At 66.0% G+C, this 225,332-nt stretch carries 213 protein-coding genes, 2 tRNA genes and 1 pseudogene (1 of these 216 running past the window's edge); 91 read left to right on the top strand and 125 right to left on the bottom strand.

The window, feature by feature from the left end:
* Positions 1-73 precede the first annotated feature (73 nt).
* Positions 74-1,018, top strand: coding sequence for a LysR family transcriptional regulator (locus tag AmiPiv_RS03745; protein ID WP_340035894.1), 945 nt, complete (start codon positions 74-76; stop codon positions 1,016-1,018).
* An 18-nt stretch (positions 1,019-1,036) separates the two neighbouring features.
* On the opposite strand, the gene AmiPiv_RS03740 is transcribed toward AmiPiv_RS03745, so the two are convergent.
* The 4 genes from AmiPiv_RS03740 to AmiPiv_RS03725 form a co-directional block, all read right to left on the bottom strand.
* Positions 1,037-3,268, bottom strand: a complete 2,232-nt coding sequence (locus tag AmiPiv_RS03740) for an arylsulfatase (RefSeq protein ID WP_340035893.1) — start codon at positions 3,266-3,268, stop codon at positions 1,037-1,039.
* A gap of 111 nt (positions 3,269-3,379) precedes the next feature.
* Complete coding sequence (locus AmiPiv_RS03735; protein WP_340035892.1) at positions 3,380-4,207, bottom strand: ABC transporter permease; 828 nt, start codon at positions 4,205-4,207, stop codon at positions 3,380-3,382.
* A 2-nt stretch (positions 4,208-4,209) separates the two neighbouring features.
* Entirely contained in the window at positions 4,210-5,028 is an 819-nt protein-coding gene (locus AmiPiv_RS03730; protein ID WP_340035937.1) for an ABC transporter ATP-binding protein, read from the bottom strand.
* A 5-nt stretch (positions 5,029-5,033) separates the two neighbouring features.
* The gene (locus AmiPiv_RS03725) at positions 5,034-6,041 is read right to left on the bottom strand and encodes an ABC transporter substrate-binding protein (RefSeq protein WP_340035891.1); all 1,008 of its coding nucleotides are present in this window, start codon (positions 6,039-6,041) and stop codon (positions 5,034-5,036) included.
* Positions 6,042-6,623: 582 nt separating this feature from the next.
* Between AmiPiv_RS03725 and AmiPiv_RS03720 the strand changes: the two genes are divergently transcribed.
* From AmiPiv_RS03720 to glpK, 16 genes are all read left to right on the top strand, one after another.
* Positions 6,624-7,916, top strand: a complete 1,293-nt coding sequence (locus AmiPiv_RS03720) for an NCS2 family permease (protein WP_340035936.1) — start codon at positions 6,624-6,626, stop codon at positions 7,914-7,916.
* Between the two features lie 141 nt (positions 7,917-8,057).
* On the top strand, positions 8,058-8,804 hold the full coding sequence (locus AmiPiv_RS03715; RefSeq protein ID WP_340035890.1) for a GntR family transcriptional regulator: 747 nt from the start codon (positions 8,058-8,060) through the stop codon (positions 8,802-8,804).
* Positions 8,805-8,873: 69 nt separating this feature from the next.
* A complete protein-coding gene (locus tag AmiPiv_RS03710) occupies positions 8,874-9,560 on the top strand; it encodes an N-acetylmannosamine-6-phosphate 2-epimerase (RefSeq protein WP_340035889.1) in 687 nt (228 codons plus the stop codon).
* A 5-nt stretch (positions 9,561-9,565) separates the two neighbouring features.
* Positions 9,566-10,414, top strand: a complete 849-nt coding sequence (locus AmiPiv_RS03705; protein ID WP_340035888.1) for an ROK family protein — start codon at positions 9,566-9,568, stop codon at positions 10,412-10,414.
* A gap of 19 nt (positions 10,415-10,433) precedes the next feature.
* Positions 10,434-11,762, top strand: a complete 1,329-nt coding sequence (locus AmiPiv_RS03700) for an extracellular solute-binding protein (protein WP_340035887.1) — start codon at positions 10,434-10,436, stop codon at positions 11,760-11,762.
* Positions 11,763-12,001: 239 nt separating this feature from the next.
* A complete protein-coding gene (locus AmiPiv_RS03695) occupies positions 12,002-12,886 on the top strand; it encodes a carbohydrate ABC transporter permease (protein WP_340035886.1) in 885 nt (294 codons plus the stop codon).
* The gene (locus AmiPiv_RS03690) at positions 12,886-13,707 is read left to right on the top strand and encodes a carbohydrate ABC transporter permease (RefSeq protein ID WP_340035885.1); all 822 of its coding nucleotides are present in this window, start codon (positions 12,886-12,888) and stop codon (positions 13,705-13,707) included. The genes AmiPiv_RS03695 and AmiPiv_RS03690 overlap by 1 nt, the downstream gene beginning before the upstream one ends.
* A gap of 71 nt (positions 13,708-13,778) precedes the next feature.
* Positions 13,779-14,840: an ABC transporter ATP-binding protein gene (locus tag AmiPiv_RS03685; protein ID WP_340035884.1), complete on the top strand. Its 1,062-nt coding sequence runs from the start codon at positions 13,779-13,781 to the stop codon at positions 14,838-14,840.
* A 387-nt stretch (positions 14,841-15,227) separates the two neighbouring features.
* Positions 15,228-16,754 (top strand): glycerol-3-phosphate dehydrogenase, encoded by a 1,527-nt coding sequence (glpD, locus tag AmiPiv_RS03680; protein WP_340035883.1) that lies wholly within the window; start codon positions 15,228-15,230, stop codon positions 16,752-16,754.
* 38 nt (positions 16,755-16,792) lie between these two features.
* The gene (locus tag AmiPiv_RS03675; RefSeq protein WP_340035882.1) at positions 16,793-17,875 is read left to right on the top strand and encodes an ABC transporter ATP-binding protein; all 1,083 of its coding nucleotides are present in this window, start codon (positions 16,793-16,795) and stop codon (positions 17,873-17,875) included.
* 9 nt (positions 17,876-17,884) lie between these two features.
* The gene (locus AmiPiv_RS03670; protein WP_340035881.1) at positions 17,885-18,952 is read left to right on the top strand and encodes an ABC transporter ATP-binding protein; all 1,068 of its coding nucleotides are present in this window, start codon (positions 17,885-17,887) and stop codon (positions 18,950-18,952) included.
* A 2-nt stretch (positions 18,953-18,954) separates the two neighbouring features.
* A complete protein-coding gene (locus tag AmiPiv_RS03665; protein ID WP_340035880.1) occupies positions 18,955-19,821 on the top strand; it encodes a carbohydrate ABC transporter permease in 867 nt (288 codons plus the stop codon).
* A gap of 1 nt (position 19,822) precedes the next feature.
* Positions 19,823-20,758 (top strand): carbohydrate ABC transporter permease, encoded by a 936-nt coding sequence (locus AmiPiv_RS03660; RefSeq protein WP_445206887.1) that lies wholly within the window; start codon positions 19,823-19,825, stop codon positions 20,756-20,758.
* Between the two features lie 12 nt (positions 20,759-20,770).
* On the top strand, positions 20,771-21,052 hold the full coding sequence (locus AmiPiv_RS03655) for a DUF2160 domain-containing protein (protein WP_340035877.1): 282 nt from the start codon (positions 20,771-20,773) through the stop codon (positions 21,050-21,052).
* A 70-nt stretch (positions 21,053-21,122) separates the two neighbouring features.
* On the top strand, positions 21,123-22,847 hold the full coding sequence (locus AmiPiv_RS03650; RefSeq protein WP_340035876.1) for an ABC transporter substrate-binding protein: 1,725 nt from the start codon (positions 21,123-21,125) through the stop codon (positions 22,845-22,847).
* Between the two features lie 87 nt (positions 22,848-22,934).
* Positions 22,935-24,428: a glycerol kinase GlpK gene (gene glpK / locus AmiPiv_RS03645; RefSeq protein WP_340035875.1), complete on the top strand. Its 1,494-nt coding sequence runs from the start codon at positions 22,935-22,937 to the stop codon at positions 24,426-24,428.
* A 9-nt stretch (positions 24,429-24,437) separates the two neighbouring features.
* On the opposite strand, the gene AmiPiv_RS03640 is transcribed toward glpK, so the two are convergent.
* The 10 genes from AmiPiv_RS03640 to hutI form a co-directional block, all read right to left on the bottom strand.
* Positions 24,438-25,514, bottom strand: coding sequence for an NAD(P)H-dependent flavin oxidoreductase (locus tag AmiPiv_RS03640; RefSeq protein ID WP_340035874.1), 1,077 nt, complete (start codon positions 25,512-25,514; stop codon positions 24,438-24,440).
* Positions 25,515-25,540: 26 nt separating this feature from the next.
* Positions 25,541-26,305, bottom strand: coding sequence for a heme ABC transporter permease (locus AmiPiv_RS03635; RefSeq protein ID WP_340035873.1), 765 nt, complete (start codon positions 26,303-26,305; stop codon positions 25,541-25,543).
* A 126-nt stretch (positions 26,306-26,431) separates the two neighbouring features.
* Positions 26,432-28,198 carry a glucan ABC transporter ATP-binding protein/ permease gene (locus tag AmiPiv_RS03630; protein WP_340035872.1) on the bottom strand — a complete coding sequence of 589 codons (1,767 nt, stop codon included), beginning with the start codon at positions 28,196-28,198 and terminating at the stop codon, positions 26,432-26,434.
* Between the two features lie 246 nt (positions 28,199-28,444).
* Complete coding sequence (locus AmiPiv_RS03625) at positions 28,445-36,994, bottom strand: GH36-type glycosyl hydrolase domain-containing protein (RefSeq protein ID WP_340035871.1); 8,550 nt, start codon at positions 36,992-36,994, stop codon at positions 28,445-28,447.
* A gap of 338 nt (positions 36,995-37,332) precedes the next feature.
* Positions 37,333-37,905, bottom strand: a complete 573-nt coding sequence (locus AmiPiv_RS03620) for an NADPH-dependent FMN reductase (protein WP_340035870.1) — start codon at positions 37,903-37,905, stop codon at positions 37,333-37,335.
* 108 nt (positions 37,906-38,013) lie between these two features.
* The gene (locus AmiPiv_RS03615) at positions 38,014-38,586 is read right to left on the bottom strand and encodes a HutD/Ves family protein (RefSeq protein WP_340035869.1); all 573 of its coding nucleotides are present in this window, start codon (positions 38,584-38,586) and stop codon (positions 38,014-38,016) included.
* A gap of 2 nt (positions 38,587-38,588) precedes the next feature.
* Complete coding sequence (gene hutU / locus AmiPiv_RS03610; protein WP_340035868.1) at positions 38,589-40,265, bottom strand: urocanate hydratase; 1,677 nt, start codon at positions 40,263-40,265, stop codon at positions 38,589-38,591.
* Positions 40,266-40,275: 10 nt separating this feature from the next.
* Positions 40,276-41,103 carry an N-formylglutamate deformylase gene (gene hutG, locus AmiPiv_RS03605; RefSeq protein WP_340035867.1) on the bottom strand — a complete coding sequence of 276 codons (828 nt, stop codon included), beginning with the start codon at positions 41,101-41,103 and terminating at the stop codon, positions 40,276-40,278.
* Positions 41,100-42,644 (bottom strand): histidine ammonia-lyase, encoded by a 1,545-nt coding sequence (hutH, locus tag AmiPiv_RS03600; protein ID WP_340035866.1) that lies wholly within the window; start codon positions 42,642-42,644, stop codon positions 41,100-41,102. Before hutH ends, hutG begins: the two co-directional genes overlap by 4 nt.
* On the bottom strand, positions 42,641-43,870 hold the full coding sequence (hutI, locus tag AmiPiv_RS03595; RefSeq protein WP_340035865.1) for an imidazolonepropionase: 1,230 nt from the start codon (positions 43,868-43,870) through the stop codon (positions 42,641-42,643). The genes hutH and hutI overlap by 4 nt, the downstream gene beginning before the upstream one ends.
* Before the next feature lie 97 nt (positions 43,871-43,967).
* Between hutI and AmiPiv_RS03590 the strand changes: the two genes are divergently transcribed.
* Both AmiPiv_RS03590 and hutC read left to right on the top strand, forming a co-directional pair.
* Positions 43,968-45,320, top strand: a complete 1,353-nt coding sequence (locus tag AmiPiv_RS03590; RefSeq protein ID WP_340035935.1) for a formimidoylglutamate deiminase — start codon at positions 43,968-43,970, stop codon at positions 45,318-45,320.
* Between the two features lie 32 nt (positions 45,321-45,352).
* On the top strand, positions 45,353-46,102 hold the full coding sequence (gene hutC, locus AmiPiv_RS03585; protein ID WP_340035933.1) for a histidine utilization repressor: 750 nt from the start codon (positions 45,353-45,355) through the stop codon (positions 46,100-46,102).
* 84 nt (positions 46,103-46,186) lie between these two features.
* On the opposite strand, the gene AmiPiv_RS03580 is transcribed toward hutC, so the two are convergent.
* The gene (locus AmiPiv_RS03580) at positions 46,187-46,531 is read right to left on the bottom strand and encodes a RidA family protein (protein WP_340035864.1); all 345 of its coding nucleotides are present in this window, start codon (positions 46,529-46,531) and stop codon (positions 46,187-46,189) included.
* A 200-nt stretch (positions 46,532-46,731) separates the two neighbouring features.
* On the opposite strand from AmiPiv_RS03580, the gene aztA reads away from it, so the two are divergent.
* The 6 genes from aztA (at position 46,732) to AmiPiv_RS03550 (ending at position 50,547) form a co-directional block, all read left to right on the top strand.
* Complete coding sequence (gene aztA, locus AmiPiv_RS03575) at positions 46,732-47,571, top strand: zinc ABC transporter ATP-binding protein AztA (RefSeq protein ID WP_340035863.1); 840 nt, start codon at positions 46,732-46,734, stop codon at positions 47,569-47,571.
* A gap of 2 nt (positions 47,572-47,573) precedes the next feature.
* A complete protein-coding gene (gene aztB, locus AmiPiv_RS03570; RefSeq protein ID WP_340035862.1) occupies positions 47,574-48,440 on the top strand; it encodes a zinc ABC transporter permease AztB in 867 nt (288 codons plus the stop codon).
* A gap of 22 nt (positions 48,441-48,462) precedes the next feature.
* Positions 48,463-49,392, top strand: a complete 930-nt coding sequence (aztC, locus tag AmiPiv_RS03565) for a zinc ABC transporter substrate-binding protein AztC (RefSeq protein ID WP_340035861.1) — start codon at positions 48,463-48,465, stop codon at positions 49,390-49,392.
* A gap of 116 nt (positions 49,393-49,508) precedes the next feature.
* Entirely contained in the window at positions 49,509-49,847 is a 339-nt protein-coding gene (locus AmiPiv_RS03560; RefSeq protein ID WP_340035860.1) for a TIGR01244 family sulfur transferase, read from the top strand.
* A 95-nt stretch (positions 49,848-49,942) separates the two neighbouring features.
* The gene (locus tag AmiPiv_RS03555; protein ID WP_340035859.1) at positions 49,943-50,173 is read left to right on the top strand and encodes a type II toxin-antitoxin system Phd/YefM family antitoxin; all 231 of its coding nucleotides are present in this window, start codon (positions 49,943-49,945) and stop codon (positions 50,171-50,173) included.
* Entirely contained in the window at positions 50,170-50,547 is a 378-nt protein-coding gene (locus tag AmiPiv_RS03550; RefSeq protein WP_340035858.1) for a type II toxin-antitoxin system VapC family toxin, read from the top strand. The genes AmiPiv_RS03555 and AmiPiv_RS03550 overlap by 4 nt, the downstream gene beginning before the upstream one ends.
* Here the strand turns inward: AmiPiv_RS03550 and AmiPiv_RS03545 are convergent.
* The 7 genes from AmiPiv_RS03545 to AmiPiv_RS03515 form a co-directional block, all read right to left on the bottom strand.
* On the bottom strand, positions 50,544-51,080 hold the full coding sequence (locus AmiPiv_RS03545; protein WP_340035857.1) for a DinB family protein: 537 nt from the start codon (positions 51,078-51,080) through the stop codon (positions 50,544-50,546). The two genes, AmiPiv_RS03550 and AmiPiv_RS03545, sit on opposite strands and share 4 nt — an antisense overlap.
* Positions 51,081-51,103: 23 nt before the next feature.
* Positions 51,104-51,856, bottom strand: a complete 753-nt coding sequence (locus AmiPiv_RS03540) for a fumarylacetoacetate hydrolase family protein (protein WP_340035855.1) — start codon at positions 51,854-51,856, stop codon at positions 51,104-51,106.
* Positions 51,822-52,739 (bottom strand): MBL fold metallo-hydrolase, encoded by a 918-nt coding sequence (locus AmiPiv_RS03535; RefSeq protein ID WP_340035854.1) that lies wholly within the window; start codon positions 52,737-52,739, stop codon positions 51,822-51,824. Before AmiPiv_RS03535 ends, AmiPiv_RS03540 begins: the two co-directional genes overlap by 35 nt.
* Positions 52,740-52,830: 91 nt before the next feature.
* Entirely contained in the window at positions 52,831-53,334 is a 504-nt protein-coding gene (locus AmiPiv_RS03530) for an HPP family protein (RefSeq protein ID WP_340035853.1), read from the bottom strand.
* A 109-nt stretch (positions 53,335-53,443) separates the two neighbouring features.
* Positions 53,444-54,478, bottom strand: a complete 1,035-nt coding sequence (tdh, locus tag AmiPiv_RS03525) for an L-threonine 3-dehydrogenase (protein WP_340035852.1) — start codon at positions 54,476-54,478, stop codon at positions 53,444-53,446.
* Positions 54,479-54,523: 45 nt separating this feature from the next.
* Positions 54,524-55,714 (bottom strand): glycine C-acetyltransferase, encoded by a 1,191-nt coding sequence (locus tag AmiPiv_RS03520; RefSeq protein WP_340035851.1) that lies wholly within the window; start codon positions 55,712-55,714, stop codon positions 54,524-54,526.
* 121 nt (positions 55,715-55,835) lie between these two features.
* Complete coding sequence (locus AmiPiv_RS03515; protein WP_340035850.1) at positions 55,836-56,315, bottom strand: cupin domain-containing protein; 480 nt, start codon at positions 56,313-56,315, stop codon at positions 55,836-55,838.
* Positions 56,316-56,588: 273 nt separating this feature from the next.
* On the opposite strand from AmiPiv_RS03515, the gene AmiPiv_RS03510 reads away from it, so the two are divergent.
* Positions 56,589-57,704, top strand: a complete 1,116-nt coding sequence (locus tag AmiPiv_RS03510) for a mandelate racemase/muconate lactonizing enzyme family protein (RefSeq protein WP_340035849.1) — start codon at positions 56,589-56,591, stop codon at positions 57,702-57,704.
* A 53-nt stretch (positions 57,705-57,757) separates the two neighbouring features.
* On the opposite strand, the gene AmiPiv_RS03505 is transcribed toward AmiPiv_RS03510, so the two are convergent.
* Both AmiPiv_RS03505 and AmiPiv_RS03500 read right to left on the bottom strand, forming a co-directional pair.
* Positions 57,758-58,234: a cupin domain-containing protein gene (locus AmiPiv_RS03505; protein ID WP_340035848.1), complete on the bottom strand. Its 477-nt coding sequence runs from the start codon at positions 58,232-58,234 to the stop codon at positions 57,758-57,760.
* 256 nt (positions 58,235-58,490) lie between these two features.
* Positions 58,491-59,693, bottom strand: coding sequence for an acyl-CoA dehydrogenase (locus AmiPiv_RS03500; RefSeq protein WP_340035847.1), 1,203 nt, complete (start codon positions 59,691-59,693; stop codon positions 58,491-58,493).
* 118 nt (positions 59,694-59,811) lie between these two features.
* Between AmiPiv_RS03500 and AmiPiv_RS03495 the strand changes: the two genes are divergently transcribed.
* Entirely contained in the window at positions 59,812-60,729 is a 918-nt protein-coding gene (locus AmiPiv_RS03495) for a LysR family transcriptional regulator (protein WP_340035846.1), read from the top strand.
* On the opposite strand, the gene AmiPiv_RS03490 is transcribed toward AmiPiv_RS03495, so the two are convergent.
* Complete coding sequence (locus AmiPiv_RS03490) at positions 60,707-62,752, bottom strand: NADH:flavin oxidoreductase (protein ID WP_340035845.1); 2,046 nt, start codon at positions 62,750-62,752, stop codon at positions 60,707-60,709. The two genes, AmiPiv_RS03495 and AmiPiv_RS03490, sit on opposite strands and share 23 nt — an antisense overlap.
* Before the next feature lie 111 nt (positions 62,753-62,863).
* Between AmiPiv_RS03490 and queF the strand changes: the two genes are divergently transcribed.
* The gene (gene queF / locus AmiPiv_RS03485; RefSeq protein ID WP_340035844.1) at positions 62,864-63,325 is read left to right on the top strand and encodes a preQ(1) synthase; all 462 of its coding nucleotides are present in this window, start codon (positions 62,864-62,866) and stop codon (positions 63,323-63,325) included.
* A 25-nt stretch (positions 63,326-63,350) separates the two neighbouring features.
* Here queF and AmiPiv_RS03480 read toward each other — a convergent pair whose 3' ends face one another.
* Positions 63,351-63,746 (bottom strand): nuclear transport factor 2 family protein, encoded by a 396-nt coding sequence (locus tag AmiPiv_RS03480; RefSeq protein WP_340035932.1) that lies wholly within the window; start codon positions 63,744-63,746, stop codon positions 63,351-63,353.
* Entirely contained in the window at positions 63,746-65,311 is a 1,566-nt protein-coding gene (locus tag AmiPiv_RS03475; protein ID WP_340035843.1) for a trimethylamine methyltransferase family protein, read from the bottom strand. Before AmiPiv_RS03475 ends, AmiPiv_RS03480 begins: the two co-directional genes overlap by 1 nt.
* 90 nt (positions 65,312-65,401) lie before the next feature.
* Between AmiPiv_RS03475 and AmiPiv_RS03470 the strand changes: the two genes are divergently transcribed.
* The 3 genes from AmiPiv_RS03470 to AmiPiv_RS03460 all read left to right on the top strand — a co-directional run bounded on the left by AmiPiv_RS03470 (position 65,402) and on the right by AmiPiv_RS03460 (position 68,699).
* A complete protein-coding gene (locus AmiPiv_RS03470; RefSeq protein WP_340035842.1) occupies positions 65,402-66,304 on the top strand; it encodes a LysR substrate-binding domain-containing protein in 903 nt (300 codons plus the stop codon).
* Positions 66,305-66,561: 257 nt separating this feature from the next.
* Complete coding sequence (mutL, locus tag AmiPiv_RS03465) at positions 66,562-68,406, top strand: DNA mismatch repair endonuclease MutL (RefSeq protein WP_340035841.1); 1,845 nt, start codon at positions 66,562-66,564, stop codon at positions 68,404-68,406.
* 59 nt (positions 68,407-68,465) lie between these two features.
* Positions 68,466-68,699 carry a DUF2093 domain-containing protein gene (locus tag AmiPiv_RS03460; protein ID WP_340035840.1) on the top strand — a complete coding sequence of 78 codons (234 nt, stop codon included), beginning with the start codon at positions 68,466-68,468 and terminating at the stop codon, positions 68,697-68,699.
* A gap of 66 nt (positions 68,700-68,765) precedes the next feature.
* On the opposite strand, the gene lpxK is transcribed toward AmiPiv_RS03460, so the two are convergent.
* The 6 genes from lpxK to AmiPiv_RS03430 form a co-directional block, all read right to left on the bottom strand.
* On the bottom strand, positions 68,766-69,791 hold the full coding sequence (lpxK, locus tag AmiPiv_RS03455) for a tetraacyldisaccharide 4'-kinase (protein ID WP_340035931.1): 1,026 nt from the start codon (positions 69,789-69,791) through the stop codon (positions 68,766-68,768).
* Between the two features lie 2 nt (positions 69,792-69,793).
* On the bottom strand, positions 69,794-71,110 hold the full coding sequence (gene waaA / locus AmiPiv_RS03450) for a lipid IV(A) 3-deoxy-D-manno-octulosonic acid transferase (protein ID WP_340035839.1): 1,317 nt from the start codon (positions 71,108-71,110) through the stop codon (positions 69,794-69,796).
* Positions 71,107-71,898: a lysophospholipid acyltransferase family protein gene (locus AmiPiv_RS03445; protein WP_445206886.1), complete on the bottom strand. Its 792-nt coding sequence runs from the start codon at positions 71,896-71,898 to the stop codon at positions 71,107-71,109. The genes waaA and AmiPiv_RS03445 overlap by 4 nt, the downstream gene beginning before the upstream one ends.
* Positions 71,898-72,149, bottom strand: coding sequence for a DUF4170 domain-containing protein (locus tag AmiPiv_RS03440; RefSeq protein ID WP_340035837.1), 252 nt, complete (start codon positions 72,147-72,149; stop codon positions 71,898-71,900). The genes AmiPiv_RS03445 and AmiPiv_RS03440 overlap by 1 nt, the downstream gene beginning before the upstream one ends.
* 76 nt (positions 72,150-72,225) lie before the next feature.
* A complete protein-coding gene (locus AmiPiv_RS03435) occupies positions 72,226-73,035 on the bottom strand; it encodes a 3'(2'),5'-bisphosphate nucleotidase CysQ (protein ID WP_340035836.1) in 810 nt (269 codons plus the stop codon).
* On the bottom strand, positions 73,022-74,365 hold the full coding sequence (locus tag AmiPiv_RS03430) for a TldD/PmbA family protein (protein WP_340035835.1): 1,344 nt from the start codon (positions 74,363-74,365) through the stop codon (positions 73,022-73,024). The genes AmiPiv_RS03435 and AmiPiv_RS03430 overlap by 14 nt, the downstream gene beginning before the upstream one ends.
* A 232-nt stretch (positions 74,366-74,597) precedes the next feature.
* Here AmiPiv_RS03430 and AmiPiv_RS03425 point away from each other — a divergent pair, with 232 nt between their 5' ends.
* On the top strand, positions 74,598-75,974 hold the full coding sequence (locus AmiPiv_RS03425; protein WP_340035834.1) for an MATE family efflux transporter: 1,377 nt from the start codon (positions 74,598-74,600) through the stop codon (positions 75,972-75,974).
* Positions 75,975-75,992: 18 nt separating this feature from the next.
* Here AmiPiv_RS03425 and AmiPiv_RS03420 read toward each other — a convergent pair whose 3' ends face one another.
* The 5 genes from AmiPiv_RS03420 to AmiPiv_RS03400 all read right to left on the bottom strand — a co-directional run bounded on the left by AmiPiv_RS03420 (position 75,993) and on the right by AmiPiv_RS03400 (position 82,316).
* Positions 75,993-76,814, bottom strand: a complete 822-nt coding sequence (locus AmiPiv_RS03420; protein WP_340035833.1) for a patatin-like phospholipase family protein — start codon at positions 76,812-76,814, stop codon at positions 75,993-75,995.
* On the bottom strand, positions 76,811-78,166 hold the full coding sequence (locus AmiPiv_RS03415; protein WP_340035832.1) for a M16 family metallopeptidase: 1,356 nt from the start codon (positions 78,164-78,166) through the stop codon (positions 76,811-76,813). The genes AmiPiv_RS03420 and AmiPiv_RS03415 overlap by 4 nt, the downstream gene beginning before the upstream one ends.
* Before the next feature lie 4 nt (positions 78,167-78,170).
* On the bottom strand, positions 78,171-79,544 hold the full coding sequence (locus AmiPiv_RS03410; RefSeq protein ID WP_340035831.1) for a M16 family metallopeptidase: 1,374 nt from the start codon (positions 79,542-79,544) through the stop codon (positions 78,171-78,173).
* Positions 79,545-79,650: 106 nt separating this feature from the next.
* Positions 79,651-80,205, bottom strand: a complete 555-nt coding sequence (gene rsmD / locus AmiPiv_RS03405; RefSeq protein ID WP_340035830.1) for a 16S rRNA (guanine(966)-N(2))-methyltransferase RsmD — start codon at positions 80,203-80,205, stop codon at positions 79,651-79,653.
* Complete coding sequence (locus AmiPiv_RS03400) at positions 80,205-82,316, bottom strand: pseudouridine synthase (protein WP_340035829.1); 2,112 nt, start codon at positions 82,314-82,316, stop codon at positions 80,205-80,207. The genes rsmD and AmiPiv_RS03400 overlap by 1 nt, the downstream gene beginning before the upstream one ends.
* A gap of 77 nt (positions 82,317-82,393) precedes the next feature.
* On the opposite strand from AmiPiv_RS03400, the gene AmiPiv_RS03395 reads away from it, so the two are divergent.
* Complete coding sequence (locus tag AmiPiv_RS03395) at positions 82,394-82,846, top strand: nucleoside deaminase (protein ID WP_340035828.1); 453 nt, start codon at positions 82,394-82,396, stop codon at positions 82,844-82,846.
* A 77-nt stretch (positions 82,847-82,923) separates the two neighbouring features.
* Here AmiPiv_RS03395 and AmiPiv_RS03390 read toward each other — a convergent pair whose 3' ends face one another.
* On the bottom strand, positions 82,924-83,541 hold the full coding sequence (locus AmiPiv_RS03390) for a hypothetical protein (RefSeq protein ID WP_340035827.1): 618 nt from the start codon (positions 83,539-83,541) through the stop codon (positions 82,924-82,926).
* Positions 83,542-83,802: 261 nt separating this feature from the next.
* Positions 83,803-86,724: an isoleucine--tRNA ligase gene (ileS, locus tag AmiPiv_RS03385; protein WP_340035826.1), complete on the bottom strand. Its 2,922-nt coding sequence runs from the start codon at positions 86,722-86,724 to the stop codon at positions 83,803-83,805.
* 261 nt (positions 86,725-86,985) lie between these two features.
* Between ileS and parS the strand changes: the two genes are divergently transcribed.
* Positions 86,986-87,456, top strand: a complete 471-nt coding sequence (gene parS / locus AmiPiv_RS03380) for a type II RES/Xre toxin-antitoxin system antitoxin (RefSeq protein WP_340035825.1) — start codon at positions 86,986-86,988, stop codon at positions 87,454-87,456.
* A gap of 2 nt (positions 87,457-87,458) precedes the next feature.
* On the top strand, positions 87,459-87,893 hold the full coding sequence (locus AmiPiv_RS03375; RefSeq protein ID WP_340035824.1) for an RES family NAD+ phosphorylase: 435 nt from the start codon (positions 87,459-87,461) through the stop codon (positions 87,891-87,893).
* Between the two features lie 2 nt (positions 87,894-87,895).
* Here AmiPiv_RS03375 and AmiPiv_RS03370 read toward each other — a convergent pair whose 3' ends face one another.
* Entirely contained in the window at positions 87,896-88,672 is a 777-nt protein-coding gene (locus AmiPiv_RS03370; protein WP_340035823.1) for a MipA/OmpV family protein, read from the bottom strand.
* A 245-nt stretch (positions 88,673-88,917) separates the two neighbouring features.
* Between AmiPiv_RS03370 and AmiPiv_RS03365 the strand changes: the two genes are divergently transcribed.
* Entirely contained in the window at positions 88,918-89,475 is a 558-nt protein-coding gene (locus AmiPiv_RS03365) for an HdeD family acid-resistance protein (protein WP_340035822.1), read from the top strand.
* Here AmiPiv_RS03365 and AmiPiv_RS03360 read toward each other — a convergent pair.
* Together AmiPiv_RS03360 and AmiPiv_RS03355 are read right to left on the bottom strand one after the other, a co-directional pair.
* The gene (locus tag AmiPiv_RS03360) at positions 89,472-90,455 is read right to left on the bottom strand and encodes a bifunctional riboflavin kinase/FAD synthetase (protein WP_340035821.1); all 984 of its coding nucleotides are present in this window, start codon (positions 90,453-90,455) and stop codon (positions 89,472-89,474) included. The two genes, AmiPiv_RS03365 and AmiPiv_RS03360, sit on opposite strands and share 4 nt — an antisense overlap.
* 9 nt (positions 90,456-90,464) lie before the next feature.
* Positions 90,465-91,325 (bottom strand): TIGR01459 family HAD-type hydrolase, encoded by an 861-nt coding sequence (locus AmiPiv_RS03355; protein ID WP_340035820.1) that lies wholly within the window; start codon positions 91,323-91,325, stop codon positions 90,465-90,467.
* Between the two features lie 264 nt (positions 91,326-91,589).
* Here AmiPiv_RS03355 and AmiPiv_RS03350 point away from each other — a divergent pair, with 264 nt between their 5' ends.
* Entirely contained in the window at positions 91,590-93,452 is a 1,863-nt protein-coding gene (locus tag AmiPiv_RS03350; RefSeq protein ID WP_340035819.1) for a TadE/TadG family type IV pilus assembly protein, read from the top strand.
* Positions 93,453-93,527: 75 nt separating this feature from the next.
* Here AmiPiv_RS03350 and AmiPiv_RS03345 read toward each other — a convergent pair whose 3' ends face one another.
* The 3 genes from AmiPiv_RS03345 to AmiPiv_RS03335 all read right to left on the bottom strand — a co-directional run bounded on the left by AmiPiv_RS03345 (position 93,528) and on the right by AmiPiv_RS03335 (position 96,785).
* Positions 93,528-95,066 (bottom strand): DHA2 family efflux MFS transporter permease subunit, encoded by a 1,539-nt coding sequence (locus AmiPiv_RS03345; protein ID WP_340035818.1) that lies wholly within the window; start codon positions 95,064-95,066, stop codon positions 93,528-93,530.
* Positions 95,067-95,184: 118 nt separating this feature from the next.
* Positions 95,185-96,318, bottom strand: a complete 1,134-nt coding sequence (locus AmiPiv_RS03340) for an HlyD family secretion protein (protein WP_340035817.1) — start codon at positions 96,316-96,318, stop codon at positions 95,185-95,187.
* Positions 96,315-96,785 carry a MarR family winged helix-turn-helix transcriptional regulator gene (locus AmiPiv_RS03335; RefSeq protein ID WP_340035816.1) on the bottom strand — a complete coding sequence of 157 codons (471 nt, stop codon included), beginning with the start codon at positions 96,783-96,785 and terminating at the stop codon, positions 96,315-96,317. Before AmiPiv_RS03335 ends, AmiPiv_RS03340 begins: the two co-directional genes overlap by 4 nt.
* Positions 96,786-96,951: 166 nt before the next feature.
* Between AmiPiv_RS03335 and AmiPiv_RS03330 the strand changes: the two genes are divergently transcribed.
* From AmiPiv_RS03330 to groL, 3 genes are all read left to right on the top strand, one after another.
* Positions 96,952-97,578 carry a DsbA family protein gene (locus AmiPiv_RS03330; RefSeq protein ID WP_340035815.1) on the top strand — a complete coding sequence of 209 codons (627 nt, stop codon included), beginning with the start codon at positions 96,952-96,954 and terminating at the stop codon, positions 97,576-97,578.
* A 161-nt stretch (positions 97,579-97,739) separates the two neighbouring features.
* Positions 97,740-98,036, top strand: a complete 297-nt coding sequence (gene groES, locus AmiPiv_RS03325) for a co-chaperone GroES (RefSeq protein ID WP_340035814.1) — start codon at positions 97,740-97,742, stop codon at positions 98,034-98,036.
* Between the two features lie 65 nt (positions 98,037-98,101).
* A complete protein-coding gene (groL, locus tag AmiPiv_RS03320; protein WP_340035813.1) occupies positions 98,102-99,745 on the top strand; it encodes a chaperonin GroEL in 1,644 nt (547 codons plus the stop codon).
* A 74-nt stretch (positions 99,746-99,819) separates the two neighbouring features.
* Here groL and AmiPiv_RS03315 read toward each other — a convergent pair whose 3' ends face one another.
* Complete coding sequence (locus tag AmiPiv_RS03315; protein WP_340035812.1) at positions 99,820-100,578, bottom strand: DeoR/GlpR family DNA-binding transcription regulator; 759 nt, start codon at positions 100,576-100,578, stop codon at positions 99,820-99,822.
* A 122-nt stretch (positions 100,579-100,700) separates the two neighbouring features.
* Between AmiPiv_RS03315 and AmiPiv_RS03310 the strand changes: the two genes are divergently transcribed.
* The 4 genes from AmiPiv_RS03310 (at position 100,701) to AmiPiv_RS03295 (ending at position 103,904) form a co-directional block, all read left to right on the top strand.
* Positions 100,701-101,057, top strand: a complete 357-nt coding sequence (locus AmiPiv_RS03310; RefSeq protein ID WP_340035929.1) for a DUF4406 domain-containing protein — start codon at positions 100,701-100,703, stop codon at positions 101,055-101,057.
* A gap of 312 nt (positions 101,058-101,369) precedes the next feature.
* Complete coding sequence (gene fumC, locus AmiPiv_RS03305) at positions 101,370-102,767, top strand: class II fumarate hydratase (RefSeq protein WP_340035811.1); 1,398 nt, start codon at positions 101,370-101,372, stop codon at positions 102,765-102,767.
* Positions 102,768-102,947: 180 nt separating this feature from the next.
* Entirely contained in the window at positions 102,948-103,373 is a 426-nt protein-coding gene (locus AmiPiv_RS03300) for a DoxX family protein (protein ID WP_340035810.1), read from the top strand.
* A gap of 135 nt (positions 103,374-103,508) precedes the next feature.
* Positions 103,509-103,904, top strand: coding sequence for a DoxX family protein (locus tag AmiPiv_RS03295; RefSeq protein WP_340035809.1), 396 nt, complete (start codon positions 103,509-103,511; stop codon positions 103,902-103,904).
* Between the two features lie 4 nt (positions 103,905-103,908).
* On the opposite strand, the gene ppx is transcribed toward AmiPiv_RS03295, so the two are convergent.
* A complete protein-coding gene (gene ppx, locus AmiPiv_RS03290) occupies positions 103,909-105,444 on the bottom strand; it encodes an exopolyphosphatase (RefSeq protein WP_340035808.1) in 1,536 nt (511 codons plus the stop codon).
* Positions 105,444-107,651 (bottom strand): RNA degradosome polyphosphate kinase, encoded by a 2,208-nt coding sequence (locus AmiPiv_RS03285; RefSeq protein WP_340035807.1) that lies wholly within the window; start codon positions 107,649-107,651, stop codon positions 105,444-105,446. The genes ppx and AmiPiv_RS03285 overlap by 1 nt, the downstream gene beginning before the upstream one ends.
* A gap of 150 nt (positions 107,652-107,801) precedes the next feature.
* Here AmiPiv_RS03285 and AmiPiv_RS03280 point away from each other — a divergent pair, with 150 nt between their 5' ends.
* Positions 107,802-108,050, top strand: a complete 249-nt coding sequence (locus AmiPiv_RS03280; RefSeq protein ID WP_340035928.1) for a zinc-finger domain-containing protein — start codon at positions 107,802-107,804, stop codon at positions 108,048-108,050.
* A gap of 10 nt (positions 108,051-108,060) precedes the next feature.
* Complete coding sequence (locus AmiPiv_RS03275; protein WP_340035806.1) at positions 108,061-109,278, top strand: FAD-dependent monooxygenase; 1,218 nt, start codon at positions 108,061-108,063, stop codon at positions 109,276-109,278.
* Here the strand turns inward: AmiPiv_RS03275 and AmiPiv_RS03270 are convergent.
* From AmiPiv_RS03270 to AmiPiv_RS03245, 6 genes are all read right to left on the bottom strand, one after another.
* The gene (locus AmiPiv_RS03270) at positions 109,236-109,946 is read right to left on the bottom strand and encodes a TIGR02117 family protein (protein ID WP_340035805.1); all 711 of its coding nucleotides are present in this window, start codon (positions 109,944-109,946) and stop codon (positions 109,236-109,238) included. The two genes, AmiPiv_RS03275 and AmiPiv_RS03270, sit on opposite strands and share 43 nt — an antisense overlap.
* 85 nt (positions 109,947-110,031) lie before the next feature.
* Positions 110,032-110,835: an amino acid ABC transporter ATP-binding protein gene (locus tag AmiPiv_RS03265; protein ID WP_340035804.1), complete on the bottom strand. Its 804-nt coding sequence runs from the start codon at positions 110,833-110,835 to the stop codon at positions 110,032-110,034.
* 23 nt (positions 110,836-110,858) lie between these two features.
* Complete coding sequence (locus AmiPiv_RS03260) at positions 110,859-112,016, bottom strand: amino acid ABC transporter permease (RefSeq protein ID WP_340035803.1); 1,158 nt, start codon at positions 112,014-112,016, stop codon at positions 110,859-110,861.
* Positions 112,017-112,022: 6 nt separating this feature from the next.
* Positions 112,023-113,213, bottom strand: a complete 1,191-nt coding sequence (locus AmiPiv_RS03255) for an amino acid ABC transporter permease (RefSeq protein ID WP_340035802.1) — start codon at positions 113,211-113,213, stop codon at positions 112,023-112,025.
* A 62-nt stretch (positions 113,214-113,275) separates the two neighbouring features.
* Positions 113,276-114,304, bottom strand: coding sequence for an amino acid ABC transporter substrate-binding protein (locus AmiPiv_RS03250; RefSeq protein ID WP_340035801.1), 1,029 nt, complete (start codon positions 114,302-114,304; stop codon positions 113,276-113,278).
* Positions 114,305-114,556: 252 nt separating this feature from the next.
* On the bottom strand, positions 114,557-115,357 hold the full coding sequence (locus tag AmiPiv_RS03245) for a phosphatase PAP2 family protein (protein ID WP_340035800.1): 801 nt from the start codon (positions 115,355-115,357) through the stop codon (positions 114,557-114,559).
* A 79-nt stretch (positions 115,358-115,436) separates the two neighbouring features.
* On the opposite strand from AmiPiv_RS03245, the gene AmiPiv_RS03240 reads away from it, so the two are divergent.
* Both AmiPiv_RS03240 and AmiPiv_RS03235 read left to right on the top strand, forming a co-directional pair.
* Complete coding sequence (locus AmiPiv_RS03240) at positions 115,437-116,612, top strand: cystathionine beta-lyase (protein WP_340035799.1); 1,176 nt, start codon at positions 115,437-115,439, stop codon at positions 116,610-116,612.
* 365 nt (positions 116,613-116,977) lie between these two features.
* Positions 116,978-117,613, top strand: coding sequence for a sulfotransferase family 2 domain-containing protein (locus AmiPiv_RS03235; RefSeq protein WP_340035798.1), 636 nt, complete (start codon positions 116,978-116,980; stop codon positions 117,611-117,613).
* Positions 117,614-117,748: 135 nt separating this feature from the next.
* Here the strand turns inward: AmiPiv_RS03235 and AmiPiv_RS03230 are convergent.
* Both AmiPiv_RS03230 and AmiPiv_RS03225 read right to left on the bottom strand, forming a co-directional pair.
* Positions 117,749-117,825: transfer RNA gene (locus AmiPiv_RS03230), tRNA-Arg, on the bottom strand.
* A gap of 42 nt (positions 117,826-117,867) precedes the next feature.
* Complete coding sequence (locus tag AmiPiv_RS03225) at positions 117,868-118,173, bottom strand: ETC complex I subunit (RefSeq protein WP_340035797.1); 306 nt, start codon at positions 118,171-118,173, stop codon at positions 117,868-117,870.
* Between the two features lie 158 nt (positions 118,174-118,331).
* On the opposite strand from AmiPiv_RS03225, the gene AmiPiv_RS03220 reads away from it, so the two are divergent.
* From AmiPiv_RS03220 to AmiPiv_RS03210, 3 genes are all read left to right on the top strand, one after another.
* A tRNA-Pro gene (locus tag AmiPiv_RS03220) sits at positions 118,332-118,408 on the top strand.
* 238 nt (positions 118,409-118,646) lie between these two features.
* Complete coding sequence (locus AmiPiv_RS03215) at positions 118,647-119,756, top strand: helix-turn-helix transcriptional regulator (RefSeq protein ID WP_340035796.1); 1,110 nt, start codon at positions 118,647-118,649, stop codon at positions 119,754-119,756.
* A 66-nt stretch (positions 119,757-119,822) separates the two neighbouring features.
* Complete coding sequence (locus tag AmiPiv_RS03210) at positions 119,823-120,101, top strand: hypothetical protein (RefSeq protein ID WP_340035795.1); 279 nt, start codon at positions 119,823-119,825, stop codon at positions 120,099-120,101.
* A gap of 16 nt (positions 120,102-120,117) precedes the next feature.
* Here the strand turns inward: AmiPiv_RS03210 and hdaA are convergent, their stop codons facing one another.
* Genes hdaA through AmiPiv_RS03195 form a run of 3 tightly spaced genes read right to left on the bottom strand, consistent with a single transcriptional unit; the run spans position 120,118 to position 122,511 of the window.
* On the bottom strand, positions 120,118-120,825 hold the full coding sequence (gene hdaA, locus AmiPiv_RS03205; protein WP_340035794.1) for a DnaA regulatory inactivator HdaA: 708 nt from the start codon (positions 120,823-120,825) through the stop codon (positions 120,118-120,120).
* Positions 120,822-121,982 (bottom strand): AI-2E family transporter, encoded by a 1,161-nt coding sequence (locus AmiPiv_RS03200; protein WP_340035793.1) that lies wholly within the window; start codon positions 121,980-121,982, stop codon positions 120,822-120,824. Before AmiPiv_RS03200 ends, hdaA begins: the two co-directional genes overlap by 4 nt.
* Positions 121,954-122,511: a CDP-alcohol phosphatidyltransferase family protein gene (locus AmiPiv_RS03195; protein WP_340035792.1), complete on the bottom strand. Its 558-nt coding sequence runs from the start codon at positions 122,509-122,511 to the stop codon at positions 121,954-121,956. Before AmiPiv_RS03195 ends, AmiPiv_RS03200 begins: the two co-directional genes overlap by 29 nt.
* A 190-nt stretch (positions 122,512-122,701) precedes the next feature.
* On the opposite strand from AmiPiv_RS03195, the gene purM reads away from it, so the two are divergent.
* The 3 genes from purM to AmiPiv_RS03180 are packed head-to-tail and all read left to right on the top strand — an operon-like array spanning position 122,702 to position 125,009.
* On the top strand, positions 122,702-123,766 hold the full coding sequence (purM, locus tag AmiPiv_RS03190; RefSeq protein WP_340035791.1) for a phosphoribosylformylglycinamidine cyclo-ligase: 1,065 nt from the start codon (positions 122,702-122,704) through the stop codon (positions 123,764-123,766).
* Positions 123,763-124,470 (top strand): phosphoribosylglycinamide formyltransferase, encoded by a 708-nt coding sequence (gene purN / locus AmiPiv_RS03185; RefSeq protein ID WP_340035790.1) that lies wholly within the window; start codon positions 123,763-123,765, stop codon positions 124,468-124,470. The genes purM and purN overlap by 4 nt, the downstream gene beginning before the upstream one ends.
* An 11-nt stretch (positions 124,471-124,481) precedes the next feature.
* Positions 124,482-125,009, top strand: a complete 528-nt coding sequence (locus AmiPiv_RS03180; RefSeq protein WP_340035789.1) for a SixA phosphatase family protein — start codon at positions 124,482-124,484, stop codon at positions 125,007-125,009.
* Here the strand turns inward: AmiPiv_RS03180 and AmiPiv_RS03175 are convergent.
* The 5 genes from AmiPiv_RS03175 to AmiPiv_RS03155 form a co-directional block, all read right to left on the bottom strand.
* Complete coding sequence (locus AmiPiv_RS03175; RefSeq protein WP_340035788.1) at positions 125,006-125,593, bottom strand: hypothetical protein; 588 nt, start codon at positions 125,591-125,593, stop codon at positions 125,006-125,008. The two genes, AmiPiv_RS03180 and AmiPiv_RS03175, sit on opposite strands and share 4 nt — an antisense overlap.
* Positions 125,594-125,716: 123 nt before the next feature.
* Entirely contained in the window at positions 125,717-126,610 is an 894-nt protein-coding gene (locus AmiPiv_RS03170; RefSeq protein ID WP_340035787.1) for a cation diffusion facilitator family transporter, read from the bottom strand.
* A 25-nt stretch (positions 126,611-126,635) separates the two neighbouring features.
* A complete protein-coding gene (locus tag AmiPiv_RS03165) occupies positions 126,636-128,744 on the bottom strand; it encodes a molybdopterin-containing oxidoreductase family protein (RefSeq protein ID WP_340035786.1) in 2,109 nt (702 codons plus the stop codon).
* Positions 128,745-128,948: 204 nt separating this feature from the next.
* Positions 128,949-130,826, bottom strand: a complete 1,878-nt coding sequence (locus AmiPiv_RS03160) for an ABC-F family ATP-binding cassette domain-containing protein (RefSeq protein ID WP_340035785.1) — start codon at positions 130,824-130,826, stop codon at positions 128,949-128,951.
* A gap of 98 nt (positions 130,827-130,924) precedes the next feature.
* On the bottom strand, positions 130,925-132,193 hold the full coding sequence (locus AmiPiv_RS03155; RefSeq protein ID WP_340035784.1) for an MFS transporter: 1,269 nt from the start codon (positions 132,191-132,193) through the stop codon (positions 130,925-130,927).
* Between the two features lie 318 nt (positions 132,194-132,511).
* On the opposite strand from AmiPiv_RS03155, the gene AmiPiv_RS03150 reads away from it, so the two are divergent.
* Positions 132,512-132,943, top strand: a complete 432-nt coding sequence (locus tag AmiPiv_RS03150; protein ID WP_340035783.1) for a universal stress protein — start codon at positions 132,512-132,514, stop codon at positions 132,941-132,943.
* Between the two features lie 84 nt (positions 132,944-133,027).
* Here the strand turns inward: AmiPiv_RS03150 and AmiPiv_RS03145 are convergent, their stop codons facing one another.
* Positions 133,028-133,654 (bottom strand): hypothetical protein, encoded by a 627-nt coding sequence (locus AmiPiv_RS03145; protein ID WP_340035782.1) that lies wholly within the window; start codon positions 133,652-133,654, stop codon positions 133,028-133,030.
* 210 nt (positions 133,655-133,864) lie between these two features.
* Entirely contained in the window at positions 133,865-134,377 is a 513-nt protein-coding gene (locus tag AmiPiv_RS03140; protein WP_340035781.1) for a DinB family protein, read from the bottom strand.
* A 63-nt stretch (positions 134,378-134,440) separates the two neighbouring features.
* Between AmiPiv_RS03140 and AmiPiv_RS03135 the strand changes: the two genes are divergently transcribed.
* Both AmiPiv_RS03135 and ndk read left to right on the top strand, forming a co-directional pair.
* The gene (locus tag AmiPiv_RS03135; protein ID WP_340035780.1) at positions 134,441-135,133 is read left to right on the top strand and encodes a glutathione S-transferase family protein; all 693 of its coding nucleotides are present in this window, start codon (positions 134,441-134,443) and stop codon (positions 135,131-135,133) included.
* Positions 135,134-135,207: 74 nt separating this feature from the next.
* The gene (gene ndk / locus AmiPiv_RS03130; RefSeq protein ID WP_340035779.1) at positions 135,208-135,630 is read left to right on the top strand and encodes a nucleoside-diphosphate kinase; all 423 of its coding nucleotides are present in this window, start codon (positions 135,208-135,210) and stop codon (positions 135,628-135,630) included.
* Positions 135,631-135,806: 176 nt separating this feature from the next.
* Here ndk and AmiPiv_RS03125 read toward each other — a convergent pair whose 3' ends face one another.
* From AmiPiv_RS03125 to AmiPiv_RS03100, 6 genes are all read right to left on the bottom strand, one after another.
* Complete coding sequence (locus AmiPiv_RS03125; protein WP_340035778.1) at positions 135,807-136,574, bottom strand: YbaY family lipoprotein; 768 nt, start codon at positions 136,572-136,574, stop codon at positions 135,807-135,809.
* A gap of 112 nt (positions 136,575-136,686) precedes the next feature.
* On the bottom strand, positions 136,687-137,160 hold the full coding sequence (locus AmiPiv_RS03120; RefSeq protein ID WP_340035777.1) for a molybdenum cofactor biosynthesis protein MoaE: 474 nt from the start codon (positions 137,158-137,160) through the stop codon (positions 136,687-136,689).
* 4 nt (positions 137,161-137,164) lie between these two features.
* Positions 137,165-137,419, bottom strand: coding sequence for a molybdopterin converting factor subunit 1 (gene moaD, locus AmiPiv_RS03115; protein WP_340035776.1), 255 nt, complete (start codon positions 137,417-137,419; stop codon positions 137,165-137,167).
* A 4-nt stretch (positions 137,420-137,423) separates the two neighbouring features.
* Positions 137,424-138,020 (bottom strand): CDP-diacylglycerol--glycerol-3-phosphate 3-phosphatidyltransferase, encoded by a 597-nt coding sequence (pgsA, locus tag AmiPiv_RS03110; protein ID WP_340035775.1) that lies wholly within the window; start codon positions 138,018-138,020, stop codon positions 137,424-137,426.
* A gap of 104 nt (positions 138,021-138,124) precedes the next feature.
* The gene (gene uvrC, locus AmiPiv_RS03105) at positions 138,125-140,185 is read right to left on the bottom strand and encodes an excinuclease ABC subunit UvrC (protein ID WP_340035774.1); all 2,061 of its coding nucleotides are present in this window, start codon (positions 140,183-140,185) and stop codon (positions 138,125-138,127) included.
* Complete coding sequence (locus tag AmiPiv_RS03100) at positions 140,182-140,946, bottom strand: SDR family oxidoreductase (RefSeq protein WP_340035773.1); 765 nt, start codon at positions 140,944-140,946, stop codon at positions 140,182-140,184. The genes uvrC and AmiPiv_RS03100 overlap by 4 nt, the downstream gene beginning before the upstream one ends.
* Before the next feature lie 413 nt (positions 140,947-141,359).
* Here AmiPiv_RS03100 and AmiPiv_RS03095 point away from each other — a divergent pair, with 413 nt between their 5' ends.
* The gene (locus tag AmiPiv_RS03095) at positions 141,360-142,019 is read left to right on the top strand and encodes an outer membrane protein (RefSeq protein WP_340035772.1); all 660 of its coding nucleotides are present in this window, start codon (positions 141,360-141,362) and stop codon (positions 142,017-142,019) included.
* 91 nt (positions 142,020-142,110) lie between these two features.
* Here AmiPiv_RS03095 and AmiPiv_RS03090 read toward each other — a convergent pair whose 3' ends face one another.
* The 6 genes from AmiPiv_RS03090 to AmiPiv_RS03065 all read right to left on the bottom strand — a co-directional run bounded on the left by AmiPiv_RS03090 (position 142,111) and on the right by AmiPiv_RS03065 (position 146,232).
* Positions 142,111-142,710, bottom strand: a complete 600-nt coding sequence (locus AmiPiv_RS03090; RefSeq protein ID WP_340035771.1) for a glutathione S-transferase family protein — start codon at positions 142,708-142,710, stop codon at positions 142,111-142,113.
* 71 nt (positions 142,711-142,781) lie between these two features.
* Positions 142,782-143,498, bottom strand: a complete 717-nt coding sequence (locus AmiPiv_RS03085) for a ribonuclease T2 (RefSeq protein ID WP_340035770.1) — start codon at positions 143,496-143,498, stop codon at positions 142,782-142,784.
* Between the two features lie 15 nt (positions 143,499-143,513).
* Entirely contained in the window at positions 143,514-143,957 is a 444-nt protein-coding gene (locus AmiPiv_RS03080; RefSeq protein WP_340035769.1) for a hypothetical protein, read from the bottom strand.
* Between the two features lie 54 nt (positions 143,958-144,011).
* Positions 144,012-144,872, bottom strand: coding sequence for a 23S rRNA (adenine(2030)-N(6))-methyltransferase RlmJ (locus tag AmiPiv_RS03075; RefSeq protein WP_340035768.1), 861 nt, complete (start codon positions 144,870-144,872; stop codon positions 144,012-144,014).
* Entirely contained in the window at positions 144,869-145,486 is a 618-nt protein-coding gene (locus AmiPiv_RS03070; protein ID WP_340035767.1) for a hypothetical protein, read from the bottom strand. The genes AmiPiv_RS03075 and AmiPiv_RS03070 overlap by 4 nt, the downstream gene beginning before the upstream one ends.
* Positions 145,487-145,578: 92 nt before the next feature.
* Positions 145,579-146,232 carry a TetR/AcrR family transcriptional regulator gene (locus AmiPiv_RS03065; protein WP_340035766.1) on the bottom strand — a complete coding sequence of 218 codons (654 nt, stop codon included), beginning with the start codon at positions 146,230-146,232 and terminating at the stop codon, positions 145,579-145,581.
* A gap of 130 nt (positions 146,233-146,362) precedes the next feature.
* Here AmiPiv_RS03065 and AmiPiv_RS03060 point away from each other — a divergent pair, with 130 nt between their 5' ends.
* Positions 146,363-146,809, top strand: coding sequence for a carboxymuconolactone decarboxylase family protein (locus tag AmiPiv_RS03060; protein ID WP_445206894.1), 447 nt, complete (start codon positions 146,363-146,365; stop codon positions 146,807-146,809).
* A gap of 45 nt (positions 146,810-146,854) precedes the next feature.
* Here the strand turns inward: AmiPiv_RS03060 and AmiPiv_RS03055 are convergent, their stop codons facing one another.
* Positions 146,855-147,304 carry a DNA polymerase III subunit chi gene (locus tag AmiPiv_RS03055; RefSeq protein ID WP_340035764.1) on the bottom strand — a complete coding sequence of 150 codons (450 nt, stop codon included), beginning with the start codon at positions 147,302-147,304 and terminating at the stop codon, positions 146,855-146,857.
* Between the two features lie 86 nt (positions 147,305-147,390).
* Positions 147,391-148,893, bottom strand: coding sequence for a leucyl aminopeptidase (locus AmiPiv_RS03050; RefSeq protein WP_340035763.1), 1,503 nt, complete (start codon positions 148,891-148,893; stop codon positions 147,391-147,393).
* Positions 148,894-149,211: 318 nt separating this feature from the next.
* Here AmiPiv_RS03050 and lptF point away from each other — a divergent pair, with 318 nt between their 5' ends.
* The 6 genes from lptF (at position 149,212) to rsmA (ending at position 156,784) form a co-directional block, all read left to right on the top strand.
* Positions 149,212-150,402: an LPS export ABC transporter permease LptF gene (gene lptF / locus AmiPiv_RS03045; protein WP_340035762.1), complete on the top strand. Its 1,191-nt coding sequence runs from the start codon at positions 149,212-149,214 to the stop codon at positions 150,400-150,402.
* Entirely contained in the window at positions 150,399-151,487 is a 1,089-nt protein-coding gene (gene lptG, locus AmiPiv_RS03040; protein ID WP_340035761.1) for an LPS export ABC transporter permease LptG, read from the top strand. Before lptF ends, lptG begins: the two co-directional genes overlap by 4 nt.
* A 156-nt stretch (positions 151,488-151,643) precedes the next feature.
* The gene (locus AmiPiv_RS03035) at positions 151,644-153,869 is read left to right on the top strand and encodes an LPS-assembly protein LptD (RefSeq protein ID WP_445206885.1); all 2,226 of its coding nucleotides are present in this window, start codon (positions 151,644-151,646) and stop codon (positions 153,867-153,869) included.
* Between the two features lie 120 nt (positions 153,870-153,989).
* On the top strand, positions 153,990-154,919 hold the full coding sequence (locus AmiPiv_RS03030; RefSeq protein WP_340035759.1) for a peptidylprolyl isomerase: 930 nt from the start codon (positions 153,990-153,992) through the stop codon (positions 154,917-154,919).
* 3 nt (positions 154,920-154,922) lie between these two features.
* Positions 154,923-155,945 (top strand): 4-hydroxythreonine-4-phosphate dehydrogenase PdxA, encoded by a 1,023-nt coding sequence (pdxA, locus tag AmiPiv_RS03025; protein WP_340035758.1) that lies wholly within the window; start codon positions 154,923-154,925, stop codon positions 155,943-155,945.
* On the top strand, positions 155,942-156,784 hold the full coding sequence (gene rsmA, locus AmiPiv_RS03020; RefSeq protein WP_340035757.1) for a 16S rRNA (adenine(1518)-N(6)/adenine(1519)-N(6))-dimethyltransferase RsmA: 843 nt from the start codon (positions 155,942-155,944) through the stop codon (positions 156,782-156,784). The genes pdxA and rsmA overlap by 4 nt, the downstream gene beginning before the upstream one ends.
* A gap of 162 nt (positions 156,785-156,946) precedes the next feature.
* Here the strand turns inward: rsmA and gmk are convergent, their stop codons facing one another.
* The 7 genes from gmk to fabD form a co-directional block, all read right to left on the bottom strand.
* Entirely contained in the window at positions 156,947-157,600 is a 654-nt protein-coding gene (gene gmk / locus AmiPiv_RS03015) for a guanylate kinase (RefSeq protein ID WP_340035756.1), read from the bottom strand.
* Between the two features lie 5 nt (positions 157,601-157,605).
* Positions 157,606-158,496, bottom strand: coding sequence for a YicC/YloC family endoribonuclease (locus tag AmiPiv_RS03010; RefSeq protein ID WP_340035755.1), 891 nt, complete (start codon positions 158,494-158,496; stop codon positions 157,606-157,608).
* Between the two features lie 27 nt (positions 158,497-158,523).
* Positions 158,524-159,720: an endolytic transglycosylase MltG gene (gene mltG, locus AmiPiv_RS03005; protein WP_340035754.1), complete on the bottom strand. Its 1,197-nt coding sequence runs from the start codon at positions 159,718-159,720 to the stop codon at positions 158,524-158,526.
* A 102-nt stretch (positions 159,721-159,822) separates the two neighbouring features.
* Positions 159,823-161,085, bottom strand: a complete 1,263-nt coding sequence (fabF, locus tag AmiPiv_RS03000) for a beta-ketoacyl-ACP synthase II (protein WP_340035753.1) — start codon at positions 161,083-161,085, stop codon at positions 159,823-159,825.
* Positions 161,086-161,115: 30 nt separating this feature from the next.
* Positions 161,116-161,352, bottom strand: a complete 237-nt coding sequence (locus AmiPiv_RS02995) for an acyl carrier protein (protein WP_018427111.1) — start codon at positions 161,350-161,352, stop codon at positions 161,116-161,118.
* Between the two features lie 246 nt (positions 161,353-161,598).
* Positions 161,599-162,336, bottom strand: coding sequence for a 3-oxoacyl-[acyl-carrier-protein] reductase (fabG, locus tag AmiPiv_RS02990; RefSeq protein ID WP_340035752.1), 738 nt, complete (start codon positions 162,334-162,336; stop codon positions 161,599-161,601).
* A gap of 51 nt (positions 162,337-162,387) precedes the next feature.
* The gene (gene fabD / locus AmiPiv_RS02985) at positions 162,388-163,329 is read right to left on the bottom strand and encodes an ACP S-malonyltransferase (RefSeq protein WP_340035751.1); all 942 of its coding nucleotides are present in this window, start codon (positions 163,327-163,329) and stop codon (positions 162,388-162,390) included.
* Positions 163,330-163,618: 289 nt separating this feature from the next.
* Here fabD and AmiPiv_RS02980 point away from each other — a divergent pair, with 289 nt between their 5' ends.
* From AmiPiv_RS02980 to AmiPiv_RS02955, 6 genes are all read left to right on the top strand, one after another.
* Entirely contained in the window at positions 163,619-165,592 is a 1,974-nt protein-coding gene (locus AmiPiv_RS02980; RefSeq protein ID WP_445206893.1) for an LTA synthase family protein, read from the top strand.
* Positions 165,593-165,898: 306 nt separating this feature from the next.
* Complete coding sequence (rpsF, locus tag AmiPiv_RS02975; RefSeq protein ID WP_340035750.1) at positions 165,899-166,384, top strand: 30S ribosomal protein S6; 486 nt, start codon at positions 165,899-165,901, stop codon at positions 166,382-166,384.
* A complete protein-coding gene (gene rpsR, locus AmiPiv_RS02970) occupies positions 166,384-166,632 on the top strand; it encodes a 30S ribosomal protein S18 (protein ID WP_018427106.1) in 249 nt (82 codons plus the stop codon). The genes rpsF and rpsR overlap by 1 nt, the downstream gene beginning before the upstream one ends.
* Positions 166,633-166,848: 216 nt before the next feature.
* A complete protein-coding gene (gene rplI / locus AmiPiv_RS02965) occupies positions 166,849-167,424 on the top strand; it encodes a 50S ribosomal protein L9 (protein ID WP_340035749.1) in 576 nt (191 codons plus the stop codon).
* 136 nt (positions 167,425-167,560) lie between these two features.
* A complete protein-coding gene (locus AmiPiv_RS02960; protein ID WP_340035748.1) occupies positions 167,561-168,850 on the top strand; it encodes a cyclopropane-fatty-acyl-phospholipid synthase family protein in 1,290 nt (429 codons plus the stop codon).
* Positions 168,851-168,912: 62 nt separating this feature from the next.
* Positions 168,913-169,236, top strand: coding sequence for a YnfA family protein (locus AmiPiv_RS02955; RefSeq protein WP_340035747.1), 324 nt, complete (start codon positions 168,913-168,915; stop codon positions 169,234-169,236).
* A gap of 39 nt (positions 169,237-169,275) precedes the next feature.
* On the opposite strand, the gene AmiPiv_RS02950 is transcribed toward AmiPiv_RS02955, so the two are convergent.
* On the bottom strand, positions 169,276-171,732 hold the full coding sequence (locus tag AmiPiv_RS02950; protein WP_340035746.1) for an autotransporter family protein: 2,457 nt from the start codon (positions 171,730-171,732) through the stop codon (positions 169,276-169,278).
* 568 nt (positions 171,733-172,300) lie between these two features.
* Between AmiPiv_RS02950 and AmiPiv_RS02945 the strand changes: the two genes are divergently transcribed.
* The 4 genes from AmiPiv_RS02945 (at position 172,301) to purF (ending at position 177,662) form a co-directional block, all read left to right on the top strand.
* Positions 172,301-173,797: a replicative DNA helicase gene (locus tag AmiPiv_RS02945; protein ID WP_340035745.1), complete on the top strand. Its 1,497-nt coding sequence runs from the start codon at positions 172,301-172,303 to the stop codon at positions 173,795-173,797.
* Positions 173,798-174,046: 249 nt separating this feature from the next.
* Positions 174,047-175,450, top strand: a complete 1,404-nt coding sequence (gene radA, locus AmiPiv_RS02940) for a DNA repair protein RadA (RefSeq protein WP_340035744.1) — start codon at positions 174,047-174,049, stop codon at positions 175,448-175,450.
* Positions 175,451-175,477: 27 nt separating this feature from the next.
* The gene (locus AmiPiv_RS02935) at positions 175,478-176,107 is read left to right on the top strand and encodes a CvpA family protein (protein ID WP_340035743.1); all 630 of its coding nucleotides are present in this window, start codon (positions 175,478-175,480) and stop codon (positions 176,105-176,107) included.
* Between the two features lie 85 nt (positions 176,108-176,192).
* Positions 176,193-177,662, top strand: a complete 1,470-nt coding sequence (purF, locus tag AmiPiv_RS02930; protein WP_340035742.1) for an amidophosphoribosyltransferase — start codon at positions 176,193-176,195, stop codon at positions 177,660-177,662.
* 170 nt (positions 177,663-177,832) lie between these two features.
* On the opposite strand, the pseudogene AmiPiv_RS02925 reads toward purF, so the two are convergent.
* Positions 177,833-177,964: pseudogene (locus AmiPiv_RS02925) on the bottom strand (DoxX family protein); the annotation flags it as partial.
* Between the two features lie 150 nt (positions 177,965-178,114).
* Between AmiPiv_RS02925 and AmiPiv_RS02920 the strand changes: the two are divergent.
* The 3 genes from AmiPiv_RS02920 to AmiPiv_RS02910 all read left to right on the top strand — a co-directional run bounded on the left by AmiPiv_RS02920 (position 178,115) and on the right by AmiPiv_RS02910 (position 181,489).
* On the top strand, positions 178,115-178,861 hold the full coding sequence (locus tag AmiPiv_RS02920) for an SDR family NAD(P)-dependent oxidoreductase (protein WP_340035741.1): 747 nt from the start codon (positions 178,115-178,117) through the stop codon (positions 178,859-178,861).
* A 121-nt stretch (positions 178,862-178,982) separates the two neighbouring features.
* The gene (locus AmiPiv_RS02915; protein WP_340035740.1) at positions 178,983-180,749 is read left to right on the top strand and encodes an SLC13 family permease; all 1,767 of its coding nucleotides are present in this window, start codon (positions 178,983-178,985) and stop codon (positions 180,747-180,749) included.
* A 116-nt stretch (positions 180,750-180,865) separates the two neighbouring features.
* The gene (locus AmiPiv_RS02910; protein WP_340035739.1) at positions 180,866-181,489 is read left to right on the top strand and encodes a hypothetical protein; all 624 of its coding nucleotides are present in this window, start codon (positions 180,866-180,868) and stop codon (positions 181,487-181,489) included.
* A 24-nt stretch (positions 181,490-181,513) separates the two neighbouring features.
* Here the strand turns inward: AmiPiv_RS02910 and AmiPiv_RS02905 are convergent, their stop codons facing one another.
* Positions 181,514-182,020: an OsmC family protein gene (locus tag AmiPiv_RS02905; RefSeq protein WP_340035738.1), complete on the bottom strand. Its 507-nt coding sequence runs from the start codon at positions 182,018-182,020 to the stop codon at positions 181,514-181,516.
* 110 nt (positions 182,021-182,130) lie between these two features.
* Between AmiPiv_RS02905 and AmiPiv_RS02900 the strand changes: the two genes are divergently transcribed.
* Positions 182,131-183,036 (top strand): DMT family transporter, encoded by a 906-nt coding sequence (locus AmiPiv_RS02900; RefSeq protein WP_340035737.1) that lies wholly within the window; start codon positions 182,131-182,133, stop codon positions 183,034-183,036.
* Positions 183,037-183,258: 222 nt separating this feature from the next.
* Positions 183,259-185,481 (top strand): AMP-binding protein, encoded by a 2,223-nt coding sequence (locus AmiPiv_RS02895; protein ID WP_340035736.1) that lies wholly within the window; start codon positions 183,259-183,261, stop codon positions 185,479-185,481.
* Here AmiPiv_RS02895 and AmiPiv_RS02890 read toward each other — a convergent pair.
* The 5 genes from AmiPiv_RS02890 to AmiPiv_RS02870 all read right to left on the bottom strand — a co-directional run bounded on the left by AmiPiv_RS02890 (position 185,478) and on the right by AmiPiv_RS02870 (position 190,850).
* Entirely contained in the window at positions 185,478-186,320 is an 843-nt protein-coding gene (locus AmiPiv_RS02890) for a CDP-alcohol phosphatidyltransferase family protein (protein WP_340035735.1), read from the bottom strand. The two genes, AmiPiv_RS02895 and AmiPiv_RS02890, sit on opposite strands and share 4 nt — an antisense overlap.
* 2 nt (positions 186,321-186,322) lie before the next feature.
* Positions 186,323-187,021 (bottom strand): phosphatidylserine decarboxylase, encoded by a 699-nt coding sequence (locus tag AmiPiv_RS02885; RefSeq protein WP_340035734.1) that lies wholly within the window; start codon positions 187,019-187,021, stop codon positions 186,323-186,325.
* A gap of 96 nt (positions 187,022-187,117) precedes the next feature.
* Entirely contained in the window at positions 187,118-189,013 is a 1,896-nt protein-coding gene (locus AmiPiv_RS02880) for an ABCB family ABC transporter ATP-binding protein/permease (protein WP_340035733.1), read from the bottom strand.
* 14 nt (positions 189,014-189,027) lie between these two features.
* Complete coding sequence (locus AmiPiv_RS02875) at positions 189,028-189,366, bottom strand: ArsR/SmtB family transcription factor (protein ID WP_340035732.1); 339 nt, start codon at positions 189,364-189,366, stop codon at positions 189,028-189,030.
* 68 nt (positions 189,367-189,434) lie between these two features.
* A complete protein-coding gene (locus AmiPiv_RS02870; RefSeq protein WP_340035731.1) occupies positions 189,435-190,850 on the bottom strand; it encodes a LysM peptidoglycan-binding domain-containing protein in 1,416 nt (471 codons plus the stop codon).
* Positions 190,851-190,961: 111 nt separating this feature from the next.
* Here AmiPiv_RS02870 and AmiPiv_RS02865 point away from each other — a divergent pair, with 111 nt between their 5' ends.
* The gene (locus tag AmiPiv_RS02865; protein WP_340035730.1) at positions 190,962-191,573 is read left to right on the top strand and encodes an LOG family protein; all 612 of its coding nucleotides are present in this window, start codon (positions 190,962-190,964) and stop codon (positions 191,571-191,573) included.
* A 9-nt stretch (positions 191,574-191,582) separates the two neighbouring features.
* On the opposite strand, the gene AmiPiv_RS02860 is transcribed toward AmiPiv_RS02865, so the two are convergent.
* The 10 genes from AmiPiv_RS02860 to AmiPiv_RS02815 form a co-directional block, all read right to left on the bottom strand.
* Complete coding sequence (locus AmiPiv_RS02860; protein ID WP_340035729.1) at positions 191,583-192,269, bottom strand: glutathione S-transferase family protein; 687 nt, start codon at positions 192,267-192,269, stop codon at positions 191,583-191,585.
* Positions 192,270-192,290: 21 nt separating this feature from the next.
* Positions 192,291-193,199: an EamA family transporter RarD gene (gene rarD / locus AmiPiv_RS02855; protein WP_340035728.1), complete on the bottom strand. Its 909-nt coding sequence runs from the start codon at positions 193,197-193,199 to the stop codon at positions 192,291-192,293.
* A gap of 115 nt (positions 193,200-193,314) precedes the next feature.
* Positions 193,315-194,931: a citramalate synthase gene (gene cimA, locus AmiPiv_RS02850; RefSeq protein ID WP_445206892.1), complete on the bottom strand. Its 1,617-nt coding sequence runs from the start codon at positions 194,929-194,931 to the stop codon at positions 193,315-193,317.
* A gap of 184 nt (positions 194,932-195,115) precedes the next feature.
* Positions 195,116-196,075, bottom strand: coding sequence for a prolyl aminopeptidase (pip, locus tag AmiPiv_RS02845; protein ID WP_340035726.1), 960 nt, complete (start codon positions 196,073-196,075; stop codon positions 195,116-195,118).
* Positions 196,072-196,548: a GFA family protein gene (locus tag AmiPiv_RS02840; protein ID WP_340035725.1), complete on the bottom strand. Its 477-nt coding sequence runs from the start codon at positions 196,546-196,548 to the stop codon at positions 196,072-196,074. Before AmiPiv_RS02840 ends, pip begins: the two co-directional genes overlap by 4 nt.
* Positions 196,545-197,039: a GFA family protein gene (locus AmiPiv_RS02835; RefSeq protein WP_340035724.1), complete on the bottom strand. Its 495-nt coding sequence runs from the start codon at positions 197,037-197,039 to the stop codon at positions 196,545-196,547. The genes AmiPiv_RS02840 and AmiPiv_RS02835 overlap by 4 nt, the downstream gene beginning before the upstream one ends.
* Positions 197,040-197,051: 12 nt before the next feature.
* A complete protein-coding gene (locus tag AmiPiv_RS02830; protein WP_340035723.1) occupies positions 197,052-197,432 on the bottom strand; it encodes a VOC family protein in 381 nt (126 codons plus the stop codon).
* Positions 197,429-197,833, bottom strand: coding sequence for an endonuclease domain-containing protein (locus AmiPiv_RS02825; protein WP_340035722.1), 405 nt, complete (start codon positions 197,831-197,833; stop codon positions 197,429-197,431). The genes AmiPiv_RS02830 and AmiPiv_RS02825 overlap by 4 nt, the downstream gene beginning before the upstream one ends.
* A 226-nt stretch (positions 197,834-198,059) precedes the next feature.
* Entirely contained in the window at positions 198,060-199,544 is a 1,485-nt protein-coding gene (gene cysS / locus AmiPiv_RS02820) for a cysteine--tRNA ligase (protein ID WP_340035721.1), read from the bottom strand.
* A 69-nt stretch (positions 199,545-199,613) separates the two neighbouring features.
* On the bottom strand, positions 199,614-199,820 hold the full coding sequence (locus tag AmiPiv_RS02815) for a hypothetical protein (protein WP_340035720.1): 207 nt from the start codon (positions 199,818-199,820) through the stop codon (positions 199,614-199,616).
* 171 nt (positions 199,821-199,991) lie between these two features.
* On the opposite strand from AmiPiv_RS02815, the gene AmiPiv_RS02810 reads away from it, so the two are divergent.
* Positions 199,992-200,144: a transcriptional regulator gene (locus tag AmiPiv_RS02810; RefSeq protein ID WP_340035719.1), complete on the top strand. Its 153-nt coding sequence runs from the start codon at positions 199,992-199,994 to the stop codon at positions 200,142-200,144.
* Here the strand turns inward: AmiPiv_RS02810 and AmiPiv_RS02805 are convergent, their stop codons facing one another.
* Both AmiPiv_RS02805 and AmiPiv_RS02800 read right to left on the bottom strand, forming a co-directional pair.
* Positions 200,145-200,762, bottom strand: coding sequence for a LysE/ArgO family amino acid transporter (locus AmiPiv_RS02805; protein WP_340035718.1), 618 nt, complete (start codon positions 200,760-200,762; stop codon positions 200,145-200,147).
* Between the two features lie 118 nt (positions 200,763-200,880).
* The gene (locus AmiPiv_RS02800; RefSeq protein WP_340035717.1) at positions 200,881-201,660 is read right to left on the bottom strand and encodes an SOS response-associated peptidase; all 780 of its coding nucleotides are present in this window, start codon (positions 201,658-201,660) and stop codon (positions 200,881-200,883) included.
* Between the two features lie 126 nt (positions 201,661-201,786).
* On the opposite strand from AmiPiv_RS02800, the gene AmiPiv_RS02795 reads away from it, so the two are divergent.
* The 4 genes from AmiPiv_RS02795 (at position 201,787) to AmiPiv_RS02780 (ending at position 203,918) form a co-directional block, all read left to right on the top strand.
* Entirely contained in the window at positions 201,787-202,209 is a 423-nt protein-coding gene (locus AmiPiv_RS02795; RefSeq protein ID WP_340035716.1) for an NUDIX hydrolase, read from the top strand.
* Between the two features lie 48 nt (positions 202,210-202,257).
* Positions 202,258-202,635 (top strand): TIGR02301 family protein, encoded by a 378-nt coding sequence (locus AmiPiv_RS02790; protein WP_340035715.1) that lies wholly within the window; start codon positions 202,258-202,260, stop codon positions 202,633-202,635.
* A 133-nt stretch (positions 202,636-202,768) separates the two neighbouring features.
* Positions 202,769-203,026 (top strand): hypothetical protein, encoded by a 258-nt coding sequence (locus AmiPiv_RS02785; protein ID WP_340035714.1) that lies wholly within the window; start codon positions 202,769-202,771, stop codon positions 203,024-203,026.
* Positions 203,027-203,108: 82 nt separating this feature from the next.
* The gene (locus AmiPiv_RS02780; RefSeq protein WP_445206884.1) at positions 203,109-203,918 is read left to right on the top strand and encodes a hypothetical protein; all 810 of its coding nucleotides are present in this window, start codon (positions 203,109-203,111) and stop codon (positions 203,916-203,918) included.
* A 119-nt stretch (positions 203,919-204,037) separates the two neighbouring features.
* Here AmiPiv_RS02780 and AmiPiv_RS02775 read toward each other — a convergent pair whose 3' ends face one another.
* A complete protein-coding gene (locus tag AmiPiv_RS02775; RefSeq protein ID WP_340035713.1) occupies positions 204,038-205,369 on the bottom strand; it encodes a dihydroorotase in 1,332 nt (443 codons plus the stop codon).
* A 69-nt stretch (positions 205,370-205,438) separates the two neighbouring features.
* On the opposite strand from AmiPiv_RS02775, the gene ygfZ reads away from it, so the two are divergent.
* A complete protein-coding gene (ygfZ, locus tag AmiPiv_RS02770) occupies positions 205,439-206,317 on the top strand; it encodes a CAF17-like 4Fe-4S cluster assembly/insertion protein YgfZ (RefSeq protein WP_340035712.1) in 879 nt (292 codons plus the stop codon).
* Positions 206,317-206,928, top strand: a complete 612-nt coding sequence (locus AmiPiv_RS02765) for an HD family hydrolase (protein ID WP_340035711.1) — start codon at positions 206,317-206,319, stop codon at positions 206,926-206,928. The genes ygfZ and AmiPiv_RS02765 overlap by 1 nt, the downstream gene beginning before the upstream one ends.
* 3 nt (positions 206,929-206,931) lie before the next feature.
* Here AmiPiv_RS02765 and AmiPiv_RS02760 read toward each other — a convergent pair whose 3' ends face one another.
* Entirely contained in the window at positions 206,932-207,558 is a 627-nt protein-coding gene (locus AmiPiv_RS02760; RefSeq protein WP_340035710.1) for a glutathione S-transferase family protein, read from the bottom strand.
* Between the two features lie 161 nt (positions 207,559-207,719).
* On the opposite strand from AmiPiv_RS02760, the gene AmiPiv_RS02755 reads away from it, so the two are divergent.
* Complete coding sequence (locus AmiPiv_RS02755; RefSeq protein WP_340035709.1) at positions 207,720-208,469, top strand: TSUP family transporter; 750 nt, start codon at positions 207,720-207,722, stop codon at positions 208,467-208,469.
* Positions 208,470-208,475: 6 nt separating this feature from the next.
* Here the strand turns inward: AmiPiv_RS02755 and AmiPiv_RS02750 are convergent, their stop codons facing one another.
* The 6 genes from AmiPiv_RS02750 to AmiPiv_RS02725 all read right to left on the bottom strand — a co-directional run bounded on the left by AmiPiv_RS02750 (position 208,476) and on the right by AmiPiv_RS02725 (position 214,181).
* Positions 208,476-209,663 (bottom strand): low temperature requirement protein A, encoded by a 1,188-nt coding sequence (locus AmiPiv_RS02750; RefSeq protein ID WP_340035708.1) that lies wholly within the window; start codon positions 209,661-209,663, stop codon positions 208,476-208,478.
* A gap of 132 nt (positions 209,664-209,795) precedes the next feature.
* Positions 209,796-210,068 carry a DUF3303 domain-containing protein gene (locus AmiPiv_RS02745; RefSeq protein ID WP_340035707.1) on the bottom strand — a complete coding sequence of 91 codons (273 nt, stop codon included), beginning with the start codon at positions 210,066-210,068 and terminating at the stop codon, positions 209,796-209,798.
* A gap of 52 nt (positions 210,069-210,120) precedes the next feature.
* Positions 210,121-211,581, bottom strand: coding sequence for a RimK family protein (locus AmiPiv_RS02740; RefSeq protein WP_340035706.1), 1,461 nt, complete (start codon positions 211,579-211,581; stop codon positions 210,121-210,123).
* Positions 211,578-212,684 (bottom strand): peptidase C39 family protein, encoded by a 1,107-nt coding sequence (locus AmiPiv_RS02735; protein WP_340035705.1) that lies wholly within the window; start codon positions 212,682-212,684, stop codon positions 211,578-211,580. Before AmiPiv_RS02735 ends, AmiPiv_RS02740 begins: the two co-directional genes overlap by 4 nt.
* 187 nt (positions 212,685-212,871) lie before the next feature.
* Complete coding sequence (locus tag AmiPiv_RS02730; protein WP_340035704.1) at positions 212,872-213,666, bottom strand: anti-sigma factor family protein; 795 nt, start codon at positions 213,664-213,666, stop codon at positions 212,872-212,874.
* Complete coding sequence (locus AmiPiv_RS02725) at positions 213,663-214,181, bottom strand: sigma-70 family RNA polymerase sigma factor (protein WP_340035703.1); 519 nt, start codon at positions 214,179-214,181, stop codon at positions 213,663-213,665. Before AmiPiv_RS02725 ends, AmiPiv_RS02730 begins: the two co-directional genes overlap by 4 nt.
* 234 nt (positions 214,182-214,415) lie before the next feature.
* Between AmiPiv_RS02725 and AmiPiv_RS02720 the strand changes: the two genes are divergently transcribed.
* Positions 214,416-215,657 (top strand): MFS transporter, encoded by a 1,242-nt coding sequence (locus tag AmiPiv_RS02720; protein ID WP_445206883.1) that lies wholly within the window; start codon positions 214,416-214,418, stop codon positions 215,655-215,657.
* Positions 215,658-215,678: 21 nt separating this feature from the next.
* Here the strand turns inward: AmiPiv_RS02720 and AmiPiv_RS02715 are convergent, their stop codons facing one another.
* From AmiPiv_RS02715 to AmiPiv_RS02675, 9 genes are all read right to left on the bottom strand, one after another.
* A complete protein-coding gene (locus tag AmiPiv_RS02715; RefSeq protein WP_340035701.1) occupies positions 215,679-216,101 on the bottom strand; it encodes a type II toxin-antitoxin system VapC family toxin in 423 nt (140 codons plus the stop codon).
* Positions 216,101-216,346 carry a type II toxin-antitoxin system VapB family antitoxin gene (locus tag AmiPiv_RS02710; RefSeq protein WP_340035700.1) on the bottom strand — a complete coding sequence of 82 codons (246 nt, stop codon included), beginning with the start codon at positions 216,344-216,346 and terminating at the stop codon, positions 216,101-216,103. The genes AmiPiv_RS02715 and AmiPiv_RS02710 overlap by 1 nt, the downstream gene beginning before the upstream one ends.
* 145 nt (positions 216,347-216,491) lie before the next feature.
* Entirely contained in the window at positions 216,492-217,049 is a 558-nt protein-coding gene (locus AmiPiv_RS02705) for an outer membrane protein (protein WP_340035699.1), read from the bottom strand.
* 326 nt (positions 217,050-217,375) lie between these two features.
* The gene (locus AmiPiv_RS02700; RefSeq protein WP_340035698.1) at positions 217,376-220,099 is read right to left on the bottom strand and encodes a DUF2339 domain-containing protein; all 2,724 of its coding nucleotides are present in this window, start codon (positions 220,097-220,099) and stop codon (positions 217,376-217,378) included.
* 34 nt (positions 220,100-220,133) lie between these two features.
* The gene (locus AmiPiv_RS02695; protein ID WP_340035697.1) at positions 220,134-220,652 is read right to left on the bottom strand and encodes a PaaI family thioesterase; all 519 of its coding nucleotides are present in this window, start codon (positions 220,650-220,652) and stop codon (positions 220,134-220,136) included.
* Positions 220,649-221,410, bottom strand: coding sequence for a DNA repair protein RecO (gene recO / locus AmiPiv_RS02690; protein WP_340035696.1), 762 nt, complete (start codon positions 221,408-221,410; stop codon positions 220,649-220,651). Before recO ends, AmiPiv_RS02695 begins: the two co-directional genes overlap by 4 nt.
* A 126-nt stretch (positions 221,411-221,536) precedes the next feature.
* Complete coding sequence (locus AmiPiv_RS02685; protein ID WP_340035695.1) at positions 221,537-222,718, bottom strand: MFS transporter; 1,182 nt, start codon at positions 222,716-222,718, stop codon at positions 221,537-221,539.
* A 160-nt stretch (positions 222,719-222,878) separates the two neighbouring features.
* Entirely contained in the window at positions 222,879-224,198 is a 1,320-nt protein-coding gene (locus tag AmiPiv_RS02680) for an MFS transporter (protein ID WP_340035694.1), read from the bottom strand.
* A gap of 91 nt (positions 224,199-224,289) precedes the next feature.
* The gene (locus AmiPiv_RS02675; protein WP_340035693.1) at positions 224,290-224,565 is read right to left on the bottom strand and encodes a metal-sensing transcriptional repressor; all 276 of its coding nucleotides are present in this window, start codon (positions 224,563-224,565) and stop codon (positions 224,290-224,292) included.
* A gap of 203 nt (positions 224,566-224,768) precedes the next feature.
* On the opposite strand from AmiPiv_RS02675, the gene AmiPiv_RS02670 reads away from it, so the two are divergent.
* Positions 224,769-225,332, top strand: partial view of a DUF2235 domain-containing protein gene (locus AmiPiv_RS02670; RefSeq protein ID WP_340035692.1) — the 5' portion only. 612 nt of this gene lie beyond the right edge of the window; only the first 564 of its 1,176 coding nucleotides appear in the window; the start codon lies at positions 224,769-224,771; its stop codon lies off the right edge, out of view.

Genomic DNA, 225,332 nt, shown 5'->3' with positions numbered 1-225,332 from the left:
ACAAAGCCCGGGCACGAGCCAATACATTTAGGCTTGAAGGCAATTCCAATTGGTTATGAGCCAGGCGCACGCCATGTCGTTCGAAGTTCCCAATCTCACGCTACTCAAGCACTTCGTCATGGTCGCCGAGGACAAGGGAATTTCGAAGGCGGCAAAGCGGTTGCGCATCTCCCAGCCAGCGCTCTCAAAGAACATCAAGCGGCTCGAAGAGATGCTCGGCACGCGCCTCTTCGAAAGGCACTCCGGCGGCGCCGACCTCACCCCCACCGGACAGGCCTTCTTCAATCGGGCCCAGATCATCGGGCTCGAATACGAGCATGCGGTGCAGGAGATACGCAACCTGCTGTCCGAGCAGGATGCCACGATCAGGGTCGCGGCGGGGCCCATCTGGTCATCGACCATCCTGCCGGCGGCAGCCTCCCGCTTCCATAGGCGTTTTCCACGCCATCGCCTTTCGGTGCAGACCGGATCGGTCGACCAGCTTATCGAGGACCTGAGGCTCGGGCGCGTCGACATCTTCGCAGGCGCCGTCATCGCCAAGAGCAGGCTGCCGGATTTCACCTCGCGCCGCGTCGCCAAGGCGCAGCTCGGCATCATGTGCGCCGAGCATCATCCTCTCGCCAAGATCGAGGGGCCGGTCGATCCGAAGGAACTCGTCAGCTACCCGTTCGTGTCCTTCAACCTGAACAGGGACGTGCTGAAGACGCTGTCCGACTGGCTGAAGGAACGGGGCGCTCCCCCTCCCCGCTACCTGCTCGAAACGAGCTCGATCTACACCTGTGCGGAGCTGGCCCGCTCGGGCGACTACCTGTTCTATGAATCGACGATGGTGGCGAGCAGCCCGATCGGTCACGGGCTGAAGGTCCTCAAGACCGACAAGGAGATCTTCCAGTACGATCTGGGCTTCGTGTTCCGCCAGGGCATGGACAGGCTTCCCGCCCATAGCGGCCTGATGAAGGCAATGGTCGAGGTGTTCGAGGACAGGGGCTTGCGCAACCTGCCGAGCGCCGCCGAATAGGCGGCGATCCCCGGCACGTCAGTCGATGTCGCCGTCGGGCGGCACGATCTCGCGATCATCGCCGAGTTCGATCACCAGCCGACGGAGTTTGCCCCTGAACCGGAACTCGCCCTCGATGGCGTCGCACACGGGCGGCATTCCGCTGCGGCCGATGAACATCGGCGCGAGCGAGATACGCTGCAGGGTCTGATGCTCGCGGTCGCCGGCCTGCCGCACCCCGTTCACCAGGAGAGCGCCATTGCCCTTGAGCATGCCGGTCTTCCGGTATTCGAAGCCGAGCGAGACTGTGCCGAAATCAGTCAGCGGTGCCGAAACCAGGCGGGTGACCTCGCCAACATAGTTGTAGGCGTAGGTGAGCCGGCCGTCCTTCAAATAGAGGACATAGCCGCCGCCGCAATTGCCGTAGCTGACGATCGTTCCTTCCGAATCCGGATCGATCGTCACCTCGGCGGTGATGCGGTGCGAGATGTCCTGGGTCAGGGGTGCTGCCGATGACGGGATCGCCTCGAGCTGCGGATAGAAGACGTAGCGGCTGCGCGACCGGATGGAGTCGGGCTTGGCCTTGGCCCGGAAGCGAACCTCCCGGTCATCGAGAGGCATGACGTCGTACCTGCCGGCCTCCGCCCACCAGCGCTCCGTCATCTCGCGGAGCTTGGCTGGATGCTCGCCCGCCAGATTACGGGTCTCGTTGAAATCCTCGTCCAGCTTGTAGAGCTCCCAATCGTCGAGCTCGAAGTCGTCTCCGCGCTTGTGCTTGGTGACGGCTTTCCACCCCTTGTGCCAGATGCCGCGGTGGCCAAACATCTCGAAATACTGGGCGTCCTTGCGCGTGTCTGCATCGGGCGCATCGAAGGTATAGGCGAAGCTGGTGCCGTGCACCGGCATCTGGCTGACGCCCTTGTAGACCTCCGGCGCCTCCACACCGCAAACTTCGAGCACGGTCGGGGTGATATCGACAACATGGTGGAACTGGTGACGGATGCTGCCCTTGTCGGCGATGCGCCTGGGCCATGACACGATCATCGGATCGCGCACGCCGCCGCCATGGGTGAAGGACTTGAACAGGCGCAGCGGCGTGTTGCTTACCTGGGCCCATCCCCACGGATAGTTGCTGTTGCTCCGCGGGCCGCCGATCTCGTCGATTTCGGCAAGGTTGCGTTCGAACGACTCGGGTATCTGATTGAAACGCTTTAGCACGTTGGTCGTGCCCTCCGGGCCGCAGTCGATGGAGGCGCCGTTGTCGGAGATGACCACGATCAATGTGTTGTCGAGCTTGCCGGTGGTCTCGAGGAAATCGAGAAGCCGGCCCAGTTGCTCGTCGGTGAATTCGAGGAAGCCGGCGTAGGCCTGCTGCAGCCTGACGGCGACCCTCTTCTGGTCGGCCGAGAGCTGGTCCCAGTCTTCGACCCCCGGGGCATCGGGCGGCAGTTCGGTCGAGGCCGGCACCAGGCCCATCGCCTTCTGCCGGTCGAGCCGCCGTTGCCGGACGACGTCCCAGCCGCAATCCCAGACGCCGTCATAGCGATCCATGTATGCCTTCGGCACCTGATGCGGGAAATGCCCGGCCGAGAAAGCGAGGTTCAGGAAGAACGGCGTGTCGGGCGCCAGCGAGACATGTGTGCCGAGCATCGCAATCGCCTTGTCCACCAGGTCGGCGGTCAGGTGATAGCCTTCTTCGGGAGCCTTCGGCTGGGCGACCGCGTGGTTGTCCTCGACCAGTTCCGGATAGTACTGGTCGGTGCTGCCGTTCATGAAGCCGTAGAAGCGATGAAACCCGCGGCCGAGCGGCCACTGGTCGAACGGCCCGACGGCGGTGATCTCATCGGTTTGCGCGACATGCCACTTGCCGACCGCGAAGTTGGCGTAGCCGGCGCTACCCAGCATTTCGGCGATCGTCGCCGCCCGATGCGAGATCGAACCGCGACCGTTGCGGTAGCCGAAGTCAAAATTGGCAAGACAGCGCATGCCGACGGAGTGGTGGTTGCGCCCGGTGAGCAGGCAGGCCCGCGTCGGCGAACACATGGTGGTGGTGTGGAAATTGCTGTAGCGAAGCCCGGTCCGGGCCAGCCGATCGAAATTGGGGGTGCGGATCTCCGACCCGAAGCAGCCGAGGTCGGCATAGCCGACGTCGTCGAGAACGACATAGATGACGTTGGGGCTGTCCGCAGCCGGCCTGGGTCTCGTTTCGAACCAGTTGTCGGACTCGTGATAGGTGCGGCCGACACGGCCATGGATGCGGTCACTAGACATGGGCGCCTCGAATTCGGGTAAGCCGGAGATGCCGCATTCACCCGTCGACCATGCCGCATCCATTGAACATCACCCGACCTGCCCATCGGCAGGCCGGGTCTGTGGCCACGACTACATGGCCACGCCGGGATCCCAGCGGATGATCCACTTCTCGAGCATCGAGACGATCGCGAAGCCGGTGATCGCGATCACGGAGGCAGTCAGGATCGTCGCGAAAAGCCGGGGCGTGTTGAAGTCGAACATGCTCTGGAGCAGCAGATAGCCGATGCCCTGGTTGGCCCCGATCCATTCGCCGACGATCGCGCCGAGCACGCACATCGTCACCGAGATCTTGAGGGCCGAGAAGATGTAAGGCATCGCGCTGTAGATGCGGATGCGCAGGAAGACCTCGGTCTTGGAAGCGGACAGCACCCGCATCAGTTCCAGCAGCTGCGGATTGACCGCCCGGAAACCGCGGACCGAGTTGACCAGCGTCGGGAAGAAGCAGATCAGCGCCGCAATGACGATCTTCGGCTCGATGCCGTTGCCGAGGATGATCTTGAGCACGGGTGCAATCGCCACGATCGGGATCGTCTTGATCAGGATCGCCACGGGATAGAACATCTCCTCGACGACCTTGTTGTAGACGAAGGAAACGGCAACCAGCAGCGCCACCGTATTGCCCAGCAGGAAGCCCAGGAAAGCCTCGGTGATCGTCGGAACGGCGGCTTCGAGAAGCAGCGGCAGGTCCCGCGACAGCGCGCCGGCCACGTCCGTCGGCGCCGGCACGAGATAGGGCGGCACTTTGAACAGGGTTATGACCAGCTGCCAGATGACCAGCGTGAGGGATAGTCCCAGCACCGCCATGCCGAGTGCCCGCGTCGCTTCCGGGCTTGGGAGGATGCTCCAGAAGCGGGGCAATGGGGCTGAGGCAGTGTCGACTGAACGATCAAGGCTCATGGCTATCCAGCTCCCAGCATGTCGCGCAGCTTGGCGACGTGGTGGCCCAGTTCCGGGGCGTCCTTCAGGGAGAGGCCACGCTCGTCGGGAAGGTCGACCTCCAATATCCCGCCTATCCTGGAGGGGCGGCGGCTCATCACCACGACGCGCTGCGACAGGAAAACGGCCTCCTGCAGCGAGTGCGTGACAAAGACGATGGTCATGCCGCTCTGCTTCCAGATGCGCAGCAGCTCGACGTTCAGGGTGTCGCGCACCAGTTCGTCGAGCGCCCCGAAAGGCTCGTCCATCAGCAAAACCTTCGGCCGCGTGACGAGGGCGCGCGCGATCGACACGCGCTGGCGCATGCCGCCCGACAGCTCCGAGGGCAGCGCATCCTCGAAACCCTCCAGTTCGACCAGCTTCAGCGCTTCGCGCGGGTCCATGAAATTGCCGGCCTTCGGATTTGCCCCGCCCACCTCGAACGGCAGGCGGACATTGTCGATCACCTTGGCCCAGGGCATCAGCACCGATTGTTGGAAGACCATGGAAAAGGTGCGGGAGGCACGTGCGGCTGACGGCGTTCCGCCGAAGATCCTGACCTTGCCCTCCGAAGGTTCGATGATGTCGGCGATGGTGCGCAGCAAGGTGGACTTGCCGCAGCCCGAATGCCCGATCAGGGAGACGAATTCACCTTCGCGGACCGCCAGCGAGACATTGTCGATGGCACGTACGGCTTTCGAGCTGCCGCCGAATGTCACCGCCACGTTGTCGATCTCGATGGCGTTCCTCGCCGGGACAGCGCCAACTTCGCCAAGGCCGGCGGCCATGGCAGCCTGGGCCATCGCGTTCACCGCTTCGTCCTCTTCGCAACTGCGAGAGCACGGCCGTCGAACACGTCTTCCGCGGTTAGCTCAGGCTTGATCTCGCCGATCTTCGCGTAGGTCTGGAGCGTCGCGTTCCAGCGGTCCTTGCTGATGTTGGCAAAGCCATACTCGCGCGTTTCATCGGTGTAGATGTAGTCGGCCACGATCACCTTGAGGGAGGCGAGTTCCTTGTCCTTCTCGATGGCGCTCGACATCGAGGCGACCATGTCGATGGCCTCCTCCGGATGGTCGGCCGCATAGGCCCAGCCCTTGTCGCAGGCCTCGAGGAACTTCGCCAGCATGTCGCCGTCGGACTCGATCAGGTCGGAGCGCGCGATGTAGTAGTTGGACTGGAACTGCAGCCCGTTGTCCCAGATGCTCTGGGTATTGTAGCCGCCGGGATGCTGCAGGATCGGGGCGTTCTGCGCGACGTTGGTCGGCCAGGAGGCGACGACGTCGACCTGATCCTGGAGAAGTCCCGGGATCTGGGCCTGGATGAAAGTGATGTCCTCGAACTTCAGGCCGCTGTGGTCGAGCACAGCCTTGACCTGGGCCGTCGCCCCCTGGCCAGCGCCGATCCGCTTGCCCTTCCAGTCGGCCACTGATTTGATGTTGGCTTCGCCGAGCGAATAGAAAGTCAGCGGCGCCTTCTGGAAGGCGGCGCCGAAGGTCTTGATCGGCAGCCCCTGGTTTGCGGCATACATGATCTCCGGTGCATAGGCGGTCGCAATCTGCGCCACGCCCGAGAGCGTTTCCTGCACCGTGTTGGAGTTCGGACCACCGGGAAGGATCTCCACGGCAAGACCCTTTTCGGCGAAGTAGCCTTTCTTCAAGGCGACGATTTCGCCGGCCGACGCCGCATTGTAGAGCCAGGCGAGTTGCAGCTTGACCTGCTTCTCCTGGGCAAGTGCCGGGGAAACCAAACCACCCTCGGCGAAGCCGGCGACAGCCAGTATTCCCAGGGCGGCCAAGAGTGAACGTCGGCTGATCATCTTTATCCTCCAATCAGACAAGCCCAACGACCTAATCTCGGCGAGGATAGCCCGCAACCGGCGGGCCCACATCATAACATGCTTCTGCGAATGCATTCCATGTGGTTATGGATGGCATGCCCTGGACGCCGGCAGCGGGCACAACCACCAGCCCACGAACTCTGCCCTTGCATTGCCATCCATGCGGGTGTTCGGTCATCGATGAACCAAGCATGCTGTCAACGGCCCTGGCCGGAATTCGAGGGGCGGACCTCGCTCCCGATGACCTGCAAAAAGGGCCTCGCCCGCCGCCGCCAGGGGCGCGATCCGTTCGGAAAATGGCGAAACTGCTTCGCGCAGAATTGGCCGTTCCGGCACTTGTGCGGAAATTCCAACCGGCGGATTTTAGGGACGATTTGGGCGGGCGGCTTGCCTTGCGCCAAATGTGTTGTCGCCGCCGGCGTGGGAAGGGTGCGCTGAAGCAGCGCCGAATGCCGGCAGACCCGGTGCTCCAGAGTTAGCAGGGGCGTTACGCGATCCGTGTCATTGTCATGGCTCGCTTCGCCGCCTGCGCGCCCGGCGCACCGCATGGGAGGTAGAAAAGTGGTCGAAAAGTTCTTCAACCTGGAGGAGCAGGGCTCGTCCGTGCGGACGGAGGTGATCGCGGGCATCACCACCTTCCTGACGATGTCCTACATCATCTTCGTCAATCCCGAGATCCTGTCGTCGACGGGCATGGATCGCAGCGCCGTCTTCGTGGCCACCTGCCTTGCGGCAGCGCTCGGCTCGATGATCATGGGCGTGGTCGCCAGGTGGCCGATCGGCATGGCGCCCGGCATGGGCCTCAACGCCTTCTTCGCATTCACCGTCGTCGGGACCATGGGTTTCACGTGGCAGCAGGCGCTGGGCGCGGTGTTCATCTCCGGCGTCATCTTCCTGATCCTGACGGTCACCGGGGTGCGCAGCTGGCTGATCGCCGGCATCCCGCACTCGATGCGCAGCGCGATCGCGGCCGGCATCGGCCTGTTCCTCGGCATCATCGCGCTGAAAAGCTCGGGCATCGTCGTCGACAGCCCGGCGACGCTGGTGACGCTCGGCGACCTGAGCCAGACCGGCACGCTGCTCGCGATCCTCGGCTTCTTCATCATCGCCTCGCTCGACGCGCTCAAGGTGCGCGGCGCCATCCTGATCGGCATCCTCGTCATCACGGTGCTGTCGATGGCGCTGGGCGTCAGCCAGTTCAACGGCATCGTTTCCATGCCGCCGTCGATCCTGCCGACCTTCCTGCAGCTGGACGTCGTCGGCGCCCTGAGCGCAGGGCTGGTGCACGTGATCCTTGTCTTCGTGCTGGTCGAGGTGTTCGACGCCACCGGCACGCTGATCGGCGTCGCCAAGCGCGCCGGCCTGATCGAACCCGGCAAGCCCAACCGCCTCGGCCGCGCCCTGCTCGCCGACAGCACGGCGATCGTCGCCGGCTCGCTGCTCGGCACCAGCAGCACCACCGCCTATGTCGAAAGCGCCTCCGGCGTCCAGGCCGGCGGCCGCACCGGGCTGACCGCGCTGGTCATCTCGCTGCTGTTCCTTGCCGCGCTGTTCTTCTCGCCGCTCGCAGGTTCGGTGCCGGCCTACGCCACCGCCCCCGCCCTGCTCTACGTCGCCGGCCTGATGATGCGCGAACTGGTCGAGGTCGAGTGGGAAGACGTCACCGAGGCCATCCCGGCGGCCCTCACCGCGCTGATGATGCCCTTCACCTATTCGATCGCCAACGGCCTGGCCTTCGGTTTCGTCAGCTACGCCGCCCTGAAGACCCTGACGGGACGCCCCGGCCAGGTGCACGCGGCGACCTGGCTCGTCGCAGCCCTGTTCATCATCCGCTTCGCCTTCTTCACCGAATGAGGCCTTCGATGCCGGGCGCCGATGCGCCCGGCATGCCCGCCTTGGCGGCGGAACCAGGCAATTGCGCCTACAAGAACAATACCAGTTTAACACCTGAAAAAAATTCTGCATAAAGGAACCATCTTCAAACGGGTGGTTCCGATGAGCGATCAGGCAATCCTCGACTTCCTCGCAAGCGAGCTTTCGGGCGAGAGCGGCGAACCGCTTTACCGCCGACTGGAAGATGCCATCAAGCAGGCGATCTCGACCGCCCAGCTCAAGCGCAATGCCGTCATCCCCAGCGAGCGCACCTTGTGCGACGCGCTCGACATCTCCCGCGTCACCGTGCGCAAGGCGATCGACGGGCTCGTCTCCGACGGCCTGCTCGACCGCCGCCAGGGCGCCAAGACCGTGGTGTCGTCGCGCCTGGAGAAGTCGCTGGCGACCATGACCAGCTTTTCCGAGGACATGCGCTCGCGCGGGCTGGAGCCCGGCTGCGTGTGGATTTCACGAGAGATTTCACGCCCTTCACCGGCCGAAATGATGGCTTTGGGCATCTCCGGCAGCGAAAAGGTGGTGCGCCTGCGCCGCCTGCGCACCGCCGACGACACGCCGATCGCCATCGAGATCGCCACGCTGCCGGCCCGTTTCGTGCCGGATCCCCAGGCAGTGAAGGAATCGCTCTACGAGTATCTTGAGGCGACCGGCGCCCTGCCCGTTCGGGCCTTGCAGCGCATGCAGGCCAAACCCGCCACCGATGAGGAGCGCCAGCTTCTCGACACGCCGGAGGACACGTCGCTGCTGGTCATGGAGCGCCGCTGCTTCCTCGCCGACGGCCAGATCGTCGAATTCACCCAGACCAAATACCGCGGCGACGTCTACGACTTCGTCATCGAACTGATGCGATAATACCAGTTCAAAGCCTGTTGCAATCTGGTCTTATGCTGCTACCGTTTCGGCATCACAGGAGATGCCCGCGTGCCGCTTGACTTCAAAGCCCTCGACAATGGTCTCATCGTGTCCTGCCAGCCCGTGAAGGATGGCGCCATGGACAAGGCGGAGATGGTCGTGGGCTTCGCGTTGGCGGCCATCGACGGCGGCGCCGCCGCCCTGCGCATCGAGTCTGCCGAGTACGTCGCCGCCGTCCGCGCCGCCACCGGCAAGCCGATCATCGGTCTGATCAAGCGCGACCTCGACGACACGCCCGTCCGCATCACGCCGTGGCTCGAGGACGTCGATGCGCTTGCTGCGGCTGGCGCGGACGTCATCGCCTACGACGCCACCCAGCGTGTCCGCCCGGTTTCGACCAGGGCGCTCATCAAGCGCATCCATTCGCACGGCCGCGCCGCCATGGCCGATTGCTCCATCGTCTCCGACGCCGAGCAGGCGCTGGCCGAGGGCGCCGACGTCGTCGGCTCCACGCTCGCCGGCTACACAGGCCCGGTCGAGCCGAACGAGCCCGACTTCGCGCTGATCTCGGCCATGCGCAAGCTCACGCCCCACGTCGTCGCCGAAGGCAATGTCCGTACTCCCGTCCAGGCGCAGCAGGCGCTGGCGGCGGGCGCCTCGATGGTCGTCGTCGGCTCGGCCATCACCCGGCCGGAATATGTGACCTCCTGGTTCCGCTCGGCCCTCGACGAAACCATCGCCAAGGCCGGAGCCTGATCGCCATGGCCGACACCGTCCTCGCCCTCGACATCGGCGGCACCAAGATGCTCGCAGCTCTGGTGCGTGGCGACGAGGTCGTAGAGACATACAGGATGCCGACCCCGCGCAGCGGCGATCCCGAACAGTGGCTGACGGCCCTTTTCGATGCGATTTCAGGCTGGAAGGGCCGATACGACACCGTCGGCGTCGCCGTCACCGGTATCATCGACGACGGCTGCTGGTCGCCGCTCAACCGCAAGACGCTCGACATTCCCGACCGCTTTCCGCTGGTCGCGACCGTCAGGCGGCTTGCCGGTCTCGACGCCGTGCTCGCTGCCAACGACGCCCAGGCCGCAGCATGGGGCGAATATTGCTTCGGTGCCGGCCAGGGCCAGGACCTCGTTTTCCTGACCATCTCCACCGGCATCGGCGGCGGCATCGTCGTCAACGGCCGCCTGCTCGGCGGGCTCGCCGGCCATTTCGGCCTGCTGCGCAGCCTCGACGAGGATGCCGGCGTGCTCGAGGACCACGTCTCCGGCAACTGGCTCGCCGCACAGGCAGCACCTCACCAGGCAGGCGCCACGGCGCGAGAGGTCTTCGAGGCGGCAGCCGCCGGCCACGCCTGGGCGCGCGCCATCATCCAGGCCTCGGTGCGCCAGACCGCACTGCTGTGCCGCAACATCCAGCTCGTGCTCGATCCTGCCCGTATCGTCATCGGCGGCGGCATCGGTCTTGCGCCCGGCTATCTCGAATCCGTCCGTCAGGCGCTGGGAAGCCTGCCGCCACGGCTCACCCCGCAGCTTCACGCCGCGGCGCTCGCAGAGAGAGCCGGCGTCGTGGGCATCGCGGATCTAGCAAGTCGTCAGAACTGACCAAGAGGGAGAACACCACATGACATTTTCCAACCTGCGAAAAGGCGGCCTGATCGCGGCTGCGATCGCCAGCCTGCTGGCGAGCCCCGCCTTCGCCAAGGTGACCGTGCTCGGCTGGCCGGGCGGCCCGGAAGAAACCGCGCTGCGCGCCGCCGCCGACGCCTACAACGCCAAGGCCGACACGTCGGACACCAACAAGGTCGAGCTGCTGTTCTTCAACCGCGACGGCTTCTGGGACAAGCTGCAGGCCGACCTTGCCGCCGGCTCGAAGGCCTTCGACGTCAACCTGCTCGCCACCTACTCGATCGGCCGCTACGCGCCGTTCATGGAGCCGGTCGAGCTGTCGGACGAGGCCAAGGCCGTCTATGGCGATTCCGTGCTCACCACCATGCAGTACGAAGGCAAGCAGTTCGGCGTTCCGACCGATCTGTCGCTGCACTTCATGTACTACCGCAAGGACCTGATCGACGCCCTGATGAAGGACGACGCGGCCAAGGCGAAGTTCGCCGAGATCTCGGAAAAGCACCTCGGCAAGAAGCTCGAGCCCAAGAACCCGGACGAGTGGACCTGGGACGACTACGCCGCGACCGCGCTCTATTTCACCCAGGCCGTAAACCCTGACAGCCCGACCCGCTACGGCACCGTGCTGCAGCTCAAGAACCTGCTGTTCAACATGATGGTGTTCCAGTCGCTGCCGCGTTCCTATGGCGGCAACTGGATGGACGCGGGCGGCAAGGTCACGGTCAATTCCGACGCCTATCGCAAGGGCCTCGAGACCTACAAGCTGCTCTATGACGCCGGCGCCACCCCGCGCGACTCGTTGTCCTACGAGTTCGCCGAGGCCAACGCCGCCTACGCCTCGGGCCAGGTCGCCGCGATGATGCAGTGGAACGCGGCTGCCACCGACCTGACCTCGAAGGAGAAGTCGCCGGCGGTTGCCGAGGTCACCGAGACCATCGCTCCGCCCGCCGGTCCCGAGGGTCGCTTCACCCACATCCACGGCCTCGGCTTCGGTCTCAACAAGAACGCCGAGAACAAGGATGGGGCCAAGGCCTTCATCAAGTGGCTGTCGTCGAAGGAAGCAGCCCTGATCTACGCCAAGAACAGCGGCGCTCCGGCGCTCACGCCCGACGTCGTCAAGGAAGTCGCGGCCGGGCGTCCGGACCTGGTCAAGCTCGGCGAGTTCGCCAGCAAGTACGGCTACGTCATGAACGGCGGCACCTCGGCCAAGGCGCTCTCGGTCTACGAGCTCCAGGCCAAGGAGTTCACCGGCTACTGGTCGGGCCAGCAGTCGCTCGACGACGCGCTGAAGAACACCGAAAAGGGCATGACCGAGCTGCTCAAGTAAATGTCTGGCCGGTGGCGGCTCCAGCGGCCACCGGCCATGCCAGCAGGTTCAGGCTTCGGCATCTCCCCGCGCTTCCATGCCCTGAGCATGGCAGGGCGATCCTGGCACCTTTTCCGCCCGTGCGGGTCCGAGGTGCCGAATCCTGAGCCTGTCGCCTCGGTCTCGATGACCATGACACCGCCGCCGGGTCCGGCCAGCGACCATTGCTTCCATTTGGAAAGCCAGCCTTAGATCGATTGATGACAACGCTATCGCAACGCGCCCCCTCGTCCGAATTCCGCCTGCTGGCCACGCCGCTGGTGCTATTCCTGCTCGTCTTCCTGGGCTTCCCGGCGGTCGTCAATCTCGTCTATTCGGTCTCCGAGGTCAGCTTCGAGACGCTCCGCAGCCCCGAGATCACCGGCTTCTCCAACTTCGCCGCCGTCTGGAACGACTCGTCGTTCTGGCAGGCGAGCTGGTTCTCGTTCCGCTTCGGCATGCTCACCGCCCTGCTCGAATGCGCGCTCGGCCTGTTCCTCGCCATCTTCCTGTCGCCGCTCATCGAAAAGCGCAGCTGGCTGATGGCGATCCTGATGCTGCCGCTGATGGTGGCACCCGCGCTCGTTGGCCTGATGTACCGCCTCGTGCTGCACGAATTCGTCGGCCCGGTGCCCTATTATCTCTGGACCTGGTTCGGCGCGAGCTTCTCGTTCCTCGGCCCCGCCTCGGCCTTCTGGACGCTCATCGTCGTCGAGACGCTGCAGTGGACGCCGTTTGCCTTCCTGCTCTTCTACATGGCGTACCAGGCCATCCCCAAGGAGATCGTCGAGGCGTCCGCCATGGACGGCGCGCGCTACCGGCACCGGCTCTGGTACATCGAGCTGCCGCTGATGGCGCCGACCATCGTGGTCGCCCTGCTCATCCGCTTCATCGATGGGTTCCGCGTCTTCGACAACGTCTATGTGCTGACCGGCAGCGGCCCCGGCGGCTCCACCGCTTCGCTGTCGATCTACATCTACGAGGCCTTCTTCAAGCAGGGCGCCATCGGCAAGGCAGTCGCGGCTTCCGTCATCCTGTTCGCCGTGTCGTTCGCCGTGCTCTACGGCCTCAACGCCATTGCCGCCCGCCGCAAGGGAGCCCGCTGATGATCAACGCCCTTCGCTGGATCGTCTTCGCAATCGCGGCCTTCGCGATGAACTTCCCGATCCTCGTGACGCTGTCGACCTCGTTCAAGAGCGCCCGCGAGCTGTCGACCAATCCCGGCCTGTGGGTCTACGCCCCGACGCTCGACAACTACGCCACCGTCTTCACCGTCTCCGACCGGCTGAACATCTTCCTCTATCTCGCCAACAGCGTCGCGGTCGCAGCCCTCGGCACGCTGCTTGCCGTGGCGCTTGCCCTGCCCGCGGCCTATGCCATCGCCCGCGGCAAGGTCGGCGAACGCACGCTTTTGCCCTTCATCGTCAACCTGCGCGCCGTACCGCTGATCATCTTCGCCATCCCGCTCTACATGATGTTCCAGTGGCTTTCGCTGCTCGACACGCGCCTCGGCCTCGGCCTGATCCTGACCATCGTCAACCTGCCGCTGGCCCTCGTCATCCTGGTCAACGCCATCCGCGACCTGCCGGGCGAGCTCGACGAGGCAGCACTCATGGACGGAGCGACGCGCTTCCAGATATTGACCAAGGTGATCGCGCCGCTCTGCCGCCCGGCCATCGTCACCAGCCTGATCTTCGGCTTCATCACCGCCTGGAACGAGTTCCTGTTCGGCTTGATGCTGACCACGTCCAAGGCAGTGCCGATCACCGTCGGCGCCTCGTTCTTCTTCGCCGCCAGCGGCGGCGGCGTGCAGTGGGGCGTGGCCTCGGCCGTCATGATCGTCGGCGCGTTGCCGCCGATGCTGCTCGGCCTCGTCATGTATCGCCAGATCAGCGGCTCGATGACGGCAGGCGCGGTCAAGGGCTGACATGCACATCGGCCCGAACCCCTGCGGTTTTCGTGTCGATGTGCAGAAAAAAGAGTTCCCCAGGAGGTTCTATGGGTACGATTTCACTCCAAAAGGCCGGCAAGCGCTACGGCGGCACCGAGATCATCAGGGATCTCGACCTCGACATCTCGGACGGTGAATTCGTCGTCATCGTCGGCCCGTCCGGCTGCGGCAAGTCCACGCTGCTGCGCATGATCGCCGGCCTCGAGGAAACAACGTCCGGCCGCCTCATGATCGACGGCCGCGACGTCACCAAGGCGCCGCCGGTCGAGCGCCAGCTCGCCATGGTGTTCCAGTCCTACGCGCTCTACCCGCACATGACCGTTCGCCAGAACATGGGCTTCGGGCTGAAGCTGGCCAAACTGTCGTCGGACGCCATCAAGGCCAAGGTCGACCAGGCCGCCGACACGCTGAAGCTCACCCACCTGCTCGACCGCTACCCGCGCCAGCTCTCGGGCGGCCAGCGCCAGCGCGTCGCCATCGGCCGCGCCATCGTGCGCCAGCCGGTCGCCTTCCTGTTCGACGAGCCGCTGTCCAACCTCGACGCCGCACTGCGCGTCGACATGCGTCTCGAAATCGCCAAGCTGCACCGCTCGCTCGGCGCCACCATGATCTACGTCACCCACGACCAGGTCGAGGCGATGACGCTGGCCGACCGCATCGTCGTGCTCAAGGAAGGCCGCGTCATGCAGCACGGCAGCCCGCACGAACTCTACGAGCATCCCGCAAACCTGTTCGTCGCCCAGTTCATCGGCAGCCCCAAGATGAACGTGCTCGCCTGCGCGCCGTCAGGCGACGGCAGCCTCGACCTCTCCGGACAGGGCACGCTGTCCCTCGCCTTTTCAGGCATACCTACCCAGCTCGGCGCCCGTCCCGAACATCTCAGCCTGGTCGCGCCCGAGGCCGGCAACTGCCGCGGTACGGTCGAGGTCGCAGAATATCTCGGCGGCAACACCAGCGTCTTCGTCCGCAACGACCGGCTCGGCCTGATCAACGTCAGCGCGCCGGCCGATACCAGCGTGCGCATCGGCGAGACCGTCGGCATCGCCATCGACGGCATCAAGACCTCGCTGTTCGACGCCGACGGCACTGCGATCGCATCTGCCCGTTGATGCGCTGCATGGCCGGACCGAGTGGCCCGGCCATGGTACAAAATTCAGTTTCGTTTTGTATTTTGTCATCTCAAAACGAACATCCTCATGCCAGCCGGCCTTGAATGGGCCGACCTGGCCCGTTTCGCGCCCTTTGCCCGCGCGCCAGACCGCAACCACCTTCCGTACATCAACCGCACAGTTGCTGGCCCATCGACCGTTCCGTCCGATCCCCAGAGGCCCGGGGCAATGCCGCCGGCCGTCCGGCTTTTGGTGTCCACAGGCACGACCCAGTTGACGTAACGTAGCGCGATACATTTCGTTTGACATTCGTTCGAGTTTCGCTTTACCTCAAATCATTCTTCGAAAAGGCATGATTTTGCTGCACTGCGAAAAGGCGACGAAGGCGTGGGCGGACCCGAATTGCACGACATTTTCGTCATCGGCGGCGGCATCAACGGGTGCGGGATCGCACGCGACGCTGCTGGGCGCGGCTACTCGGTCTACCTCGCCGAAATGGACGACCTCGCCAGCGGCACGTCGTCGTTCTCGACCAAGCTCATCCATGGCGGCCTGCGCTACCTCGAGCACTACGAGTTCCGGCTGGTGCGCGAGGCACTGATGGAACGCGAAGTGTTGTGGAAGAACGCGCCGCACATCATCTGGCCGATGCGTTTCGTGCTGCCTCACGCGGAGGGCCTGCGGCCCGCCTGGCTGCTGCGGCTCGGCCTCTTCCTCTACGACCATATCGGCGGCCGCAAGCTCCTGCCCGCCACGCGGACGCTCGACATGCGCAGCGACCCGGCCGGCAAGCCGCTGAAGCCGATCTTCAGGCGCGCATTCGAATATTCGGACGGCTGGGTCAACGACGCCCGCCTCGTGGTGCTCAACGCCCGCGACGCGGCCGACCGCGGTGCCATCGTCCGCACCCGCACCAAGGTCACGGCCGCCCGGCGTGAAAACGGCCACTGGGTCGTCAGGACGGAGGACCTGCGCAGCGGCGCCGTCCAGGAGATCAAGGCACGGCTGATCGTCAATGCCGCCGGCCCCTGGGTCGACCGGGTTCTGGCCGAAACGGTCGGGCAGGATGTCCACAACGTACGGCTCGTGCAGGGCAGCCACATCGTGGTGCGCAAGAAGTTCGACGACCCGCGCGCCTACTTCTTCCAGAACAAAGACGGCCGGATCATCTTCGCCATCCCCTACGAGGATGACTTCACCCTGATCGGCACCACTGACCAGGATTATGACGGCGACCCGCGCAGCGCCCGGATCAGCCAAACCGAGATCGATTATCTCTGCGATGCGGCGAGCGAGTATTTTGCCGAGCCGGTCAAGCCCGAGCACATCGTCTGGACCTATTCCGGGGTGCGCCCGCTCTACGACGACGGCGCCAGCAAGGCGCAGGAAGCGACACGCGACTATGTGCTGAAGGCAGACGGCGGCAACGGCCAGGCGCCGATCGTCAACATCTTCGGCGGCAAGATCACCACCTACCGGCGCCTCGCCGAGTCGATGCTCGAGATCATTGAGAAGCACCTCGGCCGGAAAGGCCAGCCCTGGACCGCGACCGCGGCGCTGCCCGGCGGCGAGTTCGAGGCGACCGCCTTCGATGCCGAGGTTGTCAAGCTGAAGGCCGCCTATCCGTTCCTGGACATGCGCCTGGCGCGGCGCCTGACCCGGCTCTACGGAACGCGGGCGAAGGCGCTGCTGGGACTGGCGCAATCCGAAGCCGACCTCGGGCGCAACTTCGGCGCCGACCTCTACGAAGCCGAGGTCCGCTACCTGGTCGACAAGGAATGGGCCGTCACCGCCGACGACATATTGTGGCGGCGCACCAAGCGGGGCCTGAAGCTCGGCAAGGAGCAGAAGGCGGTCCTCGAAGAATTTCTGCACGGAATAAGCCCGGGCGTACGCAACGCCGCGGCGGAATAGGCCTTGGGCCTGGTTCTGCCCACGGGAGGAGGCAAACAATGCTGGAACTCAGGAATGTAACGAAGACAGTGGCGGGCGCGGACCATATCCGCGACGCGTCGCTCACGCTTCAGCACGGCAGCCTCAACGTCCTCCTGGGGCCGACACTTTCGGGCAAGACCAGCCTGATGCGGCTGATGGCCGGGCTGGACAAGCCGACGTCGGGCTCCGTCTGGTTCGACGGCGTCGACGTGACCGGCGTGCCGGTCCAGAAGCGCAACATCGCCATGGTCTACCAGCAATTCATCAACTACCCGGCGATGACCGTCTACGACAACATCGCCTCGCCGCTGCGCGTCGCCGGCGCCGACAAGGGGCGCATCGACCGCGAGGTCCGGCGCGCCGCCGAACTGCTCAAGCTCACGCCCTATCTCGACCGTACGCCACTCAACCTGTCCGGCGGCCAGCAGCAGCGCACCGCGCTTGCCCGGGCCATAGTCAAGAACGCCAAGCTGGTGCTGCTCGACGAGCCGCTGGCGAACCTCGACTACAAGCTGCGCGAGGAGCTGCGCGCCGAACTGCCGAAGATCTTCGCCGAAACCGGCGCGATCTTCGTCTACGCCACGACCGAGCCGCACGAGGCGCTGCTGCTCGGCGGCAATGTCGCGACCCTTTCGGAGGGCAGGATCACCCAGTTCGGTCCGACGATCGAAGTGTTCCGCAAGCCGAACGACCTGATCACCGCCCGGACCTTCGCCGATCCGCCGCTCAACACCATCGTTTTGAAGAAGAGCGGCGGCGCCTTCCTCATCGACGGCGACGTCAGCCTTCCGGTTCCGGCCGAACTGGCCGGCATCGCCGATGCCAGCTACACGATCGGCTTCCAGCCCCATCATCTTTCCTTCGAGAAGCGCACCGCGGACGCGGTGGGCGTCAGGGCGAAGGTCTCGGTCACGGAAATCACCGGCTCGGAGAGCTTCGTGCATCTCAATTTCGCCGATGCCCGGTGGGTGATGCTTGCCCACGGCATCAGGGACATCGAGCCCGACGAGACGATCGAAGTGTTCATCGATCCGCGCCACGTCATGGTGTTCGACGCCGAAGGGCGCGCCGCCATGCCCGCGCAACAGCTGGCCGCTTAGGAGGAACTGATGGCACGCATAGACCTCAGCCACATCCGCCATGCCTACGGCCCCAACCCTAAGTCGGGCAAGGAGTACGCCCTCAAGGAAGTGCACCATACCTTCGATGACGGCGGCGCCTATGCGCTGCTTGGCCCGTCCGGCTGCGGCAAGACCACCTTGCTCAACATCATCTCGGGCCTGCTGCACCCCTCGCACGGGCAGCTCTTGTTCAATGGACACGACGTCACGCGGCTGTCGACGCAGGAGCGCAACATCGCCCAGGTGTTCCAGTTCCCGGTGATCTACGACACCATGACGGTCTACGACAATCTCGCCTTCCCCTTGCGCAACCGCGGCGTCGCCGAAGCCGAGGTCGACCGCAAGGTGCGCGAGACGCTCGACATGATCGACCTCGCGAGCTGGGCCAAGCGCAAGGCCCGCGGGCTGACCGCCGACCAGAAGCAGAAGATCTCGCTCGGGCGCGGGCTCGTGCGCTCCGACGTCAACGCAATCCTGTTCGACGAGCCGCTGACGGTCATCGACCCGCATATGAAATGGGTGCTGCGATCCCAGCTCAAGCAGCTCCACCGCCGCTTCGGCTACACCATGGTCTATGTCACGCACGACCAGACCGAAGCGCTGACCTTCGCCGACAAGGTCGTCGTCATGTATGACGGCGAGATCGTCCAGATCGGAACGCCGGCCGAATTGTTCGAGCGTCCCAGGCACACATTCGTCGGCTATTTCATCGGTTCGCCCGGCATGAACGTCATGCCCGTGTCGGTCGAGGGCCGGCAGGCGCGGATCGGCGGACACGTCATCGAGCTGCCGGGCACGCCGCAGGCTGCCGAAGGCGCGATCGAGCTCGGCATCCGGCCCGAATATGTGCGGGTCGGCGGCAGCGGCATGCCCGTGTCGGTCCACAAGGTCGAGGACATCGGCCGCCACAAGGTGGTGCGCGCCAGGCTCGAAGGCCGCGAGATCGCGGCCGTTATCGGCGAAGACGACAACGTGCCGGCCGACCCGCATGTCAGCTTCGATCCGGCCGGCATCAACCTCTACGACAAGTCCTGGCGCGTCGAGATGGGAGCCTGACCATGGAAAAGACCTGGAACAACAAAGCCTGGTTCATGGTGCTGCCGGTGCTGGTGCTGGTGGCCTTCTCGGCGGTCATCCCGCTGATGACGGTGGTCAACTACTCCGTCCAGGACACGTTCGGAGGCAATGAATTCTTCTGGGCCGGCAGCGAGTGGTTCGAGGAGATCCTGAATTCCGAGCGCTTCTGGCAGGCGATGGGCCGCAACCTCATCTTCTCGGCAATCATCCTCGCAATCGAGGTCCCGCTCGGCATCTTCATCGCGCTCAACATGCCCCGCAAAGGCTGGGGTGTGCCGGTCTGCCTGGTGCTGATGGCGCTGCCGCTGCTCATCCCGTGGAACGTCGTCGGCACGATCTGGCAGGTTTTCGGTCGCATCGACATCGGACTGCTCGGCTACACGCTGTCGGCGCTCGGCTTCGACTACAACTACGTCAACGACCCATTCGATGCCTGGGTCACCGTCGTCGTCATGGACGTCTGGCACTGGACGAGCCTGGTCGTCCTGCTCTGCTATGCCGGCCTCGTTTCGATCCCCGACGCCTTCTACCAGGCGGCCAAGATCGACGGCGCCTCGCGCTGGGCGGTGTTCCGCTACATCCAGCTGCCGAAGATGCAGCGCGTGCTGCTGATCGCCGTGCTGCTGCGCTTCATGGACTCCTTCATGATCTACACCGAGCCCTTCGTCGTCACCGGCGGCGGCCCGGGCAACTCGACCACCTTCCTGTCGATAGACCTCGTCAAGATGGCGGTCGGCCAGTTCGACCTCGGTCCGGCCGCGGCGATGTCGATCATCTACTTCCTCATCATCCTCCTCCTGTCATGGGTCTTCTATACGGTCATGACCAACTACGACGCGGGGCGCTGAGATGAACGGTGCAACGGAAACTGCCGTGAATGCAGACAAGGACGGCGTCATGCGAACCGCAGAAATCGCGACGGCATCGCAGCGCGGGGGCACCTCGAACGACGCCCTTGCCCGCCGCATGAAGCGGCGCGGAGAGGAATCGCGCTTCTGGTGGGTGGTGCCGACCCTCTACATCGTCTTCCTGATGCTGCCGATCTACTGGCTCATCAACATGAGCTTCAAGACCAACCAGGAGATCCTGGGCCCGTTGTCGCTCTGGCCGCAGAACCCGACACTGCGCAATTACGCAGTCATCTTCTCCGACCCGTCCTGGTATTCTGGCTACATCAACTCGATCATCTACGTGGTCATGAACACCGTGATCTCGATCACGGTCGCGCTGCCCGCTGCCTATGCCTTCTCGCGCTACCGCTTCCTCGGCGACAAGCACCTGTTCTTCTGGCTGCTCACCAACCGCATGGCGCCGCCTGCGGTGTTCGCCCTGCCCTTCTTCCAGCTCTATTCGGCCTTCGGGCTGATCGACACGCACATCGCGGTCGCGCTCGCCCACTGCCTGTTCAACGTGCCGCTGGCCGTGTGGATCCTCGAAGGCTTCATGTCGGGCGTGCCCAAGGAGATCGACGAGACCGCCTACATCGACGGCTATTCCTTCCCGCGGTTCTTCCTCAGGATATTCATACCGCTGATTGCGAGCGGCATCGGCGTGGCCGCCTTCTTCACCTTCATGTTCTCGTGGGTCGAACTGCTGATCGCCCGCACGCTGACGACCACGGAAGCCAAGCCGATCGCCGCGATCATGACCCGCACCGTATCGGCATCCGGTCTCGACTGGGGCGTGCTGTCCGCCGCCGGCGTGCTGACCATCATCCCCGGCGCGCTCGTGATCTGGTTCGTCCGCAACTACATCGCCAAGGGCTTCGCCCTGGGCCGCGTCTGAGGAGCAACGACCATGAACTTCTCGTGGATGGCATGGACGCTTCCGACGGCCACCTTCTTCATTACCATCTTCCTGATGCTCGTGGGCATGGCCGTCTGGGAGTATTTCTCGCCCGGCGGCAACCCGCGGGTCGGCATCCTGCGCTTCGAGACGACCCGCGGCGACAGGCTGTTCGTGTCGCTGCTCGGCAGCGCCTTCATTCAACTCGCATGGCTGGGTCTGGTCGGACCCAACCTGTGGTGGGCTCTCGCTCTCGCAGTGGTCTACGCCATCGGCGTGTTCCGCTACGTCTGAGGGGGACGGATTGGGGCCACGGCAAGTGCCGCGGCTCCAGCAATTGCAACTTTGTTTTGGGAGGACTGCAATGCGACTGAGAATATTGACGTCAACAAGCGTGCTTGCCCTCGTTCTGGGCGCCAGCAATGCCTATGCCGGCATGGAGGAGGCCAAGAAGTTTCTCGACACGGAGATCGGGGAGCTTTCCAGCCTGTCCCGCGCCGACCAGGAAAAGGAACTTCAGTGGTTCATCGATGCGGCGAAGCCATTCGCCGGCATGGAGATCAAGGTCGTCTCCGAGACGATCGCTACCCACGAATATGAATCGAAGGTGCTCGCCAAGGCCTTCTCCGAGATCACCGGCATCAAGCTGACGCACGACCTGATCGGCGAAGGCGACGTGATCGAGAAGCTGCAGACCCAGATGCAGTCGAAGGAGAACATCTACGACGCCTACGTCAACGACTCGGATCTCATCGGCACCCACTGGCGCTACCAGCAGGCCCGCAACCTGACCGACTGGATGGCCAGCGAGGGCAAGGACGTCACCAACCCCAACCTCGACATCGACGACTTCATCGGCAAGTCGTTCACCACTGCCCCCGACGGCAAGCTCTACCAGCTGCCCGACCAGCAGTTCGCCAACCTCTACTGGTTCCGCTACGACTGGTTCAACGACGACAAGAACAAGGCCGACTTCAAGGCCAAGTACGGCTACGACCTCGGCGTGCCGGTCAACTGGTCGGCCTATGAGGACATTGCCGAGTTCTTCACGGGGCGTGAGGTCGACGGCAAGAAGGTCTTCGGCCACATGGACTACGGCAAGAAGGACCCGTCCCTCGGCTGGCGCTTCACCGATGCCTGGCTGTCGATGGCCGGCAATGGCGACAAGGGCATCCCGAACGGCAGGCCGGTCGACGAGTGGGGCATCAAGGTCGACGCCAATTCGCGTCCGGTCGGCTCCTGCGTCGCGCGCGGCGGCGACACCAACGGCCCGGCTTCCGTCTATTCCATCGAAAAATATCTGGAATGGATGAAGAAGTTTGCTCCCGCTGCAGCGCAGGGCATGACCTTCTCGGAATCCGGTCCGGTGCCGGCGCAGGGCGAGATCGCCCAGCAGATCTTCATGTACACCGCCTTCACCGCCGACATGGTCAAGGACGGGCTGCCGGTCGTGAACTCCGACGGGACACCCAAGTGGCGGTTCGCGCCGTCGCCGCATGGTGTCTACTGGAAGGACGGCATGAAGCTGGGCTACCAGGACGCCGGCTCGTGGACGCTGCTCAAGTCGACGCCTGACGATCGTGCCAAGGCCGCCTGGCTCTACGCGCAGTTCGTCACCTCGAAGACCGTGGACGTGAAGAAGAGCCATGTCGGCCTCACCTTCATCCGCCAGTCGACGCTCGACCACCAGAGCTTCACCGAGCGTGCGCCCAAGCTCGGCGGCCTGATCGAGTTCTACCGTTCGCCGGCCCGCGTGCAGTGGACCCCGACCGGCACCAACGTGCCGGACTATCCGAAGCTGGCGCAGTTGTGGTGGCAGGCGATCGGCGACGCGGCATCCGGCGCCAAGACACCGCAGGAAGCGATGGACTCGCTCTGCGCTGAGCAGGAAAAGGTGCTCGGGCGTCTCGAACGTGCCGGCATCCAGGGCGACATCGGCCCGAAGCTGGCGGAAGAGAAGGATCTCGCCTACTGGAATGCGGAGGCGGTCAAGAACGGAAGTCTCGCACCGCAGCTGAAGGTCGAAAACGAGAAGGAAAAGCCGATCACCGTCAACTACGACGAACTGGTCAAGAGCTGGAACGATTAAGCCATCGGGCGAACTTCGCCCGGCGGACCATTGGGGGAGACGGCGCCAGCCGCCTCCCCTATTCATAGGTGACTGCAGGAGAGGGACATGAGCGGTTTCGTCTTGGCGATCGACCAGGGCACGACGTCCAGCCGGGCGATCGTGTTCGACGGATCGATGAAGGTGGCCGGCGTTGGGCAGAAGGAATTCGCCCAGCATTTTCCCGCCTCGGGTTGGGTCGAGCACGACCCCGAGGAAATATGGGAAAGCGTCGTCTCGACCTGCAGGACGGCCTTGAAGAAGGCCGGCAAGACGGCCGCCGAGATATCTGCCATCGGCATCACCAACCAGCGCGAAACCGTCGTGATCTGGGACAAGGCAAGCGGCAAGCCGATCCACAACGCCATCGTCTGGCAGGACAGGCGCACGGCGCCCCTCTGCGCGAAGCTCAAGAAGCAGGGGCTGGAGCCGAAATTCACCCGCAAGACCGGCCTGCTGCTCGACCCTTACTTCTCCGGGACCAAGATTTCCTGGCTGCTGGACAAGGTGAAGGGCGCCCGCAAGCGCGCGGAACGCGGCGAGCTGCTCGCCGGCACCATCGACAGTTTCCTGATCTGGAGGCTCACCGGCGGTAAGGTTCATGCGACCGACGCCACCAATGCGTCGCGGACGCTGGTCTACAACATCGAGAAGAACGAATGGGATGCCGAGCTGCTCGACATCCTGCGCATCCCCGCGGCCCTTTTGCCTGAGGTCAAGGATTGCGCGGCCGACTACGGCGCGACGGAGAAAGCGCTGTTCGGCACCGAAATCCCTATCCTCGGCGTCGCCGGCGACCAGCAGGCGGCCACCATCGGCCAGGCCTGCTTCGAACCGGGCATGATGAAGTCGACCTACGGCACCGGCTGCTTCGCCCTGCTCAACACCGGCGGCGATGTCGTGCGCTCGAAAAACCGCCTCCTGACCACCATTGCCTATCGCCTCGACGGCAAGACGACCTACGCGCTAGAGGGCTCGATCTTCGCCGCCGGCGCAGCCGTGCAATGGCTGCGCGACGGCATCAAGGTGATCGGCAAGGCCAAGCACAGCGGCGAGCTCGCCGCCAAGGCCGACGGTACCCAGAGTGTCTACCTCGTGCCGGCCTTCGTCGGGCTCGGGGCGCCACACTGGGATGCCGATGCGCGCGGCGCGATCTACGGCCTCACCCGCAACACCGGGCCGGAGGAGTTCGCACGGGCCGCGCTAGAGTCCGTCGCCTACCAGACCCGCGACCTGCTCGACGCCATGAAGAAGGACTGGAAGCAGGGCAACGGAAAGACGGTGCTGCGGGTCGACGGCGGCATGGTCGCCTCGGACTGGACCATGCAGCGGCTGGCGGACATCCTGGACGCGCCGGTGGACCGGCCGACGGTGCTGGAAACCACCGCCCTCGGCGCCGCCTGGCTCGCCGGCTCCCGCGCCGGCGTCTGGCCCAAGGCCAAGCAGTTCGCCAAGGCCTGGGCGCTCGACCGGCAGTTCAAGCCGGCCATGGACGCCAAGGTTCGGGCGGCCAAGCTCAAAGGCTGGCAGGAGGCGGTTCGGCGCACGCTGACCGCGAGGTAGCGCGCCTTCCTATCCGGAGAGTTTGGGGAACAGCGCCAGCGCCTCGGCGGCAAGGGTGCGCGTCAACTCGCCGGCCGGCATCTCGCGCCCCAGGCGCGCCGCCTGCCCCGACCAGAGCGACATGAAGTCACCCGAGCCCTTCGGCTCCGATGCCGCCCTGAGCGGCGCCAGCGCACCGCCCGCCAGGGGAAAGTCGGGGGCCATGTCGGACAGCGGTCCAACCTCGCGCATGACGCGGTTGACGATGCCGCGCGCGGGCCGGCCGGTGAAGATGTTGGTCAGCGCCGTCGAATCGTCCTTGGCGGAACCGAGCGCAGCCTTGTGGGGCGCCGGCACCTTGGCCTCAGGGCAGAACAGGTAGGCCGTGCCGATCTGGACGGCGGAGGCGCCGAGGGCGAACGCGGCGACGATACCGCGCGCGTCGCCGATGCCGCCGGCGGCGATCACCGGCACCTTCACCGCATCGACCACCTGCGGCACGAGCGCGAACGTGCCCGCCTGGTTGGCGACGTCGTTGGTCAGGAATATGCCGCGATGGCCGCCGGCTTCGGCGCCCTGGGCGACAATGACGTCGCAGCCGCGCTGCTCGAGCCAGACCGCCTCGTCGGCCGTGGTGGCGGACGACAGCACCTTCGCGCCCGTCGCCTTGACCCGGTCGAGCAGCCGGCTCTCGGGCAGGCCGAAATGGAAGCTCACCACTTCCGGCCGGAAATCCTCGACCATGGCGCAGAAATCGTCGTCGAAGGGCGCGCGTCCCGTACGCGGCGCAGGCGCTGTCGGGTCGAGCCCCAGTTCGACATAGAACGGCTCGAGCCGCTTCTTCCACGCGGATTCGCGTGCAACGTTCTCGCGCGGCGGCTCATGGCAGAAGAAGTTGACGTTGATCGGCCGCGAGGTGCGCTGGCGGATGATGCCGAGTTCGGCGCGCGCCTTTTCCAGCGTCATCAGCGCGCAGGGCAGGCCGCCGAGGCCGCCGGCCTCGGACACTACGATGACCATCTCGGAATCGATCGGCCCCGCCATCGGCGCCTGCAGGATCGGAAGCTCGAGGCCCAGGAGATCAAGAATGCGTCGATCGGGCCACATGATGTCTTCCTCCCGTTTTCGGCGGTTCAGGACTGGCGGCGATCAGCCCTTCGTGCCGCGATCTGGCGCATGGCCATCACCCGTCGGCGCCAGATTTCCGTCCGCATCGCCATTAGATGCAGCGTGAAGAACAGAAGGGTAAAGCCAAGCGCCATGACCATGAGGGGCCAGAGCAGGCTCGGATGGATGGTCGGGCCGTCGAGGCGGAAGACCGAGGCCGGCTGGTGAAGGGTGTTCCACCACTCGACCGAGAACTTGATGATCGGAATGTTGACGAAGCCGACGAGCGTGATGACCGCCGCCGAGCGCGCCGACCGCGCCGGGTCGTCGAGGGCGCGGGTCAGCGCGATGATGCCGAGATACATCAGGAAAAGCACGAAGACGGAGGTCAGGCGGGCGTCCCACACCCACCAGGTGCCCCACATCGGCTTGCCCCAGATCGAACCGGTGATCAGCGCCAGCGCCGTGAAGACCGCGCCCACGGGGGCCGCGGACTTGAGCGCCACGTCGGCCAGGGGATGCCGCCAGACCAGCGTGCCCAGCGCCGAGATCGACATCACCGTGTAGCACATCATCGCCAACCAGGCGAAAGGCACGTGGATGTACATGATGCGGACGGTAACGCCCTGCTGGTAGTCGCCCGGGGCGGTAAAGCCGAGATAGAGCCCGACCGCGAGCACGAGCGCGGCGGCACTTGCCAGCCAGGGCACGACCTTGTCCACCAGCGCGATGAATCGCGTCGGGTTGGCGAGATCGCTGAAACGCCAAGCCTGAGAGGTCGTCTGGGTCATGCACGCTACATAGCCGCCCCGGCCCTCCTCCGCAATCGGCCGCAGCGTCGCGGGGCAAAGCGAGCGGGGCGCCCCCCGGCCAGACCGAGGACGCCCCGCAAGGTATTCAGACGCAGAGGCGAACGCTCAGGCGGCCTCTTCGATGTGGGTGACGCGACGGACTTCCTCGTCGTCGAGCAGGCCACCTGCCCTGAGCAGCGCCGCAAAGCGGCCGTTGCGTGCCGACAGCTCGCCGAAGCCGCCCATCTCGACGATGCGGCCGCGATCCATGAAGACCACGAGGTCGGCGTCGCGGACCGTGCTGAGGCGGTGGGCGATGATGAAGGTCGTGCGACCTTCGCGCAGCATGTCGATCGCCGCCTTGACGCGGTTCTCGGTCTCGACGTCGAGGGCGCTCGTCGCCTCGTCGAGGACGAGGATAGGCGCGCTCTTGAGGATGGCGCGGGCGATGGCGATGCGCTGGCGCTCGCCGCCCGACAGGGCTCCGCCGCGCTCGCCGACGAAGGTGTCGTAGCCTTCGCTCTTGGACAGGATGAAGTCCTGCGCCGCAGCGGCAGCCGCCGCGGCGTGGACCTCCTCGTTGCTCGCGCCGGCGCGGCCGACACGGATGTTGTCCTCGATGGAGCGGTTGAGCAAACCCGCGTCCTGGAACACCGTCGCGATCGAATGACGCAGCGACTTCCGCGTCACCGTGCGGGTGTCGACGCCGTCGATCAGGATGCGGCCATGCTCGGGCGTATGCACGCGCTGCAAGAGATTGATGAGGGTCGTCTTGCCGGCACCGGTGGGGCCGACGATGGCGACCGTCTGGCCGGCACGCACCTCGAAGGACACATCCGTCACGCCCTGACCGGAATTCGGGAACTCGAAGCTAACATTGTCGAAACGGACGTGGCCGGTGACGCTGTCCAGATCGCGCAGGCCGTCGGGCTCGCGATTATCGGATGCGGAATCCTCCATGCGGTAGAATTCCTCGAGCTTCGAGCGAGCGTCGAAAATCTGGTTGGCGAAGTTGGAAACCTGATCGAGGCGGCTGATCAGCAAGGTGGCGAAGCCGGTGAACGCTACGATGTCGCCGATGCGCAGCTCGCCGCGCGCCACCAGATAGGCACCGATGAGCAGCACCACGATCATGGAGACCGTCGACGACAGCCGGTGCAAGGCGGAAGCCAGCGCCCACCAGTCGAGCACCGGGTTCTGCGCCGTGATCAGCGCACGCACGTAGTTGCGCAGCGACTCGGTTTCCTGGCCGAGGCGGTTGTAGCTCTGCAGCACCGCGACGTTGCTGACGGAGTCGGAGACGTGCGAGAACACCTGGTGATGATGGCGCTCGACCATCGCCTGACCTTCCTTGGTCTTGCGCATGACAAGGCGGCCGATGGCAACATAGAGGGCGCCGAGGCCGATCAGCACCATCGACATGCGCACGTCCATCGCGAAGGCGGTAGGGATGAGCAGCAGCAGCGCTACACCGGTCGACAGGTGCGTGCGCATGAATTCGAGCCACAGGGTGAACAGCGAGTCCACCGCGCGCAGCAGCGTGTGCAGCGAATGCGACGTCCCGCGCTTCTGGTGCCAGGCAAGCGGCATGGTGATCACGCGCTCGAAGGACTGGCACAGCACTTCGGCACGGCGCGCGTGGGCGAGACGATCTGCACCGCGCGCCACCAGAACGAAGGCGACGATGTTGAACGCACCGAAGCTCGCCCAGAGCGCCATGGTCGGCACAACTTCCGATTTTCCGGCGATCGCATCGATGATGCGACCGAACAGGATCGGCTCGGCAATGGTCACGATGGCCAACACGATATTGGCAGCGGAGATCAGCGCAACCTTCTTGCCATCGGCGGCAAGGTAGCGGAGGGCTCTCCAATAAACCTCAAGCAAAGTCACTTTGGTACCCCTTGAGTCCCGTCCGTCCCTTCATTGTGCAGTGCACCATGGACCGACAGATAGCGGCCAGTTGTCCGCAAGACAATGCGCACATAGCCGCTCGGTTCAAAAATTTCGAACAAAACATTTCAACGACCAGTAATCTGGTGTGATGCCATAAGGAATTGAGAACTAACGAAAAAAGGCATCGTTGCGGCGAAATGATGACAAAGGTGCGCGACGCTTGGCAGCAGTCCGCCCCCGGCCTCAGGCCGGGATGCGGATCAAGACGTCGACTTCCCCGCTGTCGCGCAGGGCAAACGAGGCATCCTTGCTCTTGACGCCGTCGACCTCTGCCTTCGCAGCTTTAGCGGCTTTGTCCCTGACGACACGCAACCTATAGATGGTTCCACCCAATCGCAGCGTCGCCGCATACCCCTCCCAATGCTTCGGTATGGCGGGGGTCACGACCATGCGATCACCGCGCCGGCTGATGCCCAATATGCCCTCAACCGCTGCGCGATAAAGCCAGCCGGCGGATCCTGTGTACCAGGTCCAGCCGCCCCGCCCTGCCTTGGCACCCTCGGAATAGATGTCGGCAGCCACGACATAGGGCTCGACCCGGTACGTGTCGGCAGCCTTCTCATCGAGGGCATGGTTGATAGGATTGAGCATCGACAGGCAGCGATAGGCTTCGTCCGCCAGCCCCATTTCGGCCAGCGCTATCACGAACCAGGTCGCGGCATGGGTATATTGCCCGCCGTTCTCGCGCACGCCCGGCGGGTAGCTCTTGATGTAGCCGGGATCCTTGTCGGTGTCGGCGAAGGGCGGGGTAAACAGCTTGATGATGCCCAGCTCTTCGTCGACCAGCCGCCTGGTCGCCTGCTCCATGGCGGTGCGCGACCGGGCCGGGTCGCCTTCGCCCGAGAGCACGCTCCACGACTGCGCGATCGAGTCGATCTGGCACTCCTCGGAACTGCGCGAACCAAGCGGCGTGCCGTCGTCGAAGCTGCCGCGGCGATACCATTCGCCGTCCCAGGCCGCGTTCTCCAGAGCCCGCTTCAGGGCATTGGCATGCTTGTCCCAGGCGCTCGAGCGTTTGGAATCGCCTTCCGCCTTGGCCAACGGCACGAAGTCGTTGAGCGTCTTGAGCAGGAACCAGCCGAGCCACACGCTGTCGCCTTTGCCCTGCTCGCCGACGCGGTTCATGCCGTCATTCCAGTCGCCGCCGAGGATCAGCGGCAGGCCGTTGCGGGCGGTCCGCTTGACCGCGATGTCCAGCGCCCGCGCACAATGCTCGTACAGGTTCGCGACCTTGGTCGATGGCGCCGGCGTGAAGAAGGCATCGTGCTCGCCCGGATTGAGCGCCTGGCCCTCGATGAAGGGCAGCCGCTCCGACAGGATCGAAACGTCGCCGGTGACCGAAACATAACGGGCCGTGGCATAGGCCAGCCAGACCACGTCGTCGGAGATCATCGTGCGGACGCCGGCGCCGGTGCGCGGCAACCACCAATGCTGGACGTCGCCCTCCGGGAACTGCCGGCCGGCGGCATTCAGGATCTGCTCGCGGGCAAGGCTCGCATCGTGCATCAGCAGCGCCAGCGTGTCCTGCAGCTGGTCGCGGAAGCCGAATGCTCCGCTCGCCTGGTAGAAGGCCGAGCGGGCGCGGATGCGGCAGGCGAGGCTCTGATAGGGCAGCCAGTGGTTGACCATCGCATCGAGCGCCTTGTCGGGCGTCTCGACCTCGATGGTACCGAGGAAGGCGCGCCAGTTGCGCTGGTTCTCCTCGAACCGCTCGTCGAAGCCTCGCTTGAGGTGCCGCGCAAGCAGCGTGCGCGCCTCATCCTGCGAAGCTGCATCGCCGAGCAGCCAGAGCAGCGACACCGAGCCGCCGGCCGGAACGTCGACGTCCCTGGCGATGGCAGCGCAGGGGTCGAAGCCGGCTTCGACCCTGCCCGAGAGTTCGGCCCCGAGCACCACCGCACGCGGAGCCTCGACGGTTCCGCCGGCACCGATGAACTCCTGGCGGTCGGCAGTCACCGAACCGACCTTGCCGTCGATCGCCATGAAGGCGACGCGCTCACCGAAGTCGAGGCCATAGCTGTTGCGGGCCGACATCATGCCGCTTGCGGCATCGAAGACCGGAACGATGTTCGGGGCCGTCTTGGCGCGGCTGTTGCCCAGCACCCACTCGGCATAGGTATAGACCCGCAGCTTGACCGGCGTCGCACCCGAATTCTCGATCCGCAGTCGCGAAATCCTGACCGGATCGACGGGATCGACCAGATGCGTCAGTTCCGTCGTCAACGATCCACGCTTGCTGCGGAAGGTCGAATAACCCTGGCCGTGCCGCGCCTCGTAGCTCGCCCCCGGCTCCCGGGACACGGCGGCAATGGGCGAATGCACGCGGCCTGTGGCGCGGTCGAAGACGTAGATCGCCTCTCCCGGCCGATTGGTGACCGGGTCGTTCGTCCACGGCGTCAGCTGGTAGTCCCGGCTGTTGCGGCTCCAGGTAAAGGTGGCGCCTTCGGCCGAGCTGTGGAAGCCGAAGCCCGGGTTCGCGACGACGTTGACCCAGGGCTGCGGCGTCGCACGATTGCCGTTGAGGCGCACGACATATTCGCGCCCCCCGGCGTCGAAGCCGCCATAGCCGTTCCAGTGGTCGAGCCCGTCGCCGCCCAGCTTGCGGGCGTTGCGTGACGGCGACGACTGGAGCATCGCCGGCTCCGTCCGGCCGGCGGTCTGCGCGGCCGCGAGCGCATCGCGCGCCTGGAGCGCAGCTGCCTCGGCACGCTCGATCTGGTCGAAGATCGTGCCGTTGCGGGTGTGCAGGCAGACGCGCGCGAAGGCGAGAAGCGTGCGATAGGACGTCTCGTCCATGAGGTCGCGGCGCACCGCGAAGATATGCTGGCGCGGGCCGAGTTCCTTGCCGCGGAGGCGGCTGTTCTCGCACAGCGCCTCGATCGCCTGCTGCAGGTCCTGGACGTAGGACGAGGCCTGTTCGTTGACGATGACAAGGTCGGCGACGAGGCCGCGAGCGCGCATGTACTCCTGGAAGCGCAGGGCCTGGGCAACGATGTCGATGTCGGCGATGTCCCCGATCCTGATGGCGAGGATCGGGAAGTCGCCGGAAATCGCCATCGGCCAGAGCTCGGACTGGCTGCCGAGGCCGGAAGCGATGGCGTCAGCCGACAGGCGCAGGAAGGGATCGGGATAGATCAGGTAGCGCGCGAGCTTCTGGACGTTGGCCGCATCCGCAAGGCTCAGGCCGAGGTGCCGGGTCTGCACCTGCGAGCGGGTCCACGACAGCATGGCCTGGCGCTGGAAGCTCTCGGGATGGTCGAGCTTGGCCATGGTCTCCTCGAGCTCGTCCCGGGTCGAGCCGACGATGGTCCAGAACGTGAGCGACACCTTCTTGTTGGCCGGCACGCGGACGCGGCGGCGAAGTGCTGCCACCGGATCGAGGGTGAAGCCCGCGCTTCCGGACAGTTTGGCACCGGGATCGAAGGCCGCCGGATCGGCGATGGTGCGGCCGCGCCCGATGAAGGCGCGGCGGTCGGTCTCGGCCTCGGTGTCGCGCGCCAGCCCCGACTGGTCGGTGACGAAATGCGCGGCGACGATGGACGCTTCGTCCGCCGAGCGCTTGCGCCGGGTAGCGAGGATGGCGCTGCCGTTGTGGGTGACCTCGGTCTCGACGAACATCTTCGAGAACGCCGGATGGGCGTTATCGTTGACCTCGGGCGCGAGCACCAGTTCGGCAAACGACGTCACCTCGATATGGCGGTCGACGGCGGCGTCGTTCCAGATCACCAGGCGACGCGCCTCGCCGTTGCCTTCCGACACCACGATGCACTCGACCTCCGAGCGCAGGGTGCCCACCGTCTTGATGAAGTTGGCCTTGTCGTCGCAGAAGACGGTCTGCACCTGCTCGCCGGTGGCGCGCTTGGGTTCGGCGGTCGCCGACCACCAGTCCCCGGTCTCGGTATCGCGCAGGAACAGGTATGCCCCCAACCGATCCTCCGTCGGATCCGGCTGCCAGCGGGTGATAGCCATGTCGTTCCAGCGGCTGTAGCCAGATCCGGTGGCGGTCACCATCACCGTATACTGCCCGTTGGACATCAGGTTGGTGGAACGCAAAGCCCGCATCGGGTTGAGCACCAGACGCGTGTCGGCGGCATGTTCGACCGTCTCGTCCTTGGTGCGCTCGCCGGCGTCGGTGCGGACGGTCGCCACTGGAATGTCGCGCGGCGCCTTTTCCTGCAGCAGCAGTTCGGCCGCCTCGATCACCTGATCGCTGTGGAAGCGGTCGCGCATGCGGCCTTCGAAGATCACGTTGGCAACGGCCACGATCGACATGCCCTGGTGGTGGGCCATGTAGTTGTAGACGACGGCATGGTTGGCGCCTTCGGGCACGCGCTGCGGCGTGAAGTCGACCGCGTCATAGTAGCCGTAGCGTCCGAGCGCGCCGATTTTGCGCAGGCGCCTGAGATTGGCGGTCGCCTCGGCCGGCAGGAACTGCGCGGCCAGTACGGTGGCATAGGGCGCAATGACGGTGTTCTGGCCGAGACCGCGCTTGAGGCCAAGCCCCGGCACGCCGAAGTTGGTGTACTGATAGGTGAGCTCGCGGTCGCGGCCGTTGTACGCCGCTTCCGAAATGCCCCACGGTATGCCTTTCGAGCGGCCATACTGCATCTGCCGCCGGACGATCAGCTTGTTGGTCTGGTTGAGGATGCCGCCCTGCGGCTCCTTCATCACCAGCGGCGGCATCAGGTACTCGAACATCGAGCCCGACCAGGACATCAGCGCGCCGCGGAAGCCGATTTCCACGATCGGCCGGCCGAGACGGAACCAATGCTCGGTTGGCACGTCGCCCTTGGCGATGGCGAACAGGCTGGTCAGGCGGGCTTCCGAGGCCAGCAGGTCGTAGCAGCTTTCGTCGAGCTGGTGCTCCTCGACCCGATAGCCGATCGACAGGAGCTTGCGCTCCTTGCGCATCAGGAACGAGAAGTTCATCTCGAAGGCGAAGCGGCGGGCCCGCTCGCGCAGTTCGACCAGCTTGCCGCGCAGCGCCGCCACCGACTGGTCGTCGGCATGCGAATCCTGGACATGCGCCTCGCAGGTAGCTTCCAGGCTCCTCGCCCACTCGGCCAGCACTTCGCTCTTGGTCGAACCGGCCTCGTTGTGGATCGCGCCGGCGAGCTTGCGGATTTCGCCCGACAGGACCGCAAGATTGATGGTGCGGATCGAGGCCATCTCGGGCTGCGACTTGACCGCTTCCACGGCCCGGCGCATGCCGTCGATGCGATCGTTCAGGCGCTGGCGCAGCGGGCGCAGCTGCCTGCGGTCGTCCGGCAGGTCGGCAAGGCTCTCCTCGATGATCGAGACGATGTCGAGAATGCCTTCGAAATCGCCCTGCAGGTGCACGGAAGGCGCCTCTGCCCATTCGGAGCAGGCAGCGGCGACCGCCACCAGATGGCCCGCGAGATTGCCGCTGTCGACGCTCGACACGTAGAGTGGATAGAGCGGCTTGAGCGTGGTCGTCTCGTACCAGTTGTAGAGATGGCCGCGGAAGCGATCCATCTTCTCGATGGTCGAGATCGTGGCATCGATGCGGCCAACCGCGTCCGCGAGGCTGATCCAGCCGAAGTCACGCGCTGATATCACCGACAGCAGGTACACGCCGATGTTGGTCGGCGAGGTACGGTTGGCGACCACGCCGGTCGGGTTTTCCTGGAAGTTGTCCGGCGGCAGGTGGTTCTGCTCCGCCGTGACGAAGGTCTCGAAATAATGCCAGGTCCGTCGTGCCACGGTGCGCAGCATGTGCACGTCCCAGGGCCGCACATGCAGGCGGTCCTCGGTTTCGGCCGAGCGGCTGATGAGCCAGGCGAAGGCAGGCGAGCCGGCCCAGAAGACGGCGAAGGCGAAGGCGACGAAGGCACCGGTCGAATCGGTCAGCACCGGCGGCACCAGCCCTATGGCGGCGATGACGACCGCGCCGTACATCATGCGGTAATAGGCCGCGAGGTCGTTGCCGCCCGACTTGTGCGCCTGCGACGCCGTGCGCCATTCCAAAAGGTTCTTGCGGCTGACGAACAGGCGATAGAGCGTGCGGACGATGGCATCGCCCATCATCCAGGCGAGATGGGCCATCAGCACGACCTTGAGGGCGACCATGGCGGTGCCGAAGGCCAGATCGCGCCCGAGCGCGCTGAAGTGACCGCGGGCAGTGGCGTCGCGGTTCTTCGGCAAGATGGCGTCGATGATGTCGAAGGTCGGCGCCATGAACAGGCTGAGGATCAAGAGCGCCTGCCATTGAGCGGCTTGCGTGAACGGCAGCAGGGTCCAGCCGGCGATCGCCGCCATCACCCAGAAGATCGGGGTCAGCGAGCGCCGAAGGTTGTCGACCATCTTCCAGCGCGACAGCGCCGACACGCCCGACTTCGGGTCGAGGATGTAGCCGAGCAACTGCCAGTCGCCGCGGGCCCAGCGATGCTGGCGCGAGGCGTCGACCGAATAGCGGGTCGGGTAGTCCTCGACCACCTCGACGTCGGTCACGAGCGCCGAGCGGGCGAGCGCGCCTTCGAGCAGGTCGTGGCTGAGCACCGCGTTTTCGGCGATGCGCCCCTTGAGCGCCGCCTCCATGGCGTCGATGTGGTAGAGCCCCTTGCCGGTGAAGGTGCCCTCGCCGAAGACGTCCTGGTAGAGGTCGGAGACGGCAAAGACGTAAGGGTCGAGGCCGCGGTTGGCCGAGAATACGCGCTGGAAGAACGATGCCTCGTCGCCGGTCGTGAGCGAGGGCGTCACGCGCGGCTGCAGGATGGCATAGCCTGCGGTCACCACGCGCCGTTCGGCGTCGAACTCCGGCTTGTTCAGCGGATGGCACATCTTGCCGACGAGCTTCGTCACCACGCCGCGCGTCATGCGGGTGTCGGCGTCCAGCGTCACGACATGGACGACGTTTTCCGGCAGCGGCGCATCGGTCGGCATGAAGGTCGTGTCGCCGTCGCCGCGCAGCAGCAGGTTCAGTTCGTGCAGCTTGCCGCGCTTGCGCTCCCAGCCCATCCAGCAGCCCTGGGCGGGATTGTAGAGGCGCCTGCGGTGCAGCAGATAGAAGCGCGGCGCGCCCTCGGTCGGGTAACGCTGGTTGAGACGGGCGATCTCGCGGCGGGCATACTCATAGATCTCGCGATCGCCGCCGGAGATCTCGGCCTGGCTGTCCGGCCAATCGGACAGCAGCGCGAAGTGGATCTCGCCGGCCATGTTGGCGAGGTGATGCACCTCGATGTTGCGGATGCTCTCCTCGACATCGTCGCGCGAACCGATCAGCGACGGAACCACGACCAGCGTGCGGGCCTCCGCCGGCACCCCGTCGCGGAACTCGTAGCCGACAAGACGGGTGGGTTCGAGGAATTTCAGGACGATCGTGTTGAAGAACGCGAGCGCGCCCTCGCTCGCCGGCACCGAAAACAGCACCAGCATCAGCGCGATCGCCGAGGTCGGAAGGCCAAGGGCGGCGAGCGCGTTGCCGGCCACAAGCAGCAGCAGTGCGGTCAGCGCGAAGACCGGCAGCACGATGCCGAGCCAGTTGGTCTTGCGGAAGGCGCGATGGACTATCCTCCCGAAAGGTGGGCGATAGCCGATGGCCTGCTCGAGCTCCGGCCGGCGCGGCCCGACGAGGAAGAAGCCCACGTCGGAGCAGTCCTTCTGCATCGCGACGTCGGCGGGTGCCGGCTGATGGGCGTCGGCGAAATCCGTCGCCTGCTCGGCCACCTGGTATTCGGACAGCCTGGAATAGCGCGCCAGGTGCTCGATCGCGGTGCGGTACTGGTCGCGCGAGGCAAAATCGAGGTCGGCGTAATTGGTGCGCTCGCGCAGCAGCGCATCGACGCGGCTGACGTCCTCGAACCAGACGGTCCAGTCCTGGTCGTTGATCAGGCGCAGGCCGCGGATGATGTTGCCCGTGGTGACGTTGCCGCTCGACAGCGTGCGGTGTTCGCCGATGATGATCTCCTCGGCGTCGCTGCCCGACTTCTCGAGCTCGTTCTCCAGCCAGATCAAGGCTTTGCCGGCGTTCTGCGAACCATCGCGCAAGCGATAGAGCAGCTGCGTCGCAAAGGTCGTGTCGCGGGCGTATTCGGCATAACCCTTGAGCAGGGCGAGTCCGTCGTCCTGTTCCTGCAGCGCCTGCAGGCGGTCGGCCACGTCGTTGGCGACGGCCCGCATGTCGCGGGCGCGATTCACCCTGACCGCGATGCGGCGCAGGTTCTCCACCAGCACGAAACGCAGCAGCGACGGCAGCGCCCACAACTCGCCGATGTGGAGCGGCTCGACCGACTGGTAGCCCTCCACGATCGCCTTGAACATATGCGCCGAGACGGTGCTGTCGGAATGGGCGACATAGACCCAGGCGATGGCGAGCGCGCGCGGCACGGACTGGCCTGGCGCGATCTCGATCGTCGGCAACTCGCGATAGAATCGCTTCGGCAGGTCGCGCTTGACCTGGTAGATCGTCTCCTCGACCAGGTAGTTGTTGTCGAGCAACCATTGCGCGGCAGGCGTGATCGGCTCGCCCCTGCCCTGTGCCGCGTTTGTGTCGCGGTAGACCTGCAGGATCTTCTTGGCGCTCTCGCGGATGCGGGCGTGGAAATCGAAGGCCTCCAGGCCGTGGAAGGACCGCAGCTCCTTGCGCGCCATGCTCTCGCCGGTCGCGCGCAGCCGGTCTTCATGCAGCACCGTCGCCCTGATCGGCTGCTCGGCAACAGCCGGCAAGCTCGGCACTGCGTCTTTGATCCGGCGTGGGTCCGTCTGAATATTCATCTACAACATTTCCGTTTGACAGAAAGTCCGCGGCGTCTGCCGACGTCGCGGACCTGTCGCATAACCGATTCAAGCAGGAACTGGTTGCACCGCAACAGGTCGACCGCTCTTGCATCACGATTGAGTGAAAATATGGCGTCGTCGTCGCCTACGCCGCCATGCGCCTCATAGCAATGCCGGGAACGGATCGGAACGGGCAGATTCCGGCTTTTTCGTGTTCGGGGCTGGTTCTTGCCATGGTTCCGACCTCCCAGCGGAATTCGGTCTGCCTCGTGCCTAGCCATCCCTGCCTCCGAGCAACGACCGGTCCGGACTCGAGCGCCACCGCGCCCTGGCCATCATCGGACACGCGGCAGGACGGTATAGACCCTCACAATGAAGGCATTGAACTCGGCCATGTAGTTCTTGAGGAACTCGGCGGTGCCCTCGTTCGTGACCTCGCCATCGTCGGTGATCAGGCCCGGCTTGAACTGGATATACGCTTCCGGCGCGTTCATCTGCGGCGAATTGCAGAAGCTCAGCACGCTGCGAAGGCTCTGCTGGGCGACGGCGGTGCCGATGGCGCCGGGCGACGTGCCGATGACGGCGGACGGCTTGCGGGTGAAGGAATTCGTACCGTAGGGCCGGCTCGCCCAATCGATGGCGTTCTTCAAGCCGCCGGGAATCGAGCGGTTATATTCCGGCGTGACGAACAGCACGGCGTCGACATTGGCGAGGGCCTGCTTGAAGGCGCGCGCCGGCGGCGGGAAGTCGGCGTCGTAGTCGTAGCTGTAGAGCGGCAGGTCGCGGAAGGAAATCTCTTCCATTTCCAGCTGCTTCGGCGCCAGCCGCACCAGCGCCTTGGCAAGCTTGCGGTTGATCGAACCGGCCGCGAGGCTGCCGACGAAATAGCCGACCTTGTAGGTATCCATGGCATCGCCTCCATCCGCCGTCGCTGCCAGCCGCCGGCCCGACACCCTCCGCTGGAGGATAGTCGGCCACCGCGGCCCGCTTGTCACGGGCGAAATTGGGGCGGTGCCTCAGGAAGCGGCGATCATCACCTGCAATATCCAGGCTTGCCCCTCAGGCTCGATCGCGAACTCTGCGGGACCCGCGACATGAAGCGCGTCGAACTGGCCGATCCGCACGGAATGCGCCCCGTTCGCAACCTGAACCGTGCCGGCTTCGACGAAGACGAGACAGGCGCCTGCCTCGATGGCCAGTTCGCCTGGCGCCCCGAGTTGCAAGCGCCGCACCACGTGGCCGAAACGGCCACGCCGCGTCATCACGTTGAAGTCGAGCACCGGTCCCTCGATCAGCGTCGCCGCAGTGGCGACGTCGCCGGGAAACACGTAAGGCCCCGACTGAGGATCGAGCGCGACCGGGGCGGCATCGCCCGCCTCCAGCCGCATTGATCCTTCCAGCACGGTCAAGGTACGGTCGATGCCGGGGAAGACCGAGAACGGACCGCCGGCAGCCACCTGTGCCATCGAGATGCGCCAGTCGAATTCATCGAACCCGGCCGCGGGCGGCCAGGCCATGATTTCGGTGGTCACGCCGCCGCCGTTCTTCCACGGCGTGGGACGGCAGTCGGCGTGACGGATGACGTGCATGGTCACCCCAGGATGCCCGGCAGGTTGAGGCCGTGCGTCCTGGCGCAGTCCAGGGCGATGTCATAGCCGGCATCGGCGTGGCGCATCACGCCCGTCGCCGGATCGTTCCACAGCACCCGTTCCAGACGGCGGGCGGCATCTTCCGTGCCGTCGGCGCAGATGACCACGCCCGAATGCTGCGAGAAGCCCATGCCGACGCCGCCGCCATGGTGCAGCGACACCCAGGTCGCGCCCGAGGCGGTGTTCAGCAGGGCGTTGAGCAGCGGCCAGTCGGACACGGCGTCCGAACCGTCCTTCATCGCCTCGGTCTCGCGGTTCGGCGAAGCGACGGAGCCCGAGTCGAGGTGGTCGCGGCCGATGACGACGGGCGCCTTGAGCTCACCCTTGGCCACCATCTCGTTGAAAGCGAGGCCGAGCCGGTGGCGGTCGCCGAGACCAACCCAGCAAATGCGCGCCGGCACGCCCTGGAAATGGATGCGCTTGGCGGCCATGTCGAGCCAGTTGTGCAGGTGCGTGTTGCCGGGCGTCAGTTCCTTCACCTTGGCGTCGGTCTTGTAGATGTCCTCCGGATCGCCCGACAGCGCCGCCCAGCGGAATGGACCGATGCCGCGGCAGAACAGCGGGCGGATATAGGCCGGGACGAAGCCGGGGAAATCGAAGGCGTTCTCGACGCCTTCCTCGAGCGCCATCTGGCGGATGTTGTTGCCGTAGTCGACGGTGGGGATGCCCATCTTGTGGAAGTCGAGCATAGCCTTGACATGGATCGCCATCGAAGCGCGGGCCGCCTTGGCGACCGCCTTGGGGTCGCGCTCGCGCTTGTCTTCCCACTCGGCGACGGTCCAGCCCTTGGGCAGGTAGCCGTTGACCGGATCGTGCGCCGAGGTCTGGTCGGTCACCGCGTCCGGCTTGATGCCGCGCTTGACCAGTTCGGGGAAGACGTCGGCGGCATTGCCCAGCAGCGCGACCGAAATCGCCTTCTTCTCCTTGCAGGCCTTGTCGATGATGGCTAGCGCGTCATCCAGGTCCTTGGCCTGGACGTCGACATAGCCGGTCTTGAGGCGCATCTCGATGCGGCTCGCCTGGCATTCGACGGCAAGGCAGGCCGCACCCGCCATGGTCGCGGCCAGCGGCTGGGCGCCGCCCATGCCGCCGAGGCCGGCGGTCAGGATCCAGCGGCCCGACAGGTCGCCGTTGTAGTGCTGGCGGCCCATCTCTACGAAGGTCTCGTAGGTGCCCTGCACGATGCCCTGGCTGCCGATGTAAATCCACGAGCCGGCGGTCATCTGGCCGTACATCATCAGGCCCTTCTTATCGAGGGCGTTGAAGTGGTCCCAGTTGGCCCAGTGCGGCACGAGGTTGGAGTTGGCGAGCAGCACGCGCGGGGCGTCCTTGTGGGTGCGGAACACGCCCACCGGCTTGCCCGACTGCACCAGAAGGGTCTCGTCGGCCTCCAGCTTGCGAAGTGCAGCGACGATGCGATCGAAGCTCTCCCAGTCGCGCGCGGCACGGCCGATGCCGCCATAGACCACCAGCTCGCCCGGCTTTTCGGCGACGATCGGGTCGAGATTGTTCATCAGCATGCGCAAGGGCGCTTCGGTGAGCCAGCTCTTTGCGGTCAGTTCGGTGCCGGTGGCCGCGCGGATGACGCGGGCATTGTCGATGCGGGTATGTTGGGTCATTCGGTACCTCCTAGGAGTTTCGGCCGCTCGCCCAGGCGAGCGCGGTTTCGAGGATGTTGGTGAGCGTCGCGCGCATCGGCGCGGCGAATTCGGGATCGTAGCGGGTCGGCCAGTTGGACGGATCGACCTTGCCTCTCGGCTCGAGCATGTAGCCGCGGCAGGACAGCTCCATCTGCAGCGCGTGAACGCCGCTTTCCGGCCGGCCGTGGCTGCGGGTGATCCAACCGCCCTTGAAGCGGCCGTTGACCACCCAGGGGCGGCCGCTCGCGGCCATCAGTGCGGCGACCTTGTCCTGCAGCTCGGGATCGGCGCTCGCGCCTGAGTTGGTGCCGAGGTTGAACAGCGGCAGCCTTCCCTCGAACAGCCGGGGGATGACCGACCGGATCGAATGGCAGTCGTAGAGCACGACCCGGTTATGCAATCCTCGCAGGCGGGCGATCTCGCCTTCCAGGGCGGCATGGTAGGGCTCGAAATAGGCGGCGCGGCGGCGCGCCACCTCGGCCTCGTCCGGCTCATGCCCGGACTTGCAGATTGCTTCGCCGTCGAACGTCGTCGTCGGACAAAGCTCGGTCGTCGCCTGCCCGGGATAGAGCGAGGCACCGGAGGGGTCGCGGTTGACGTCGATGACCGAACGCGAAATCGCCGTCCGCACCACCGTCGCACCGAGGTTCGCTGCGAACTCATAGAGATGCTCGATCCACCAGTCGGTGTCGCGCCGCGCCAGCCAGGGCGAGACGAACCCGTCCTCGAGGCCAGCGAGATCGGTTCCCGTGTGGGGGATGCTGACCAGAAGCGGGGCGTCGCCCCGCTTCACCGTCAGCCAGGAGGCCTCGGTCATGCCTGGGCTCCCGAGATGTGGGGCAGGTCGACCCCAGCGGCGGCGCGCACGATCGCGCCGGTGCGGACCATGGCGATCGCCTTCTCCATGTCGGGATGGAAGTGGCGGTCGTCGTCGAGATGCGGAACCCCCGACCTCACCAGCTTGCGCACGGCCTCGAGCGAGGCGCTCGACGCCAGCGGGGCGTGGAAGTCGCAGCCTTGCGCCGCGGCGAGCAGTTCGATGCCGAGCACGCCGTTGGCGTTCTCGATCATCGCCAGCAGCCGGCGGGCGCCATGGGCGGCCATGGAGACGTGATCCTCCTGATTGGCCGAAGTCGGAATCGAGTCGACGCTTGCGGGATAGGCTCTCTGCTTGTTTTCCGAGACCAGCGCCGCGGCGGTGACCTGCGGGATCATGAAGCCCGAGTTGAGACCCGGCTTGGGCGTGAGGAAGGCCGGCATGCCGGACAGCGCCGGATCGACCAGCATGGCGATGCGACGCTCCGACAGCGAACCGATCTCGCACACTGCCAGCGCGATCATGTCGGCCGCGAAGGCGACCGGCTCGGCGTGGAAGTTGCCGCCGGAAAGGGCGGTGCCGTCCTCGGCGAAGATCAGCGGGTTGTCGGTGACGCCGTTGGCCTCGGTGGCGAGCGTGTCGGCCGCCTTGCGCAGCACGTCGAGCGCCGCACCCATAACCTGCGGCTGGCAGCGCAGGCAGTAGGGATCCTGCACGCGCTCGTCGCCGATGCGGTGGCTTTCGCGAATGGCGCTGCCGACCATCAGGTTGCGCAGCGTGTCGGCCGTCTCGATCTGGCCGCGATGCTTGCGCAGGAGGTGGATGCGCGGGTCGAACGGCGCGTCCGATCCCTTGGCGGCATCGGTCGACAGCGCGCCGGTGACCAGCGCCGACTGGTAGAGGTTTTCAGCCTCGAACAGGCCGGCCAGCGCATAGGCCGTCGAGAACTGCGTGCCGTTGAGCAGCGCCAGGCCTTCCTTGGCGCCGAGCGTGATCTGCTCCAGCCCATGGGTGACGAAAGCGACCTTGGCCGGGACGATGCCGTGCGGCGTGTGGCAATCGCCGACGCCGATCATGGTCGCGGTCATGTGCGACAGGGGCGCGAGGTCGCCGGAGGCGCCGACCGACCCTTGGGCCGGGACGACCGGGATGACGTCGCGAGCAAGCATGGCCTGCAACAGGTCGATGGTTTCTTCCCGCACGCCGGAAGCGCCCTGCGCCAGGCTCGCCATCTTGAGCGCCATCATCAGGCGGGTGACGGCCACCGGCATCGCCTCGCCGACACCGGCGGCATGCGACAGGACGATGTTGCGCTGCAGGGTCTCGAGGTCGGCAGCGGGGATGCGGACGCTGGCGAGCTTTCCGAACCCGGTGTTGATGCCATAGACCGGCTCGCCCTTGGCGACGATCTTGGCCACCGCCTCGGCGCTCGCCTTGATCTTGGGGCGGCAGGCCGGATCGAGTTCGGGCACCGCGCCGCGATAGATCGCGCGCCAGTCGGCGAGCGTGGCGTTGCCTGGCTTGAGAACGAGCTTTGTCATATTCCTCTCCAAATACGGGCATGGAGCGGGTTGAACCCCATGCGATAGACGAGTTCTGCAGGGCTTCCGACATCCCAGATGGCGAGATCGGCCCATTTTCCGGCTTCCAGCGTGCCGGTTTCGGCAAGCAGCCCCAGCGCACGAGCGGCCTCGCGCGTGGTGCCCGCGATGCACTCCTCGACCGTCATGGCAAACAGCGTCGCCGCCATGTTCATGGTCAGAAGCAGCGAGGTGAGCGGCGAGGTGCCCGGGTTGTTGTCGGTGGCGACCGCCATCTTCACGCCGGCGCGCCGGAACAGGTCGACCGGCGGCTTCTGGGTCTCTCTGATGAAGTAGTAGGCGCCGGGCAGGATGACGGCGACGGTGCCGGCCTTCGCCATGGCGGCGGCGCCGGCCTCGTCGGTGTATTCGAGATGGTCGGCCGAAAGCGCGCCATAGCGCGCGGCGAGTGCCGCGCCGCCGAGATTGGACAGCTGGTCGGCGTGGAGCTTGACGGGCAGGCCCTTGGCCTTGGCGGCGTCGAAGACGCGTGCCATCTGCTCGGGCGAGAAGGCAATGCCCTCGCAGAAACCGTCGACGGCATCGGCCAGCCCTTCTGCGGCGATCGCCTCCAGCATCGGACCGGCAACGAGCCTGATGTAGGCGTCCTTATCGCCGTTGGCTTCCGCCGGCAGCGCATGGGCGCCGAGGAATGTGGTGCGGATGCTCACCGGTCGCTTTTCGGCCAGCTGGCGGGCTGCGCGCAGCGACTTGGTCTCGTTCTCGAGATCGAGCCCGTAGCCGGACTTCACCTCGACCGTCGTCACACCTTCGGCGATCAGCGCGTCGAGGCGCGGCAAGCTCTGCGCGACCAACTCGTCCTCGCTCGCCGAACGCAGCGCCTTGACCGAGGAGACGATGCCGCCCCCTGCCCGCGCCACCTCTTCATAGGTCGCCCCGGCAAGGCGCATCTCGAACTCGTTGGCGCGGTTGCCGGCATGGACGAGATGGGTGTGGCAGTCGATCAGGCCGGGCGTGATCCAGCGGCCCTCGCAGTCGACGATCGCCGCACCTTCGATGAAATGCTGCGGCATGTCGGCTTCCGCGCCGGCGAACACGATGCGGCCGTCGCGGGCAGCGATCGAGCCCTTTTCGACGACGCCGAGGCCCGGCGCGGCTTCGGCCAACGTCGCCAGGCGCGCATTGCGCCACACCGTTGCCGCTGCCTTTGATTGCTCTCCAGCCATGATCTTTTTCGTTTCCTCTGGTTGCGAATATGTATATACATAACGAAACGCGATGCAAGCGGTAATGTGCGAGTTGCGAGAAAGCGAGGAAAAAATGGTGGAGACGATCTTTGCGGAGCAGGCGCTGCTGGCCGATGGCTGGCATGAGAATGTCAGGCTCGGCATCGCGGATGGAAGAATCGCGTCGGTGGAAATCGGGGCCGTAAAGCTGCCGCATGACGAACTGCAGGCCATCATCGTTCCCGGCATGCCCAACCTGCACAGCCATGCCTTCCAGCGCGGCATGGCCGGGCTTGCGGAAATCCGCGGCCCGTCCGCCGACAGCTTCTGGTCCTGGCGCGAGGTCATGTACAAATTCGCGCTGACGATGACGCCCGACCAGGTCGAAGCCGTCGCGTCACAGCTCTATGTCGAGATGCTGGAGGCCGGCTTCAGCCGCGTCGGCGAATTCCACTACCTGCACCACGACCGCGACGGCAGCCCCTATGCGAACATCGCCGAGATGGCGGAGCGCATCGCCGCGGCTTCGATGGCCACCGGCATCGGGCTTACGCTGCTGCCGGTGCTCTACGCCCATTCCGGCTTCGGGGGGACTGCCCCCAACGAGGGCCAGCGCCGATTCATCAACGATACGAATCGCTTCACGCGGCTTCTTGAAAAGAGCGTCGAAGCCCTGAAGGGCGTCGACGGGGCCGTGGTCGGCCTCGCGCCCCACAGCCTGCGCGCTGTCACCCCGGACGAGCTCGCTGCCGCGACCGCGATGACCTCCGGTCCGATCCACATCCATATCGCCGAACAGGTCAAGGAGGTCGAGGACTGCGTCGCCTGGTCCGGGTCGCGGCCGGTCGAATGGCTGCTGCGGCATGCCGACGTCGACGCACGCTGGTGCCTGATCCATGCCACCCACATGACCGAGGCCGAGACGATCGCCTTCGCCCGCACCGGCGCGGTGGCCGGCCTCTGCCCGATCACCGAGGCCAATCTCGGCGACGGGGTGTTTCCCGCGCCGCTGTTTGCGGAACACGGCGGCAGGTTCGGCGTCGGCTCGGATTCCAACGTCGAGATCGGCGTCGGCGGAGAGCTGCGCATGCTGGAATACTCCCAGCGCCTTGCCCACCGCGCCCGCAACGTGCTCGCCGCACCCGCCCAGTCGACCGGGCGCTGGCTGTTCGAGGGTGCGCTGACAGGCGGCGGCCAGGCGCTCGGCACCGGGGCGGCGGCGCTTGCCGTCGGCGCCTCCGCCGATTTCGTCTCCCTCGACCGGAACCACCCCACCCTCGCAGGCAAGACCGGCGACCAGATCCTCGATGCCTGGGTGTTCGCCCGCGCCGGCAAGGTCGACGGCGTGTGGGCGCGCGGCCGCAAGGTGGTATCCGGTGGCGCACATTTCCGTCGCGATGCTATTGCGGCTAGATTCCGCACGGTGATGATGGAACTGACGGCCGGATAGTGGAGACGAGCGTGCCTGATTCGGGTGTGGAAATGGCGATTGCCGAAGAGATTGCCGGGAGCGATGGAGCGACGTCGCTCCACCAGCGCATCCTTGGCGACATCCGCGACCGTATCGTCTCGGGCGAATGGGGCCCCGGCCATCGCATCCCGTTCGAGCATGAGCTGACCGAAGAGTACGGCTGCTCGCGCATGACGGTGAACAAGGCGCTGTCGCAGCTCGCCAAGGCCGGCCTGATCGAGCGGCGCCGCCGCTCGGGCAGTTTCGTGCGCCGGCCGCAATCGCAGGCTGCGGTGCTCGAGATCCACGACATACGCATCGAGGTCGAGGCGCTGGGGCTTCCTTATCGCTACGAACTCATCTCGCAGAGCAGGCGTCGCGCGACGACCATGGACCGCGAACGCCTGGGCGCCGACCAATCGTCATCCGGACAGGTGCTGGCGCTGCAGTGCCTGCACCATGCCGGGGCGCGGCCGTTCTGCGTGGAGGACCGCCTCATCAACCTGGGCGCGGTGCCGGAAGCGGCGGATGCGCGCTTCGCGGATGCGGCTCCCGGCCCCTGGCTGATCGGGCAAGTGCCGTGGAGCAGCGCCGAGCATGTGATCCGCGCCACGGCCGCCGACCCCGAGGTCGCCGCGGAGCTGAACCTGACCCCCGGGGCGGCCTGCCTCGTCATCGAGCGCCGGACGTGGAGCGCCGACCGCCCGGTCACGCATGTGCGGTTCACCTATCCCGCCAATGCTCATGCCGTGGTGGCGCGCTTCACGCCGCACGACAGCTAAGCTGCCCGGAAAGCAAAGCGCCGCGCCTCCATCCGGAGTGCGCGGCGCATTTTTCATGGTGCCGCGCGGTGCGGCACGCAAACGTCAGGCAGCGGCCGTGACGATGATCTCGACCTTGTACTCCGGCGCGGCGAGCTTGGCCTCGCCGGTGGCGCGAGCCGGGGTGTGGCCCTGCGGCACCCAGGAATCCCAAACCGAGTTCATCTCGGCGAAGGTCGACATGTCGTCCAGCCAGATGATCGCCTGGAGGATCTTGGTCTTGTCGGTGCCGGCCTTGGCCAGCAGCGAGTCGATCTCGGCCAGGATGGTCTTGGTCTGCGCGGCCACGCTTTCGCCAGGGGCGCCGACCTGGCCTGCCAGGTAGACCGTGTTGTTGTGGATCACGACCTGGCTCATGCGGGGGCCGATGTCGATACGACGAACGCTCATGGAGTTCTCCTTCCGTTGGGTGGTGCCCTCTTTAGAGATTGCCGCCCCCTCGGCGCAAGGCCGCAGGCCACGAAATCCGTGGGCCAGGCGCGGAGGCCCGACCCGCCCCGGCGGAGATCCTCGCCGCCGGCCCTCCGGATTGTTGACTAATGTAATAACATCACATATCGAAAGGCATCGGTAACGCGGCCAGGAAGAACATGCCCGAAGCCTGCCTGACATTCGAGGACCTGACGCTCGGCTACAACAGCCACCCGACCGTGCATCACCTCAACGGCACCATCGCGGCGGGTTCGCTGACGGCCGTGGTCGGCGCCAACGGCTCGGGCAAGTCCACGCTGATGAAGGGCATCGTCGGCGTGCTGAAGCCGATGTCGGGCCAGTGCAGGGTCGCCGACGGCAAGCGCATCGCCTACCTGCCGCAGCAGTCGGAACTCGACCGCAGCTTTCCGGCGCGCGTGGTCGACCTCGTCTCGCTCGGGCTGTGGCCCCGGCGCGGCCTGCTTGGGCGCTACACCCGCGACGACCGCGAGGCGGTCTCCCACGCCCTGATGGCCGTCGGCCTTGAAGGCTTCGAGAAGCGCGCCATCGATACGCTTTCGGGCGGCCAGTTGCAGCGCGCCCTCTTCGCCCGGGTGCTCGTCCAGGACGCCGACCTCATCCTGCTCGACGAGCCGTTCAACGCCGTCGACGCCAAGACCATCGGCGACCTCATCGCGCTCATCAAGCGCTGGCACGGCGAGAGCCGGACGGTGATGGTCGTGGCGCACGACCTGGAGCTTGTACGAGCCAACTTCCCCGACACGCTGCTCCTGGCGCGCCGGCCCGTCGCCTGGGGCCGGACGGCGGACACGTTGCGTGCGGAGAACCTGCTCAGGGCGCGGCGTTTCGACGAAGCATGGCACGACGATGCGCCCTGGTGCGCGCCGGACGACGGCCATGAGCATGCCCATGCGCACGACCATGACGGCCATCACCACCACGAACATGGCGAGATTCGTGATCGCCCCGACCATGAATCCGGCCCGAGGCCTGCCTGAACATGTATGACCTGCTGATCGCGCCCTTCGTCGAATTCGGCTTCATGCAGCGCGCGCTGGCCGGCTCGCTGCTTCTCGCCCTTGGCGCCTGCCCGGTCGGCGTGTTCCTGATGCTGAGGCGCATGAGCCTGACGGGCGACGCCATGGCTCACGCCATCCTGCCCGGTGCGGCTGCAGGCTTCCTGCTCTACGGGCTGCAGATCGTGCCGATGACCATCGGCGGGCTGGTCGCCGGCATCATCGTGGCGCTCGGCGCGGGTGCGGTCTCGCGCTTCACCGTGCAGCGCGAGGACGCCTCTATGGCGGCCTTCTACCTGATCTCGCTGGCGCTCGGTGTGTTGATCGTTTCGCTGCGCGGATCGAGCGTCGATCTCATGCAGGTGCTGTTCGGGACGGTGCTTGCGCTCAACGACGACGCCCTGACCCTGATCGCCCTGATTTCCGGGGTCACGTTGCTGACGCTCGCCGTCTTCTGGCGCGCGCTGGTCGCCGAATGCCTCGACCCGCTGTTCCTGCGCTCGGTCAGCCGCCTCGGAACACCGGTGCATTTCATCTTCCTCGGCCTGGTCGTGCTCAACCTCGTGGGTGGTTTCCAGGCGCTCGGCACGTTGCTGTCGGTCGGCCTGATGATGCTGCCGGCGGCAGCGGCCCGCTTCTGGACGGCGCGCGTCGAACCAATGTGCATGCTTGCCTTCGCTTTCGGCGCCGTGTCCTGCGTCGCGGGCCTGTTGATCTCCTATCACGGCTCCCTTCCCTCGGGCCCCGCGATCATCCTTTCGGCCGGCACGATATACGCCGCGTCGATATTCTTCGGCACGCGCGGCATCTTCAACACCAAGCTGCGCCACCACCGCCACCGCACCGCCTGATCCCTCGCAGAAGGACATGCCCATGCACAGACTGATTGCCCTTGCCTCCGTCCTGACTGTTATAACATTAACTTCCACCGCGGCCATCTCGGCTCAACCGCTCAAGGTCGTGGCCAGCTTCTCGATCATCGGCGATTTCGCCAAGAATGTCGGCGGCGACCGCATCGAACTCACCACGCTGGTTGGCCCCGATGGCGACGCGCACGTCTACGAGCCGTCTCCTGCCGATGCGGTGACGATGTCCAAGGCTGACGTGGTGCTGGTCAACGGCCTGCAGTACGAGGGCTTCCTGCAGCGGCTGGTCGACGCGAGTGCCACGAAGGCCTCGATCGTCGAACTGACCAATGGAATCGACCCGCTCGACATGGCGGTAGGCCATGAGCACGAGGGAAACGGCGCTGCCGTGAACCACCACCAGGGCGGCCTCGACCCGCATGCCTTTCAGTCCGTCGCCAATGCCAAGGTCTATGTCGGCAACATCGCCGGCGCCTTCTGCGCCGCCGATGCGGCAGGCTGCGACGTCTACAAGGCGAACGCCGAACGCTACACGGCCGAGCTTGGAGCGGCCGAGGCCTACATCGAGGCGTCGGTGGAGGCCATCCCGGCCGACCAGCGGACGATCATCACCTCGCACGACGCATTCGGCTACTTCGAGAATGCCTACGGCCTGACCTTCCTCGCGCCCGAGGGCATCTCAACCGAAGCCGAAGCCTCGGCAGCCGACGTCGCAGCCCTGATCAGGCAGGTGCGCGAGGAGAAAGCATCGGCGATCTTCGTCGAGAACATCACCAACCCTCGCCTCATCGAGCAGATCGCCGCCGAAACCGGCGTGACGGTGGGCGGCACGCTCTATTCCGACGCGCTCTCCAAGGCCGGCGGCCCCGCGCCGACCTACATCGACATGATGAAGAACAACATCGGCACGATAAGGGGGGCGATCCTCGGCAGCTGAGGCTCGGACTTCACGTCTTGTCGGGGCAGCCATTCCGCGGTTGCCCTGCCGCGCCGACAGTGGCAAGACTGGCGCCGAACCGCCGCCATCGCGGCCAAGCACCTGCGAGGACTACCATGGAATACCGCCAGATCACCGACGACTACTCGGTTTCCGGCCAGATCGACCCGGCCGACGTGGCCGCCATCAAGGCCGCCGGCTTCAAGAGCGTCATCTGCAACCGTCCCGACGACGAGCAGCCGGGCCAGCCGTCCGCCATGAGCGTCAAGGCCGCGGTCGAAGCCGCCGGCCTCGCCTTCCGCCACATTCCCGTCATCAGTGGCCACATGACCGTCGACAACGTCACCGACATGGCCGGAGCGCTCGACGAGATGGCAGGTCCGGTGTTCGCCTATTGCCGCTCCGGCGCCCGCTGCACCAACCTCTACATGGCGATCCAGCAGAGCAAGGGCTGACCGGCAAGCGACGGGTTGGTTTGCGCGACGAGCGATTGTGACCTAAATTATTTGTCGCAAGGATCGCGTCATGAACATTTCGGTCGCAGAAGCCCATGAACATTTCGGTCGCAGAAGCCAAGGCAAAATTTTCAGAACTCATCGAACGGGTGGAAGCCGGCGAGGAGATCATAGTCACTCGCGACGGCAAGGCCGTAGCCAAGATTGCGGCTCCGCTGGAGGTGGCATCATCGCGCCAAAGCATAGTTGGCGCGATGAAGGGCAAAATCTGGATTGCCGACGACTTTGACGAACTCGGTCCCGAATGGGACGACTACACCAAGTGAGCGGCCTCAGCTTCCTTCTGGACACCCACGTGCTTCTCTGGGCGATTTGCGACGACGACAGGCTTTCGTCCAATCATCGCCAGATCATCGCCAACGGCGAAGGTATTGTCGTAAGTACTGTTTCCATTTGGGAAATCGCCATCAAGCGTGCCAGCGGCAAGTTGATCGTTGATGGCGACATGGTGCAACTGCTCAATGCACGCGGAATTCCCATCCTGTCGATCAATGAGCACCATGCGGCGCGGGTCGAGCATCTTGCGAGTCACCATCGTGACCCGTTCGACCGGCTGCTAATCGCCCAGGCTCAGGTCGAAAACCTCGCCATCCTGACCACAGACCCTATGTTTGCGCGCTACGACGTGGCTGTCGCCTAGAACCCCAGCCGCTCGACCTCCTCGCCACGGAACCTGAGATCGTAGTCGAGGAAGAACTCGTCGAGCTGCGGCGGCGCGACCGACGTGCCCGACAGCATCGCATGCACCTGTCCGCGATGATGGATCTGGTGGATGAAGAGATGGGCGAGCACATCGCCGATGCGCTCGGGGATTTGCCCAGCCTCGCCGCGATCCGATAGCACCTGCCGGTCGAGATCGGCTCCCGACAGCCGATCGCAGCAGGCGACAAGGCGGCGGTCGAATGCCGCCTGTGCCTCGGCAAGCTTGGCGGCCTCGTCGAAAGCCCTGAACTTGTCGAACACGCGTCGCCCCTCCCCGCCCTCCTCGATCATGTCGAGGTAGTAGAGATCCACCTCCAGGATGTGGTTCAGGGTTTCCCTGAGCGACGGGAAGAAGCTCGTGCGCCCGGCCTCGAACTCGCCCGGCCGCAGGGCCGTCACGGCGCGGTAGATGCGGTCGTTGGACCACAGGTTGTTCCGCGCCATGCGACGGAAATGGCTCGTCAGGTCCATTGCCTCGTCCTGCAACGCCTCGATCAGGGCAATGGCGGGCCGAAGCGGCCGACCTGCTGCTCGATGGCGCCGAAGATCGAATGGCCGGCCGCGTCCTTCATCTCGATGCGGACGATGTCGCCGAGCGATGCGGATATGACTTCGGCGCCGCCGCGAACCACCGCACCTGCGTGGAGCGGACGCCCAACGGTCGCATTGGCAATGAGCTGCGGAAACGGCGTCCAGCCTCCGGTCGCGACGGTCCGCGATCCGACCGACAACGCCAGATGTACGGCACCATCCCAGGCACCACCCAGTTCGTCGGGCGTCACCGCCACCGGCGACAAGGTGGAAGTGCCGGTCTGGCCGCCATCGAGCACGGTATCGGCGGCAAGCACCAGCAAGGCCACCGCCTCACGGGCGCCGGCCTCGCCGGTCGCCAATCCGACGTCGGTGACGATGGCCGCAACCGAAGCCTCCACCCTTGCGTCGCGCGACTTGCCGGTGAGTTCGATCGGATCGCGCGGGGCAATGAAGGCATCGCCACCACCGACACGCTGATAGACCCGCGGCAGCGGCGCAAGCGCATCGTGCTCGTGGAAGCGGGCCGACGGCACCGCGCCGATTTCGAGCGATTCGGCCAGCGTCATGAGATGCGGGGAGATGCGGCGCCAGTCATCCAGCGCTGCCTGCAGATCGGGCGCCAGGAATGAAGCGTCGGTATAGCGCGTCAGGTCGCGTGAAACGACCACCAGTTGTCCGTCACGCGTTCGGCTCTTCAGCGTTGCCAGTTTCATGTCGATCCTCCCGATTCCCGACTTGGTCGCCCCCGAATGAAAGAACATGCCCGTCACGGCCGATCGTCAAGGGACCGGGCCATGTTTTCCTGACAGCTTCGATCCAGTCGGCCTCGCCGATCTCGGCGTCGTCGGCCGGGATCAGATGATTGAGCACCAGCCGCCTGACGCCGGCGCGCGCAGCGATCGTGCCAGCTTCCTCGGCCAGGCTGTGGCTCGCCATCAGATGCTCGCGCAGCCGTGCGCCGTTGCCGGTACGAGCGACGAGCCGCTCGACGCCGGCCGCGAGCATCGCCTCATGAACGAGAACGTCGGCGCCGCGCGAAAATTCCGCGAGCGGCGGGAAGAACGCGGTGTCGGCCGAAACGACGACGCTTGTGCCGCCGCAATCGAAGCGCAAGGCGAAGCATTCGGTCACCGGCGGATGGTCGACGCGCAACGCGCGGACCTCGAGCCCGCCGTCGCCTATGACGATGCCCTCGCCGAACTCGACGATCTCGACCATTTGGCGCAGGTCGGGCCGACCCTCGTCGTCGATGCGGGTTTCGATATCGAATTCAAGCGCTTGGACGAAACCCTGCCAGTATCGATTCAACCCCGCGGGTCCGAACACCCTGACCGGTGTCGCAAGCCCAGCCGTCCAGGCCGTATGGATGAGCGGCCCCAGTTCGAGCACGTGGTCGGAATGAAGATGGGTGACGAAGACGAGGTCGAGCGCCTTGAGGCTGAGGCCCGCGTAGGTCAGGCCGCGGGTGACGCCGAGCCCGCAATCGATCACGATCCTGCGCCCGCCGAGTTCCAGCAGCGTGGAAGTTGGCCATGGGCCGCCGGGCCTGATCGCCGGGCCGCCCTTGGTGCCGAGCAGGACGAGGCGGCCGGTCATGCGTCCCGTCCCGGGGAGTAGGAAATCATGCGGTGCCTCCTGTTCGGTCCGACGGTAGAGCGTCGGGCACGGCCGAGGCAAGGCGAAAGCGTCAGTCGACGCGCCGCGGATACTGCGCGCGAGGCGGAATCCAGTGAAGGACGAGCGCCAGAAGCAGCAGGCTTATGCAGCCCGCAAGCACGACGACGAACAGCGTCCCGCTCTGATAGGGCGATGCGGTGGCCACCAGGGGGATGGCCCCCGCAGGCGGGTGCGTGACGCGGAACATCAGCATCAGCGCGATGGAAAGGCCGACGGCGACGGCGGACACTTCCCAGAGGCCGGGGAATGCCATCGCCGCGCCGACACCGAGGAGCGTGGCGATGAAGTAGCCGGCGAACACGTTGATCGGTTGCGCCAGCGGGCTGGCGGGCTGCCCGAACATGAGCACCGCGGTGGCGCCCAGCGGGGCGATCAGCATCGGGATGCCGGTTAGCGACGCCAGGCCGCCGACCGCCGACAGGCCAACGACCGCCCCTGACCCCGACTTCAAATGGGCGACGAAGTGCCCCTTGGGCTCGTGGCGTGCGGTAAGGGTTCGTATGTGGCGGCGCAAGTCGTACCCCCGGGCGAAAAGGCCCGCCTGAATAGCAAATCCCCGGTGAATTTGGCAACGCAGCTTTGTTCGAAAATTTCTCCTTGCAGTGAAAAAACTTTCCTTTCACCTACCAGTCCATGACGACCTTGCCGGAATTGCCGCTGCGCATGGCATCGAAACCTGCCTGGTAGTCGTCGATGCCGATCCGGTGGGTGATGAGCCCGGTCACGTCGAGCGGCCCCTGCACCAGCGCGATCATCTTGTACCAGGTCTCGAACATCTCGCGGCCGTAGATGCCCTTGAGATGCAGCATCTTGAAGATGACCTTGTTCCAGTCGATCTCGAAGCCGGTCGGCGCTATGCCGAGGATGGCGATCTTGCCGCCGTTGTTCATGGTCTCGATCATGTCGCGGAAGGCCACGGCCGAGCCCGACATTTCGAGGCCGACGTCGAAGCCCTCGGTCATGCCTTCCTCGCGCATGACGTCGACGAGCTTCTCCTTCGCAGCGTTGACCACATGGTGGATGCCCATCTTGCGCGCGAGCGCGAGCCGCGTCGGATTGATGTCGGTGATGACGACCTTTCTCGCCCCCACGCACTGGGCGACCATCGCGCCCATGATGCCGATGGGCCCCGCTCCCGTCACCAGAACGTCCTCGCCCACGAGGTCGAAGGAAAGTGCGGTGTGCACGGCATTGCCCAGCGGATCGAAGATCGCCGCCACCTCGTCGGGCACGTCGTCGGGGATCGGCACCACATTGTGCTGGGGGATGACGACATACTCGGCAAAGGACCCCGGCCTGTTGACGCCGACGCCGAGGGTGTTGCGGCACAGATGCCCGCGCCCGGCACGGCAGTTGCGGCAGTGGCCGCAGACGATGTGCCCTTCGCCCGAGACGCGCTGGCCGACCTTGTAGTCCTTCACGCCGGCGCCGAAATCGGCGACCGTTCCGACGAACTCATGGCCGGTCACCATCGGAACCGGGACCGTCTTCTGCGCCCACTGGTCCCAGTTGTAGATGTGGACGTCGGTGCCGCAGATCGCCGACTTGCGCACCTTGATCAGCACGTCGTTGGGGCCGATCTCGGGGATCGGCACCTCTTCCATCCAGATACCGGGCTCGGGCTTCGCCTTCACCAGCGCGCGCATCATGTTGGACATCGTCTTTTCCTCCGAATCCTTTGATCCAGAATCGCTTTCGCGGCTTCAGGAAATCACGCCCAGTTCCCGGCCCACCTCGCCGAACGCCGCCACCGCGCAATCGATATCCTCGGCCGAGTGGGCCGCCGACATCTGCGTGCGGATGCGCGCCTGGCCCTTCGGCACCACCGGGAACGAGAAGCCGATCACATAGATGCCACGCTCTAGCATCTTCGCCGCCATCTCCTGCGCCAGCGAAGCGTCGCCCAGCATCACCGGGATGATGGGATGGTCGGCGCCGGCCAGCGTGAAGCCGAGCCTGCTCATGCCCGAACGGAACCGCGCGGCGTTGGCGTAGAGCCTTTCGCGCAAGGCCCCGCCACCGGCGATGATGTCCAGCACCTTGATCGAGGCGCCGGCGATGGACGGGGCGAGCGTGTTGGAGAACAGATAGGGCCGCGAACGCTGGCGCAGCCAGTCGACGACTTCGCGCCTGGCCGACGTGTAGCCGCCCGAGGCGCCGCCAAGCGCCTTGCCCAAGGTGCCGGTGATGATGTCGACCCTGCCTTCGACGCCGCAATACTCGGGCGTGCCGCGACCGTTGGTGCCGACGAAGCCCACGGCATGGCTGTCGTCGACCATCACCATCGCACCATGCTTTTCGGCCAGATCGCAGACGCCCCCAAGGTTGGCGATGATGCCGTCCATGGAGAACACGCCGTCGGTGGCGATCAGCTTGAAGCGGCAACCCTCGGCCTTCTTCAACTCCTCCTCCAGCGCCGCCATGTCGTTGTTGGCATAGCGGAAGCGCTTGGCCTTCGACAGCCGGACGCCGTCGATGATCGAAGCGTGGTTGAGCGCATCGGAGATGATGGCGTCGTCTTCGCCGAGTAGCGTCTCGAACAGGCCGGCATTGGCATCGAAACATGACGAATAGAGGATGGTGTCTTCCATACCGAGGAAGCCGGAGATCCTGGCCTCGAGTTCTTTATGCTCCTCCTGCGTGCCGCAGATGAAGCGCACCGAGGCCATGCCGTAGCCATAGCGGTCGAGTGCGGCCTTGGCCGCCTCGCGCAATTCATGGCTGTCGGCGAGGCCGAGATAGTTGTTGGCGCAGAAGTTCAGCACCTTCTGGCCGCCAACGACTTCGATCTCGGCAGACTGGGTCGAGGTGATGACGCGCTCGGATTTGTAGAGGCCTGCGGTCCTCAGCGCTTCCAGTTCGGAAGCCAGATGTGAAACAAACGCTTGGCTCATCTTTTTGCTGCCCGATCGAGAGTGCCACCTGGGCAGAGTGTCGTCTCAGGCCGACCGAAAAGCCACCAAAAATGCGATGGAACGGACGGATGAGGTTCCCGTCATCCGTCCGGTAACGAGATCAGGCGATCGGCGCGCCGATGATGTCGATGCCGTTGCGGGCGCAGGCCTCGGTCAATGCCTTGATGATCTCCGGGGTGGGCGCGACCTGCGGCGGGATCTCCGCTTTGGCAGCCGGAATGCTGACCTCGCGCACCATGCGTTCGAAGTCGCCGCGGGTGGTGATGGTCAGGCAGCGCGCGCCTTCCGCGGATTCGACGCGGTAGCTGTGCGGAATGCCCTTCGGCGCAAGCATGGTCTGGCCGGCGTGGCCGTAGAGGTCCTTGCCGCCGACATTGAACCGCATCACGCCCTCGAGGATGTGGAAGACCTCGTCCTCGTTGCGGTGGATGTGGAGCGGCGGCGAGGAGCCGTAGGGCATCAGGTGCTCGATCACGCTGATCGTGTCCGCGCCCGCTTCGCCCGAAAGCCGGATGGTCGCAAGGGTGCCGTTGAACCACAGCAATTCGCCGTCGTGTTCAGTCTTCGCGTGGATGGTCACAGGGGTTCCTTTCGACAGATGGGAGTCGCCTTGCCGGCGTCGGCATCGCTCTAGAGGCGCTGTGTATCCACTCGAATTCACCGAATACGAAAGCTGTATCTTCGTATTGAAACAATTCGCGCGATTTTCGAACAGAACCGAAGATCCGGCTGCAAGCGGCTCGCCAGACCCCTGTCACGAAAGCGACGCCCGCACACGCCGCTTCCCTCGCCGCGCGCCACAACTGCGCGGGCTAAATTTGGCATCGATCTGGTCCAGCAGCGCGGGGACACCATGGCCGACACCAGCATTTCAACCATCCGCATCTTCCGGCAGTGGCAGCCGTTTCGCGACGGCACCTACCGCTGTTCCGGCGGCCGCAGTGCGGAGGGCTTCGATTCGACCATCGTCGAGATCGTCAGCCGCGACGGCGTCGCCGGCTACGGCGAGATGGCGCCGCTCGGCAGCTTCTACGATCCGGCCTTTGCCGCAGGCGCCCGCGAGGCGATGAAGGAGCTTGCGCCGCAACTGCTCGGATGCGACGCCGCCGGCGTCGAGGCCCTCAACCGGCGCATGGACCTGCTTCTCAAAGGCCACCCCTATGCAAAGTCGGCAATCGACATGGCGCTGTGGGACTTGGCAGGCAAGCGGTCAGGCCTGTCGCTGGCTGCCATGAGCGGCGGCGCCGAAGGGAAAAGCCTTGCGCTCTATCGTTCCATCGCCCAGCAGGCACCCGAGGCCATGGCCGCCCGCGCCGCGAAATACGTCGCCGAAGGCTATCGCCGCCTGCAGGTCAAGGTCGGCCTCGACATCAACGAGGACATCGCCCGGCTGGAGGCAGTCCGCGCCGCGGTGCCCGGCGACACCGTGCTCTTCTGCGATGCCAATGCCAGCTGGGGCACGGCCGAGACGCGGCGCTTCCTGATGGCGACGCGCAACCTCGACTACACGCTGGAGCAGCCCTGCGCGAGCTACGAGGAAAACCTCGCGGTCCGCCGCGCCACCGAGCGGCCGCTGGTGCTGGACGAGACCATCGACGGTGTCGACGTGCTGCTCAGGGCGATCGGCGACGGGCTGGTCGACGGCATCACCATCAAGCTCGCCCGCGTCGGGGGACTGACCCGGGCCAAGCTGCTCCGCGACATAGCGGTCGCCAAGAACCTCAAGGTGACGATCGAAGACACCGGCGGCGCGCAAATCGACACGGCCGCCTATTCGGGTCTGCTGCTGTCGACGCCGGAAGCGCTACGCCAGCACACGGTCGACTTCCACAATTGGGTGACGGTCGCCAATGCGCGCGGCGACTTTGCCATCGCCGACGGCATGATGCGTCTGCCGGACGGACCAGGCCTCGGCCTGGAAGTGGACACTTCGGCCTTCGGCGCACCGATCTTCGCCTGCACCGCTTAGAGATGGTGGCTGGACGGACACGCCCCCGCACCCGTCCAGCCCCAGCATCGGCGCTACAGTAGCGGTGCGCCGACGACCTGGATTGGTGTTGGCGCTGAGCCATCGAAGAAGCTCTCGCCGGCTTCCGTGGCCCGCGCCGCCCCATGCTGTCCCCCGGCGGATGTCGGCAGGCTCATCTCACGGATCATCCTCTCGAACTCTCCGCCCTGGGTGACGATCAGGCAGATGCTGCCCTCTCCCGGTTCGACGCGGAATACGTGCGGCAGGCCTTTCGGCGACACCACAGTCTGGCCCGAATGGGCGGAGAAATGCTCGCCGTCGACACGGAAGCGCATCGCCCCTTCGAGGACGTGGATGATGTCGTCGCCGCTCAGCTCGACATGGAGCGGCGTCGAGCCGCCGCGCGGCATGCGGCATTCGACAATGCTTATTCCGTCGCTACCCGCGCTCGCCGGCACGCGGATGATCATCAGATTCTCGCCGAACCATAGATTCTGGCCGGCATCTTCAGCCTCTTTTTGAACGGTCATCGACAAGCCCCCTCTGCTGCCCGGCAAATCGCCGACAGTCGGGAGATATTGGGGCCATGTAACAGCTTGAAGCCGAGGAAGACTGGAATGTTTCAAAGCCCTGAAACAATTCGCGCGAAAGTCGCATCGCAATCGCACCGCCTAGACCCGCAAGCGAAACCGGATCGCACTTCGGCGCTTCTACCGGCTCACGAAACAGCGGCGGCCGCGAAGCGCTGCTTCGCGGCCGCCGGATTTCCTGCCTTGCCGGGAAGCCTCAGAAGAAGGCCTGCAGCCCCGTCTGGGCACGGCCCAGGATCAGCGCGTGCACGTCGTGCGTGCCTTCATAGGTATTGACCGTTTCCAGGTTCTGCGCGTGGCGCATGACATGATAGCCGATCTGGATGCCGTTGCCGCCGTGCATATCGCGGGCGATGCGGGCGATGTCGAGCGCCTTGCCGCAGTTGTTGCGCTTGACGATCGAGATCATCTCGGGGGCGAACTTGTGCTCGTCCATCAGGCGGCCGACGCGCAACGAACCCTGGAGGCCAAGCGCGATCTCGGTCTGCATGTCGGCAAGCTTCTTCTGGTAGAGCTGGGTGCCGGCAAGCGGCTTGCCGAACTGCTTGCGGTCGAGGCCATACTGACGGGCGCGGTGCCAGCAATCCTCGGCGGCGCCCAGCACGCCCCAGGAAATGCCGTAGCGGGCGCGGTTGAGGCAGCCGAACGGCCCCTTGAGGCCCGAAACGTTGGGCAGCAGCGCCTCTTCGCCCACCTCGACCCCTTCCATGACGATCTCGCCGGTGATCGAGGCGCGCAGCGACAGCTTGCCTTCGATCTTCGGCGCCGAAAGGCCCTTCATGCCCTTTTCGAGCACGAAACCGCGGATCTGGTTGTCATGTGCAGCCGACTTCGCCCAGACGACAAAGACGTCGGCGATGGGCGCGTTCGAGATCCACATCTTCGAGCCGGTCAGCTTGTAGCCGCTGGCCGTCTTCTCGGCGCGGGTCTTCATGCCGCCCGGATCGGAACCCGCGTCCGGCTCGGTCAGGCCGAAGCAGCCGATCCACTCGCCCGAAGCGAGCTTCGGCAGGTACTTCTTGCGCTGCTCCTCGGAGCCATAGGCATAGATCGGGAACATAACCAGCGACGACTGCACGCTCATCATCGAGCGGTAGCCCGAATCGACGCGCTCGACCTCGCGCGCCACCAGGCCGTAGGTCACGTAGCCGGCGCCGAGGCCGCCATATTCCTCGGGAACGGTGATGCCGAGCAGGCCGGCGTCGCCCATCTCGCGGAAAATCGCCGGGTCGGTCTTTTCTTCGAGATAGGCGTTCTCGATACGCGGGGCGAGCTTGTCGGCGGCGAAGGCCGCAGCGCCGTCGCGCACCATGCGCTCATCCTCGGTCAGCTGGTCTTCGAGCAGGAAGGGATCGGCCCAGACAAAGCTGCCGCCGCCTGCCGGTGTGGATGCGCTCATGGTTCCTCCGGAGAATGGATGATTTGTCGCCATCCTAGACCGCTTCGGCACTTTCCGCTAACAAGTAATCTCGCATAGTTTATGCGCAAATTCGATCAACTTCACGGCAGGCCAACCCATGCGCCGCAGCTATGTCCCGACGATTGCAGAGCTTGAAGCCTTTCGCGTCTGCGCCAGCCTCGGCACGACAATTCGCGCCGCCGATCAGCTCGGCCTGACACAGAGCTCGGTCAGCCGCTCGATCGGCCAGCTGGAGGACCGGCTTGGCGTGGCGCTGTTCCATCGCGTTCGGCAGCGGCTTGCGCTGTCGGATGCCGGCCGGCGCTTTGCCCGCGACGCCGAGGCGATCCTCGACAGCCTGCATGAGGCGGCGGTGCGCACCATGGCCTTCGGCGGCCAGTCGGATGTGCTGAGCATAGCGGTGCTGCCGACGCTCGCCGATCGCTGGCTGATCCCGCGGCTCGCCGGCTTCCACGCCACCCACCCGCATGTGGCCATCGACCTCGCGGTGCGGCTGGAGACGGTCGACCTCGAGACCGAGACCCTCGACGCGGCGATCCAGCGCGGCCCGGCTGGGCCCGGGCATCCCGGCGTCTTCAGGCTGTTCGACGAGGAGCTCGTGGTCGTCGCCTCACCGGCCCTGCTCGACGGCCGCGCCGCGCTCGACGATGCCGAGCTTGCCGCCCTGCCGCTGCTGCAGCAGTCGACACGCCCGACGCTCTGGCTGCAATGGTTCCAGGCCGCCGGCATCGACCCGCGCACCACCCTGCGCGGTCATCGCTTCGAGCAGTTTTCGATGGTCGTCGAAGCCGCGGTCGCCGGCCTCGGCGTGGCGCTGGTGCCGGAAATCCTCGCCGAACGGGAACTCGCCGCCGGCAAGCTGGTCATGGCCTCGCCCAACCGCATTGCCGGCGAGTTTCCCTACCGGCTGGCCTTTAGGCCGGGGGGCGAGGACCGGCCTGGCCTCCGCGAATTCGTCCGCTGGCTCTCCGGCGAAGTCGCCGGCCAGCCGCTCAGATCCTCAGGCCGAACCTGATGCCGTCATAGATGGCAGCATGGATGTTGCGGGCCTCGACCGCATCGCCGATGCGCAGGAGCAGGAAACGGCCGTCGGGGTTCTTGTCCGGGAAGATGTCTCCGCCGTTGACGAGGCGCTCGTAGTCTATCGCGCCGCCGTTCTTCGACAGCGGCTTGAGCTCGAGATAGAGGTCGTCGAGCGGCAGCGTGCCGTGCTCAACCACCACCTGGTCGACGCGGCGCTCCTCGCTCCAGCCCGCGGCGAAGTCGGACGACAGCGTGGCGACGAGCTGGTTGCCCTCGCGCCGCACCGATTTGAGCCGGGTGTTGATGGTGATCTTCACCCCGGCCCGGTGGAAGGCTTCCATGTAGGGCACGTGGTTCATGCCGCCGATCTCGGGCGCGAAGAAGCGCTCGGGCGAAACCAGCTCCAGCTTCGCGCCGGCCTTGCCGATCAGCTCTGCCGCCGTCATGCCCTGGTGGCCGCCATTGTCGTCATAGAGCAACACGTTCTCGGCCGGCTTGACGCTGCCGGCGATGATGTCCCAGCTCGACGTCACCAGATCGTCTCCCGCGTCGAGCGGTGGGGTCTGCGGCAGGCCGCCGGTGGCGATCACCACGGCACCCGGGTCGAGCGCCAGCACGTCGTCGCTGCCCGCCCAGATGTCGTAGCGGATCTCGACGCCAAGCCGCTCCAGCTCGGCCAACCGCCAGTCGACGATGCCGATGAGCTCTCGCCGGCGCGGGTTCTGGGCGGCGAGCCGCACCTGTCCGCCGGCCTGGCTCGAAGCTTCGAGCACGGTCACGCTGTGGCCGCGCTCGGCCAGCACACGCGCCGCCTCGAGGCCGGCAGCGCCTGCGCCGACCACCACGACGTTGCGCAGCGGCCCGTCGGTCCGCGAAATCACATGCGGGATCGTCGCCTCGCGGCCGGTGGCGGCATTGTGGATGCACAGCGCCCCGCCGCCCTCGTAGATGCGGTCGAGGCAGTAGGTTGCGCCGACGCAAGGCCTGATGCGGTGCTCCTCGCCCGCCATCACCTTTTGGGTGATGTGCGGGTCGGCGATGTGGGCGCGCGTCATGCCGACCATGTCGAGCTTGCCGGTGGCGATGGCGTGGCGCGCGGTCGCGACATCGGCGATGCGCGCGGCGTGGAAGACCGGGAACTTCGTCGCTGCCCGAACCTCGCCGGCGAAATCCAGATGCGGCGAGGACGGCATGCCGTGCAGCGGTATGACCTTGGTCAGGGCCGCATCGGTGTCGATGTGGCCGCGGATGACATTGAGGAAGTCGAGCTTGCCGGACGACGCCAGGCGGCGGGCGATGTCGACACCCTCGTCCTTCGACAGCCCCTTCTCCATGTCCTCGTCGGCGACCATGCGGATGCCGACGATGAAGTCCGGCCCCACCGCCGCGCGCACCGCGTCGAGCACCCGCCAGGTGAAGCGTAAGCGGTTGTCGAGCGAGCCGCCATACTCGTCATCGCGTTGGTTGGTCGCCGGCGACCAGAAACCATCCATCAGGTGGCCGTAGGCCTCGAACTCGATGCCGTCCAGGCCTGCCGCCTGCATGCGCTGGGCAGCCGAGGCATAGTCGGCGACGATACGATCGAGGTCCCAGTCCTCGGCGGTCTTGGGGAAAGTGCGGTGCGCGGCCTCGCGCACCGGCGAGGCGCTGAGCACCGGCAGCCAGTCGGCCTTGTTCCAGTTGGTGCGCCGGCCGAGATGGGTGAGCTGGATCATCACCTTGCAGTCGTGCTCGTGGCAGGCATCGGCCAGTTCGGCCAGCCAGGGCACGATGGCGTCATCGTAGGCGTGCAGGTTGCCAAAGGCGGCGGGGCTGTCGCGCGAGACGATCGCCGACCCCGCCGTCATGGTCAGCGCCATGCCGCCCCTGGCCTTCTCGGCATGGTAGAGCCGGTAGCGCTCCTTGGGCATGCCGTCCTCGGAATAGGCCGGCTCGTGGCTGGTCGACATGACGCGGTTCTTGAGCGTCAGGTGCTTGAGTTGGAACGGCTGGAGCAGCGGGTCGGTACTTGTCATTGCCTTCCTGCATTATCAGGCGCTAATAAGCGCCACCGAAGATCTGGTCATCGAGTTTCGCGCGCTATGGCGGCGGAGCATTGAGCCAGAACCAGTCCGAAGAGCCGCCCAATGACCATCACCGACACCCTGACCCAGCTCGGCACGAAGGTGGAGACGCCGACCTCGCCGGAAGCCGCCGTGCTCGAAACCGTGCCCTACGGCCGCGCCGACGGCCCGCCGGCCATCGTGCGCTTCACCTGCCCGGAGTTCACCTCGCTCTGCCCCGTGACCGGCCAGCCGGATTTCGCCCACATCGTCATCGACTACGCCCCGGACAAGCTTTTGGTCGAATCCAAGTCGCTCAAGCTGTTCATGGTCTCGTTCCGCAACCACGGCGCCTTCCACGAGGACTGCACCGTCATGATCGGCCGCCGCGTCGTCGAGGCGACCAAGCCGCTCTGGCTGCGCATCGCCGGCTACTGGTATCCGCGCGGCGGCATCCCGATCGACGTGTTCTGGCAGACCGGCACGCCGCCCGAGGGCTCGTGGCTGCCCGAGACCGGTGTCGCGCCCTATCGCGGCCGCGGCTGAACCACCTCGGCCCGCCCGTGACGGCTCACTGCGCCGCGGGATCATCTTTCACCTCGACCCTGACGATCCTGCCGTTCGCATCGAAAAGCACCGTCTCCTCGCCCGACCGGTCGAGACGCGCGCCGGTGACGGCATGCGTCGCTTCGAGCCGCCAGCGCGACCAGGCAACGCGCGGCGACACCGAAGCAACCGCCTCGTCTTTCGATTTCTGGTCGCCATAGACGGCGAAGTAGCTGCGAAAAGCGTCCATGATGGCATTTCGGCCAACAATGGCGCCGATCCCGTCCGAAACGTAATCGGCATCGGCTGCGAAGCAGGCCTCGATTGTCGCGAAATCAAGGACGTCGATGGCGGCGTGGTAGTGCTTCAACCCCGCGACGGGATCGAACGACGGGTCGGCCAAGGAGCTGTCGTCCGGCATCAATACCACGCGTCTTCCATCGCCGCTTTCTTGCGCGTCATGAACTCCTTGAGCGCCTCGTCGATGCCGGGATCGAGCGGCGGCGCTTCGTATTCGGCGAGCATGGTCTTCCAGCGCCTGTTGGCGCGCGTCGCGGCGTCGACCGAGCCTGCGGCCTCCCATTTCTCGAAAGGCTCGTTGTCGGCGATCGCCGAATCCCAGAACGCCGTCTCGTAATTCTGCATCGTGTGGGCACAGCCGAAGAAGTGGTTGCCGGGCCCGACCTCGCGGAAAGCATCAAGCGCCAGCTGGTTGTCGTCGATCTTCACGCCGTCGAGATAGGTGTGCAGCGCGCCGCAGAAATCGGCGTCCATGACGAACTTCTCGTAGGACATCGACAGGAGCCCGTCGAGGAAGCCTGCCGAATGCAGGATGAAGTTCGCCCCGCAATGCACGGCCGCCAGCATCGACATGGTGCCCTCGTTCATGGCGTGGGCGTCGGGCAGCTTCGAGGTGGTGAAGTTGCCGGAGCAGCGCAGCGGCAGGTTGAGGCGACGCGCCAACTGGCCGATGACCATCGAGCCGATGGCCGGTTCCGGCGTGCCGAAGGTCGGCGAGCCCGAGCGTAGCGACATGGACGACAGGAAGTTGCCGAAGATCACCGGCGCGCCGGGCCGTTCGAGCTGGGTCAGGGCGCAGCCGGCCATAGTCTCGGCCAGTGACTGGGCGATGGCGCCTGCATTGGTCACCGGCCCCATGGCGCCGCCGAGGATGAAGGGCACGATCACCGCCGCCTGGTTGGCGCGGGCATAGGCGCGCAATGCCGTGGTCATGGTCGCATCCCAGACCAGCGGCGAGTTGACGTTGACATTGCCGAGGATGACGCAGTTCCGGTCGGTGAACGCCTCGCCGAAGACGATGCGCGCCATGTCGATCGAGTCTTCCGCGCGGCTCTCCGAGGTCACCGAGCCCATGAAGGCGCGGTCGGAGTAGCGGATATGGCTGTAGACCATGTCGAGGTGGCGCTTGTTGACCGGCACGTCGACCGGCTCGCAGATGGTGCCGCCCGAGTGATGCAGCCAGGGCGACGACTGCGCCAGCTTCACGAAATTGCGGAAGTCCTCGATGGTGCCGTAGCGGCGGCCCTTGTCGAGATCCATGACGAAGGGCGAGCCATAGGCCGGCGAGAACACCACGCTCTTGCCGCCAATCTCCACAGAGCGCTCGGGATTGCGCGCGTGCTGGGTGAAGGTCGCGGGCGCGGTTTTCAGCAGTTCGCGCAAAAGGCCCGGCTCGAACTTGACCAGAACGCCCTCGACCTTGGCCCCTGCCCGGCGCCAGTGATCGAGTGCTGCCGGATCGTCGCGGAACTCGATGCCGATCTCGGCGAGGATCTTGTCAGCCGTCCGTTCGATGCGAACGAGGTTTTCCTCGGACAGGATGTCGTAGGTCGGGATGTTCCTGACGATGTAGGGCCGGCCATGCGCCTCGGGGCCGTGCGAGCGCTGCTCGCGGCGGGCATTGCGGCCGCCGCGCTCGCGGCGCTTGGCGGGCTCGCTCGGGGCTTCGGCTGCGGCAACGCTCATGTCGGGCTCCAAATCGTCTGGCATGAAGCTAGCCTTTGGATCGCCTGCTGTGACGCTTGAAAATCCTCATCACTTGCATAAACATGCCTTATGCAAAGCCTGCGCCACCTGCTGCCCTCCGCCGGCAGCCTGATCGTCTTCGAGGCCGCCGGACGGCTGGCCAGCTTCACCGCCGCGGGCCGCGAGCTCGGCATGACGCAGGCGGCCGTCTCCTATGCCATCCGGGGACTCGAGGAACAATTTGGCGCCAAGCTGTTCCAGCGCCGCCACAGGCAGGTGCTGCTGACGGAGGCCGGCGAACGTTTCCATGCCGATGTCACGCTCGGCCTGTCGCATATCCGCAAGTCGGCGGAGGAACTCAAGGCGCGCTCGGTTGGCATGCACGTGACGCTTTCAGCCTCGACCGCCTTCACATCGTTCTGGATGATGCCGCGGCTGCAGAAGTTCCGCGACGACCTGCCCGGCATCGACCTGCGCATCCAGACCGCCGACCGCGACCTCGACCTCGTGGCCGAGGGCATTCCCCTGGGCATCCGCGGCGGCGACGCCGCCGATTGGCCCGACTACGAACTGCTGCAGATTGCGGACGAGCAGGTCTACCCCGTCGCCGGCCCGGCCTATCTGGCGCGCGCCGGCACGCCGCAAACGCCCGCCGAGATCACCCTGCACCACCTGATCCATCTCGAAGAGCCCTATCGCCCGGCGGCGACGTGGAACGAATGGTTCCAGTCGGCCGGCCTCAACGGCGCGGTCGCCAAGCGCGGGTTGGTCATCAACGATTACGTTCTCGTCATCCAGGCGGTGATGGAAGGCCAGGGCATCGCGCTCGGCTGGCGCCACCTCACCGACAGGCTGATCGCGGCCGGGCTTTTGGTCCGGCTCTCCGACCACGTCATGACGACGAACAAGGGCTTCCACGTCGCCTGGCCGAAAAACCGACCGCTCAGCGAAAGTGCTGAAAAGGTGCGCGACTGGCTGGCGGCGCAGGCGTGAGCTTGGGCGGGTAGTGCCGCGCCTCGCCTGCCCCTGTCTGCCCCTCATCCCCCTGCCGGGACCTTCTCCCCGCACGCGGGGAGAAGGGGCAAGCGGAACCGTCGCGGCCAGCCGCCTTCTCCCCGTATTTCACGGGGAGAAGGTCCCGGCAGGGGGATGAGGGGCAGCGATGGCAATAGGCAAGCCAACACTGTGGATAGCCCAGCTCCACGCAATGTGGCTGTCCCGTCGCGACCGAATCCCGCTATAGTCTCGCGATGCCCATTCGCCAGCTTTCCGAAACGATGATCAACCAGATCGCCGCCGGCGAGGTCGTGGAGCGGCCTGCCAGCGTGGTCAAGGAGCTGGTCGAGAACGCGCTCGACGCCGGCGCAGGACGCATCGAGGTGGCGACCGCCGCGGGCGGGCTCGGGCTGATCCGCGTCGTCGACGATGGCTCGGGCATGCCCGAAGACGAGCTTTCACTGGCGATCTCGCGCCACTGCACCTCCAAGCTCGACGACGACATCCACGACATCCGCTCGCTCGGCTTCCGCGGCGAGGCCCTGCCCTCCATCGGCTCGGTGTCGAGGCTGACCATTCGCTCGCGCACCAAGGTGGCCGACAGCGGCGCCGAGATCTCGGTCGAAGGCGGGCGGATCGCCGCCGTGCGGCCGGCGCCGAGCAACCGCGGCACGACGGTCGAGGTGCGCGACCTGTTCTTCGCCACCCCCGCCCGGCTCAAATTCATGAAGACCGAGCGGGCGGAGGCGACGGCCATCGCCGACACGGTCAAGCGCATCGCCATCGCCTTCCCGGCCGTGCGCTTCACGCTGTCGGGCACCGACCGCTCGACGCTGGAGCTTTCGGCCACGGGCAACGACGCGGACGGGAGGCTTGCCCGCATCGCCCAGGTGATGGGCAACGACTTTCCCGACAACTCGATCGCCATCGATGCGGCGCGCGAAAGCGTGCGGCTCGAGGGACATGTCTCGATCCCGTCCTACACGCGGGCCAATGCGCTGCAGCAATATGCCTATGTCAACGGAAGGCCGGTGCGCGACAAGCTGATCGCCTCGGCGATCCGCGGCGCCTATGCCGACGTCTTGCCGCGCGACCGCCATGCGGTGACAGTGCTGTTCCTTTCGGTCGACCCCGCCCATGTCGACGTCAACGTGCATCCGGCCAAGGCCGACGTGCGCTTCCGCGACCCCGGCCTGGTGCGCGGCCTGATCGTCGGCGCGATCCGCCAGGCGCTGGCAGGTGCGGGCATTCGCCCAGCCACCACCGGCACCGAGGCGATGATGAGCGCCTTCCGTCCAGGCGCGCCTTCCTATGCCCACCCCCGCCCGTCAGCCAGCCACCGCAGCTATAATCCAGAGTTCCGAGCCTCGCCTTCGGCGGGTTTCGACGCCGCGCGGTCGCCGTTCCGGCCGCTCGATCCCGGCTTTGCCGAGGCCGAGCAGGCGAGCTTCGACACCGGACCGCTGCACAGCGCCGATGCCCGCGCCGGCCAGGCCGAGGTGGTCGAGGCGCTGCTGCAGACCGAACTGGGCGCGGCGCGGGCGCAGGTGCACGAGAACTACATCGTCGCGCAGACCAGGGATTCGCTCGTCATCGTCGACCAACACGCCGCGCACGAGCGGCTGGTTTACGAAGAGCTCAAGAACGCCCTGCATGCGCGCCCGGTAGCGTCGCAAATGCTGCTGATGCCGGAGATCGTCGACCTGCCGGAAGAGGATGCCGAACGGTTGGCGATGCACTCGGAGACCCTGGCCCGCTTCGGCCTGGGCATAGAGCGCTTTGGCCCGGGGGCGGTCGCCGTGCGCGAGACCCCTGCCATGCTCGGCGAGACCGACGTCGCCCAACTGGTGCGCGACCTTGCCGACGAGATCGCCGACAGCGACACTGCGGACACGCTGAAGGAACGCCTGCATGCGATTGCCGCAACCATGGCCTGCCACGGTTCGGTGCGCTCAGGCCGCAGGCTGCGGCCGGAGGAGATGAACGCACTGCTGCGCCAGATGGAGGCGACGCCCGGATCGGGAACGTGCAATCACGGCCGCCCGACCTATATCGAGCTCAAGCTCGCCGACATCGAGCGTTTGTTCGGGCGGCGGTAGTTGACCTCAAAGGGGTTTTGTGGGCGTAACAGCCGGACAAGGAAGACGAGCACAAACCGATGATGAACCGTTTCGAAGGCCCCGGCGCGCGCGAAGCCCGCATCCGCTATCTCGACGGCGATTTTCAGGTGACCAGCCCCGGCTCCTTCGTGCGCTGTGCGGTGACGGCCGAGTCCATTCCGCTCGACGAGCTCAAATACTGGAGCGTCGCCCGCCAGGAGCCCTATCGCGACGCCTCGGTCTCGCTCGGGCGCGAGATCGACATGAACCCGGACCTGCGCAAGCGCCGCTAGCACATCAGCCTGGAAATCTGGGCGATTCTCTGGAAGCAGGCCGCGCAGCTTCGGCCAGCCTGAGCGTCAGCCTGCTACCTTTCGCCGCCGCCAGGCGTCCAGCGTCTCGTCGACGATGCGCTCCGCGGTGTGCTCGATCTCGAACACCGCATCGATTTCAAGCACGTTGAGCCGCGCCAGGAATTCGGCGGCCGCTGCGCCATGGCGCAGGCGTGCCGCGTCCTTGGTGGTGGTGACCAGCTCCAGCTCGCCGGCCTGCGCGGCCTTGGCCAGATCCTCCAGTTCGTCCGGAAGGTAGAAGTGATGATCGGGGAAGGCATGGGCCAGGACCACCGTCCCCCCGGCCTTTGCGACCGTGTCGAAGAACTTCTCCGGATGGCCGATGCCGGCGAAGGCGAGGAAGCGCCTGCCCTGGAACATCTTCTTGCCGCGCGGCCGCGCCGTCGCGACGAAGACCGGCTTGCCGGCGCGCGCCGCCTGGCGCACGACCGCGTTGGCCATGTCGCCCTCGCCCATGCGGACCACCGCGTCGGTAAATCTCAGCTGGTCGACCAGGCGCGCGCGCATCGGCCCCGCCGGGATGACGTGGCCGTTGCCAAGGCCGAAACGCGCGTCGACTACCACCAGCGCATAGTCGATATGGATGCGCGCGCTCTGGAATCCGTCGTCCATGATGAGGAAATTGCAGCCGCGCTCGATGAGCAGCTTCGCGCCCGCGGCGCGGTTCGGGGTGACGGCGACGGGGGCATGCTCGGCCAGCAGCAGCGGCTCGTCGCCGACATGCTTGGCGCTGTCGTGCTGCCGGTCGACCACATGCGGCTCGGCAAAGCTGCCGCCGTGGCCGCGCGACAGGAAGCCCGGCACGAGTTGCATGCGCTTGGCCTGTTTGGCGAGCGCGATCGCGATCGGCGTCTTGCCCGTGCCGCCGACGGTGAAGTTGCCGACGCAGAGCACCGGCGCATCGATCTTCTCGCGCCGCGCCGCCTTCATGCGCCGCCCGGCCACCAAGGCATAGAGCGACGACACCGGGTACAGCGCGTAGGCACGCCAGTCAGGCTTTTCCCACCAGAAAGGAGGCGCTTCGCTGGCCAGTGCTACCTCCCGCCTGCGCCCTTGAGGCGCGCTTTCACGATGAGCGGGTGGATGAAGGGTTCGAGCGCCTTCAGCGTGCGCGCCAGCGCCCCCCGCATCTCCTCGACCGTCGAGGCACCGGCAGCCATCATGTCGTGGCGCGCGATCTCGTTGCCGAGGAGGAAGTTGACTGCCCCCGCCAGCATGTCGCGGTCGCGAACGATCTTGGCGCCGCCCTTGTCGATCAGCCGCTGGTAGGTGTCGCGGAAGTTCTGGACGTTGCGGCCGGAAAGGACAGCGGTGTCGAGCATTGCCGGCTCGAGCGGATTCTGCCCGCCCTCCGACGTCATCGAGCGGCCGACGAAGGCTATCTCGGTGAGGCGCAGGTAAAGCCCCATCTCGCCGATGGTGTCGCCTAGCAGGATGTCAGTGTCGGGCATGATGCGGTCGCCGGTGCTGCGCCGGGCGAGCTTCAGCCCAAAGCCGGCAAGCTCCGCCGCCACCGCCGCGGCGCGCTCTGGATGGCGCGGCACGATGACCGTCAGGAGCCCGCGATGGCGGTTGCGCAGCATCGCGTGCACCTCGGCCGCCACGACCTCCTCGCCGTCATGGGTCGAAACGGCCGCCCATGTCGGGCGGAGACCGATCTGGCGCTGGACCATGTGCAGGGCACGCTCGTCGACCGGCGGCGGGGCGGTATCGACCTTGAGGTTGCCGGAGACAGTCACCGGCCGCGCACCGAGCGCGCGGAATCGCTCGCCGTCGACCTCGGACTGCGCCACCACATGCGCCATGTTCTCGAACAGCGCCTCGGCAATGTAGGCCCGCTTTTTCCACGACTTGAACGAACGGTCCGACAGGCGCCCGTTGACGAGAATCTGGGGCACGTTGCGCGCGCCCAGTTCGAGGATGGTCATGGGCCATATCTCGGACTCGGCGATGATCGCCAGGTCCGGATGCCAATGGTCGAGGAAGCGGCTCACCGCCGGCTTGAGGTCGAGCGGCACATATTGATGGATGATGCGGGGACCCAGGCGCTCCTCGGCGACCTGGGCAGAGGTGACCGTGCCCGTGGTGAGGACGACGCTAATGCCGTAATCCAGAATGCTCTCGATCAACGGAACGACCGCGATCGTCTCGCCGACGCTCGCCGCATGGCACCAGATCAGCGGGCCGTCCGGCCGTTCGCGGCTGGCGAAGCCATAGCGCTCGCGTCGGCGATTCTTGTCTTCCTTGCCTTTTGAGGTCCGCCAGGCGACATAGCCGCCGACCATCGGATAGGCTGCGGCACCCGCGTAGCGGTACGCCTTGAGGACGGTCCTGGCCCAGCGTTCGCTCATCTCGCGCCGTCCACCATGCGATATGCCTGTTCGGTTGCAAGATTTATGGCTGCGGTGAGTTCCAAGCGCTTGCGCTCCATCTCGGCGTCGTCCGCATCGACGGCCACTTCGATCAGCGGGCCAACGGCAACCGCGCAGCGGCCGAAGGGCAGGTTGACGGTTGTCTTGTCCCAGCTCTTCTCGATCACCGTGCGACGGCTGGTGGCGATCGCCGCCGGGGCAATGGGCCTGCCGGAAAGACGGGCCAGAAGGACGATGCCCATGCCAGCGTCACGGGGTGTGCCATGCGGAATGTCTGCGATCATGCAGACGTTCTTGCCGGTATCGAGCGCCTTTTTCAGGGCAATGAGGGCGGTCGCACCACCCTTTTCGTGCTTGCTCTTTCTTTGACGGCCGCCCGAGCCGCGCACCGCCTCGATGCCAAACTTGTTGATGACCAGCGCGTTGAGTTCCGCATCGGCGCTGCGCGAGACCATCGCGACCAGGCCGCGGCCGCTGGGATAGAGCGCCGGCGCAAGCAGATGCTGTCCGTGCCAGAGGCCGATGATCAGCGGCTCCCTGTCGGCATAGACGCCGCCGGCCAGTTGGAACGAGCCTTCCGCATAGGGATTGGTCAGCTTGATGAAGCGCAGCGCTCCGGCAAACAGGCTGGCGACCGCGCCTTTTGCAAAGTGCGACTTGGCCAGTGGTTCGCGTATGCGCCGCCACAAACCCTTCGGCGCCGGCTTTGCACGCTTCTTGTTCGCCGCGGGCCTCACGGCCGGCGACGCCATGCGGGATCCCTCCATCAGCTCTGACCGGGCGCCTTCACTTCCGGCTCGAGCAGGCGATGCAGGTGGACGACGAAATAGCGCATATGCGCGTTGTCGACGCTGGCCTGCGCCTTCGCCTTCCAGGCCAGCTCAGCCGACTTGTAGTCCGGGTAGATGCCGACGATGTCGAGCGCATCGAGATCGCGGAATTCCGTGCCGCCGAGCTTCTTCAGCTCGCCGCCGAACACCAGGTGCAAAAGCTGCTTCTTACCGTCTTCCTCGGCCATCTCAGTCCTTGATTCATCATATGCTGGGTCCGCCTGATCTAGACCAAAGCGGACCGTTTTGGAACAGCTTCCAGTTCTACCGGCCGTCCGGACCGGCAATCACGCTTGCCATGGCGGCGAGCAGCTCGCCGCTTCCGGCCATCAGCTCGCCATGGACGATCCGCTCGCCTGCAAAGGCAGGCAAGCCGCCCTCGCTGTCAAGCAGCCGCCCGCCGGCTTCACGCAATATGAGTTCGGCCGCGGCAATGTCCCAGTCATGCGCATTCGGCTTGACGAAGGTCGCATCCAGCGCGCCGCTGGCGATCATCGCCAGCCGATAGGCCAGCGATGGAATATAGGCCACCCGGTCGAGCCGCGGCTGCCATTGCGGCGGGAGGCGGTCGATCATCGGCTTCGGCCCCGCGATGCTGAGCCGTTCGCCGCCGGGTCGCACGCCGATCCGGTCGCCGTTGAGATAGGCGCCGCCACCAGCCACGGCCCAGTAGGTCTCGCCGCGCGCCGGGCATTCGAGCACGCCCGCAAGCGAGCGGCCGTTCTCCACCACCGCCGCGCTCACGCACCATTCGGCCCTGCCCTCGACGAAGCCGCGCGTCCCGTCGATCGGATCGACGACGAAGGTCCGGCGGGCGCCAAGGCGTTCGGGATTGTCGGCAGTCTCCTCCGACAGCCAGCCATAGTCCGGCCTCGCAGCCATCAGCGTCTCGCGAAGGTAGCGATCGGCGGCATAGTCGGCCTCGCTCACCGGCGAGTTGCCGCCCTTGAGCCAGACCTCGGGGTTGCGGCGGAAGTAGCCCATGGCGATGCGTCCGGCCTCGGCCGCCGCTATGCGCAACAGTTCGAGATCGGCCAGCATGCCGGCTTGTGCTGCGACGTCAGCTTCCGGCAAGGGTCATGCCTTCGATCAGCAGGGTCGGCGCGGCCGTGCCGTAGTTGCGGTCGAGATCGTTCGCCGGCACCATGCGCAGGAACATGTCCTTGAGGTTCGACGCGATCGTCACCTCCGAGACCGGCCAGGCGATTTCGCCGTTCTCGATCCAGAACCCCGACGCGCCGCGGCTGTATTCGCCGGTGATCATGTCGACGCCCTGGCCGAAGACCTCGGTGACGTAGAAGCCGCTCTTGAGGGACCGGATCAGGTCTTCCGGCGACTTGTCACCCGGCTCGATCGAAAAATTCGTCGACGACGGCGATACCGACGAGCCGCCGCGCACGCCACGGCCGTTGGTCGCAAGGCCCAGTTCCCGTGCGGCCGAGGTCGACAGGAACCAGTGGTTGAGCACGCCGTTCTCGACCATCTTCAGCGTGGCGCCCTCGACGCCCTCGCCGTCGAAGGGCCGCGACGCCTGGCCGCGGCGCTTGAGCGGTTCGTCGATTGCGGTGATCGCGGCCGAGGCCACCTGCTTGCCCATCATGTCGCGCAGGAAACTCGTCTTGCGGGCGACCGAAGCGCCGTTGATCGCCCCGGCAAGATGGCCGGCGATGCCACGCGCAACGCGCGGGTCGAAGACGACGTCGACGGGACCGGTCTGCGCCTTGCGGGCGTTCAGCCGCTTGACCACGCGCTCGCCGGCCTTGCGGCCGATCTCGTCAGACGGGTCGAGGTCGGCGAAATGCAGGCGCGAGGAGTATTCGTAGTCGCGCTCCATCGCCGTGCCCACTCCGGCGATGACGCTGGCCGAGCGAGAGAAACGCGACCCGACATAGTGTCCGAGGAAACCGTGGGACGTCGCAAGTACCAGACCGCCGAGCCCGGCGCTGGCACCGGCGCCGGACGAATTGGTCACGCCCTTGACGGCGAGTGCGGCACTTTCCGCCGCCAGCGCATCCTCCTTGAGGCGCTCGGCCGAAACGACGGTTGCGTCGAAGAGGTCGAGGTCGCTTGGGGCCGCGGAGAGCAGCGAAGCATCGGCCAGCCCCTGGAAAGGATCCTCGGGCGAAACCCTGGCCATCGCTACGGCGCGCTCGGCCAGGGCCTTCGCGTCGGACGCGGCGGTCGCCGAAACGCTGGCGACGCGGCGCCCGACAAAGACGCGGAGCGAGACGTCCTCGCTCTCCGAAGCCTCGGTCGCCTCGACCTTGCCCAGGCGCACCGAAACGCTGGTCGAACGCCCGCGCACGGCGACGGCATCGGCGGCATCCGCACCGGCCTTCCTGGCGGCCTCCACCAGGCTCGCGACCCGGTCAGCCAGTTTCGCGGCATCGTTGGTATCGTTCATTTGGCGTGTTCCGATTGCTTGCGGCCGGTCGCGGCCCTTTCCTCCATCTATTGTCCCCTACCGGCTTGTGCAATGGGTGGGTACATGGTCAAACCGAGTCCAACCCTACTCAACGGCCTCGACCAAAACCGAAGCGGATGCCCCAGGCCGTCCGCCGCCAAAGCCTTCCCGGGTCCATATGTCCAGTCCAAGCCAGGCAGCGCTGCCCGCAAAATTCACAACCGGCTCGACGATGCGTCACGTCATCGTGATGACCGCCACGGGCTCGGTCGGTCTCGTCGCCATCTTCATCGTCGACGCGCTCAACCTGTTCTACATCTCTCTCCTCGGCGTGGAAGAGCTGGCAGCCGCGATCGGCTTTGCCTCGACGCTGCTGTTCTTCACCGTTTCCATTTCGATCGGCTTCACCATCGCCTGCGGGGCGCTGGTCGCCCGCTGCCTCGGTCGCGGCGCACGCGAGGAGGCCGCGCGCATGGGCGGGGCCTCGATGGTGTTCATGGGGCTCGTAACACTGCTCGTCACGGTCGCGACGCTGCCCTTCCTGCGGCCGCTGCTGGTCCTGCTCGGCGCAACAGGCCAGACGCTCGAACTGTCGGCTCGTTTCATGCTCATCGTCCTGCCCTCCTTCCCGATCCTGGCGCTGGGCATGTGCACGACCGGCATTCTCCGCGGCGTGGGTGACGCCCGGCGGGCCATGTACGTGACGCTCGGGAGCGGCGTTGCCGCCGCCATCTTCGATCCGCTGTTCATCTTCGGCTTCGGGCTGGGGCTCGACGGCGCGGCAATCGCCACCGTCCTGTCGCGCTGCGTCATGCTAGCCATCGGCATCCACGGCGCCCATGCTGTGCACAAGCTGATCAGGATTCCTGACATGAGGGAGTTGCGCGAGGCCGTGGCGCCATTCTTCGCCATCGGCATCCCGGCGATGCTCACCCAGATCGCCACGCCGGTGGGCAATGCCTATGTCACCGTCGAGATCGCCGCCTTCGGCGACCAGGCCGTGGCCGGCTGGGCGATCATCGGCCGCCTGGTGCCCGTCGCCTTCGGCGTCATCTTCGCGCTGTCCGGCGCCGTAGGTCCGATCCTCGGACAGAACTACGGCGCCCGCAAGTTCGACCGCCTGACATCGACCATGCGCGACAGCCTGCTGTTCACCATCGTCTATGTGCTGGCGGTGTGGGCGCTGCTCGCGATTTTCGCCAACCCCATCGCCGGCATCTTCGGCGCCGACGGGATCGCCCGCGACCTCATCGTCTTCTTCTGCCTCTATGCGGCGGGCAGCTTCCTGTTCAACGGCGCGATCTTCGTCTCCAGCCCCGCCTTCAACAACCTCGGCTACCCGGCCTATTCGACCGTCTTCAACTGGGGCCGTTCGACGCTCGGCGTCATCCCCTTCGTCTGGGTGGGTGCGCATTACTGGGGCGCGACCGGCGTCATCGCCGGCTGGGGGCTGGGCGCCGTGGTGTTCGGCGTCGTGTCGATGCTGGTGTGCTTCCGGGTGGTCAAGGCGATCGCCAGCGAACCCCTGCACAAGGAGGAGACCCCGCCTGCCCCGCCGCCGGCGGCGCAGTCGCCCTTCTCCACCGGCAAGGCATCGACCCTGCAGTAATTCGGCGGTTCCCCCGAGCTACTGGAGGATTTCGTCGATCGCCTGCTTCAGTTCTTCCTTGAGTGCGGCCGTTTCCGCCAGCACCTGGTCGATCTTGAGGAAATCGAGCGCACGGAAACGCGACACCGGCGGCCGCAGGAAGATGTCGGGCTGGCTCTGGCCGAGCTTGCCGGCGGTGATCGACTGCATCATCAGCTGGGTCGCGCCGAACATCAGGTCGATGGAGTTCGGCCGCTTGCCGTCGTTCTCCACGGGTGCCCCGACGACATCGATGGCGATGGTGAAGTCGGCGAGGCCGTCCAGCAGGTCGAAGGGCACGGGATTGTAGATGCCGCCGTCGATGTAGAGCGTGTTGCCGCGGGTCACCGGCCTGAACACCGCCGGGATCGCCGCCGAGGCGGCCAGCGCCGACAGCAGGTCGCCCTCCTCGAAGACCGACTGGCAATGGCCGTAATAGTCGGTCGCGGTCACCTTGAGCGGCACCTTGAGCTCCTCGAAGGTGGCAGGCACCGCCTCGGGCAGGAAAACCTTGAGGATGCGCTCGATGTTGAACTGGCTGACCCTGATGCCGCTCTCGACCATTTCGGAAAGCGTGCCAGGGCGTGCCTTCCACATCCGGCTCGCCACCTCGCCCGGCCGTCCGAGCACGGAGCGCGAATATTCGCGGATTTCGCTGCCGCTCAGGCCCGCGGCCATGCCGGCGCCCATGATGGCGCCGATCGAGGAGCCGGCAATGGCGACCGGCTTGATGCCCAGTTCGTCCAGCGCCTCGATGACGTGGATGTGGGCCAGCCCGCGCGCGCCGCCGCCGCCGAGAGCGAGTGCGAAGCTCGTGCTCATCCCTTGCCTCCGTCCATCTTCGGACCGAGGATCATCACAGCCGGCTCGGCCGACAGCAGCTTGCGCGCCACGGCCTTCACCTCGTCCAACGTCACCGCGCCGATGAGATCCACCCGCCGCTGGATGTAGTCGATGCCCAGGTCGTCGGTCTGGATGTTGACCAGGGTGCTCGCGATCGCCCCCGACGAATCGAGATTGTTGATGGCGTAGGCGCCCAGCATGTATTTCTTCGCCGCCTCCAGCTCCGCCGCCGTCGGCCCCTCCTCGGCCATCTTGCGCACCACGTCGCGGACCACCGCCAGCGTTTCGGCGGCGCGGTCCGAACGCGTCGCCGTGCTGATGACCAGCGACGATGAATGCTCCTGGTTGATCAGCATGGACGTCACGCTGTAGGCTAGGCCCCGCTTCTCGCGCACCTCGTCGAAGAGCCGCGACGAGAAGCTGCCTCCTCCGAGGATCTGCTCCATCAGCGCGGCGGCCAGGAAGTCCGGCGCATCGCGCGGCACGCCGGGATAGACGAGCTGCAGCGAGGTCTGGGGCAGCGGATATTCGACCTGCAGGGTCTGTCCAAGCTTGGGTTCGACGGGCTCGACCTTGCGGATCTGCGCCTTCTCGGGGAGGTTGCCGAAGACTTGGTCCAACCTCTTCTTCAGGCTTTCGGCGTCGATCGCACCGACGACCGCGATCTTCAGCTGGTCGCGCGCGAAGACTGCCTTGTGGAAGGCGCGCAGGTCGTCGGCGGTGATCGTGGCCAGCGACTTTTCCGTGCCCTGGTCGGGCCGGGCATAGGGATGGGTGCCATAGATCGCCTCGGCCCATTTGCGCGACGCCTCGGTTTCGGGATCGCGCGCATTGGCGACGATGCCGGCAACGATCTGGGAGCGGATGCGGTCGATCGGCGCCTGGTCGAAGCGGGGGCTCTCGACAGCAAGCCTGAGCAGCTCGAAGGCCTCGTCCTGCTGGTCGGAGAGCATGCGCATCGAGCCGCCGAGGTCGTCGTTGCTTTCGCTGAACCCCATTTCGGCGCCGGCATCGTCAAGGCGGCTCTGGAACGCCTCGCTGTCGAGGTCGCCTGCGCCCTCGTCGAAGAGCCCGGTCATCAGGTTGGCGAGCCCCTCCTTGCCGTCGGGATCCTGCGAACTTCCGCCCTCGAAGGCGAACCGGACGGCGATGATCGGCACCGAATAGTCCTCGACCAGCCAGGCGGTGATCCCCTTCTCCGACTTGACCTCCTGGATCTTCACCTCGGCGCGGGCCGCGACCACGGCCGGCAGCACCAGGAACACCAGCGCGAGCAGCAGCGTGGTCAGGGAAGTGCCCAATCTAATGCGCATCGTCATAGGACCGTTCATCGCGTCACTCCCCGTCAGACTTGGCCGGCAGCAGATAGCCGGCAACCGAACGATCGGGATTGAGGTACTTGGCCGCCACCGCCTTGATCTCTTCGGCGGTCACGGCGCGGATCTTGTCCGGCCATTGCTCGACATCCGCCACCGTGCCGCCCGTCGCCAGCGTGCTGCCGTAGATGTTTGCCATGCTCGCCTGGTTGTCGCGCGCGAAGATCATGCTGCGGACGAAGCGGTTCTTGGCCTTTTCCAGCTCGTCTGCGGTGACGCCGTCCTTGATGATGCGGCGGATTTCGACGTCGACGGCGTCCTCCACCTGCTGCAGGCCGGCCTCGCCGCGCGGCGCGCCGTAGACCGCGAAGCTGGTGTCGTCGACCATCGTGCCTTCGAAAAACGCGCCGGCCGACGATGCGATTCCCTGCTTCACCACGAGCTGCTGATAGAGCCGGCTGCGGCTGCCGCCGCCGAGGATCTCCGAAAGCAGGTCGAGGGCTTCGGCCTCGCCGGGCTTGGCGGTCTGGTAGGATGGCACCACCCATGACTTCGAGAAGCTCGGGACGCTGACGCGCGCATCCGTCATCTCGACCGTGCGCTTGGTGTTCTGCTCGGGCTCCTCGGGGCGCGACCGCGGCGGCAGATCGGGGCCGCGCGCGACCTTGCCATAGGTTTTCTGCGCCAGTTCCCGGACCCTGTCGGGCTCGACGTCGCCGGCCACAACGAGGATGGCGTTGTTGGGCGCATAATACCGGTCGTAAAAGGCGGTGGCGTCGACCCGGTTGAGCTTTTCGATCTCGTTCATCCAGCCGATCACCGGGATGCGGTACGGCTCGTTCTGGAACAGGGTGGCATCGACCTCCTCGTTGAGGAGTGCGCCCGGATTGTTCTCGATGCGCGAGCGCCGCTCCTCGAGGATGACGTCGCGTTCGGGTCCGATCACCGCATCAGTCAGCACCAGGTTGCGCATCCGGTCGGCCTCGAAGCTCATCATGGTCTCGAGTGCGCCGGGCGCCACCGTCTGGTGATAGGCGGTGTAGTCGTAGGTGGTGAAGGCGTTCTCGCTGCCGCCGATCTCCGCCACCTTCTGGCTGAACTCGCCGGCCTTGTGCTCGGCGGTGCCCTTGAACATCAGGTGTTCGAAGAAATGGGCGATGCCCGACTTGCCCGGTGGCTGGTCGGCGCTGCCTACCTTGTACCAGACCATGTGGGTGACGATGGGCGCGCGATGATCGGGAATCACGACCACCTGCATGCCGTTTTCAAGGTTGAAGCTCGACACGGTGCCGTCGCTCGGCGCCGCGTGGAGCGCGCCGGCACCGATCAAGCCGAATGCCAGGGCGAGCAATGCCTGCGGCAAGCCTTTCGCCCGAATTAGTTCCAAGCCCATCGACAGCCTCTGAAAGTGGACGCGCCTGCGTTATATGCGGCGGCGCAAAGCGGCGGGAAGTGAATTGTTGGTAATCTTCGCGACCGAAAACGGCTGAAGTCGGGCGCTACTCGGCCGCCATGAAGCGGATCACCGTCTCGCCATAGGACCGCTCGTCCAGGACCGAGAAGCCCGAACCGGGGTCGAACGAAGCCGTAGCGCTTTCCTCGACCACGCAAAGCGTGCCCGCCGCGAGCCAGCCGCCGGCACGGGCCGAGCGCAGGGCGCGTTCGCCGAGCCCCTTGCCGTAGGGCGGGTCAGCGAAGACGAGGCCGAACGGCCCCATGGTACCGGCCTCGCCGAGGCCGGTCGCGTCGCGGCGGAAGATCTTGGTGCGGCCGGTCAGGCCGAAGCTCTCGACATTGGTGCGGATGAGGCCGCGGCCCTCGGCCGATTCCTCGATGAAGACGCAATAAGACGCCCCGCGCGACAACGCCTCGATGCCGAGCGCGCCGGTACCGGCGAAGAGGTCGAGCACGCGCGCGCCCTCGAGCCTGTCGCCGAAGCGGTGGGCGAGCACGTTGAAGACGGCCTCGCGCGTGCGGTCGGTCGTCGGCCGGATGGCGTGATCGCGCGGCGTGGCCAGCGCCCGGCCGCGCAATTCGCCGCCGACCACCCGCATCAGCCGCGACCCTTGCGCGGACCGCCTGGCTTGCCGCCGCGCGGTGCGCCGCCTGCCGGCCTGTCGCCACGCGGCTTGTCGAAGCCGGGCTTGCCACCCTTGCTTGCCGCGCCCTGCGGGCGAGCGCCCGGCGCCATCCAGACATTGGACTTGCGGCTGCCCGGCGTCTCGAACGGCTTCTTCTCGCGCTCGTCACCCTTCTTGCCGCCGAACTTCGGACGATCACCGAAACCGGGCTTGTCGCCGAAACCGGGCTTGTCGCCGAACCGCGGCTTGTCGCCGACCTTGGGCTTGTCGCCGAAGCGCGGGCGCTCGGTCGACAGGCGACCCAGGACGTCCTCACGGTGACGCTCGCGATCGCGCTTGCGATTCTTGATCAGGCCGCCCTCGCCGATGTCGAGGCGCGCGGGCCGCGGGGCACGCGGCGCGTCGTCGTCGCGCCGCTCCTCGCGGCGGGCCGTCGGCTTGTTGGAGAAGGGCTTGACGATGTCGGCGTCGAAATTGGCACCGGATTCCTCGACCAGCCGCTCGCCCAGCTGGTCGCGCAGCATCTTGCCCTTGATCTCCTGGACGTGGCCTTCAGGCAGCTCGCCGAGCTGGAACGGGCCATAGGAGATGCGGATCAGGCGGTTCACCTCGAGGCCGAGCGCGCCGAGGATGTTCTTGACCTCGCGGTTCTTGCCTTCGCGCAGGCCGATGGTGATCCAGGCGTTGGTGCCCTGCTCGCGATCGAGCGTCGCCTCGACCGAGCCGTAGAACACGCCGTCGACGGCGATGCCGTCCTTGAGGTCGTCGAGCTGCTTCTGCTCGACCTTGCCGTGGACGCGGACGCGATAGCGCCGCAGCCAGCCGGTAGCCGGCAGTTCGAGCACGCGCGCCAGGCCACCGTCATTGGTGAGCAGCAGCAGGCCTTCGGTGTTGATGTCGAGGCGGCCGATGGTCATCAGCCGCGGCAGCTCGGCCGGCAGCACGTCGAAGACGGTCTTGCGGCCTTCCGGATCGCGGTTGGTGGTCACGACCCCGGCCGGCTTGTGGAACAGGAACAGCCGGGTGCGCTCGATCGGCGGGATTTCGGTGCCGTCGAGATGGATGACGTCATCGGGCATGACGTTGAATGCAGGCGAGGTCAGCACCTGTCCGTTCACCCTGACGCGGCCCGCCGCGATCAGTTCCTCGGCGTCGCGGCGCGAGGCGATGCCGGCGCGCGCCAGGCGCTTGGCGATGCGCTCGCCCGGCTCCGAATTCTCCTCGGTGCTGCGCGAACGCGGCTTGAAACCATCTGTTTTAGGCCGGCGGTCGCCATCCGGCCTCGGACGGAACGCCCTCGCCTCGCCTTCGCGCTTCTCGAACGGCTTGCCCTCTGGACGCGGCCCCTTGCGGAACGGCCGCTCGCCGCCTGCACCGGCCTCGCCGTCGCGCGGGCGGAATTCGCGATGCGGACGCTCGCCGCCTTCGGCTGGACGCGGGCGGTAGGACTTGTCGCCGGCAAAGGAGCGGCCGCCTTCGCGCTTCTCGTAAGGCTTGCCTTCGGGACGCGGGCCCTTGCGGAACGGACGGTCCCCGCCCTCGGCGCGAGCCTCGCCGTCACGCGGACGGAATTCGCGACGCTCGCCACCTTCGGCAGAGCGCGAGCGATACGGCTTGTCGCCGCCAAAGGAGCGGCCGCCTTCGCGCTTCTCATAGGGCTTGCCTTCGGGACGCGGGCCCTTGCGAAACGGACGGTCCCCGCCCTCGGCGCGAGCCTCGCCGTCACGCGGACGGAATTCGCGACGCTCGCCACCTTCGGCAGAGCGCGAGCGATACGGCTTGTCGCCGCCAAAGGAGCGGCCGCCTTCGCGCTTCTCATAGGGCTTGCCTTCGGGACGCGGGCCCTTGCGGAACGTTGCCGATGACCGCTCCGGGCGCGCCTCGCCGTCGCGCGGACGGAAATCGCGCTTGGGGCGTTCGCCGCCCTCCGCACCTTCGTCACGCTTCACAAACGGCTTCTTGGCGAAGGGCTTGCTGCCTCCCTCGCCGCGCGGCTTGCCGAATTTCCTAGGTCCAGTGTCGCGATTGCCCGCGCCACCTGGTTTGCCGCCCTTGCGCGGGAATTTTTTTCGATCGTCGTCCATGTGGCCTTTGCCCTTTTCGGCGGCTAGATAACAGGAAGAGTTAGGGTTAGCGAGGGGAATATCCGGATGGTGGCGGCGTGAAGCGGCCGGATTTCATGGCACTTGCCTTCGAGGAGGCCGAAGCGGCAGCCGCGCGCGGCGAGGTACCGATCGGTGCCATCGTGGTCCACGGCGGCAAAGTTGTCGCTCGCGCCGGCAACCGCACCCGCGAACTCAACGATGCCACGGCCCATGCCGAGATCCTGGCGATCCGCGAGGCCTCCGACAAGCTCGGCTCGGAGCGGCTCACCGGACACGACCTCTACGTCACGCTGGAGCCCTGCACCATGTGCGCGGCCGCCATCTCGTTTGCCCGCCTGCGCCGGCTCTATTTCGGAGCGGCCGACGACAAGGGCGGCGCGGTGGTCAGCGGCGTTCGCTTCTATGCCTCGCCTACCTGCCATCACGCGCCCGACGTCTATGCCGGCATTGGCGAAACGCGCGCCGCAGAAATTCTCAAAGACTTCTTCAAGGATCGCCGCGACCTCTAGAGCGCCTGCCTGCCCCTGAAAACGAAAACGCCCTGAACCAGTCAGGGCGTCCGGTCAGTCATGCCATCAGGCCTGGATCAGAACGGCCACCAGCTGCTGCCCTTCTGGGCGAGCTTCTTCTTGCGGCGTTCCTTCTTGATCTCGTCCTCGCCGAGCTCGTCCTGCGCGGCCGTCGTCGCTGCCTGGCGATAGGCCAGCGGCGGCTCGCTCAGATACTTGCGCGTGGTGGCGCTGCCCTGCTTGTTTTCGCGCAGGCGGCGCTCGATCTCGGCCTTGCGCTGCGCCGGCGTCAGCTTGCTCAGGTCGGGGCCCGACAGCGACGACATGTCGTTGACGACTTCCGGCTCGAAATTGGGATTGTCGCGGTTCTTGGTCGCGTTGTCGCGGATGCGCGCCCGGCGCGCCTCCGGCGACTCGGGCCAGTCGGCGCTCGCGGTCGTGACGATATTGTCCTGCGGCGCCGGCAAGGTGCCCGCCTGGCCGGCCTTCGGCTTCACCAGCTCGGGCCGCGGCTTGTAGTCGATGCTGTTGGTCTTCGGCTTGAGCGACATGATGTTGGTCAGGTCGGTGGCAAGCTGCTCGGTCGACGACTTGTCGGTGCCATAGGTCGGCGCGCTCATGCAGCCCGACAATGCGACGGCGGAAACCGCGAGCGTCGCAAACGTCGTTGCGCGCGCGCTGATGCGGTCCGTCATGCCAAAGATCTTCACTCGAACGCCTCTCGCTAGATGCCGGTAAAACCGGGCCCCCATCCGTCTGCGACGGAAATCCGGCGACAATTTGTCTGCCGAAGCCGCGCTTTTACCTTAACGGGTCGTCCAGGGCAACGACCGGAAGACTGCCGTCCGCCGGGCGTTGCATTTCGGTCACCTGCTACAGTGCCGCACATCCTTCGGGACGCGCGATGGACGCCGTAGCAGCCAAGGATCGATTTCGATCTTCGGATCACGCACTGTCTAGAGGCGGCCGAGCTTCCGCAACTCGTGCAGCGCCGCCGCGTCGCGGGCTGAGACATCGGCGAATGCCGCATCCGAACCGACGTCGCCGGTATAGCGCCACGAGCGGGCGCATTTCACCAGGCCGCGGTCCTCCGCCTTGCCGATGACGACGGCAACGCCGGCCACGTCGTCGAGCACGAAGGCATCGGCCGGAGCCTTGTCGTGGCTGACGACGAGGTCGCTGGTGATGGCGATCTCGGCCAGGTCGACGCCGGCGAGCGATGCCTCCAGCGCCTCGTTGTCGAGATAGACGACCGGCACCGCCTCCAGCGACGAGCCGATGGTCTTCTTCGCCCGCTCGATCTCCAGCGCGCCGGTGACGACGCGCCGCACCTGGCGAAGCTGGCGCCATTTTTCGGCGAGCGCCTCGTCGCGCCACGCTGCCGGCACTTCGGGGAACTGCTCCAGATGCACCGATTCGGCCCCGGGATGGCGGTCGAGCCAGGCCTCTTCCATGGTGAAGGGCAGCATCGGTGCCATCCACTTCACAAGGCAGTCGAACAGATGACGCACCACCTTCACCGACGCCTTGCGGCGGATGCTCGACGGCGCGTCGCAGTACAGCGCATCCTTCCGGATGTCGAAATAGAAGGCCGAAAGCTCGACGACCATGAAGTCGATCAGCGCGCGCGTTATCCGCTTGAACTCGAATTCGTCGTAGCCCTTGCGTACCAGCTCGTCGAGCTCGCCGAGGCGGTGCAGCATCAGCCGCTCGAGCTCGGGCATGTCGGCGAGCGCCACTTCCTCGCCCTCGTCATGGGCAAGGGTGCCGAGCATCCAGCGGATCGTGTTGCGGAGCTTGCGGTAGGCGTCGATGTTGGTCTGCAGCACGTTCTTGCCGAGGCGCTGGTCTTCCCAATAGTCGGTGGTCATGACCCAGAGGCGCAGGATGTCGGCGCCCGACTGCTTCATGACGTCCTGCGGCACGACCGTGTTGCCGAGCGACTTCGACATCTTGCGGCCGTCCTCATCCATGGTGAAGCCATGGGTGACGACGGTGTCGTAGGGCGCGCGGCCGCGCGTGCCGCAGCTTTCCAGCAGCGACGAGTGGAACCAGCCGCGATGCTGGTCCGAACCTTCGAGATAGACGTCGGCCGGCCACTTGAGGTCGGGGCGATCCTCGAGCGTGAATGCATGCGTCGAGCCCGAATCGAACCAGACGTCGAGGATGTCCATCACCTGCGTCCAGGGCTCGTTCGCGCGAGTGCCGAGGAAACGCTCCCGCGCTCCCGCGGCGAACCAGGCGTCGGCGCCCTCCTTCTCGAAGGCCTCGACGATGCGGGCGTTGACTGCCTCGTCCTTCAGCACGTTGCCGTCGGCGTCGGCGAAGATGGCGATCGGCACGCCCCAGGCGCGCTGGCGCGACAGCACCCAGTCCGGACGCTCCTCGATCATCGAGCGCAGGCGGGTCTGGCCGGCGGCGGGCACGAAACGGGTGTCGTCGATCGCCTTGAGCGCGCGGCTGCGCAGCGTCGTGCCATCGCCGAGCTGCCTATCCATGTAGACGAACCACTGCGGCGTGTTGCGGAAGATCACCGGCTTCTTCGAGCGCCAGCTGTGCGGATAGCTATGCTTCAGCCGGCCGCGGGCGAACAGCATGCCGTGCCTGATCAGCTCTTCGATGACGGCCTTGTTGGCGTCGCCCTTCTTGCCGTGATCGTCGATGACGCGCGCAGCACCACCCTCGCGATCCGGGCCGAAGCCCGGCGCGTCCTTGGTGAAGAAGCCGGCGTCGTCGACGGTGAACGGCAGGCGCGTTTCGATGCCGCGCTTTTCGAGCTCGGCCGCGGCGTCCATCCAGGCGTCGAAGTCCTCGCGGCCGTGGCTGGGCGCGGTGTGCACGAAGCCGGTGCCGGCATCATCGGTGACATGTTCGCCTGCCAGCATCGGCACGGGGAACTCGTAGCCGCCGCCGAGACCTTCGAGCGGATGCGAAAGCACAAGCTTTCCGAGCTCTTCGGCTGCGATGCTGCGGATCCGATTCAAGGTGACCTTGGCCTTGGCGGCGGCTTCCTCCGCCAGCGCGTCGGCGAAGATCAGCTTCTCGCCGGGCTGAGGACCGAAGTCGTTCTCGGCCGCCGTCACTTCATAGAGGCCGTAGGAGACGCGCGTCGAATAGGCCACCGCGCGGTTGCCGGGGATGGTCCACGGCGTTGTCGTCCAGATGACGACGTGGGCGCCGGCTAGCGCTTCCGAACCGGCTTCGACCGGGAACTTCACCCAGATCGTGTCGCTCTCGTAGTCCTGGTACTCGACCTCGGCCTCGGCGAGTGCGGTGCGCTCGACCACCGACCACATCACCGGCTTCGAGCCGCGGTAGAGCTGGCCCGACATGGCAAACTTCAGCAGCTCGCCGGCGATGCGGGCCTCGGCGCGGAAATTCATCGTCGTGTAGGGATTGTCGAAGTCGCCCACGACGCCGAGACGCTGGAACTCCTCGGCCTGGACCTTGATCCAGCCGGCGGCGAACTCACGGCATTCCTTGCGGAACTCGTTGATCTCGACCTCGTCCTTGTTCTTGCCGGCGGCGCGATACTTCTCCTCGATCTTCCATTCGATCGGCAGGCCGTGGCAGTCCCAGCCCGGCACGTAGTTGGAATCGTAGCCGCGCATCTGGAACGAGCGGGTGATGACGTCCTTGAGGATCTTGTTCAGCGCGTGGCCGATATGGATGTTGCCGTTGGCGTAGGGCGGACCGTCATGCAGCACATACTTCTCACGGCCGGCGGCACTTGCGCGCAGGCGCCTGTAGAGGTCCATCTTCTGCCAGCGGGCAACCGTCACCGGCTCCTTCTCGGGCAGGCCGGCGCGCATCGGAAACTCCGTCTGCGGCAGGTAGAGGGTCTTGGAATAGTCGATCTTCTCGGACGTATCGGTCATCTGTCTTGCCATCGCCTAGCCCGGCAAATCTGCCACAGGCTCAAACTGTCATGATCTGAAAAAACGCCACATGGCGCGCACGCAAAAGTCCCGGACTTTCGGACAGCCTCAGACCGCCCGGAAGGCCGGGCCCGTAATTCGTATGGCAATAGCCAGTACGGGCGCGAAAATTCTCATGGCCGCGCTTTTAGCGGAGGCGCCGGCACTTGAAAAGGGTGAGAGCCAGTCCATTTGTTGCGCATTGTGCCACATGCGCCTACATTGAAGCGCAACTGGCATCTCAAGGCAATCATCATGTCCGCCATGCACTTTAAGAGCCAACCTCAGAGATCGGCATCGGCCGGCAAGGCCGGACCTGCACAGCCGGACGTTGTGATGCGCGACAGCGCCACAGGCCAATTCCTGGTCGAAGTCGCAAAGGTGGAGGAATTGCGCCGGAGCGGCTTCAGCCTTGAGGAAATCTACAAGATCGTAAGCCCCCGGCGAACCCTGGCTCGAAGGAAAGAGCAAAAGGAAAAGCTGAGCGGCGCCGAATCCGACCGGGCATTGCGACTTGAGCGCATCGCACAGATGGCCGATCGCGTTTTTGGCGATCACGACAAGGCGCAGCGGTGGCTGCGCAAGCACAGCAGGGTGCTCAACGACACACCCATCAGCCTGCTGGAATCTGAGACCGGCGCCTTCCTCGTCGAGCAGGAGCTCCATCGCATCGACTATGGCGTCTACGCATAGCCATGCGGCTATGGCGAATTGCCAACTACGCCGACCTCTCGGGGCAAGGCGGCAAGTTCAGCGCCGGGCGCTGGAATTTCCTCGGCACGCCTATGGTCTATTGCGCCGACCATCCCGCCACGGCACTCGTCGAAATATTGGTCCACGTCGATGCCGAAGATTTGCCCTTGACCTATCAGTTGCTCGAGATCGAGGTGCCGGACAAGGCAAAGCCTGCAGTCCCCACCTTGTCGTCAAATTGGCAAGACGACCTGAATGAGACGCGCCAAATCGGAACAAACTTCATAGCTGCCGGGAACACCCCTGTTCTGGAGGTGCCCACCGTGGTGGTTCCATTCGCAAGGAACTATCTGCTCAATCCGATGCTTCTGGATCAGCATGGAATCCGGGTGGCCGGCGTAACAACCCATCCATTCGATGCTCGCCTGTTGGGTTGACCTCACATCGACCAGTCGAACCGGTAGCTGGTCGACACGCCGATCGTCAGCTGGTCGCGCGAGCCTCGCTCCCTGACGATCGAGGAATCGGCCGCCGGACCCATCAGCCGCGAATATTCGCCGAACAGGCTCGCGGTGATGTTGTCGGTCGCCTTCCAGGTGACGGCGCCGCCGACGCCTGCCGACTTGAAGCCGCCGCCGGGATTGTAGGCGTTCAGGCCCGAATCGATGGCTTCCTGAGCGTTCACGCCGTAATAGGTGTCAAAATAGTCTTCCGTCGCGAACGAAACGCGCGGCCCGCCTGAAATCCGGACTTCTGGCGTGACGTCGTAGAAGGCGTCTACGGCCACATCGCCGACCACGCCGCTATGGGCGCGGATTCCCTGCCGCACCTCGACGCGGGCGCGCATCCAGTCCGTCGGATAGAACTCGAAGAAGGCGCCCACTTCGCCGCCCCAGCGGACGTCGTGCAGCCCGTCGAGCTCGTCCTCGGCATCGCGCCCGAACAGGATCTTGCCGGCCACACCGGCGCGCACCTCGCCGTCGTCGATGAGCGCGAGCGAGATGTTGTCGTTGCGCGAGGAGAAGCGGGTGTCGTTGCCGGCCTTGCCGAGCGAGATGATCGGCACCGCGCTCAGCATGTATTTCTTCGACCCTTCGAAGCTCGGGGCAACCATGCCGGTGGCGCCGAGGGTGAGGTACCAGTCGCCGGAAATCCAGCCGAAGACGCCTTCGCCGGCGCTTGCCGGCGCAGAAGCTGCGACCGCGGCAAGGGTCATGGCCACTCCAGAGAACCGGCCGAAAGATGCCATTACAACCTCGCGTACACCAACAACCTAATCGCTAGGGCAGGATCGGTGTGAAGCCAACAGCGTAAAATTTGAATTAAACTTTCCAGCCGTCACAAAGGTTTATTTCGCGGCCCGCACTATCGGAGGCTGGACCGATTCGGGCATCCAGGCATAATTTCGGGCGGGGGGCGGTGACGTCGCTGTGCACGCCCGCAACCTAGGGAGACTGGAACATGGCTCTTTCGGACCAACCGGCGGACGTCGGCGAATTTCGCTCCAAGTGGGGCTGGTTCGTCGCACTTGGGGTCGCCTTGCTCGTGCTGGGCGTCGTCGCAGCGGCCAACCTGCTCGTCGCTACCGTGGCTTCGGTCTACTTCGTGGGCACACTGATGATCGTGGCCGGCGTTTTCGAGATCGCCCACGCCTTCGGCGTCAAGGGCTGGGGCAGCTTCTTCCTCTGGCTGCTCGGCGGCGCGCTCTACATCGTGGCGGGCTACCTCGCCTTCATCAACCCGCTGCTCGCCTCGGCCATCCTGACCCTGTTCCTGGCGGCAAGCCTGGTAGCTTCAGGCGTCATGCGCATCTGGATGGGCATCAAGGGGCGTTCGGTGCTGAACAGCTGGGGATGGATCGTCGCCGCCGGCGTCGTGACCGTGCTCGCGGGCCTGATCATCGCCGCCGGCTGGCCGGTCAGCAGCCTGGTGGTGCTCGGCACGTTCCTGGCAATCGACCTGATCTTCCAGGGCGCGACCTACATCGCCTTCGGCCTCGGCCTGAGGCGAGTCAGCTAAAAAGCGATCGCCCGGTCGAGTTGGGAATGAGGACGCACGCCCGAGAGCAGCGCCCTCGCCTCCATCTCGTCGCGTTTCATCTGGGCGACCAGCGGCTCGAGCCCTTCGAACTTGAACTCGCCGCGCAGGTAGCCGAAGAACGACACCGAGGCGACCTCGCCATAGAGATCGCCGGAGAAGTCGAACACGAATGTCTCGAGCAGCGGCGCACCGCTGTCATCCACGGTCGGACGCCGGCCGAAGCTGGCGACGCCATCGTGGAGCGTTCCGTCGCTACGGCGGAAACGGACGGCATAGATGCCCTCCTTCAAGGCGAAGTCGGGCGAAAGGCGCATGTTGGCGGTGGGAAAGCCCAACGTCCGGCCCAGCCGGGCGCCGCCGACCACCTCGGCTTCGACGGTGAAACGATAGCCGAGCAGCCCGGCCGCCTCGGCGGCATCGCCCTCCGACAAGAGTTCGCGGATGCGGCTCGACGAGATGATCTCGGCACCCTCGTCGCGAAACGGATCGACCAGGGTCACGCCGAAGCCATGGCGCTCGCCCGACGCCATCAGGAATGCCGGGCCGCCCTGCCGGTTCTTGCCGAAATGGAAGTCGAAACCGGTCACGGCGTGACTGATGCCGAGCTGGTCCTGGAGGATGGCGGTGACGAACTCCTCGGCCGACAGGCCCGAGAACTCGCGCGTGAACGGGCGCTCGATGACGGCATCGAAGCCGAGAGCCTCGATGAGGCGCGCCTTCACGTGCGGGGGCGTCAATACGAAGAGCGGAACGTCGGGCCGGAACACCTTGCGCGGATGCGGCTCGAACGTCAGGACGAGCGCCGGCACCTGGCGACGCCGCGCCTCCTCCAGCGCCCTTTCGAGCACAGCCTGGTGGCCACGATGGATGCCGTCGAAATTGCCGATGGCGACGACACCGCCGCGCAGCCGCGCCGGAACTGCGTCCTCCCCGGAAATGCGGACAAAGCCGTGGTCCATCTTTTTGCCTTACCGAAGCCTCGGAATGGTGGCGACCGGCGCGTAGCCGTGCTTGTCGAGGAAGGCCGCCAGCCGCGCCGGATCGGGATCGTGCGGCTCGCCATAGTCGCGCGCATGGATCCCGCCCGAGACATAGAGCACGTCGATGCCGTTGTCGGCGGCGCCCTTGACGTCGGTCAGCATGCCGTCGCCGATGGCCAGCGCTTCGGACTTGGCGATTTCGCGACCGAGAACCTCGCCGGCAGCTTGCAGCGCCGCCTCGTAGATCGGCCGGTGCGGTTTGCCTGAAACCAGGGTACGTCCGCCGAGCTGGCCGTAGTCGCGGGCAAGCGCGCCAGCGCACCAGATCAGCTGATGGCCGCGCTCCACCACGATATCGGGATTGGCGCAGATGAACGGCAGGTCGCGGGCGCGCAGGCGCCGCAGCATCTCGGAATAGTCGTCGGGCGTCTCGATCTCGTCGTCGAACAGCCCGGTGCACACCACGGACGAAGCCTCGAACTCCTCGACGAGGTCGATGTCGAGGCCGTCGTAGATCGAATAGTCGCGCTCCGGACCGATGTGGAAGACACGGCGCGGGCCCGTGCGGATCAGCTCGCGCGTCACGTCGCCGGAGGTGACGACGCGGTCCCAGGTCGTGTCCGGAACGCCGAGGCCGGCGAGCTGGGCGATGACGCCGTCGCGCGGACGCGGAGCGTTGGTGATGAGCACGACCGCCACGCCCTTCTCCCGGGCCGCGCGCAGCGCCGCTACGGCTGCGGGAAAAGCGCTGACGCCGTTGTGGATGACGCCCCAGACGTCGCACAGCAATGCCGAGTAGCGGTCCGTGAGCGCTTCCAGCGACGCGATTGATTGCGGCAAACCCGCCATGGCAAGTCCTTCGATCGATCCCGCAGGGAGAGTCTGGCCGGCTGGCCAAGCTGCCCGGAATTATCCGAACCGGCCCTGCCTGTCATCAGCTTTCGCCAAAAAGGCGGTTGCGGCCTGCCTTGGACTGTCGCGCCGGCAACCCGTTCATCGATCCTCCTGGTTAACGCAATTTCAAGCATGCCCTGGATTTTCACCTCAACCTGCAAACCGTAATTTTAAGGTTTTTGTGAAATCATCCCTGGGTTGAGCTTGGGGACACCAGTGATGATCCGCAGATTCTGGAATGACAGACGCGGCAGCTATGCCATCCTGACGGTTGCCGCGATGGTGCCGATCATGGGCGCGCTGGCCCTGGCGATCGACTATGCGGAAATGTCGCGACAGCGCGAGGCCACCCGCAACGCGCTGGACGCCGCCGGCATCGCAACGGCGCGGCGCCTGGTCGAAGGCGCTACCGACGATCAGCTCAAGACCTATGCGCTCGACTTCTTCCGGGCCAATCTTCGGCAGGTCGATCCGGCCAAGGCCACGCTGATCGTGACCTTGCCGAACAGCCCCACCGGCGGCGGCACGCTGAAGCTCGAGGCGAAGCTCAAATACGATCCCTATTTCCTGCCGGTCGTGGCGACCCTGCTCGGCAAGACCAGCGCTTCCTACCGGCTCGACTTCGACGCGATGTCCGAGATACGCCTCAAGAACACGCTGGAAGTGGCTCTCGTGCTCGATAATTCGGGTTCGATGGACTTTACCGGCACCGGCACCGGCCAAAAGCGCATGACGCTGCTCAAGCAGGCGGCCACGCAACTCGTGGACAATATGTCCAAGCAGGCTGGGCAGATGAAGCAGATCGAGCGACCGGTTCAGTTCGCCCTCGTACCCTTTGCTGCGTCGGTCAACATCGGCGCCAACAATGCCAACGAACCATGGATGGATCTCGCAGGGCTATCCCCAGTCCATTATGAGAACTTCGATCTGCCCATTACCATCGGCACCAACAAGGAAATCAAGAGTTCCGGCGGTGCCATCAAGAAAATCGGCAAAGGTTGGGGGAGCCAGGAAAACGAGACCTTCACCCGCTTCTCCCTCTACCGGGACATGCTGGTCTACGCCAATAACGGCAAGACGCAAACCAAGGCCTATACAAGCTGGCGCGGCTGCGTCGAGGCACGGCCGGCTCCCTACAACGAACTCGACACGGCACCAACTTCGTCCAAGCCCGAGACATATTTCGTGCCGATGTTCGCTCCCGACGAGTGGGACAAGACCAGGAGCAACGGCTCGGACTATACGGCGCTCAACAACTGGCTGACCGACAGCAGTTCCTTCAGTTCGTTCACCACGGCGAACGCATCGGCGCGGCTCCGCGACGTCAGGAAGTACTACACGAACATTCAGCCATACGGCGCGACCGCCCCCGCCGACACAGGCCCTCACTACAGCTGCAGCACGCAGCCGATCACGCCCCTGACAGACGTATCCAAGGACACAGGCCTTGCTACGGTAAAATCCTCCATCACGGCCATGATCGCGGACGGTGCCACGAATGTGCCGGAAGGCCTCGCCTGGGGATGGCGCGTGCTGTCCAGCGCTCCGCCTTTCACCGGCGGAAGGCCCGACAGCGAGAGGGGCAACGACAAGATCGTCATCATCCTGACCGATGGTGCCAACACATACTATCCCCAGAGCTATTTCGGGGTCACGGACTGGGCGAGTGTGAAGTCGAGCTACTCGGCCTATGGCTATGCCGGCCACAAGCCATCAGGCGCAAGCGATACTCGCCTGTTCATGGGCCAACCCTCCGGCTTCAACAAGACCTCGCACACCACCGACAACTACACGCTTGCCATGAACAACCACATGGCGGCGACCTGCACCAACGCCAAGGACGGCGGCATTTTGATCATGACTGTCGCCCTCGATCTCGACGCCACGGTTGGAACCGCGGCCGAGAAGAAGGCGACGCAATCGCAGATCGACGGCCTCACGGCCTGCGCTTCGGAATCGCGCACACGGCGCGATGCAGCCGGAAAGCCGGTCAAGCTGTTCTTCAACACCACTTCCGGCGATTTGGCCGACACCTTCAAGAAGATCGCCGACGAGTTGTCCAACCTGCGCATCGTCAGCTGATCGCCGGTCCCCAAACGACGAAGGCGCCCGTCACCGCGGGCGCCTTCTTTGCTTCGACGCTGTCGCCCGCAGGCGTCAATCCATATGCGCGGCCGGCGCGCCGCCCGTCGCCTGCGCCTTGGGCTTGCGCAGCAGCAGCGCCAGCGGAATGGCGCACAGCGTGACGATCATCATCAGCTTGAAGTCGTCGACATAGGAGATCATCAGCGCCTGGATGTTGACCAGCCCGTCGATCTGCGACAGCGCCTGGGCATTGCCGCCGGCCGCCGCGGGCGAAAGCGCCGCCAAGTTGGGGTTGAACGGGGTGATGTTCGCGGCGAGTTCCGAGTGGTTGATCTGGATATTGCGCGACAGCACCACCGAGACGATCGAAATGCCGATCGACGAGCCGATGTTGCGCACCAGGCTGAACAGGCTCGCCGCGTCCGTGCGGTACTGCGGCGCGAGCGTGGCGAACGCGACCGTGGACAGCGGCACGAACACGAGGCCGAGGCCGAGACCCTGCAGGATGCCCGTCGAGACGATCAGGAAGCTGTCCATCTGCGGCGTGAAGCCGGTCATGTAGTAGAGCGAGGCCGCGGTGAAGACGAGCCCCGTGACCACCAGGATGCGGGCGTCGACGGCCCGTATCAGGCGCCCGACCAAAAGCATCGAGATCATGGTGCCGACGCCGCGCGGCGCCATCACGATGCCCGTGGTGATGGTCGGATAACCGTAGATGCGCGACAGCATCGGCGGCAGCAGCGCGAGGCTCGCCAACAGGATCACGCCGATCACGAAGATGAAGACCAGCCCGGTCACGAAATTGCGGTCGGTGAAGATTTTCGGCTCGATGAATGTCCTGTCCGACGTCATCATGTGGACGGCGAAGATCCAGAACCCCGTGATCGACAGGCCGAGTTCGATCCAGATCTCGGCGGCGGAGAACCAGTCGACCTCGCCGCCGCGGTCGAGCATCAGCTGCAATGCACCGACGCCGAGCGACAGCATCGCAAAGCCGAAGAAGTCGAAGCCGCGCAGGCGTTTGGCCACCGCCGGCAGGTAGGCTGCCAGGCCGAGAAACGCGGCGATGCCGACCGGCAGGTTGATGAAGAACACCCAGCGCCAGTTGAAGCTCTCGGTGAGCCATCCGCCCAGCGTCGGGCCGATGATCGGACCGACCATGATGCCGGCGCCCCACATCGCCATGGCCTGGCCGTGGCGTTCCCTGGGGTTGATGTTGAGCAGGAAGGTCTGGCTGAGCGGCACGATGGCCGCGCCGAACACGCCCTGCAGCACGCGGAACAGCACCATCGATTCCAGGTTCCAGGCAGCGCCGCAGAGCATGGACGTGATCGTGAAGCCGACCACCGAAGCAAGGAAGAGCTGCTTGGCGCCGAACCTGTCGGCCAGCCAGCCGGTCAGCGGCGTGATGATGGCCGCGGCCACGATATAGGAGGTCAGCACCCAGTTGATCGTGTCCTGGGAGGCGCCGAGGTCGCCGACCATCGACGGCAAGGCGACGTTGGCGATGGTGGTGTCGAGCACCTGCATCACGGTCGCCAGCATGATGGCGATCGTGATCAGGCCGCGATGCGGCACCTCTGTGAAGGACTTTTCGGCTGTCTGGCTCATGCAAGCGGCCCTGGGCGACAAGACTGCGGGCCGCCATGCGGCGACCTCACCCTACCATTCTTCCCGCCCAGCCGCTCGACGCGGCAGGCGGGTCCGTTCGTTTCCGGCGCGCTCGGCGCTATTCGGCCGCCACGGCGTGCCCGAAGATCGAACCGAAGCCGCGCGACTCGCCCGTGTCGATCGACACCGTCGCGCTCATGCCGGTGCGCAGCGCCGGCCTTGAGGCGGCGTCGTCGAGCTTGATGCGGACGGGAATGCGCTGCGTGACCTTGACCCAGTTGCCGGTGGCGTTCTGCGCCGGCAGCAGCGAGAACTCCGCGCCCGTGCCGGCGCCGATCGCCGCGACCGTGCCGCGGAAGGTCCGGTCGGGATAGGTGTCGAGCACGATCTCGGCCTGCTGGCCGGGCTTCATGTTGGTGAGCTGCGTTTCCTTGAAGTTCGCCTCCACCCAGGTGTCGGCGGTCTCGACCAGGCTGAACACGGGCGTGCCGGTGCCGACGAACTGGCCGACCTTGAAGGAGGCGGCCTGGGAGACCGTGCCGTCGGCCGGCGCACGCACCGTTGTCTGCGCCAGGCTGAACGCGGCCTTGTCGCGCGCCGCCTGCGCCGACAGCACGGTCGGGTGCTGTTCGGTTGGAATATCCGGGTTGCCGCCCAACGCCGCCTTGGCGCTGACGATGCCCTGGAGGGCGGCGCCGTGCTGCTCCTTGGCCTTGTCGAGGTCCATGCGCGCCTCGTCGAGCGCGGATTGGGCGTTAACTCCCTTGCGGACGAGATCGTTGCTGCGGTCGAACTGTGACTGGGCGTAGTCGAGCGCGCTGGCGGCGACGCGCTCCTGCGCCGTCGCCTGGCTGTAGGCGGCCCGCAGCTGCTCGACGTTGAGCCGTGCCGCGGCAAGGGCCGCATCGGCCTGGGCGAGCGCGATCCGGTACGGCTCCGGATCGACCTCGAAGAGGATGTCGCCGGCCTTGACCGACGCATTGTCCGCCACGCCGACCTTGACGATGCGCCCGGCGGCCTCAGAAGCAATGCTCACCTTGGCCTGGCGCAGGTTGGCGTTCTCGGTCTCCTGGTAGCGCCCGCCGGTCACCCAGTAGTACCCGCCGGCGGCGACAAGCGCCAAGGGCAGCGCCGCCATGGCGAGGAAGCGGCCGCGATTGCGGCGCGCGGGTGCCGCAGGCTGCGGCTGGCTCGCCGGGCTTTCGAGTTCCGTCTTCTGGCTGTTCTCGTTCACTTTTGCCACCGCGTTCATTTCTTCGCCTCTCTCGTGCAATTCGCTTCGCCGGCTTCGTGGGCAGCCAGGTTGTCGACGACCGTGCGCAGGCCGTGGACCATTGCCAGTCGCTCTTCCTGGGAAAGCCCTGCCAGCGCGAGCTCGTACACCTCGCCGGCAACCGCCTTCACCTTGGCAAAGGCATCGCGCGCCTTGTCGGTCGGGAAGATCATGCGTACCCGCCTATCGGCCGTTGCCTGCCGGCGCTCGATCCAGCCGCCCTCCTCCATTCGGTCCAGCAGGCGCGACACGCTGATCGGCTCGATCTCGAGGAGTTCGGCGAGGCGAGCCTGCGCCACCCCCTCCTCCTTGACCAACCTGACAAGCAAGCGCCACTGCGCCGCCGACAGGCCGTATTCGCTGCCGCGCTGCTCGAAGCAGCGCCGCATCAGGCGCGCCGCGTCGTGAATGAGGAAACCCAATCTTTCGATGCCGTCCGTTTTCATGAGCGCCATATATTATAAGCATGCTTATCTTTCAAGCACCGATTGAACTCCGACACACCGTTTTGTGAACCCTGTGCGACAGGTTGCCCCCTGTGGACGTGATTAAGATGCCGTTAATCCTCCTCCACGATCCTTTTCGCAGGCGGGCCAGCCGCAGGAGCCAGGAATGCAGGCGCCAATCATCAACAGACGGGCAATACTCGGTGGCATGGCGGCGATCGGCCTGGTGCTGCCCACGCGCCTGATGGCCGGGCAGTTGCCGTCCGTGGAAGAAGTCGCCTTCGATCCCGAAATTCCCGTCCTCGGCAATCCCGAGGGCGACGTCACGATCGTCGAGTACACGGACTATCAGTGCCCGTACTGCAAGCTCAGCTACATCGAGATGATGAAGGTGATGGCCGAAGACCCGGATATTCGCGTCGTCATGCGCGACTGGCCTATCTTCGGACAGGTATCGCGCAACGCGGCCCTCCTCACGCTCGCCGCGAACAGCCAGGGCCGCTACGCCGAAGCCTTCCACACCCTGATGACCAACCGCGAGCGCCTGTCGTTCAAGCGCACGGCGCAGTTGCTGCAGGAAGTCGGGGTCGACATGGAACTGGCCCGGCAGGAAATCGCAACCAGGGGAGACAGCTTCGTCGGCATCCTGTCGCGCACCGAAGCCCAGGCCAAGGCCTTTGAGTTGCCGGGAACTCCGGGCTTCCTCATCGGCACCGCCCTCTATAAACGCGGAATGACGGCCGACGACTTCCGCAAAGCGGTCGCCGCGGCAAGGGCGGCCGCCAGGGCATAATACCCAAAGAATCATCTCGCCGCGCGACTGCCGTTCCCTTGACTCGCAAATGGCGAAAGACTATCTCACCGCCACGCTAGCACTCACCAATAGCGAGTGCTAACGGGGTCCGGTTGCGCCGGACGGAGGCATTCTCTCACCTTTTCACCGAGGAAGTTCAAATGGCAAAGTCGAAGTTCCGCCCGCTTCATGACCGCGTGGTCGTTCGCAGGGTCGAATCCGAAGAGAAGACCAAGGGTGGTATCATCATCCCCGACACCGCCAAGGAAAAGCCGCAGGAAGGCGAAGTGATCGCCGTGGGCTCGGGCGCTCGCGACGAGAGCGGCAAGCTGGTCCCGCTGGACGTCAAGGCAGGCGACCGCGTCCTGTTCGGCAAGTGGTCCGGCACCGAAGTGAAGCTCAATGGCGAAGACCTTCTGATCATGAAGGAATCCGACATCATGGGCATCATCGGCTGATCCAGCCGACCCATCCAATCTGAAATTCGGGCCCTTGCCAAAGGGAACCCAACCAGGAGCTAAACATGGCTGCCAAGGAAGTAAAATTCTCCCGCGACGCCCGTGAGCGCATGCTTGCCGGTGTCAACATCCTCGCCGACGCGGTGAAGGTGACCCTCGGCCCGAAGGGCCGCAACGTCGTGATCGACAAGTCGTTCGGCGCCCCGCGCATCACCAAGGACGGCGTCACCGTCGCCAAGGAGATCGAACTGGCCGACAAGTTCGAGAACATGGGCGCCCAGATGGTCCGCGAAGTCGCTTCGAAGACCAACGACATCGCCGGTGACGGCACCACCACCGCCACCGTTCTCGCCCAGGCCATCGTCCAGGAAGGCGCCAAGGCTGTTGCAGCCGGCATGAACCCGATGGACCTCAAGCGCGGCATCGACCTGGCCGTCGCCGAAGTCGTCACCGACCTCGTCAAGAAGGCCAAGAAGATCAAGACCTCGGAAGAAGTCGCCCAGGTCGGCACCATTTCGGCCAACGGCGAAAAGGCCATCGGCGAGATGATCGCCGAGGCCATGCAGAAGGTCGGCAACGAAGGCGTCATCACCGTCGAGGAAGCCAAGACCGCCGAGACCGAACTCGAAGTCGTCGAAGGCATGCAGTTCGACCGCGGCTACCTGTCGCCCTACTTCGTTACCAACCCCGACAAGATGGTTGCTGACCTCGAGGACGCCTACATCCTGCTCCACGAGAAGAAGCTGTCGAACCTCCAGGCCATGCTGCCGGTCCTCGAGGCCGTCGTGCAGACCTCGAAGCCGCTGCTCATCATCTCGGAAGACGTCGAAGGCGAGGCCCTGGCCACGCTCGTCGTCAACAAGCTGCGTGGCGGCCTGAAGATCGCTGCCGTCAAGGCTCCGGGCTTCGGCGATCGCCGCAAGGCCATGCTGGAAGACATCGCCATCCTGACCGGTGGCCAGGTCATCTCCGAAGACCTCGGCATCAAGCTCGAGAACGTCGGCCTCAACATGCTCGGCCGCGCCAAGAAGGTGTCGATCTCCAAGGAGAACACCACCATCGTCGACGGCGCCGGCAAGAAGGCCGAGATCCAGGGCCGCGTCGCCCAGATCAAGCAGCAGATCGAAGAGACCACTTCGGACTACGACAAGGAGAAGCTCCAGGAGCGTCTCGCCAAGCTGGCTGGCGGCGTTGCCGTCATCCGCGTCGGCGGCGCGACCGAGATCGAGGTCAAGGAAAAGAAGGACCGCGTCGACGACGCCCTGAACGCGACCCGCGCTGCCGTTGAAGAAGGCATCGTCCCGGGCGGCGGCACGGCTCTGCTGCGTTCGTCTTCGGTCATCAAGGCCAAGGGCGAGAACCCAGACCAGGAAGCCGGCATCAACATCGTCCGCCGCGCCCTTCAGGCTCCGGTTCGCCAGATCGCTGCCAACGCCGGCGCTGAAGCGTCGATCGTCGCCGGCAAGATCCTCGAGAACAAGAGCGTCACCTTCGGCTACAACGCCCAGACCGGCGAGTTCGGCGACATGATCGCCATGGGCATCGTCGATCCGGTCAAGGTCGTCCGCACGGCCCTGCAGGACGCCGCTTCGGTCGCCGGCCTGCTGGTCACCACCGAGGCCATGATCGCCGAGGCTCCGAAGAAGGACTCCCCGATGCCGGCTATGCCCGGCGGCGGCATGGGCGGCATGGGTGGCATGGACTTCTAAGTCCAGCTTCCAGAAGCTTACGGAAAGGGCGCCTTCGGGCGCCCTTTTCTGTTTGGAGCTAGCGTGTCCGAGCCTTACCCGGCGCGCAGGACCGAAACGCCACCGTCAACGAAGGCCGCGATACGCTCGTCGACAACGTTTCCCTCGACTATCAGCGTCGTCAGGTCGCCGAGCACGCCGACCTGGAATGGCGACACGGCGCCCAGCTTGTCGCTGGTCGCAAGCACCGCCGTTTCGGCGGTGCACGACATCAGTTGCCGCTTGATCGCTGCCTCCTCCATGTCCCCCGTGGTCAGCCCCTGGGTCGCATGCACGCCCGTGACCCCGAGGAAAAACAGATCGGCGCGGATCCGCGAAATCGCTTCGGCCGCTAGTGCTCCGACCGCCACCATCGAGTGACGGAAGAGCTTTCCGCCGATGATGACGACGTCGACATGTGGCTTGTCCTCCAGCGCCACGGCGATGGTCGGGCTGTGGGTGATTGCCGTGAAGCGCGCCTGGGCCGGCAGGTGCCGGATGATCTCCAGGTTCGACGTGCCGCCGTCGAACACCACCGTCATGCCATCCCCGATCATCGCAGCGCCAGCCTTGCCGAGGGCCGACTTGGCGTCCATCGCCATGGTCCGGCGTTCAGCGATCGGGACCGCCGTTGGCGATACCGGCATCGCGCCGCCATGCACGCGCAACAGCAACCCCTCCGCCGCAAGTTCCCTGAGATCGCGCCTGATCGTGTCTTCCGACAGCTCCAGTTCATGGCTGAGACGCTTGGCTATGACCTGCCCGTCTCTGTCCAGGAGGTCGAGGATCAAACGCTTGCGTTGGCTTGTGAGCACTTCCGAGGAATCCGTCGTTCGGCAATATCACACGATATTGCATGAAATCGCACGACGATATACTAATTTTCGTGCAGATTCGTGTAATTTCAGGAGCTATCATGAACGCCGTTTCCAAACCGATGCTCATCTTGATCGCCGGCCCCTACCGCTCCGGCACCGGCGACGACCCTATCAGGATGGCGGAAAATCTGAGCCGCCTCGAAAGCGTCGCCGTTCCGCTCTTTCGGGCTGGCCACATCCCGATGATCGGCGAATGGGTGGCGCTTCCGCTCGGTCGCCAGGTCGGCTCGAAGGGTGCCGGCGATCCGCTGTATGATGAATTCGCCTACCCGGTCGCCGACCGGCTGTTGCGCCATTGCGATGCTGTCCTGCGCCTGCCCGGCGCGTCGAAGGGCGCCGACGAGGACGTGCGCCTGGCCGTGGAGCGCGGTCTCAAGGTCTACTACGACCTCTCCGAAGTGCCGGGAGTGGCGTAAGGCCCCGGCCCCTTTTTCGTTCCGCCAACTTTCCCGAAAAAATTTGCGACGAGGCGGAACCTTTTCCGCTCATCGACGTTTTTGCCCTGTTCGAGGTACGTCCGGATGGAGCAATCCTGAAGGAAAACCGAAGGACACATAGGACGCCTCCAGCACTCTCCAAAGGTGCGGGAGGCGTTCTGTTTTGGGGCCCTTGCCATGGGTGCTGCGCCTGAACCGATTAGGTTTTGCGACCGGCCCATTCTCCGCTTGATGCCCAGTGTGCAACGCGATAGGCCGTTGCCCGCAACGTCATTTTCCCGGAGACAGATCGTGACAGCCCAGAAGACCAGAACCGAGACCGACACCTTCGGACCGATCGAAGTGGCGGCGGACCGCTACTGGGGTGCGCAGGCGCAGCGTTCGCTGGGCAACTTCAAGATCGGCTGGGAAAAGCAGCCGCTGTCGGTCGTCCGGGCGCTCGGCATCGTCAAGCGCGCCGCAGCCGAAGCCAACATGGCGCTCGGCCGTCTCGACCCGAAGGTGGGCAACACCATCGTCGCCGCGGCCCAGGAAGTCATCGACGGCAAGCTCGACGACCACTTCCCGCTGGTGGTGTGGCAGACCGGCTCGGGCACGCAGTCGAACATGAACGCCAACGAGGTGATCTCGAACCGCGCCATCGAGATGCTGGGCGGCGAGATGGGCTCCAAGAAGCCGGTCCATCCCAACGACCACGTCAACATGAGCCAGTCGTCGAACGACACCTATCCGACGGCCATGCACATCGCCTGCGCCGAGCGCATCGTCCACGACCTCTTGCCGGCGCTGAAGCACCTGCACGCCGCCCTCGACAAGAAGGCGCGCGAATTCGACCACATCATCAAGATCGGCCGCACCCACACCCAGGACGCGACGCCGCTCACCCTCGGCCAGGAATTCGGCGGCTATGCCGCGCAGGTCGCCTCGTCGATCAAGCGCATCGAGCTGACCCTGCCGGGCCTGTGCGAGCTCGCCCAGGGCGGCACCGCCGTCGGCACCGGCCTCAACGCGCCGATAGGCTTCGCCGAGAAGGTGGCCGAGCAGATCGCCGCCATCACCGGCCTGCCCTTCGTCACCGCGCCCAACAAGTTCGAGGCGCTGGCCGCGCACGACTCGATGGTGTTCAGCCATGGCGCGATCAACGCGGCGGCTGCCGCGCTGTTCAAGATCGCCAACGACATCCGCTTCCTCGGTTCGGGCCCGCGTTCAGGCCTTGGCGAGCTGGCCCTGCCGGAAAACGAACCCGGCTCGTCGATCATGCCGGGCAAGGTCAACCCGACCCAGTGCGAAGCGCTGACCCAGGTCTGCGTGCAGGTGTTCGGCAACAACGCAGCACTCACCTTCGCCGGCAGCCAGGGCCATTTCGAGCTCAACGTCTACAATCCGGTGATGGCCTACAACTTCCTGCAGTCGGTGCAGCTGATCGCCGATGCGGCGGTCTCCTTCACCGACAATTGCGTGGTCGGCATCGAGGCGCGCGAGGACAACATCAAGGCCGCCCTCGACCGTTCGCTGATGCTGGTCACCGCGCTGGCGCCGACCATCGGCTACGACAACGCCGCCAAGATCGCCAAGACCGCTCACAAGAACGGCACCACGCTGCGCGAGGAAGCCCTTGCCACCGGCCTCGTCAGCGCCGAGGACTATGACCGCATCGTCCGCCCCGAGGACATGACCCGTCCGGGTTGACCGATAAACTACGGCGCAGCGGCCAGCCCGCTGCGCCATGCGCTCGAGACGATTCGCCGGAGCCGTCCGGCGGGGAAAACCATTCCATCTGTGAACGATCTGTCGACGAATTCGGACCTTTGGTGAACAGTTCGATTTCGCTACATGTGGGCCATCGAATTTCCCACGGAGCCCTCCCCCATGTCGAACGTTTCCATCGCTTCTGAAAAGTCCGGCCTCGTCGCCAACTCGTCGGCGGTCATCCTTGCCGGCCGCGTGCTGCTGTCGATCATCTTCGTCCTCGCCGGTTATGCCAAGCTCACCGCGATCGCCGGTACGGCCGGCTGGTTCGGCAGTCTCGGCCTGCCCCTCCCGACCGTGACCACGGTGGTCGTCGGCGTGGTCGAGGTGGTGGCCGGTCTTGCGATCCTGGTTGGCTACCAGACGCGCATCGCCGCGATCGTGCTCGCTCTCTTCACCCTCGCCGCCTCCGCCGTCGCCCACACCGATCTCGCCGACCAGGTCCAGATGATGTTCCTGCAGAAGAACCTGGCAATTGCCGGCGGCCTCTTCGTTCTCGCCGCCGCCGGTGCCGGCGCCCTGGCGGTCGACGCCCGTCGGAGCTGACGTTTCCGGATATCCTCCCACAGAATGGCCCGGGCTCGTCCCGGGCTTTTTTTTACCCTCCGCGGCAAGGGACAGCACATAGGTGACTTTGCCGGCCGGCAGGCGCATCCTCCCGGCAGAATGGGAACTGCGCAGATGTACAAGAACCTGCTGCTGCTCGCCGCGCGTGCCTTGATCGCCGCGATGTTCGTCCCGGCAGGCGTCTCCACCCTTTCCAACATCGCGGGATCCTCGGGCTACTTCGCCGGTCTCGGCTTCCCACTGCCGACGCTCGTTGCGTGGGGGGTCGGCCTGTTCGAGCTGGCAGGCGGCGCGCTCGTGCTCGTCGGTTACCAGACGCGCGCCGCAGCCCTTTTGCTGGCAGCGTTCGCCTTCGCCGCGGGCTTCATAGGTCATTTCGGTCAGGGCGGCGACGATCCGGTGCTCGCCTTCATGCATTCGCAGGCGTTGATGAAGGACATCGCCACCGCCGGCGGCCTGCTGGCGCTGTCGGTGGCCGGGGCCGGAGCCCTTTCCGTCGACCGCGCCTGAACGGCTATTTCACCGCGACGCTCGGGCCGTCCTCGACGGCCAGCACCAGCTTGCGCCCGGTCACCTTGGCCAGTTGCGCCAGCCGCCCGGCCGGCCGTTCGCCATAGAGCTGGCCGAAGGCCGCGGGGATGATCAGGGCCAGAACGCCGTTGCCCCTTTCCTCCCAGCGCAGCTTGGGCATGACGCCCGGCATTGACGCGGTAAGCAGATAGACCACGCGCATCATCGCACCAAGGACGCGTGCCCGCTCGAGGTAGCGCGGCGTCGCCAGTTCCTTGAGCTCCGGGGCGAAGCTCTCGTTGAAGACGCCATCGTGGCGAAACAGGTTGGCGAGGGCGAGGAAGGCACGCCCCGGATGGTCGACGCCGATGAACGAGGCGTGGGCGATGATGTTCAGCGATTGCCGCCCGCGGTATTCCGGGTGCGCACGCCAGCCGATGTCGGCAAGCAGGCAGGCGGCGTGACGGTATCGCGCCTCCTCGTCGGTCTCGTCCAGGCCGAAGGCGACGAAGGACTTGCGCGTCCACTCGGTCAATTCGTGCGCGTGACGCACCGAGCGCGCGCGCAGCAGCGCCAGTTCCTCGGCGGCGGAGATCAGCGGGTCGGAGCGCCGCTCGTCGTCGTCCAGCAGCGAATAGAGGAAGCCCTCGCGCACGCCGAGTGCCGAAACCACCACATTGGCCGGCTCCATGACGGAGACGATCTCGTTGAGCACGGCCGCGCCGTAAGGCAGAAGCGCACGACGGTTCTTCGACACGCCCTCGATGCCCTTGATCTTCTCGACGTCGCCGCGTGCCACCTGGCGCAGGAACGGCACCAGGCTCGCCGGGTCCATCCTGTAATGGTGCATCACTTCCAGCGGATAGCCGGTGGTGTTCATGTGCAGGCGGGCGAGGTTTCGCCAGGTGCCGCCGACGGCATAGAAGGTTCTGCCGCGGCCACCGTTGAGCAGCTTCGCGCGGGCAAGCTCGGTGCGGGCGATCCTGGCGGCCTGCGCCAGCGACCCCTTCGACATGTCCTGCAGCCTGAGGCCGCCCAGCGGCAGGGTGATGCCGTCGCCGATGGCCTCGCCCCTGACGTCGACGAGTTCGAGGCTGCCGCCGCCCAGGTCCCCGGCGATGCCGTCAGCCGGATGGAAGCCGGAGATCACGCCGAGCGCCGAGAAATAGGCCTCCTCGCGACCGGTCAGCACCCGGATCTCGGTCCCCAGCACTTCCTCGGCGCGATGGATGAAGTCGGCACCGTTCACCGCCTCGCGGGCGGCGGCGGTCGCCAGCACATACATCCTGTCTGCGCCTGCCTGCTCGGACAGCGCGCGAAAACGGCGGAACTCCTCCATCGAGCGGGTCACGCCCTCGGGGTCGAGCTTGCCGGTGGAGACGATGCCGCGGCCGAGGCCGGCCAGCATCTTTTCGTTGAACAGCAGCGTCGGCGAGCGTGCCAACCCTTCATAGACGACGAGACGAATGGAGTTCGAGCCGATATCGATGATCGACAGCGGTCGGCGATCCTTGAGCCGGCCCTGCGAGAGCTCCGCCATCAGCCGGCCGCCGCCTCCGCCTTCTTGCGGCGCTTGAACTGCGCGATGCGCTTGGGCGCATGAGACTTCAGCGCGTCACCCCGTCCGGAAAGGCTCGGATTGGTCATGAAATATTCCTGCGCATTGAACGGCTCTTCGCCCTCGTCCAGCGTCACCCGGCGAGAGGTACCATCCGCCAATACTTCGAAACTTTGCTGGTTGTCCATGATGTTTCCCAGCATGACCTGACCGAGCACCTGTTCATGCACCGTCGAGTGCATGGCAATCGGCACCATGCATTCGACCCGTCGGTCGAGGTTGCGCGGCATCAGGTCGGCCGAACTGATGTAGACGATCGCCTCGTCCGAAGGCAGGCCGTGACCATTGCCGAAGCAATAGATGCGGCTGTGCTCAAGGAACCGGCCGACGATCGACTTGACGCGGATGTTCTCGGACAGGCCCGGAACCTGCGGCCTGAGGCAGCAGATGCCGCGCACCACCAGGTCGATCTCGACACCGGCTCGGCTGGCCTCATAGAGCGCATCGATGATGATCGGATCGACGAGCGCATTCATCTTCATCCAGATCTGCGCCGGCTTGCCGGCTCGGGCATGCTCGACCTCGTCGGCGATGTGCTTGAGGATGCGGCTCCTCAGCGTATAGGGCGACAGCGCGATGCACATTTCATCGGCCGGCTCGGCGTAGCCGGTGATGAAGTTGAAGATCTGGGCCACGTCCCGGGCGATCGCCGAGTCGGTGGTGAAGAAGGACAGGTCGGTATAGATGCGGGCGGTGATCGGGTGGTAGTTGCCGGTACCGAGATGCACGTAGTTGCGCAGGCGGCCGTCCTCGCGGCGCACCACCAGCGACATCTTGGCGTGGGTCTTGAGCTCCAGGAAGCCGAAGACCACCTGCACGCCGGCGCGCTCGAGGTCGCGCGCCCAGCGGATGTTGGCCTCCTCGTCGAAGCGCGCCTTGAGCTCGACCAGGGCCGTCACCGACTTGCCGGCCTCGGCCGCGTCGATGAGCGCACGGACGATCGGGCTGTCGTTCGAGGTGCGGTAGAGCGTCTGCTTGATCGCCACCACCTCTGGGTCCATCGCCGCCTGGCGCAGGAACTGCACCACCACATCGAAGGATTCGTAAGGGTGGTGGACGACGAAATCCTTCTCGCGGATCGCCGCGAAGCAGTCGCCGCGGTGGTCGCGAATGCGCTCGGGGAAGCGCGGATTGAAGGGCGGGAACTTCAGGTCGTCGCGCGCGACCGCCACGATCTCGGATATCTGGTTGATGGCCAGCGGCCCGCTCAGCACGCTGACCCGGCTCGCCGAGACCCCAAGCTCGCCGGCGACGAACTCGCGCAGCTCGGCCGGCATCTGGCTGTCGAACTCGATGCGGATCACCGAGCCGCGGCGGCGCCGCTTCAGCGCGGTCTCGAACAGCCGCACGAGGTCCTCCGATTCTTCCTCGACCTCGATATCGCTGTCTCGGATGATCTGGAACGTGCCGGAACCCTTGACCTCGTAGCCCGGGAACAGCTTGCCGATGAACAGGTTGACCGTCTCCTCGATCGGGATGAAGCGCACCGAGCGCTTGCGATCGGGCAGGCGGATGTAGCGCTTGAGCGCCACTGGCAGGCGCAGCAGGGCGGTCATCTCCTCGCCGTTCTTGCGGTGGCGGAGCTGCAGCGCGATCGAGAAGCCGAGATTGGGGATGAAGGGGAACGGGTGCGCCGGGTCGATCGACAGCGGCGTCAGTACCGGAAAGATCTGCTCCATGAAGTGCTCTTCGAGCCACTTCTTCTCGTCCTTGGCGAGGGCTGCCGCCGAAATGCTCTCGATGCCCTCGAGCTTGAGCAGTTCCATGAGGCTCGACAGGCTCTTCTGCTGGTCCTCCTGCAGCCGTTCGACCTCGTGCAGCAACTGGTCGAGCTGCTGCTGCGGGGTGCGTCCGTCGGGGCTGCGGATCGCGATGCCCTCGCGAACCTGGCCCGCGAGACCCGCGACGCGCACCATGAAGAACTCATCGAGATTGCCGGCCGAGATCGACAGGAAGCGGACGCGTTCGAGCAGCGGATGGTTCGGGTTCTGCGACTGCTCGAGCACGCGCCGGTTGAACTGCAGCCAGGAGAATTCGCGGTTGACGAAGCGGTCGGGATTGCCGTCGACCGCCCCCGTCGGCGACTTGTCGTTCACGAAATCGGTATGCACCGGCCTCAATTGATTCATGGACAACCCTTCCCCACTGCCGCGCTCGCCGCTTATCCGGCTCAGATTATCCTCTGACAGGCAATTGCGACAGTTTCATTTCAGCATCTTGCAAACCCGTCCCTAATGATACAAACGCTCTCGGAGAAGGTTTCTCAGACGGAGAACATGATGGCCGGCGGCTCCATTCCCCACTTCCAGAACGACGCTGGGCATGCCGTGATCGAGATCGGCGTGAAGGAGTTCATGTGCGTCGGCGCCAACCCGCCCTTCGACCATCCGCATGTCTACCTCGACATGGGCGCGGACTCCGAGAAGGTCTGCCCCTACTGCTCGACGCTCTATCGCTACTCGGCGAAGCTGAAGGCCACCGAAACCCTGCCCGCCGGCTGCCTCTACGTGGCCGACCGCGCCGCCTGACCCGGTCGCCATGAGATCGCGGCAGGTCGTCATCGCCGGCGCGGGCGTCGCCGGCCTCACTGCCGCGCTCGCCTTCGCCAGGAAAGGCCTTGGCGTCCGCGTCCTCGAACGCGCAGCGGCGCTCGAGGAAGTCGGCGCCGGCCTGCAACTGTCCCCCAACGCAACCCGCATCCTCGGCCGCCTCGGCGTGCTCGACCTCGTGCGGCCGTCGACCGTGCGGCCGGAGGCGATCGTCCTTCGCGATGCCGCGTCACTCAAAGAGCTTGCCCGGGTTCCGCTCGGCGCGTCCGCCGAGCTGAGGTGGCAATCGCCCTATCTCGTTGCCCACCGCGCCGACCTGCAGCACGCCCTGCTCGCGGCCGCCCGGCAAAATCCCCTGATCGAGATCAGCACCGGCGCAACGGTCACGGGAGCCACTGTTGATGCACAGGCCGTCGAGGTCGGCGTCGAGCACGACGGCAATGCCGTGTCGCTTGAGGCCGAGATGCTCGTGGCGGCGGATGGGGTCTGGTCACACAGCCGCCGCCTTGTCGGCCCGCACGAACGGAGCCGCTTCGCCGGCGAGCTGGCATGGCGCACGACCATCGCCGCCGACGGCGAGACCGGTCGCAGCTTCACGTCGCTCGGCTCGATGCAGGCGGTCACGACCTTCCTCCATCGCGGCTTTCATATGGTCGCCTATCCGATCCGCGCCGGAACCGCGATCAACCTCGTCGCCTTCACACCCGGCGCGGCGATCGCCGAACAATGGTCGGGCGAGACGGACGCCGACGCGCTGAAGCGCGCCTCGCGGGGCAGCGCGCCTGCGCTCACCGCGTTGCTCGACCAGGCCGGGCCGTGGACGGTGTGGCCGCTGCACACGGTCGACAGTGCCAGGCCATGGACCGCCTCCGACCGCATCGTGCTGATCGGCGACGCGGCGCACGCCATGACGCCCTTCGCCGCCCAGGGCGCCGCCATGGCGATCGAGGATGCCTACACGCTGGCCGACGTCGTGGCCTCGGCACGATACGCGCACGGGCTGTCGCAGTGGGAGGCGGCGCGCAAGGCCCGCATCGCCAGCGTAGCGCGGCGCGGCCGGCTGAACCACATGGCCTGGCATGCCTCGGGTCCGGTCGCCCTGGCGCGCAATCTTTTCCTCGGCATCAAGTCCGCCGACAGCCTCGCCGCCGACATGGACTGGCTCTACGGCTGGACGCCGCCCGGCTGGTCCGAAGCGGAATTGTAGAGACCGAGCGACCAGCCGAGCGTGACCGGCAGCGGGTTCCACCAGCCCGTCGTCAGGCCGGCCTTCCGCAAGGCGGCCGCCGCCCAGGTGTTGCAGCCGGCAAGGGCCGTGAAGTAGCCGTTCGCCTCGAAGAATGCATCGGTGTCGCCATATCCCGCGCCCGCGATCCGCTGGACGCCTCTATCGTCACGCCGGAAGCTCGCGGCGATGAAGTCGAGCATCGCGTCGAACTCGGCTTTACCGACCTCGAAGCGCGAAACCGCCGGGTGAGCCATGCCGATCTCGCCCATCACGTCGACATGCAAGGCGGAGCGATCGAGGGTGAGCGCCTTGAGCAGCGGGCCCGGCTTGAGTTCCGCCCAGGTCGGGGTTTCGAGGTAGAACGCCCGGCTGCCCCAGCCAAACACCAGATAGCGCGCGCCGGGAGCGTCCGCAGGCATGCCCGCATCGACCAGAAAGCCGAATTTTTGCAGCACGGCTTCGTCGATGGGCACAGCGATGTCGGTATGGATCGGATTGGTCAGCACCAAAAGGTGCCGTTCCCCGGCCGCTGCCGGCGCGTCGCCGATCAGTGGCCGCGGTATCAGCGTGCCGAGGGCGAGCACCAGAACCACCACCAGCACCGCCCAGCCGAGAAGCCGAACGCCCCTTCCCGCCCTCATACCCATCGGCACCCTCCCGCAGGTCGCGGCAACCACAACAAAAGAGCCCGGCCGAAATATGGCCGGGCTCTCGAACCAGCGGTGCGGTTTGCTAGTGCAGGATCTGGCTGAGGAACAGCTTGGTGCGCTCGTGGCGGGGATGGTCGAAGAACTCGGCCGGGGTGTTCTCCTCGACGATCTGGCCCTGGTCCATGAAGATCACCCGGTTGGCGACCTTGCGCGCAAAGCCCATCTCATGGGTCACGCACAGCATCGTCATCCCCTCTTCGGCGAGGCCGACCATGGTCTCCAGCACCTCCTTGATCATCTCCGGGTCGAGCGCCGAAGTCGGCTCGTCGAACAGCATGATGCGCGGGTTCATGCACAGCGACCGCGCGATCGCCACGCGCTGTTGCTGGCCGCCCGACAGCTGGCCCGGATATTTGTTGGCCTGCTCGGGGATCTTGACCCGGCGCAGGAAGTGCATCGCCTGCTCTTCGGCCTGCTTCTTCGGCGTCTTGCGCACCCAGATCGGAGCCAGCGTGCAGTTCTCCAGGATGGTCAGGTGCGGGAACAGGTTAAAGTGCTGGAACACCATGCCGACCTCGCGGCGCACCTCGTCGATCTTCTTAAGATCGTTGGTCAGTTCCTTGCCGTCGACGATGATCTTGCCCTTCTGGTGCTCCTCCAGCCGGTTGATGCAGCGGATCATCGTCGACTTGCCCGAGCCGGACGGGCCGCAGATGACGATGCGCTCGCCGCGCATCACCTTCAGGTTGATGTCCTTGAGCACGTTGAACTCGCCGTACCATTTGTGCATGCCGACGATGTCGATGGCGACATCGGTGTCCGACACGTGCATCTTCTTGACGTCGACCCTCAGCTCCTCGGCGCTGACTGCGTTTTCAGTGGCCATAGGCCGGTACCCCTTTCATTGCCTTAACGCTTGTGACCGGTGTCGAGCCGGTGCTCCATGTAGATAGAATAGCGCGACATGCCGAAGCAGAAAATCCAGAACACGAGCGCGGCGAAGACCAGGCCCGAGGCCGGCGTCTGCGGCGACGCCCAAGCCGCGTCCGAGAAGTTCTGGCGCACGACGCCGAGCAGGTCGAACATCGAGATGATGTAGACGAGGCTGGTGTCCTTGAACATGCCGATGAAGGTGTTGACGATGCCGGGAATGACCAGCTTCAACGCCTGCGGCAGCACGATCAGCCCCATCTTCTGCCAATAGCTGAGGCCGAGCGAGTCGGCGCCCTCGTACTGGCCCTTTGGGATCGCCTGCAGGCCGCCGCGCACCACCTCCGCCATGTAGGCCGAGGCGAACAGCGACACGCCGATCAGCGCGCGCAGGAACTTGTCGAAGGTCACGCCCGCCGGCAGGAACAGCGGCAGCATCACGCTCGCCATGAACAGCACCGTGATCAGCGGCACGCCGCGCACCGTCTCGATGAAGATCACGCACAGCATCTTCACCACCGGCATCTTCGAGCGCCTGCCGAGCGCCAGCAGGATGCCGAGCGGCAGCGACACGACGATGCCGACGAAGGACAGGCTGAGCGTCACCAGCAGGCCGCCCCACAGCGGGGTCTCGACATGCGCAAGGCCGAACACGCCCCCCACCAGCAGAAAGAAGGCTACCACCGGGAAGACGAGGAACAGCAGGATCGCGTTCAGGCCCTTGCGCGGCACCCGAGGGATCAGCAGCGGCACGAGCAGGCCCACGAACATGATCGCCACGAGGATGACGCGCCAGCGTTCATCGATCGGGTAGCGGCCGAACATGAACTGGCCGAACTTGGCCGTCACGAAGGCCCAGCAGGCGCCGGACCACCCTTCGGGGTGGATGCCGCCCTGCACCACCGTCGCGCAGAAGGTGCGGTCGGTGCCCGTCCATTGCGCCTGGATCAGCGCCCAGTCGACCAGCGGCGGCACGATGGCGACGACCAGCAGCATGCCGAGGATCGTGAGGACCGAATCGAACGGATTGGCAAAGAGGTTCTTGCGAATCCAGGCGACCGGCCCGCGCTCCCGCGGGGGTGCGGGCTGCGGCAGCGCCATTTCGGTGCGGACGTAGCTCAAGTCGGTTTGCGACATGTCCGCCTACCTTTCCACCAGCGCCATCTTGGCGTTGAACCAGTTCATGAACGCGGAGGTGATCAGGCTGAGCCCGAGGTAGACGACCATCCAGATCACCACGATCTCGATCGCCTGCCCGGTCTGGTTGAGCACCGTTCCCCCAATCGCGACCAGGTCCGGATAGCCGATGGCGATCGCCAGCGACGAGTTCTTGGTCAGGTTCAGATACTGGCTGGTCAGCGGCGGGATGATGATGCGCAGGGCCTGCGGCACCACGACCAGCCTGAGCGCCTGCCCCGACCTCAGCCCAAGCGCGGCCGACGCCTCGCTCTGGCCCTTGCTCACGCCCCTGATGCCTGCCCGCACGATCTCGGCGATGAAGGCCGCCGTATAGAAGGACAAGGCCAGATAGAGCGACAGGAACTCGGGCTTCACCTGCAGGCCGCCCGTCAGGTTGAAGGTCGACTTCTGCGGGAAATCGAAGCTCAACGGAGCTCCCATGACGAGCAGCGCCAGCAGCGGCAGGCCAACGATCAGGGCGATCGAGGTCCACAGCACCGGGAATGCCTGGCCGGTCGCCATCTGCCTTTGCCTGGCGGCGCGGGCCACGAAGACCGACATGGCAATGCCGAGCAGAAATGCAACCGGAATCAGCCAGCTCCCCTCACCCCATACCAGTTTCGGGAAATAGAAACCGCGGCTGTTGAGATAGGAGCCGAAGGGCAGTTCGATGCTGTCCCGCGGCAGCGGCAGCACCGACAGCACGCCGAAATACCAGAAGAAGATCACCAGCAGCGGCGGGATGTTGCGGAAAAGCTCGACGTAGACGGTGCAGATCTTGCGGATCAGCCAGTTGTTGGCCAGCCGTCCGATGCCGATGAGGAAGCCGAGGATCGACGCCGTCACGACGCCCGCCAGCGCCACGACGACGGTGTTCAGCAGGCCGACCAGCAGCGCCCGCTTGTAGGTCGAATCCGAATCGAAGGCGATCAGCGTATCGCTGACGTCGAAGCCGGCACGACCGTTGAGGAAGCCATAGCCGGACGCGATGTTGGCGCGCCTGAGATTTTCGGCGGTGTTGCCGACGATCCACCAGACGAGCGCCACAAGCACGGCGACGACGAGTACCTGGAAGAAGATGCCACGCACCTTCGGGTCGTAGAGGAGCGACGCGCGGCCGCTCCCTACGTCATGGGAAATGTCCTGCGTAGCCATCGGAAGTCCCTCTGACAGAGTCCCGAGAGGCGGTCATGCCGCCTCTCGGACCAGACTTCGGATCAGCGGATCGGCGGTGCGTACTGCAGTCCGCCCTTGGTCCAGAGCGCATTGATGCCACGGGCGATCTTCAGCGGGCTGCCCTGGCCGACGTTGCGTTCGAAGACTTCGCCGTAATTGCCCACGGCCTTGACGATGTTGACGACCCAGTCGTTGGCCAGGCCGAGGTCGGTGCCGATCTTGGTGTCGGCCTCGGTGCCCAGCACGCGCTTGATCTCGGGATTGCCCGACGTCTTCATCTCCTCGACATTGGCCTGGGTGATGCCCAGCTCCTCGGCCGTCAGCAGCGCGAAGTAGGTCCACTTGACGATGTGGTACCACTTGTCGTCGCCCTGGCGCACGGCCGGGCCGAGCGGCTCCTTGGAAATGATCTCGGGCAGCACGACGTGATCGTCCGGCGAGCCCAACGTCAGGCGGATGCCATAGAGGCCGGACTGGTCGGTGGTATAGACGTCGCAGCGGCCGGCGTCGTAGGCGGCGTTGACTTCCTCGAGCTTCTCGAAGACGACCGGGTTGTACTCCATCTTGTTCGCCTTGAAGTAGTCGGCGAGATTGAGTTCGGTCGTGGTGCCCGTCTGCACGCAGACGGCGGCGCCCGAAAGCTGAAGGGCGGAATTCACGCCCGGCAGCTTCTTGGCGTTGATCATGAAGCCCTGGCCGTCAAAATAAGTGACGCCGACGAAATTCAGCCCAAGCGCGGTGTCGCGGTTGATCGTCCAGGTGGTGTTGCGCGACAGAAGGTCGATCTCGCCGGACTGCAGGGCGGTGAAGCGCTCCTTGGCCGACAGCGGCGTGAACTTCACCTTGCTCCCGTCACCGAAGACCGCGGCGGCCACGGCGCGGCAGAAATCGGCGTCCAGACCGGTCCAGTCGCCCTTGTCGTTCGGTGCCGAGAACCCGGCCAGGCCGGTGCTCACGCCGCATTGCACGAACCCCTTGGCCTTGACGTCCTCGAGCGTGCCCGCAGAGGCGGTCGCCGTCATGAGGCCAAGAGCGGCAGCCCCAAGAATGCCTGATGCTGTGTATTTCATGACCCACGAACCCTTTTCTGTTTTCCAGGCTCAAGCCTGTTTTTTTGATATGTGAACTCAGCATCCCCTTCCGGCCCATTTCCGGATGCGCATCCCTGCGGAGCGCGTTGCTGCAGTCCGGTTCACGAATGCCATCGAAGGCGATTATTCTTGTAAGGTCAAGTACGAAAGACCTACTAGAAGGTTACCTCCCACAGGCCGCAGAACACCCTTTCGGGGCCAGTATAACACAGGCGGCGCCCTGCCCTTACGTCAGCCGCGATCCGGCCTGGAGCGCCGCATGCCGATCGCCTCCGGCAAGATCTTGCCCTCGCGCGGACGGAACCCCATCCGCCGCGCGGCCAGCATGCGCGCCATGAGGGCGACGACGACCCAGCCGAAGAGGAAGCCGGCCGCGACATCGGAAGGATAGTGCGCCCTCGCCACCACCCTCAGCATCGCAAACCCCAGACCGGCGACCGTGATCGGCAGCCAGTGGCGCGGAAACCAGATGGCGAGCACCGCGGCGGCAGCGCCCAGCGTCGTGGCATGGCCCGACGGGAAGCTCGAGAAATACTTGCTTACGACGAGCGGAGAGAAGTGATAGGCGCCCAGTTCGCCGAACATCGACGGCCGGGCGCGTCCGAACGCGATCTTCACCAGGTTGACCGCGATCCCGCTGATCGCGACCGCAGCGAACATGAAGGCGGCTTGACCGAAAAGCAGCGTCAGGCGCGCTTTCAGCCGATAGCCGGCATTCTGCCAGTCGGCGGTCGCCGCGGCCAGGTAGATGGCCAGCGCCGGCACGAGATACCATTGCGACAGTCCGACGTCGCTCAGCCACGCCAGCCAGGCGGTCAGCGCATTGCGGTGCCCGAGCATGAAGTCGATGGCCATCGCGTCGATCGGAAACAGCAGGGCGACGGCAATTGCGCCGGCCACCACGACCATCGTGAGCGCGGCCGGCCATACGGGCAGCGGCGTGCCCACCGGTTTCCGCCAGAGCCGGCGCCAGGAGAACGACACCGTCCTCCCCAGCCGGCGCAAGCGGCCGGCGGGCCAGATCTGGCCCATCCGAACAGCCGCCTTCTGCGGTTGCGCCGGATCGGCCGGCGCACTATGGCTGGCGTCTTCGCTGAAAGGATGCGGCTTCATGACTCAGGACAACGGCAGGACCAAGGGCATCAACACGCGTCTCGCGCATTCCGGCCACGATCCGCACAGCTTCCATGGCTTTGTCAATCCGCCAGTCGTGCATGCGTCGACTGTGCTCTATCCGAACGCCGCGACAATGGCCGCGCGTGCCCAAAAATACACATATGGGACCCGCGGAACCCCGACGACGGACGCGCTCTGCCAGGCCATAGACGAACTGGAAGGCTCGGCCGGCACCATCGCCGTGCCCTCGGGGCTTGCGGCGGTCACCATTCCCCTGCTCGGCTTCCTATCGGCGGGCGACCACATACTGATCACCGATTCGGTCTACCACCCGACCCGGCATTTCGCAGACACGATGCTCGAGCGGCTCGGCGTCGAGGTCGAATATTACGAACCGCGCATCGGCGCCGGCATCGCCGCGCTCATCAAGCCCAACACCAGGGTCGTCTTCACCGAATCGCCGGCCTCCAACACCTTCGAGATCCAGGACATCCCGGCCATCGCCAGGGCGGCGCATGCCACCGGCGCCATCGTCATGATGGACAACACCTGGGCTACCCCGCTCTATTTCAAGGCGCTCGACTTCGGCGTCGATGTCACCATCCATGCCGCGACGAAGTATCCGGCCGGCCATTCGGACGTTCTGAGCGGCACGGTTTCAGCCAACGCCGCCTGCTGGCCCACGCTGCGCGAGGCCTTCTTCACGCTCGGCTGCTGCGCCGGCCCCGACGACGTCTACCAGGTCCTGCGCGGCCTGCGCACCATGGGCGTGAGGCTCTCGCATCATGAAAAGAGCGCCTTGGAGATCGCGCGCTGGCTCGAGGGCCAGCCCGGTGTCGCCCAGGTGCTGCACCCGGGCCTCGAAAGCCATGCCGACCACGCGATGTGGAAACGCGACTTCGCTGGCTCGAGCGGCATCTTCTCGGTCGTGCTCGCCGGGGGCGGCAACGAGAAGGCGCATGCCTTCCTCGACGCGCTGGAGATCTTCGGACTGGGCTATTCCTGGGGCGGTTTCGAAAGCCTCGCCGTGCCGGTGAACCTCACCGACCGCAGGATCGCCAAGGGCCCCTATGACGGGCCGATCATTCGCCTGCAGATCGGGCTCGAGGATGTCGAGGACCTCAAGGCCGACATCACCGCCGGCCTTGCCGCGGCAAACGCGGTGGCGTGACCGCGGTCGCGGGTCTTCCGGACCTAGCTGGTCTAGTGAAGCGACGCCGTGAGCATCATCGCGATCGCAAGCGAGGACGAGTGGGGGCGATGGGATCGAACTCGCTCATGACGGTCTCCGCTCGTCCAACGCCTGACGGGAGAGCTAGTTGCATCGACGATGCTCATCCTGTGCGGGCCTGAACCAGCCTTCAGCCGACGCCGTGAGCTCAGGGTGGAACGAGCAGCCGTGTCGAATGGTGTCGACAGCATTGCCGTCTTGCCCCACGAACTGGCTGACCCGCCCTACCTCGCCAAAATTGCGCGTGATTGCTCGGATGAGAACGTAGTGGTAGATCGACGCTCTAGGACTGGCGGGGCCGATGCGTGCTGATCTCCAATCAATTCAATTTCTTGTTCGTTCACATACCAAAGACGGCGGGTTTGTCAGTTAAGGATACATTTCGTCCTTACTCAAATCGTCCGAAGCGGACCCTCTTGCGCCGCGTACTTTCCAAATTGCCCGTCCGAGAAAATCAAACGTTCTTTAACCCGCCGCAGCATGCGACGGCGGAATGGGCCCGCCGCAAGCTTGGAGAGGATTGCTATTCCAAACTGACATCGTTTGCTGTCGTCAGACACCCGTATGACCGAGCCATTTCGTACTACCAGTTCATCAACCAGCATGATGAGCATCACCAACATAAGTTGGTAAAAGAAATGAACTTCGAACAATACCTCAAATACCTGGCGGGAAAGCCCGCCGGGAGACGCCTACGCCAGATCGATTTCCTGGTCGACGGCGGAGGAGCGATAATTGTCGATCGAATTCTCCGGTACGAATCTCTGGAAGCAGACATCGAGGCGATTTGGACCGAACTGGCCCTGCCGGGTCGCCCGACAATGTCGCGTCGCAACGCCTCTGTGCGGCGCACCGTGGACGAGTACCTGACGCCCCGAACGCGCGGCCTGATTCTCGACCTATATCGGAACGATTTCGACAGATTGGGCTATGAACCCTAGCCCAGGGGGCCTTGTCTCCTGCACGGATCGGCCCAGACACCCGAGGGTCAAAGCGAGGCGGTAGTGCCAATCCCTTGCTTCGGCAATTGCGCGGCCTACGCGTGCCGCCCGCCTGTGGTGCGAGCCGAAAGGTAATGGCGATCCCGACAGGATTCGAACCTGTGACCATCGGCTTAGAAGGCCGGTGCTCTATCCAGCTGAGCTACGGGACCGCTGGCCGGCCTCAGGAAGGCCGACAAGTGCTTGGCAGGCCGTCAGTGGGTCCAGGGCGTCCTGCGGTCATAGCGGAAATTGTCGGAATAGGAAATCTGCCGGCGCTTGGACTCCTTCGGCTCCTGCACCCGGAAATCCAGTCCTTCCTTCTCGGCGTAGGCGATCGCCTCCTCGCGGGTCTCGAAGGTCAGCCGGATCTGGCTCTTCATGTCGCCGGAGGTGGTGTATCCCATGAGCGGATCGATCTTCTTCGGCTTCTCGGCGTCGAATTCGAGTATCCAATTCCCGGTCTTGGCCTTGCCAGACTGCATGGCGGTCTTGGCGGGGCTGTAGATTCGCGCGGACATGCCTACCTCACTAACGGGTCCACGCCGGCGGCGCGGACTTCCAGATGCTGCCGTCATTACTTTGCATTGGCCGCCGCCGCAAGGCGAAAGCCCGTCGTCTCCTTTTTGCCCTTGCCATGTCGATCGGAAGTCACTACGCACTGCAGCGCAAATCGGTCCGGAGTGTAGCGCAGCCTGGTAGCGCACCTGATTTGGGATCAGGGGGTCGCAGGTTCGAATCCTGCCACTCCGACCACCGCATCCAAGATATGCCAAGTATTTGCCAGTTCTCCGCCGCCCTCGCGCGGCTGACCCGTCTCCATGCGTCCAAAGATGATCTTGATCTAAAGTAGCCAAGTGCTATCGATCTATTGGGGCGCGGCTGGGCATTGGAGTGCAAGAGATCATTCTTGCGCATGTTCCGGCCCGACAAACCGCATCGACATCGTTGCAAGACGATTTCGACGCGGACCAGCTCGGGGGAGCGACGAAAATTGGCGGATCTGTCCGAACAGTTCATCGATCAGATCTACGAAGCGTCCTTCGCTCCTGAAAAATGGCCGGAGTTGCTGGCGGACCTGTCCCAGGCCGTCGACGGCAAGGGCGGCTGCCTGTTCACGCTCACCCGCCGTGCCGCCGCCCATGTCGGATCGGAAGCGATCGCCGCCGATCTCGAGGAGTTCATGCGCGACGGCTGGGTGACCATCAACACGCGCACGACGCGCGCCGAGGCGCTTGCCCATCCCGGCTTCCTCACCGACCTGGACCTCTACAGCGTGTCCGAACTGGCGACCGAGCCCATATACCGGGACTTCCTTCATCCTCGCGACCTGGGTTGGGCGGCCGGCACCCTCATCCCGCTGCCGACCGGCGACCTGCTCGCCTTCAGCGTCGAAAGGTCGACGGCGCGCGGCCCCTTCGAGCGCGCCCATGTCGAGGCCCTCGACCGCCTGCGCCCGCATATCGTTCGCGCAGCAGTCGTCTGCACCCGCATCGGCCTCGACAAGGCACAGGCCGGCGCAGGCGCGCTCGAAGCGCTCGGACTGCCCGCCGCGGTGCTCGGCGCGAACGGCCAGATGGTCGCCTGCAACCGCCTCATGGAGGGCCTGATCCCGAGCACCATCCGGGACGGGACCGGACGCATCCAGATTGTCGACCGCAAGGCCGACAGCCTGCTGGCCGGGGCGCTCTCGGCTCTGGCATTCGGAGCGAGACAAGGCATCGCCCAGTCTTTCCCGGTCGCCGACGGCACCGGCCGTCCGACCGGCGTCGTGCATCTGCTGCCGGTGCGGGGCGCCGTGCACGACCTGTTCAGTCAAATCCACAGCATCCTGGTGGTCACCCCGCTGGCCGCCCCGGTGGCTCCGCCGCCCGGCATCCTGCAGGCGACGTTCGACCTTACGCCCAGCGAGGCGCGAATCGCCTCGGCTTTGGCTGCAGGCCGCTCGATCGACACGATCAGCCGGGAATTCGGGGTCGCACGCGAAACCGTGCGCTCTCACCTGCGTTCGATCTTCGCCAAATCCGGCGTTTCCAAGCAATCCGCCCTGGTGCGCCTGCTCTTGAGCGTGACGCTGCCGAGCGCCGCGGATGCCGGCGACTGAGCGCCGGGCACCGACTCGACAGTTTAGCCGGGAACCTGCACATCTGCTGCGAGGAGGACGACCGCCATGCCGTATCTCGACATCTATCTCAGCCAACTCGTCGATCCGTTCCGCATCGGCCTGCTGATCGCCCTCGTGTTGACGGCGGCAAACACCTCAAGGCAGATCAACCGCTGGATCCCCATCGCGCTCGGCATCGTGTTCGTGGCCGTGCTGATCCCCTACAGCATCGGCGCGGGCGCCAGCGAGGGCACGGCAGCGCCGATCCTGGTCGGGCTCGTCTCCAACGCAACCATTCTGGCGGTGCTGCTTGCCGCCAAGGCGGCCTATGCGCGGCTGGGCTGACGCCCGCGCCCCGCGCTCAGACGTCCAGTTCGCCCTGTCCGCTGTCAAGGGCGCCGATCATCTCGGCAGCCAGCGCGCGCGTGATGCGCGACTTGTGCTCCAGCGCCGCACGGTCGAGCTTCTCCACCACCCGGATCGCGGTCGACAGCGAACGCTCGATGCGGCGGACGAGGAACTGCACCACATGCGGCTCGACATCGACCTGACGGTCGGCGAACAGCTTGGTGATGACGCCGGCGAGCAGGAGGTCGTCCGGCTCCTCGATCTCCACCGTCGCGGCAGCCTTGAGCCGCGAGGCGAGGTCGGGCAGCGACACGCCCCAGGCCGAAGGAAAGCTGCGCGCGGTGATGAGCAGATGCGAGTGCGCCCCTCGGATCGCGTTGATGAGGTGGAACAGGCCCTCCTGGTCGAGTCTGCCCTGATCCGCATCGTCGATCAGCACCGGCGATGCGCCGATTGCGCCGACATGGGCCACGATATCGGACGCGTCGAGCTGCATCGCGTCCGAATGCTCGCGCCAGATGGCAGCAAGATGGGACTTGCCCGAACCGGCGGGACCCGCCAGCAGCACCACGGGCGCGGGCCAGTCGGGCCAGCGATCGATCATGCCGACCGCCTGCAGGTTGGCGCTCGAGACCACGAGGTCGTCGCGCGACAGGCCGGGCAGATGTCCGAGGTCGAGCGGCAGCTGGCGCGGTTTTGGAGGCTCGCGCGACACGTTCATTTTTCCGGGCCGGCGTCGCCCGGCTTCGCCGCCGGAGCGTGCGTCGCATGGCCATGATAGAGTGGCGAATCGAGGTAGCGCGAGATGGCGAAGCGCACCAGCACGGCCACCGCCGCCGCCGAGGGAACGGCAACCAGCAGGCCGACGAACCCGAACATGGCACCGAAGGCGACGAGGGCGAACATCAGCCAGACCGGGTGGAGACCGACGCTCTTGCCGACGAGACGCGGCTGCAGGATGTTGCCTTCGATGAACTGGCCGACGAAGAACACCGCCGCCACGGCCAGGACCATGGTCCAGTCGGGCCAGAACTGGACGACGGCGACGCCGAGCGAAAGTACCAGGCCAGTCAGCGAACCGACATAGGGGATGAAGCTGATCAAGCCTGCGAACAGGCCGATGAGGACGCCGAAGTTCAAGCCCGTCAGCGTCAGCCCCACCGCATACATGATGCCGAGAACGAGGCAGAGCGTGCCCTGCCCTCGGACGAAGCCGGCAACGGCCGTGTTGATGTCGCGGGCGATCTGCCTGACGGTGTCGACGTGGTCGCGCGGGATCCAGCTGTCCACCACGGCAACCATGCGGTCCCAGTCGAGCAGCACGTAGAATGCCACGACCGGCGTGACCACGAAAAGGCTGGCAATGGAAAACAGCGCCACGCCCGAACTCCAGATCGACTGGAAGATGGTGGTCAGGAACCCGAAGCCGGTCGTGAGCAGCGAATTGAGCCCCTCGCGCAACCCGGCCGCGTCGACGCCGAAGCGCTGCTCGAGCCACTCGGGATTGAAGTTGGTCACCAACTGCTGGAGCTTCTCGATATAGCCCGGCACCTTGGCGGCGAAATCGGCCATTTGCGACGCCAGCACCGGAACGATGATCACCAGCGCCAGAACGAGGAAGACCAGGAAACAGACGAGGATGACCACCGTCGCCATCAGGCGCGACAGGCCGAGCCGCTGCAGGCGGTCGGCCACCGGGTCGAGGAAATAGGCGAGCGCCATGCCGGCCACGAAGGGCAGCAGGATGTTGCTGAACAAATAGAGGAAACCGACAAACAGAACGGCCGATATCAGCCAAAAGCGGATCTGTTTGCGGAAGGCCGCCGCGGCGGCGGCTTCCAGCGCCTCGTTATCGATCGGGAGTTTCGCCTTCGCCATAGCCGCTCATATGTCTCAGCCAGGCAACGAGATAGGCCGCCGCCGAAGCGACGGTCAAGAGGCCAGAGACCGTTATCAACGCCGGGCGAAGCGGGCCGAAGCCGAAACCAAACGACAATTCGGCCAGCACCAGCGCCGCAAGCACGATCTGGACGGCGGTGTTGATCTTGGAAACCATCAACGGTTTCACCACCACCGGATTGCCCATGACCGTCGACAAGAGCACCGCGCAGACGATCAGCGCGTCGCGCGAGACGGCCAGCACGACCAGCCACAGCGGCAGGTGGCCCATGATGCCGAGAACGACGAAGACGCTGACCAGCAGCAGCTTGTCGGCCATCGGGTCGAGATAGGCGCCGAGCTTGGAATACTGGTTGAAGTGGCGGGCGATGAAGCCGTCGACGGCATCGGACACGCCGGCGACGACGAAGCCGGCGAAGGCCCAATCCCAGCTCCCCGTCAGCATGGCGTAGATCACGCAGGGCACGAGCACCAGCCTGCCTATCGTGATCAGGTTCGGAACAGTCACTGCTTCATCCCGCCTTTGTGTTTCAGCGAAACATGGGAGAGACTTCCGATCGCCGCAAGGGACAAGGCGCACGGCGAGGCTGTCCACGGCTTTGGCCGCCGCCAGCCGTCGCATATGGCCACTGTCGCTTGCGGGAAGGGTCCGTTCATGCGAATAGCGCGCAAAAGGCGCACGGCACCAGGATTTGACGATGAGCGAAGGCAAGAACGGTCTCACCTACGCGCAGGCGGGCGTCGACATCGACGCGGGCAACCTGATGGTCGAAAAGATCAAGCCGCTGGTGCGCTCGACGCGCCGGCCGGGTGCCGACAGCGAGATCGGCGGCTTCGGCGGGCTGTTCGACCTCAGGGCCGCCGGCTTCATCGACCCGATCCTGGTCGCGGCCAACGACGGCGTCGGCACCAAGCTCAAGATCGCCATCGACGCGGGCAAGCACGACACCATCGGCATCGACCTAGTCGCCATGTGCGTCAACGACATCGTCGTCCAGGGCGCCGAGCCGCTGCTGTTCCTCGACTACTTCGCCACCGGCAAGCTCGATCCCAACCAGGGTGCCGACATCGTCTCCGGCATCGCCGAGGGCTGCCGGCAGGCCGGCTGCGCGCTGATCGGCGGCGAGACCGCCGAGATGCCGGGCATGTACCATGGCAACGACTACGACCTCGCCGGCTTTGCAGTCGGCGCCGCCGAGCGCGGACAGCTGCTGCCCACCGACGACGTCGTCGAGGGCGACGTGCTGCTCGGGCTCGCCTCGTCCGGCGTCCATTCCAACGGCTACTCGCTCGTCCGCCGCATCGTCGAAAAGTCCGGCCTCGGCTGGGCCGACCGCGCGCCCTTCGCCGACGGTCCGGCGCTGGCGGAAGCCCTGCTCGAGCCGACCCGCATCTACGTCAAGTCGCTGCTCAAGGCGGTTCGCGAAACCCATGGCATCAAGGCGCTCGCCCACATCACCGGCGGCGGCTTCCCCGAAAACATCCCCAGGGTGCTGCCCAAGGAATTCTCGGCCGAGCTGGACCTGTCGGCCATCGAAGTGCCCGCGGTCTTCTCCTGGCTTGCCAAGACCGGCGGGGTCGCGCCGGAGGAAATGATGCGCACCTTCAACTGCGGCATCGGCATGATCGCGGTCGTCGCCGCCGGCCAGGCCGCGCAGGTCGCCGCCGTCCTGCAGGAAGCCGGCGAGACGGTCGCGCCCATCGGCCGCATCGTGCCGCGCCGCGACACCGGTGTCATCTATCGCGGGTCGCTGGCGCTATGAGCATGCACCGCAAGCGCACCGTCATCCTCATTTCCGGCCGCGGCTCCAACATGGCCGCGCTCATCGACGCAGCCGCCGATCCGGCCTTCCCGGCCGAGATCGTCGGCGTCATCTCCGACCAGGCCGACGCCAAGGGCCTCGGCATTGCCGCCAGCCGCGGCATCGCGACCAAGGTCGTGACCCGCGCCGACCATGCCAGCAAGGATGCGCATGACGCCGCCATCGACTCGGCACTCGCCACCTTCGGCGCCGAGATCGTGGCGCTTGCCGGCTACATGCGGCTGCTGACGACGGGTTTCGTCGAGAGGTGGCAGGGCCGGATGATCAACATCCATCCCGCGCTGCTGCCCTCCTTCAGGGGCCTCGACACCCACCAGCGTGCGCTGGATGCCGGCATCCGCGTGCATGGCTGCACCGTGCATTTCGTCACGCCCGCCATGGACGACGGCCCGATCATCGCCCAGGCGGCGGTGCCGGTGCTGATCGACGACGACGAGGCCACGCTTTCGGCGCGCGTGCTCAAGGCCGAGCACCGGCTCTATCCGCTGGCGCTCAAGCTGTTCGCCGAAGGCAAGGTCCGCATGGAAGGCAGCCGTTCCGCCTTCTCGGGCTTCACCGACGCCACCAGCCAGGACCACATCGCAGCGCCGACGCCGGCGCGCGACGAGGTCGACCTGGAACAGCTGGCGCGCATCACGCCGTAGTGGAGGCAGGCATGGCGGGGAAACGGCAACTGCTTGTCCTGCGCCATGCGAAGTCGAGCTGGGACGATGCCTCGCTCGCCGATTTCGACCGGCCGCTGGCGCCGCGCGGCGCAAAGACGGCGCCATTGATGGGCGCGGAGATCGCAAGGCGCGGCTGGCTGCCTGAGTTCGCCCTCGTCTCCCCTTCCCTGCGCACCCGCGAGACCTGGCGGCTGGCCACCGCATCCTGGCCGCAGCCGCTGCCGCCGGTTACCTATCCGCAGGAACTCTACGAGGCCTCCGCCGCCGAAATCCTGGCCGAGGTCCAGTCTGTACCGCACAGCGTCGGCACGCTCCTGGTTCTCGGCCACAATCCAGGCCTCGAATCCTTCGTCCGCATGCTCGCCGGCCCTGACTCGGCCGAAACCGCCCTGCGGCTGGTCAGGGAAAAATTCCCGACCGGCGCGCTTGCCCGGCTCGAATTGTCCGGTGGCTGGGATTCGCTTGGCCCCGGCAGCGCGACCCTGACACATATGCTCAGGCCGAAGGATGTCGGCTAGCGCCGGTGGCCGCCGAACCTGCCGGCAAGCAGCCTCAGCACCATCGGCATGGCAATTATGGCCAGGGCGCCCAGGAACCAGGCCAGGACGATCAACGGCTTGGCGATAATCTGGGCGAGCGCTGCGACCTGCGCGACGAAACTCGACGCCTGATCGACGTTGAGCATGCCGACGACGTTCTGGTCCAATCCGCCGGCGGCGGCGGCGTCCTTGCCACCCTGGATGACGGCGCCCGCATTGCCCGCCAGCCAGGCCCCCAGCCCGTCGACGAGGCTGTATCCCGCCCAGGCAAGCAGCGTCCACACGGCCAGCATCACCAGCACCATGGCGGTGCCCATTCTCGGCATTCTGGTCACGGCGCGCTGCTCGTCATGGGATGCATGTCGCCGAGGGTCGGCCCTGCCCCATTCGACTTTCGCCGGCTTTTCCCGTTCCGGCTTGTGGCCCGGTTCCGACGTCATGCGGGTCTTGTCGATGCCGAGCGCGCCAAGCAAGCCGTCACGTGCGCCATGCCCGTCGCCCGTGCCATGGCGCCTGGTTCGGCCGTGATTGTCGCGATGCCCGGACTTGCCGTGCCATCCCATCGGATTGCCTCCTCAACAGCAGCCGCTTCGGGCCTTTCCCAAAGCTGTCGGAAGACTAATTCCTCCAGCCGCTAGAGGTTAAAGAGGAAAAATGCCGGCGAGACAGGATGTCGCAAAGGCCGCTCAGTGGATGGTTTCCATCGGCGCGCAGTTCTCGCGTTCCAATTGCAGCGTCGTGTGGTGCAGGTCGAACTTCTGCTGCAGCTGCGCTTCGATCGCCCGGCGCACCGTCTCGGCGTCGGCGCCCTCGGCCAGCACGGCATGGGCGCTGAGCGAGGCCTTGCTCTGGGTGATCGCCCAGAGGTGCAGGTCGTGCACCGACGCGACCCCTGGCACGGCAACGATGGTCTGTTCGACCTCGGCCAGGCTCATCCCGGGGGGAACACCCTCGAGCAGGATGTTTACGCATTCCTTGAGCAGGACCCAGGTGCGCGGGAAGACCATGAAGCCGATGCCGACGGCGACCACGGAATCGACCCACTCCCAGCCCGTGAGCCAGATCAGCCCGGCGCCGGCGATGACGCCGATCGAGCCGAGCATGTCGGCCCAGACCTCCAGATAGGCGCCCTTGACGTTGAGGCTCTTGTCCTTGTGCCCGGTGAGGATGCGCATCGCCACGAGGTTGACCATCAGGCCGACTACGGCAATCGCCAGCATGCCGAGCGAGGCGATCTCGGCCGGCTCGTACAAGCGCTTGTAGGCTTCGTAGAGGATGTAGAAGGCGACGCCGAGCAGCAGCAGCGCGTTGAACGCCGCGGCCAGGATCTCGAAACGGGCGTAGCCGTAGGTGCGCAGGATGTCGGCCGGGCGGCGCCCGACACGGATCGCCAGCAGCGCGATCGCCAGCGCCATGGCGTCGGTCAGCATGTGCGCGGCGTCGGAGATCAGCGCCAGGCTGCCGGTGAGCACGCCTCCGACGACCTCGGCGACCATGAAGGAGCCGGCCAGGCCGAGGGCGATCCAGAGCCGCGGCACCGGCGTGCTTTCCATGTCGACATGCTGATGGTCGCCGCTCATATGTCGCTTCCCTCTGGCGCCGTGCCTATGCGGCCGCGCGCACCCAAACCTTGTTGTCGTGAACGGCAGCACCGCCATAGGGCGCGGGCGCATCGGCGCCGGTCAGCACGTTGATGCCCTCGCCGCGCTCGTGATCCGAGTTCGGCCAGATGCCCTCGGCGATGACCACGCCGCGCTTGATCTTGTCGAACAGCCTTGCGTGCAGCACCACTTCGCCGCGCTTGTTGCCGAGCTCGACGCGGTCGCCCGTGGCGACGCCCATGGCCGCGGCGTCGTCGGGATGGATCAGCAGCTCGGGCCGCCCCTCCTTCTCGCGCGACACCGGCGTCTCGGCGAAGGTCGAGTTGAGGAAGTTGCGCGCCGGCGAGGTCGCCAGCCGGAACGGATGCTCGGCGTCCGCCACCTCGATCAGGTCGACATGGTCGGGGAATTCGGGCAGCTGCTGGTAGGGTCCGAAGATGCCCATGCTCTTCGGCGGCTTGTTGGGGGCAGTACCGCCGTTCCACTGCGGCTTGAATCGGAACTTGCCGTCGGGATGGCCGAAGCCCTTGAGGAAATGCGCATCCTCGAACGCCGGCTGCATGTCGACCCAGCGGCTCTCCTGCAGGCTGTCGAAATTGCCGAGGCCGCGCTTCTCCAGCATGTGGTCGATATGCTGGCGCTCGGTCAGGCCGAAGCCCGGCATGTGCGAGACACCCAACCGCTTTGCCAGTTCCTCGATGACATAGTGGTTGGTGCGCGGCCCCTCCGGCGGATCGATCAGCTTCGGTCCCAGCGTGATGTGCTGGTTGCCGCCGCCCTTGTAGACGTCGTCATGCTCGAGGAACATCGTCGCCGGCAGCACCACGTCGGCGAGCTTGGCCGTATCGGTCATGAACTGCTCGTGCACACAAGCGAACAGGTCGTCGCGCATGAAGCCCTTCACCACCAGCCGCTGCTCGGGCGCGACGTTCGCCGGATTGGTGTTCTGGACCAGCAGCGCCGTCACCGGCGGACCGCCATAGAGCGCGTCCTCGGCGTTGGTCAGCACCGGACCGATGCGCGAGTGGTCGAGATAGCGGATGTTGGGATCGCGGAACTTCGTGCCCTCCAGAAGCTCGCCGTTGAGCTTGTAGATGCCCGAATTGGAATGGAAGGCGCCGCCACCCTCATATTGCCAGGCGCCTGTGACCGCAGGGATGCACAGCGCCGCATGCATGTTGACCGAGCCGTTGCGCTGGCGCGAAAAGCCGTAGCCGAGGCGGAAGAACGTCTTCTTGGTCGTGCCGACGAGCCGGGCGAAGGCCTCGATCTCCTCGACCGACAGGCCGGTGATCTGAGCCGCCCATTCGGGCGTCTTGTCGCGCAGATGCGCTTCCAGCCCCTTCGGATCGTCGGTGTATTTCTCCAGATAGGGCCGGTCGGCAAACCCTTCCTTGAACAGCACGTGCATCACCGCGCAGGCGAGCGCCCCGTCGGTGCCGGGCTTCAGCACCAGCGCCATGTCGGCCTGCTTCATCGTCGCGGTCTCATAGATGTCGATGACGACGATCTTGCTGCCGCGTTCCTTGCGGGCTTTCACCGCGTGGGTCATGACGTTGACTTGGGTGACCACCGCATTGGTGCCCCAGATCACGACGCAGTCGGACTTGCCGATCTCGCGCGGATCGGAACCGCGCAGCGCGCCCGTACCCATGACATAGCCGGTCCAGGCGAGGTTGGTGCAGATCGAGCCGAAGAAGCCGGAATATTTCTTGGCGTGGCGCAGCCGCTCGATGCCGTCGCGCTGCACCAGCCCCATCGTGCCGGCGTAGAAATAGGGCCAGACGGTCTCCGAGCCATACTTCGCCTCGGCGGCGATGAACTTCTCCGCCACCAGGTCGAGCGCCGCCTCCCAGCTCGCTTCCTTCCACTGCCCCTCGCCCTTGGCGCCGGACCGGACCAGCGGCTTCAGCAGGCGGTCGGGATGATGGACGCGATCGGCATAGCGCGCGACCTTGGCGCAGATCACGCCGGCCGTGTAGCTATTGTCCTTGGAACCATGGACGCGGCCGATGCGCTTGTCGTCGATGAGCTCGACATCGAGCGCGCAGGTCGACGGGCAGTCGTGCGGACAGGCCGAATGACCGATCCTGATCTTGGCGTGCTGGTTCATGGCGCCCTTTTACCCTGATGTCGGATTGCCGTGTAGGGCCAATTCGAGAGGTTGCGCTGCCCCTCATCCCCCTGCCGGGACCTTCTCCCCGTATAGGGACGGGGAGAAGGAGGCTGGCCGCTACGTCGCCGCTTGCCCCTTCTCCCCGTTCGCGGGGAGAAGGTCCCGGCAGGGGGATGAGGGGCAGCGCAACGGTGCAGCAGTTTACTCCGCGACCCCTTCCTCGTACTCCGCCGACATCGTCAGCCATTTGTCCTCGTTCTGGCCAAGCTGGGCGCCAAGCTGCGAGCGCTCCTTGGCGAGCTGGGTCGCGGTCGTCGGGTCCTTCTCGTAGAGCTTCGGATCGGCCAGTTGGTCCTCGATGAGGTCGATGCGCTTGCGGATGCGGTCCATCAGCGCCTCGGTGGCGCGGATTTCCTTGGCCAGCGGCTCCAGCGCCGCGCGCCGTGCCGCCGCCTCGCGGCGCTTGTCCGCCTTGGAGGCCTTGTCGGCCTCGCGCTTGTCGCGCCGGTCGCCGGACACGCCGGTCACCAGCGTCTTGTAGTCCTCGAGGTCGCCGTCATACGGATTGACCGAACCGTCCTTGACCAGCCACAGCCGGTCGGCCGTCGCTTCCAGGAGGTGGCGGTCGTGGCTGATCAGGATCACGGCGCCCGGGAAGTCGTTGAGCGCCATGATCAGCGCTTCGCGGCTGTCGATATCCAGGTGGTTGGTCGGCTCGTCGAGGATGAACAGGTTCGGCCCGTCAAAGGCGGAAAGCCCCATCAGCAGCCGCGCCTTCTCGCCGCCGGAAAGGTCCTTGGCGGCGGTGTTCATCTTCTCGGTGGGCAGGCCGAACTGGGCAACACGCGCCCTCACCTTCGATTCGGGCGCATCCGGCATCAGCCGGCGCACATGCTCATAGGCATTCTCCTCCGGCCTCAGATCGTCGAGCTGATGCTGGGCGAAGATCGCCACCTTGAGGCCCGGCGCGACCGTCACCGATCCCGTCTCGGCCTGAAGGCGTCCGGCCAGCAGCTTGGCGAAGGTCGACTTGCCATTGCCGTTGGCACCGAGCAATGCGATGCGGTCGTCGGCGTCGATGCGCAGCGTCATCTTCTTGAGGATCGGCTTGTCGGCCTGGTAGCCGACATTGACGCGATCGAGCGCGACGATCGGCGAGGCGACCGTCTTCACCGGTTCGGGGAAGCTGAACGGGCGGACATTGTCCTCGATCAGCGCCGCGATCGGCTTCATCTTCTCCAGCGCCTTGATGCGCGACTGCGCCTGGCGCGCCTTGGAGGCCTTGGCGCGGAAACGGTCGACGAAGGACTGCAGGTGCTTGCGTGCCGCCTCCTGCTTGACTCGGCCCTTCTCCTGCAACTCGCGCTGCTCGGCGATCTGGCGCTCGAACTGGTCGTAGCCGCCGCGCCAGAAGGTCATCTTCTTCTGATCGAGATGGACGATCGAGTTGACGGCGCGGTTGAGCAGGTCGCGATCGTGGCTGATCAAAAGAACGGTGTGCGGGTATTTCGACACGTAGTTCTCGAGCCACAGCGTGCCTTCGAGATCGAGATAGTTGGTCGGCTCGTCGAGCAGCAGAAGGTCGGGTTCGGAGAACAGCACGGCCGCGAGTGCCACGCGCATGCGCCAGCCGCCCGAAAAGGACGAAGCGGGCCGCTTCTGCGCCTCATCGTCGAAGCCGAGGCCGGCGAGGATCGTCGCCGCGCGGGACTCGGCCGAATGGGCGTCGATGTCGGCGAGACGGATGTGGATCTCGGCGATGCGATGCGGGTCGGTGGCCGTCTGTTCCTCAGCTAGCAGCGCGGTGCGTTCGACGTCAGCCTTCAGCACGATGTCGATCAGTGGCTCCTCGGTGCCCGGCGCCTCCTGCGCCACCTGGCCGATGCGGGTGTTCTTGGGCAGGCTGATGCTGCCGCTTTCGGAACTGAAGTCGCCTGTGATCGCCTTGAACAGCGTGGTCTTGCCCGTGCCGTTGCGGCCGACGAGACCCGCCTTCGTGCCGGCGGGCAGGGTCAGCGATGCATGGTCGAGCAGCAGACGTCCGGCAATGCGGAGGGAGAGATCGTTGATGATAAGCATGACGAGAGGGTTTCTGACGAAGTGTTGTGACGATGGCAAGTGCGCGCGCACGCACGGTGCGCAACGTACCGTCGAAAATCGAAGCAGGCGCCGGTGGCCTAGGCGAAAACCGGTCTGCCCATGCGGTGCATGGCGCCTTCGGCCACTTCGCCGCCGTGGCCTGCGGCGCGACCGTCCAGCGCTGCGGGCGGCGGCGAGGCATGGCCCAGAGCGAACAGTACGGCGCTGCCCGCCGCAAGCACGGCAAAGAGCATGAACATGCCCTGCCCGCCGAAGGCGCCGAGCGCCAGCCCGCCCAACAACGGTCCGAGGAAGTTGCCGACGGAGGCCAGCGAATGCGCGCCGAAATAGGCACCGCGGTTGTCGTCGCTGGCGATCTTGTCGACCAGCACGTATTCGGCCGGAACGACCAGCACCTCGCCCACGGTGAACAGCACCATGAAACCGATCAGCATCGTCGCGCTGGTGGCGAAGGCAAAGCCGACCTCGCCGCCAAGGAACAGCAGGCAGCCCGCGACCATCGCCTTCATCGGCCCGATCTTCTCGATCAATATCCGTGCTGGTGCGGTGGCCAGCACCACGACCGTGGCATTGGTGGTCACCAGCCAGGCGAAGACCTTCACCCCGTCCTCCAGGTTGGCGGTGACGTATTGCGACAGCGTCACCGACCATTGCCCGTAGACGGCGAGCAGCAATATGCCGCCGCCGAGGTAGAAGACCAGCCGGCGGTCGCGCAGGGCAGCGCCCAGGCGGCGCAGGCCCGGTAGCTGCGACGCGGCCCTGGCGCCGGCGCTACCCAAGAGAACGGCCGGCACGATGGCAAAAATCGCGGCCGAAAAGGCGAAATGCACGACGCCGGCGATGATGAACGGCGCCGCCGAGTTCGCGCCTATGGCGATGCCGATCATCGGCCCCACCGCCCAGCCGGCATTGATGACCAGGTAGCGCCACGAGAACATCCGCAGCCTGAGCCGCTCGGGAGCGGCGTCGCTCATCAGCGCACGCGCCACCGGTTCGTAGACCGCAGCGGCGACGGAAGAGACTATGTGGGCGAGCGCAAAGGCCGCGACCGACTGTGCCAGCCCCAGGCCGATCAGGCCGAGGCCAGCGAAAGCCAGCGCGACCGTCAGTACGATGCGGCGGCCGATCCGATCGGACAGCGTTCCGGCAAACGGGCTGGCGCAGGCCCCGAGAAGCGGACCGGCGCCGATCAGCATGCCGATGGTTGCCGGGCCGAGGCCAAAATCCCGCTGCAGGCGGATCGCAAGGAAGGTCAGCGTCATGCCGCGGGCGATGGCGAGCGCGCCCGCCCCCGCGATGAGCAGCAGCACGATCGTCTGGCCAAGCTTTTCGCCTTGAGCGCGCAACGAAATTTCCTCGCAGATGGGAAGGACGGCGATGGTCCGCCGCATGTTCGCCGTTCTGGTCGGGGCCGCGGTGAAAGGCAAGGCGCCTCGCCCCGACGAAGCGATGATCCAGACATCCTCATGACAAGGATCGGCGTCGCCACCCGGCTCCCAAAACGCCACTACTGGTCGGCGACCACGGAGAGGGAACGCGTATCCCGCCATGCGACAATCCGCCACACACCGATCCCAATTCGCAGTATTTTATCCATAAGAAATTAAATTTACCGTTGTGAATGTCGATACTGGACTAACCAAGATCCAATCATAGGGGAAGTCATGCCTAGGAAAATCCTCTGCGCGGTCGATGGTTCACACGCTTCAGACCGTGCCGCAGCTTGCGCGGTCGAGCTCGCCAAGGCGACCGGCGCCAAGCTCACCTTCGTCCATGTCAACACCGTGCCGCCGGACCGCATAGCCAAGACCTGGTTCTGGGACGAGACGCTGATCTCGGCGGTGAACGCCCAGATCAAGGAGCAACTGGCCCACGGCCAGAAGATCGCCACGAGCCAGGGGCTGACCGATTTCGGCAGCGTCGTCGTGACCGGCAACCGGGTATCCTCGGCGATCGCCTCCTATGCCAAGGAGAAGGAGTTCGACCACATCGTCATGGGAACCGGAGTGACGAACGAGTTGGAGCGGCTCTTCCTAGGCTCGGTCGCAACGGAGGTGGTGTCGACCGCCCACTGCCCCGTCACGATCGTCCGCTGAGACTGACCGGCGCAGCGCCGAAGCCAAAGACCGAAACGGCCCGCAACGCGGGCCGTTCCGAATTCCTGTCCGTCGCGTAGACGCTCAGCGGCTGGCCGTGCGCAGCAGCTTGCAGAGTTCGCGCAGGTCGCTCTCGAAGGCCATCGGGTTCGAAAGCACCATCTTGCAGCGCTTGACGTAGGTGGCGACCTGGGCCTGCGACATGCCGTTGACCACGCCCGGATTGATGCCGGGACCTCCCGGTCCGCCCGGTCCGCCCGGTCCGCCGGGGCCACCAGGCCCGCCGGGACCGGCAGGCCCGCCGATGCCGATGTCGATATCCGCAATCGTGTTGCCGCCGAGGCCGAGCGAGGTGCTGACGCCGCCGAGCCCGCTGCCGCCGAGATTGACGCCGACACCCGCGGTGAGACCGCCGCTGCCGCCCACGGTCGCCTTGGTGCCTACGCCGCCGCCGCCGAGCCCGATATCGACGCTCGCCCCGTTGCTGCCGCCTACGGTCGCCTTGGTGCTTGAGCCACTGCCGCCGAGCCCGATGTCGGCGTTGACCCCGCCGGAACCGCCTATGGACCCACCGACACCTCCGGAGTCGACCGATACGCCCAGCCCACCGCTGCGGTCACCGATTTCGATCGCGCTGACCGGCACGCTGAGCGCGGCGAATACCAAGCCCCCCGCCAATGCCGTTGCTATTGCCTTCGAAATGCCAGTCATGGATGTCTCCCTGTGGTTACCAAACCCCAGCGATCCGGCCTTTCAAAAAAAGACCAGTCGCCCAACCAGCAACGCTTCAATCGGGCAAACAGTTTCGCCCAATTGCTTCACTCTGTGCTTTCTATACAGAGAGTCAATGCGCGCCACTAAACAAAGTAAACACATGAATCCTTTTCACAATTTTCTATTAAAGCATAAAATTTTATCATCTTAGGCAAATGCACGACCGTCTTCCGTCCTCTGGAAATAAACCAAGTCGAGGATAATTGACGGTCGACCCAACACTGTGAGCACCATGTGCGCCTGGCCGCGGTGATGTGTTTGATGGTTGAAGAAATGATCGAGCGCAGGCGCCAGCCTTTGTGAGATGGTCCGCATGTCGGTCACCGTCATGTAGGTGAAGCGGCCGGCAAAGGCCTTTTCGCTCAAGCCGTTGACCCATTCCAGGATGCGCTTGTCCTCTGTCTGGCGGGCCGCCCGGAGCCTGGCGAAATCGGCGTGGAGCACGATGTCGAGCGCAGCCGGTGCATCGCCTTCGCCGCTGAAGCGCTTCATCCAGATGCGGTCGGCGACCAGCAGGTGGTTGAGCGTCCCCCGCATCGACTTGAAGAAGGCGCCGGTATCGCGGCCGAATTCCTCTTCGCTGAGATCGGCGGCGGCCTCGTAAATCCTCTCGTTGGCCCATTGATTATAGGCGGCCATCATCATGAAATGCTGTTTCATCGAACTTCCTTCGGTGCTTCGAAACCTTCCAGTCCTTCCTAAGTCCATCGGAAAGCCGCGCCAATGACTATTGTCTTCTACGACCTCGTGGGCCGCGACAGCTCGCGCCCGTTCAGCCCGCATTGCTGGAAAGTGGCGATGGCGCTGGCGCACAAGGGCCTCGACCACCGCAGCGTGCCGACGCGCTTCCTGGACGTGCCGCGCATCGAGGAAGGCGCCTCCAAGACCATCCCGGTCATCCGCGACGGCGAAAAGACGATCGCAGACTCCTTTGCCATCGCGCTCCATCTCGAAGCGGCCTACCCGGACCGGGCGACGCTGTTCGGCGGCTCGGGTGGCAAGGCCCATGCGCGCTTCATCGAACGCTGGTCGCAGCTGACCCTGCATCCCTATCTCGCCGTCGCCGCGCTAACCGCGCTCCACGCCATGCAGGACGAACCGAACGCCGCCTATTTCCGCGCAAGCCGCGAGGCGCGCTTCGGCAAGACGCTCGAGGAGGTGACGGCCGGCCGCGAAGCCGGCCTCGCGGCCTTCCGCGCGTCGCTGGAGCCGCTGCGCGGCATGCTCGCCTATCAGCCCTGGATCGGCGGCGATGCTCCGCTCTTTGCCGACTATATCGTGTTCGGCGCGCTGCAGTGGGCCCGCGTCGCCTCGCCGTTCCAGCTGCTCGAACAGGGGGACCTCGTTGCCGGCTGGTTCGAGCGATGCCTAGACCTGCACGGCGGCCTGGGGCGGCGCGTCGCTGCGGCGGCATAGGCCACTTGGCAATGCGGCGGGCGGCCTGTATAGAGCCCGCCACACTGCAAATCCCCAGACAACAAGGACCTATCATGGCGATCGAACGCACCTTTTCGATGATCAAGCCGGACGCAACCAAGCGCAATCTGACGGGCGCCATCACCAAGATGCTCGAGGATGCCGGCCTGCGCGTCGTTGCTTCCAAGCGCGTGTGGATGAGCCGCCGCGAGGCCGAAGGCTTCTACGCCGTCCACAAGGAACGCCCCTTCTTCGGCGAGTTGGTCGAGTTCATGTCGTCGGGCCCGACGATCGTCCAGGTTCTCGAGGGCGAGAACGCCATCACCAAGAACCGTGACGTGATGGGCGCCACCAACCCGGCCAACGCTGCCGAAGGCACCATCCGCAAGGTTCATGCGCTGTCGATCGGCGAGAACTCGGTGCACGGCTCGGACGCCCCGGAGACCGCTGCCGAAGAGATCACCTACTGGTTCTCGGGCACCGAAATCGTCGGCTGAGCCACGGCATAACGTCGCTGGCCTCGAGCCACTGACGCGGAATCGAAAAGCCGGGGCAAACGCCCCGGCTTTTTTCTTTTGCGCTACAGGCCGGCAATCGGAAGTCGCTACCGCAATGCCGTCTCCGCGGCTGGAATTTCAACGACTTGGCTGAGACTCCGGCGAAACGGATTCAATCAGCCGCCGGCCGAAAAGCGGAGGATCGCCTTGCCGTCCTTGTCCGCCATGACCAGCTTGCCGTCGGCGATGGCGTAGGTGGCGACACGGCCCAGCGCGTCGTGGAACTTGTGCTCCTGGTCCATCATCGCCTGCTCGCAGGCCATCTGCGTCGCCCCGATCTGGCCGAAGGTTATGCCGTTGCCGTCTATCTTGACGCTGCCGAAATAACCGTTGCAGCCGCCGCGGCCCGAAACCCCGCCGTCCTTGCCGATGCGCAGCGTCGACTTGGCCTTGTCGATCACCCCGCCGCCGTCGATGTCCTCGGCGACCCAGTCGCGCTCGAAGATGCCGGCCTCCTCGGCCGGTTCGGATTGGCTGACCATCTTGAGCAGCATCGACTGCGGCCCGGCCGTCAGCGGGTCGACCGAGTGGCGGACGTCGTTGATGAACCAGAGCCGGTCGTCGACGGTGATGCGGGCCTGGAGCGCGTAGCTCATGCCGCCGCGGATGGCGGCTTCATCGAACTTGACGGCGAACTTGACCGGCACCTGGCCGGCAGGATCGATCTTCTGCTGCCCGATGACCTTTGCGGGCGCATCTGCCAGCGACACGTCGACCAGTTGGACGGTCAGGATGGCCTGCGGCGGCAGGGCGATGCGTTCGCGGTAAAGCACCTCGCCGCCGATCGTCTTGTCCTCGGCGGTGGCCAGCGCCGGCATCGCCAGGAGCCCGACCAGCAGCGGCGCGACGCCGAACACGAAATACTCTGCAAGCTTGCCCATCATGGCCAACACTCCATCTGCTCTGCTGCCCCGGCCTCTCCATTCAGGCATCGGGATCCGGCGACCGAATGTGCAATGAATTAAGGTCGTTCGATGACTTCGCTGAGGTGACGATTCAAATTTTCGACCAGCGGGCGGCGGCGGCCTCGTCGCTTTCCTTGGCGTTGACCCAGGCCCCTTCGCTGCCGTCTGCCCGATGCTCCTTCTTCCAGAAGGGCGCGCGCGACTTGAGGTAGTCCATCAGGAAGCTCGCAGCCTCGAACGCTGCGTGCCGGTGCGCGGAAGCCGCGACCACCAGCACGATGTTCTGGCCCGGCGCGATGCGGCCAAATCGATGGATTGCGGTGATGCCGGTGAGCGGCCAGCGTGCGACAGCCTCGCTGGCGATGCGGGCGATCTCGGCCTCCGCCATGCCGGGATAATGCTCGAGTTCGAGTGCCGCCAGCGTGCCCGCCTCGTCGCGGCACAGGCCGGTGAAGGTGACGACCGCGCCGACATCCGCCCGGCTCCGCGTCAGCCGCGCGATCTCGGCGGCGACGTCGAAGTCCGCCGCCTGGATGCGAACCACCGGCACGACCGCGGCAGTCACGGCCTCAGCCCCCCGTCATCGGCGGGAAAAGCGCGATCTCGCGCGCGCCTGCCACCGCCTCGCGATGGTCGACATGCTCCTGGTTGATCGCCACGCGGATCACATCGGGATGCTGCAGCGCGCTCTCGAACTCTTCGCCGCGCGACTTGAGCCACAGGAGGAGGTCGGACACCGTCCTCACTTCGGCCGGCAGGTCGACGTCCTCCTCGGCCTTGCCGATCCGCTCGCGCACCCAGGCAAAATAGATGAGCTTGGTCATCGCCTCATTCGTCCATGATGTGCTTGAGGCCGGCGCGGAAATAATCGTAGCCGGTATACAGGGTGACGATGGCGGCGATCCACAGCAGCGTCAGGCCGACCTGGGTGGTCAGCGGGAAGATCTTGTCGCCGGCCGGACCGGCCAGCAGGAACGCGATCGCTACCATCTGGATGGCCGTCTTCCACTTCGCCAGCTGGGTCACCGGCACGCTGACCTTGAGCGCTGCGAGATATTCGCGCAGGCCCGAAACCAGTATCTCGCGGCAGAGGATGATGATCGCCGCCCACAGCGACCAGCCGGCGATGCCGCCGCGATTGTCGGTGTCTGCGGCGAGCAGCAGCAGGCATGTCGCCACCAGCAGCTTGTCGGCGATGGGGTCGAGCATCTTGCCGATGTTCGAGGTCTGCTTCCAGGCGCGCGCCAGGTAGCCGTCGAGATAGTCGGTCACGCTGGCGGCGATGAAGATGCCCAGCGCGCTCCAGCGGGCAAAATCGCTCGATTGCAGGCGGCCTTCCAGGAAGAAGCAAAGCACCACCAGCGGCACGGCCACGATGCGCGCATAGGTAAGCATGTTGGGCAGATTGAATGCGCGCTGGGCCATGGTTTCTCTTGTGCTCTTTCGTCTGCGTAGTGAAATCAGAAGGCTATGCCGGGGGTCAACTGGCTATAGATAGTCCAGCCTCGGATCGACGCCAATCGCGGCCATCAATTGTCGTGAAAATGGTTGTAAACAAGGCGTGCGATCGATTCCGATATCCCCTCGACCGCCATCAGGTCCTCGACCGCCGCGCGGCTCACCGCCTTGGCCGTTCCGAAGGCCAGGAGCAGCGCGCGCTTGCGCGCCGGCCCGATGCCGCCGATCTCGTCGAGCGGGTTCTTGACCATCTCCTTCTTGCGGCGGGCACGGTGCGAGCCGATGGCGAAGCGGTGCGCCTCGTCGCGCAGCCGCTGGACGAAATAGAGCACCGGGTCGCGGACCGGCAGCGAGAACGAATCCTTGCCCTTGGCGAAGAAGCGTTCGCGACCGGCCTCGCGGTCCTGGCCCTTGGCGACGCCGATCGCCACGACCCGATCCTCGATGCCGAGTTCGGCGAGCATCGCGCGCACCGCCGTCATCTGCCCCTGCCCGCCGTCGATCAGGATGACGTCCGGCCAGGCCGGGAATGCACCATTGGCCTCGGGATCGTCGTCGGTGTCCGCCTGCGCGTCGCCATGATCCTTCAGCAGGCGCGTGAAGCGCCGCTGCATCACCTCGCGCATCATGCCGAAGTCGTCGCCGGGAGTGATGTCGGTCGAGCGGATGTTGAACTTGCGGTACTGGTTCTTCACGAAGCCTTCCGGCCCCGCGACGATCATGCCACCGACTGCGTTGGTGCCCATGATGTGCGAGTTGTCGTAGACCTCGATGCGTGCGGGAGGCTTTTCGAGACCGAAGGTCTGGGCGAAGCCCTCGAGCAGGCGCGCCTGGGTCGAGGTCTCGGCGAGCCTGCGTCCCAGCGCCTCGCGGGCATTCTGCGCCGCCTGGTCGACGATGTCCTTCTTCTCGCCCCGCTGCGGCACAGCGATCGCCACCTTGTGGCCGGCCCGGGTGGACAGCGCCTCGCCCAGCAGTTCCTGCTCCTCGACCGCCTGGGAGAGCAGGATGGAGCGCGGCGACGGCTTGTCGTCGTAGAACTGGGCCAGGAACGAGCCCAGCACCTCCGCGGCCTCGATGGCGGGGTCCGCCTTGGGGAAGTAGGCGCGGTTGCCCCAGTTCTGCCCGGTGCGGAAGAAGAACACCTGGATGCAGGTCTGGCCGCCTTCCTGGTGGATGGCGAAGACGTCGGCCTCGTCGACCGTCTGCGGATTGATGCCCTGGTGGCTCTGCACGTGCGACAGCGCCGCGAGGCGGTCGCGGTAGATGGCGGCGCGCTCGAAGTCGAGGTCTTCCGCCGCCTGCTGCATCTGGGCGGAGATCTCGGTCTTCACCTTCTGGCTGCGGCCTGACAGGAAATCCTTGGCCTCGCTGACCAGCTCGGCATAGCCCTCCGGCGAGATCTCGCCGGTGCACGGGCCGGCACAGCGCTTGATCTGGAACAGCAGGCACGGCCGGGTGCGGTTGTCGAAGAAGCTGTCGGTGCAGCTGCGCAGCAGGAAGGCGCGCTGCAGCGAATTGATCGTCCGCCCCACCGCCTGCGCCGAAGCGAAGGGGCCGAAATAATCGCCGCCCTTACGCGAGCGCGCGCCGCGATGCTTGTAGATGCCAGGCGAGGCGTGGTCGCTGGTCAGCATGATGTAGGGGAACGACTTGTCGTCGCGCATCAGCACGTTGAAGCGCGGCCTCAGCCGCTTGATGAGGTTCGCCTCGAGCAGCAGCGCCTCGATCTCGGTGCGGGTGACGACGAACTCCATCGTCGCCGTCTCGCGCACCATCTTGCCGATGCGGTTGGTGTGGAACCGCCCCTGCGCATAGTTGGTGACGCGCTTCTTCAGGCTGCGCGCCTTGCCGACATAGAGCACGTCGCCCGCGGCGTTCATCATCCGGTAGACGCCCGGCGCATTGGGCAGGCGCTTCACCAGCGCCTGGATGACCTCCGCCCCGACCAGGCCGTCGGCGTCGCCGGCATGCACCGTCCAGTCGATTGCCGTGAACGGCAGGTCCGGCCCGGCAGGCGCAACTTCCTCCTCCACCGCCTCGTCGTCGTCGAGGTCGATGTCGGGCATGTCTTCGGCAGCCTTGCCACCCTTGCGGGGGCTCGAGCCGGTATCGGATTCGCGTGCACTCATTCGGGCATGCCTGTCACATCGGGTGTCTGCCAGGCAAGGTGCTGGCCGCCGTCGATGGCGATCATCTGGCCAGTCACCGACCGCGCCTCCCAGAGATAGCGGATCGTCGCGCCAAACTCGGCAAGCTCGGGCCCATGCTTCAGGATCAGCCCGTCGAGCTGGGCCGCGAAGTCGGTCTCGTCCTGGCGTGCGCTCGGCAGCGTCGGCCCGGGACCGATGGCGTTCACCCGGATGCGCGGCGCCAGCGCCTGCGCCATGGTCCGGGTCGCTGCCCACAGCGCTGACTTCGACAGCGAATAGGAGAAGAACTGCGGCGTCGGTTTCAGGACCCGCTGGTCGATGATGTTGACGATCAGGCCTTCCATGCCTGCGGGCAGTGCCGCGGCGAAATTCCTGGCCAGCAGCGCCGGGGCCTTCACGTGCAGGGCAAAATGCCTGTCCCAGGCATCCCAGCCAAAATCGGTGACCGAATCATTGTCGAAGGTGGACGCGCTGTTGACGAGCAATGAAATCGGTCCGAGCGCGGCTTCGGCCGCAGCGATCAGCCGGTCGACGGCGGCCATGTCGGTGAGGTCGGCCTGGACGACGGCGGCCTGCCCGCCGCGCGCCTTGATGCTGGCCGCCAGCCGTTCAGCCTCGTCGTATGAGCGGTTGCAGTGGATGACGACACCGAAGCCGTACGCGGCAAGGTCTTCGGCCACGGCGCGGCCTATGCGCTTGGCCCCACCCGTCACCAGCACGTTGCCAACTTTCTTCGCCATCAATCGACCTCTCGAGCATTCCTCGGCCAGTGCAAGCCACCACGCCACCCCGGTAACCTAGGTAAAAAGCCGTTCAACGATGGGGCAACAATGCGGCAAAGTCGCTTCCCACCACCGCACGGCCGGGTCGGCGAACCGTGACCTGCCAACGAGATATAGAACGCTCGACCCGTTGCACCAAGCGGGCTGCAGCCAAAGGCCGCCAAGGCTACTGACAAGGGTTGTTGCATTCCAGCAACGTCAAGCTTCAGCCTCATTTGCGCCCCCCAATCACCTCACTTCAGGTTCGGTTCAGCCGCATTTCGGCACGACATTCGGAACCGTCCGGCGCCCACGCCGTTTCTCCCCCCGGACGGGTCTAGGGCGCCAATTTGAAAGAAAGCCAGTGTTTCGTTGGCTTAAGGAGTAAAACAATGACTGCCATTCTCAAGCACGGTCGCCCGCTTGCCGCGGCGTTCGGCCTGGTCGCCCTGGCGGCAATGCCCGCCTTCGCCGCCGACGTCGTCATGCAGGAGCCGCCGGCACCCTCCGTTCCGATGGAAGTGCCCCCGGTCGCCAGCTGGGGCGGGCCCTACGCCGGTGTGTTCCTCGGCTACGGCTTCAGCGGTGAGTCCGATGTCGGCGGCACCAACGTCGACACCGACGGCTTCCTCGGCGGCGCCTTCGTCGGCTACAACTACGAGATGAACAACTTCGTGATCGGTGCCGAAGGCGACATCGGCTACAGCGGCGTGGAAGGCGACAACGCCGACATCAACGTCAAGTCGGGCTTCGAAGGCTCGCTGCGCGCCCGCCTCGGCTATGCCGTTTCGCCGGACATCCTGCTCTACGGTACGGCCGGCGGCGCCGGCAAGCGTATCGAGGTCAGCAACGCCGCAGGCGAAGACACGAACACCGCGCTCGGCTGGACCGCCGGCGTCGGCACCGACGTCAAGCTGACGGAATCGGTCTTCGGCCGCGTCGAGTATCGCTACACCGACTTCGGCAGCGACAACTACAACCTCGGCGGCACCTCGACCGAAGTGTCGAGCAAGGATCATCGCATCCAGTTCGGCGTCGGTATGAAGTTCTGATCGCAAGATCGGCAACAGCGAAGAAGCCGGGCCTCGCGCCCGGCTTTTTTGTTGCCCCATCGTCTGCAAGCCGCTCGCCGGCCGTGCCGGCTCAGCCTTGCGGGATGACCGCCTTGAGTTCGGGGAACCTCTCGTCGAAGCGCGCCGCCCAGCGGGTCAGCCTGGACCGCCCCTTCTCCCACTTGCCGGCAAATCTGAGCTGCATGTAGCCGATGGCGGCGCGCAGCGCGATCTGACCCACGGTGATGGATTTCGGCAGCTTCGGCGGATTGGCGTTGAGCAGGTCGAGCGCGCGTGTGACCTTGGCCCACTGCTTGTCGATCCACGGCTGATGGACGATCTCCTCGGGCCGGGACCGACGCTCGTAGACGATCGCCAGCAGGCAATCGCAAATGCCGTCGGCCATGGCTTCGAGCCGTTCCGCCTCGAGCCGCTTTGCGGCACTGCGCGGGAACAGCTTCTGGCCGGACAGCCGGTTCAGATATTGCGTGATCACCCGGCTGTCGTAGATGCCGTCGCCCTCGTCGGTGATCCAGACAGGGATCTTGCCGAGCGGGTTGGCGTCGGTGAGCATGGCCGGCTGCGGGCCGGTCTCGACCGTGACCGACTCGACGGCGATGCCGGCATGGGCGGCCGCCATGCGGACCTTGGCGCTGTAGGGCGAGGCGGAGGAATAGAACAGTTTCGGCATGAGAGGGTCCCCTTTTGGCGGTGGACCTTATTCAGCAACCGAGCCGCGGGCAACGCGGGTCGCGCGGAAATTCAACCGCCGCGCACCGGCGGCATCACCACCTTGTCGCGGCTGCAGGCGCTTCGCTCCAGCTCCGGGCAGGCGCGGAAGCTGAGGTCCTTGTCCATGCAGATGCGCACCTCGCGCAGGTAGCGCCGGTCACAGGTCACGGCCACGCCGTCGGCGGCCATCCCCGGATTGGACTGCAGGAAGGCACGTTCGGCCTCTCCAGGCTTCAGGGTGCGATAGGCCTCCAGCCGCTTGAATTCGGCCGGGATCACCACCTTTTCCCGTGCCGCCCGCAGCACCTCGAAATAGTCGTCCTGGGCGAGCCCGGTGCACGTTCCGTGCTTGCGCCACTGATGGCGGATGAGCCCGGCCGATGGCATCAGGTCGAGGAGGGTGCGGGTCCTGTCGTTGGCGACGTCGGACTCGCGCGTCCGGCAGAATTCGGGATAGCCGCGCTCGAACTGGGGCCACAGGCCATGAACGACGAAGGCATAGGGCCGGCCCGACCGGCACTGCTGGCCGTCAGCCTCGCCGCCCTCCGCCTCGCAATAGCTCGGCGACCAGGACAGCGCGAGCACGTAGAAGTCGAAGCCCTCCCCGCGCGGCACCGCCGCGGGTGCTTTCGCGGCCGCCTGCGGCTCGGCATCGGCCGATTGCTGCTCGGACGGCGCACAGGCGGCCAGCGCAAGAAGGGCTGCGACCGAAAGCGCGGCAACCCGGCCGCGCAACGCCAGCTTCATCGGGATCGTCAAGCCTCAGCGCAGGACGCGGCAGCGGCCGTTGTAGACGTACCAGCGGTCGAAGCCCGAGACGCAGAATTCGACATTGTCGCCGATCGAGGCGAAGCCCATGCCTTCCTCGATCAGGTACCAGATGTCGCGGGAGCCGCCGTCCGACAGCGCCACCGTCGCCCCGCAATAGCGGCGGGCGATCGGGTGGTCCTCGTCGGCGGGCAGGTAGCGATGTTCATGCACCCGCTGGAAGTCGGTGATGGCCACGTCCGGCAGGTTCGGCACGTGCCGCACCTGGTAGCTGAAGCGCTCGGTGATGCGGTTGAGGACCGAGGCTTTGCCGCAGATGCCCGGATCGCCATAGTCCGCGCCGACGGCAAGGTCGGCGGCGCTGGCGGCGCCCGTACCGAGCAGGGCCGCTCCGGCACCGAGGGTTGCGGCAAGGATGGTGCTGGCGACGCGACTCATGGCTTCCCTCTCCAAGACTGCTGTAGAGCAGTTTGCGGCGTCGCCGTGTTCCGGTCAAGCAGCCGGCGTTTCGCCCGCCAGCCACTCGGCCGACCAGCTGGCCGTGCCGTCCTGGACGAGGATCTTGCCGAGCACCGGCATAAGCACGCGCAGTTCGGCCTCCAGCGCGTAAGGCGGATTGACCACCACCAGGCCGGTGCCGTCGAACCTCGGCTCCGGCGACGGCGGGCGGATCTCGAAGGCGACGTCCAGGATCTTGGCGATGCCCGCGTCGGCAAGCGCGGCGCGGAAAGCCGCCACCGCCTTGCGATCCTTGATCGGATACCAGAGCGCGAACATGCCGCCCGGCCAGCGCCGATGCGCTCTCGCGAGGCCATCGGCCAGCCGGGCGAATTCGCCTTCCTTCTCGAAAGGCGGGTCGACTAGCACCAGGCCGCGCTTTTCCTTCGGCGGCAGGTGCGCGCCCAGCGCCAGCCAGCCGTCGAGCTCGATCACCCGCGTCTGGAAATCGCCCTCGAACAGCGCCGCGAGCGTCCTGGCGTCGGCCGGGTGCAGTTCGATCGCCGACAAGCGGTCCTGCTTGCGCAGCAGGTGCCGGACGATCAGCGGCGAACCGGGATATCTTTCGATGCCGCCTGCCGGGTTCGATGCACGCACGGCATCCAGATAGGGCGCGAGCAGGTCGGCAGCCTCGACAGGCAGCTTCGCCTCGACCAGCCGGCCGATGCCGTCGTGCCACTCGCCCGTCTTCTGCGCCTCTTCCGAACCGAGGTCGTAGAGCCCGATGCCGGCATGGGTGTCGATGACGCGGAAGGCCTTGTCCTTGCGCTTGAGATATTCGACGAGCCGCGCCAGCACCGCGTGCTTGACCACGTCGGCGAAGTTCCCGGCATGATAGGCGTGGCGGTAGTTCATGTCTTGTCTGCACCCCTGCCCCAGCGCGGCGCCGGCGGCTGCGAGTTCGGGTTCTGCGGCCGCTCGCGGCCGCGCCGCAGCGACAGCACCAGGCCGACGAAGCCTACGGCCATCAGCGAGAAGCCGACCGGCTGGGCGCGCCCGTCTGCCTCGATGCCGCCGGCCCGCAAGATCAGGTCGACGCTCCTGATCTGGACGTTTTCGGCATCGCCCTGGCCGACGACGAAGCGATAGGTGCCCGCCTGCACGTCGCGGATGAGGCCGGCATCGTCGCGGAAGATCGGGTCGGGCAGCTGCGGGCTGCGTTCGCGCGGGGTGGTGTCGTAGAAGTTCAGGGCCTGCGCCAGCACAGTCTCGCCGCGCGTCGAGGCGGTGATGGTCAGCACCGCCCGGGCCGGCGTGACGACCGGCGGCGCCAGCGTCGTCAGGTCGACCAGCACGCGCACCGGGGCATCGGTGCTCGCCAGCGCCACCTCGATCGGGCGGAACGTCCCTCCCCGGTCGTAGGCGCGAAAGGTGCCGATCTCGCGGCCGGAAAAATTGGTGGCTGCCCAGGGGTAGACGATGCCGAGGCCGGCGCCCGCGAGCAGGACAAGAATGAACAGGAACCGCATGGTTTGAATCTCTGGTGCCGGCCGCCCTGACGGCCGGCGGAATGGTAGGCTTGCCCCCTACTAAGCCCTTTGCCGTTCGGCGGAAAGTGCCGTCATGGCTTTGACGGCAGGTCGCGTTCCATCGCATCGAGCAGCATGTCGAGGCCCATGTCGAAGGTCTTGTCGAATTCGCTCTCGGCGAAATACCGCCCCGCCGCGGCGACGTTGGGATAATCCTCCCGCAGACGTTCGTCGTCCACGGTGGTCACCGCCGACGGGCCCTTTGCATAGCCGGCGCTCTCATCGAGGATCGCCCCCATCAGATAATAGCCGGCGGCGCGGAACAGGCGCGCCCCACGCTCCTGCCCGAAGCCACCGCCCTCGAACACGGCGATTACCTCGTCGAGCCATCCGAGGCATCCGGGCGAATTCATGCGATAGGTCACGAGGAACGGCGCAAAGGCAGGATGGGCCCGGGCCGCGGCGCGAAAATCACTCATCACGATCCGCACCCGCTGCCGCCACGGCAGGTCGGCCGGCGGGATCTCCAGGTCGGCGACGAGCCGCTCGACCAGCGCCTCGAACAGGTGCGCCTGGGACGGGTAGTGATGGTAGATGCTCATTGCCTCGCAGTTGAGCGCCTGCGCCAGCTTGCGCATCGAAAAGCCCACGAGCCCTTCCCGCTCGATGACCTCGAATGCCGCGGCTTCGATGAGATCGCGCGACAGCCGTCCGCGCGCTCGCCTTTTGTTGATCGACGTCTCCATGGCCCTGCTTGACAACTTACAGTGTAAGGTTCACCAATATGCATACCTTACACCGTAAGGCAAACATGTTCCAGAGGAGGAAGTCATGTTCGCATACCATGCATCCGCCTTCGCCTCGTTCCGCCACACGATGACGGCCCTGGCCGGCGCCGCGGCCTGCTCGGCCACCCTTGCATTGACGCCCATGCCGGCCCACGCCGACGACTACGACGCCGCGATCCAGGACATCCAGAAGACCATGGGCGGCGTGCCGAGCTTCATCAGGCAGTTCCCCAAGGCCGGCCTGCCGGGGGCATGGTCGGAACTCAAGAGCATCGAGTTCAGCGACAAGACCGCCCTGCCGCCGAAGACCAAGGCCCTGATCTCGCTGGCGGTGGCCGCGCAGATCCCGTGCAGCTATTGCATCTGGGCCGACACGCAGAGCGCCAGGCAGGCCGGCGCCACCGACGAGGAAATCCAGGAGGCGGTGGCCATGGCGGCGTTGACGCGCCACTGGAGCACGGTCCTCAACGGCATGCAGGTCGACTTCGAGACATTCAAGAAGGAAGTCGGCGGCGAGATGAGCGCCGCGAAGTAGCGTTGCTGCCGGTGCGGCGTGCTGGAAGCTCAGCCGCCGCGCCGTTCAGGCCTTGCGTTCCCAACGCCGGTCGGGCGTCTGCTGCCAGTAGGTCACGGTGTGCCCTCCGGCCTTCATCGTCTTCCAGTGCCCGCGCGCCGCCTCGAGCTGCATCGCATCATGGCCGTCGAACAGGAAGACCGCGCGCTGGTAGGTACCGATGTCCGGCGGCGAGGCGCCATCCACCAGGAAGCGGATTTCCGCGGCGTTCGGGTTTTCCCCGCCAACGGTCAGCACGATCGGCTGCTCGGCGGGCCACGGCTCGCGGTCGCTGCCGTGGGCCAGGAACGAATCGTCGCGGAAGGTCCAGAGATGGGCGTCGAGCGCGTCCCGCCGCTCCTCGCTCCCGGCCTGCACCACGGCCTTCCAGCCGCGCTGGAGGCTGCGTTCGAGCAACCCCGGCAGGGCGTCTTCGAGCGTGGACTCCGTCAGGTGGTAGAATAGGACTTCGGCCATTGCTCAGTTCGCGCCACCCCTGAGGCTTCGAGAAATTTGGCCCAGCGCGCCACATGAAGTGGCCACTGGGGCGGATCTGTCCAGCCTTACGCCTCGTAGTGGTCGCGCACCAGCCTGTCGAGCAGCCGCACACCGAATCCGGAGCCCCACGACTGGTTGATCTCGTTGGTCGGCGATCCCATCGCCGTGCCGGCGATGTCGAGATGCGCCCACGGCGTCTCCTTGACGAAGCGCTGCAGGAACTGCGCGGCGGTGATCGATCCGCCGTAGCGGCCGCCGATATTCTTCATGTCGGCGTTCTTGGAATCGATCAGCTTGTCGTAGTCGGAGCTCAGCGGCATGCGCCACAGCTTCTCCTGGGTCGCCGTCCCCGATGCGGTCAGGTGGCCGGCGAGTTCATCGTTGTTGGAGAAGAGCCCGGCATGATGCTGGCCCAGCGCCACCATGATGGCGCCGGTGAGGGTCGCCAGGTTGACCATGAATTTCGGCTCGAAGCGCTGGTTGCAGTACCAGAGTGCGTCGGCGAGCACGAGCCGGCCCTCGGCGTCGGTGTTGAGTACCTCGATCGTCTGGCCCGACATCGAGGTGACGATGTCGCCCGGCCGCTGCGCGTTGCCGTCGACCATGTTCTCGACCAGGCCGATGATGCCGACTGCGTTGACCCTGGCCTTGCGCGCGGCCAGCGCATGCATCAGGCCGGTGACGGCGGCGGCGCCGCCCATGTCGCCCTTCATGTCCTCCATGCCGGCCGCCGGCTTGATCGACACGCCGCCCGAATCGAAGACGACGCCCTTGCCGACGAAGGCGACGGGCTTGTCCTTGGCCTTGCCGCCATTCCACTGCATGATCGCCATGCGCGGCGGGCGCACCGATCCCTGGGCGACGCCCAGAAGCGCGCCCATGCCGAGCTTCTTCATCTCCTTCTCGGTCAGGATCTCGACCTTGACGCCGAGCTTTTCGAGCTCCTTGGCCTGCGCCGCGAACTCGACCGGTCCCAGGATGTTTGCCGGCTCGTTCACAAGGTCGCGCGCCAGCACCACGCCGCCGACCACGGCCTCGGCATCCGCGAACGCCTTCCTGGCGGCAGCCGGCTCAGTGCAATGGATGGTGATCTTGGCCGCCTTCCGGTCGTCGGCCTTGCCGTTGCCGCCGCCGTTGTCCTTCTTGGTCTTGTATTTGTCGAAGGAGTAGCTGCGGAGCAGGATGCCTGCCGCAAGGCGTGCGGCAGCCGCGCCGTCGGCCGCAATACCCGCTATGTCCAGGACGACGGCGGCCTCGGCCGACTTGCGCAGCTGCGCAGCGATCGTACCGCCGAGCCTGAACCAGGCGTATTCGTCGAGCGACGCAACCTTGCCGACACCGATCGCGACGAGCCTGTCGGCCGCGGTTCCCTCGGGCGCCAGCACCTCCACCGAGCTGCCGAACTTGCCCGAGAAATCGGCCACCGGGAAGGCACGCTCGAGCTTGCCTGCCGGATCGCACGCCCGCGCCGAATCGCTCAGCCCTCCGTCCTCGGCGGAAAACACGAATATGCTCCCCTTCGTGGGCGTTCCCGGCTTGGCGAAGCTGATCGACGGCTTGGAAGTCATGATGTCCTGCTTATTGTTACCCATTTCCGCTGGTGCGCGACATTTCGTCGTTTTGGCCGCTTTGGCAAGCCTGCCCTCCGCGAAGTCGGATAAAGTCGCCGACGCGATACCGCCGGAAACATTATGTTAACCACCTCCATTGGGCCTTTCTTAGCCATTGCTGCCGACACTCGGGCGGCAGGGGCAACGGTGTCGGACGATGGCGGCCATGGAAGGGGCCGGTTGTGCCAGCCTCGCTTGGACTATACCTTACCCACTCGCAGGCCATGCAGCCCCCGGCCAGCCTGCCGCATCGGAAACACGGAATCCTGATCATCGATGAAGGTTGTTGAACGCTACATCCTGCGGCGCGCGTTCGCGGTCTTCATCGCGGCGCTGACGTGGACGCTGGCGATCGTCTGGACCACCCAGGTGCTGGGTCGAATCGACCTCGTCACCGACAGCGGCCAGTCGGCGCTGACCTTCTTCGAGGTCGCCGCCCTGATCCTGCCGACGGTCATTCCGATCGTCGTGCCATTCGCCCTCGTGATCGCGGTTGCACAGACGCTCAGCACCATGAACGGCGATTCCGAACTCGTGGTCATCAACGCGGCAGGCGCCTCGCGGCTGACCGTCATCCGCCCGATCCTGATCCTTGCGGCATTCGCCAGCGTATTCTCGTTCGTGGTCGACAATGTCGCCGACCCCTTGGCGCGGCAGCGCAACCGCGAGCTCATCGCCACCTCGCGCGCCGATCTGCTTTCACTGATCATCCAGGAGGGCACGTTCCGCAAGGTCGACAACGGCCTCTTCGTCCAGGTCGGCAAGCGCCTGCCCAATGGTGGCCTCGGCGGCATCTTCGTCGCGGATTCGCGCGAGAAGAACGTCGACCTCGTCTATTACGCCAAGGACGGCTCGTTCATCGAACGCGACGGCAAGCAGATGCTTGTCATGAACGACGGAGTCATCCACCGCAAGGCGCCGGGCGGCGAGGTTTCGGTGATCAGTTTCGATTCCTATGCCTTCGATCTCAGCGAATTCACGGCAGCCGCCAACGAAGTGGTGATGCGGCCGAAGGACCGCTCGACCTCCTATCTTCTCGACCCGCCGGCCAACGACAAGTTCTTCCAGCGCGATCCGCTTCAGTTCAAGGCCGAGTTGGACCGCCGCTTCACCGAATGGCTCTATCCGATGGCCTTCGCGCTCATCGCGCTTGCGGTTGCCGGTGACGCCCGCTCGCACCGCGACGCCCGTATCCATCCGCTCATCACCACCATCGTGATCGCGCTTTTCTTCCGCTGGCTCGGCTTCTTCGCCGACAGCAAGGCCGAGTCGATGCGCTGGCTGAGCTACTTCGTCTATGGCGTTCCGCTTGCCGCCGCGGCCATCTCCATCTGGTTCATCCGCCGCAATCGCACGATGGAACTGCCGGTCGCAGCCGCCGACTGGATCGCCGGGGCCGCGGGCCGGGTCGGCGACCGTCTGACGGCGCTACGCTACGGCACCGCTCCCAAGCAGGGAGCGGCATGATGGGCTGGACGCTCGGTCGCTATTTCTTCTTCCGTTATGCAGCGATCACGACGTGGTTCTTCGTCGGCATATTCGCGCTGATCTTCATCATCGACGTCACCGAATTCTCCAGCAACATCGGCGGGCTGCCCGGCTACTCCTTCGGCCTGGCCTTGACCGTCTCCGCACTCCGCGTGCCGATGATCATGCAGCAGACGGTGCCCTTCGTCGGCCTGTTCGGGGCGATGGCCACGCTGGTGTCGCTCAACCGCCGCTACGAACTGGTGGTGGCACGCGCCGCCGGCATCTCGGCCTGGCAGTTCCTGCTGCCGCTCTGCATCGGCGCCCTCATCTTCGGCGCCATCACCGTCGGCGTCCTCAATCCGCTGGCCGCGCACGGCTTCTCGCGCGCCGAGGCGATCGAATCGCAGCTGCGTTCGCGCCAGTCGAATTCGGTCTCGGCCTTCTCCGCACCATGGCTGCGCCAGAAGGTCGGCAAGACCGACGTCATCATCGGCGCCCGCGCCGTGCTCAACCAGGGCCTGCAGCTTTCCGACGCCGTGTTCTTCATCTTCGACACCGACGGCAACATGATCGAGCGCAAGGACGCCGAGACCGCCTACCTGCGCGACGGCTACTGGGAGCTCGTCGGCGTGCGCAGCATGCGCGGCGCCGAGAACTTCACCTCGCAGGCGACCGACAGGGTGCGGACCAACCTGAAGCCGGAATTCGTCCAGGAAAGGCTGGCGCGGCCCGAGACGATCCCGTTCTTCGAGTTGCCGGCAAAGATCGACGTGGCGCGTTCCTTCGGCTTGCGGGCCAACGCCTTCGCCATGCAGTTCCACTCGCTGGTGGCGCTGCCCTTCCTGTTGGTCGCAATGACGCTCATCGCTGCAACAGTGTCGATGAGATTTGCGAGGATGGGACAGTCGGCCACGATGATTCTGGGTGGCGTAGTCGCCGGCTTTCTGCTTTATGTCGTTTCGGTTCTGGTCAAAGCATTTGGCAATGCGGGATTCGTGCCGACTTACATTGCGGCATGGTTTCCGGTTGTCGTAGCAATGTTTTTCGGGGTGACTTTCCTGCTTAATAAGGAGGATGGTTAGTTGAGGGGCGCACTGGCCAGCCGCAGGACGGCCCATAGGGCACGTTTATTCGGCGCGACTGCGCTTGCTTGCCTGTTTGCAAGCGCGCTTCCCGCCACTCCCGTCTTTGCTCAGACTGTCGCCGACCTCGCGCCCGACGTGCCCGAGGGCTCGAAGATGCTGCTTGAGGCGGACACGCTCGTCTACGATAACGATGCCCAGACCGTCACTGCGGTCGGCGGCGTGCAGATCGACTATGCCGGCAACCGTCTCGTCGCGCAGCGCGTGACCTACGACCGCAAGACGTCGCGGCTGATCGCCAGCGGCAACGTGCAGATCGTCAATTCCGACGGCACCAAGATCTTCTCGCAGGAAATCGACGTCACCGACGATTTCGCCGACGGGTTCGTCAATTCGCTGCGGCTGGAGACCGTCGACAAGACATACTTCGCTGCCGAGAGCGCCAAGCGCGAAGACGGCTACCTCACCACGTTCAGCAACGGCGTCTACACCGCCTGCGAACCCTGCGAGGCAAAGCCCGACAAGGCCCCGATCTGGCGCATCAAGGCGCAGAAGATCATCTGGAACGGCCAGAAAAAGACGGTGCGCTTCGAGAACTCCAATTTCGAGTTCTTCGGCTTCCCCATCGCCTTCCTGCCGGCCTTCGAAATCGCCGACCCCACCGTCAAGCGCAAGAGCGGCTTCCTCATCCCGAGCATCAGCTACAAGAGCGAACTCGGCGTCAGCCTGTCGGTCCCCTATTATTTCGCCCTGTCCCCGACATACGATCTGACGGTGACCGGGACCGGCTACACCAGGCAGGGTTTCCTCGGCGAAGCCGAGTGGCGCCAGCGCTTCAATAACGGCCAGTACAGCCTGAAGATCGCCGGCATCAGCCAGATGAACCCGGACAAGTTCGATGCCAACACGGTGGATTCGGGCCCGGCGGGCGACGAGAACAAGCTGCGCGGCATGGTCGGGACCAAGGGTCGCTTCGACCTCAACCCGCGCTGGGCGTTTGGCTGGGACGTCATGGTCCAGTCCGACAAGAATTTCTCGCGCACCTATCAAATCGACGGCTTCTCGGACAGCACGTTCCGCTCCGAAGTCTACCTGACCGGCCTCAACGACCGGAACTACTTCGACCTGCGCGCCATGCGCTTCCAGGTGCAGGAGGACGCGCTCGATTCGGATCCGGATGCACGCGCCGACAAGCAGCCCTGGGTGCTGCCGTCGCTCGACTATGCCTACATCCCGGACATGCCGCTGGCCGGCGGCGAATTGTCGATCGACGTCAACGCGCGCGTCATCCAGCGTTCTGACCTCGACTGGGTGCCCAGCGCTCCCGCCGTCCGCGGCATAGAAGGGACTTCGGCGCGCCTCAGCGGCGAAGTCGAATGGAAGCGCACCATCGTCACCGACGGCGGCCTGCTGGTCACGCCGCTGCTCGCCTTCCGCGCGGACGGCAGCTACCTCGACGCCTCCAATGCCTCGGTTGCCGCCATCAATACCATGGCGGGCGATCCGGACATCAATGTCGCCGCTGACGTGCAATCGTCGCTCTTCCGCTACATGGCGACACTCGGCCTCGAGCTACGCTGGCCGGTGCTGTTCTCGTCCACCAGCGCGACCCATGTGCTCGAGCCGATGGCGCAGGTCTTCGCCCGTCCGAGCGAATCCGACATCAACGGGCTCGGCATCCCCAACGAGGACGCCCAGAGCTTCGTCTTCGATGCCGCCACGCTGTTCGAGCGCGACAAGTTCTCCGGCTACGACCGCATCGAGGGCGGCACGCGCGCCAACGTCGGCTTCCGCTATTCGGGCAGCTACGGCAACGGCTGGACCACCAACGCCCTGTTCGGCCAGTCCTACCAGCTCGCCGGCGACAACTCGTTCGCGTCGCCGGACCTCGTCAATGCCGGCGCCTATTCGGGCCTCGAGACCGAGACGTCGGACTATGTCGCGCTCGCCGGCATCGCCAGCCCGAACGGCTTTGCGGCATCCGTCAGCGGCCGCTTCGACGAGCAGACGCTCGAAGTGCGCCGCGCCGAGGTCAAGGCCGGGCTCGACATCGACAGGTTTGCGGTTTCTGCGAAATACGCCTTCATCGACGAGCAGCCGCTCTACGGCTTTACCCAGGAACGGCATGAGGTGACGCTCGGCGCCACCGCCCGCATCAACGAGGAATGGCGGGTGTTCGGCTCGGGCACCTACGACCTCAAGTCCGACGTGCTGGTCAAGAACGGCTTCGGCTTCGCCTATGACGACGAATGCTTCAGCTACATGATGACCTACGCGGAGAGCCGCGAGCTGAACAAGCCAGACGACGTCAAGCGTACCGTCGGCTTCAACATTTCGTTCCGCACGCTTGGCGATTTCGGGTCGAAATCGAGCTCCTTCTGACGTACGTCTCAGGGTTGTAGGGGCAACGTGACATCGTTTTGCCGCATAACGCGGCCATGGACGGGGCAGTATGCATCCGGGCGAAGCCCGGATTCTGGGGTTTGAACGGGACTTTTTTCGATGCGGAAGTACCTCTTTTCGGCAGGCATCGCGCTGCTCGTGGCGGCGACGTCGCTATCGGTTGCCACCTATGCGCCGCCGGCGCAGGCAAGCGAGATCAAGTACATCGTCAACGATGTGCCGATTACCAGCTACGACATCCAGCGCCGCGCCGCCTTCCTCAAGCTGCAGAAGCGCAAGGGCGACGCCGGCCAGGAAATGGTCGAGCAGACGCTGCGGCAGACGGAAATGAAGCGGCTCGGCATCCGCATCTCCGACAAGCAGGTCGACGACGCCTACGCCCGCTTCGCCGGCTCCAACAAGCTCAAGCCCGAGCAGATGAACCAGATCCTGGCTCAGGCGGGCGTGACTGCAGGTCACTTCAAGGAATACATCCGCACCCAGATGGGCTGGAACCAGGCGCTCGGCGCCCGCTTCCGCTCCGAACAGGGCGGCGGCGGAACCAGCGAGCAGGATGCCGTGCGGCGCATGCTGCAACAGGGCGGCGCCAAGCCGTCGGCCACCGAATACATGCTGCAGCAGGTGATCTTCGTCGTGCCCGCCTCCGAACGCGGCTCGATCGGCAAGCGCAAGCGCGAGGCCGATGCGATGCGCGGCCGCTTCAACGGCTGCGAGCAGACCCGCGAATTCGCCAAGGGCCTGCTCGACGTGACGGTGCGCGATCTCGGTCGCGTGCTGGCGCCGCAGCTCCCGCCGGAATGGGCCGACCAGATCAAGAAGCTCAAGGCCGGCGGCGCCACCCCGGTTCGCGAGACCGACCGCGGCGTCGAGTTCATCGGCGTCTGCAGCGCCCGTGAAGTGTCCGACGACAAGGTCGCCCAGATGGTCTTCCAGGCCGAGGGCGCCGGAGCAGGCAACGAAAAGGCCGACGAGCTCAGCAAGAAGTATCTCGACGAACTGCGGGCCAAGGCCCGCATCGTCACCCGCTAGCCCGTGGGTGCCGCTGGCGCCCCACTGGCGCTGACCGTTGGCGATCCCTCGGGCATCGGCCCCGAAATCGCAGTCGCCGCATGGCGGCTGCGCAACGATGTCGATGTTCCCGCTTTCTACCTGCTTGCCGATCCGGCACTCGTGGCCGCACGCGCGGCCAGGCTCGGCCTGGCGCTGAAGATCGCCGAAACCGATCCAGCCGGCGCCGCTGGCCACTTCGCTTCGACCCTGCCGGTCGTCCCGCTGGCCGCAAAGCTCATCGACGCCCCTGGGCAGCCGGACAGCCGCAACGCCACAGGTATCGTCGAGGCCATCGATCGCGCCGTTGCCGACACGTTCGAAGGCCGCGCCGCCGCCGTCGTCACCTGCCCGATCGCCAAGAAGCCGCTCTACGACGCCGGTTTCCGCTTTCCCGGCCACACCGAATACCTGGCCCATCTCGCCGCGCAGAAGCTCGGCCGCAACGTCACGCCGGTGATGATGCTGGCCGGTCCCGAGCTGCGCGCGGTGCCCGTCACCATCCACATCGCACTGTCCGAAGTGCCGAAGGCACTAACCCGCGACGCGATCGTCGAGACGGCCCGCATCACCGCTCGCGACCTCAGGCAGCGCTTCGGCATCGCCTACCCCCGTATCGCCGTCTCGGGCCTCAACCCGCATGCCGGCGAGGGCGGCGCCATGGGACGCGAGGACGAGGATGTCATACGGCCCGCCATTGCCGCACTGAAGGCCGAGGGCATCGGCGCGTTCGGCCCCCTGCCCGCCGACACCATGTTCCATGCCCGCGCCCGCGCCGGCTATGATGCGGCGATCTGCATGTATCACGACCAGGCGCTGATCCCGGCCAAGGCGCTCGCCTTCGACGAGACGGTCAACGTGACGCTCGGCCTGCCCTTCATCCGCACCTCGCCCGACCACGGCACGGCTTTCGACATCGCCGGCAAGGGCGTGGCGCGGCCCGACAGCCTGATTGCGGCGCTCAAGCTGGCGCGCCGGCTCGCCGACGTCGAGGCCCGGGCATCGTGAGTGCGGTCACCAGCATCGACGGCCTGCCGCCCCTGAGGGACGTCATCGAGCGACACGGGCTCCAGGCCAAGAAGTCGCTCGGCCAGAACTTCCTGCTCGACCTCAACCTGACCGGCAAGGTTGCCCGCGCTGCCGGCGACCTTTCGGGCGTGACGGTCGTCGAGGTCGGCCCCGGACCGGGCGGGCTGACGCGGGCGCTGCTCATGCATGGCGCGAAGCGCGTCGTCGCCATCGAGCGCGACGAGCGCTGCCTCGCTGCCCTCGCGGATGTGGCCGCCCACTATCCTGGCCGGTTGGACGTGGTGTCGGGCGACGCGCTGAAGACCGATTTCGCCGCCCTCGCCGAGGGCCCGGTGAAGATCGTCGCCAACCTGCCCTACAACATCGGTACCGAGCTTCTGGTGCGCTGGCTCACGGTCCCGGCCTGGCCGCCCTTCTACCAGTCGCTGACGCTGATGTTCCAGCGCGAGGTTGCCGAGCGCATCGTCGCCAGGCCGGCTAGCTCGGCCTATGGCCGCCTCGGCGTGCTGGCCGGCTGGCGCACCGAGGCGCGCATCGCCTTCGACGTGCCGCCGCAGGCATTCACGCCACCGCCCAAGGTCACGTCCTCGGTCGTGCATCTGGTTCCCCGCGCCGAGCCGCTGCCGGTGGACGTGACCGTGCTCGGCCGCGTCACCGAGGCCGCCTTCGGCCAACGCCGCAAGATGCTGCGCCAGAGCCTGAAAAGCCTGGGCGGAGAAAAACTCCTGGAAACTGTCGGCATAGATCCGACGCGCCGGGCCGAAACGCTCGGTGTCGAGGAATTCGTCGCGCTGGCGGGAGCCATCCCTCTACGTTGAAGGGAGGGAACGATTTCGCCGCCGCTGCGGCCAATTCGTCGAATTCGTGCTCGGCAACCCTGCCGCCAAGCCTCCCTCCCCTTGTGGGGAGGGTGAGGGGTGGGGGTAAAAAGGCCGGCTCAGAACGAAATCAACCTCAACCCGACGCTGCCGGCCGCCGCCTCAGACCTTCTCGTCGAGCAGCTTGGACACGAAGTCGAACAGGCCCGGCCGGCGGTCGCGGCGCAGCCGCTCGGCAGTGACGATCGCCTTGACCGAGGCGAAGGCCTTGTCGAGGTCGTCGTTGACGACGACGTAGTCGTAGTCGCGCCAGTGCTCCAGTTCGACGCGGGCGTTGTGCAGCCTGGTCTCGATCACCGAATCCTGGTCCTCGGCGCGGCGGCGCAGGCGTGCCTTCAGCTCGGTCATCGACGGCGGCAGGATGAAGATCGACACGATGTCGGCGCGCATCTTCTCCTTGAGCTGTTCGGCGCCCTGCCAGTCGATGTCGAACAGCATGTCGCGCCCCTGCGCCATGGCCAGTTCCGCCGGCTCGCGCGGGGTGGCGTAATAGTTGCCGTGCACCTCGGCCCATTCCAGCAGCGCATCCGAATCGCGCAGCCGCTCGAAGTCGCGCATCGAGCGGAAATGATAATGGATGCCGTCGATCTCGCTACCGCGGCGGGCGCGCGTCGTCACGCTAACCGACAGTTCGAGACCGGGATCGCTCTCCAGCAGGTTGCGCGCGATCGTCGACTTGCCCGCTCCCGAAGGCGACGACAGGACGAGCATCAGGCCGCGCCGCCTGATGGCGTTCGAGGGGTTTTCTGCGCTCATGCGCGCTACTCCAAATTCTGAACCTGCTCGCGAAACTGGTCGACCACGGCCTTCAGTTCCAGCCCGATGGCGGTCACCGCGGCGGCGTTCGACTTCGAACATAGAGTATTCGATTCGCGATTGAATTCCTGCGCCAGAAAATCGAGCTTGCGCCCGATTGCGCCGCCCCCGGCGAGCAGGCCGCGCGCCGAGGCGACATGGGTCTTCAGCCGGTCGATCTCCTCCCGGATGTCGGCCTTGGTCGCAAGAAAAGCCGCCTCCATGTTCAGCCGTGCTTCGTCGAGCGCCGACGAGGCGTCGAGCAGCAGCCGCACCTGGTCGGCGAGACGCTGGCGGATCGCCGCAGGCTCGCGCGACGGATCCGCCTCGGCCCTGAGCGTGAGCTTTTCGACGGCGGCGACATGGCCTGACAGCAGGGCCCGCAAGGCCTCGCCCTCGCTGCTGCGCGCCTGTTCGAGACCGGCCAGGGACGCGTCGAGACAGGCAAGGATCGCCGCGTCGATCGCCGCACGCTCCTCCTCGGTTTCGACCGCTTCCGGCACGTCGAAGACGCCGCGCAGCGCAAGCAGGCCATCGGCGGTCGCAGGAGCTGCGCCAAACTGCTCGACCAGGCGATTGGCAAGTTCGGCGACGTCGCGCAGGAACGCCTCGTTGATGACCGGCTGGACCATCGCGCCGCCGGTCCGGCCAACTGTCAGCGTGGCCTGGAAATTGCCGCGCGAGAACCGCTTCTGGACCGCTTGCCGTACCGCCGCCTCGAGCCGCTCGTAGCCTTGCGGCAGCCGCAGGCGCACCTCGGCGCTCTTGCCGTTGACCGACTTCACCTCCCAGGCGATGGCCGTGCCATCATGCTCCGCCGCCGCGCGCGCGAAACCCGTCATGCTTTGCAGGATCATGTCGACAGCCCGCCCACAGCCTGCGGCCTAGTTCTTCTTGACGGCATTGGTCGTGGTGCCGTCCTTCTTGGCCGCGTCATCCGCCTTCTCGTCCTCGACGATGTTGCGCTGGAACGCCCGCCAGCGGGCGACGTTCTGGTTGTGCTCTTCGAGCGTCGCGGCGAAGACGTGGCCGCCGGTGCCGTCGGCGACGAAATAGAGATCGTCCGTCTTGGACGGGTTGGCGACGGCCTCGAGCGAGGCGCGGCCGGGATTGGCGATCGGCGTCGGCGGCAGGCCCTTGATCGTATAGGTGTTGTAGGGCGTCGGCTTGTCGATGTCGGAGCGGTAGATCGGGCGGTCGGCCGGTTTGCCCTTGCCGCCGAAGATGCCGTAGATGATCGTCGGATCCGACTGCAGCCGCATGCCCTTGTTGAGGCGGTTGATGAACACGGCCGCAACGCGCGAGCGCTCGTCGCCGCGGGCGGTTTCCTTTTCGACGATCGAGGCCAGGGTCACGAACTCGTTGACGTCGGCGATGGGCAGGTCGGGCGCGCGGCGGGCCCAGATGCTTTCCACCAGTTCCTTCTGGTCGGCCAGCATCTTCTTGACGATCTGCTCGCGCGATGCGCCGCGCGTGAAGCGCTGGGTGTCGGCGGCGAGCGTGCCCTCCTCCGGCATCTGCGTAGGCATGTCGCCCGTCAGCGCCTCCTGCTCGGCGATGCGCTGCCAGGCCTGCTCGACCGTCAGCCCTTCGGGAATGGTGAGCGAATAGAGCATCGACTTGCCGCTCTTCAGGAGATCCATGATGTCGCGCATCGAGGCGCCGGCCTGGATCTCGTATTCGCCTGCCTTCAGGGCGCCGTCGTTGCCGTAGGCGCGCACGCCCAGCCGGAAGATGCGCGCGTCGCTGATCAGGCCGCGGCGCTCGAGCTGGTCGGCGATGTCGGCCACGCCCGTGCTCGGCCTGACCATGAAGGTCGTCGCCACGGTCGAAGGTCCCTGGCCGCTGAATTCCTGCTTGCCGAAATAGAGCGCGGCGCCGGCCCCCACGATCAGCAGCATGACCGACGAGACCACGAAGTTCATGAACACGATGATCTGGCTGCGCGAGGCGCGTGAGCGCCTCGGTGGCGGCGTGCCGGTTTCCGGGCGCAGCGCTTCCTGGGCCGTCTTCGGAACGATCGGACTTGACGGCGCGGCGCGCGGCGCGCCCTCACCCATGCCTGGCGTATTCATGCTCATCTGCCTCGCCACTCCCTCTTGCGAATCCCCGCCGGGAGACTAGGGCGGAATATGGCAAAAATCACGGCGAAGGGGGCCGCTCCGGCCGCCTTCCCACAGGCCTCAGCCGTTGTAGCGCTGGAAGACCAGCGAAGCGTTGGTGCCGCCGAAGCCGAACGAGTTCGACAGCGCCACGTCGATCTGCCGGGAGCGCGGCTTGTTCGGCACCAGGTCGATGGCCGTCTCGCGCTCGGGATTGTCCAGGTTGATCGTCGCAGGCGCGATATTGTCGCGCATCGCCAGGATCGAGAAGATCGCCTCGGCCGCGCCCGCTGCACCCAGTAAATGGCCGATCGACGACTTGGTCGAGGACATCGACACCTTGGACGCGGCATTGCCGACCAGGCGCTCAACAGCACCAAGCTCGATCGTGTCGGCCATGGTCGAGGTGCCGTGGGCGTTGATGTAGTCGATGTCGGCGGGCGTGAGGTTGGCGCGCTTGAGCGCGGCGGTCATACAGCGGAGCGCGCCGTCGCCATCCTCTGCCGGAGCCGTGATGTGATGGGCATCGCCGGTCAGGCCGTAGCCGACCACCTCGGCGTAGATCTTTGCGCCGCGCGCCTTGGCGTGCTCGAGTTCCTCGAGAACCACGACGCCAGCACCCTCGCCCATGACGAAGCCGTCGCGATCGCGGTCATAGGGGCGCGAAGCCTTCTCGGGCTCGTCGTTGCGATCGGTCGAAAGCGCCTTGCAGGCGGCGAAGCCGGCCAGCGAAAGACGCGTCACGGGCGCCTCGGCGCCGCCGGCCAACATGACGTCGGCGTCGCCGAACATGATCAGGCGGGCCGCATCGCCGATGGCGTGCGCGCCGGTCGAGCAGGCGGTGACCACGGCATGGTTCGGCCCCTTGAGGCCGTGCCGGATCGAAACCTGCCCGGAAACCAGGTTGATGATCTGGCCGGGAATGAAGAAGGGGCTGATGCGGCGCGGGCCGCGCTCCCGAAGGATCAGGGCATTCTCGGCTATGCCGTCGATGCCGCCGATGCCCGAGCCGATCATGACGCCGGTCGCGTTCTGCTCTTCCGGCGTCTTGGGCGCCCAGCCCGAGTCCTTCAACGCCTCGTCGGCAGCCGCGATCCCGTACAGGATGAAGTCGCCGATCTTGCGCAGTTCCTTGGGTTCCAGGAACGCTTCGGGATTGAAGGTACCGTTGCTGCCGTCACCGCGCGGGATGACGTTGGCAATCTTGCAGGGGAGGTCTTCGACCTCGAACTCCGTGATGCGCCTCGCGGCGCTCCGGCCGGAAAGAAGCTCTTTCCAGCCGTGCTCGTAGCCCATGCCGAACGGCGAAAGCAGGCCTAGGCCCGTGACGACCACACGCCTCATCGCAGGCATCCCTGACAAGTCTGCAATCGCTTAGGCCGAAGCCTTGTCGATGTACTTCACGGCGTCGCCGACCGTGAGGATGGTCTCGGCCGCGTCATCGGGGATCTCGACGCCGAACTCTTCTTCGAACGCCATAACGAGCTCGACCGTGTCGAGGCTGTCCGCGCCCAGGTCGTCGATGAAGCTTGCAGCTTCCGTCACCTTGTCGGCGTCGACGCCAAGATGTTCGACAACGATCTTCTTGACGCGCTCTGCGGTGTCACTCATGTGGGCATCCTCAGTCTGGTGTTTGTCAGGTCTTCGTTAGCGGGCGGAATGCCGCTAATCAAGTTCAATTCTACGCTTTCCCAAAGCGCTCTGGCAGCGGCCGACTAGCGGTCCAGCCACCTGATGCGGCGCGCCATTACACGAAATCTTTACCGCATCCAAGGGCCAAAAGGCCGGTTTTCCCGGCCTATCGCCGCTTCTTTCGCCCTTTCGGGCCGCATGACGGCCTGAAAAGGGCCCAGCTCGTCAGATCATCGCCATGCCGCCGTTGACATGGATCGTCTGGCCGGTGACGTAGGCGGCCTCGTCGGAAGCGAGATAGGCGACCGCCGAAGCGACCTCCTTGCCGGTGCCCATGCGCTTGGCAGGGATGGCGGCCATGATCGCCTCCTTCTGCTTGTCGTTGAGCTTTTCGGTCATCGCCGATTCGATGAAGCCCGGCGCGACGCAGTTGACGGTGATGTTGCGGGTCGCGATCTCCTGCGCCAGCGACTTGGAGAAGCCGATCATGCCGGCCTTGGAGGCACAGTAGTTGGTCTGGCCTGGGTTGCCGGTCACGCCCACCACCGAGGTGATGTTGATGATGCGGCCATGGCGGCGGCGCATCATCGGATGCGTCAGTTCCCGGGTAAGCCGGAACATCGCCGTCAGGTTGATCTCGATGACCTGGTCCCAGTCGGCGTCCGACATGCGCACGAACAGGCCGTCCTTGGTGATGCCGGCATTGTTGACCAGGATGTCGACGCCTTCGAGCTCGGCCTCGGCCTTCTGGCCCAGCGCCTTGACCTCGTCGCGGTCGGCGAGGTTGGCCGGGAACAGCTTTACCCGCTCGCCGAGCTCGCTGGCCAGCGCCTCGAGCTTCTCGACGCGTGTGCCGTGCAGGCCGACGATGGCGCCCTGCTTGTGCAGGATGCGGGCGATTTCCTCGCCGATGCCACCAGAAGCGCCGGTGACGAGTGCCTTGCGGCCGGTCAGGTCGAGCATTTTTCCAATCCCCTTGTAAGCACACCCTTCACACGGGTGGGGTCATTGATTTCAGGCAAGCGCTGCAATCGCCGCGTCGACGTCGGCCGGGTTGTTGACCGCGGCCGTCGCGATTTCCTTGTTGATGCGGCGGGCGAGGCCCGACAGCACCTTGCCGGCGCCCACTTCGTAGAGGGTGGTGACGCCGTTGTTGCCGAACCACTCCACTGTCTCGCGCCAGCGGACACGGCCGGTGACCTGCTCGACGAGGCGGAGGGCGATCTCTTCCGGGTCGGTGATCGGCTGGACCGTGACGTTGGCCACGACCGGCACCACCGGCACGTTCTTCTTCACCGCGCCAAGCGCCTCGCGCATGCGCTCGGCCGCCGGCGCCATCAGTGCCGAATGGAAGGGGGCGGAGACCTGCAGCATGAGCGCTCGCTTGGCGCCCTTGTCGGTGCAGAGCTTGGCGGCGCGCTCGACCGCCGCCTTCTCGCCGGAGATGACGAGCTGGCCGCCGCCATTGTCGTTGGCGATCTGGCACACCGAACCCTCGGCCGCCTCGGCGCAGGCCGCATCGACGTCGGGCTGCTCGAGGCCGATGATCGCCGCCATGGCGCCCTGCCCGGCCGGCACTGCCGCCTGCATGGCGTCGCCGCGGATGCGCAGCAGACGCGCCGCATCGGCCACCGACACGAAGCCCGCCGCGGCGAGCGCAGAGTATTCGCCGAGCGAGTGGCCGGCGACGTAAGCAACCTTGTCCTTGAGCGAGAGGCCGCGCGCCTCGAGCGCGCGCAGGGCAGCAATCGACACTGCCATCAGCGCCGGCTGGGCGTTGGCCGTAAGCGTCAGCGTCTCCTCCGGGCCTTCCCAGATCAGCTTCGACAGCTTCTCGCCGAGCGCGTCGTCCACTTCCTCGAAGACGCGGCGCGCTTCCGGGAAGGCATCGGCCAGTTCCTTGCCCATGCCCACGGCCTGGCTGCCCTGCCCCGGGAAAGTAAAAGCGATGGCCATTCTCTGTCTCCTGGCTTCTAGCGCATCGACGACGCACAGACATCTCTGGGAGCGCAGTTGCGCATCTTGGCGCGCACCGCTCCGGAATTTGTGGCTCTGGCGCAATGCGCCCTGTCAAGTCAAGCCTTTAGCGGCCCTCGGGTCGAAACGGGTCGACAATCACGCATGATTAAGCCGAAACACGAATTGTTGGCCAACGCTTCTCAATTTTGCCATAAGCCCTAGCTTCTGCATGACAGTTTGATGACGTTCAGGTGACGTTCAGGTGACGTCTGCATCTTGCGCCGTCATGAAACTGGGGAAGTTCGAGTTGGGAAGTGTGGTCGACAAAGCCGTAAAGGGCGCTGACGACGCGGAGCAGACAGCGCTCGGCCGGCGCACCTATGCGCTGGGCGTGCTGCGCTCGGTGATGGTGACGCTCACCGTCTCGGCGGTTCTGGTTTTCGCCATCGAACTCATCGCCCGCGGCTCCTTCGTCGACACGCTGCAGTTCTTCCAGCAGCCCTTCAAGCCGAGCTGGACCACTGTCGCGCTCTTCGCCCTCCTGCTCGTCGGTCTCGACGCCCTGCTCGGCCGGCCGCACAACGGCCTGCTGATCGTCGCCCCGCTGGCTCTGCTCTTGGCCTTCATCGGCCACCAGAAGTCGCTCTATCTCGGCGACCCGCTCTACCCGACCGATTTCCTCTATGCCCGGCAGATCGTCGAGTTGATGCCGCTCCTGGTGCGCGAACGGCCGCTGACCGGCATCGGCATCGCCGTCGGCATCGTCGCCGGCATCTCGCTTCTGGTGTTCGCCTGGCACTACTGGCGCCGCCGCATGCCGGCGCTGTCCTTCTGGGCGCGCATCTCGCGGCTGGCCATCGCCATTCCGGCACTCGCCTTCTTCGTCTCGATCATGGATTACGCGACGTTCTCGTGGACGCGCGACCGCCTGCAGATCATCCCGATGATGTGGGACCAGAAGGAGAACTACAACTCCAACGGCTTCGCCATCGCATTCGCGCTGAACGTGCCGATGGCCAAGGTCAACGCCCCGCACGGCTATTCCGCCAAGGCGATCGACGCGATCGCCCGCACCGACGTGGTCGCCTCGCTGCCCGAGGAGAAGCCCGACATCATCGTGGTGATGAGCGAATCCTTCTGGGACCCGACCCGGCTGCCGAACGTCTCCATCACGCCCGACCCGATCCCCAGCGTGCGCGCCGCGCAGTCCGGCAACGTGTTCTCGCCCGAATTCGGCGGCATGACCGCCAATGTCGAGTTCGAGGCGCTGACCGGCTTCTCCAACGCCTTCCTGCCCACCGGCAGCATCCCCTACCAGCAATATGTCCGCGCGCCGGTACCGTCGCTCGCCACCTTCCTGCGCAGCGAAGGCTACGAGACGCGCGCCATCCATCCATTCGCGGGCTGGTTCTGGAATCGCGCCCCGGTCTACAAGGCCTTCGGCTTCGACCGCTTCATGTCCGAGGAAAACATGCCGACGCTCGCAAAGCGCGGGCCGCTGGCTTCGGACGCGGCGCTGACCGAGGAGATTATCCGCCAGGCCGATGCCACCAAGCATCCGTTCTTCTATTTCGCCGTCAGCCTGCAGAGCCATGGCCCCTACGAGCCCAACCGCTACGCCGACGCGACCCACAAGGTCGATGCGCCGACGTCGCAATGGACGCGCGATTCGACCCTGACCTATACCGAAGGCGCCTCGGACGCCGACCGCGGCCTGCAGCGCCTGATGGACTGGGCGGCCAAGCGCAAGCGCCCGACCGTCATCGCCTTCTTCGGCGACCACCTGCCACCGCTCGGGGCGGTCTATGTCGAGACCGGCTTCATGAAAGAGCCGGTGGCCAAGCGCAAGGCGCCGATAAACGACATGCTGGTGCAGCACGAGACGCCGCTGGTCGTGTGGTCGAACCGCACTGGCCCGGTGCGCGATCTCGGATCGATCAGCCCGGCCTTCCTGCCGCTGCATGTGCTCGAGACCGCCGGCATCAGCCATCCCTACTACACGGGCTTCCTCGGCCGGGTGCATGAGCGTTTCCGCGTCGTCGACCGCAACGTGCTCTTGCCGCGGCTCGGCGCGACCCAGTTCGACTGGTCGCGCGAGAAGGAAATCGACCCGATGATCCGCGATTTCCGCTGGCTGCAGTACGACATGATGTTCGGCAAGCGCCGGGGCGCCAAGGAATTCTTCCCCGAAACGATCGACAAGGTCGTGGCCAACCGCATCCACTCGCCGCTGCTCCTGCACGACGAGGCGTTCGGCTGAACCCGATCCGACCGAAAGGCGCCGGATTCGGCGAGAAATTCACTGCTGCCCTTGCCTTTTGGGCTCTATGCCTGTAGACGCCCGCCATCTGCCGGTCCCAGCTGGGGGCTGAACGGAGGGCCGGAGGTTTGCAAGAGCCTTCGTGCGAAGCGAAAACGCTTCCGCCTCCCGTGTCTCCGCTCTCGACCGTCTCGTCGTGCTCCTTTCTTCCCCTGAGGAGGCCGCAAGGCCCTCGAAGGGTCAGGGAGGTCGCAGAGGCTCTAGCCGCCGGGACCGGAAGATGGAAACGAAGAAAGGCAAAGAACTATGGCTCTTTACGAACATGTGTTTCTTGCCCGTCAGGACCTCTCGCAGCAGCAGGTCGATGCGCTTGTCGAACACTACAAGGGCATCATCACTGCAGCCGGCGGGTCGGTTGGCCGGGTTGAGAACTGGGGACTGAAGTCCCTCACCTACCGCATCAACAAGAACCGCAAGGCGTACTACACGCTCATGGACATCACCGCGCCGTCGGCTGCCGTCAAGGAAGTCGAGCGCCAGCAGGGCCTGTCGGAAGACATCCTGCGCTTCATGACCGTCAAGGTCGAGGCGCATGAGGAAGGCGTGTCCGCCATGATGCAGAAGCGCGAAGAGCGCTCCGAGCGTGGTGAACGCGGCGGCTTCGGCGACCGTCCGCGCTTCGGCGACCGCGACCGCGGCGACCGTGGTCCGCGCAGCTTCGGCGACCGCGATGGCGGTGGCGATCGTGGCCCGCGCCGTCCGCGCGAAGGTGTTGAAGGGGGTGCAGAATAATGGTCGACATCAATCAGATCCCGACCCGTCGTCCGTTCCACCGCCGTCGCAAGACCTGCCCGTTCTCCGGCGCCAACGCTCCGAAGATCGACTACAAGGACGTGCGTCTGCTGCAGCGCTACATCTCCGAGCGCGGCAAGATCGTGCCGTCGCGCATCACCGCCGTCAGCCAGAAGAAGCAGCGTGAACTCGCCCAGGCGATCAAGCGCGCCCGCTTCCTCGGCCTGCTGCCCTACGTGGTGAAGTGACATTCGTTCCGGCCCGGCGGCTTCCGCCCCGGGCCGGAAACTCCCGCCGCGACGGGCGCGGTCGGGTGAGCCTCAAATCCCGGGTTGGATTTCCGCGGAAGTCCTAACTGCCGCGACAGGCAGGACAGCGAAAACCGGCGCTACATGCGCCCCGATTGCTTCCTTGCCCGTTGAACCGAATTCGCTGCCTTTGCAGCCAACGAAAGGACAAGGACAATGGACGTCATTCTCCTCGAACGCATTTCCCGCCTCGGCCAGATGGGCGACACCGTCAAGGTCAAGGACGGCTTTGCCCGTAACTACCTCCTGCCCAAGGGCAAGGCGCTCCGCGCCAACGAAGCCAACAAGAAGAAGTTCGAAGGCCAGCGCGCCCAGCTCGAAGCCCGCAACCTCGAGCGCAAGTCGGAAGCCCAGCAGGTCGCCGACAAGCTCGACGGCAAGAGCTTCGTGGTCGTCCGCTCGGCTGGCGAAACCGGCCAGCTCTACGGTTCGGTCTCGACCCGCGACATCGCCGACATCCTGATCGCCGAAGGCTTCACGGTTGCCCGCAACCAGGTCGAGCTGAACCAGCCGATCAAGACCATCGGCCTGACCAACGTGGCGATCGCGCTGCACGCCGAGGTCGAGGTCACCATCACCCTCAACATCGCCCGCACGGCCGACGAAGCCGAGCGCCAGTCGAAGGGCGAGACGCTGACCACCGCCGAGGCCATCTACGGCGACGACATCAACGAGAACGCCCGTCCGGACAGCTTCTTCGATCCGAACGCCGAGGAAGAAGAAGAGGCCTAAGCCTCTCCCTCTCCAGAATTTCTGGATCAAGCCCGGGTGGAAACGCCCGGGCTTTTTTGTGCCAGGTGGAACTTGCCAACGCGACCGCGATTGAACAGGATTGGTCTACACGACTGACAGATCGCGAGCACTGCCCATGAACGTGTTGCTGCAGCGTATCCTAGGAAGGCTCGTGCGCGTCGGCGACCTGACCGTCACCGGTCCGGACGGCACCGCCCACCGCTTCGGCGACGGCAGCGGCGAACCGGTCCACATGCTCATCAAGACGCGGCGCGCGGAACGCGCCATCACCTTCGATCCCATGCTGGCGGTGCCCGAAAGTTTCATGGACGGCGAGATGGACATCGTCAAAGGCGATGTGCTTGGGCTGATGCGGATCGCCTTCCAGAATCTCGGCAACGGTACCATCGACGCGGCCTGGACGCGCGCCATCGAAGGGCTGCGCGTGGCCTTCCGCCGCTTCCACCAGGTCAACACGGCGGCGCGCTCCAGGCGCAACGTCGAGCGCCACTACGACCTGTCGGGAGACATCTACCGCCTCTTCCTCGATCGCGACATGCAATATTCCTGCGCCTACTTCGCCGAGCCGGAGATGACGCTGGAGGAGGCGCAACTCGCCAAGAAGGCGCACATCGCAGCCAAGATGCGGCTCAGGCCCGGCCAGTCGGTGCTCGACATCGGTTCGGGCTGGGGCGGCCTCGGGATCTATCTCGCCAAGTCCTTCGACGTACAGGTGCTGGGCGTCACGCTGTCGACCGAGCAGCACGCGGTCGCGACCGAGCGCGCCCAGGCGGAAGGGCTCGAGAACCAGGTCCATTTCGAGCTCAAGGACTACCGCGACCTCGTCGAACGCTTCGACCGCATCGTCTCGGTGGGCATGTTCGAGCATGTCGGCGTCAACCACTACCGCACCTTCTTCGACGCCGTGGCGAAACGGCTGAAACCCGACGGCGTGATGGTGCTGCATTCGATCGGCCGCGCCGGCCCACCCGCGGCCACCAGCGCCTTCATCCGCAAGTACATCTTCCCCGGCGGCTACATCCCCGCCCTCTCCGAGGTCCTGCCCGCGATCGAGAAGTCCGGCCTGATGGTGACCGACGTCGAGATTCTGCGCCTGCACTACGCCGAGACGCTGAAGCACTGGCGCGAGCGCTTCCTCGCCAACCGCGACAAGGCCAAGGCGATCTACGACGAGCGCTTCTGCCGGATGTGGGAGTTCTACCTCGCGGCGTCCGAGGCCTCGTTCCGCTGGCAGGACCTCATGGTCTTCCAGATCCAGCTCGCGCACCGCAACGACACGCTGCCGGTCACGCGCGACTATGTCGGCAAGTGCGAGAAGGCGCTGGCCATGCACGACATGGCGCATCGCCGGGCCGGGCCTGCGGCCAAGCCGCCGCGCAGGCGCAAGGTGGCCGACCAGGAGTAGCCCTTGCACCTGGCTCCTCTTCCATAGGAAAAAGGCCCGTCTTCACGCACGGGCCTATCCACATGACCTATATCATCTACATCGCCGCAGCGCTTGCCGAGATCGCCGGCTGCTTTTCCTTCTGGGCCTGGTGGCGGCTCGACAAGTCGCCGTTGTGGCTCGTGCCGGGACTGGTCGCGCTGGTCGCCTTCGCCTGGCTGCTGGCACTGGTGGAGTCGGACGCGGCCGGCCGCGCCTATGCCGCCTATGGCGGCATCTACATCGTCGCTTCGCTCGGCTGGCTATGGATCGCCGAAGGCGTGCGCCCCGACCGCTGGGACGCGATCGGCGCCGCCATCTGCATCTTCGGCGCCTCGGTGATCCTGCTCGCGCCGCGCGGCGCGTAGCCTGTCATCGGCGCCTGGCCGAAACCGGGCGCCGAATCCCTACCACTTCACCTGCAGGCCCAGATTGCCCTCGAAGGCGCGGCTGCGCTCGCCGCCGAGATTGAAGGTGTAGTCGGCAACGGCAAAGGCGCTGACCTTGTCGGTGAAGGCATGGGTGATGCCAGCGCCGAGTTCGAGCTTGGTCCCACCCGTCTCGACACTAATGGCGTCGCCGTCGAAATAGGTCACGTCCTCGCCTTCGAAGCCGTGCCAGAGATTGGCCTTGAGGTAAGGCTTCAGCTTGCCGGCGTCCGTTTCGAACACACCTTCGAGCCGCGCCCCGACCCGGCCGGTCACGCCGCGACCCTCGTCGAACGAAATGGCTGACAGCGTGTCGTTGCCGTCGTCCAGCGCCACGTCCTGCCAGATGATCTGCGCCTGCGGCTCAAGGGTCCAGCGGTCGTTGAGCGCGATGGGTGCGCCGGCCTCCAGCGAGGCGGTGATGACCCTGCCATCGGCATCCAGGCTGATGCCCTGGTCGGCTCTGGCAGCGCCCCCAAGCCACGTCCCCATCAGCACGGCGTCGACATACCAGCCGCTTGCCCCGACATGGGTGAAATAGCCGCCGAGGCTGTAGGCGTCGAGGTCGAGCTTGCCGGCGGCCAGGTCGTCCTCGCCCTGCACGGCGCCTCGCACATCGCCATCCAGGCCGGCATAGCCGAGGAAGACACCGGCGACATTGCGAGCCCCGGCATCCGTTTCGGAACGGATGACGTCGAGGCCGGCCTGCAGCCCGAACGTCGTTCCGTCGAGCGACGGCGACACCGTGCCGGCCCAGCTCTGGTCCACGCTGCTGCCGAAGACGCGGCCCCAGGCCACGGACGGGTCGCCGCCGCCGGCGAGGAAACCCTGCTCGCCGCGCCTTTCGTGGAACGTGCCCAGCGTCGACAGCGCCACATCGCGCGCCATCGACGGCATCACCGAGTAGAGCGCCGTTTCCGGACGGATGATGAGTTCGCCTGGTGCTGTCGGGTCGGTCGGATCGAGGATTTCCGAGCGCAGGTACCAGTTTTCGCCAAGTCCTGCCGCATCTCCCCGGAACAGGAGATACTCGTAGGCACCGTAGGCGACGGGCCTCGCGAGGCTGAAGGCGCCCGCATCGGTCGTCGCACCGTTGATGGCCTGGACGACCAGGATGCCGTCGGCGTTCGTCTGCTGGCCCGTCCCGCCCTGGTTGACGATGACGATGCCCGTCGTACCCGATGCATCGCCGCCATCGATGACCAGCCTGTCGGAAGGCGCGCCGTCGCCCGCCACGACCGTGTCGAGCCGCAGGAAGCCTCCGGCGCCGAGGTAGTCGCCGACCACCGTCAGCGTGTCGCTCGTGCCGGGTCCGCCATTGGTCAGGTCGACCGTGCCGGCATTGCTCAGCGTCGCGGCATTGCCGGGGACGAACGCGCGTATGGCTGTGGCCCCGGCGCCGGCGAACAGCGTACTCGACGCGTCGATGTTGAAGCTGCCGGTGGTCGAAAGCGCGTCGCCGAGCACGAAATCGCCGTCGAGCGTGAATTCGGAGCCTTGCGTCAGGTTTACGGTTTCCCAGTTCACGTAGCGGGAAGCCGTCGTCGAACTGGTGTTCTCGAACGTCAGCGTGTCCGCGCTCAGGCCGGTGTTGACGTCGACGTCGCTGCCGCCGTCGAAGACCTGGCCCGGGCCGAAACTGGATTCGCTCAGGCCGGCCAGCAGCGCCGTGTCGTTGCCCGCACCCATCAGCACGCTGCCGCGGACCTGGCCGGCGCCGAGCCAGCGGAACGTGTCGCTGCCCTGGCCGAAACGGACCCCGCCACCGGTGACGAAACCGACGATACCGCCAGTCACCTCGACCAAGTCGTTGCCGTGATTCTGCGGTATCAACGTGGTTGGATTGAACATCAGGATTTCGCCGCCGATCGTCCCTCCGGAGACGAACACGCGGTCGTTGCCATTGCCCAGTTCGATGGACGTACCGACCGTCGCCGTGCCGGAAATCTCGACGAGATCGTTGCCTGCCGTCGCCGTGATCGTCGTGTCGATGCTACCGCCCGACATGCGCATCTCGTTGTTGGCTTGTTCGAGATTGACGTTGCCGATGCGCCCGCCGGTCATGGTGACGAAATCGCCGGCGAAGAATTCGCCGATGATGCGGCCGCCGCTGATGGTCGCCGTGTCGAGGGCACTGCCCTGGTTCAGCGAGTTGATCACGCCGCCAGTCATGATGAAGACGTCGCTGCCGCCGGATTGATTGACCGCACCGTCGATCATGCCCGAATGCACTTCGACGCGGTCGGCCAAGTTGCCGAAAACCACATCGCCGGTGATGGCGCCGGTGCCGCCGGCCGGCATGGTCAGCGTGTTGGTGCCGTCGGCGTCGGTCAGCCCGGGGCTCGTGCCGCTATCGCAGACATAGGTGCTATTGCCGGCCGTCGGCGTCAGGTCGCAGGCGGCGAAGCCTGCCTGCGTCGAAGCCAACAAGGCCATGGCGGTGGATGCCAGCCAGCCGATTCGGGCCGGCGCCGGGCAGAAAGGTCGCATAGTGCCTCCTCAAGCAAGAGAGGCCGGCCCGCGAAAGCGCACGTTTCAGCCCCTGGTAACCCCTCGGCATAAGCATCGCCATGTGCCGCATCGCGATGAAAATGCTTCCAGAGAAGGCAAGGATCACCGACCCTCCAAGGAAAATCAACATCCTTTGTATACAAACTACCTAATGTTAGTTTTCGACTTTTCTTGGCCAATTGAGAACTCACGCAGATATTCCCTTTTTGTTCCTGTCTGTTTGCGACTAAAGCTGGAAGTTCGTCGGTGCCACCTTTTGCACGTACGGGATGTCAGTCATTGCACTCGCACTGCGCGATGCGATCGTTCCCTTTATGTTCTTGATAGGGCTTACAGGCGTAGCTAGAATCAGCGCAATGTACGTCAACCCTCGTCCTCGATGTTTCTTGGCTGCTGTGAACAGCGTGGATATGGAGCGAACCCCTCGCACAAAGCGGGGACCACACCGCCAGCTCTGATACTGGAGGTGTTCAAAAACGGATTGGGGAAGACATTGGCCGAGGCAGCGCGCAAATTCGAAGTGGCGGAAACCCCGCTCTACCGGGAGGCTCCGAACAACATCGAGGCCGAGCAGGCGCTGCTGGGTGCGATCCTGGTCAACAACGACGCCTTCTACCGCGTCTCCGACTTCCTCAAGCCGACGCATTTCTACGAGCCGCTGCACCGCAAGATCTACGAGGTCTCGTCCGAGCTCATCCGCATGGGCAAGATGGCGAACCCCGTCACCATCAAGACCTTCCTTCCGGCCGAAGAGAAGGTCGGCGACATGACCGTCGCCCATTATCTCGCCCGCCTCGCCGCCGAAGCCGTCACCGTCATCAACGCCGCCGACTACGGCCGCGCCATCTACGACCTCGCCACCCGCCGCGCGCTGATCACCGTCGGCGAGGACATGGTCAACGTCGCCTATGACGCGCCGGTCGACATGTCGCCGGCCGAGCAGATCGAGGACGCCGAGCGCCGCCTGTTCGAGCTCGCCGAAACCGGCCGCTACGACGGCGGCTTCGAGAGCTTCTCCGACGCGGTCAAGACCGCCATCGACATGGCCAGCGCCGCCTACATGCGCGACGGCCATCTCTCCGGAACGGCCACCGGGCTGCACGACCTCGACAACCGCATGGGCGGACTGCAGTCCTCCGACTTGATCGTGCTCGCCGGCCGCCCCGGCATGGGCAAGACCTCGCTCGTCACCAACATCGCCTTCAACGTCGCCCATGCCTATGTGCCGGCCCAGCAGGCCGACGGTTCGTTCAAGGCCGCCAACGGCGGCGTCGTCGGCTTCTTCTCGCTCGAAATGTCGTCCGAACAGCTGGCCACGCGTATCATTTCCGAGCAGGCCGAGGTGCCCTCCTCCAAGATCCGCCGAGGCGACCTCACCGAAGCCGACTTCGAGAAGCTGGTGGGCTGCACCCAGACCCTGCAGAAGATCCCGCTGTTCATCGATTCGACCGGTGGTATCTCCATCGCCCAGCTCGCCGCCCGCTCGCGCCGGCTCAAACGCCAGCGCGGCCTCGACGTCATCATCATCGACTATATCCAGCTCATGCAGGGCTCGTCGGCCAAGGCGTCGCAGAACCGCGTGCAGGAAATCACCGAGATCACCACCGGCCTGAAGGCACTGGCCAAGGAACTCAACGTGCCCATCATCGCGCTGTCGCAGCTGTCGCGACAGGTCGAAAGCCGCGACGACAAGCGCCCGCAACTCTCCGACCTGCGTGAATCGGGCTCGATCGAGCAGGACGCCGACGTGGTGCTGTTCGTCTACCGCGAGGAGTACTACCTCAAGAACAAGGAGCCGAAGCCCGGCACCGACGAGTACCTGCAGTGGGAAGCCAACATGAACGACGTGCGCGGCAAGGCCGAGGTCATCGTCGCCAAGCAGCGTCACGGCCCCACCGGCACCGTCAGCCTCGGCTTCCAGGGCGAGTTCACCCGCTTCTTCGACCTCGCGCCCGAGCATCACCTGCCCGAGCGGTTTGGAGAAGAGTAGGCGTGAGCGGATTTTCGCCAGTTGTTGGTGACGTAGGCGGGGCAGCGCCCCCCTCTGTCCTGCCGGACATCTCCCCCACAAGGGGGGAGATTGGCCGGCCGCTCGACTTTCGCCCGTTTGAAACGTCGCAGAATGGGGTGCAGTCGTACCTGATAGCTGATCTCCCCCCTTGTGGGGGAGATGTCCGGCAGGACAGAGGGGGGCAACGTAGAACGCTGCCTTCCCGTGTTTCCGGCAGACAGACCCCCCATGGCTAAGACCCGCACCCAGTTCGTGTGCCAGAATTGCGGCGCGGCGCATCAGCGCTGGGCCGGCAAATGCGATTCCTGCGGCGAGTGGAACACGCTCGTCGAGGAAGGCACGGCAGGCGGCATCGGCTCCGGTCCGTCCTCGCTGAAGAGCGCGCGCAAGGGCCGTGCCGTCACGCTCACCTCGCTCGACGGCGACATCGAGGATGCGCCGCGCATCGTCTCGCGCATCGGCGAGCTCGACCGCGCCACCGGCGGCGGCTTCGTCCGCGGCTCGGCGCTTTTGATCGGCGGCGACCCCGGCATCGGCAAGTCGACCCTGCTCACCCAGGCGGCGGCGGCGCTTGCCCGCCAGGGCCACCGCATCGTCTATGTCTCGGGCGAAGAGGCCGTCGCCCAGATCAGGCTGCGCGCGCAAAGACTTGGCGCGGCGTCCGCTCCGGTCGAACTCGCCGCCGAAACCAATGTCGAGGACATCCTCGCCACCATCGCCGACGGCAAGCGGCCCGATCTCGTCATCATCGATTCGATCCAGACGTTGTGGACCGATCTCGCCGATTCCGCTCCCGGCACGGTCACCCAGGTGCGCGCCTCGGCCCAGGCGATGATCCGCTATGCCAAGTCGACGGGTGCTGCCGTGGTGCTGGTTGGCCACGTCACCAAGGAAGGCCAGATCGCCGGCCCGCGCGTGGTCGAGCACATGGTCGACGGCGTGCTCTATTTCGAGGGCGAAGGTGGCCACCACTATCGCATCCTGCGCACGGTGAAGAACCGATTCGGCCCCACCGACGAGATCGGCGTCTTCGAAATGTCCGACAAGGGACTGCGCGAGGTCGCCAATCCGTCCGAACTGTTCCTCGGCGAACGCCACGCCAAGGCGCCTGGGGCGGCCGTCTTCGCCGCGATCGAGGGCACCCGGCCGGTGCTGGTCGAGATCCAGGCGCTGGTGGCGCCTTCGACGCTCGGCACGCCGCGCCGCGCCGTCGTCGGCTGGGATTCGTCGCGCCTGTCGATGGTGCTCGCCGTGCTCGAGGCGCATTGCGGCGTCCGCTTCGGCCAGCACGACGTCTATCTCAACGTCGCCGGCGGCTACCGCATTTCCGAGCCCGCGGCTGATCTCGCCGTGGCTTCCGCACTGGTTTCGTCGCTCACCGGTATTGCTCTGCCCGCGGATTGCGTCTATTTCGGCGAAATCAGTCTTTCCGGTGCGATAAGACCCGTTGCGCATGCGCAGCAGCGCCTTAAAGAGGCCGAAAAGTTGGGGTTCGGAAGGGCCGTGCTGCCCTCCGGCAGTGGGGACATCGCAGGCGGTGCGGGTGCCGGAACGTTCCAGCCGTCCGAGCTTTCGGATCTGGTGGCACGGATAGCCGGCTCAAGGCGAAGCCGCGCGGAAGAGACGGACTGACACCGTCGTCATGGAGTGAGTGACACGATGCCGATTACGCTGCTCGACGGAATTCTGGTCGGCTTCACCCTGGTTTCGGCGATGCTCGCGATGGTTCGCGGCTTCTCCCGCGAAGTGCTGTCCATCGCGTCGTGGGCAGCCGCGGCGGTCGCCGCCTTCCTGCTCTACAAGCCGGTCGTCCCCTACGTTCAGCCCTATATCGACAACGAGAAGATCGCCATGGCGGCCGCGGCCGGCATCGTCTTCATCGTCGCGCTGATCGTGGTCACCATCATCACCATGAAGATCGCCGACTTCATCATCGACAGCCGCATCGGCGCGCTCGACCGTACGCTCGGCTTCCTCTACGGCGCCGCCCGCGGCATCCTGGTCGTCGCCGTCGGCCTGCTGTTCTTCAGCTGGCTCGTCGGCGACAAGGCGCCGGCCTGGATCGCCGAAGCCAAGTCGCGGCCGCTGCTCGAAAGCATCGGCACCTCGCTCGAGAACCTGCTGCCCGAGGATCCGGAAAACTCGATCCTCAAGAAGCTCAATCCGCAGGGCCTCGACACCGGCACCGCGGCACCGCCGGCCGAAGGCGGAGCCGAGGCGGGTGGAACCGAGGCGCATCCCGAAGGCGAGGCCGACGCGCCCGCCGAGCCGGCGCCGACAAACAACTGATCAAGGCGCGAGGGGCGCGTAAGTCGCGTTGCCCTTCCCGCCCCTTGGCACTATATAGCGTTTTTGCGACGAGAGGCCTCGCCCCATGGCAGACGCATCGACCGCCCTTTCAGCGGAAGCCGACGATCATTTCCACGACGAATGCGGCGTGTTCGGCATATTCGGCCGGCAGGAGGCCGCAGCCATCGTGACGCTGGGGCTGCACGCCCTCCAGCATCGCGGCCAGGAGGCTGCCGGCATCGTCTCCTATGACGGCAGCCAGTTCCACGTCGAGCGCCACATCGGCCTGATCGGCGACACCTTCACCAAGCAAGCGGTCATCGACCGGCTCAAGGGCAACCGCGCCATCGGCCACACGCGCTACGCCACCACCGGCGGGGCGGGCATGCGCAACGTGCAGCCCTTCTTCGCCGAGCTGGCCGACGGCGGCTTCGCCATCGCCCACAACGGCAACCTCACCAACGCCATGACCGTCCAGCGCGCCCTGCAGAAGCAAGGCGCGATTTTTTCTTCGACCTCCGACACCGAGACGATCCTGCACCTCGTCGCCGTCAGCAAGGAGCGCGACCTCAATGCGCGCTTCATCGACGCGGTGCGCCAGGTCGAGGGCGCCTTCTCGCTGGTGGCGCTGTCGTCGAAGAAGATGATCGGCTGCCGCGATCCGCTCGGCATCCGCCCGCTGGTGCTGGGCGACCTCGACGGCGCCTGGATCCTCGCCTCCGAAACCTGCGCGCTCGACATCATCGGCGCGCGCTTCGTCCGTGACCTCAAGCCGGGCGAGATGGTGGTCATCACCTCCAAGGGCGTCGAGAGCCACTTCCCGTTCGAGCCGCAGAAGCCGCGCTTCTGCATCTTTGAATACGTCTACTTCGCCCGTCCCGATTCCTCGGTCGAAGGCCGCAACGTCTACGACGTGCGCAAGCGCATCGGCATGGAGCTGGCGCGCGAGAGCCCGGTCGATGCCGACCTGGTGGTGCCCGTGCCCGATTCGGGCACGCCTGCGGCGATCGGCTTCAGCCAGGAGGCCGGCTTGCCCTTCGAGCTCGGCATCATCCGCAATCACTATGTCGGCCGCACCTTCATCTCGCCCGGCGACTCGATCCGCCACATGGGCGTCAAGCTCAAGCACAACGCCAACCGCCGCATGATCGAGGGCAAGCGCGTCGTGCTGGTCGACGACTCCATCGTGCGCGGCACCACCAGCCAGAAGATCGTGCAGATGGTGCGCGACGCCGGCGCCAGGGAAGTGCACATGCGCATCGCCTCGCCGCCCACCCGCGCCTCGTGCTTCTACGGCGTCGATACGCCGGAAAAGTCGAAGCTGCTCGCCTCGCGCATGTCGATCGAGGAGATGGCCGAGTTCATCCGTGTCGATACGCTCGGCTTCCTGTCGATGGACGGGCTCTACCGCGCCGTCGGCGAGGCCGGCCGCAACGATGAGCAGCCGCAGTTCTGCGACGCCTGCTTCTCGGGCCAGTACCCGACCCGCCTGCTCGACCACGAGGGCGCCGACAACGTGCGCTCCCTGTCGCTGCTCGCCACCGGTGGGGTGTAGATCCCAGCCCGTAGTTGATGTCTGGCCGAAGCAAGATCTATTTGCTGATCGCCTTTGGGGTTGGTGCTGTGCTGATGGCCGCCAACCCCAACAGCGCCAACGAACCGGATTTCAACGGTTGGGTTTGTCGCATGGCCAAAGGTTTTGGGTACTGCACCCAAAACCAGTGAGGCCATGAAGATCACATAGGTTCCGGCACGCAGCGCGGCCTCGGAGAAGAAGGCGCCGCTCAGCAGCGCCTGGAGCAGGTCGGTTGCGAATATCGCCGCCGGCCATGCCAGCAGCAGCGGGAACGGAAAGCCGCCGAAGCCAGCACGCATTTCCGGCATTTTGGGCGGACAAATTCGCGTGTTGCCGCCCGGAGCCTGCATCCATTCTCCCGCGCGGGGTTTTGTTCGCGGCGAAATCGTCCTATCAGGCTGCGGATCGACCCGCTCGAACTGGATGCCCGTATGACCACTACTCCCGACCTCTCCGGCCGCATCGCGCTCGTCACCGGCGCTTCGCGCGGCATCGGCTACCACACCGCCAAGCAGCTTGCCGCTGCCGGCGCCCATGTCATTGCCGTGGCCCGCACGGTCGGCGGCCTGGAGGAGCTCGACGACGAGATCAAGGCAGCCGGCGGCCAGGCGACGCTGGTGCCGCTCGACCTCACCGACATGGCCGGCATCGACCGGCTCGGCGGATCGATCCACGAGCGCTGGGGCAAGCTCGACATCCTGGTGGCGAACGCCGCGGTCCTCGGCGTCATCGCCCCCATCGGCCATGTCGAAGCCAAGGTCTTCGACAAGGTGATGGCGGTCAACGTCACCGCCACCTGGCGGCTGATACGCTCGGTTGATCCGCTGCTGCGCCTTTCCGACGCCGGCCGCGCCGTGGTCGTCACCTCCAACGCCGCCCATTCGGCGCGCGCCTTCTGGGCGCCCTACGCCGCATCCAAGGCCGCGGTCGAGACGCTGATGCGCTCATGGGCCGACGAGACCCGCAATCTGAGGCTGCGCGTCAACGCCTTCGACCCGGGCCGCACCCGCACCGCGATGCGTGCCCAGGCAATGCCCGGCGAAAACCCCGAAACGGTGCCGCACCCCTCCGAGGTCGCGGTCCACATGCTGCCGCTGGTCGACCCTGCCCTCACCAATACGGGCCTGATCTATCAGGCGCGCGAACAGCGCTGGGTTTCCTACCAGCAGCCGGCCTGAGCATTCTCCTGCTGCCCGGCCCGGCCGTTGCCGCTTCGGGCATTGGCCGGCGCGGGAGGCCACGATAATACTGCTGCAACGTTGACCATCGCCGACCGACCGAAGTGGGGACTTCCGCCGCATGACGACCGACCAGCTGATGTCCATCGCCGTCATCGCGCTGATGATGGCGGCGTTCATCTGGGGCCGGTACCGTTATGACCTCGTCGCCTGCGGCGCGCTGATCGTCGCAGTCGCGGCCGGCGTCGTTCCGACCGCAAGCGCCTTCACCGGCTTCAGCGACGACATCGTCATCATCGTCGGTTCAGCACTTCTGGTCAGTGCCGGTGTCGCCCGCTCGGGCATCATGGAATACGCCATCCAGCGCTTCGCGCCCGACGTCGCCAGCGTGCGCGCCCAGCTTGCGCTGCTCGTCGTCATCGTCACCGTGCTCTCCGCCTTCGTGAAGAACATCGGCGCGCTGGCGATCATGATCCCCATCGCCTACCAGTTCGCGCGGCGCTCCAACACCTCGCCTTCGGTGTTCCTGATGCCGATGGCATTCGGCGCGCTGCTCGGCGGCCTGATGACCCTGGTCGGCACCTCGCCCAACATCGTGGTCTCGCGCGTGCGCCAGGAGATGACCGGCGAAGCCTTCTCGATGTTCGACTTCACGCCGGTCGGCGCAGCTTTGGCGGTCGCCGGCGTGGTCTTCCTTGTACTGTTCTACAAGCTGGTGCCGATCAGGTCGCGCGCCGCGGCCTCCATCCACGAAGCCATCGACATCGACAACTACGTCACCGAGGCGCGCGTCGTCGGCGACTCCACCGTGGTCGGCAAGAACCTGGCCGATCTGGTCAAGATCGGCGGCGGGCGCGCGATGGTGACCTCGATCCTGCGTTCGCGCGCCCAGCACATGACGCCGTTCCCGGACGTCAAGCTGATCGAAGGCGACATCCTTCTGATCGAGGGGGCTCCCGACGTGCTGGACCGCCTGGTCGCGCAGGCCAAGCTCAGCGTCACCGGCAGCCGCGATTCGGCCGGCGGCAAGCATGCCGCGACCGCCGTCGAGGCCGTCATCAGCGAAAATTCCCGACTGATCGGCGGCTCTGCCCAGCGGCTCGCGCTCTACGACCGCTACAACGTCAACCTGCTTGCGGTCAGCCGCAAGGGCGAGCGCATCCAGGAGCGCCTCGGCGCAGTCACCCTGCGCCTGGGCGACGTCGTGGTGCTTCAGGGCAACCCGCAGACCTTGCCGGACATCCTGCGCGAACTCGGCTGCCTGCCGCTGGCGCAGCGTCCGATCCTGCTCGGCAGTTTTCGCCGCGGCATCGTCCCCCTCGCCATTCTGGTGGCGGCGATGGCGGCCACAGCCCTCGGGCTATTGCCGGTGCCCTTCGCCTTCTTCAGCGCGGCAATCGCCATGGTGCTGTTTCGCGTCATCCCGCTGCGCGACGTCTACGACGCCATCGACGGCCCGATCCTCGTCATGCTGGCGGCCCTCATCCCGGTCAGCGACTCGCTCAGGCGCACCGGGGCGACCGACCTGATCGCGGCCTGGCTCGCGGATTTCGCCTCCGCCCTCCCCCCGGCCGGGGCGCTTACGCTCATCCTCGTCGTCGCGATGGCGGTGACGCCGTTCCTCAACAACGCAGCGACGGTGCTGGTGGTCGCCCCGATCGCGGCCGGCTTCGCCAGCACGCTCGGCTACCGGCCCGAGGCATTTCTGATGGCCGTGGCGATCGGCGCCGGCTGCGACTTCCTCACCCCGATCGGGCATCAGTGCAACACGCTGGTCATGGGGCCGGGAGGCTACAAGTTCTCCGATTATCCGCGTCTCGGCCTGCCGCTGTCGCTGCTGGTGATCGCCGTGGCGGTGCCGTTTCTGCTGCTCGTCTGGCCGATCTAGAGCGTCTTGCAGCCAGACGAAATCGTCAGGCGAGCGACACACAAGCGTGATTGGCCCTCGATGGCGCCGCGCCCTAGTTTTGCAGGCCTCGATCGCCATCCAGGGAGGACTATCCGATGAAGCGCATCCTCGTTTTGTCCGCCGCACTCTATGCCGGCCTCGCCGCAGCAGGCGCCCAGGAGAACACGATGAGCTTTTTCGTCACCAGCAGCGGCCTCGGCAAGGGCGCCAATCTCGGCGGCCTGGAGGGTGCCGACGCGCAATGCCAGAAGCTCGCGGAGGCCGCCGGCGCGACCGGCAAGACATGGCGCGCCTATCTGTCGACCAGCACCGTCGACGCACGCGACCGCGTCGGCAACGGCCCGTGGTTCAACGCCAAGGGCCAGAAGGTCGCCGACGACGTCGATTCCCTGCACAGCGACGCCAACAACATCAACAAGCAGACCGCGCTCGACGAAAAGGGCAACGTCATCAACGGCCGCGGCGACACGCCCAACCGCCACGACATGCTCACCGGCTCGAAACCGGACGGGACCAGGATCGCCGACCAGACCTGCGGCGACTGGACCAGCGACGGCGAGGGCGTGGCGATGATGGGCCACCACGACCGCATGGGGCTCGACGATTCGGCGGCCGCCAAGTCGTGGAATTCCTCGCACCCCTCGCGCGGCGGCTGCGGCCAGGAGGCGCTCAAGGGCACCGGCGGCGACGGCCTGTTCTACTGCTTCGCCGCCAACTGAGCGGGTCGGCGACCCTGCGGTTCCTCACCGCTCGGCCGTCACCGACAGCTCGGGGCGGACGCTCAGCGTCTGGAACACCACGCAGTAGCGCTCGGTCAGCTTGATGAGGGCGTCGATGCGCTCCTGCGGCTCGTCCGTGTCCAGCTTGAAGGCGAGCCTTATGGCGCGGAAGCCCACCGGCGCGTCCCTGGCCACCCCGAGGGTGCCGCGGAAATCGAGATCGCCCTCGGCCGACACCACCGCTTCGCCGAGGCGGAATTCGAGGGCGGTCGCCACGGCCTTCAGCGTCACCCCGGCACAGGCCACGAGCGCCTCGAGCAGCATGTCGCCGGAGCAGAGTTCGAGACCGGTGCCGCCGGTCGCGGGATGCAGGCCGGCGGTCACCATCGCCTTGCCGGTATCGACCTTGCAGGCGATCGACTGGTCGTCGACCGCGCCCCTCGCCCTGAGCGTGATCAAGGCGCGTCCGGCGTCCTCGCGATAGGCTTCCTTGAGCGGCGCCTGCAGCGCCTTCAATCCTGCAGCATCCATGGCCTTCCTCCGGCTTTGCGCGCCGCATGCTAGCCGGGCGCCCGCTCCTGACACAAGGCTGGCAGTTGGCGCCGATTAAGCTAAGCTCTTGTTCGGCAGGGAGAGGTTCGATGGCGGGCGCGGCCGGCACGCAGGCGGAACACAGGCTCGGCATGGCGCTCGTCGCCCTCTCGGCCGTCGTCTTCGGGCTCTCGGGCATATTGACCAAATCCATCGACGCCGATCCGCTGACCGTCACCTCCTGGCGCGGCCTGGTCGGTGGCGTCCTGATCTCGGCCTACGTCTTCTGGCGCCGTGCCCGCGGCGGCGGCGAGAGCCTCCATCTCGGCTGGCAGGGCTGGCTGCTCGCCGGGCTCGGCACGTTCGCCAGCATCGTCTTCATCGCCTCATTCAAGAACACCTATGTCGCCAATGTCGTGGTCATCTACGCCACCGTGCCCTTTGTGGTGGCACTCATGGCGTGGGTGCTGGCAAACGAGGCCTTCCGGCGCGAGACGGCGGTCGCCGCGGCCGCCTGCCTGGCAGGCGTGGCCATCATGGTCGGGTCCGGGCTGGGCGGCGGCCACGCCTTCGGCGATTTCCTCGCCCTGGTGACGACCTTCGCCTTCGCCCTCTACGCCGCCCTCGTCCGCCGCTTCCGCACCGCCCCGGTGGTGTGGGCGGGCGCCGTTTCGGCCTTCCTCGGCGTCCTGCCCGCCTGGTTCGTGGCCGATCCGCTCGCGGTGTCAGCCCGCGACGTGCCCCTGCTCGCGGCTTTCGGCTTCACCTTCGCGCTGGCCGTCGTGCTCTGGACCGAGGGCGCGCGCCGCATACCGGCGGCCGAAGCCGGCCTCATCGGCACCGCCGAGGTGCCGATTGGCATATTCTTCGCCTGGCTGTTCCTGTCCGAAATACCGCCGGCGGCGAGCCTCGCCGGCGGCGCAATCGTGCTTTCGGCGGTGTTCGCGCATGCCTGGCGCGACTGGAACGCCGCCCGCCGGCCCCTCACTGCCGGTGGCCAGTCACAAAATGTGTGACGACGCCGGAACCATCTTGCCTTGGTCGCGTTATAGCGCCCAGGACGGGTTGCCCCATCCCCCCATCCCCTCCACCCGTCCCTAGACTTCAAGCCGGTCGAAAGACCGGCTTTTTCCTGTTTGGGACAAAGGGATTGGGGAGACGATGCGAATTGACCTTGCGTCGGCATCGTCTAGTTTCATGGTGTGCGGTCCACGACCGCGTGCATTGGGAGGTGCGGCATGCTGCTGGCCAGTGCTGTGTTGCTAGGCGTCGCGGCGGTCTGGGCGCTCGCTGCGGGTGTGCTGGCCTACACGCTCGGCATTCGTTTCCGCCAGGCGTTGCTCTACGTCCCGTTCAAGCTGGTCTACCGCATCCGCGACGACGCCACGCGCGACGCCCGCGCGGCGACCGCCCCGGTCATCTACGTGGTCTCGCACCAGTCGCGCATCGAACCGGCGCTGATGCTGTCGCTGCTGCCCGACGACACGCTGCACATCCTCGACGAGGCATCGGCCGACGCACATTGGCTCGACCCCTGGCGGACGCTGGCGCGCAACATCGTCTTCAACGCCGAGCATGTCTTCGTCAGCCGCCGGCTCGTCCGCGTGCTGCGCGGCAAGGGCCGCCTCGCCGTCTATTTCCCCGACAGCGTCGAACCGGACGTCAAGTCGTTCCGCCTGTTCCGCGCCGTCGCCCGCATCGCCATGCAGGCCGACGCCAGGATCGTGCCCATCTTCGTCGGCGGGGCGCGCCACTTGCCCTCGTCGCTGACGCCGCCGAAACAGGCGCCGCGCAGCTGGTTCCCGCGGCTTGGCATCGCAGCGCTCGCGCCGATGACCATCGCCGAGCTGTCCGAGCGAGCCGGCGTCGCGCACACCACCTCCGCCAACGCCTTCTTCGACCGCTTCGCCGAGGCGCGCCTCGCCGCCGCCGAGCTCGACGGCGGGCTTTTCCACGCCATGTGCGACGCCGCCGAGCGCTTCGGCTCGTCGCGGACGATCGTCGAGGACGTCGTCACAGGTGCCCTGAGCTACCGCATGCTGATGACGGGCGCGCGCGTGATCGGCCGGCGCCTGGAGGCCGTATCGGCACCGGGCGATGCGGTGGGCGTGCTCCTGCCCAACGCCAACGGGCTGGTCATCGCGCTCATGGGGCTGGTTTCGGCCGCCCGGGTCGCGGCGATGGTCAACTACACCGCGGGTCCGGCGAACGTCGCCTCGGCGGTCAAGACCGCCGAGATCAGGGTGGTCGTCTCCTCGAAGGCCTTCATCGAAAAGGCCGATCTCGCCGACGTCGTCGCCGCGATCGAGCAGGCCGGTGCCCGCATGCTCTGGCTGGAGGAGTTGCGCAAAGGCGTTTCGGCGCCCGAGAAGGCGGCTGCCGCCCTGCAGTGGCATCGCCCGCTGCGGCCGCAGAACGCGTCGAAACCCGCCGTCATCCTGTTCACTTCGGGCTCGGAAGGCACGCCCAAGGCGGTGGTGCTGTCGCACCGCAACCTGATCGCCAATGCCATGCAGGCGGAGGCCCGCATCTCCATCTCGCCCGCCGACAAGCTGCTCAACGTGCTGCCGGCCTTCCATTCCTTCGGCCTGACCGGCGGCACCATCCTGCCGCTGCTGACCGGCGTGCGGCTGTTCCTCTATCCCTCGCCGCTGCACTACAAGCTGATCCCCGACATCGCCCGCAAGGCCCGCCCGACCATCATGTTCGGCACCGACACCTTCCTGTCCGCCTATGCTCGGACGGCGGAGGACGGCGACTTTTCGAGCCTGCGCTTCGTCGTCGCCGGTGCAGAGCCGGTCCGCCAGGAGACGCGCCGCGTCTGGCGCGACCGCTTCGGCGCCGAGATCGTCGAGGGCTACGGGCTGACCGAGGCCGCACCGGTCGTCGCCGTCAACACCGCCACGCACAACCGCGACGGCACGGTGGGACGGCTGCTGCCGGGCATCCGCATGCGGCTCGAGCCCGTCGAGGGCGTCAGCGAAGGCGGCCAGCTCTGGCTCACCGGCCCCAACATGATGATGGGCTACATGACCGCCGACCGGCCCGGCGAGTTGCAGCCGCTCGACGGCTGGCACGACACCGGCGACATCGTTTCGGTGGATCGCGAGGGCTTCCTGACCATCCGCGGCCGCGCCAAGCGCTTCGCCAAGATCGCCGGCGAGATGGTGTCGCTCGGCGCGGTCGAGATGCTGGTGCAGTCGCTGTGGCCCGAGGAGCATCACGCCGCCGTCGCCGTGCCCGACAAGCGCAAGGGCGAGCGCATCGTGCTCGTCACCACCGCGGGCAATGCCGATGCCGAGACCCTGCGGCTCTACGGCAAGCAGGCCGGCGTGGCCGACCTCATGGTCCCGCACGACATCGTCAAGGTCGGGGAATTGCCGGTGCTCGGCTCCGGCAAGACCGACTACGTGACGGCGCGCCGCATGGCGATCGAGCAGCTGGGCCTGGCGGCGGCCTAAGCTTCCGGCGTGGCGTCAGGAGTTTCGGTTGTGGTCTCGGCAGCGGCGGCTTCGGCTGCCGCCTCGATCTTGGCCCGGCGCGCATAGGCGCTGGCGCTCAGCGGCAGGAACAGGAGATAGCCCGCGACCGAAGCCGTCAGCGTCTGCCACGGATAGACGGTCAGCAGAAGCACGTAGAACACCGCCGCCAGCATCACCGGCAGCAGGTATTCGCGCCTGATCCTGAGCTTCTTGCCGGAATAGACGGGCAGCCGGCTGACCAGAAGGAAGGCGACCAGGATGGCAAAGGCCGTTCCGGCATAGGCTACCGTGCGCGTGGGTTCCAGCCCCAGGAAGGCCAGGTACATCGGCGCCAAAACCACCACCGCACCCGCAGGAGCCGGAACGCCGACGAAATATTCGGCCTGCCAGGCCGGCCGCTCGAGGTCGTCGTCGAGCACGTTGAACCGGGCGAGCCTCAGCCCGCAGGCAATGCTGAAGAGCAGCGCCGCGATCCATCCGAGCGAGCCGGCACGGTCGAGCAGGAAGGCATAGAGCACGAGCGCCGGGACCACGCCGAAGTTGACGATGTCGGCCAGCGAATCCATCTGCGCGCCGAATTTCGACGTCGCCTTGAGCATGCGGGCGAGCCGGCCGTCGATGCCGTCGAGGAAGGCGGCGACCAGCACCATCACCACGGCGGGCTCGAAGCGCCCCTCGAAGGCGAGCCGGATCCCCGACAGGCCGGCGCATATGGCGAGCACGGTGATGAGGTTGGGCAGCACCAGGCGCAGTGGGATCTCGCGGATGCGCGGACCGCCGCGCCCATGCGGCTCGAAGGGCTTGAACGGCGCCACCATCGTCAGGAAACCCGTACCAGCGGCGCGTGGCTCGCCCCGCCGAATTCTGCCAGCACGGTCTCGCCGGCCACGGCCGTCTGGCCGACGGCGACGCGCGGAACCGCATTGGCGGGCAGGAACACGTCGACGCGGGAGCCGAAGCGGATCAGGCCGAAGCGCTCGCCGACCGCGATGTTGCCGCCGACGTCCGCCCAGCAGACGATGCGGCGGGCCACCAGGCCGGCGATCTGCACCGCCGCCACCTGCCCGTTCGGGCTGTCGATGACTATGCCGTTGCGCTCGTTCTCCTGGCTCGCCTTGTCGAGCTCGGCATTGAGGAACTTGCCCGGCCGATGCTCGATGCGGACGATCTTGCCGCGCACCGGCGCCCGGTTCACGTGGCAGGAAAAGACGTTCATGAACACGGAGATACGGGTCATCTCGGTCGCGCCGAGGCCGAGCTCGCGCGGCGGCACGGCGGGGCCGACGGCCGAAACCACGCCATCGGCTGGGCTGACGACCAGCCTGTCGTCGAGCGGCGTGACCCGCTCGGGATCACGGAAGAAATAGGCGCACCAGGCCGTCAGAATCGCCCCGATCCAGAACAGCGAGGTCGAGAACAGCCCCAGAAGAACGGCAACGGCCGCGAATCCGGCGATGAATGGGTACCCTTCGCGATGGACCGGAACAAAGGCGTTGCGGATCGTATCGGCTATGCTCATGAAGGGGCTGCCCCGGCTGTTGAGGTTCCGGAGTGCTTACCGGAAACGGACAGCCGCCGCAACGCGACATCGGCGCAGCGGCGACGCGGTTTCGGTTCAGCTGCGCTCGGCGACCTCCGGCGTGCGACGGCGTGCGATGACGCCGAGCTCGTCCTCCTCGCGCACCTTGCGCAGCCGCTCCTCGGCCTCGCTCGCCTCGCGCTGGCGATCCCACATCCTGGCGTAGAGGCCGCGGTGCCTGAGCAGGTCGGCATGGGTGCCGCGTTCGGCGATCCTGCCGTCCTCGAGCACGATGATCTCGTCGGCGGAAATGACCGTCGACAGGCGATGGGCGATCACCAGCGTGGTGCGGCCCTTGCTGACCATGTCGAGCGCGCTCTGGATGTCCTGTTCGGTCTGGGTGTCGAGCGCCGAGGTCGCCTCGTCCAGCATCAGGATCGGCGGCGCCTTGAGGATGGTGCGGGCGATCGCCACGCGCTGCTTCTCGCCGCCCGAGAGCTTCAGCCCGCGTTCGCCAACCATCGACTTGTAGCCGTCGGGCATGCGCTCTATGAAGCCCGAGATCTGGGCCAGTTCCGCCGCCTTGCGCACATCCTCCTCGTCGGCGTTCATGCGCCCGTAGCGGATGTTGTAGGCGATGGTGTCGTTGAACAGCACCGTGTCCTGCGGCACCATGCCGATCACCCCGCGCAGGCTTTCCTGCGTCACGTCGCGCAGGTCCTGGCCGTCGATCAGGATCGCGCCCTGCTGGATGTCGTAGAATCGGAACAGCAGCCGCGAGATCGTCGACTTGCCGGCGCCCGAGGGGCCGACGATGGCGACCGTCTTGCCGGCCGGAACCTCGAAGCTCACGCCCTTCAGGATCTGCCGGTTCTTGTCATAGGCGAAATGCACGTCGCGGAACTCGACGCGGCCGGACCCGACCACCAGCGCCCTGGCGCCGGGCCTGTCGACCACCTCCTGCTCGACGTCGAGCAGGTCGAACATCTTCTCGATGTCGGTCAGGCCCTGGCGGATCTCGCGGTAGATCATGCCGATGAAGTTGAGCGGCACGGAAAGCTGCATCAGCATGGCGTTGACGAAGACGAAGTCGCCCACCGTCTGCGTGCCGGCCATCACCTCCTGCGCCGACATCCACATGATCACGGTCATGCCGAGGCCGAAGATGACGCCCTGGCCGAAGTTGAGCCAGCCCAGCGAAGTCCAGGTCTTGGTCGCGGCGCGCTCGTATCGCGCCATCGAGCGGTCGAAGCGCTCGGCTTCCATGCGCTCGTTGTTGAAATATTTCACCGTCTCGAAATTGAGCAGCGAATCGATCGCCTTGGTGTTGGCGTCGGTATCGGAATCGTTCATCTCGCGGCGGATGGCGATGCGCCAGTCGCTCGCCTTGACCGTGAACCAGACATACAGCCACACCGTCACGGCCACCACGGCGACATATTTCCAGCCATAGGCGACGGCGAAGATGCCGGCCGTCAGCGCGAATTCGAGAACGGTCGGGGCGGTGTTGAGGATGGTGAAGCGGACGATCGTCTCGATGCCCTTGGTGCCGCGCTCGATGATGCGCGACAGCCCGCCTGTCCGCCGCTCGAGATGGAAGCGCAGCGAAAGTTCGTGCATGTGCACGAAGGTCCGGTGGGCAAGCTGGCGGACCGCATATTGGCCGACGCTGGCAAACAGCGCGTCGCGCAGCTGGTTGAAGCCGAGCTGGACGATGCGCACGACATTGTAGGCGACCACCAGCATGACCGGCGCGAGCAGGAATGCCGGCAGCGCCAACGGCGAACGCTGGTCGCCGGCCAGCGCGTCGGTCGCCCATTTGAAGAAATACGGCCCGGCCACCAGCGTCAGCTTGGCGACGACCAGGAACACCGTCGCCCAGACCACGCGCATCTTGAGGTCGGGGCGATCGTCCGGCCACATATAGGGCCACAGGTTCTTGATCGTGCTGAAGGTCGAGCCGCGATCGGCGGAAACGGTCTTGTTAGCCACTGGTCTTGCCTTGATTAGCAGTCGGCGCCGTCGACGGCGCAGCAGGATTCGACGAGCGCGGCGACTGAGGCCGAAACCTCGGCCAGCGCCGCCTCATTTATCTGGTAGCGGGAACGCTGCCGCTCCGGCGCATAACGCACCAGCCCGGCCTCGACGAGGATCTTCAGATGCTGGGAAACCGTCGACTGGGCGAGGTCGAGATGCTCGACCACCTCCTTGCAGCAGCAAGACCTGCCGCCGCCCAGCCGCCTCAGGATCTGCAGCCGCGCCGGATGCGAGAGCGCCGCAAGCTTCTGGGCCACGTCCTCGCTGGAGGCGGTGCCGCAATGCGTATCTGGATGGAAGGCTTTCATCGTCCATCGACGATAGACGATGAAATTAACCTTCGCAACCGCAATTACCGGAAATCCGTGCTCTTGCCCTACTGCTTGGGTGCCTGGGCTGGCATCGCCTGATCGCCCATGGCGCCCATGTTCGCGGCTTCGCCTTCCTTGGACTTCTCCGGAACGCGGAACACCTGGCCCGGCCAGATGCGGTCGGGATCGCGGATCTGGTCCTGGTTGGCGAGATAGATGGTCGAGTAGCGCACGCCGTAGCCGTAGACGCGGCGCGAGATACGCCACAGCGAATCGCCGCGGCGGATGATCACCGCACCGTTGACCGGCTGCAGCTTCGGCGCCGTCGCCGCGGGCGTCTCGCCTACAGGAGCGGCAGGCGCGGCAGCGGTCTCGGCCGGCTTTTCGGGCGCGCTCGGGGCAGCAGCCACCTCGGCGGGCTTGTCGGAGGTGCCCGCAGCCGGCGCCGGCGCCTGGGTTCCTGCCTGCCCGGCAGGCGCTGCCGGCTGCGTCTCTGCCTGGGCGGGCTGCGCGGGAGCCACGGCGGCCACCGCCTCGCCGGGCTCGCGCGTGAACGGCACCGCGGCGCGCGCCGCCACCTTGACGCCGTCGGCCTCGAGCGCATCGACCCGGACGATGTAGTCGCCCACCGGCAGTTCGCGCTCGGCCTCAATCAGGAAGCGGCCCTCTGGCGAGGTCACGGCTTCGCCGACCAGGATCTCGTTGGCATAGGCACGCACCTTGCGGCCGGCGTCGGCGGTTCCGGCGATGAAGACCTTCTTGCCCTCGATCTCGACCGCCTCGACGGCGACCTTGACCTTGGCGGCCGCCTCGGGCGCTGCCGGGGCGGCCTGCGGCGCCGCCGGCGCCACTGTGGCGCTGCCCTGCGCCGGCTGGTCGGATGCGGGCGGCGCAGCTGGTTCGGCCGGCGCCTTGGGAACGGTGATCAGCTGCGACGGCTTGCCCGGCTCCTCGACCAGCGCCAGTACCTGACCGCCCGGCTGCTCGGGAACTGAAACCACCGCCGTCTCGGTCGACGTGGCGACCAGGTTGTCGGGAGCGGTCGAGCGCAGCACGATCTGGTAGTCGCCCGGTTCGAGCGGCTTGTCGAGCACCACGGCGAAGTCGCCGTCGACGCCGGCCGTCGCCGCGCCGATGACCTTGGAGCCGGTGACGATCTCGACCTTGGCGCTGGCCGGGGCCTTGCCGGCGATCACCAGCGAGCCGTTCTCCTCGACACGGACGACATCGAAGGACGGCGGCACCACCCCTGCTGCCGGCTGGGCCGGAGCCGTGGCTTCGGCCGCGGGCTTGGCCGGCTCGGCGGCCTTGGGCGCGCTCGGCACGGCAGGCGCGGACGTGGCCGGAGCCTGCAGGTTCGCCACCGCCGCCGGCGGCTGCGCGAGGTAAGGATCGAGCACGCCCGACACATATGCAATACCGGCAGCCGCGGCCGAGCCGCCAGCTGCCAGAAGGAAGATTTTCAACGGATTGATTGCCATTATTGTTCCTGCCCCTAGCCGCGCGACGGGTCTACCTTGTTTTGCCGGCAGCGACAAGAAAAAGCCCGGCGCGGGCTTGACCCTGCCCACAGACGCAATACCCAATCAGGCATGAACACGATTCGATCCATCTGCGTCTATTGCGGCTCCTCGCCGGGCCGCGATGAGGTCTACATCAAGGCCGGCCATCTGCTCGGCCGCTCGATCGCCAAGGCCGGACTGCGGCTCATCTATGGCGGCGGCACCAAGGGCGTCATGGGCGCGGTCGCCGATGGCGCCAGGCGCGCCGGCGGCAAGGTCACTGGCATTATACCGCGCTTCCTGATGAACAAGGAAGCGACCGAGAGCGCCCTCGGCCGGCTCGACGAACTCGTCATCACCGACAACATGCACCAGCGCAAGCATGCGATGTTCGAGAAGTCCGACGCCTTCGTGGCGCTTCCGGGCGGCATCGGCACGGTCGAGGAGATCGTCGAGGTGATGACCTGGGCGCAGCTCGGCCATCACCGCAAGCCGATCGCCTTCGCCAACGTCAACGGCTTCTGGGATCCGATGCTGTCGCTCATCGATCACATGCGGACCGAAGGCTTCGTCCATACCTCGCATCTGGTGCAGCCGCTCGTCATCGACGAGCCCGAAGCGGTGGTCGCCGCTATACTGGTCGCGGCGGGCGCGGACGCCACGCCCACCGAAGGCGTCCAGTCGCTCATCGACAAGATGTAAGCTTGCAGCTCAGGCGCGGGCGCGCAGGTCGGCGGTGATCGTCCCGGACGCCGCGATCTCGTCCTCGTGCGGCTGGTCGCGCCAGGTCTCCGCCAGGCCAGCGTCGTACCATTCGCGCATCGCCGGGGTTGCCAGCATGGTTGCGACATAGGTCCCGGCGCGGCCGCCGAAATCGAGCCCGTAGGTCAGCGCCCGGAACACCACGGGGGCGAAGAAGGCGTCCACGGCGGTGAAGTGGCGGCCGGCCAGGAACGGGCCGCCGAAGCGTTCCAACCCCTGGTTCCACAGCTCGCCGATCCGCGCGATGTCCTTTTCGAGGTCGGCCGGGCGCTCCCTGAGCGCCACGCGTACGCCGCAGCTCATGCCGCAGATGTTGCGCAGGCTGCGGAAGCCGGAATGCATCTCGGCCGCGGCCGAACGCGACCAGGCGCGGGCGACGGCATCTTCGGCCCAGACGCCCGGATGGCGCTCGGCCAGGTACTCGACGATCGCCATCGAGTCCCACACGGTCAGGCCGCCGTCGATGAGGCACGGAACGCTGCCCGTCGGCGAAAAGGAGCGGAAATCCGGATACCCCGGCAGGTTCCCGAACAGCACCTGCCGCTCGGCGAAGTCGATGCCCTGCGCCCGCATCAGCACCCATGGCCGCAGCGACCAGGACGAGTAGTTCTTGTTGGCGATATAGAGTTGGTACATCGTCTCCTCCGTCCGGCCTTGTCAGCCGCCCTTGCTGCGTTCCGAAAACATCGACCAGGTGTAGATCGCGAGCGCCGCCCAGATCAGCGCGAAGGCAATGGCGCGTTCGCTCGAGAACGGCTCGCGGAAGATGAAGATGGCGATGACGAAGATCATCGTCGGGGCAATGTACTGCATGATGCCGATGGTCGACATCCGGAGCCGCTTGGCGCCGTTGGCAAACAGGATCAGCGGCACGGCGGTGACGACGCCGCAGCCGAGCAGCAGCCAGACGTCGGCCATGCCCGTGGTGGTGAAATGGCCGACGCCGGACGACTGCAGGTAGAGGATGTAGCCCAGCGCGGGGATGCCGAGCAGCAGCACTTCGAGGAAGAAGCCCTGGGCAGGCCCGATCGGCAGCGTCTTCTTGAACAGCGCGTAGAAACCCCAGGAAAGGGCGAGCACGATGGAGACCCACGGCAGCCCGCCGGTATCCCAGGTCAGCAGCGCCACGGCGACCACGGCGAGCCCGATGGCCAGGATCTGCGCCCGGGTCAGCTTCTCGCCGAGCACGACGGCGCCCAGGAAGACGGTGAACAGCGGGTTGATGTAGTAGCCGAGTGCGGTTTCCAACGCCCGGTCGTTGGCGATCGCCCAGACATAGACGCCCCAGTTGATGGTGATGAGGCCGGCCGTCAGCGCGCCCAGCGCCAGGGTGCGCGGCGTTCGCAGGGCTACCTTGATGTCCGCGGTGCGGCCGAGCCACCAGAGAAGCAGGGCGGCGATCGGGATCGACCAGACGATGCGGTGGGCGATCACCTCGGGCGAGGGAATGTGCGCCACGGCTTTCATGTAGAAGGGCAGGAAGCCCCACATCAAGTAGGCCGAAAGGGCAAAGAGAAAGCCGCGCGATGCTTCGTCGCGGGAAATCGCAGGCGCTTGTGTGCTCATGGCGCGAACCTATGCGCCCGGCCGATCACCGAAGCCATTTCAAAATACTGATGGTCCATCCGCTTTCCGTTGATGGATCAACCCTTGCCGCAGCGGCCGGCGGGCGTTGCGGCGGCTACTCCGCCGCCACCAGGCCCGCCATGTCGCGGTTCTTCATCAGCTTGTAGACGATCGAGTCCATCAGCGCCTGGAACGAGGCGTCGATGATGTTCTCCGACACCCCGACCGTCCACCAGCGCGCGCCGGTCCCGTCATGCGATTCGATCAGGACGCGCGTGATCGCCTCGGTGCCGCCGTTGAGGATACGCACCTTGAAGTCGGCCAGCTCCAGGTCGCCGATCTCGTTCTGGAACTTGCCGAGGTCCTTGCGCAGGGCGATGTCGAGCGCGTTGACCGGGCCGTGCCCCTCGGCCACCGACATCTTCTCCTCGCCGTCGACCACCACCTTCACGATCGCCTCCGAAACCGTCTTGAGGTTGCCGTTGGCGTCGAAGCGGCGCTCGACCATGCAGCGGAAGCTGGTGACGTTGAAGAACTCGGGCAGGCCGTGCAGCATCTTGCGCGCCAGAAGCTCGAAGCTCGCATCGGCGCCCTCATAGGCATAACCCTCGGCCTCGCGCTCCTTGACCACCGAGATCAGCGCGTCGAGCCTGTGATCGTCCTTGGGCACGTCGATGCCGCGCCGCCTGAGTTCGGCGATGAAGTTGGCCTTGCCGCCCTGGTCCGACACCATCACCTTGCGTCGGTTGCCCACCATCTCCGGCGGCACGTGCTCGTAGGTCTTGGGCTCCTTGGCGATTGCCGAGGCGTGGATGCCGGCCTTGGTGGCAAACGCGGATGAGCCGACATAGGGCGCCTGCGCTTCCGGCGCGCGGTTGAGCAATTCGTCGAAGGCCCGCGACAGGCGCGAGATGCCGCCGAGCGCATCCACCGAGATGCCGGTCTCGAAGCGGTCGGCGAAATGCGGCTTGAGCGCGAGGGTCGGGATGATCGTCACCAGATTGGCATTGCCGCAGCGCTCGCCGATACCGTTGATGGTGCCCTGCACCTGGCGCACGCCGGCCTCGATGGCCGCCAGCGAATTGGCCACCGCCTGGCCGGTATCGTCATGGGCGTGGATGCCGAGATTCTGCCCCGGAATGCCGCCGGCGATCACCTTGGCGACGATGTCGCCCACCTCGGACGGCTGGGTGCCGCCATTGGTGTCGCACAGCACCACCCAGCGCGCGCCGGCCTCGTAGGCAGTGCTCGCGCAGGCCAGCGCATAGTCGGGATTGGCCTTGAATCCGTCGAAGAAGTGCTCGCAGTCGACCATCGGCTCGCGGCCGGCGGCGCGCGCCGCCTCCACCGAGGCGCGGATCGACTCGAGGTTCTCTTCGTTGCTGACGCCGAGCGCCACCCGCACGTGGTAGTCCCAGCTCTTGGCGACGTAGCAGACGGCGTCCGACTTCGCCTGCACGAGTGCGGCGATGCCCGGGTCGTTGGAGGCCGACACCCCTGCCCGCTTGGTCATGCCGAAAGCGACGAACTTCGCCCGCTTGGTACGCTTTTCGGAAAAGAAGGCCGTGTCGGTCGGGTTGGCGCCCGGATAGCCGCCCTCGACGTAATCGACGCCGAACTCGTCCAGCATGCCGGCGATCGCGATCTTGTCCTCGACGGAAAAGTCGATGCCCGGCGTCTGCTGGCCGTCCCGCAGCGTCGTGTCGAAGAGATAGATGCGTTCTTTGTTCATCGGCATGCGGGTGCTTGCACACCCCCCTCTGGCCTGCCGGCCATCTCCCCCTCAAGGGGGGAGATCGGCTGGCACGATTGCTTTCGCCAATCGCCATATTTGTGCGAAAAGCGCGGCGGCTGAAGCTGCCGATCTCCCCCCTTGAGGGGGAGATGGCCGGCAGGCCAGAGGGGGGTGGGGTTCATCAAGCCTTCCCCCCGAACCTGTCCGTCGCCCTGACGAGCTGATCGAGGATGCCCGGCTCCGAGTAAGCGTGGCCGGCACCTTCGATCAGGTGGAACTCGGCCTGGGGCCAGGCCTTGTGCAGCGCCCAGGCATATTTGGCCGGGCACGGCATGTCGTAGCGCCCGTGCACGATGACGCCCGGGATGCCGTGCAGCTTGTCGGCGTCGCGGATCAATTGCCCTTCCTCCAGCCAGCCGGCATGGACGAAATAATGGTTCTCGATGCGGGCAAAGGCGATGGCGAAGTCGTCCTCGCCGAACTTGCCGCTGGTGTCGGGGTCGGGCAGCAGCGTGATCGTCTCGCCTTCCCAGGTGCTCCAGGCAAGGGCCGCCTCCACCTGCGCCTGGCGGTCGTCGCCCACCAGCCGCTTGCGGTAGGCGGCCATCATGTCGCCGCGCTCTGCCTCGGGGATCGGCTTGACGAAGCGCTCCCACTTGTCGGGGAACATCTCCGAGACGCCGAACTGGTAGTACCATTCGAGCTCGGCGCGGGTCAGCGTGTAGACGCCGCGCACCACGAGCTCGCTCACCCGGCCGGGATGCGTTTCGGCATAGGCGAGCGCCAGCGTCGAGCCCCAGGAGCCGCCGAACACCAGCCATTTGTCGAAGCCGGCCATCTCGCGCAGCCGCTCGATGTCGGCCACCAGGTGCCAGGTCGTGTTGGCCTCCAGCGAGGCGTTCGGCACCGATTTGCCGCAGCCGCGCTGGTCGAACAGCACGATGTCGTAGAGCTTCGGGTCGAACAGGCGCCGGTGCTTGGGCGAGATGCCCCCGCCCGGACCGCCATGCAGGAACACCGCGGGCTTGCCTCCCCTGGTGCCGCAGCGCTCCCAATAGATGCTGTGGCCGTCGCCGACGTCCAGCATGCCGCTGTCGAAGGGTTCGATCTCGGGATAGAGGCCGCGCAATTCAATGCTCATAGTTTCAGTCCATGCTCGGGCCAGTTGGCCGTCTCTTCGTCGGGATGCTGGAAGGAGATGATCTGCTCCTGCCGCGCATAATAGTCCGGGTTGTCGTGCACCGGCGTCTCGAAGATCTTCTCGATCCAGGGCAGGCGCGCCACGTGGTTGATCTGCAGCCGGGGCGCGAGGTCGGAGCGGTCGTCGAACGAGCCGATGGAGATCTCCAGCCCTTCCGGATGCTTGTAGGCCATCGGCGTGCCGCAGCGCTGGCAGAAGCCGCGGGCGACGTTGACCGAGGACTGGAAGTAGGCCGGCTCCTCGCGGATCCATTCGACATTGTCCTTCGGCACGCCGACAAAGGCGCCGAAGAACGAGCCGAACTGCTTCTGGCACATGCGGCAATGGCAGATCGAGGGCTCGCCCATCGCGCCCTGGATGCGGAAGCGGACTGCGCCGCACTGGCAGCCGCCTGTTCTCACCTTGTCCGTCATGATCTTTCCCCCAAAGGCCATTGTTCGGTATCGTGGTCGGGATGCTGGTAGGAGACGATGTCGTTGACGAAGTCCGCCGCGTCCGGGTCTTCCTCCGTCGCATAGCCCGGCAATTCGTGGATGTGGTCGACATAGGGCAGCTTGCCCTCGAGCCCCCATTGCACGGTCGGCGCGATCTCCTCCGGCTCGTCGAAGGCGGCGATCGCCAGCGCAACCCCGTCCGGCGCCTCGTAGGTCAGCGGCGTGCCGCAGTCGGCGCAGAAGCCGCGGAAGGCGTAGTTCGACGAGCGAAACTTCTTCGGCGCGCCGCGCGTCCAGACAAGCTTCGCTTGCCGATGCACCGAGACCAACGGCGCGTAGAAACTGCCGAATGCCTTCTGGCACATGCGGCAATGGCAGACCGATGCGCCGCCCAGCGCGCCCTCGACATGGAAGCGCACGGCGCCGCACTGGCACCCGCCGGAATAATGCGGCCTGTTGTCGAGGCTCATGGCGTCACCCCTTCACCCGGGAACATGGCACACGGCCTCGATGTTGTTGCCGTCGGGGTCATAGACGAAGGCGGCATAGTAGTCGGGATGGTAGTGCGGCCTGAGACCCGGCCCGCCATTGTCCTTGCCGCCGGCGGCGATCGCGGCCGCGTAAAAGGCATCGACCTCGGCCCGGCTGCGGGCGGTGAAGGCGTAATGTCGCCCAGGTCCGGCCGGCGCCTCGTGCAGCCAGAACACCGGCCGCTCGCGCCCATAGCCGCCGACTTTGACGCCGCCGGTGTGCTCGGGCGGCACCATCATCAGCAGCGAGGCGCCGAGCGGCGCGAAAGCCTTGTCGTAGAAGGCCTTCGCCCTGTCGAAATCGGCAACCGAAATGCCGGTATGGTCGATCATTGCACGAACTCCTCCTTCATGCTCGTCGCATCCGGCGCGCCGCCCTGCCCGGCCACGGCGGCAATGTGGCTGCAGACATTGTCGATATCGCGAAGCACGTCGTCGTTCCAGAAGCGGAGGATGGTCCAGCCAAGAGACTTGAGTTTCTGTGAGCGCGCAGCATCCAACTCGACGTTCTCGGCAATCGCATGTTGCGACCCATCCAACTCGACGATCAGCTTGTGCGACGGACAGGCAAAGTCGACGATGTAGCCGGCTATTGGTAGTTGCCGTCGAAAACCCAATCCCATCAAGCGATGCGCCCGAAGCTCGTTCCAAAGCTTCAGTTCAGCATCCGTCATCTGCTTTCGCATCTTGCGCGCGTTCCGACGATTGGCCTGAGGGACGGGGTAGTGGGTCATTGTAGACCACCCCCCTCTGCCCTGCCGGGCATCTCCCCCTCAAGGGGGGAGATCAGGCCGTCATCAACCTTTCGCCCAACCACAAGCGCCATAGTGACGCCCCCCGAAACGTCGCAGAACAAAGTGGCACGCGGAAGCTGCTGATCTCCCCCCTTGAGGGGGAGATGCCCGGCAGGGCAGAGGGGGGCGTGTCGCCCCATCCTTTCCATGCCAGACAGCGTCATCATCACCGCTTCACTTCCCATGTCGTCACGCGCTCGCCCGACACCGGGTCCTTGCCGTCCTTGAGGTGCACACCCTGGGCCAGCAGTTCGTCGCGGATCCTGTCGGCGTCGGCCCAGTTCTTGGCCTTGATCAGCTCCAGGCGTTCATTGATTTTTTCATCGATCGCCGCGCCTTCCGTGGCAGCGACGACGTCTCTGATAAAGGCAGTCGCGATGAAATCGTCGAGGTTGAAACCCAAAAGACTCCACCCACTCAGCAACTGGAATGCCGCCTCGTGATCGCCGTCCGCTGCCAAACGCGATAGTCGGTGCAACTCTGCAATCGCAGGGGCAAGATTGAGATCGTCGGCGATAGCATTCAGAAACGCATCGCTTGGCCGCGGATCGACACGACGATTGGCAACGGCACTCCAGTCGATATCAGAGGCGACCTTCCGCAGATCCGCCCATTTCTGAAGCGTTCTCTCCGCCTCCTCCAACTTAGCTGCAGTAAAGTCTATGGGCTGCCGGTAGTGCGTCATCAGCATCGCCAGCCTGAGCACCTCGCCCGGCCATTTGCGGCCGCCGAAGTTCTCCGTCTCGAGCAACTCGTGGATCGAGTAGAAGTTGCCCAGGCTCTTGGACATCTTCTGGCCCTCGACCTGCAGGAAGCCGTTGTGCAGCCAGTAGTTGGCCATCACGTCGGTGCCGTGGGCGCAGCGCGACTGGGCGATCTCGTTCTCGTGGTGGGGGAAGATGAGGTCGAGCCCGCCGCCATGGATGTCGAAGACCTCGCCGAGATAGGCCTCCGCCATCGCCGAGCACTCGATGTGCCAGCCCGGCCGGCCGCGGCCCCAGGGGCTGTCCCAGCCCGGCTCCTCGGGCGAAGACGCCTTCCACAGCACGAAGTCGCCGGGGTTGCGCTTGTGCGCCTCGACCTCGACGCGGGCGCCGGCCTGCTGTTCGTCGAGATTGCGCTTCGACAGCTGCCCGTAGTCGGCCATCGAGCCGGTGTCGAACAGCACTTCGCCTTCCGCTTCATAGGCATGGCCGCGTTCGATGAGGCTCAGAATCAAGGTGATCATGTCGGCGCGGCCGTCGGCGCGCGGCTGCACGAACTCGGTGGCCCGCGGCTCGACGGTCGGCTCGAGGCAGCCCAGCGCCTTGACGTCGGCCTGGTACTGGTTGGCCGTCTTTTCGGTGACGCGCCTGATCGCCTCGTTCAGCGGCAGGTCGGGGAAATCGCGCAGGGCGCGCGCGTTGATCTTGTCGTCGAGATCGGTGAGGTTGCGCACATAGGTGACGGCATCCTTGCCATAGACATGGCGAAGCAGGCGGAACAGCACGTCGAAGACAATCGCAGGGCGGGCGTTGCCGATATGGGCGAAGTCATAGACCGTCGGGCCGCAGACATACATCCGCACGTTTTGCGGATCGATCGGCACGAAGTCTTCCTTCGTGCGGGTCAGCGTGTTGGTAAGGCGCAAGCCCCTGAATGCGTCAGACATGGTTCTCCCCGTGTGCATGACCCCGAAAATCTCCGATTTTCGCAAAGGATCATGCACCCAACTTCAGTTTCACGGCGACCTTTGCGCGCCCGAACGGGCGCGCGGCGCCGTGGCCTGCTGGCCCGGGCGTTTGACCTGTCTTTGGTGAAGATGAGGCGAAAACGTCCTGACCAGCGCGAACGCTAGCCAATAATGCAAATGCCGGAAATGGCGAAAGACGTTTTCATCGGCCGCGTTATCGCCCTCCACCATGTTGCCGTCAAGACGCGGCGTCATGAAAGTTTACCGATCCGGCCGCAACGGCGCCCTGCTGAAACAGTTTCTTAAGTATGCCGGCACCGTAATGAAACATTGCCGGGCTAGAAGCCGCTGCATTGCCACGAATTCGACCGAATCCGTAAGCAAATGCAGCCGCTCTCAGCAGAGCTGACGTTAGGGAAGAGACCAATGAAACGAAAACAAGCCGAACAGGACCGAGCGCGTAGCCAGTACGCCGAGCTCACCAAGCACTACCGGGCCATCGGCCCCGCAGCGATCGTCGCCGCGCTGATCTGCGCGCCGAAGAAGGACAAGGCGCCCAAGCTCGTCAAGGCGGCCTAGCTAGATCCGGCCGACAAGGCTCGCGCCGATCGCCACCATCACGATGCCGATCAGCACGTCGAGCACGCGCCAGGAGGCAGGCCGGGCGAACACCGGCTGCAACAGCCTCGCGCCATAGCCGAGCCCGAAGAACCACACGAATGATGCGGTTGCCGCGCCGATGCCATAGGCAAGGCGCGCCTGGCCCTCGTATGCGGCCGAAAGCCCGCCGAGCAGCACCACCGTGTCGAGATAGACATGCGGATTGAGGAAGGTGAAGGCGAGGCAGGCGGCCACTGCCGGCCCTAGCATGGCCTCTCCGGTCCTGGCGGCCTGCAGCGCCTCGGGCTTCATCGCCCGGCGGAAGGCGATCACCGCATAAGTGAACAGGAACAGCGCACCGCCCACCGTCACCGCCATGATCAGCCGCGGCGACTGCGAGATCAGCGTGCCGAGGCCGGCGACGCCGGCGGCGATCAGAAGCGCGTCGGAAAGCGCGCAGATCAGCGACAACACGAAGACGTGCTGGCGCAGCAGGCCCTGGCGCAGGATGAACGCGTTCTGCGCGCCGATCGCGATGATCAGCGAGGCACCGAGCAGGAAACCGGAAATGGCGGCGGAGAAGACAGAGCCAGTCACGCGGCCCTTCTAATGCATCGGCCCGAAAATCGAAATCGGTTTTTGGAAAGCACGACGCATGGATCGATAGTGCCAGAGCGTCGTTGCTTAGAATGGTGCGCAACGCTCCGGTGCGGCGTCAGAACAGTTTCATCTGGTCGTCGTCGCTGGACTTACGCTTTTCCACTTTTGGCTTGGCCGCCTTCTCGGGCGCGGCCTCGGGCAGTGGCTCCACCCGCTCCTGGATTTCCGGTCCCATGTTGGTGACCTTGTTGACCAGTTCCGACACCGGGATCTGCTCGAAGAAATCCGGCTGCGCCGGCCGCATCAGCTCGGCCACGTCGCGCGGCTCCCGGGTGCGGCAGTCGAGCCAGCGGGCGAAATCCTCGGGCTGGATCACCACCGGCATGCGGTCGTGGAGATGGGCGATGTCCGTGCTCGCATCGGTGGTCAGGATCGCCGCCGTGTCGATCTCCGAGCCGCCCGGCTCGCTCCAGGTTTCCATCAGCCCGGCCAGCGCCACCAGCCCGCCACGGCGCGGCCTCAGCCAGTAGGGCTGGCGGCGGTTGCCCGGCAGCTTCTTCCACTCGTAGAAACCCGAGACCGGCACCAGCGCCCGCCGGTGCCGCATGGCATTGCGGAAGGCGGCCTTCTCGATCGCCGATTCGGAGCGCGCGTTGAACAGCAGCGGCAGGTCGGCCGGGTTCTTGGCCCAGGCCGGAATGAGTCCCCACCGCGCCAGCAGTGCCGTGCGGTCGGGCAGGTTCGAGCCCGGCGGCCGCGGCGGTCCGGCGGTCACCACCAGGATCGGCTGGGTGGGGGCCACGTTGTAGCGCGGCGGAAAGCTCTCGAGGTCGCCGACGCCGATGAAGGCAGCCGTCTCCTCGGGCGAGGCGATCACCGCGATGCGTCCGCACATGACTTCAAATCCTTGTTCCGCCGACAAAGTGGCGATGGATCGCCATCGCCGCAACCGCTAAAGCAGCTATTCCCCTGCCCGCGCGAACCGGCCGGCAGGGCAACGCGGCAGGCGAGCGCAGTCGACATGAACGAAACCACCATCGTCCCGGCCGTGTCCGTCGCCGTCATGCGCGATCGCGCGATCATGCTGGTCAGGCGCGGGCGGGCACCGTCCAAGGGCCTCTACGCCTTTCCCGGCGGCCGGGTCGAGGCCGGCGAATCCCTCGAGGATGCCGCGCGCCGCGAACTCTTGGAGGAAACCGGCATCGCGGTGGGCACGCTGGTTCCGCTGCGCGAGATCCTCATCGACAGCCGCAGCGACGGCGGGTCGGTCTACCTGCTCACCGTCTTCGGCGCGCGGCACCTCGCGGGCGAACCGGTCGCGGCCGACGACGCCGACGAAGCCGCCTTCTTCGGCCTCGACGAGATCGAGCGTCTGCCGCTCACCGATTCGACGCTGGAGATCGTGCTGGAACTGCTCGGCGGCGGCGTAATTCTGCCGGGATAGAGGTCCGCCCCGCCTTGCGGCGGACAATTTGTTTCGCCACAAAAGCTTATGCGCCGTGCCTCGACCATTCTCTTTGCCCTGACGCTTGCTGCGAGCGGCCTCCTCGCGTCACAAGCGCGTGCGGTCGAGGCGCCCTTCGAGCCGGGGCTGATGCGCCTGGCCGAGGTCATGGGCTCGCTGCACTTCCTGCGCAATCTCTGCGGTGAAAAGGGAACCCAGTGGCGCGAGCAGATGGAGAAGCTGCTGCAGTCCGAGAACCCCACGCCCGAGCGGCGGGCCCGCTTCATCGCCAGCTTCAACCGCGGCTACCGGTCGTTCGAAGGCACCTACACCGCCTGCACCGCGTCGGCCACCGAGGCGATCTCGCGCTACATGAAGGAGGGCGAAACGCTCAGCCGCGATATCGCCTCGCGCTACGGCAATTAACAGGCTATTTACTTTCACGGCATTGCCTGCCGTACACGAACGGCCGATTGTGCTAAGTCTCTTAACGGGACATTAAAGGGATAGCTCAAGTTGATCCGAATCACCGGGTCGCTTGACAGGGTGAAAGACCGAAATGGAACAACGCGTAAGCGACATCGACGCGCTGGTCAGGGAAGAGAAGCGACTGACCGCCGTCGAGAGCCACAACGAGGCATGGGCGGAAGGGCTTTCCGCCGGCATCGAGCCCGAGATCATCGCCGAAGCCGCCCTAACCACGGCCTTCGCCGAGATCGTGGCCGCCAATGGCGAGCAGGCCGCGCTTGCCCTGCTCGATCGCATGCGGGCAAAGGTCGAGGCCGGCGAATTCGAGCCGCTGCGCCTGCGGCATTGAGCACCGCAGCGGTTCTTTGACTAGCCGTGGCCGTTTCGGCATCATGCCGGCCGTCACGAGGAAATACCGGAGTCTAGCCTTGATGCGGCCACAGAACGATTTTGCGCCCCGCGCCGCCATGCGAGCTGCGGTGATTGCAGTGGCGGCCGCCCTGGCGATCGCGCCGCTCGGCACGTCCACGGCACTGGCCCTCAGCGAAATCAAGCGCGAGGAACTGCCCGTACCGGCCGTCCCGGCGACGCCTTCCGACCAGAACGCCACCCCCGAAAGCGCGGTGCCGATGCCGGATCCGATCCAGAAGGTGCCGCCGGCCGGCACCGAGGCGGCGCCGCAGGATCAGCAGACCGAACCGCAGGAGGAGGCCCCGGCCGAGCCGGAGGACGCAAGCAATCCGGCCATGCCGCATCCCGATCCCGAGGCGCCGCTGCCCGAGATCGTCTATGACCTCAGCCGCCTGCCCGAGCCGGTGCAGCGCATGCGCAACCTGCTCGTCGAGGCCGCCAAGACCGGCGACATCGAAAAGCTCCGGCCGCTGATCGGCACGGGCGAGGACATGCCGCAGATCTCCTTCGGCGACGTCGAGGGGGACCCTATCGAATTCCTCAAGAGCCTGTCGGGCGACGGCGAAGGCCAGGAAATCCTCGCCATCATGGAAGAGGTGCTGAGCGCCGGCTACGTGCATCTCGGCGAGGGCACCGACGAGGACCTCTATGTCTGGCCGTATTTCTTCGGCATGCCGCTGGAGAAGCTCGACCCGCGCCAGAAGGTCGAATTGTTCAAGATCGTCACCGCCGGCGACTACGAGGACATGAAGCAGTACGGCACCTACGTCTTCTACCGCCTGGGCATCACGCCCGAGGGACGCTGGGCCTTCTTCGTCGCCGGGGATTGACCTTTTTTACCCTCCCCCTTGTGGGGAGGGTCGACGCGCAGCGTCGGGGTGGGGTCGACAGAATGCCCCACCCGCCCGGACCTTCGGTCCGACCTCCCCACAACGGGGAGGTAGAAATGCTACCTCACCGCCGCTTCCGAAAACTCCACCGCCCTGCCTTGCGACGGGTTGGCGATCTCGCCCTGCCACATCACGCGGATGCCGCGCACGAGCGTGCCCACCGGCCAGCCGGTCACCTGCTTGCCGTCATAGGGCGTCCAGCCGGCCTTGGAGCCGGCCTGGGCGTTGGTGATGGTCTCCTTGCGCTTCATGTCGACCACGGTGAAGTCGGCATCGTAGCCGGCGGCGATGCGGCCCTTGCGCGCCATGCCGAAGATGCGATTCGGACCGTGGCTCGAAAGATCGACGAAGCGCTCGAGCGTCAGGCGCCCGGCATTCACTTGGTCGAGCATGATCGGCACCAGCGTCTGCACGCCGGTCATGCCCGAGGGCGAGGCCGGATAGGGCTTGGCCTTCTCGGCCAGCGTATGCGGCGCATGGTCGGAGCCGAGCACGTCGACGACCCCTTGCGAGATGCCGTGCCAGATGCCGTCACGATGACGCGCCGAACGCACCGGCGGGTTCATCTGCAGCAGCGTGCCGAGCCGGGCGTAGTCGTCCGAGGACATCGTCAGGTGGTGCGGCGTCGCCTCGCAGGTGGCGACATCCTTGTGGTGTTCGAGGAAGGCGATCTCCTCCGCCGTCGAGATGTGCAGCACGTGGATGCGCGCGCGCTCCTGCCGGGCGATGCGGACCAGCCGCTCGGTGCATTGCAGGGCGGCGATCTCGTCGCGCCAAACCGGGTGCGAGGACGGGTCGTTCTCGACTCGCAGGTTCTGGCGCTCGCGCAGGCGGAACTCGTCCTCGGAGTGGAAGGCGGCGCGGCGGCGCGTATTGCGCAGGATCGACGCCACGCCCTCGTCGTCCTCGACCAAGAGGTCGCCGGTGGACGAGCCCATGAACACCTTGATGCCGGCGGCACCCGGCAGGCGCTCGAGCTCGGCGACGTCCTTGGCGTTGTCGCGCGTGCCGCCGACCCAGAAGGCGAAGTCGCAGTGCATGCGCGCGGTTGCCCGGCTCACCTTGTCGGCAAGCGTCGCCTCGCTCGTCGTCAGCGGGTTGGTGTTGGGCATCTCGAAGACGGCGGTGACGCCGCCGAGCACTGCCGCGCGCGACCCCGTCTCCAGGTCTTCCTTGTGCTCGAGACCCGGCTCGCGGAAATGCACCTGGCTGTCGACCACGCCCGGCAGGACGTGCAGGCCGCGGCAGTCGATGGTCTCGCCGGCCGAGGCGGAACTCAAATCGCCGATGGCGGCGATCCGGCCATTGGTCACGCCGACGTCGCGGCGGCCGATGCCGTCATGATTGACGACCGTCCCGCCCTTGAGGATGAGATCGAAGGTGTTAGCCATCGCGGGTGCCCTTGTCTGGAAATTGCCTGCGGCTTACGTAATGGCTCTCCGAATTGCAAGATCAGGTCCATGCCGACAGCCATTCTCGCCGACCGCGCCATTATCGATGTTTCCGGTCCCGACGCCGAGCATTTCCTGCAGAACATCCTGACCGTCGACCTCGCGGCGCTCGGAGAGCGCGAAGCCAAGCCCGGTGCGCTGCTCAGCCCCCAGGGCAAGATCATGTTCGATTTCCTGGTCTCGCGCAGCGGCGAAAATGCGCTCAGGATCGAGTGCCGCGCCGACGTCGCAGACGATTTCGTCCGCCGCCTGACGCTCTACCGGCTGCGCGCCAAGGCCGAGATTTCCAAGCAGGATCAACCGGTTGTCGCGGTCTCGTGGGAAAGTGATTCAGCCGCTTCCGACGCCGATTCAACTGCCTCGCAAACTGATTCAACCGTCCGCGACAGCCGCTTCCAGTCGCCGGTCCTTCGCCACTACGGCGCTGCCCCTTCGGCCGACGCCTCCGAGGCGGATTGGCATTCCTTCCGCGTCGCCGCCGGCGTCGCCGAAAGCGGCCCCGACTATGGGCTGGGCGACGCCTTCCCGCACGACGTGCTGCTCGACCAGATGGGCGGCGTCGGCTTCAAGAAGGGCTGCTTCATCGGCCAGGAGGTCGTCTCGCGCATGCAGCACCGCGGCACGGCCCGCCGCCGTGTGCTTTTGATCCGAGCCGCCTCCGATCTGCCCGCCCCCGGCACCGACCTGATCTCCGGCGGCAAGGTGGTGGGCACGCTCGGCTCCGTCTCGGGCAGCCACGGCCTCGCCATCGCCCGCATCGACCGGGTCAAGGCAGCGCTCGACGCCGGCGCCGAGATCACCGCTGGCGATGTCGCGGTGACGCCGGCGATCCCCGCCTGGGCGCGCTTCACCTATCCCGAGGCCGCCGGCGCGGAAGAAGAAGCCTGATGGCCGATCGTCCCGGCGCCCCGCCGCGCGCCTGGCAGCGCATGCTGTCGGGGCGTCGCCTCGACCTGCTCGACCCATCGCCGCTCGACGTCGAGATCGCCGACATCGCCCACGGCCTCGCCCGCGTCGCCCGCTGGAACGGCCAGACCTCGGGCGACCACGCCTTCTCGGTGGCCCAGCACTCGCTGGTGGTCGAGGCCATCTTCCGCAGGATCGTGCCGGCCGCCGGACCCGACGCCCATCTGGCCGCCCTGCTCCACGACGCGCCCGAATATGTCATCGGCGACATGATCTCGCCGTTCAAGTCGGTGGTCGGCGGCGGCTACAAGTCCTGCGAGGAGCGCCTGCAGCACGCCATCCACCTGCGCTTCGGCCTGCCCGCGGCAATCGCCCAGGGGCTGAAGAAGGAGATCAAACGCGCCGACCAGATCGCCGCCTATTTCGAGGCGACGGAGCTCGCCGGCTTCTCGGTGGCGGAGGCGACGCAGTATTTCGGCCGCCCGCGTGGTGTTTTCGTCGACGGCCTCGACATGGCGCCGCAGCCGGCCAAACGTGTCCAGAAGGCCTTCGTCGAGCGTTTCCAGGCGATCGAAAAACAGCGCCTGGGGTAAATCTCAGGCCGTCGGGATGAATTCCTGGCTGATCTCCTGGAACACCGGCATCGCCTCGAGCCTGGCCGAATGTGCGGCGAGCGCCGGGAAGTCGCTGAGCCGCACCAGGGCGCCATGCACGTCGTTGACGAAGCGCAGCACCGCCGCCACGGCGATGTCGGCATGGCCGACGCGGTCGCCGAACCAATATTCGCTTTGGCGCGCGACGCGGTCTGCCTCGAGCACGGCGAGCACGCTCTCGATCTGCGTGCGGCAGCGCTCGACCCACACTTGCGACACCCGCTCGTGCAGGCGCCCTTCGTAGAACAGGCTCACCGCCTTGTCGCCCAGCCCCGTCGCCAGGGCCGCGACCTTCAGCGCCTGGTGGCGCTCCGGCTCGGCGCTTGGGAACATCGCCTGCCCGGCCGGCACGAGGCTGTCGAGATAGTCGAGGATGATGTGGCTCTCGATCAGCACCTCGCCATTGTCGAGCACCAACGTCGGCACCCTGGTCAGCGGGTTGTAGCGCCTGATCTTCTCGGCATCGCCGAAGGACGACCAGGGCTCGTGGGTGAACGGGATGCCGTAGAGCCTCAGCGCCACGCCGACGCGGCGGACGAAGGGGCTGTCATATTGGCCGATGAGGATCATTGTGGCTGCCTCCCGATGCGACTTTCGACCGGATACTACACCATGCCGCGGTCCGTCCATGCGCCGGGCTGCGCGCTCCCGATGGTCCAGCAGGCGGCTTGCGGCCGCCCCGCGATTGCAGCAGAAGAACGGGACAATCCGCAACGAGGCTTGGCTGAGTCGTGACCCTCGGGGACGTAGCGCTGTGGCAGTATCTGCTGGTGGCGGCCGTGTCGTTCTCGGCGGCCACCATAGGCGGCGTCACCGGCTACGGAACCGGCCTGCTGCTGCCGCCGGTGCTGCTGCCGATCGTCGGCCCGGAAGCCGTGGTGCCGATCATCAGCGTCTCGGCGCTGATGACCAACGGCAGCCGGCTGGCCGCGTTCCGCAAGGACTTCGACAGGCCCACGGCGCTTGCCGTCGGCGCCTTCGCCTTCCCCACCTGCATCGCCGGCGCCTGGGGCTACACGCTTCTGTCCGGCCCAGGCATCACGTTGCTCATCGGCACCGTGCTGATCGCGCTGGTGCCGCTGCGCCGCCTGCTCATGCGCACCCGCGGCCGCCTGCGCGGCACCGGCCTCGGCGCGGCCGGGCTCGGCTATGGCCTGCTCGCCGGCGGCACGTCGGGTTCGGGCGTCGTCCTCATCACCATCCTGCTCGCGTCCGGCCTGGGCGGCACGGCGGTCGTCGCCACCGACGCCGGCATCTCGATGACGCTAGGCCTCGCCAAGGCGCTGGTGTTCCAGTCGGCCGGCTTCCTGCCGGCGTCCTCGGTCGTGCTCGCCCTGCTCATCGGCGTCTGCGCGACCCCTGGCGCCTTCGTCGCCAGGCGGCTTACTTCGGGGCTGACCAATTCCGCCCACGTCGCCATACTTGATGCCGTCGTCGTTTGCGGCGGCCTGCTTCTGATCGTTCAGGGCCTGCGCGGCTGAACGGGCTCAGCTGTCCTGGCTGTTCCGTCCCGGCTGGCCGCGCAGCTCGAGATAGGCCACCAGCACCATCACGATCGTCGTCGCAGCACCTATCGCCAGCGGCGACATGAAGGTGGCAAGCGGCACCAGCGCCGCAAGGATCGCCAGGCCGACGATATGCGACAGCGGCGCGCGGCCGACAACGTAGCGCTTGAACAGCAGGTTGCCCGCCAGATAGAGCGCGGTGCCGCCAACGGACGTCCAGATCACCGCCGCATCGGCGTCGCCGAGCGGATGCGCCAAGATCAGCTCGTCCGATACGGCGACCACGATGATGCCGGCCACCAGGATCATCGGGATGTAGGTGTAGGCGCCACGCGCGATCTGGCCGGTGTCGGCGGCATGGGCGATCTTGTGATGCGCCAGTTCCTGGCCGACGTTGAAGTAGATCAGCCACATGGCGACCGATGCGAAGAAGGTGGTGAGGAAGGCGGCGAGGTTGACCCAGTTCAATTCGAGCTCGGCGAAGGTGACGCCCGAGACCAGGATCGATTCGCCGAGCGCGATGATGACGAACAGCGCGTTGCGCTCGGCCATGTGGCCGCCCTCGACGTCCCAGTCGGCGGTGGAGGAGGCGCCGTGCCACGGCGTCCAGAAGCCCAGCGCCGGCGACACCAGCTCGATCGCGAGTGCGGCGACCCAGATCATGAAGCGGTTTTCGGGCGCGGCCAGCCCGCCGGCGATCCAGAAGACGCCCGACAGCGCCAGCCAGAGGACGATGCGGACGAAATTCGTGTAGTTGGCCGGGTTGTGGTTCCTCAGTGCCCACATCATGAACAGCGTGCGGCCGATCTGCATGGCGACATAGGCGAGCGCGAACTGCAGGCCGCGCCCCTCGAACGCCTCCGGGATCGAGGTCGAGAGCATCAGCCCGGCCAGCATCAGCGCAAACAGCATGCCACGCACCGGCGCCTTCGCCGGGTCCAGCCAGTTGGTCACCCAGGCGGTGTAGTTCCACACCCACCACACGGCGATCAGCATCAGCAGGCTTTCGAGCGCGCCCTGGAAGCTGAGGTCCTTCAGCAGGAAACTCGAAAGCTGCGTCACCGCGAAGACGAAGACCAGGTCGAAGAACAGCTCGACGAATTCGACCCTGGCGCTTTCGCCGCTCCTGCGCCGGCGCTGGTAGTCGCGGCTTGCCCCGGTCAATGCCATGCGTGTCCCCCCTCATGTCTGGGGCCAGCATTCACGGCGGCGAGGCTTCGCGTCAAGCGGGCAAGATGCGGCTGCTGCCAGGCATGGTCGTCACCGCCGCTCGGGCAAGGCCCACGCGGCGACGCGCAAAGCTCAGAGATGCGGAGCGAGTCCTGCGGCGGTGTCCTTGCTGGTCGCCACCGGCACGATCTCGAAGCCGACGAGGTCGTGCCATTCGACGACCCAGCGCTGCACCAGCGTCACGTCGTCGGCTTCCACCAGCATGAAGCAGCGGCTCAGGTCGGCCGCGACCCAGCTGTGGTGGACGACGAAGCCCTCGGGCGCCAGCCGTCCCCGGTCGCGGAAGCGGCGGTAGATCGCCTTGGGGTCGCGTCCGCGATAATCCTCGATGACGATGAACTGCATCGTACGTCCTCCCTGTTCCGGGAAGCCTACCTTGCAGACTAGCCGGCTGTCCCTACTTCCCGTTCCGCTCCAGACGGTCGAGGAACCATTGCGTCAGCCGCGCCCAGACCTCGTCCTTCTCGCCGGAATCCTCGACGCCGTGGTCGAGGTTGGGATTGTCGTTGACCTCGATGACGAAGACCCCGTCCTTGGTCTCCTTGAGGTCGACGCCATAGAGCCCGTCGCCGATGCAGCGCGCGGCCTTCACGGCCGTCTCCACCACATGGGCCGGCGCGTGCTTGAGCGTGAAGGTCTTGATGCCGCCCTCGACCGGCTTGCCGCCGTGATCGTGGTTGACGATCTGCCAGTGCTTCTTGGCCATCAGGTAGTGGACGGCGAAGAGCGGCTGGCCGCCGAGCACGCCGATGCGCCAGTCATACTGCGTCGGCATGTATTTCTGGGCGATCAGGAGGTCGGAATCCTCCATCCACGCCGTCGCCAGCGCCTTCAGCTCGGCGAAGTCGTGGGCCTTCTTGACGCCGCGCGAGAACGAGCTGTCGGGGATCTTCAGCACCAGCGGAAAGCCCAGCGTGTCGGCCGCGACCTGCAGGTCGGCCGGGCTCGCGATCATCACGGTCGGCGGCACCGGCACGTTGTTGTAGGCCATCAGCTCGTTCAGATAGACCTTGTTGGTGCAGCGGATCATCGACAGCGGATCGTCGATGACCGGCATGCCCTCCTGCTGGGCGCGGCGCGCGAAGCGGTAGGTGTGGTTGGAGATCGACGTCGTCTCGCGGATGAACAGCGCGTCGTAGTTGGCGAGCTTGGCGAGGTCCTTCCTGGTGATCGGCTCGACCTCGACGCCCATCTTCTCGGCGACGCGGGCCCAGTGGCGCAGCGACGATATCGCCGACGGCGGCATCTGCTCGTGCGGGTCGATCAGGGTGGCGAAGGTGTAGCGCGAGGGCGTGCGCGCCTTGCCGTCGCGCCATTCGCGGCTGGTATAGGTGTCGAGGGCGGCGACGAAGCGCCGCTTGTCGGCCTCCTCCAGCCGCCCCAGCGCGGCAAAGCCGATCTTGTGGATCGAGGCCCATTCACCGTCCTTGATCGCCACCTCCAGCGCCGGCGCGCGGAACCAGTCGAACAGGAGCTTGGCGAAGCGGTCCCACGCCTTGGACGGACCGATGCCGAAGAAGACCGTCACCTTGGCGGGAAAGCTGCCGCCCAGGTCCTTGCGGCATTTGTTGAGCGCCAGCTCCAGCTCCGGCAGCGCGTTTTCGTAGAGCTTGCGCTCCGACAGGTCGATCATCGTCTCGACCGACGGGATCACCTTGTGGCCGCGCGAGCCGGCGAGCAGCGAGGCATAGTAGCCGCGGCTCTGGTAGGTGTAGCGGTTGGACAGGTTGATGATCTTCGGCCGCTGGCCGCGAAACAGCGACGGATGGGCGAGATAGTCGCGGTTGGTGATGATCTTGTGCGGCGTCGCGGCCTGGTCGAGGTCGCTTTGCCTGCCGGTGAGGATGACCCAGGTCATGTGCTGGAGGACTTTCCGAGGATGATGGCTGCGCGCAGGCCGTCGGCGCCGAACTGGGCCATGCGCATGAAGATGTCGTAGGGCACCGGGATGTTGGCGGCGTCGGCGGCCGTCTCGCGCTGTTCGTCCTCTATCCAGGGGTCGTGGATCAGGATGTGGCCGCCGTCGTCGCCGATGGCGAGCACCCAGTGCGGCACCTTCTTGCCGAACATCAGGAAGCCCGAGATCAGCACCAGGGCCAGCTTGCCTTCGGCCAGCCGGGCCCGGATGTCGTCGAGGCCGAACGGCCTGTAGGTGACGGGGATGGCGTATTTGTCGGCGCGGCCGCGGAAGTCCGCCTGCGCCAGCTCCATCACCCGCCGCTTCTCGGCGCTGCGCACCGATTGCAGGAACAGCGCGCCCGCGGCCGAGACGAAGATCTCCGTGCCGAGCCCCGCCTCATATGCTGCCACCGCCAGCCCGAAGGGCTCGCAGCCGCCCGGCCCCGACATCATGAAGATGGTGGTCGCCTCGCGCCACAGCCTGATCTCCATCACCGGGTCGGGCACGAAGCTCCGGTCGAAATTGGCCATCGCCATCATCAGGCAGCACGGCCCGCAGGTGAAGTCGCAGGTCTGGGCGTAGAACGGCACCTGGGTGGTGATCGGCACGTCGCCGCGCAGCGTCTTTTCGTAGCGCAGCGCCGCCATGCCGTCCTCGTAGTAGTCGGCCTCCACCCCGATCCTTCGGTAGCCGTTCTGCTCGTAGAGCCGGATTGCGCGCGCGTTGTCCTCGCGCACCTCGAGCCGCATCATCATGCGGCCGTGGTCGTAGGCGATGTGCTCGACCGATTCGAGCAGCAGGCGGCCGATGCCGCGGCCGCCGAAGTCGGGCGCGATGGCGAAGGAGTAGAGCCGCGCCACCCCGCTGCCCTTGCGGAACAGCACCATGGCGTATCCGGCCAGCCGCCCGTCGCATTCGGCGACGAGCGTCTCGGCGGTTTCGCGTTCGATCAGTTGGCGGAAGGAACGGCGCGAGATGCGGTCGCCGGGAAAGACCGCGTTCTCGATGGCGCAGAGCGCATCGACATCATCAGCGCGTGCCGTACGGATGTCGGCTGCCATGCGGACCTTGAGAACCTCGCTTGGGCGGGAAGATTGCCCCTGAAGGAAACGTCCCTGCGAAGCAGTCACGCGCCCGCATCGCTTGCGCAGTCACGCCTCGATTCGGGCCTTATTGTGACACGCCAACCGGGTCCCCGGCATTTGAATCTCATAGGAATCCAACGCTGGTTAATGGGCCGCGGGCGCGCTAGGTCCGGTTCATTCCGGCACCCGCCAGAAGCTGCTTGTAGGCGTCGCGGGCGACCTCGCTCAGCCGCTCCTGCGGCAGGTTGCCGACGATGGCACAGGCATAGCCCTGGTCGAGCCAGTAGACGGCGCGGGCGCCGCCGTCCTCGGGTCCGTAGGTTCCCTTCGCCTTGGCGCCGCCCTCTGCCGTGACGTAGACGGAAATGCGCTCGCCCTGGCCGTCCTCGTAGATCATCAGCGCCGCAGTGCCGTGCTTGGCCGGCAGGACGCGGCCGCCGACCAGCTTGAAGCCGCTGGTGGCGAGGTCGGGCGCGATCAGCTTCAGCCCGGTTCGCTTGGACAGCCAGCCCGTCAGGTAGTCGGGGTTCTCGCCGCTGACCTCGACCGGATGCGCCGCATCGGCGATGTAGGTGGCATGCGCGGCGAGCGCGTCCTCGGCCACCCGGTCGTCGTCATGGGGGCCGAAGCCCAGCTCGTTCGACCCGACCAGGTATCCGGCCAGACCGCCGGCCACGAGCAGCGCGGCCGCGGCCGCCATGCGCCACCACTGCGACGCCGGCCTGCGCATGGGCGCCTCGCCATCGACGGCAGCCGTCAGCCGCGCCGGCACCTTTTCGTCGAGCACGCTGGCAAACGCGCCGCGCAGCGCCGCCTGATCGGCGGCATAACGCTGGCTCCTGGCCTTCATATCCGGGTTGGCGTCGAGCCAGGCCTGGTAGGCGGCGCGTTCGTCCTCCGGCAGCTCGCCGTCGAGCGCCAGGTGGATGTCGCGTTCGGTGAAGGGTCGCGCGATCATCTGTCGACGATCCTTATCGTCCGGCGCCGCGCCTGGTCGTCCAGCAGCGCGCGCAGTTCCTCGCGCCCGCGGGCGATGCGCGACATCAGCGTGCCGGCCGGCACGCCGAGCATGGTCGCGGCCTCGGCATAGGAAAACCCTTCGATGGCGACCAGCACCAGTGCCGCGCGCCGGTCCGGGCTGATCGCCTGCAGCGCGTCGACGATCTCGCGCGAGGCCACGCTCTCGGCCTGGATGGCCGGCGTAGCCAGGGCTTCGCTGGCGTCGAGCGGCAGGATCGCCATCTCGCCGCGCCGGCTCACCTTGCGCATCTGGTCGATGAACAGATGATGCATGATCGTGAACAGCCACCTCCTGGGGCTTTCTCCGGTACGCCAGTTGTCCATGCGGACGAGCGCGCGTTCCAGGCTGTCCTGGACGAGATCGTCCGCCGCGTCGCGGTCGCGCAGAAGCGCGCGCGCATACCGGCGCAATCGGGGAATTTCCGCAAGTATCGCTGCCTTCTTTTCGTCCATCACCGCGGATCGCAAGCCCTTCACAGCACACCGATTGAACCCGCCTTGCCGGCGCAGCGCAAGCGGCTGGATAGAGGTGGCCCGCGTCCCCGGTCACCCAAGCATGCAACTAACGCCTGCAATGGCCGCGCTATTCCCGACGCATCAGATTTCTTGAAGCATTGGCCGAAACCAATTGATTATGCGGATCGGCGGCGATCAGCTAGAAACGTTCCCCTCACGGGAGATTTGACGATGACGGCAGCGGCGGTGAACACCAGGTCGGGGTCAAGCGTGCCCTGGCTCATCATCATCTGCGGCTGCCTGATCGCCGCCCTCACCTTCGGCCCGCGCTCGGCCATGGGCTTCTTCCAGTTGCCGATGCTTGCCGAAAAGGGCTGGGACCGCACCACCTTCGGCCTCGCCATGGCGATCCAGAACCTGTTCTGGGGCCTCGGCCAGCCGATCTTCGGCGCACTGGCCGACCGCTTCGGCAGCTGGCGGGTGCTGACGCTGGGCGCCGTGCTCTACGCGATCGGCCTGTATCTCATGGCCAACGCCGACAGCGCCTCGATGCTCTACATCAGCGGCGGCGTGCTGGTCGGCCTCGGCGTCGCCGCCGGCTCGTTCAGCATCGTGCTCGCGGCCTTCGCCCGCAACACCACGCCGCAGAACCGCAGCCTGGTCTTCGGCATCGGCACCGCCGCGGGCTCGGCCGGCATGTTCATCTTCGCCCCGATCAGCCAGGGCCTGATCGACGCCTATGGCTGGTCGGACACGCTGGTCTTCATGGCGATCGCCATGCTCGCCATCCCGGTGCTGGCGATCCCGCTGGTGGGCAATGCGCGCTCCGGAAAGGTTTCGGCGGCCGAGATCGACCAGACGCTCGCCCAGGCGCTGTCGGAGGCGTTCGCCCACAAGAGCTATCTCCTGCTCGTCTCCGGCTTCTTCGTCTGCGGCTTCCAGGTGGCGTTCATCACCGCCCACTTCCCGGCCTACATCCGCGACATCGGCATCGACGCCCGCTACGCGGTGATCGCGCTCGCGCTGATCGGCTTCTTCAACATCATCGGCTCGCTCGGCTCGGGCATCATCGGCCAGCGCTATTCGAAGCCGATCTTCCTCGCCTGGATCTATCTCGCCCGCTCGGCGCTGGTGACGGCCTTCCTGCTCCTGCCGCAGACGCCGACGAGCGTCATCGTCTTCGCCACCCTCATGGGCCTGTTGTGGCTGTCCACCGTGCCGCCGACCAACGGGCTGGTCGCCATCATGTTCGGCACCCGCCACCTCGGCATGCTCGCCGGCATCGTCTTCTTCTCCCACCAGATCGGCTCGTTCCTCGGCGTCTGGCTCGGCGGCTACCTCTACGACCGCTTCGGCACCTACGATCCGGTGTGGTGGCTGGGCGTGGCGCTCGGCCTGTTCGCCGCGGTCGTCCACTGGCCGATCAAGGAGCGCCCGGTCCACCGGCCTGCGGCGCTTGCCGCGGCGGAGTAGCAGGACGCTGGCCTGACGCCGTCAGGCCAGATCGGTCCGCGCGAAGTCGTCGCCCTTGTAGAGGAGCGGCGCGCCAAGCGCCTTGGCGCAGGCGTAGGCGAAGCAATCGCCGAAATTGAGGTCGGCGGGATGCCCAACCGCCTTGCCGTAGCGCATGCCGGCCTCGATCGCGATCGCACCGATCTCGCTCGAGATCGGCATTTCCCGGGCGCCGATCTCCGCCACGAAGTCGCCGACGACTGCGGCAGCATCCGCCACCAGGTCCGGCGTCGGCTTCCTGCCGCTGCCGCCGGTCGCGGCACGGGCAACCGACATCACGGCTTCGAAGCGGACCAGCGGCGAAACATGGCACTCGCTGCGCCGCCCGTTCAGCTGCTTGACCAGTTCCTCCCAGCCGGGCTCCTGGTTGAGAATGGCGACGATGACGGATGCGTCGACGAACATCAGTCGTCGCCCCACATCGAATCCGTGAACTTTTTCATGTCGAAGTCGCGGTTGGGCAGCCCCAGTTCCGCGGCTCGCGCCTGCAGCTTGGCGAGGCGTTCGCGCAGCGGCACCCTGGCGCGATGGCGCTGGAGTTCGTGCTGCAGCGCCGCCCGCACGGCTTCCGTCTTGCTTTGCGCTCCCGAGACGGCCTGCAATTCGGCCGCCAGGGCATCGACCTCATTGTCCCGAATGTAGAGCGGCATCTGCATATCCTTCCTGGATATACAGATATTCCATTCGGGATATACATGCAAGCGCGAGTGGTCGGCCGGCATGAAACGAAAGAGCCCCCGGGCGCGATTTCGCGTCCAGGGGCTCCAGTCAATGCCCGATCGGCCGCGGCGCCGGTCAGAACTTGTAGTTCACGCCCAGCTTGAGGGTGTGGCTGTCCAGGTCCTTGGCCCGGTTGCCGACGCCCGAGATGGTCGAGCGGACCTTGCCATAATCGACGTAGTTGTATTCGGCCTTGGCCGACAGCTTGTCGCCCAGCGCCTGCTCGACGCCGCCGCCCAAGAGGTAGCCGCCTTCCCAGTTGTCGCCGGACGTCACGTTGCGCTTGGCCTCGAACTTGGTGACGCCGTAGCCGGCGGTGCCATAGACCAGGGTGCGATCGAGGGCGACGCCGGCCCGGACCTTCGCCGCGGCATCCCAATTGCGCTCGAGCTGGGCGCCGTTGCCGATGTTGTAGGTGGCGCCGGTCGAATAGCTGCCTTCGACCTCACCGCCATAGACGACCATGCCCGACTGGAAGTTGATGCCGCCCTGGGCGCCGAGCTGCCAGCCGGTCTTGCCCGAGAACGGGTTGGGGAAGCCGTCCCTGGTGATGCCGACCTGGCCGCCGGCATAGGTGCCCGACCAGTCGTGGCCGGCCGACGATTCCTGCGGATTGTCGTAGTTCGAGGCCACGTCCGCCGCCGTTGCGACGGCCGGAACGGTTAGGGGCGCTAGGCCAGCGAAGAGAACGAAAAACAGATTTCGCGTGGACATGAGTATTGCTCCGACATTGCTCGAGGCTGCGCGGCATCGGGCTTCGCAGCTCCATCGGCGGGACGTCGGCAAGGCGGCAAGGGGGAGGATCCGCCGGCCGGGGCCCGCACGCCAGTTCATTGGCGCGGCCGGACCTTGGCCCCGATCCATTGCCGAAACATTGCGCCGGATCGCTAAAAAGCGATATCCTGCGGCAAAGTTTCGGTAAGCTTAACAGATGGTTACCGGGCTCTCTTGGAGTAGCCTTACCGCGCGCTCCGGGTCAGGAGCCGCTGGTAGAAAAGGCCGATGCCGATGAGCACGGCGCCCAGCCCGATGAACGACAGCGCCCGCAGCACGCCCTCCAGCTCTGACATGTCGAAGAGGAACACCTTGGCCACGGCCACCGAGATGAGGGCCGCCGAGGCGATGCGCAGCACCTGCGAGCTCAGCCTCACGCCGGCGACCAGCAGGGCGACGCCCATGGCGAGCCAGAGCGCCGAATAGGAATAGGTCTCCCACTGCCCGAGCCCGGCCCACAGGCCGATATATTCGCCCTGGAACAGCCGGCGCACCGAAAGCGTCGCATAGGCGAAGGCGAGAAGTGCGGCGACCAGCGCCAGCATCGCCGAATACCATTGCGGCCGCTTGCCCCTGGCGTAGTAGGCGAGCCCCGCCGCCGCCACCGCCGGCAGCAGATAGGCAAGGAACAGGAGGTTGAAGAACGGAATGCCTCCCGTCCGCTCGTCGGTGAACAGCGGGTTCAGCACCAGGAAATGCTGGGCGACGACGAACAGCACCGACAGCACGCCGATCGCCAGCGAGCCGTAGCGCAGCACCGGGCTCGGCGAGCGCATGTCGAGCGCCGTCAGTATGCCGCCGCCGCCGATCGCGATCAGCGTGTAGATCGCCTGCTCGGCGAGCGTCGGCGTGCCGGCATAGATGACGCCGCCATTCATCGCGTGGCGCACCAGCATCGCCACCGTAAGCAGCGAGAACAGTGCGGCCACCGCCTCCATGACCAGCCGCGGCCTGCCGTCGGTGGTGCGCGCCAGCTGCCAGGCAGCGAAGCCGAAGCCGATCGCGGGAATGCCGTAGCCGGGCAGCAGCCAGTTGAACACCGGCGTGGTGCCGAGCACATCCGCGCCGACGATGGAGGGGTCGAAGGCGACGCGCGCCAGCACCACGGCCGCGGCGCCGACGCTCAGCCAGCCCAGCACCGGATAGCTGCGCTGCCGCGTCGCCAGCGCCGGCAGTGCGGCGGCCGCACCCGAGAGCACCGTGGTCCACCCGGAGCCGAAGCCCATGTGCAGGGCGAGCACCAGGGCGACGCCGGCGCCGCCGAGCGCGAAGGAGACGGCGGGGCCGCCCGCGAGCGGCGGCTCCTCCGCCCGCGCCAGCCACTCGCCGCCGGCGGCGAAGGCCACGACGAGCACTGCCGCGATCACGGCGCGCAACAGGTCGCGGTCCGGGTTGCCATAGGCGAACCAGAGCGAGAACAGCACCACCAGCGGCACCGCCACGCCCCATCCCATCCACGCGGCCGCCCGCCACGGCGTGGCGACCAGGAGCCGCCGCGCATTCCAAAGGCCCAGGCCGGCGAAGACCAGCCCGAGGCCCCAGCCGATGCGGGTGAGCTCAGCGCCCGACAGCTCGATCGGCAGGCCCTCGAAGGTCAGCCCGCCCACCGGCAGGTCGAGCTCGAGCGTGCCGCCCGACGCATTGCGCAGATAGACGAGCACGGTCGCCGCGCCGGCCGCGAAGAGCAGCGCCAGCGCGCCGGGCCGGTAGGCCGCCACCGCCAGCAGGCCGAGCAGAAGGGCAGCTCCCCTGAGCGGCCCGCCGAGCCCGGCATAGGTCGGGTGGACGAACAGCACCAGCGCGGTGATCGCCAGGAAGAACGCCGGCACGATCGACGGCCAGTCCAGCTCCTGCGGATCCTCGCCGCGTCCCAGCCAGACGAAGGCGAGCGTGGCGAGCGTCGCGGCGCTGATGAACAGGATGACGGTGAAGTCGGCCAGCGGCGCGTCGGCGAGGTAGAGCAGCGTCCACAGCCCGGTGCCGACGAAGGCCGCCCCCATCAGCAGCGTCCAGCGCCTGATCCGCGCCACGGCCGCCGTGGCCGCAAGCACGATGGCGAGATAGCCGAACAGCGCCCAGATGTTGGGCGCCGTCGACGAGATCAGCGCCGGCGTCACCATGGCGCCGAGCAGGCCGAGCCCGGCCAGCGCCTGGCCGTGCGCGAGGGCTGCGGCGATCGTCGCCACGCCGATGATGCCCATCAGCACGAAGGCCGGCCCCGCGCCGATGAAGCCGTAGAGCCCATGCGCGGCATAGACCGTACCGAACAGCGCGAACGCCCCCGCCGCCGTCAGGATCGCGGGGATGTAGGCGCTGCCGCCGCCCTCGACCGGCACCCGATAGCCGGTGCGGCGGATGAATTCGCCACCGCCGACCAGAACCAGGCCGAGGAGTGCCGCGAGCGTCAGCCGCGCGCCGGGGCCGAACAGCCCGGATTCAATCGAGTAGCGGATCAGGAAGACCGCGCCGAAGGCCAGCGCCAGCCCGCCGACCCAGACCGCCCAGCGCGTGCCGAGCGCGGTCTCGATATCGGGCCGTTCGCGCGCCGGCGCCGGCTCCGCGCCGCTCCACGGTCCGGCCTGCGTGGTCTCCGCTGCAGCCGCGGCAGCGACCGGAAGCTCTTCGGCCTTTGCCGGCTGGGCCTCCGCGGCGGCCTGTTCGGCCCCCGGCAGGGTCGCGGGTGTCGCTTCCGCCGGCACCTTCTCCAGCACCTCGGGCGCAGGCGGTTCGCCGACGGTCTCCGCCGATGCCTCGGCAGGCTTCGTGACCGCCGCCGGCGCCACGCCCGAAAGCACGAGACCGCGCAGCGCGCGCAGCTCGCGTTCGAGCAGGTTGAGCCGCGACTGCTGCTTCGAGGCGATGACGATCAGCGCGACGATGGCAATGACGCCCAGAAGGCTTTCGAACATGGCCAGCTCCCCCTCAGATTTGGCCCTTGGATGATCACCGCGCCGCGAGATTGGCGACGGGAAAGATCGAGCATGTTTCGGTCCCGAAAGCGAGCAGCTTGCCGCTGCCGTCCTTCAGGCTGGCTTCGGCGACGGCGAGCGTCCTGCCCTTGTGAATCACCCTGCCCTCGCAGACCACCTCGCCCGTATTTGGGGTGATCGGTCGCGTCAGGTTCACCTTGAACTCCGCCGTCGTATAGGCCTCGCCCTTGGCGAGCGTGCTGTGCACGGCGCAGCCGAGCGCCGAATCGAGCAGCGTCGCGGCCCAGCCGCCATGCACCGTGCCGAGCGGATTGAGATGATGCGCGCCAGGCAGCCCGCGAAACACCGCCCGCCCCTCCTCCACGCCCGTCAGCGTGAAGTTCAAGAGGCCCGCGATCGGCGGCGCCGGATAGTGCCCGTCGGCCACACGCTGCAGCAGCTCCAGCCCCGAATGGAGATGGACGTCGTCGTGCGGGATCGTGCCCAGGCCCAGCTTCGAGACATGGCCGGGAAACAGCTCGACTTCGCTCATGCGGCAGTGCCTCCATGCGAGATCGCCCGGGCGGCGTAGAACTTGCGCAATGCCGCAAGTAGGCCGCCCCGCGCCTCGGGCGCATCGAGGCCGCGCGGCTCGTAGACGTGGCGGGCAAAGAAGAAGCTCGTCAGCCGGAACGCATCCTCGATCGCGGCAAGGTCCGCGCCCTCGCGCGCGCCGCGCCGCAGGAAGGCGGGCAGCGGCAACAGCTTGTCGCGCCACGGCCCGGCCGCCGCGCGCGATACGGCGCGGCCGGATTTCGGTGACACGTAGTCGAGCTCCTCGCGGCTGCCGGTCGCCGCGCATTCGCCGAGATCGAGGCCGAAGCCCAGCTCCTCCAGCACCAGCAGCTCGAAGCGCACCACCAGTTCGCCGACGCCGTCGGCCTCGCCGAGATTGTCGATCATGATCGCCAGCGTCTCGTAGAGCCCGACATGCGGGTCGCGCTCCGGCAGGAGCCTGAGATGCGCGGCAAGCGTCTGCAAGGCGTAGACGGCGACGGCGCTGTCGATCAGCCGCGCCGCATTGAGCTCGATCGGCTCGGCCTGGAAGGTGCCCAGATGCTCGTCGAGCCGCGCCCGCCAGACCAGGTCGACGCGGTTGCCGGCCTGCAGCACCGGCTGCTGCTTGCGCGAGCGGCCGCCGCGGACCAGGCCGAGATGGCGGCCATGGGCACGCGTCATCACCTCGAGCACGGCCGAGGTCTCGCCGTGCCGTCTCGTGCCGAGGATGATTCCTTCGTCGCGCCACTCCATGGCCGGACCATCAGCCGGTTGGGCCGCGAAATCAAGGACAATGGCGAGGGCTCCGGCCGAGCCGAATCCGGGCCCCGCCGAGCAGGTCGGCCGGTTCCCCAAGGCGGGGCCGTGGCCCCCGCCCGCTCACGCCTCCCGCAGCGGCGGAATGAAGGCGATGAGCAGCAAGGCCGCAAGCACCAGCGCAGCCGCCGCGATGGCGAGCGGCAAGAGCCCGAGCGTGATGAACGGCGCGACCGCCGCGGTACCGGCCGCCGTCGTGCCGAGAATGGCCACCACGACGAGCGCCGCGCCCCGCGCGTCGTCGCCCTGCGACGCCACCACGGCGCGGTGGAAGCCGGGCGGGCCGCGGAAGCCGAGCCCCATGTTGAAGGGCACGAACAGCGCCGTCACCACCAGCGTGTCCGTTCCGCCCGCCAGCGCATAGGCCAGCATCGCCACGCCGCCGAGCGCGGAAAGTGCCGTGCCGGCCCAGATCATCCGCTCGGCGCCGAAGCGCCCGGTCAGGCGCCCCGTCCAGTTGGCGGCGACGATAAAGGTGGCGATGCCGGTCATCTGCATGACGATGAAGTCCTTGAGGCCGGCGCCCAGGGCCATGACGAACACCGTCGGCGCCGCAAAGACGATCACCAGCAGCGCGCCCAGCGTGAAGGCGTGGCTCAGCGCATAGCGCAGGAACACCGCGTCGCGCAGCAGGTGGGCGTAGCCGCCGGCGCCGCGGCCGGTGGTCAGCGGCGGCAGGTGACGGCTAAGTCCGGCGACCGCCGCCGCGAGCAGCAGCGCCAGCACCGCGATCACCTTGAAGGAAGCGTTCCAGCCGGCGATCGACAGCAGCCACACGCCGGCCACCGGCGCCAGCGCCGGCGTCAGCGATTCGATGCTGCCGAGCAGACCGAGCCTGGCCACGGCACGCTCGTCGCCAAACAGCGCCCGGATCATGCCGGGCGCGAAGACCGCCGCCGCCGAGCCCGCGGCGCCTTGCAGGAAGCGCAGGCCGATCAGCATGTCCAGCGACCCGCTCATGCCGGCCAGCGCCGAAATCAGGCCGTAGGCTGTGAGCGATGCCACCAGCAGGCGCCGCTGGTCGAAATGCGCGCCCAGCGTGCCGAAGGCGAGCAGGCCCGCCGCCGAACCGGTGACGAAGGCCGCCAGCACGAACTGCGCCTCGGCATGGCTGCCGCCCAGCACCTCCGGCAGGCTCGGCACCGCCGGCAGCACGAGGTCGGTGCCGGCGATGCCGAGCACGGTGCTGGTCACGATGAGGGCGAAGGCGATGCCGCCATGGCCGCCATGCTTGCCGGTGGTCATTGTCCTGCCAGTCCGTCGATCGGAGGCCTTTTTCGGGACGGCGTCAGTGCCCCATCGCCGTCCATGGGTCAAGAACGGCCGGTTGGGCCAACATCCTCGCTCACCCCCTACGCCCTTGGCCGCCCGACGATGCCGCAGCGGCACGGGCGCCAGTTACTCCTCAGCCGTGGCGCGGCCATTGCGAGTGGAGCGCATCGATGACGAAGCCGTGGGCGTGGCGGCGCCCGAGGCGGTGGCCGCCTTCAGCCCAATGCGGATCGTCGTCGGCGAGATCGTGGTGGTGGTGTTCGACGACGTCCGGATCGGACGACGGCCACAGGAGCAACGCGGCGGCCGTGGCCACGGCTGCGATCGCCGCCATGGCGACGAAGGTGGCCGACAGGCCGACGGTTACGCCGAGCCAGCCCGCCAGCGGGTAGGTGATCAGCCAGCAGGCGTGCGACAGCGCGAACTGCGCGGCAAACAGCGCCGGCCTGTCCTCGGGACGCGACGAGCGCCTGAGCAGCCTGCCCGCCGGCGTCTGTGCGATCGAATAGCCGAGGCCGAGGACGAACCACAGCGGCATGAGCGACGCGAAGCCCTGCACCTGGGTTCCGGCAACAAGGCCGAGCGCCAGCAGGGCTATGCCCGCCAGCATGATCGAGCGATCGTTGATCCGGTCGAGGACCCTCGGCAGCATCAGCGCCGCCAGCATCGACCCGCCGCCATAGGCAGCGAGCGCGATCGCCGTCGACCGCTGCGTCAGGCCGTATTGGCCCTGGACGATGACGACGGTGTTGACGATGACCATCGCGCCGGCGGCGGCGACCGCCATGCTGACCGCCAGCAGGCCGCGCAGCCGGGGGGTGGCGAGATAGATGCGCAAGCCGCGCGTGGTCCGCTCGTAGATGCCGCGCGGGGCTGAAGGCTGCGGGCTCGGCAGCGTCACCGAGACGACCAATGCGGCGGAGGCCAGGAAGCCGACGACGGTCCCGGCGAACAGGTCCTGGAAGCCGACCACCGTCAGCAGCGCCGCCGCCAGGATGGGGCTGACCAGGCTTTCGAGGTCGTAGGCCAGCCGGCTGAGCGACAGCGCACGCGTATAGTCCCGCTCGTCGGGCAGCACGTCGGGAATGGTCGCTTGGAAGGCCGGCGTGAAGCCGGCCGACGCCGACTGCAGCACGAAGATCAGCACATAGACCTGCCATACCTCGGTGACGAAGGGCAGAAGCAGCACCACCGCCGCACGCACCAGGTCGAGGCAGACGAGCATCGAGCGCCTGGGCAGCCGCTCGGCGAAGGCGGCGGCCACCGGTGCCACGCCGACGAAGGCGATCATCTTGATCGCCAGCGCAGTGCCGAGCACCACGCCCGCGTCCGGTCCCGCCAATTCATAGGCCAGGAGCCCGAGCGCGACGGTGGCAAGGCCGGTGCCGATCAGGGCGATCACCTGGGCCGCGAACAGATGGCGATAGGTTCGGTTGGACAGTATCTGAAGCATCGGGCCGGCTCCGGCAGTGTTCGGCGGCCACGGGGGCCAGGACGTAGGTAGGCACAGGCGCGCGCCCCTCAGGGCCGGCAACGGCGCCGTCCTAAAGGTATTTGGTGATTTCCTTGAACTCGTCGATCGACTGGCGCTGCTCGCGCGGCAGCGGCCCCACGGCCTCCTCGAGGCAATGGTCGAGGTGGTCCTGGATCAGCGTGCGCTTGGCCTGGCCGACGGCCTTCTCGACCGCGTGCAGTTGCTGCGCGACATCAAGGCAGGGCCGGCCCGCCTCGATCATGGCGATGATGCCGCGAAGATGGCCCTCGGCCCGCTTCAGCCGCTTGAGCGTTTCGGGATGGGAGGTGTGTACATGTTCCGTCATGCAAACCTGCTATCCCCCCGGAGGGCATATAGTCAAGAGCGATTGCGCCTTGAGCGCATCGGCAGGCGCCGCTTAGCCGGTCATGAGTCAAGAACAGCCGGCCGGGCCAAGCGGACGGGCCGGCCGCCCTCTGCAATCTGCTCTTTCGTTGACCTTTCATGGGTCATGTGCAAGTATACAATGTATTTTTTTGAGATTTTACTATGGAATCGCCCCTTATTTCAACGAAGGCAATTAAGAAGCGCCTTGCGATCTTTCTTGACGGCACGTGGAATTCCACTGGTGACAACACCAACGTCTGGCGACTGAAGTCGTTGTGTGCGGACCAATCCGCCGACGGAGCCAAGCAATGTGTCTACTATGACGTCGGAGTAAACGGCTTTCGGGGAGGCACGTTCGGCAAGGGCGTCGGGCAGAACGTCGTCGAAGCCTACAAATGGCTCATCGACGAATATGAAGACGGCGACGAGATCTTCATCTTCGGGTTCAGCCGCGGCGCATACACGGCGCGAAGCCTCGCCGGCTTCATCGCCAAATGCGGCTTGATCAAGAGCGGCGCGCCGCTTGGCGTCGACCAGATATTCGAACGCTACCAACGCCCGGACGACACTACGGTGTGGCAACTGCGGGAGGCGCGCGACAGTGCCGACCGCCCTCTCGAAGAACAATGGATCCTCAAATACGCACAGGCCATCAACATCAAGTTGTTGGGGGTCTGGGATACGGTCGGCGCACTCGGGGTGCCAGCATTCAACATTCCGGGCATC

Origin of the sequence: Aminobacter sp. Piv2-1, from assembly GCF_037625995.1 — a bacterium.
GTDB lineage: Bacteria > Pseudomonadota > Alphaproteobacteria > Rhizobiales > Rhizobiaceae > Aminobacter.
The sequence above is the reverse complement of the archived record's forward strand: the minus strand, read 5'-3'. Positions and strand labels throughout refer to the sequence as shown.

Bases quoted from the DNA above. Each gene is read 5' to 3' on its own strand.
- AmiPiv_RS03745 (WP_340035894.1), top strand. From the start codon at position 74: ATGTCGTTCGAAGTTCCCAATCTCACGCTACTCAAGCACTTCGTCATG.
- AmiPiv_RS03740 (WP_340035893.1), bottom strand. From the start codon at position 3,268: ATGTCTAGTGACCGCATCCATGGCCGTGTCGGCCGCACCTATCACGAG.
- AmiPiv_RS03735 (WP_340035892.1), bottom strand. From the start codon at position 4,207: ATGAGCCTTGATCGTTCAGTCGACACTGCCTCAGCCCCATTGCCCCGC.
- AmiPiv_RS03730 (WP_340035937.1), bottom strand. From the start codon at position 5,028: ATGGCCCAGGCTGCCATGGCCGCCGGCCTTGGCGAAGTTGGCGCTGTC.
- AmiPiv_RS03725 (WP_340035891.1), bottom strand. From the start codon at position 6,041: ATGATCAGCCGACGTTCACTCTTGGCCGCCCTGGGAATACTGGCTGTC.
- AmiPiv_RS03715 (WP_340035890.1), top strand. From the start codon at position 8,058: ATGAGCGATCAGGCAATCCTCGACTTCCTCGCAAGCGAGCTTTCGGGC.
- AmiPiv_RS03705 (WP_340035888.1), top strand. From the start codon at position 9,566: ATGGCCGACACCGTCCTCGCCCTCGACATCGGCGGCACCAAGATGCTC.
- AmiPiv_RS03700 (WP_340035887.1), top strand. From the start codon at position 10,434: ATGACATTTTCCAACCTGCGAAAAGGCGGCCTGATCGCGGCTGCGATC.
- AmiPiv_RS03695 (WP_340035886.1), top strand. From the start codon at position 12,002: ATGACAACGCTATCGCAACGCGCCCCCTCGTCCGAATTCCGCCTGCTG.
- AmiPiv_RS03690 (WP_340035885.1), top strand. From the start codon at position 12,886: ATGATCAACGCCCTTCGCTGGATCGTCTTCGCAATCGCGGCCTTCGCG.
- AmiPiv_RS03685 (WP_340035884.1), top strand. From the start codon at position 13,779: ATGGGTACGATTTCACTCCAAAAGGCCGGCAAGCGCTACGGCGGCACC.
- AmiPiv_RS03675 (WP_340035882.1), top strand. From the start codon at position 16,793: ATGCTGGAACTCAGGAATGTAACGAAGACAGTGGCGGGCGCGGACCAT.
- AmiPiv_RS03670 (WP_340035881.1), top strand. From the start codon at position 17,885: ATGGCACGCATAGACCTCAGCCACATCCGCCATGCCTACGGCCCCAAC.
- AmiPiv_RS03665 (WP_340035880.1), top strand. From the start codon at position 18,955: ATGGAAAAGACCTGGAACAACAAAGCCTGGTTCATGGTGCTGCCGGTG.
- AmiPiv_RS03660 (WP_445206887.1), top strand. From the start codon at position 19,823: ATGAACGGTGCAACGGAAACTGCCGTGAATGCAGACAAGGACGGCGTC.
- AmiPiv_RS03655 (WP_340035877.1), top strand. From the start codon at position 20,771: ATGAACTTCTCGTGGATGGCATGGACGCTTCCGACGGCCACCTTCTTC.
- AmiPiv_RS03650 (WP_340035876.1), top strand. From the start codon at position 21,123: ATGCGACTGAGAATATTGACGTCAACAAGCGTGCTTGCCCTCGTTCTG.
- glpK (WP_340035875.1), top strand. From the start codon at position 22,935: ATGAGCGGTTTCGTCTTGGCGATCGACCAGGGCACGACGTCCAGCCGG.
- AmiPiv_RS03640 (WP_340035874.1), bottom strand. From the start codon at position 25,514: ATGTGGCCCGATCGACGCATTCTTGATCTCCTGGGCCTCGAGCTTCCG.
- AmiPiv_RS03635 (WP_340035873.1), bottom strand. From the start codon at position 26,305: ATGACCCAGACGACCTCTCAGGCTTGGCGTTTCAGCGATCTCGCCAAC.
- AmiPiv_RS03625 (WP_340035871.1), bottom strand. From the start codon at position 36,994: ATGAATATTCAGACGGACCCACGCCGGATCAAAGACGCAGTGCCGAGC.
- AmiPiv_RS03620 (WP_340035870.1), bottom strand. From the start codon at position 37,905: ATGGATACCTACAAGGTCGGCTATTTCGTCGGCAGCCTCGCGGCCGGT.
- AmiPiv_RS03615 (WP_340035869.1), bottom strand. From the start codon at position 38,586: ATGCACGTCATCCGTCACGCCGACTGCCGTCCCACGCCGTGGAAGAAC.
- hutU (WP_340035868.1), bottom strand. From the start codon at position 40,265: ATGACCCAACATACCCGCATCGACAATGCCCGCGTCATCCGCGCGGCC.
- hutG (WP_340035867.1), bottom strand. From the start codon at position 41,103: ATGACCGAGGCCTCCTGGCTGACGGTGAAGCGGGGCGACGCCCCGCTT.
- hutH (WP_340035866.1), bottom strand. From the start codon at position 42,644: ATGACAAAGCTCGTTCTCAAGCCAGGCAACGCCACGCTCGCCGACTGG.
- hutI (WP_340035865.1), bottom strand. From the start codon at position 43,870: ATGGCTGGAGAGCAATCAAAGGCAGCGGCAACGGTGTGGCGCAATGCG.
- hutC (WP_340035933.1), top strand. From the start codon at position 45,353: ATGGCGATTGCCGAAGAGATTGCCGGGAGCGATGGAGCGACGTCGCTC.
- AmiPiv_RS03580 (WP_340035864.1), bottom strand. From the start codon at position 46,531: ATGAGCGTTCGTCGTATCGACATCGGCCCCCGCATGAGCCAGGTCGTG.
- aztA (WP_340035863.1), top strand. From the start codon at position 46,732: ATGCCCGAAGCCTGCCTGACATTCGAGGACCTGACGCTCGGCTACAAC.
- aztB (WP_340035862.1), top strand. From the start codon at position 47,574: ATGTATGACCTGCTGATCGCGCCCTTCGTCGAATTCGGCTTCATGCAG.
- aztC (WP_340035861.1), top strand. From the start codon at position 48,463: ATGCACAGACTGATTGCCCTTGCCTCCGTCCTGACTGTTATAACATTA.
- AmiPiv_RS03560 (WP_340035860.1), top strand. From the start codon at position 49,509: ATGGAATACCGCCAGATCACCGACGACTACTCGGTTTCCGGCCAGATC.
- AmiPiv_RS03555 (WP_340035859.1), top strand. From the start codon at position 49,943: ATGAACATTTCGGTCGCAGAAGCCAAGGCAAAATTTTCAGAACTCATC.
- AmiPiv_RS03545 (WP_340035857.1), bottom strand. From the start codon at position 51,080: ATGGACCTGACGAGCCATTTCCGTCGCATGGCGCGGAACAACCTGTGG.
- AmiPiv_RS03540 (WP_340035855.1), bottom strand. From the start codon at position 51,856: ATGAAACTGGCAACGCTGAAGAGCCGAACGCGTGACGGACAACTGGTG.
- AmiPiv_RS03535 (WP_340035854.1), bottom strand. From the start codon at position 52,739: ATGACCGGCCGCCTCGTCCTGCTCGGCACCAAGGGCGGCCCGGCGATC.
- tdh (WP_340035852.1), bottom strand. From the start codon at position 54,478: ATGTCCAACATGATGCGCGCGCTGGTGAAGGCGAAGCCCGAGCCCGGT.
- AmiPiv_RS03520 (WP_340035851.1), bottom strand. From the start codon at position 55,714: ATGAGCCAAGCGTTTGTTTCACATCTGGCTTCCGAACTGGAAGCGCTG.
- AmiPiv_RS03510 (WP_340035849.1), top strand. From the start codon at position 56,589: ATGGCCGACACCAGCATTTCAACCATCCGCATCTTCCGGCAGTGGCAG.
- AmiPiv_RS03505 (WP_340035848.1), bottom strand. From the start codon at position 58,234: ATGACCGTTCAAAAAGAGGCTGAAGATGCCGGCCAGAATCTATGGTTC.
- AmiPiv_RS03500 (WP_340035847.1), bottom strand. From the start codon at position 59,693: ATGAGCGCATCCACACCGGCAGGCGGCGGCAGCTTTGTCTGGGCCGAT.
- AmiPiv_RS03495 (WP_340035846.1), top strand. From the start codon at position 59,812: ATGCGCCGCAGCTATGTCCCGACGATTGCAGAGCTTGAAGCCTTTCGC.
- AmiPiv_RS03490 (WP_340035845.1), bottom strand. From the start codon at position 62,752: ATGACAAGTACCGACCCGCTGCTCCAGCCGTTCCAACTCAAGCACCTG.
- queF (WP_340035844.1), top strand. From the start codon at position 62,864: ATGACCATCACCGACACCCTGACCCAGCTCGGCACGAAGGTGGAGACG.
- AmiPiv_RS03480 (WP_340035932.1), bottom strand. From the start codon at position 63,746: ATGCCGGACGACAGCTCCTTGGCCGACCCGTCGTTCGATCCCGTCGCG.
- AmiPiv_RS03475 (WP_340035843.1), bottom strand. From the start codon at position 65,311: ATGAGCGTTGCCGCAGCCGAAGCCCCGAGCGAGCCCGCCAAGCGCCGC.
- AmiPiv_RS03470 (WP_340035842.1), top strand. From the start codon at position 65,402: ATGCAAAGCCTGCGCCACCTGCTGCCCTCCGCCGGCAGCCTGATCGTC.
- mutL (WP_340035841.1), top strand. From the start codon at position 66,562: ATGCCCATTCGCCAGCTTTCCGAAACGATGATCAACCAGATCGCCGCC.
- AmiPiv_RS03460 (WP_340035840.1), top strand. From the start codon at position 68,466: ATGATGAACCGTTTCGAAGGCCCCGGCGCGCGCGAAGCCCGCATCCGC.
- waaA (WP_340035839.1), bottom strand. From the start codon at position 71,110: ATGAGCGAACGCTGGGCCAGGACCGTCCTCAAGGCGTACCGCTACGCG.
- AmiPiv_RS03445 (WP_445206886.1), bottom strand. From the start codon at position 71,898: ATGGAGGGATCCCGCATGGCGTCGCCGGCCGTGAGGCCCGCGGCGAAC.
- AmiPiv_RS03440 (WP_340035837.1), bottom strand. From the start codon at position 72,149: ATGGCCGAGGAAGACGGTAAGAAGCAGCTTTTGCACCTGGTGTTCGGC.
- AmiPiv_RS03430 (WP_340035835.1), bottom strand. From the start codon at position 74,365: ATGAACGATACCAACGATGCCGCGAAACTGGCTGACCGGGTCGCGAGC.
- AmiPiv_RS03425 (WP_340035834.1), top strand. From the start codon at position 74,598: ATGCGTCACGTCATCGTGATGACCGCCACGGGCTCGGTCGGTCTCGTC.
- AmiPiv_RS03420 (WP_340035833.1), bottom strand. From the start codon at position 76,814: ATGAGCACGAGCTTCGCACTCGCTCTCGGCGGCGGCGGCGCGCGCGGG.
- AmiPiv_RS03415 (WP_340035832.1), bottom strand. From the start codon at position 78,166: ATGAACGGTCCTATGACGATGCGCATTAGATTGGGCACTTCCCTGACC.
- AmiPiv_RS03410 (WP_340035831.1), bottom strand. From the start codon at position 79,544: ATGGGCTTGGAACTAATTCGGGCGAAAGGCTTGCCGCAGGCATTGCTC.
- rsmD (WP_340035830.1), bottom strand. From the start codon at position 80,205: ATGCGGGTGGTCGGCGGCGAATTGCGCGGCCGGGCGCTGGCCACGCCG.
- AmiPiv_RS03400 (WP_340035829.1), bottom strand. From the start codon at position 82,316: ATGGACGACGATCGAAAAAAATTCCCGCGCAAGGGCGGCAAACCAGGT.
- AmiPiv_RS03390 (WP_340035827.1), bottom strand. From the start codon at position 83,541: ATGACGGACCGCATCAGCGCGCGCGCAACGACGTTTGCGACGCTCGCG.
- ileS (WP_340035826.1), bottom strand. From the start codon at position 86,724: ATGACCGATACGTCCGAGAAGATCGACTATTCCAAGACCCTCTACCTG.
- AmiPiv_RS03375 (WP_340035824.1), top strand. From the start codon at position 87,459: ATGCGGCTATGGCGAATTGCCAACTACGCCGACCTCTCGGGGCAAGGC.
- AmiPiv_RS03370 (WP_340035823.1), bottom strand. From the start codon at position 88,672: ATGACCCTTGCCGCGGTCGCAGCTTCTGCGCCGGCAAGCGCCGGCGAA.
- AmiPiv_RS03365 (WP_340035822.1), top strand. From the start codon at position 88,918: ATGGCTCTTTCGGACCAACCGGCGGACGTCGGCGAATTTCGCTCCAAG.
- AmiPiv_RS03360 (WP_340035821.1), bottom strand. From the start codon at position 90,455: ATGGACCACGGCTTTGTCCGCATTTCCGGGGAGGACGCAGTTCCGGCG.
- AmiPiv_RS03355 (WP_340035820.1), bottom strand. From the start codon at position 91,325: ATGGCGGGTTTGCCGCAATCAATCGCGTCGCTGGAAGCGCTCACGGAC.
- AmiPiv_RS03350 (WP_340035819.1), top strand. From the start codon at position 91,590: ATGATCCGCAGATTCTGGAATGACAGACGCGGCAGCTATGCCATCCTG.
- AmiPiv_RS03345 (WP_340035818.1), bottom strand. From the start codon at position 95,066: ATGAGCCAGACAGCCGAAAAGTCCTTCACAGAGGTGCCGCATCGCGGC.
- AmiPiv_RS03340 (WP_340035817.1), bottom strand. From the start codon at position 96,318: ATGAACGCGGTGGCAAAAGTGAACGAGAACAGCCAGAAGACGGAACTC.
- AmiPiv_RS03335 (WP_340035816.1), bottom strand. From the start codon at position 96,785: ATGAAAACGGACGGCATCGAAAGATTGGGTTTCCTCATTCACGACGCG.
- AmiPiv_RS03330 (WP_340035815.1), top strand. From the start codon at position 96,952: ATGCAGGCGCCAATCATCAACAGACGGGCAATACTCGGTGGCATGGCG.
- groES (WP_340035814.1), top strand. From the start codon at position 97,740: ATGGCAAAGTCGAAGTTCCGCCCGCTTCATGACCGCGTGGTCGTTCGC.
- groL (WP_340035813.1), top strand. From the start codon at position 98,102: ATGGCTGCCAAGGAAGTAAAATTCTCCCGCGACGCCCGTGAGCGCATG.
- AmiPiv_RS03310 (WP_340035929.1), top strand. From the start codon at position 100,701: ATGCTCATCTTGATCGCCGGCCCCTACCGCTCCGGCACCGGCGACGAC.
- AmiPiv_RS03300 (WP_340035810.1), top strand. From the start codon at position 102,948: ATGTCGAACGTTTCCATCGCTTCTGAAAAGTCCGGCCTCGTCGCCAAC.
- AmiPiv_RS03295 (WP_340035809.1), top strand. From the start codon at position 103,509: ATGTACAAGAACCTGCTGCTGCTCGCCGCGCGTGCCTTGATCGCCGCG.
- ppx (WP_340035808.1), bottom strand. From the start codon at position 105,444: ATGGCGGAGCTCTCGCAGGGCCGGCTCAAGGATCGCCGACCGCTGTCG.
- AmiPiv_RS03285 (WP_340035807.1), bottom strand. From the start codon at position 107,651: ATGAATCAATTGAGGCCGGTGCATACCGATTTCGTGAACGACAAGTCG.
- AmiPiv_RS03280 (WP_340035928.1), top strand. From the start codon at position 107,802: ATGGCCGGCGGCTCCATTCCCCACTTCCAGAACGACGCTGGGCATGCC.
- AmiPiv_RS03275 (WP_340035806.1), top strand. From the start codon at position 108,061: ATGAGATCGCGGCAGGTCGTCATCGCCGGCGCGGGCGTCGCCGGCCTC.
- AmiPiv_RS03270 (WP_340035805.1), bottom strand. From the start codon at position 109,946: ATGGGTATGAGGGCGGGAAGGGGCGTTCGGCTTCTCGGCTGGGCGGTG.
- AmiPiv_RS03265 (WP_340035804.1), bottom strand. From the start codon at position 110,835: ATGGCCACTGAAAACGCAGTCAGCGCCGAGGAGCTGAGGGTCGACGTC.
- AmiPiv_RS03260 (WP_340035803.1), bottom strand. From the start codon at position 112,016: ATGTCGCAAACCGACTTGAGCTACGTCCGCACCGAAATGGCGCTGCCG.
- AmiPiv_RS03255 (WP_340035802.1), bottom strand. From the start codon at position 113,213: ATGGCTACGCAGGACATTTCCCATGACGTAGGGAGCGGCCGCGCGTCG.
- AmiPiv_RS03250 (WP_340035801.1), bottom strand. From the start codon at position 114,304: ATGAAATACACAGCATCAGGCATTCTTGGGGCTGCCGCTCTTGGCCTC.
- AmiPiv_RS03245 (WP_340035800.1), bottom strand. From the start codon at position 115,357: ATGGGCCAGATCTGGCCCGCCGGCCGCTTGCGCCGGCTGGGGAGGACG.
- AmiPiv_RS03240 (WP_340035799.1), top strand. From the start codon at position 115,437: ATGACTCAGGACAACGGCAGGACCAAGGGCATCAACACGCGTCTCGCG.
- AmiPiv_RS03225 (WP_340035797.1), bottom strand. From the start codon at position 118,173: ATGTCCGCGCGAATCTACAGCCCCGCCAAGACCGCCATGCAGTCTGGC.
- AmiPiv_RS03210 (WP_340035795.1), top strand. From the start codon at position 119,823: ATGCCGTATCTCGACATCTATCTCAGCCAACTCGTCGATCCGTTCCGC.
- hdaA (WP_340035794.1), bottom strand. From the start codon at position 120,825: ATGAACGTGTCGCGCGAGCCTCCAAAACCGCGCCAGCTGCCGCTCGAC.
- AmiPiv_RS03200 (WP_340035793.1), bottom strand. From the start codon at position 121,982: ATGGCGAAGGCGAAACTCCCGATCGATAACGAGGCGCTGGAAGCCGCC.
- purM (WP_340035791.1), top strand. From the start codon at position 122,702: ATGAGCGAAGGCAAGAACGGTCTCACCTACGCGCAGGCGGGCGTCGAC.
- purN (WP_340035790.1), top strand. From the start codon at position 123,763: ATGAGCATGCACCGCAAGCGCACCGTCATCCTCATTTCCGGCCGCGGC.
- AmiPiv_RS03180 (WP_340035789.1), top strand. From the start codon at position 124,482: ATGGCGGGGAAACGGCAACTGCTTGTCCTGCGCCATGCGAAGTCGAGC.
- AmiPiv_RS03175 (WP_340035788.1), bottom strand. From the start codon at position 125,593: ATGGGATGGCACGGCAAGTCCGGGCATCGCGACAATCACGGCCGAACC.
- AmiPiv_RS03170 (WP_340035787.1), bottom strand. From the start codon at position 126,610: ATGAGCGGCGACCATCAGCATGTCGACATGGAAAGCACGCCGGTGCCG.
- AmiPiv_RS03165 (WP_340035786.1), bottom strand. From the start codon at position 128,744: ATGAACCAGCACGCCAAGATCAGGATCGGTCATTCGGCCTGTCCGCAC.
- AmiPiv_RS03160 (WP_340035785.1), bottom strand. From the start codon at position 130,826: ATGCTTATCATCAACGATCTCTCCCTCCGCATTGCCGGACGTCTGCTG.
- AmiPiv_RS03150 (WP_340035783.1), top strand. From the start codon at position 132,512: ATGCCTAGGAAAATCCTCTGCGCGGTCGATGGTTCACACGCTTCAGAC.
- AmiPiv_RS03145 (WP_340035782.1), bottom strand. From the start codon at position 133,654: ATGACTGGCATTTCGAAGGCAATAGCAACGGCATTGGCGGGGGGCTTG.
- AmiPiv_RS03140 (WP_340035781.1), bottom strand. From the start codon at position 134,377: ATGAAACAGCATTTCATGATGATGGCCGCCTATAATCAATGGGCCAAC.
- AmiPiv_RS03135 (WP_340035780.1), top strand. From the start codon at position 134,441: ATGACTATTGTCTTCTACGACCTCGTGGGCCGCGACAGCTCGCGCCCG.
- ndk (WP_340035779.1), top strand. From the start codon at position 135,208: ATGGCGATCGAACGCACCTTTTCGATGATCAAGCCGGACGCAACCAAG.
- AmiPiv_RS03125 (WP_340035778.1), bottom strand. From the start codon at position 136,574: ATGATGGGCAAGCTTGCAGAGTATTTCGTGTTCGGCGTCGCGCCGCTG.
- moaD (WP_340035776.1), bottom strand. From the start codon at position 137,419: ATGACCAAGCTCATCTATTTTGCCTGGGTGCGCGAGCGGATCGGCAAG.
- pgsA (WP_340035775.1), bottom strand. From the start codon at position 138,020: ATGGCCCAGCGCGCATTCAATCTGCCCAACATGCTTACCTATGCGCGC.
- uvrC (WP_340035774.1), bottom strand. From the start codon at position 140,185: ATGAGTGCACGCGAATCCGATACCGGCTCGAGCCCCCGCAAGGGTGGC.
- AmiPiv_RS03100 (WP_340035773.1), bottom strand. From the start codon at position 140,946: ATGGCGAAGAAAGTTGGCAACGTGCTGGTGACGGGTGGGGCCAAGCGC.
- AmiPiv_RS03095 (WP_340035772.1), top strand. From the start codon at position 141,360: ATGACTGCCATTCTCAAGCACGGTCGCCCGCTTGCCGCGGCGTTCGGC.
- AmiPiv_RS03090 (WP_340035771.1), bottom strand. From the start codon at position 142,710: ATGCCGAAACTGTTCTATTCCTCCGCCTCGCCCTACAGCGCCAAGGTC.
- AmiPiv_RS03085 (WP_340035770.1), bottom strand. From the start codon at position 143,498: ATGAAGCTGGCGTTGCGCGGCCGGGTTGCCGCGCTTTCGGTCGCAGCC.
- AmiPiv_RS03080 (WP_340035769.1), bottom strand. From the start codon at position 143,957: ATGAGTCGCGTCGCCAGCACCATCCTTGCCGCAACCCTCGGTGCCGGA.
- AmiPiv_RS03075 (WP_340035768.1), bottom strand. From the start codon at position 144,872: ATGAACTACCGCCACGCCTATCATGCCGGGAACTTCGCCGACGTGGTC.
- AmiPiv_RS03070 (WP_340035767.1), bottom strand. From the start codon at position 145,486: ATGCGGTTCCTGTTCATTCTTGTCCTGCTCGCGGGCGCCGGCCTCGGC.
- AmiPiv_RS03065 (WP_340035766.1), bottom strand. From the start codon at position 146,232: ATGGAGACGTCGATCAACAAAAGGCGAGCGCGCGGACGGCTGTCGCGC.
- AmiPiv_RS03060 (WP_445206894.1), top strand. From the start codon at position 146,363: ATGACGGCCCTGGCCGGCGCCGCGGCCTGCTCGGCCACCCTTGCATTG.
- AmiPiv_RS03055 (WP_340035764.1), bottom strand. From the start codon at position 147,304: ATGGCCGAAGTCCTATTCTACCACCTGACGGAGTCCACGCTCGAAGAC.
- AmiPiv_RS03050 (WP_340035763.1), bottom strand. From the start codon at position 148,893: ATGACTTCCAAGCCGTCGATCAGCTTCGCCAAGCCGGGAACGCCCACG.
- lptF (WP_340035762.1), top strand. From the start codon at position 149,212: ATGAAGGTTGTTGAACGCTACATCCTGCGGCGCGCGTTCGCGGTCTTC.
- lptG (WP_340035761.1), top strand. From the start codon at position 150,399: ATGATGGGCTGGACGCTCGGTCGCTATTTCTTCTTCCGTTATGCAGCG.
- AmiPiv_RS03035 (WP_445206885.1), top strand. From the start codon at position 151,644: ATGCTGCTTGAGGCGGACACGCTCGTCTACGATAACGATGCCCAGACC.
- AmiPiv_RS03030 (WP_340035759.1), top strand. From the start codon at position 153,990: ATGCGGAAGTACCTCTTTTCGGCAGGCATCGCGCTGCTCGTGGCGGCG.
- gmk (WP_340035756.1), bottom strand. From the start codon at position 157,600: ATGAGCGCAGAAAACCCCTCGAACGCCATCAGGCGGCGCGGCCTGATG.
- AmiPiv_RS03010 (WP_340035755.1), bottom strand. From the start codon at position 158,496: ATGATCCTGCAAAGCATGACGGGTTTCGCGCGCGCGGCGGCGGAGCAT.
- mltG (WP_340035754.1), bottom strand. From the start codon at position 159,720: ATGAGCATGAATACGCCAGGCATGGGTGAGGGCGCGCCGCGCGCCGCG.
- fabF (WP_340035753.1), bottom strand. From the start codon at position 161,085: ATGAGGCGTGTGGTCGTCACGGGCCTAGGCCTGCTTTCGCCGTTCGGC.
- AmiPiv_RS02995 (WP_018427111.1), bottom strand. From the start codon at position 161,352: ATGAGTGACACCGCAGAGCGCGTCAAGAAGATCGTTGTCGAACATCTT.
- fabG (WP_340035752.1), bottom strand. From the start codon at position 162,336: ATGCTCGACCTGACCGGCCGCAAGGCACTCGTCACCGGCGCTTCTGGT.
- fabD (WP_340035751.1), bottom strand. From the start codon at position 163,329: ATGGCCATCGCTTTTACTTTCCCGGGGCAGGGCAGCCAGGCCGTGGGC.
- AmiPiv_RS02980 (WP_445206893.1), top strand. From the start codon at position 163,619: ATGAAACTGGGGAAGTTCGAGTTGGGAAGTGTGGTCGACAAAGCCGTA.
- rpsF (WP_340035750.1), top strand. From the start codon at position 165,899: ATGGCTCTTTACGAACATGTGTTTCTTGCCCGTCAGGACCTCTCGCAG.
- rpsR (WP_018427106.1), top strand. From the start codon at position 166,384: ATGGTCGACATCAATCAGATCCCGACCCGTCGTCCGTTCCACCGCCGT.
- rplI (WP_340035749.1), top strand. From the start codon at position 166,849: ATGGACGTCATTCTCCTCGAACGCATTTCCCGCCTCGGCCAGATGGGC.
- AmiPiv_RS02960 (WP_340035748.1), top strand. From the start codon at position 167,561: ATGAACGTGTTGCTGCAGCGTATCCTAGGAAGGCTCGTGCGCGTCGGC.
- AmiPiv_RS02955 (WP_340035747.1), top strand. From the start codon at position 168,913: ATGACCTATATCATCTACATCGCCGCAGCGCTTGCCGAGATCGCCGGC.
- AmiPiv_RS02950 (WP_340035746.1), bottom strand. From the start codon at position 171,732: ATGGCCTTGTTGGCTTCGACGCAGGCAGGCTTCGCCGCCTGCGACCTG.
- radA (WP_340035744.1), top strand. From the start codon at position 174,047: ATGGCTAAGACCCGCACCCAGTTCGTGTGCCAGAATTGCGGCGCGGCG.
- AmiPiv_RS02935 (WP_340035743.1), top strand. From the start codon at position 175,478: ATGCCGATTACGCTGCTCGACGGAATTCTGGTCGGCTTCACCCTGGTT.
- purF (WP_340035742.1), top strand. From the start codon at position 176,193: ATGGCAGACGCATCGACCGCCCTTTCAGCGGAAGCCGACGATCATTTC.
- AmiPiv_RS02920 (WP_340035741.1), top strand. From the start codon at position 178,115: ATGACCACTACTCCCGACCTCTCCGGCCGCATCGCGCTCGTCACCGGC.
- AmiPiv_RS02915 (WP_340035740.1), top strand. From the start codon at position 178,983: ATGACGACCGACCAGCTGATGTCCATCGCCGTCATCGCGCTGATGATG.
- AmiPiv_RS02910 (WP_340035739.1), top strand. From the start codon at position 180,866: ATGAAGCGCATCCTCGTTTTGTCCGCCGCACTCTATGCCGGCCTCGCC.
- AmiPiv_RS02905 (WP_340035738.1), bottom strand. From the start codon at position 182,020: ATGGATGCTGCAGGATTGAAGGCGCTGCAGGCGCCGCTCAAGGAAGCC.
- AmiPiv_RS02900 (WP_340035737.1), top strand. From the start codon at position 182,131: ATGGCGGGCGCGGCCGGCACGCAGGCGGAACACAGGCTCGGCATGGCG.
- AmiPiv_RS02895 (WP_340035736.1), top strand. From the start codon at position 183,259: ATGCTGCTGGCCAGTGCTGTGTTGCTAGGCGTCGCGGCGGTCTGGGCG.
- AmiPiv_RS02890 (WP_340035735.1), bottom strand. From the start codon at position 186,320: ATGGTGGCGCCGTTCAAGCCCTTCGAGCCGCATGGGCGCGGCGGTCCG.
- AmiPiv_RS02885 (WP_340035734.1), bottom strand. From the start codon at position 187,021: ATGAGCATAGCCGATACGATCCGCAACGCCTTTGTTCCGGTCCATCGC.
- AmiPiv_RS02875 (WP_340035732.1), bottom strand. From the start codon at position 189,366: ATGAAAGCCTTCCATCCAGATACGCATTGCGGCACCGCCTCCAGCGAG.
- AmiPiv_RS02870 (WP_340035731.1), bottom strand. From the start codon at position 190,850: ATGGCAATCAATCCGTTGAAAATCTTCCTTCTGGCAGCTGGCGGCTCG.
- AmiPiv_RS02865 (WP_340035730.1), top strand. From the start codon at position 190,962: ATGAACACGATTCGATCCATCTGCGTCTATTGCGGCTCCTCGCCGGGC.
- AmiPiv_RS02860 (WP_340035729.1), bottom strand. From the start codon at position 192,269: ATGTACCAACTCTATATCGCCAACAAGAACTACTCGTCCTGGTCGCTG.
- rarD (WP_340035728.1), bottom strand. From the start codon at position 193,199: ATGAGCACACAAGCGCCTGCGATTTCCCGCGACGAAGCATCGCGCGGC.
- cimA (WP_445206892.1), bottom strand. From the start codon at position 194,931: ATGAACAAAGAACGCATCTATCTCTTCGACACGACGCTGCGGGACGGC.
- pip (WP_340035726.1), bottom strand. From the start codon at position 196,075: ATGAGCATTGAATTGCGCGGCCTCTATCCCGAGATCGAACCCTTCGAC.
- AmiPiv_RS02840 (WP_340035725.1), bottom strand. From the start codon at position 196,548: ATGACGGACAAGGTGAGAACAGGCGGCTGCCAGTGCGGCGCAGTCCGC.
- AmiPiv_RS02835 (WP_340035724.1), bottom strand. From the start codon at position 197,039: ATGAGCCTCGACAACAGGCCGCATTATTCCGGCGGGTGCCAGTGCGGC.
- AmiPiv_RS02830 (WP_340035723.1), bottom strand. From the start codon at position 197,432: ATGATCGACCATACCGGCATTTCGGTTGCCGATTTCGACAGGGCGAAG.
- AmiPiv_RS02825 (WP_340035722.1), bottom strand. From the start codon at position 197,833: ATGACCCACTACCCCGTCCCTCAGGCCAATCGTCGGAACGCGCGCAAG.
- cysS (WP_340035721.1), bottom strand. From the start codon at position 199,544: ATGTCTGACGCATTCAGGGGCTTGCGCCTTACCAACACGCTGACCCGC.
- AmiPiv_RS02815 (WP_340035720.1), bottom strand. From the start codon at position 199,820: ATGACGCCGCGTCTTGACGGCAACATGGTGGAGGGCGATAACGCGGCC.
- AmiPiv_RS02810 (WP_340035719.1), top strand. From the start codon at position 199,992: ATGAAACGAAAACAAGCCGAACAGGACCGAGCGCGTAGCCAGTACGCC.
- AmiPiv_RS02800 (WP_340035717.1), bottom strand. From the start codon at position 201,660: ATGTGCGGACGCATCGCGGTGATCGCCTCGCCCGAGGAGACGGCTGCC.
- AmiPiv_RS02795 (WP_340035716.1), top strand. From the start codon at position 201,787: ATGAACGAAACCACCATCGTCCCGGCCGTGTCCGTCGCCGTCATGCGC.
- AmiPiv_RS02790 (WP_340035715.1), top strand. From the start codon at position 202,258: ATGCGCCGTGCCTCGACCATTCTCTTTGCCCTGACGCTTGCTGCGAGC.
- AmiPiv_RS02785 (WP_340035714.1), top strand. From the start codon at position 202,769: ATGGAACAACGCGTAAGCGACATCGACGCGCTGGTCAGGGAAGAGAAG.
- AmiPiv_RS02780 (WP_445206884.1), top strand. From the start codon at position 203,109: ATGCGGCCACAGAACGATTTTGCGCCCCGCGCCGCCATGCGAGCTGCG.
- AmiPiv_RS02775 (WP_340035713.1), bottom strand. From the start codon at position 205,369: ATGGCTAACACCTTCGATCTCATCCTCAAGGGCGGGACGGTCGTCAAT.
- ygfZ (WP_340035712.1), top strand. From the start codon at position 205,439: ATGCCGACAGCCATTCTCGCCGACCGCGCCATTATCGATGTTTCCGGT.
- AmiPiv_RS02765 (WP_340035711.1), top strand. From the start codon at position 206,317: ATGGCCGATCGTCCCGGCGCCCCGCCGCGCGCCTGGCAGCGCATGCTG.
- AmiPiv_RS02760 (WP_340035710.1), bottom strand. From the start codon at position 207,558: ATGATCCTCATCGGCCAATATGACAGCCCCTTCGTCCGCCGCGTCGGC.
- AmiPiv_RS02750 (WP_340035708.1), bottom strand. From the start codon at position 209,663: ATGGCATTGACCGGGGCAAGCCGCGACTACCAGCGCCGGCGCAGGAGC.
- AmiPiv_RS02745 (WP_340035707.1), bottom strand. From the start codon at position 210,068: ATGCAGTTCATCGTCATCGAGGATTATCGCGGACGCGACCCCAAGGCG.
- AmiPiv_RS02740 (WP_340035706.1), bottom strand. From the start codon at position 211,581: ATGACCTGGGTCATCCTCACCGGCAGGCAAAGCGACCTCGACCAGGCC.
- AmiPiv_RS02735 (WP_340035705.1), bottom strand. From the start codon at position 212,684: ATGGCAGCCGACATCCGTACGGCACGCGCTGATGATGTCGATGCGCTC.
- AmiPiv_RS02730 (WP_340035704.1), bottom strand. From the start codon at position 213,666: ATGATCGCGCGACCCTTCACCGAACGCGACATCCACCTGGCGCTCGAC.
- AmiPiv_RS02725 (WP_340035703.1), bottom strand. From the start codon at position 214,181: ATGGACGAAAAGAAGGCAGCGATACTTGCGGAAATTCCCCGATTGCGC.
- AmiPiv_RS02720 (WP_445206883.1), top strand. From the start codon at position 214,416: ATGACGGCAGCGGCGGTGAACACCAGGTCGGGGTCAAGCGTGCCCTGG.
- AmiPiv_RS02715 (WP_340035701.1), bottom strand. From the start codon at position 216,101: ATGTTCGTCGACGCATCCGTCATCGTCGCCATTCTCAACCAGGAGCCC.
- AmiPiv_RS02710 (WP_340035700.1), bottom strand. From the start codon at position 216,346: ATGCCGCTCTACATTCGGGACAATGAGGTCGATGCCCTGGCGGCCGAA.
- AmiPiv_RS02700 (WP_340035698.1), bottom strand. From the start codon at position 220,099: ATGTTCGAAAGCCTTCTGGGCGTCATTGCCATCGTCGCGCTGATCGTC.
- AmiPiv_RS02695 (WP_340035697.1), bottom strand. From the start codon at position 220,652: ATGAGCGAAGTCGAGCTGTTTCCCGGCCATGTCTCGAAGCTGGGCCTG.
- recO (WP_340035696.1), bottom strand. From the start codon at position 221,410: ATGGAGTGGCGCGACGAAGGAATCATCCTCGGCACGAGACGGCACGGC.
- AmiPiv_RS02685 (WP_340035695.1), bottom strand. From the start codon at position 222,718: ATGACCACCGGCAAGCATGGCGGCCATGGCGGCATCGCCTTCGCCCTC.
- AmiPiv_RS02680 (WP_340035694.1), bottom strand. From the start codon at position 224,198: ATGCTTCAGATACTGTCCAACCGAACCTATCGCCATCTGTTCGCGGCC.
- AmiPiv_RS02675 (WP_340035693.1), bottom strand. From the start codon at position 224,565: ATGACGGAACATGTACACACCTCCCATCCCGAAACGCTCAAGCGGCTG.